The organism is Kordia sp., assembly GCF_022447245.1.
GTDB lineage: Bacteria > Bacteroidota > Bacteroidia > Flavobacteriales > Flavobacteriaceae > Kordia.
The window spans coordinates 115,343-282,277 of record NZ_JAKVBC010000002.1; the positions used below are offsets into that span (position 1 = coordinate 115,343).

General features: G+C 33.6%; 145 protein-coding genes, 4 tRNA genes and 2 pseudogenes (1 of these 151 running past the window's edge). 45 read left to right on the forward strand and 106 right to left on the reverse strand.

The window, feature by feature from the left end:
• On the forward strand, window positions 1-434 hold the 3' portion of the coding sequence (locus MK119_RS01895; RefSeq protein ID WP_290670181.1) for a dipeptidase. Its footprint begins 955 nt before the window's first position; 434 of the gene's 1,389 nt are visible here — the last part of the coding sequence; the start codon falls outside the window, past its left edge; it ends in the stop codon at window positions 432-434.
• A gap of 67 nt (window positions 435-501) precedes the next feature.
• Here MK119_RS01895 and MK119_RS01900 read toward each other — a convergent pair whose 3' ends face one another.
• The gene (locus tag MK119_RS01900; RefSeq protein ID WP_290670184.1) at window positions 502-2,037 is read right to left on the reverse strand and encodes a family 16 glycosylhydrolase; all 1,536 of its coding nucleotides are present in this window, start codon (window positions 2,035-2,037) and stop codon (window positions 502-504) included.
• Between the two features lie 307 nt (window positions 2,038-2,344).
• Here MK119_RS01900 and MK119_RS01905 point away from each other — a divergent pair, with 307 nt between their 5' ends.
• From MK119_RS01905 to MK119_RS01915, 3 genes are all read left to right on the forward strand, one after another.
• Complete coding sequence (locus tag MK119_RS01905) at window positions 2,345-2,710, forward strand: BlaI/MecI/CopY family transcriptional regulator (protein ID WP_290670187.1); 366 nt, start codon at window positions 2,345-2,347, stop codon at window positions 2,708-2,710.
• Window positions 2,711-2,921: 211 nt separating this feature from the next.
• The gene (locus tag MK119_RS01910) at window positions 2,922-5,261 is read left to right on the forward strand and encodes a M56 family metallopeptidase (protein ID WP_290670190.1); all 2,340 of its coding nucleotides are present in this window, start codon (window positions 2,922-2,924) and stop codon (window positions 5,259-5,261) included.
• Between the two features lie 254 nt (window positions 5,262-5,515).
• Window positions 5,516-6,616 (forward strand): DUF4407 domain-containing protein, encoded by a 1,101-nt coding sequence (locus tag MK119_RS01915; protein ID WP_290670193.1) that lies wholly within the window; start codon window positions 5,516-5,518, stop codon window positions 6,614-6,616.
• On the opposite strand, the gene MK119_RS01920 is transcribed toward MK119_RS01915, so the two are convergent.
• From MK119_RS01920 to MK119_RS01965, 10 genes are all read right to left on the reverse strand, one after another.
• Window positions 6,613-6,837, reverse strand: a complete 225-nt coding sequence (locus MK119_RS01920; protein ID WP_290670195.1) for a hypothetical protein — start codon at window positions 6,835-6,837, stop codon at window positions 6,613-6,615. The two genes, MK119_RS01915 and MK119_RS01920, sit on opposite strands and share 4 nt — an antisense overlap.
• A 127-nt stretch (window positions 6,838-6,964) precedes the next feature.
• Window positions 6,965-7,684 (reverse strand): LytTR family DNA-binding domain-containing protein, encoded by a 720-nt coding sequence (locus MK119_RS01925; RefSeq protein WP_290670197.1) that lies wholly within the window; start codon window positions 7,682-7,684, stop codon window positions 6,965-6,967.
• Between the two features lie 12 nt (window positions 7,685-7,696).
• Window positions 7,697-8,020, reverse strand: coding sequence for an Hpt domain-containing protein (locus tag MK119_RS01930; RefSeq protein ID WP_290670199.1), 324 nt, complete (start codon window positions 8,018-8,020; stop codon window positions 7,697-7,699).
• Between the two features lies 1 nt (window position 8,021).
• Complete coding sequence (locus tag MK119_RS01935; RefSeq protein WP_290670587.1) at window positions 8,022-9,008, reverse strand: ATP-binding protein; 987 nt, start codon at window positions 9,006-9,008, stop codon at window positions 8,022-8,024.
• On the reverse strand, window positions 8,948-10,084 hold the full coding sequence (locus MK119_RS01940) for a PAS domain-containing protein (RefSeq protein ID WP_290670202.1): 1,137 nt from the start codon (window positions 10,082-10,084) through the stop codon (window positions 8,948-8,950). Before MK119_RS01940 ends, MK119_RS01935 begins: the two co-directional genes overlap by 61 nt.
• Before the next feature lie 139 nt (window positions 10,085-10,223).
• A complete protein-coding gene (locus MK119_RS01945; protein WP_290670205.1) occupies window positions 10,224-10,637 on the reverse strand; it encodes a response regulator in 414 nt (137 codons plus the stop codon).
• A gap of 286 nt (window positions 10,638-10,923) precedes the next feature.
• A complete protein-coding gene (locus tag MK119_RS01950; RefSeq protein ID WP_290670208.1) occupies window positions 10,924-11,295 on the reverse strand; it encodes an MmcQ/YjbR family DNA-binding protein in 372 nt (123 codons plus the stop codon).
• Between the two features lie 67 nt (window positions 11,296-11,362).
• The gene (locus MK119_RS01955; RefSeq protein WP_290670212.1) at window positions 11,363-11,500 is read right to left on the reverse strand and encodes a hypothetical protein; all 138 of its coding nucleotides are present in this window, start codon (window positions 11,498-11,500) and stop codon (window positions 11,363-11,365) included.
• A 182-nt stretch (window positions 11,501-11,682) separates the two neighbouring features.
• Window positions 11,683-12,303: a DUF4230 domain-containing protein gene (locus MK119_RS01960; RefSeq protein ID WP_290670214.1), complete on the reverse strand. Its 621-nt coding sequence runs from the start codon at window positions 12,301-12,303 to the stop codon at window positions 11,683-11,685.
• Between the two features lie 114 nt (window positions 12,304-12,417).
• A complete protein-coding gene (locus tag MK119_RS01965; protein WP_290670217.1) occupies window positions 12,418-12,678 on the reverse strand; it encodes a hypothetical protein in 261 nt (86 codons plus the stop codon).
• 189 nt (window positions 12,679-12,867) lie between these two features.
• On the opposite strand from MK119_RS01965, the gene MK119_RS01970 reads away from it, so the two are divergent.
• Window positions 12,868-13,242, forward strand: a complete 375-nt coding sequence (locus tag MK119_RS01970; protein WP_290670220.1) for a hypothetical protein — start codon at window positions 12,868-12,870, stop codon at window positions 13,240-13,242.
• Between the two features lie 287 nt (window positions 13,243-13,529).
• Window positions 13,530-13,871, forward strand: a complete 342-nt coding sequence (locus tag MK119_RS01975) for a hypothetical protein (RefSeq protein WP_290670223.1) — start codon at window positions 13,530-13,532, stop codon at window positions 13,869-13,871.
• Here the strand turns inward: MK119_RS01975 and MK119_RS01980 are convergent, their stop codons facing one another.
• The 4 genes and pseudogenes from MK119_RS01980 to ruvC form a co-directional block, all read right to left on the reverse strand.
• A complete protein-coding gene (locus tag MK119_RS01980) occupies window positions 13,872-14,621 on the reverse strand; it encodes a cyclase family protein (RefSeq protein ID WP_290670226.1) in 750 nt (249 codons plus the stop codon).
• Window positions 14,622-14,846: 225 nt separating this feature from the next.
• Window positions 14,847-15,971 (reverse strand): radical SAM family heme chaperone HemW, encoded by a 1,125-nt coding sequence (gene hemW, locus MK119_RS01985; RefSeq protein WP_290670590.1) that lies wholly within the window; start codon window positions 15,969-15,971, stop codon window positions 14,847-14,849.
• A 338-nt stretch (window positions 15,972-16,309) separates the two neighbouring features.
• A complete protein-coding gene (locus MK119_RS01990) occupies window positions 16,310-18,004 on the reverse strand; it encodes a hypothetical protein (protein ID WP_290670229.1) in 1,695 nt (564 codons plus the stop codon).
• A gap of 1 nt (window position 18,005) precedes the next feature.
• Window positions 18,006-18,580: pseudogene (gene ruvC, locus MK119_RS01995) on the reverse strand (crossover junction endodeoxyribonuclease RuvC).
• A gap of 75 nt (window positions 18,581-18,655) precedes the next feature.
• Between ruvC and MK119_RS02000 the strand changes: the two are divergent.
• The 3 genes from MK119_RS02000 to MK119_RS02010 all read left to right on the forward strand — a co-directional run bounded on the left by MK119_RS02000 (window position 18,656) and on the right by MK119_RS02010 (window position 22,128).
• Window positions 18,656-19,639, forward strand: coding sequence for a lysylphosphatidylglycerol synthase domain-containing protein (locus tag MK119_RS02000; RefSeq protein WP_290670232.1), 984 nt, complete (start codon window positions 18,656-18,658; stop codon window positions 19,637-19,639).
• Window positions 19,636-20,766: a glycosyltransferase gene (locus tag MK119_RS02005; RefSeq protein WP_290670235.1), complete on the forward strand. Its 1,131-nt coding sequence runs from the start codon at window positions 19,636-19,638 to the stop codon at window positions 20,764-20,766. Before MK119_RS02000 ends, MK119_RS02005 begins: the two co-directional genes overlap by 4 nt.
• Before the next feature lie 495 nt (window positions 20,767-21,261).
• Entirely contained in the window at window positions 21,262-22,128 is an 867-nt protein-coding gene (locus MK119_RS02010) for a hypothetical protein (RefSeq protein ID WP_290670238.1), read from the forward strand.
• Window positions 22,129-22,133: 5 nt separating this feature from the next.
• Here MK119_RS02010 and MK119_RS02015 read toward each other — a convergent pair whose 3' ends face one another.
• Together MK119_RS02015 and MK119_RS02020 are read right to left on the reverse strand one after the other, a co-directional pair.
• A complete protein-coding gene (locus MK119_RS02015) occupies window positions 22,134-22,598 on the reverse strand; it encodes an RES family NAD+ phosphorylase (protein WP_290670241.1) in 465 nt (154 codons plus the stop codon).
• Window positions 22,598-23,011, reverse strand: coding sequence for an antitoxin Xre/MbcA/ParS toxin-binding domain-containing protein (locus MK119_RS02020; protein WP_290670244.1), 414 nt, complete (start codon window positions 23,009-23,011; stop codon window positions 22,598-22,600). The genes MK119_RS02015 and MK119_RS02020 overlap by 1 nt, the downstream gene beginning before the upstream one ends.
• A gap of 370 nt (window positions 23,012-23,381) precedes the next feature.
• Between MK119_RS02020 and MK119_RS02025 the strand changes: the two genes are divergently transcribed.
• Window positions 23,382-23,819, forward strand: a complete 438-nt coding sequence (locus MK119_RS02025; RefSeq protein ID WP_290670246.1) for a Bax inhibitor-1/YccA family protein — start codon at window positions 23,382-23,384, stop codon at window positions 23,817-23,819.
• A 56-nt stretch (window positions 23,820-23,875) separates the two neighbouring features.
• On the opposite strand, the gene MK119_RS02030 is transcribed toward MK119_RS02025, so the two are convergent.
• The 12 genes from MK119_RS02030 to MK119_RS02085 all read right to left on the reverse strand — a co-directional run bounded on the left by MK119_RS02030 (window position 23,876) and on the right by MK119_RS02085 (window position 34,030).
• The gene (locus MK119_RS02030) at window positions 23,876-24,385 is read right to left on the reverse strand and encodes a hypothetical protein (RefSeq protein ID WP_290670249.1); all 510 of its coding nucleotides are present in this window, start codon (window positions 24,383-24,385) and stop codon (window positions 23,876-23,878) included.
• Window positions 24,386-24,429: 44 nt separating this feature from the next.
• Window positions 24,430-25,572, reverse strand: a complete 1,143-nt coding sequence (locus tag MK119_RS02035; protein ID WP_290670252.1) for a tetratricopeptide repeat protein — start codon at window positions 25,570-25,572, stop codon at window positions 24,430-24,432.
• Between the two features lie 6 nt (window positions 25,573-25,578).
• Window positions 25,579-27,117 carry a M56 family metallopeptidase gene (locus tag MK119_RS02040; protein ID WP_290670255.1) on the reverse strand — a complete coding sequence of 513 codons (1,539 nt, stop codon included), beginning with the start codon at window positions 27,115-27,117 and terminating at the stop codon, window positions 25,579-25,581.
• A gap of 126 nt (window positions 27,118-27,243) precedes the next feature.
• Window positions 27,244-28,743 (reverse strand): M56 family metallopeptidase, encoded by a 1,500-nt coding sequence (locus tag MK119_RS02045; RefSeq protein WP_290670258.1) that lies wholly within the window; start codon window positions 28,741-28,743, stop codon window positions 27,244-27,246.
• Window positions 28,740-29,108, reverse strand: coding sequence for a BlaI/MecI/CopY family transcriptional regulator (locus tag MK119_RS02050; protein WP_290670261.1), 369 nt, complete (start codon window positions 29,106-29,108; stop codon window positions 28,740-28,742). Before MK119_RS02050 ends, MK119_RS02045 begins: the two co-directional genes overlap by 4 nt.
• A 119-nt stretch (window positions 29,109-29,227) precedes the next feature.
• Complete coding sequence (locus MK119_RS02055; RefSeq protein WP_290670264.1) at window positions 29,228-29,596, reverse strand: hypothetical protein; 369 nt, start codon at window positions 29,594-29,596, stop codon at window positions 29,228-29,230.
• Window positions 29,532-29,876, reverse strand: coding sequence for a hypothetical protein (locus MK119_RS02060; protein WP_290670267.1), 345 nt, complete (start codon window positions 29,874-29,876; stop codon window positions 29,532-29,534). The genes MK119_RS02055 and MK119_RS02060 overlap by 65 nt, the downstream gene beginning before the upstream one ends.
• Before the next feature lie 905 nt (window positions 29,877-30,781).
• A tRNA-Asp gene (locus tag MK119_RS02065) sits at window positions 30,782-30,855 on the reverse strand.
• 86 nt (window positions 30,856-30,941) lie between these two features.
• Window positions 30,942-31,871, reverse strand: a complete 930-nt coding sequence (locus MK119_RS02070) for a DUF58 domain-containing protein (protein WP_290670270.1) — start codon at window positions 31,869-31,871, stop codon at window positions 30,942-30,944.
• Window positions 31,872-32,084: 213 nt separating this feature from the next.
• Window positions 32,085-32,405 carry a thioredoxin gene (gene trxA / locus MK119_RS02075; RefSeq protein WP_290670272.1) on the reverse strand — a complete coding sequence of 107 codons (321 nt, stop codon included), beginning with the start codon at window positions 32,403-32,405 and terminating at the stop codon, window positions 32,085-32,087.
• Between the two features lie 176 nt (window positions 32,406-32,581).
• Entirely contained in the window at window positions 32,582-33,598 is a 1,017-nt protein-coding gene (locus MK119_RS02080) for a transglutaminase domain-containing protein (protein ID WP_290670275.1), read from the reverse strand.
• A gap of 24 nt (window positions 33,599-33,622) precedes the next feature.
• Window positions 33,623-34,030, reverse strand: a complete 408-nt coding sequence (locus MK119_RS02085; protein WP_290670278.1) for a carboxypeptidase-like regulatory domain-containing protein — start codon at window positions 34,028-34,030, stop codon at window positions 33,623-33,625.
• A 735-nt stretch (window positions 34,031-34,765) separates the two neighbouring features.
• Here MK119_RS02085 and MK119_RS02090 point away from each other — a divergent pair.
• Both MK119_RS02090 and MK119_RS02095 read left to right on the forward strand, forming a co-directional pair.
• The gene (locus MK119_RS02090) at window positions 34,766-35,092 is read left to right on the forward strand and encodes a metalloregulator ArsR/SmtB family transcription factor (protein WP_290670281.1); all 327 of its coding nucleotides are present in this window, start codon (window positions 34,766-34,768) and stop codon (window positions 35,090-35,092) included.
• 274 nt (window positions 35,093-35,366) lie between these two features.
• Window positions 35,367-36,371 (forward strand): hypothetical protein, encoded by a 1,005-nt coding sequence (locus tag MK119_RS02095; protein WP_290670284.1) that lies wholly within the window; start codon window positions 35,367-35,369, stop codon window positions 36,369-36,371.
• Between the two features lie 63 nt (window positions 36,372-36,434).
• On the opposite strand, the gene MK119_RS02100 is transcribed toward MK119_RS02095, so the two are convergent.
• From MK119_RS02100 to MK119_RS02120, 5 genes are all read right to left on the reverse strand, one after another.
• On the reverse strand, window positions 36,435-37,097 hold the full coding sequence (locus tag MK119_RS02100) for an HAD family hydrolase (RefSeq protein WP_290670287.1): 663 nt from the start codon (window positions 37,095-37,097) through the stop codon (window positions 36,435-36,437).
• A 17-nt stretch (window positions 37,098-37,114) separates the two neighbouring features.
• Window positions 37,115-37,567: a hypothetical protein gene (locus MK119_RS02105; protein WP_290670290.1), complete on the reverse strand. Its 453-nt coding sequence runs from the start codon at window positions 37,565-37,567 to the stop codon at window positions 37,115-37,117.
• 35 nt (window positions 37,568-37,602) lie between these two features.
• On the reverse strand, window positions 37,603-41,988 hold the full coding sequence (gene dnaE, locus MK119_RS02110; protein WP_290670293.1) for a DNA polymerase III subunit alpha: 4,386 nt from the start codon (window positions 41,986-41,988) through the stop codon (window positions 37,603-37,605).
• A gap of 114 nt (window positions 41,989-42,102) precedes the next feature.
• Window positions 42,103-42,489, reverse strand: a complete 387-nt coding sequence (locus MK119_RS02115) for a hypothetical protein (protein ID WP_290670296.1) — start codon at window positions 42,487-42,489, stop codon at window positions 42,103-42,105.
• A 287-nt stretch (window positions 42,490-42,776) separates the two neighbouring features.
• Window positions 42,777-43,046: an SH3 domain-containing protein gene (locus MK119_RS02120; RefSeq protein WP_290670298.1), complete on the reverse strand. Its 270-nt coding sequence runs from the start codon at window positions 43,044-43,046 to the stop codon at window positions 42,777-42,779.
• Between the two features lie 245 nt (window positions 43,047-43,291).
• Between MK119_RS02120 and MK119_RS02125 the strand changes: the two genes are divergently transcribed.
• From MK119_RS02125 to MK119_RS02145, 5 genes are all read left to right on the forward strand, one after another.
• Window positions 43,292-43,795 carry a 30S ribosomal protein S16 gene (locus MK119_RS02125; protein ID WP_290670301.1) on the forward strand — a complete coding sequence of 168 codons (504 nt, stop codon included), beginning with the start codon at window positions 43,292-43,294 and terminating at the stop codon, window positions 43,793-43,795.
• A gap of 72 nt (window positions 43,796-43,867) precedes the next feature.
• Window positions 43,868-44,392, forward strand: coding sequence for a ribosome maturation factor RimM (gene rimM / locus MK119_RS02130; protein ID WP_290670304.1), 525 nt, complete (start codon window positions 43,868-43,870; stop codon window positions 44,390-44,392).
• A 46-nt stretch (window positions 44,393-44,438) separates the two neighbouring features.
• Window positions 44,439-44,930: a hypothetical protein gene (locus MK119_RS02135; protein WP_290670307.1), complete on the forward strand. Its 492-nt coding sequence runs from the start codon at window positions 44,439-44,441 to the stop codon at window positions 44,928-44,930.
• Between the two features lie 35 nt (window positions 44,931-44,965).
• Window positions 44,966-45,679 carry a methyltransferase gene (locus MK119_RS02140; protein ID WP_290670310.1) on the forward strand — a complete coding sequence of 238 codons (714 nt, stop codon included), beginning with the start codon at window positions 44,966-44,968 and terminating at the stop codon, window positions 45,677-45,679.
• Between the two features lie 105 nt (window positions 45,680-45,784).
• On the forward strand, window positions 45,785-46,963 hold the full coding sequence (locus MK119_RS02145; RefSeq protein WP_290670313.1) for an acyl-CoA dehydrogenase family protein: 1,179 nt from the start codon (window positions 45,785-45,787) through the stop codon (window positions 46,961-46,963).
• Window positions 46,964-47,713: 750 nt separating this feature from the next.
• Here the strand turns inward: MK119_RS02145 and MK119_RS02150 are convergent.
• From MK119_RS02150 to mutS, 7 genes are all read right to left on the reverse strand, one after another.
• On the reverse strand, window positions 47,714-47,950 hold the full coding sequence (locus tag MK119_RS02150) for a hypothetical protein (RefSeq protein ID WP_290670316.1): 237 nt from the start codon (window positions 47,948-47,950) through the stop codon (window positions 47,714-47,716).
• 86 nt (window positions 47,951-48,036) lie between these two features.
• Window positions 48,037-49,719, reverse strand: a complete 1,683-nt coding sequence (locus tag MK119_RS02155; RefSeq protein ID WP_290670319.1) for a helix-turn-helix domain-containing protein — start codon at window positions 49,717-49,719, stop codon at window positions 48,037-48,039.
• Window positions 49,720-49,971: 252 nt separating this feature from the next.
• Window positions 49,972-50,223 carry a hypothetical protein gene (locus MK119_RS02160; protein ID WP_290670322.1) on the reverse strand — a complete coding sequence of 84 codons (252 nt, stop codon included), beginning with the start codon at window positions 50,221-50,223 and terminating at the stop codon, window positions 49,972-49,974.
• Window positions 50,224-50,564: 341 nt separating this feature from the next.
• Window positions 50,565-53,765 carry a M12 family metallo-peptidase gene (locus MK119_RS02165; protein ID WP_290670325.1) on the reverse strand — a complete coding sequence of 1,067 codons (3,201 nt, stop codon included), beginning with the start codon at window positions 53,763-53,765 and terminating at the stop codon, window positions 50,565-50,567.
• A 450-nt stretch (window positions 53,766-54,215) separates the two neighbouring features.
• Window positions 54,216-54,299 (reverse strand) — tRNA-Leu (locus MK119_RS02170).
• Window positions 54,300-54,314: 15 nt separating this feature from the next.
• Window positions 54,315-54,387 (reverse strand) — tRNA-Gly (locus MK119_RS02175).
• A gap of 124 nt (window positions 54,388-54,511) precedes the next feature.
• Window positions 54,512-57,121, reverse strand: coding sequence for a DNA mismatch repair protein MutS (mutS, locus tag MK119_RS02180; protein WP_290670328.1), 2,610 nt, complete (start codon window positions 57,119-57,121; stop codon window positions 54,512-54,514).
• A gap of 84 nt (window positions 57,122-57,205) precedes the next feature.
• On the opposite strand from mutS, the gene MK119_RS02185 reads away from it, so the two are divergent.
• Window positions 57,206-57,736: an RNA methyltransferase gene (locus MK119_RS02185; RefSeq protein ID WP_290670331.1), complete on the forward strand. Its 531-nt coding sequence runs from the start codon at window positions 57,206-57,208 to the stop codon at window positions 57,734-57,736.
• A gap of 84 nt (window positions 57,737-57,820) precedes the next feature.
• Here the strand turns inward: MK119_RS02185 and MK119_RS02190 are convergent, their stop codons facing one another.
• On the reverse strand, window positions 57,821-58,273 hold the full coding sequence (locus tag MK119_RS02190; protein WP_290670334.1) for a hypothetical protein: 453 nt from the start codon (window positions 58,271-58,273) through the stop codon (window positions 57,821-57,823).
• A gap of 144 nt (window positions 58,274-58,417) precedes the next feature.
• Window positions 58,418-59,539: a 2-amino-4-hydroxy-6-hydroxymethyldihydropteridine diphosphokinase gene (gene folK, locus MK119_RS02195; RefSeq protein WP_290670336.1), complete on the reverse strand. Its 1,122-nt coding sequence runs from the start codon at window positions 59,537-59,539 to the stop codon at window positions 58,418-58,420.
• A gap of 221 nt (window positions 59,540-59,760) precedes the next feature.
• On the opposite strand from folK, the gene sppA reads away from it, so the two are divergent.
• A complete protein-coding gene (sppA, locus tag MK119_RS02200; RefSeq protein ID WP_290670339.1) occupies window positions 59,761-61,527 on the forward strand; it encodes a signal peptide peptidase SppA in 1,767 nt (588 codons plus the stop codon).
• A gap of 77 nt (window positions 61,528-61,604) precedes the next feature.
• Here sppA and MK119_RS02205 read toward each other — a convergent pair whose 3' ends face one another.
• Window positions 61,605-61,817, reverse strand: coding sequence for a class I lanthipeptide (locus tag MK119_RS02205; RefSeq protein WP_290670342.1), 213 nt, complete (start codon window positions 61,815-61,817; stop codon window positions 61,605-61,607).
• Between the two features lie 700 nt (window positions 61,818-62,517).
• Window positions 62,518-62,595 carry a class I lanthipeptide gene (locus MK119_RS24170; protein ID WP_366512757.1) on the reverse strand — a complete coding sequence of 26 codons (78 nt, stop codon included), beginning with the start codon at window positions 62,593-62,595 and terminating at the stop codon, window positions 62,518-62,520.
• A gap of 168 nt (window positions 62,596-62,763) precedes the next feature.
• On the opposite strand from MK119_RS24170, the gene MK119_RS02210 reads away from it, so the two are divergent.
• The 3 genes from MK119_RS02210 (at window position 62,764) to MK119_RS02220 (ending at window position 67,338) form a co-directional block, all read left to right on the forward strand.
• Window positions 62,764-63,495 carry a queuosine precursor transporter gene (locus MK119_RS02210; protein ID WP_290670345.1) on the forward strand — a complete coding sequence of 244 codons (732 nt, stop codon included), beginning with the start codon at window positions 62,764-62,766 and terminating at the stop codon, window positions 63,493-63,495.
• 51 nt (window positions 63,496-63,546) lie between these two features.
• Window positions 63,547-66,201: an AsmA-like C-terminal region-containing protein gene (locus MK119_RS02215; protein ID WP_290670347.1), complete on the forward strand. Its 2,655-nt coding sequence runs from the start codon at window positions 63,547-63,549 to the stop codon at window positions 66,199-66,201.
• A gap of 516 nt (window positions 66,202-66,717) precedes the next feature.
• The gene (locus MK119_RS02220) at window positions 66,718-67,338 is read left to right on the forward strand and encodes a LysE family transporter (protein WP_290670349.1); all 621 of its coding nucleotides are present in this window, start codon (window positions 66,718-66,720) and stop codon (window positions 67,336-67,338) included.
• A gap of 106 nt (window positions 67,339-67,444) precedes the next feature.
• Here MK119_RS02220 and MK119_RS02225 read toward each other — a convergent pair whose 3' ends face one another.
• Together MK119_RS02225 and MK119_RS02230 are read right to left on the reverse strand one after the other, a co-directional pair.
• Window positions 67,445-68,065, reverse strand: coding sequence for a hypothetical protein (locus tag MK119_RS02225; protein WP_290670351.1), 621 nt, complete (start codon window positions 68,063-68,065; stop codon window positions 67,445-67,447).
• A 166-nt stretch (window positions 68,066-68,231) separates the two neighbouring features.
• The gene (locus tag MK119_RS02230; protein WP_290670354.1) at window positions 68,232-69,026 is read right to left on the reverse strand and encodes a DUF2797 domain-containing protein; all 795 of its coding nucleotides are present in this window, start codon (window positions 69,024-69,026) and stop codon (window positions 68,232-68,234) included.
• Window positions 69,027-69,159: 133 nt separating this feature from the next.
• Between MK119_RS02230 and MK119_RS02235 the strand changes: the two genes are divergently transcribed.
• A complete protein-coding gene (locus MK119_RS02235; protein WP_290670357.1) occupies window positions 69,160-70,680 on the forward strand; it encodes a GH3 auxin-responsive promoter family protein in 1,521 nt (506 codons plus the stop codon).
• A gap of 186 nt (window positions 70,681-70,866) precedes the next feature.
• A complete protein-coding gene (locus MK119_RS02240) occupies window positions 70,867-72,495 on the forward strand; it encodes an OmpA family protein (RefSeq protein ID WP_290670360.1) in 1,629 nt (542 codons plus the stop codon).
• 60 nt (window positions 72,496-72,555) lie between these two features.
• Here MK119_RS02240 and MK119_RS02245 read toward each other — a convergent pair whose 3' ends face one another.
• From MK119_RS02245 to MK119_RS02295, 11 genes are all read right to left on the reverse strand, one after another.
• The gene (locus MK119_RS02245; protein WP_290670363.1) at window positions 72,556-73,098 is read right to left on the reverse strand and encodes a hypothetical protein; all 543 of its coding nucleotides are present in this window, start codon (window positions 73,096-73,098) and stop codon (window positions 72,556-72,558) included.
• 153 nt (window positions 73,099-73,251) lie between these two features.
• A complete protein-coding gene (locus tag MK119_RS02250) occupies window positions 73,252-74,529 on the reverse strand; it encodes a serine hydrolase (protein ID WP_290670366.1) in 1,278 nt (425 codons plus the stop codon).
• Window positions 74,530-74,647: 118 nt separating this feature from the next.
• Window positions 74,648-75,457: a LytTR family transcriptional regulator DNA-binding domain-containing protein gene (locus tag MK119_RS02255; protein ID WP_290670369.1), complete on the reverse strand. Its 810-nt coding sequence runs from the start codon at window positions 75,455-75,457 to the stop codon at window positions 74,648-74,650.
• 2 nt (window positions 75,458-75,459) lie between these two features.
• Window positions 75,460-75,642: a hypothetical protein gene (locus tag MK119_RS02260; RefSeq protein ID WP_290670372.1), complete on the reverse strand. Its 183-nt coding sequence runs from the start codon at window positions 75,640-75,642 to the stop codon at window positions 75,460-75,462.
• Window positions 75,643-75,651: 9 nt separating this feature from the next.
• Window positions 75,652-76,884, reverse strand: a complete 1,233-nt coding sequence (clpX, locus tag MK119_RS02265; RefSeq protein WP_290670375.1) for an ATP-dependent Clp protease ATP-binding subunit ClpX — start codon at window positions 76,882-76,884, stop codon at window positions 75,652-75,654.
• Between the two features lie 29 nt (window positions 76,885-76,913).
• On the reverse strand, window positions 76,914-77,606 hold the full coding sequence (gene clpP, locus MK119_RS02270) for an ATP-dependent Clp endopeptidase proteolytic subunit ClpP (protein ID WP_290670378.1): 693 nt from the start codon (window positions 77,604-77,606) through the stop codon (window positions 76,914-76,916).
• 77 nt (window positions 77,607-77,683) lie between these two features.
• A complete protein-coding gene (gene tig / locus MK119_RS02275) occupies window positions 77,684-79,012 on the reverse strand; it encodes a trigger factor (RefSeq protein WP_290670381.1) in 1,329 nt (442 codons plus the stop codon).
• 228 nt (window positions 79,013-79,240) lie between these two features.
• Window positions 79,241-80,755, reverse strand: a complete 1,515-nt coding sequence (locus MK119_RS02280) for an SGNH/GDSL hydrolase family protein (RefSeq protein ID WP_290670384.1) — start codon at window positions 80,753-80,755, stop codon at window positions 79,241-79,243.
• Between the two features lie 19 nt (window positions 80,756-80,774).
• Window positions 80,775-82,028: an outer membrane protein transport protein gene (locus MK119_RS02285; protein WP_290670387.1), complete on the reverse strand. Its 1,254-nt coding sequence runs from the start codon at window positions 82,026-82,028 to the stop codon at window positions 80,775-80,777.
• Between the two features lie 127 nt (window positions 82,029-82,155).
• Window positions 82,156-82,926: an alpha/beta fold hydrolase gene (locus MK119_RS02290; RefSeq protein WP_290670390.1), complete on the reverse strand. Its 771-nt coding sequence runs from the start codon at window positions 82,924-82,926 to the stop codon at window positions 82,156-82,158.
• A complete protein-coding gene (locus MK119_RS02295) occupies window positions 82,923-83,642 on the reverse strand; it encodes a pyridoxine 5'-phosphate synthase (protein ID WP_290670393.1) in 720 nt (239 codons plus the stop codon). Before MK119_RS02295 ends, MK119_RS02290 begins: the two co-directional genes overlap by 4 nt.
• Before the next feature lie 94 nt (window positions 83,643-83,736).
• On the opposite strand from MK119_RS02295, the gene MK119_RS02300 reads away from it, so the two are divergent.
• The 7 genes from MK119_RS02300 (at window position 83,737) to MK119_RS02330 (ending at window position 91,062) form a co-directional block, all read left to right on the forward strand.
• The gene (locus tag MK119_RS02300) at window positions 83,737-84,393 is read left to right on the forward strand and encodes an acetoin utilization protein acuB (protein ID WP_290670396.1); all 657 of its coding nucleotides are present in this window, start codon (window positions 83,737-83,739) and stop codon (window positions 84,391-84,393) included.
• 2 nt (window positions 84,394-84,395) lie between these two features.
• Window positions 84,396-85,280 carry an NAD kinase gene (locus MK119_RS02305; RefSeq protein WP_290670399.1) on the forward strand — a complete coding sequence of 295 codons (885 nt, stop codon included), beginning with the start codon at window positions 84,396-84,398 and terminating at the stop codon, window positions 85,278-85,280.
• Between the two features lie 101 nt (window positions 85,281-85,381).
• Window positions 85,382-86,068, forward strand: coding sequence for a DUF6089 family protein (locus MK119_RS02310; protein WP_290670402.1), 687 nt, complete (start codon window positions 85,382-85,384; stop codon window positions 86,066-86,068).
• 20 nt (window positions 86,069-86,088) lie between these two features.
• Window positions 86,089-86,829: an isoprenyl transferase gene (locus tag MK119_RS02315; RefSeq protein ID WP_290670405.1), complete on the forward strand. Its 741-nt coding sequence runs from the start codon at window positions 86,089-86,091 to the stop codon at window positions 86,827-86,829.
• Window positions 86,830-86,836: 7 nt separating this feature from the next.
• The gene (locus MK119_RS02320; RefSeq protein ID WP_290670408.1) at window positions 86,837-89,458 is read left to right on the forward strand and encodes a POTRA domain-containing protein; all 2,622 of its coding nucleotides are present in this window, start codon (window positions 86,837-86,839) and stop codon (window positions 89,456-89,458) included.
• A gap of 47 nt (window positions 89,459-89,505) precedes the next feature.
• Window positions 89,506-90,414 (forward strand): OmpH family outer membrane protein, encoded by a 909-nt coding sequence (locus MK119_RS02325; RefSeq protein WP_290670411.1) that lies wholly within the window; start codon window positions 89,506-89,508, stop codon window positions 90,412-90,414.
• A gap of 144 nt (window positions 90,415-90,558) precedes the next feature.
• A complete protein-coding gene (locus MK119_RS02330) occupies window positions 90,559-91,062 on the forward strand; it encodes an OmpH family outer membrane protein (protein ID WP_366512754.1) in 504 nt (167 codons plus the stop codon).
• A gap of 55 nt (window positions 91,063-91,117) precedes the next feature.
• Here the strand turns inward: MK119_RS02330 and MK119_RS02335 are convergent, their stop codons facing one another.
• Entirely contained in the window at window positions 91,118-92,071 is a 954-nt protein-coding gene (locus MK119_RS02335; protein WP_290670417.1) for a hypothetical protein, read from the reverse strand.
• A 734-nt stretch (window positions 92,072-92,805) separates the two neighbouring features.
• Between MK119_RS02335 and murI the strand changes: the two genes are divergently transcribed.
• A complete protein-coding gene (murI, locus tag MK119_RS02340; RefSeq protein ID WP_290670420.1) occupies window positions 92,806-93,585 on the forward strand; it encodes a glutamate racemase in 780 nt (259 codons plus the stop codon).
• A gap of 28 nt (window positions 93,586-93,613) precedes the next feature.
• Here murI and MK119_RS02345 read toward each other — a convergent pair whose 3' ends face one another.
• The 3 genes from MK119_RS02345 to MK119_RS02355 all read right to left on the reverse strand — a co-directional run bounded on the left by MK119_RS02345 (window position 93,614) and on the right by MK119_RS02355 (window position 97,391).
• Window positions 93,614-94,126 carry a gamma carbonic anhydrase family protein gene (locus tag MK119_RS02345; RefSeq protein WP_290670424.1) on the reverse strand — a complete coding sequence of 171 codons (513 nt, stop codon included), beginning with the start codon at window positions 94,124-94,126 and terminating at the stop codon, window positions 93,614-93,616.
• 301 nt (window positions 94,127-94,427) lie between these two features.
• On the reverse strand, window positions 94,428-95,159 hold the full coding sequence (locus tag MK119_RS02350) for a LytTR family DNA-binding domain-containing protein (RefSeq protein WP_290670427.1): 732 nt from the start codon (window positions 95,157-95,159) through the stop codon (window positions 94,428-94,430).
• Window positions 95,160-97,391, reverse strand: coding sequence for a histidine kinase (locus tag MK119_RS02355; protein ID WP_290670430.1), 2,232 nt, complete (start codon window positions 97,389-97,391; stop codon window positions 95,160-95,162).
• 210 nt (window positions 97,392-97,601) lie between these two features.
• Between MK119_RS02355 and MK119_RS02360 the strand changes: the two genes are divergently transcribed.
• The 3 genes from MK119_RS02360 to MK119_RS02370 all read left to right on the forward strand — a co-directional run bounded on the left by MK119_RS02360 (window position 97,602) and on the right by MK119_RS02370 (window position 100,915).
• On the forward strand, window positions 97,602-98,630 hold the full coding sequence (locus MK119_RS02360; RefSeq protein ID WP_290670433.1) for an SIMPL domain-containing protein: 1,029 nt from the start codon (window positions 97,602-97,604) through the stop codon (window positions 98,628-98,630).
• A gap of 87 nt (window positions 98,631-98,717) precedes the next feature.
• Entirely contained in the window at window positions 98,718-99,887 is a 1,170-nt protein-coding gene (locus MK119_RS02365; RefSeq protein WP_290670436.1) for a vWA domain-containing protein, read from the forward strand.
• Between the two features lie 194 nt (window positions 99,888-100,081).
• Entirely contained in the window at window positions 100,082-100,915 is an 834-nt protein-coding gene (locus MK119_RS02370) for a hypothetical protein (protein ID WP_290670438.1), read from the forward strand.
• Between the two features lie 67 nt (window positions 100,916-100,982).
• Here MK119_RS02370 and MK119_RS02375 read toward each other — a convergent pair whose 3' ends face one another.
• Window positions 100,983-101,987 carry a type IX secretion system membrane protein PorP/SprF gene (locus MK119_RS02375; protein WP_290670441.1) on the reverse strand — a complete coding sequence of 335 codons (1,005 nt, stop codon included), beginning with the start codon at window positions 101,985-101,987 and terminating at the stop codon, window positions 100,983-100,985.
• A gap of 434 nt (window positions 101,988-102,421) precedes the next feature.
• Here MK119_RS02375 and MK119_RS02380 point away from each other — a divergent pair, with 434 nt between their 5' ends.
• The 4 genes from MK119_RS02380 (at window position 102,422) to MK119_RS02395 (ending at window position 105,113) form a co-directional block, all read left to right on the forward strand.
• Window positions 102,422-103,327, forward strand: a complete 906-nt coding sequence (locus MK119_RS02380; protein WP_290670443.1) for a NifU family protein — start codon at window positions 102,422-102,424, stop codon at window positions 103,325-103,327.
• A gap of 74 nt (window positions 103,328-103,401) precedes the next feature.
• Window positions 103,402-103,602 carry a dodecin family protein gene (locus tag MK119_RS02385; RefSeq protein WP_114902434.1) on the forward strand — a complete coding sequence of 67 codons (201 nt, stop codon included), beginning with the start codon at window positions 103,402-103,404 and terminating at the stop codon, window positions 103,600-103,602.
• A gap of 123 nt (window positions 103,603-103,725) precedes the next feature.
• Window positions 103,726-104,097, forward strand: a complete 372-nt coding sequence (locus MK119_RS02390; RefSeq protein ID WP_290670451.1) for a DUF1304 domain-containing protein — start codon at window positions 103,726-103,728, stop codon at window positions 104,095-104,097.
• A 155-nt stretch (window positions 104,098-104,252) separates the two neighbouring features.
• Window positions 104,253-105,113 (forward strand): mechanosensitive ion channel domain-containing protein, encoded by an 861-nt coding sequence (locus MK119_RS02395; protein WP_290670454.1) that lies wholly within the window; start codon window positions 104,253-104,255, stop codon window positions 105,111-105,113.
• Between the two features lie 553 nt (window positions 105,114-105,666).
• Here the strand turns inward: MK119_RS02395 and MK119_RS24175 are convergent.
• From MK119_RS24175 to cyoE, 15 genes are all read right to left on the reverse strand, one after another.
• The gene (locus MK119_RS24175; RefSeq protein WP_366512755.1) at window positions 105,667-106,074 is read right to left on the reverse strand and encodes a hypothetical protein; all 408 of its coding nucleotides are present in this window, start codon (window positions 106,072-106,074) and stop codon (window positions 105,667-105,669) included.
• Window positions 106,074-106,349: a tRNA (adenosine(37)-N6)-threonylcarbamoyltransferase complex dimerization subunit type 1 TsaB gene (tsaB, locus tag MK119_RS24180; RefSeq protein ID WP_366512756.1), complete on the reverse strand. Its 276-nt coding sequence runs from the start codon at window positions 106,347-106,349 to the stop codon at window positions 106,074-106,076. The genes MK119_RS24175 and tsaB overlap by 1 nt, the downstream gene beginning before the upstream one ends.
• Before the next feature lie 85 nt (window positions 106,350-106,434).
• Window positions 106,435-107,868 carry a TolC family protein gene (locus tag MK119_RS02405; RefSeq protein WP_290670456.1) on the reverse strand — a complete coding sequence of 478 codons (1,434 nt, stop codon included), beginning with the start codon at window positions 107,866-107,868 and terminating at the stop codon, window positions 106,435-106,437.
• Between the two features lie 30 nt (window positions 107,869-107,898).
• Complete coding sequence (locus tag MK119_RS02410; protein ID WP_290670459.1) at window positions 107,899-109,047, reverse strand: efflux RND transporter periplasmic adaptor subunit; 1,149 nt, start codon at window positions 109,045-109,047, stop codon at window positions 107,899-107,901.
• A gap of 55 nt (window positions 109,048-109,102) precedes the next feature.
• The gene (locus MK119_RS02415) at window positions 109,103-110,362 is read right to left on the reverse strand and encodes an ABC transporter permease (protein WP_290670462.1); all 1,260 of its coding nucleotides are present in this window, start codon (window positions 110,360-110,362) and stop codon (window positions 109,103-109,105) included.
• A gap of 18 nt (window positions 110,363-110,380) precedes the next feature.
• Entirely contained in the window at window positions 110,381-111,613 is a 1,233-nt protein-coding gene (locus MK119_RS02420) for an ABC transporter permease (RefSeq protein ID WP_290670465.1), read from the reverse strand.
• A complete protein-coding gene (locus MK119_RS02425) occupies window positions 111,606-112,307 on the reverse strand; it encodes an ABC transporter ATP-binding protein (protein ID WP_290670468.1) in 702 nt (233 codons plus the stop codon). The genes MK119_RS02420 and MK119_RS02425 overlap by 8 nt, the downstream gene beginning before the upstream one ends.
• 133 nt (window positions 112,308-112,440) lie before the next feature.
• On the reverse strand, window positions 112,441-112,674 hold the full coding sequence (locus MK119_RS02430; RefSeq protein ID WP_290670471.1) for a hypothetical protein: 234 nt from the start codon (window positions 112,672-112,674) through the stop codon (window positions 112,441-112,443).
• On the reverse strand, window positions 112,674-113,237 hold the full coding sequence (locus tag MK119_RS02435; protein WP_290670474.1) for a DUF420 domain-containing protein: 564 nt from the start codon (window positions 113,235-113,237) through the stop codon (window positions 112,674-112,676). The genes MK119_RS02430 and MK119_RS02435 overlap by 1 nt, the downstream gene beginning before the upstream one ends.
• Before the next feature lie 11 nt (window positions 113,238-113,248).
• Window positions 113,249-113,950, reverse strand: coding sequence for an SCO family protein (locus tag MK119_RS02440; protein WP_290670476.1), 702 nt, complete (start codon window positions 113,948-113,950; stop codon window positions 113,249-113,251).
• A 4-nt stretch (window positions 113,951-113,954) separates the two neighbouring features.
• Window positions 113,955-114,638, reverse strand: coding sequence for a hypothetical protein (locus MK119_RS02445; protein WP_290670478.1), 684 nt, complete (start codon window positions 114,636-114,638; stop codon window positions 113,955-113,957).
• Window positions 114,639-114,920: 282 nt separating this feature from the next.
• Window positions 114,921-115,319 (reverse strand): cytochrome C oxidase subunit IV family protein, encoded by a 399-nt coding sequence (locus MK119_RS02450; protein ID WP_290670480.1) that lies wholly within the window; start codon window positions 115,317-115,319, stop codon window positions 114,921-114,923.
• Window positions 115,320-115,352: 33 nt separating this feature from the next.
• On the reverse strand, window positions 115,353-116,438 hold the full coding sequence (locus MK119_RS02455) for a cytochrome c oxidase subunit 3 (RefSeq protein WP_290670483.1): 1,086 nt from the start codon (window positions 116,436-116,438) through the stop codon (window positions 115,353-115,355).
• Between the two features lie 46 nt (window positions 116,439-116,484).
• A complete protein-coding gene (locus MK119_RS02460) occupies window positions 116,485-117,066 on the reverse strand; it encodes a cytochrome c oxidase subunit 3 (protein WP_290670486.1) in 582 nt (193 codons plus the stop codon).
• 3 nt (window positions 117,067-117,069) lie between these two features.
• Window positions 117,070-117,981, reverse strand: coding sequence for a heme o synthase (cyoE, locus tag MK119_RS02465; RefSeq protein WP_290670593.1), 912 nt, complete (start codon window positions 117,979-117,981; stop codon window positions 117,070-117,072).
• A 230-nt stretch (window positions 117,982-118,211) separates the two neighbouring features.
• On the opposite strand from cyoE, the gene MK119_RS02470 reads away from it, so the two are divergent.
• The gene (locus MK119_RS02470; RefSeq protein WP_290670489.1) at window positions 118,212-119,114 is read left to right on the forward strand and encodes an MBL fold metallo-hydrolase; all 903 of its coding nucleotides are present in this window, start codon (window positions 118,212-118,214) and stop codon (window positions 119,112-119,114) included.
• A gap of 285 nt (window positions 119,115-119,399) precedes the next feature.
• Here the strand turns inward: MK119_RS02470 and MK119_RS02475 are convergent, their stop codons facing one another.
• The 20 genes and pseudogenes from MK119_RS02475 to MK119_RS02570 form a co-directional block, all read right to left on the reverse strand.
• The gene (locus MK119_RS02475; RefSeq protein WP_290670492.1) at window positions 119,400-121,511 is read right to left on the reverse strand and encodes a gliding motility protein RemB; all 2,112 of its coding nucleotides are present in this window, start codon (window positions 121,509-121,511) and stop codon (window positions 119,400-119,402) included.
• Between the two features lie 438 nt (window positions 121,512-121,949).
• Window positions 121,950-122,750 (reverse strand): energy transducer TonB, encoded by an 801-nt coding sequence (locus MK119_RS02480; protein ID WP_290670495.1) that lies wholly within the window; start codon window positions 122,748-122,750, stop codon window positions 121,950-121,952.
• Window positions 122,751-122,857: 107 nt separating this feature from the next.
• Complete coding sequence (locus tag MK119_RS02485; protein WP_290670498.1) at window positions 122,858-123,574, reverse strand: energy transducer TonB; 717 nt, start codon at window positions 123,572-123,574, stop codon at window positions 122,858-122,860.
• A gap of 60 nt (window positions 123,575-123,634) precedes the next feature.
• Window positions 123,635-124,021, reverse strand: a complete 387-nt coding sequence (locus MK119_RS02490) for a VanZ family protein (RefSeq protein WP_290670501.1) — start codon at window positions 124,019-124,021, stop codon at window positions 123,635-123,637.
• Window positions 124,014-124,394 (reverse strand): glycine cleavage system protein GcvH, encoded by a 381-nt coding sequence (gcvH, locus tag MK119_RS02495; protein ID WP_290670504.1) that lies wholly within the window; start codon window positions 124,392-124,394, stop codon window positions 124,014-124,016. The genes MK119_RS02490 and gcvH overlap by 8 nt, the downstream gene beginning before the upstream one ends.
• Window positions 124,395-124,464: 70 nt before the next feature.
• On the reverse strand, window positions 124,465-131,682 hold the full coding sequence (gene sprA / locus MK119_RS02500) for a cell surface protein SprA (protein ID WP_290670507.1): 7,218 nt from the start codon (window positions 131,680-131,682) through the stop codon (window positions 124,465-124,467).
• Window positions 131,683-131,687: 5 nt separating this feature from the next.
• A complete protein-coding gene (gene ruvA, locus MK119_RS02505; protein WP_290670510.1) occupies window positions 131,688-132,269 on the reverse strand; it encodes a Holliday junction branch migration protein RuvA in 582 nt (193 codons plus the stop codon).
• Between the two features lie 93 nt (window positions 132,270-132,362).
• Window positions 132,363-134,663, reverse strand: a complete 2,301-nt coding sequence (locus tag MK119_RS02510; RefSeq protein ID WP_290670513.1) for an NADP-dependent malic enzyme — start codon at window positions 134,661-134,663, stop codon at window positions 132,363-132,365.
• Window positions 134,664-135,965: 1,302 nt separating this feature from the next.
• On the reverse strand, window positions 135,966-136,898 hold the full coding sequence (gene queG / locus MK119_RS02515) for a tRNA epoxyqueuosine(34) reductase QueG (protein WP_290670516.1): 933 nt from the start codon (window positions 136,896-136,898) through the stop codon (window positions 135,966-135,968).
• Window positions 136,895-137,542, reverse strand: a complete 648-nt coding sequence (locus MK119_RS02520) for a cytochrome P450 (RefSeq protein WP_290670519.1) — start codon at window positions 137,540-137,542, stop codon at window positions 136,895-136,897. Before MK119_RS02520 ends, queG begins: the two co-directional genes overlap by 4 nt.
• 2 nt (window positions 137,543-137,544) lie before the next feature.
• Window positions 137,545-138,228 (reverse strand): cytochrome P450, encoded by a 684-nt coding sequence (locus MK119_RS02525; protein ID WP_290670522.1) that lies wholly within the window; start codon window positions 138,226-138,228, stop codon window positions 137,545-137,547.
• Window positions 138,229-138,342: 114 nt separating this feature from the next.
• The gene (gene ruvB / locus MK119_RS02530) at window positions 138,343-139,365 is read right to left on the reverse strand and encodes a Holliday junction branch migration DNA helicase RuvB (protein WP_290670525.1); all 1,023 of its coding nucleotides are present in this window, start codon (window positions 139,363-139,365) and stop codon (window positions 138,343-138,345) included.
• 92 nt (window positions 139,366-139,457) lie between these two features.
• Window positions 139,458-141,253 (reverse strand): annotated as a pseudogene (locus tag MK119_RS02535) (cbb3-type cytochrome c oxidase subunit I).
• Between the two features lie 41 nt (window positions 141,254-141,294).
• A complete protein-coding gene (locus MK119_RS02540; protein WP_290670528.1) occupies window positions 141,295-142,356 on the reverse strand; it encodes a cytochrome c oxidase subunit II in 1,062 nt (353 codons plus the stop codon).
• A gap of 26 nt (window positions 142,357-142,382) precedes the next feature.
• Window positions 142,383-143,762, reverse strand: a complete 1,380-nt coding sequence (locus tag MK119_RS02545; RefSeq protein WP_290670531.1) for a quinol:cytochrome C oxidoreductase — start codon at window positions 143,760-143,762, stop codon at window positions 142,383-142,385.
• Between the two features lie 28 nt (window positions 143,763-143,790).
• Window positions 143,791-144,360, reverse strand: coding sequence for a cytochrome c (locus tag MK119_RS02550; protein ID WP_290670534.1), 570 nt, complete (start codon window positions 144,358-144,360; stop codon window positions 143,791-143,793).
• 8 nt (window positions 144,361-144,368) lie between these two features.
• Window positions 144,369-144,893, reverse strand: coding sequence for a DUF3341 domain-containing protein (locus tag MK119_RS02555; RefSeq protein ID WP_290670537.1), 525 nt, complete (start codon window positions 144,891-144,893; stop codon window positions 144,369-144,371).
• On the reverse strand, window positions 144,886-146,277 hold the full coding sequence (gene nrfD, locus MK119_RS02560; protein WP_290670540.1) for an NrfD/PsrC family molybdoenzyme membrane anchor subunit: 1,392 nt from the start codon (window positions 146,275-146,277) through the stop codon (window positions 144,886-144,888). The genes MK119_RS02555 and nrfD overlap by 8 nt, the downstream gene beginning before the upstream one ends.
• 34 nt (window positions 146,278-146,311) lie before the next feature.
• The gene (locus MK119_RS02565) at window positions 146,312-149,491 is read right to left on the reverse strand and encodes a TAT-variant-translocated molybdopterin oxidoreductase (RefSeq protein WP_290670542.1); all 3,180 of its coding nucleotides are present in this window, start codon (window positions 149,489-149,491) and stop codon (window positions 146,312-146,314) included.
• 33 nt (window positions 149,492-149,524) lie between these two features.
• Entirely contained in the window at window positions 149,525-150,823 is a 1,299-nt protein-coding gene (locus MK119_RS02570; protein WP_290670545.1) for a cytochrome c3 family protein, read from the reverse strand.
• A 211-nt stretch (window positions 150,824-151,034) separates the two neighbouring features.
• On the opposite strand from MK119_RS02570, the gene MK119_RS02575 reads away from it, so the two are divergent.
• Window positions 151,035-151,442 carry an SPOR domain-containing protein gene (locus MK119_RS02575; protein WP_290670548.1) on the forward strand — a complete coding sequence of 136 codons (408 nt, stop codon included), beginning with the start codon at window positions 151,035-151,037 and terminating at the stop codon, window positions 151,440-151,442.
• 70 nt (window positions 151,443-151,512) lie between these two features.
• On the opposite strand, the gene infB is transcribed toward MK119_RS02575, so the two are convergent.
• The 3 genes from infB to rimP are packed head-to-tail and all read right to left on the reverse strand — an operon-like array spanning window position 151,513 to window position 156,138.
• Complete coding sequence (gene infB / locus MK119_RS02580) at window positions 151,513-154,380, reverse strand: translation initiation factor IF-2 (RefSeq protein ID WP_290670551.1); 2,868 nt, start codon at window positions 154,378-154,380, stop codon at window positions 151,513-151,515.
• Window positions 154,381-154,427: 47 nt separating this feature from the next.
• A complete protein-coding gene (gene nusA, locus MK119_RS02585) occupies window positions 154,428-155,660 on the reverse strand; it encodes a transcription termination factor NusA (protein ID WP_290670554.1) in 1,233 nt (410 codons plus the stop codon).
• A 13-nt stretch (window positions 155,661-155,673) separates the two neighbouring features.
• A complete protein-coding gene (gene rimP / locus MK119_RS02590; protein WP_290670557.1) occupies window positions 155,674-156,138 on the reverse strand; it encodes a ribosome assembly cofactor RimP in 465 nt (154 codons plus the stop codon).
• Between the two features lie 152 nt (window positions 156,139-156,290).
• Between rimP and MK119_RS02595 the strand changes: the two genes are divergently transcribed.
• Complete coding sequence (locus MK119_RS02595; RefSeq protein ID WP_290670560.1) at window positions 156,291-157,115, forward strand: universal stress protein; 825 nt, start codon at window positions 156,291-156,293, stop codon at window positions 157,113-157,115.
• A 97-nt stretch (window positions 157,116-157,212) separates the two neighbouring features.
• Here the strand turns inward: MK119_RS02595 and MK119_RS02600 are convergent, their stop codons facing one another.
• A complete protein-coding gene (locus MK119_RS02600) occupies window positions 157,213-158,583 on the reverse strand; it encodes a hypothetical protein (protein WP_290670563.1) in 1,371 nt (456 codons plus the stop codon).
• Window positions 158,584-158,902: 319 nt separating this feature from the next.
• Between MK119_RS02600 and MK119_RS02605 the strand changes: the two genes are divergently transcribed.
• The 3 genes from MK119_RS02605 (at window position 158,903) to MK119_RS02615 (ending at window position 161,692) form a co-directional block, all read left to right on the forward strand.
• On the forward strand, window positions 158,903-160,648 hold the full coding sequence (locus MK119_RS02605) for a helix-turn-helix domain-containing protein (protein WP_290670566.1): 1,746 nt from the start codon (window positions 158,903-158,905) through the stop codon (window positions 160,646-160,648).
• A gap of 139 nt (window positions 160,649-160,787) precedes the next feature.
• A complete protein-coding gene (locus MK119_RS02610; RefSeq protein ID WP_290670569.1) occupies window positions 160,788-160,955 on the forward strand; it encodes a hypothetical protein in 168 nt (55 codons plus the stop codon).
• Window positions 160,956-161,536: 581 nt separating this feature from the next.
• A complete protein-coding gene (locus tag MK119_RS02615) occupies window positions 161,537-161,692 on the forward strand; it encodes a hypothetical protein (protein WP_290670572.1) in 156 nt (51 codons plus the stop codon).
• 110 nt (window positions 161,693-161,802) lie between these two features.
• Here the strand turns inward: MK119_RS02615 and MK119_RS02620 are convergent, their stop codons facing one another.
• From MK119_RS02620 to MK119_RS02635, 4 genes are all read right to left on the reverse strand, one after another.
• Window positions 161,803-163,203, reverse strand: a complete 1,401-nt coding sequence (locus MK119_RS02620; protein WP_290670575.1) for a TolC family protein — start codon at window positions 163,201-163,203, stop codon at window positions 161,803-161,805.
• 2 nt (window positions 163,204-163,205) lie between these two features.
• Entirely contained in the window at window positions 163,206-164,558 is a 1,353-nt protein-coding gene (locus MK119_RS02625; RefSeq protein ID WP_290670578.1) for a biotin/lipoyl-binding protein, read from the reverse strand.
• 2 nt (window positions 164,559-164,560) lie between these two features.
• Window positions 164,561-166,222, reverse strand: coding sequence for an ATP-binding cassette domain-containing protein (locus tag MK119_RS02630; RefSeq protein WP_290670581.1), 1,662 nt, complete (start codon window positions 166,220-166,222; stop codon window positions 164,561-164,563).
• A 462-nt stretch (window positions 166,223-166,684) separates the two neighbouring features.
• Window positions 166,685-166,757, reverse strand: a tRNA-Gln gene (locus tag MK119_RS02635).
• Window positions 166,758-166,935: the final 178 nt, after the last annotated feature.

A 166,935-nucleotide genomic window follows, 5' to 3' on the forward strand; every position in this document is an offset into this window, starting at 1 on the left:
AAACAGTTATTGCCAGTAAAGCCTATGCTAAAATTTCAATGCGTTTGGTTCCTAATCAAGAATGGAGAGAAATCACTGAGTTATTCAAAACACATTTTGAAAATATTGCACCAGCAGGTGTAAAAGTCAAGGTTACTCCACACCATGGTGGGCAAGGATACGTAACTCCTATAGATAATATTGGCTACCAAGCAGCAAGCAAAGCATATCAAGATACGTTTGGTGTTACACCAATTCCACAACGTTCTGGAGGAAGTATTCCGATTGTATCTTTATTTGAAAAAGAATTAAAAAGCAAAACCATTTTAATGGGATTCGGATTGAATAGTGATGCTATCCATTCGCCAAACGAACATTTTGGAATCTTCAATTATTTAAAAGGAATTGAAACCATTCCTCTATTTTATAAATACTTTACAGAACTATCTAAATAATAAAAACTCCGCTTTTTAAAGCGGAGTTTTTGTTTGATATGCAATATGTTCTATCAGGACAGAGTTGTTACTTTATAACTAACTTTTTTACTGCTGAACTTCCTTCTGCATACACTTTTAAAATATATAATCCTGTTGGCAAACTTGAAACATCAATTTTACTATTAAGAAGCTCCTGCATTAGCATTAAGTTTCCAATAGTATTGTACACTTCAATAGTATCAATAGTTACTTGTGAATCAATAAAAACAGTACCTGATGTTGGATTAGGATAGATTCTAAAACTATTGGCATTAAATTCGTCTGTACTTAAAACATTTTGATAGACTCTTACATAATCAATTACCATTGGACTTTGGGTAAAATTAGGATCAATAGTACCCGCAAAACCTCCCATAGCAACATTAAAAATAAGATATTGTTCTAAGTCAAACGGCCATGTACTTGGATTTTTCACAGCTGGATTATAGGTGTAATAACCTACGCCATCAATCATAAACGTAATTTGATTTGGCGACCAATTCATAGAATATACATGAAAGTTATTCGCAACATCAGGTAATACTTGCGAATCTGTATTTACTGTATTTCCAGAACTTGAAGGTGTATGAATCGCGCTTGAAACATGATTGGTAGCACCTAAACCATGTTCCATAATATCTATTTCCCCACAGGCAGGCCATGTCGTGGTTCCAAAACCTTGTGTTTGCCAATATGCTCCTACTTCGTTCACATTTTTTCCTAAAGTCCAAATTGCTGGCCAAGTTCCATCTCCACTCGGCAATTTTGCTCGTACATCTACTCTACCATATGCGAAGGCAAACTTTGAATTTAAACGTGCAGAAGTATAATTTAACGTAACACCATCTTGTGTATAGTTTTCACTTTTGGCTACAATATTTAAAAATCCATTTTCAACATACGAATTGTCCAATCGGTCCGTATAATGTTGCTGTTCTCCATTAAACCATTGTCCGCCATTTGGACCCAAAATTTGATGGTGCCACTTTGTTGCATCTACAGCTGTCGGCGTAGTACTGTCAAACTCATCTGACCAAACTAAATCATTATAAATTACATCTAAGGCATTTGGATCTGTTGGCACATTTCCATCATTGATATCATCTATACGAAAAGCACCAGGTATCGTACTGCCATCATCTATTCTTATCAAGAGTCTATTGTATTGTCCCATACCGTTCACTGTAGCAAAATCAAATGTTAAATCTGTCCATACATTTTCAGAAGTTGTCGTTTGACTTACTTCCACATCAGGGTTTGTTCCATTTTCTAACTTTACAACTATCGTGTGAGAAAGCGGATCAAATGAATAGAATCTCAGTGTAATTTCGTCTTCAACATCTAAATCAATAGATCTTGCGAGGTCTATATAATTTCCTTGAATTGAAGGAGAACTGTCACGAAAAAATTGTCCTGTGTCATTGTTTCCGTCAATAGGATCTGGAACAATTGCAAATGTGCTACCTCCAAAACCAGTAAATGTATGCAAGCTTTGCGAAAAATCAAGTGGTGTCTCTTGTGCAAGTATAATTTGTGATGTGAATAGGAATAAGATAAAAATGTTAAAGTAATTTCTTTTCATAGTGATGAATTTTGCCAAATGTACATTTTTAAACCTCCAAAGACCATTTTTTCACCTATACAAAAACTATACAACTACCTAAAAAATAGACTTTATCATGGCTTTTTAACTACTGTTGAGTTCTAATTACCCAAATCACAACTTAAAACATTTAACCTCTACACTTGTAGAATTAAAATTTATATTCTACATTTGTAGAGTAATATTACAGTGATTGGTATATCCTAGACTGTTTTTATTTTGATGTCGACCGAGATAATTGCATACTATTTTATACTCAATCAAAGAATACTTAAAATTTTGACGTGTGAAACTATCAAAAACAGAAGAACAATTGATGCAGCACTTATGGAAGCTTGAAAAAGCCTTCATGAAAGATCTTTTGGAACAATATGATGAACCAAAACCGGCTACTACGACTATTGCAACATTATTGAAACGCATGACCGATAAAGGTTATGTAGCGTATGTAACGTTTGGAAAGTCTAGAGAATACTATCCACTTATTAAAAAAGTAGATTACTTCTCAAAGCATGTAAATGGTCTCATCAAAAATTTTTTTAACGATAGCGCCTCTCAGTTTGCATCTTTCTTTACGAAGGAAACAAATTTAACCAAAGAAGAGCTCGAAGATTTAAGAAAGCTCATCGATAATGAAATTAAAAAGAAGTAAACATTGTTTGTGTACATTCTAAAATCTAGTGCCATTTTAGCTATGTTATTAGCGTTTTACAAGCTTTTTCTTGTAAAAGAGAACGCACATGTATTTAAGTGCTATTATTTTCTAGCAAGTTTAGTATTGGCATTTGGCATTTCTTACATTACACATACAACTTATAAGGTGAATAAAAATTTAACGAATAAATTCTAATTCAAACAGACTCATGATCACATATATCATCAAATCAGGATTGTGCTTAGCATTGATATTACTTATTTATAAAGTGATGTTGGAACGTGAACGCATGTATGTGTTCAATAGGTATTATTTACTTTTCGGTTTGTGCTTTGCGCTTACAGTTCCATTCATTACTATGGAAACAGTGGCTGAAATTCCTTTTACTGAAACAGCAAGTACCGGACAACTTCAGAATATAAACACAAGCGAACTTATTGATATTGAATCTGATAACATTCAAGAAGCTTCCACAATTCCTGTATGGATTTTAGTGACTATAAGCTTGTATAGTATTGGATATTTATTGTTTTTCTTTCGCTTCGTTAGAAATATCTATCTGATTATCAATAAAATTATTAAAAGTGTACGTGTTCGCTACAGAGCAGCATCGTTAGTCTTACTAAAAGAAAACGTATTACCACATACATTTTTACATTATATTTTTTTAAAGAAAGAAGCGTACGATTCGCAAAACATTGCCGAAGAATTATACACGCATGAACTTGCGCATGTAACACAAAAACATTCGCTCGATATTATTTTAATTGAATTGATCCAGATCGTATTTTGGTTCAATCCATTACTTATTTATTATAAAAAGGCCATACAGCTCAACCATGAGTTTTTAGCAGATGACGCTGTATTAAAATCAAACACTAAGATTCCGACATACCAACATTTACTATTGGAAAATGCCAATTGGAATCACAACTTACATTTGGCCAGTAATTTGAATTTTTCAGTAACTAAAAAAAGATTACAAATGATGACAAAACATACAACTCGTGCACGCGCCTGGATGATTGGCACACTCACGATTCCTGTTTTTATAAGCGCACTATTTTTGTTTAGCACAAAAGTGATTGCTCAAAAGACGAAAAACAATATAAATAAGACTTCAAAAACGCATATAGCCGTTACAAAAAGTCAAGACTCAAAAGCTGATTATTATAAAGATGCAACTTTCATTTTTGAAGATGCACAAGGGAAAAAAACGAAAAAAACCTACGCACAGCTTAGCACAGAAGAGAAAGCAAGATTGATTCCACCACCACCAAAACCAACAGCCAATCAGCCAAATAAAGAACAATTAAACGCCTGGAAAAATAAAGAGAAGTTTGCGATTTGGTTAGATGGAAAAGTGATTGAAAATAGTGAGATTACAAAACACAAAATTGTACACTATACACAAAGCTTTGTATATAAAAATGCTAGAAGCAAGCGTTTTCCACAATCATACCAAACAAGTTTGTATACAGAAGCAGGTTTTAAATCTTTACTCGCTGATTTTGGAAGTCCATTAAATAAGAAAGCTGTATTGCATTTTAAAGAAGGAAAACACAGCAATTCAGTTATAAGGAAAAAAGTAGGTACTTCTGACAAAGTAAGCGTACGCCATGAGCTTTCTAAAATTAATGAATTGCCTATAAATTATGTAAATGAAAAAAATGGTCCAAATGAAATGGATTTACCCTTAAAAAAAGAAACGATTAGAAAGGTTGAAAGAAAAGATATCGTAGTTCACATCACAAAAGAAGGGAAGTTTATTGTTAATCACAAACTTAAAAGCACTTTTAAAGGTCTTGACAAAAACATTAAGTCAGAATTGAATCGCATTCTACATAAAAGAGCTAGAAATTCAATCATAATTTATCATGAAGACTACAAACAATTTGTAGCAAAAGTAACCTCCTTATTAAAGGAAAATAAGATTTATGATATTGAAACGATCAATATTGCGGATCTTCCGCCACCTCCGCCACCTCCTGCTCCAAAAAAACCAATGATTATTAAAGAAGGAGATGTCAACAAACTTCATGAAATCGTGGTACGTTTTGATAAAAAGCATAAAATTTCAGTAAATGATATCGTTTTGAAATCTATCGATAAACTTCCTTGGGCAATTAAAAATATGGCATCTTCGATAAAAAGTAAGAAGCCCAGCGCAGCTATAATACATGATGCTAAAGATGATAATGCCTCAGATTTGAAGTCTAAAATTAAGCAAATTCTCAAACAAAATAATATTACCGAAGTTCGCACCGTTTTTGCCTATGATTTAAAAATTGTCCCGCCACCGCCACCGCCACCAGCTCCTAAAAATCCAACGGTTAATGAAATAAAGCTTAAGAACAAGGCTAAAAATAAAGCAAAGAGTAAAAGTAAAGCTAAAAACAAGGCAAAGGATAGCAAGAAAGTAGTGCCAAAAGTGATTGAAGTAAAAGAAGTTCCCAAAAAAGAATTAAAAGAAAAACAGTTAGCGTCTACTACTAAAACAGTAAATGAAACTGGTACTTATACTGCTAATGGGAAAAAAATTTATTAGATAACAAAAAATGGAAAAAGAGAATTGAATAATAGATTTGGAGAACGTATTGACGATACAGGAAAAGTTATAGGTGCTTATAAAAGCTAATACAAGTTTCCAAAGATTTTCAAATTCTTAATACTAAACTTACGACTAACACATATAGTCAAGGTGTGTAGAAAGCAGCTTATAAACTCAAAATAAGCTGCTTTTTTTGTAACATTTCAATCGACTTTGCGTTCTTATAGACATCATCAATCAAAAATCATTTTATGTTACAACAATTTTTCCTCGTCTGTTCGGGCGTTGATCGCGCTCTTATACGCGAATGTAGCGCAGGAGAACAAACTAAATATGCAGGTATTGGCGCCACCGTTTTTTTTACAGCATTGATGGCATTTATTGCCAGTGCTTATGCTTTATATACCGTTTTTGACTCTATTTTTGCTGCCATAGGCTTCGGCATTGTTTGGGGATTATTAATCTTCAATTTAGATCGCTTTATTGTTTCTACACTTCGAAAGAAAGATTCGAAATTCGCTGAATTTTCACAAGCTGCACCACGAATTATTTTAGCTATTATTATCGCCATTGTAATTTCCAAACCTTTAGAACTCAAAATCTTTGAAAAAGAAATCAATCAAGTTTTACTAGAGCATAAGAATGAACTGACATTATCAAACAAATCACAAATTGCAGAACAGTATACGCCTGAAATTCAGCAAATCAATCAAGAGATTATTGATTTGAAAGCTGAAGTAACGACAAAAGAAAAAGAAGTAAACGACTGGTATGAAACATATATTGCAGAGGCAGAAGGCAGAAAAGGAACTGAATTAATTGGAAAAGGACCAGTATACAAAGAAAAACGTGAAAAACACGATGCTACATTGCAAGAATTACAAGCATTACGAGCAATAAATGCTGAAAAAATTACCTCTAAAGAAGTTGCTGTTAAAAATCTAATTGCACAACAAAAAGCACAGGAAGCTAATACACAACCTGTCATAGATGGTTTTGATGGTTTAATGGCACGTGTAAATGCATTAAATGAATTGCCTTGGTTGCCATCCTTGTTTATTTTACTATTATTTTTAGCCATAGAAACAGCTCCAATTTTTGCAAAATTAATTACATCAAAAGGTGAATATGATTTAAAACTTCAAGATGCTGAAGATGCTGTAAAAACTTGGGTGAAACAGAAAATTGACCAACGAAAAACTTTATTACAGACAGATATATCTTTAAATAAGAAAGTATATTTAGATCTTATGGAAGAGGAAGAAGTATATCTTTACAAACGTAAAAAAGCACGAGAATTAATGAAGTTACAAGCTGATGCGTTTTTTAATTTACACAAAAAGCAATTTTAATTAGAACTGCTTTTTAAGTGTTTTATCATTCGTTGTTGTGCTTTTGCTTGTGCTATTTGCAAACTCTTGGCAAATTCACTTTCGGCATCTGCACGATACAGCACTTCACCGTTTTTGTATACAATCCACCAATATTTGCTCTCTTGAATATATTCTGCCTTTAGATGATAACCATCTTCTGTGATGACTTCTTTGAATTTTTTATTTCCTTTCCACCTCATGAATTGATTCTCAGTTGTTTATTATTGGTGAGAATGTAAGAAACTTATTTGAAAGAACTTCAAATAATGGTACAAATATTCTAAAGGTTAGACGAATGTATATAAAAAAACGATGAATGTTCTGAACTTATAATAGATTTAAGCGCTGCATGAGCTCTTTACGATTTGCCCTACTTACTGGAATTACATCTTGTTTTATTAAAACACTATTATCTTCAATATCAACAATTTTAGTAGTATTGATGATATAAGATCGATGTACTTTTAAAAATAAATGAGTTGGAAGTTTTTCTTCTATTTTTTTTAGTGTAGAATGTACTACATAGTTTTTGTCTTCAGCTTTTATTTTAATGTAATCACCTTTAGCTTCGATCACACAGATATCTGGCACATTGATTTTTACCAAACGACGATCAATATTTACATATAAATCATTCCCTACTGTAGAATTTTCTTCAGGATTTACTGGAGCTATCTCCTCTGGTTTGCTTACAACACCTCTTTCTTTGATACGTGCTACAGCTTTTGCAAAACGTACTGGTGTTATCGGTTTTACTAAATAATCAACTACGCAATCATATTCAAAAGCATCTAATGCAAAGTTTTTATCAGAAGTAGTGAGAATTACCAATGGTGGATTTTTTAAGGTTTGAATAAAATCAAAACCTGAAAATGTAGGCATGTGAATGTCTAAGAAAATTAAATCGACAGTATTGCTATTCAAATATTTAATTGCATCAATAGCATTATCAAATTCTTCTGCAATGTTAAGTTCTTCTATTTTCTTACACAGCTGCTTGGTTATCGCTCTAGCAGTAGCTTCATCATCTACAATAATACACTTCATAAGTAGGCAGTCTTATATCGTCGTTAAAAATTCTTCCATTTTTTGCAAAATGCTGAGAAATGTTTCATAGCGTTTGGGATCCTCATTTTTCAATTCTTCTTCAAAAGCAATTGCAAAGTCATAACTTTTTTCGAGTCCCAAAATACTAATTTTATGTTTAATTTTATGCACATGCTCCGCTGAATTTAGATAGTTTTTCAAGCGAACACTTTCTGTAAAGGCTTCTTTTTCTTTTGGAAGCTCTTTTTTTAAGATGGCAATTAGGTTTGCTTCAAATTCGGCATCGCCATCCGAAAGTTCTTTTATGTATGATAAGTTGGGACTATCTTGTTGCATGTTATTTTTTTAGTTTAAAAAAGAATGTGGTTCCTTTTCCTTCTTCAGATTCTAATGAAATGGTTCCTTTATATAACTCTATGATTTTTTTCACAATTGATAAACCAATTCCAGTAGATTTTCCTTTTCTGTCAAGTGTTTGGAATATTTTAAAGATTTTATCATGATAGGCTTTCGCAATTCCAACGCCATTATCAGACACCGAAAATTTCCAATAATTTTTTAACTCAGTATATTGTACTTCTACAATTCCTTCTTCTTTATCAATATGAACAATTGCGTTGCTGATTAAATTTTGGAATAATTGTTTGATTCGCGTTTTATCAGCATTAATTATAGGTAATTCTTCTGGGAAGGTAAATTTAATATGTTCTGGAATGTATAAAATGGTTTTAATTTCTTCTAGTACTTCTTTTATGTTTACTTCTTGCGTTGTAAGAACGTTTTTATCATTTACACTCGAATAACGTAAAATTCCGTCAATGAGTGCGTCCATTTGCTCTAATTTGTTGTTCAACTTATCAAAAGTATCATTGGCTTCCTCATCCAACACATGCTCATAATCTTCTTGAAACCATGAAATTAATGCGTTAATACTTCGCAGAGGCGATTTTAAATCATGCGAAACTATATGTGCAAAATCGCGCAATTCTTTATTACTACGTTTTAAATTTTCGAGCAATTCTTTATTTTCACTTTCGGCAGCAATCCTTCTTTCTAAATTCACTGCTTTTGTCAATTGAATAGAAACCAAATTGGCTACATTTTTCAGTAAGCGCAAATGCTCTTTTGTAAAAAAGTTCTTGGTAGAATGTTCGGAATCAATAACTCCCACGACTTCTCCTTTGATGATAATTGGCACTGAAATTTCTGAATAGCGTCTCATATCATCAACTACATAACGCTCATCTTTAGTTGTATCATGTACTAAAGCAGCTTTTCCAGTTGCGCAACATTCCCTACTATTCCTTTTCCAAACGGAATGTATAGCTTATCAATAATTTCTTTGTTTTCATCAACTTTAGCACCGTAGCCAGCTATTTGCTCTAATATATTTTCTTCTTTGTTGACTAAATACACTACACAATCTTCAAACTCTAAATCGCGAGCAGTTACATTCGCTATTTCCCAAGCAATATCATGAATGTTTAGTTTCCCAATAAAAGAGCGCGTTAAATTATTCAAAGTATTCAACATTAAACGTCTTTTATGTTTAACGGAAACATCTTCAACAAAAGCTAACTGGTACTTCATTTTTCCATTACCATCTCGAACTCCAGTAACACTTGTCTTTGATAAAAATGAGGTTCCATCCTTTCGTTTGTACTTTTCTGTAAGACTGTAATGATCAATTTCTTTAGCAATCATTCTACTGTATAATCTTCTAGATTTCTCATGAGCATCTTCGTATGAAAGTGCATCTACAGGAGTTCCTAAAAGTTCTTTATCAGTATATTGAATGAGTTTTTGAAACGCATTATTTGTTTTGATGATTTTTCGATCTTGTGCCAAAACAATTCCTAAAGTAGAGTTATCAACAATGGCTGCCAATTGCTCTTGCTGCTCCTCAAAGTTTACTGCATTTTCTTTAGATATGGTAATATCTCTTACAACGCCTTGCGCCGCTGTTATTTTCCCTTCTTCATTATAAATTAAGCTCGCATTAATCTGTACCCACTTTACTTCCTTATTCTTTGTAAAAATTCGCGCTTCATAATTTGTAAACGAACCTTTTTCAATAAGTGCTGCGAAGGAATTCATTGCATACTCAAAGTCTTTACTGTAAATTAAATTGACAACGTTGATTGGTTCTTCTTTAATATCATATCCTATCAATTTGACTGCAGCATCATTCATTTTGATGACATTTCCCTTAGTATCCATGACAATAAAGGAATCGAGGATATTTTCAAAAAACGCATTGTATTCATGTGTTTTCGATTTGAGGGCTTCTTGTGTTTCTAGCAATTCGCTAGTACGGCTCAAGAGCAATTCTTCCGCTTTTTCACGGGCTCTTTTTTCGTTTTGGAGGGCTAGTTCAAGGGCTTGAATCTTATCTTTCATTTAGAACGCAAATCTAGTTTCAAGGGATTTTCGCGTTTGAAGATAATAAATTCCAAATAATTTTCGGTCAATAAACAAAATTAACCGATGAACTGCAATCTTGGTGCTTTAATTGGAATAAGAATTTTGAAATGCTTTTTTAGAATTCTATAACTTCATTTACCATCCAATAATCAACTACACGCTGTATTTTTTTAATGTAGTCTTCATAACGTAATGGTTTGATAATGTAGCCTGCAATTCCGAGATTGTAGCTTTCCAACATATCTTGATGATTGTTAGAAGTTGTTACGATGATTGCTGGAATGTAACGTAGATGTGAATCTTCTTTAAGTTCTTTTAGAAATTCAAGTCCATTCATCTTTGGCATATTTAAATCCAATAGGATAACATTAGGTAGCTCTTGTTTCTTTCGTAAGATATCAAGTGCTTCCTCTCCGTTCTTAGCCTCGAGTATTCTGTGAGTAAATCCTAACTTTTTTAAAGATTTTTTAAACTTCAATACTTCGATCTCATCATCTTCGATGAATAAAAATGAAAGATTCTCTAACATTTGTTTAATTTATGGTTTTCAGCAATTAAAACGTAAATTTCCCGTTTATATGCGATATAGTTTAGTTCTTTCGATTAAATGATTTTTTAAGCAGGTTGAATGGTATTTATTCGTAGATTAGTGGTTTTCTGTTTTCTGCATTTTTTATGCTCTTTTTACCTCTGTTTGTGCTATTTTCTTAGAATAAACTTCCTTTCTATTTGATGATAACCTATTTTAAATGTATCCAAATACTTTCCCAATAGATTTTTAAGAGCAAATTGACGGTTAATAGTGTCTCTATTTTTTATTGATATTTTGCCAATTCGGCTTGTTGTTTCTTAGTCATTCCTTTGACAACTAAATTGTACGATTCATCAACTAATTCTTTGATAAAATTATTTGGCAATTCGCCATGATATAATTCAATAGTATTCCAATGCTTTTTACTCATGTGATAGCCAGGTTTGATACTATCATATTCACCTCTAAGTTCTTCTGCCTTTTCAGGATCGCATTTTAAATTAACAGATGGAATACCTTCCTCCCATTTTTTTAAAGATGTTAAGGCGAACATTTTCCCTAAAACTTTAAAAACCAATGTATCTTGATCAAAAGGAAATTCTTCTGTAACTGCTGGTTTTTTAATACAAAATTCGCGAAGTAATTCTATGTCCATAAACACTATTTGCTGACAAGATATAAAAATCTTATCAACAGAGGAAGCTTTGGAAAATGATTAAAGATTATGCATTAATATCTGTGTGATCATGCATTCCTTTTCTTTTGTTTTTTTGCTTAGGTGTCGCCTTTTGAATAGGAGCGATATCTAAGCTTACAAGAACATCATTTAGATAATAAATTACTTTATCAATTAGTGACATCTTATTGTTATTTTAGGTTGGGACAAATATACAGCAAGAATGTGTAAAAGAAGGTTATATTTTGTTTAAATCAATATAAAATTTCGATAAAATATAGGATTTTAAGACAAATAGTCTACAAAAATACTAGAGAAATTGTTTTTCAATGTCAAAAACGTGAATTCCAATCTTTTAAAAAATAACTAAGAATTGTTCTTTTTCAAGTGATTAACCTCATCTGCGGGAAGTGTTATCTCTGAATAATCTAATGTCCAACCAATTGTTTCCACAATTTTTTGAATGACTAAAACAGCATTCAAAGCTTCTTGTTTTGCTGTAATTAACAAACCACTTTCAGGAACTTTATCAATGATGTGTTGTTTTGCTTGTTGGTTGAGTTTGGTTAAATCATCAGCACTAAATTTATTGAACAATCCATCTTTTATATCATAATATGTAAAGTCGGTTTCTATTGTTAAAATTTCTGGTTGCGGCACATAAACAATTCGTATAGTTTTATTGTTTTTATCAGCTTCTAAACGTATCTTTTTTAAATCATATCCAACGCTAGCTCTGGCTTTAATTACAATTAGCGCCCGCTTTTTACTAGAAATCATTCGTAAAAAATGTTCTGATTTATCTTCATAATGATAAATCTCACTAAAATCACCTTCTACTGATGTGAGTTTACACACATTTTTAATTTTGTCTAAAAGCAAATGTGCCTGTTGCGTGATGCGCTTCTCCGATTGTCTTTTACCTATATAATCATACACAAAGTACGATACAATTCCTCCGATTAATACTGCTAAAAATATATCCATATACAAGCGATTAACAAAAACCATTCCTGATTTGCATGCTAGTAAATGTACTGTAATTTTAAATGATAGTACTAATAGAAATAAGATTGCATGTAAAGTATGACAAAAAAGAACTTACGTTATTCCTAATATTCGATTTCGCGCTTGCTCGGTTTCTCTAATATCTTCTTGTGTACGGACAAATAACTCAATGATGGCATTTTCAATATCTTCATTTTCGTTTAATCCATTAAATACATTTCGGATCATAGACGAGCCATAAGGCTTATCATTTCTGCTAGTTACTTTTTTCTCTTTTAATATTTTTAGCACACCATCTGTATAATGATATCCCAACACTTCCTTGAGTTTTTTACGCTGTTCTTTTCGTATCATATGTATACCTATCGTTTTATAATTAGTAAATTGCTAAATTAATGTCGCTTTTATGACACACATTATAGAGCTTACAGTATAATATTACAAACTATTTTCTACATAAAGAAACTTTATGCTGAAAAATTTAGTAAAACGATTAAAATAATCGACAGAATTATCATCTTTATCAAGCATAAAAACCTCAGTATGCGCGAGTTTGATACGTCAATAAACGTAGGAAATGGCTATATAAGCAAGCAATCGAAATCTAGCGCCTCTGTAGGCAGTGATGTATTAGAGAGGATAATCGACACGTATCCAGATTTAAGTCCGCTTTGGCTACTAACTGGAAAAGGCACTATTATTATTGAAGTAGTTGATAAAAAGAATACTGACGATACAAAAAATACAAACAAAGCAAATGAAACTCCATTTATCTATAACACCTTCGATGAAATTATTGAATCAAAAATAGAATGCATAGTTGCACGTCAATTGAAAACTTTTGGCGACAAACTTGAAAATATTCCTACTTTAGAAAAAATCAGTGACGAAATTCAGAAGAGTTTTAATAAAAATTAATGATTAATAAGTAGGAACGCTATGTGATTTTTTGAGAATCATTGAGAATCATTGAGAATCAACGGTATACAATTCCTGTCTTTTCCAGAAAAAATTCTATAAATAATGTAAAATGTGTATATTTACTAGATGACTCATTTGTGCTGATTTACTGTCAGTTTAAGTGACGTTTTTAAATTTAAAAAAAACTATTTTCTATGAAAATTGATTTTTTCATAGTTTAATTTCCATATACAATGAAGATAATCGACAGAATCATTCAATTTATTAAGTATAAAAATATGAGCATGAGAGCCTTTGATATCTCTATAAAAGTAGGAAATGGCTATACGAGTAAGCAATCAAAATCAGGCGCTTCTATTGGAAGTGATGTTTTAGAGAGAATAATCGATACGTATCCAGATCTTAATCCTCTTTGGTTGATTACAGGAAAAGGCGATATGACACTACCTGTTAAGAAATCTGGAGAACCACTTCCAGATTATGGAGAAACCATTGATGAAATTTTAGAAAATAAAATCAAACGAATCGTTCAAGAGCAACTCAAAGAATTCAGTGACAAGTTGGAATCTTTTCCAACCTTGGATCAAATTAGTAAAGAAATTAAGAAGAATTTACGAGGCGAGTAGTTACTTGATTATTTTATACAAAATTGGCTTGCTTGGCGTAGCATCATTTTCAAACGGCGCAATTTGAATATTTATATAATACGCTCCATCTTCAATAGTATTTGCTACATAAATAAATTCTGTAATAGTAGCATCCATACGAATATTTCCTGAGGTATTCCAAAAAGCATTATGCGCTAGCAATTCTCCTCCATCTTTTTCTTTATCGACACTTGGCAAATCAAGCAGCAAATGTTTGATTCCTTTCTCGCGTAGATATATTGCCGCAGCTTCTTCTAAATATGGCGGATTCGTATTCGAGTACTGTCGTTGCTTTTTTTCATCAAAATTAGGCAATGTACGAAGAACAATGGCTTCACGCTTTTTATTCCCTATATTCATTTGTAATTGCTTCTTTGAAATCACAAAATCATCTCCTTTTTTTTCAGGAACAACCGTGATCAATTCCGCATAGAAGAAAAATTGCGTTAAATTTTGATTGACAGAGTATACTTCTTGCGTAATATGCCCAACACATTCGGTATGTGTTCCATGTGAGTGCGGATTAAAATAAATATTATTAAAGTTAACATTACCGCCTTCTTTCACGCTTCCAACCCAATTATCTAGTCGTACTGGTTCAATTTTTGGTGCTCCAAGATACCATGCATTAACATTGTCTTTAGAAGCTCGTAATGGAATGGAAATATCAAGCGGTTTAGATAAATCTATTTGATGTTTGGTTGTTTTACGTAGAATTGTACAAATCATAACACAAAAATACGAATTGATTTTTTCTTACCTTGACAAAGTGTATAAAAAGCCTTTTTACCATAAAAAATCATTTCTTTTTGCTTGGGTATTATTTCTACTATCACTGGTATTTTCTATATGGCTTTTACAAGAAAATGGTCCTTAAGATTTATTTACATTTCTATTTATCAGATTGCCTCATCATATTATTTTTGCAATTACTCTTGTATTCGCAGGACAAGATTAAACTTTGAAAAAATCTGCTGCAATTCCGTCACATAAAAACTTTCCTTTTTGTGTTGTTTTGATAAGATTTCCTTCTGTTTGAATCGTTTTTTCTTTTACGTGGATTTCTGCTATTTTATGTGTATGCTGCAGATAGCTTTCTCCAAATTCTTGTTGAATATACTCCAGAGAAATTCCCCAAACAGTGCGCAAACTTGTCATTACATATTCGTTGTACTGATCGTTTATGGAAAGTTGTTCTGAAGTGAGTGGAAGTATATTTTCTGCTATACTTTTTATGTATTTGGTATTGTTTGACACATTCCAGCTTCTTGTGCTTTTTTGAAACGAATGTGCACTTGGTCCAATTCCAAGATAACTTGCACCTTTCCAATACGAAGTATTGTGTTTTGAAAAGTAATTCGGTTTTCCAAAGTTTGAGATTTCATAATGTATGAATCCTTGTTTTTCGGTAGCTTCAACCAATTCATTGAAGTGTGCTAAAGATGCCTCTTCAGAAATGGCAGGATATTTTCCTTGCCGGATAAATTTTTCCAATGCCGTTTTTGGCTCTACCGTAAGTGCATAACTTGAAATATGATGGATACCATAATTAAAAACCGTTTCCATGTTCGTTTTCCACTGTTTCATGGTCATATTTGGAATTCCGTAAATCAAATCAATGGTAATATTATCAAAATGTTGTGTCGCAAATTCTAAGCATTTTTTTGCTTCTTCACTATTATGCGCACGATTCATCAAGGATAAATGCTCATCATAAAACGACTGAATTCCTATACTCAATCGATTTACGGATGATTTTGCCAAATCGATAATTTTGGCTTCCGTTAAGTCATCTGGATTTGCTTCCAAGGTAATTTCTGGAGTATTAGATACCTTGTAATATTGGTTAACCGTTTGCAAAATTCCATTGATTTCTTCTAATGAAAGTACACTTGGAGTTCCTCCACCAAAATATATAGTTTCAACAAGTGTACCTTCCAATGCTGTTTTACGCAATTGTAATTCTCGCTTGAGCGCGTGCAATAGTTGATCTTTCTTAGCCAAAGACGTAGAAAAATGAAAATCGCAATAATGACATGCTTGCTTACAAAATGGTATATGTATATAAATTCCTGCTATAACTACTAATGTATTTTAATTACTACGAGCAAGACATCAAAAGTCTTATGATTGTTATTGCAAAAATAACAATTCATATAATCATACGTAATGGAGAAGCCAGTTTTTCGTCCTATATTTCCTCAAGAAAACCTTCTGAGGCTAATACTTCTAGCTTCTGTTTTTGTAATTCGTTCTTCTTCCTTATTATCCTTCTCATAATCTGTACAATTAGTGACAAAAGTTGGTTTTTGAACGGTAAGTCCGCAGACAATTCCTTGTGAAGAAGAAAATTTTCTGTTGGTAGATACTTTACATAATTCTAATTAGGCACTCATAATTAGCTGTTTTTTAGCTAATTAATTTTGAGGAATCACATATAGTGTGGGATTTATGGCTTTGAGTGAATCTATATTTTTTTGTGTAATATATTTCGGATTTACAAGAATGCGTTCCAAACTTGGTTTTTTGGCCATTGCATAAGGAATATTTTTGATAGGTGTATCGTGGACAATAATACTAAATACGCTTTTTAGCGATTCCAATTCCGTTGGAAATACTGTAAAATCGTTCCCATCTAAAGATACACGCCCTAAACTATCAAGTTTTTTAAATGAACCTGGCAAGTCTTTCAATCGGTTTGCACTTACATTCAAGTATTTTAATACTTCTAAATCTCCAAAAGATTGTGGTAGTTTTTCAATTTTATTACCATATAGGCTTAAGTTTCTAAGGTTTATTAAATCTCCAAAGTTTTCAGGCAAAGTATTGATTCGGCTTCGGTTAGCAGATAACATTATTAATTGTGAACAATATGCTACCTCAACCGGTAAACTTGTTAGTTTGGTTTGTGAAATATCCAATACTTGTAAGCATTGTAAATTTCCAATGCTTTTAGGCAAAGACGTTAACTTCAAATTATTTTCTAATCCTAAATATTTTAAATTACGTAATTCTCCGATAGCTTCTGGAAGTTTTTCAAAACGATTTCCATACATATCTAACATCAATAATTGATCTAAGAGTTTTATATTACCTGGCAACTCCTTTATGCCGCATCTATTCAATAAAAGTACTTTCAAATTTGGAAGCTGACTGAGTTCTTCTATCGTTTTTTCTAAGTTTGTAAATTGATTAAAAGATAGGTTTAAGATTTGTAAATTTTTGAACGCAAATAAAGTTTTTGGAAGCTCTTCATAATTATTATTGGAAAGATTCAACACATATACTTCCTCTTTTTTCGGCAACAATGCTTCTAGATCTCTAACGTTTGGCTCTCTTGCAATATCATTCAGAATTTCAACACTGCGATAGGTTTTATCTGGAAACAAATCAAATTCATGACAATTATTTTTAAGCATGTTTTCCAGTTCTATTATTGTAAATTTTGGCAATTCAAAATTTGCAATTTCGTCATACTTTATCTCATCATTTATGAGCGCTTTCATTAGTAATGAATCTTGTTTAAAACCACGGTCTTCTAAAAAAGCAGTATCCCAAATAGCACCTTCTTTGTTTCCTCCAAAGTGCTTAGAAAACACCATGTAATAGTAATTATTTCTAACGTCGTCATAAGTTCCGGACATTCGTGTACGTTGCTCGTAAACTTTAGCTGCAATATCAAACTTTTTTGCCAAAAAAGCAGCGTTTCCTTTCCATGATAACAAAAAAGAATTTTTGCCGTGTTTTTTAATAATTGTTTCAATATCTTCTAACGCTTTCTCAAATTCTGCTATATGTAAATATGCTTGAAATCGAAACATTTTAGCAACTGAACTTTCAGGCTTTTTTTCAAGATAAGTATTCAAATCTGCAATAATACCTTCTAAATCTAATGGATCAACATTTGTTGCAATCCTAGCTCTTGAAAAATACGCTTCCGTATCTTCTGGAGTTCGCTTTATATATTCATCAAATAATTGCTTAGAAGCTTTCCACTTTTTAGCTTCTAATGCTTTTTTAAGTCGTTCTTTAACTTCTTCGTCACTAAGTCCACAAGAAAATACTAATATTGACATCAAGCCAATAATAAATACCCTAAAAAGTTTTGTCATTTTATTTTTTAACTCTGTTTTCGTTTTGTTTTACAAAGCTCGCCCAACCTGAATAACTCTTTCCAACTTCTACTCTACCCGAATTGTAAAAGTGACAGACTGCTGCTGCCAAACCATCGGTAGAATCTAAATTTTGGGAAGCGTTTTGAGTTGTAATAAGCTTTGTAACATTTTGGCAACTTGTTCTTTACTGGCATTTCCATTTCCAGTAATGGCCATTTTTATTTTTTTGGGAGAATATTCGATAATAGGAACTTCGCGTGACAAACCTGCTGCCATTGCCACACCTTGGGCGCGACCAAGTTTCAGCATGGATTGCACGTTTTTACCAAAGAATGGTGCTTCAATCGCAATTTCATCTGGATGATAGGTATCTATCAATTCAATCGTACGTTCAAAAATCAGTTTCAGCTTTAAATAATGGTCTTTGTATTTTTGAAGCTGTAATTCATTGAGTTGCAAAAAGTGCATTTTTTTCCCTACAACTCTAATCAATCCAAAACCCATAATCGTAGTTCCTGGATCAATTCCTAGTATTATTTTTTCAGTTTTTGACGTCTTTTTCTCTTGATTCATCTATTTCCAATGGTATCTCATCATGAAACGCAGCTCCATGATAGATTTGTATTTCGAAATGCTTTACTTTGTACTATGCAGATTTCGGTATCACACAAAACTAAGCAATTCTTTGCGTTAGCTATAAAAGTAGCGATACTTATTGGTGCAGCCTATTTTATTTTTGACAAATTAGTAAATAATACTCAATTAGATTTTGATACTTTTTTAACGCAACTCAAAACTTCTCAACTTATACAACCAAGTATTATTTTTGGTCTTTTTGCAATTACTTTTTTGAATTGGTTTATGGAAATTGTGAAATGGAAAACATTGGTAAGTTCTATAAAACCGATTTCACTTTGGGAAAGTACCGCACATAGTTTGGGCGGATTAACAGCTTCATTGTTTACACCAAATCGTGTGGGCGAATATGGTGCGAAAGCATTGTATTTTAAGAAGTCTGAACGAAAACGAGTTGTAGGTTTAAATTTTCTTGGAAACTTTGCACAACTTATTGCCACTGTTATTTTTGGCGTGATTGGTTTCTCCATTTTTGTCATAGAATTTGGCATAGAATTGCCTTGGTATAGAATTTTACGAATTTTTGCCTTTATACTGGTTTTGGGTGGACTTTTCTTTGTAGGCACCAAACAGAAACGATTTCGTATTAAAGGTTTTTCATGGGAACGTGTTCGTAGTTTTATTCGAAATGTTTCTAGGGAAAGTCATTTTAAAAATCTTAGTCTGTCCATAATTCGTTACGCTATTTTTTCACATCAGTTTTATGCGTTATTATTATTTTTTGGATTGAATACATCATACTTTATTACCATGAGCACTATTGCTTCCATGTATTTGATTACTTCCATAATTCCGATGTTATTTATTTTCGATGTCATTGTAAAAGGAAGTGTTGCCGTATGGCTTTTTGGTTACCTTAACATCTCTGAATTAAACATTCTTTCTGTAGTTTCTTTGATGTGGATTCTGAACTTTGTGTTGCCAAGCATTGCAGGAAGCTATTTTGTATTGAATTTTACACCTTTGCAAGCCAAAGAAAAATCAATTGCTTCATGATACAGATTCTTCTTTATTTCATTTGCGGAAGCTATGCTTTGTTAATTACAAGCTTAGTGTATGGTTTTTGGAAAGTTCCCATAACAAAACAACAAGAAGTTACAACATTTACTGAGTTTTCAGTGATTATTCCTTTTCGTAATGAAGCTAAAAATTTACCAAAACTATTAACATCAATTGCTGCTTTGAAGTATCCTGCATCAAAGGTTTCATTTTGGTTTGTCAATGATGCTTCAGAAGATACTTCTTGTGAAATCATAGAAAAGTTTCACAAAGAATACACAGCCTTTAACATAGATATTTTACAAAACAAACGCACTTCCAATTCACCAAAAAAGGATGCAATTACAACCGCTATTTCCAACATTCAAAGTGACTGGATTGTTACTACAGATGCCGATTGCTTAGTGCCTGAAAATTGGCTACATCTGCTGAATCAGAAGATTGTTTTGGAGCAACCAAAAATGATTGCTGCGCCTGTTACATATGTCCAAGAAAGCTCATTTTTCAGCACCTTCCAATTGCTCGATTTTTTAAGTTTACAAGGAACAACCATTGGGAGCTTTGGCTTACAACTACCTTTTATGTGCAATGGCGCCAATTTCGCTTATGAAAAGAAAGCTTTTATGGAAGTCCAGGGATTTATAGGAAATGATACGATTGCTAGTGGTGATGATGTTTTTTTGTTGGAAAAATTCATCCAGCAATGGCCAAAAAAAGTGGTGTATCTAAAATCTGCAAAAGCATTAGTACAAACATTCGCCGTACATACATGGAGTGAATTTGTTTCACAACGTGTCCGATGGGCTTCAAAAAGTGCTAACTACAAGTTATTTACAGGCAAACTCATAGGAATTATTGTGCTTTTGATGAATCTTCTATTTTGTTTGCTTCCAGTTTTTCTATTTACTGCTGTTGTTTCATGGAAGTCGCTACTTATATTTTTTGTTTCAAAGATTATCATTGACAGCATTTTATTGCTTCAAACAATGCAGTTTACCCAACAAAAAGTGCAAGCTTTCCACATCTTCTTAAGTGGAATTCTGTATCCATACATTACTATTTTTATTTTCTTCCGATCGTTATTTTCTACATACAGATGGAAAAATAGAAGATTCAATAAATGATAAATTTGTCTTATTTTTCCAAGGAACCTATTTGAAGCGCTATTTTTTTCTAACTATAAGTGCATAACCAACTTACCACCATGATGAAAACCGATACTACTTGGAATATTTTCCAAAAATAACCTTTCGCTTCTTTTTTATTTACGTCTTACTCTATATGTTTCCGTTTCCTTTAAATGGCTTTCAGTATTTACATAATAATGTTGTTATTTTTTTAAATGATACTATAAGTGGGGAATGTTGTTTCATTTATGGGGGATTTATTTTTTGACCTTAGTTTACCAAACCAAGGCCCAGAAAAGGAAGTGGCGATATGACGTATGATTATGTAAAGTTGTTTTCAGGTGTATTCTTTGCTATGTCAGGAGCCATTATTTGGAGTCCTATTGACCGTAATCGTAAGAATTATGCGAAACTGTTACGCTTATTGGTTCATATATGGCATATTTTCTGGCACTTACTATGTTTTTGTATAGCTTTTATAAAGTAATTCTGTTGCAGTTTTCCACGCCTTCTTTAGGAAGATTGGTTCAACCGTATGGGCATTCATCGCCTATGGGAATTACTTGGACATTTATGGGAGCTTCGGAAGCGTACACTATGTTTTTTGGTTATGCAGAAGTGACTGCTGGCGTATTATTAGCTTTTAGGCGCACACAAACCTTAGGTGGATTTGTTGCTTTCGGTGTAATGTTAAACGTATTTATGATGAATATGTGTTATGATATTCCTGTAAAAACATATTATTTTCATTTACTGCTTTTTGCATTCTTTATTTTTATGCAGGACTGGAAACGCCTTTTTGCAGTGTTTTTTTCAAAGGCTACCATCACAGCACGAAGCTTCCCTGCATATTTTAAAGATCAACGGTTTATCATTGCAGCTTTCGTATTAAAAATTGTCATTTTAGGACATTTTTTATATGCAAGTTCGGGCGATACTATTGAAAAAAGCGAGATTCGCGGTTCTAGCGTTCCAAAACCACCAATGTATGGGGTTTATGAGATTCAGTATCATAAAAAAAATAAGGATTCCATTCCAATGTTAGTCACCAATGATATATTGTGGAGACGTATTATATTTCAGCGTAAAAATTTCTTTTCAGTATATCGCATGAATAGCACAAGTACGTGGTTAGCAATGAAATTAAATACTGTTGCAAAAACCATGGAAGTTAAAAATCGTAGAGATACCACCGATATTTATAATTTTAAATACACTCTAAAGGATAACATTCTAACACTAAATGGCACACATTTAGGTGATACTTTATATATTAAAGTCAAACAATACGATTTGAAAAAAATCAAGCTAATCAATAGAGACTTCAGTTGGATTAATGAATATCCATACAATCGCTAAATGAATTATTTCTCATGGTATAAACGAGAATCAAAGCTAAATTTTTGGATCTTGACAACGCTTATTTTATGGAAGTCAATATGCATTGGATTTAAGATATAATTGAATTCATCTTTTACGATAGCTGAAGGCACTTTTAAAACTGCATATTTGTTCTCTTCCACAAATCGCGTAAATATTTGCTGTGTTTTGCTGTTATAAGGAAACGTATTCCAACTTTTAGGAAGTTTATGAAGCTTTTGTATGGAGACTTCCTCAGGAATATTTATATGTACTAAAATACGATCATTTGGTAAATCTTCTGTGATGTCTAGGTGCATCACCACTTCTAAGTAGGCAAGTGAAATGTGTTGTGAAGTATAAACGGCGCGTGTTCCGATCTCGTTCCAGCGTCCACCAATTTTTTCCGCGCCAACTCCCGAAAGTAAGTTGTTCCTTCGTTTTGCTCTGTCAATTCTGTAAACTATCATCAAGCAAAAATTCCGTAATCTATACGTCTTATTTCGTCTATAACTAATTTTACGCCGTAACTTGTATCTAATAGGGAAAAAGGTGTTTGTCCGCCCAAAACTTTACTTTTTTTGTTGAGCCACCTAGTGAATTTTTTTTCATCACCAAAAACTTCAAACCCTTTTGAATATACTTCTGCAATTTCAAACAAACGTTCACTAACTTCTTTGTCGTAGCTGCTCTTTTTTGATAAGGTAGAATAGGAAGCTGGAACTATTTCTGATATTTTTGTCAACGGTAAAGCAATTCGCATGCTAAACTTTTTTAATTGTGAACGTGTTACACCACTTCTTGTGGCATGAATGATTTTTAGTTTATTTTGCGGTGAGTCATTTCGGTTATCAATATAACTCGTCAGGGTTAAAGCTTCCATATTTTAGTAATTTTACCTAGTACATTATGTAAATTTACAATTATTTTACATATCTACCATAGGAAAGAATCTTTTTTTAGTATTTTTAACAAAAACCCACTCATGAGTTTATTCGTATTAAACACCTCAAATCCAGAATTTTATGATTATTTCTGGAAACAATATAGTACGAAACGAACTAACAGAATGACACTGAATGGTGAGATTTTAAATCTATTTTTTGTTTACTACTTGTGAGTTTAACTGCTGCGTATACATGGAAATTATTCTTTGAAGGCGTCGATATTCAATGGTATACAACAGGCGGAATTTTTGTGCCACTTGTGTCCTTGTGTCCAGTTTTGTGATTTCTGTAAGGCGCTAATGGACGATGCCACTCACTTTAATTTACGCTATTGCCAAAGGATTATTTGTTGTTGGATTTAGCGCTTATATTCATCAACGGTTTCCCTATTTACCATTTCAAGCTGTAATTATCACATTGATTACTTTTTTTGTCATGTTACTCTTGTGTATGGCACGTATTATAAAAGTGACTAAAAAGTTTAGAAGTGTTTTCGTTACTGTGATCTCCGTTATTTTCCTCGTTTATATTACATTATTTATCCTGAACTTTTTTGGTATTCATTTTTCATTCTTGTGGGACAGCTCATGGATTGCCATAGCGTTTAATGTTGCGGTTTCCATTTTTGCTTCGTTAAGCTTATTTCTCGATTTTGATTTTATGGTTCGTTATATAGGTCGCACCAAAAAAAACTATGAATGGTTTGCCACTTGGGGATTATTGGTTACTATTATTTGGTTATAGGTGGAAGTGCTGCGTTTGCTAAAAAAATTAGCGATACGATTTTGAAGTCGAAGCTTTTACTCTTCAAGCTTTTGTTCTTCTACATTTAAAATGATTGGTAAGATAAATTTTGTTTGTACTGGAATTCCTCTTTTGTACGCTGGCGAAGCTTTTGGAAGGTTTTCTGTACTTACCTTTATTAAGCTATCTATGCTAGGAATATATTTAGCAGTGACCGCATTTTTTTGAATATCTATGACATTCACAATTCCTAATGTATCAATGTATAATTGTACCTGAATGGTATCTTTTATCGTTTTGGTAACGAGTAAATTATTTTGTGTTAACTGCTCGTAAATTTGATCTGTTAAAGTTTGAAAGAAACAGTTTTTCTGCTGTTCCTTTTCTAAGGAATCACAGTTAGAAAAGGATGGAAATTCATCAACCGTATTTAGATTGATACTTTCTTTTTCTTGTGCTACCAACTCTTCTTCTGTGACTACAGGCTTTTTAAAAAAGTCACAAGACACGCATAGAAAAAGAATTAGGCAATATGTCCAAAGTTGTTTCATCAATACAAATATCATGAAAAATACAACTTTTCGACATGTTGCCGTAATTTTTGATTTGATTATTCTGGTTTTAAGTGAATTTCCTCTTTTAACTCACGAATTCGCGTGTTGACAATTTTCTTCATTTCGATCTTCGCTTTTGGAAATTTTCCCAAAAAACGTTCATACATTTTTAGCTTTTCTTTTGGATCCGAATAGTAATTGTCTGCAACCTGCGCCAATCGTAATTGCGCCAATTCGTAATCTGGATTTTCCTCTAATGCCATATTGAAGAGTTTCATGGCTTTTCGATGCTCTTTTCGATCAAAATGCACCATTCCCAAAATATAATAATCTCCTGAAGGATCTGTCATTTTCCCAACAATAGCTTGTGATGCATGGTGTTCCGCTTTGTCTGCAATTCCATCTTGGTAATACAGTTTTGCCAATTGCGAATGATAAAAATAATTTCCTCGATCGCGCTTTAAGGCCTCTTCATAGTATTCAATAGCCTTTAAAATTCGTCGGACACGATAGGCTGCAAATGCTGCCTTTTCATATACATATTGCGTTGCCTTTTTTCGTTGAATTAATTTTTCAAACCATACTAATGCATTTCTGTATTCTTGATTTGCATAAAACAATTGCGCTTTGAAACCAATAATTTTTACATCTTCTGAATTATTTGACAAACCTACTTCAATTGTCTTTGTAGCTTTATCAAAATTTTTGGTTTCTATATAATTTTTAATGAGCTTGTAAATACTTTTTTGATGTTGCGGATCTAGTTTAAAAGCAGCTTCATAAGATGTAATGTAATTTTCTTTCCCAAAAGCTTCACTTGCCAAACCAATTTGATAGTAAAAATTCGGGTTCAGCGTATCTTTAGCTTTTAGTTTTTCAAAAATCGTTAATGATTTATTTAGTTTTCCTGCTGTAAATAACAATCTTCCATAATCATACAATACCAATACATTTTCAGCATCAACTTTAAGTACCTTTTCATAGCTTTCTATAGCTTTTTTACTATTTCCTAAGGCTTTGTATGCTTTTGCAATTTGTGTGTTTGTATAAGCGCTAGATTCTTGTTTTTGATAGATTTTTATTGCTTTTGAATAGTTTCCAAATTGATACAAACTATCTGCAACTGCCAAAGTCGAAGATTGGGCTTCGACTTTAGTTATGATTGCAAAAAAGATGCAGAGACTGATTATTTTATTCATAAAAAATTATTCTTGTACTTTAAAGGTAATTGGCAATCCATATTTTACACCAACAGATTTTCCGTCTTTCTGTGCAGGCTTAAACATTGGCAATGATTTTATCACACGCTCTGTTTCGTTTTTCAAAGCAGTATTTGGCGCTTTAACTTCAGCAACTTGTACTTTTCCATTTTTGTCTATGATAAATCTTGATTGAATTTTTTGCTTGCCTTTTAACTTTGACTCTTCCACCATTTTCATGTTAAAGTTATGTAGCACATGCTTTTGAATGTTTTCTGTAAGACATTTTTTTATTTCTTCTTGACTTCCCAAAGTTTCGCATCCTGGATATATTGGTAACTTATCTACCTCCTTAAAAGAATATGTTTCATCTGAATCTTCTTTGGATGCTACTTCTGCTTTTTTGTTTGGTTTGTTTCGTTTATTTGTGTTTTCAGCTTCAGCGATACGCTTTTTACGGACATCCACATACTCTTCATACGATTGTGTTTCATATGTTTTAGCCAGTGTACCATCTTCATCTACTAATCCTGCAACTTCTGTCATGATCTCTGCTTGTTCTTCGTATGCTTCTCTAGTTAAAACCTCATCGCTTTTGAGAGTTCTATTTATTTCATTTACCCTTTCATATAGACGTGTTATTTTTTCTTTGGCAGCTTTCTTATCTAAAGTTACTGTTTGAGCTGTTGTGTTTTCCGTATCTGAAAATATGGCTTCATCGCAAGAAGTGTATATTAATGCTACAACTAGTAAAGGTATTAACACTAAGTATTTTAGCTTTAAGATTTGACGAGATTTTTGTTTTGTTAACATAATGATTCGTTTTTTAATTAATGAATGTTTAAAAAATTGGTTGGTAAACGAAAACTGTTGTGTCTGAAAGACTTCAGCTAACAATTTTTCATAATAATCGGATTTGTTTTTGCCTTTAACAATAATTGCATCGGCAATGTATTCGTGTACTTCTGAGATTCGTTTTTGATAAATATATACAAGCGGATTGAACCAACACAAAATGCGTAGAAGTTCAAAATATAGCAAGTCTAGAGAATGCTTTTCGCGAATGTGCACCAATTCGTGTGAAAGAATATCTTCTAGTTTTTCTTCATGAATATCGTTTCCGAGAAAGACATATCTAAAAATAGAGAATGCTATTGTACTTTCTGGTATGATAATCATGGTGTAGTTTTCATGTTTTACAAAGCGTCCTTTGAAACGTAGTTTTACGAGTTGTACAACTTTATAGATAAACAGTAAACTACTGATTGAGAATCCAATAATTAAAAACCAATTCCAAGTTGGTTCAATTGTAGCAACAGCTTTTTCTGGCGTAAGCATAATTTCTGGCAACAATATTATGTATTCTTGCGGCACTACATTTTGAAAACTTTCTATCTTAATAAAAGGTAAAAGAAATGAAATTAAGGATGAAAATATAAGGTATACTCTATTCCAATTGAAAAAGGTTTCTTTTTTGAGAAATAAATCATAACTCAATAAGAATAACAGCTGAAAAGCAACGACTTGAATAAAATATGCCATCATGATTTTTAGTTATTTTTTTCGATTTCTTTACGTATTTTTTTACTGCTACCGTATTACTATCATTTTTTCAAAAGAATGACAGCATACTTTTAAAAGGTCTTCACTGTTATGATTTTTTATATCAGCTTATTCAGCAATTTTAAATACAATTGGCAATATATACTTTACACTTACTGGCTTTCCATCTTTCATTCCAGGTGTAAGTTTTGGCAACGTATTAATTGCTTCTTCTGCAGCAGCTTGTAAATCTGGATGTGGCGCTCGTACCTTAAGATTTACAACGTCTCCGTTTTTATCGATTAAAAATTGCGCAAATATTCTTTGGGTACCTGACAAGTTTGTATTGTGAGCGCGATTTACATCAAAGTTTTCAGCAATATGTTTTTGAATATTTTGGACAAAACACTTTTTTAACTCTTCTAAAGTCCCATAACTTTCACAACCTGGAAAAACAGGAACTTTGTCTAGTATTCTAAATTCAACAGCTTCATTTTCTATCTCTGTAATCTCCATATTCTGCTGCATCTTTTTGATTTTGTTCCTACTTTTTTCTAAGTATTCTTCATAGGTTGGTCGCTCTACAGTTGTAGTTAGTTTTCCATCAGATTTATTGAGAATTTCAGCAAGTTCATCATATATAAGGTTTCTTTCTTCAAATTCTGCCTTTGTCAAAATTTTATTTGATACACTAAACCTGTTAAGCTCTCTCAGTTTTTCCTTTGCAGCTTCTAACATATCCAAGTCGGACATTAATTCTGATTTTTGCTCAGTATTATCCGCATCTTCAATTGTTGTATCTTCACAAGATGTATACAATAAGGATACTATTAAAACTGGCACTAACACCAAGTATTTGAGTTTTAAAATTTCGCGGGATTTTTGTTTTGTTAACATAATGATTCGTTTTTTGATTAATGAATGTTTAAAAAATTGGTTGGTGAACGAAAACTGTTGTGTCTGAAAGACTTCAGCTAACAATTTTTCATAATAATCGGATTTGTCTTTGCCTTTAACAATGGTTGCATCGGCAATATATTCGTGTACTTCTGAGATTCGTTTTTGATAAATATATACAAGCGGATTGAACCAACACAAAATACGTAGAAGTTCAAAATACATCAAGTCTAGTGAGTGCTTTTCGCGAATGTGCACCAATTCGTGCGAAAGAATATCTTCTAGTTTTTCTTCATGAATATCATCACCTATAAAGACATACTTAAAAATAGAGAATGCTACGGTACTTTTTGGTATGATAATGATGGTGTAGTTTTCGCGTTTTACAAAGCGTCCTTTGAAACGGAGTTTTACGAGTTGTATAATTTTATAGATAAATAGTAAACTACTGATGGAGATTCCTATAATTAAAAACCAATTCCAAGTCGGTTCAATTGCAGCAACAGCTTTTTGTGGTGTCAATACAATCTCTGGCAACAGTATTATATATTCTTGCGGTACGACGTTTTGAAAACTTTCTATCTTAATAAAAGGCAACAAAAAAGAAACTAAAGAGGAAAAGATAAGGTATACTCTATTCCAATTGAAAAAGGTTTCTTTTTTGAGAAATAAATCATAACTCAATAAAAACAATAGCTGAAAAGCAACGACCTGAATAAAATATACAATCATGATTTCTGATTACTTTTTTCGATTTCTTTGCGTATTTCTTCTAACTCTTCCGTACTGATATCATTCTTTTGCATAAAAAATGACACCATACTTTTAAAAGATCCTTGAAAATATCCATTTACCAATTTTGAAATTGATTGATTGCTGTATTCAGATTGTGCTAACAGCGGAAAATACACGTGTCCTTTCCCCACTTTTTCATACCCTACAAATCCTTTGTTTTCTAAAATTCGCACAATGGTAGAAACCGTATTGTAGGCAGGTTTTGTGCCTTTAAAATTTTCAATAATAGCTTTAACATTTGCTTTTTCTAGTTTCCACAGAATTTGCATGATTTCCTCTTCTGCTTTGGTCAACTGCTTCATAATATAATTTGTATTATTTTCAACTAAATTCTTAGTTCAACAATACAAATATAACTAAATATTTAGTTTGAACTAATTTTTTAGTTAAAAAGTGTTGATTTTTTTTTTAGCGCTTATTCTTAGTAGTATTCTAAGGTACGTGTAGTTTTTTCTGTCTTGATACCGTTTTGAAATGAAGTTTTTAAAGTCCAATTGCCGTATGTATCGTAAGTGTATTGACACGAAGTCTCTTCATTATATTTAAAATCTTGGTGTTTGCATCGATCTCCATATTGTGTATAAACAGCAATACTTTTTATCGTATCGTTTTTAAAATAGTGTGCGCGATATCCATTTTCAAATTTTTCTACAACATTGACACGTTGTTTTGAAACTATTTGCGCATCTTTTTCTCGAATCTTATAACGTATGGTTTTGTATAATTCACCATTGTTTAAATCGTATTTGTATTCGATAAGATAACCATCTCCTTTTATCTGTAAATACATACTGTGCAAGCCTATTTTTAGTATTGTACATTCTTATAGTAGTATCAATTCTTCCTTCTGAACGACCTCCAAAACCTTCTTGAACTTTCTTTACAACATTATTTTGATGGTCATATTGGTAAGTAATCGTTTTAAATAGTTGATATTCTGAAAAGTCTCTATCCGAAATAGCTTTAGTATTATTTTCATCAAAGTTGTATTCATAAGCATATACTTTTTCCGCGATCAATCTATTTTTTTCATCGTAGGTATACAAGCGAACATAATCTGTATCTACCATACTTCCTTTACACGAAACCCTGTATTCTGTTAAGGTATTTATTACTGTTGAATGATTCATATTTAGAAAGCAAAGTATCTTTGATATACGTGCAACGTTCTTTTATAAAATAATCGTTTTGATACGAAGATTTAAGCCAAACCTCTTTCAGTTTACCTTTATCGGTATAATTTCTCTTTTCTTCTACTTTGTGTAATCTAAGAAGCTTTTTAGCTTCCCTGTCATATATTTTTGCAAGTCGAACTTTATACACTAAGTCACCTTCTTTTGTATATATATTCTGAGTGGAAATTAACATTGATCCATTATCCTTTATCAAACCACTTTGCAACACATGGCCATGTTTGCCATATTCTTTGAATTCATTAAGTGGAACAAAAACATCTTTATCATGATTTGATTTTTCGTACTCCGTATAAGTGGAGTCTATCGGATTGAAAGCGTAAGAATAATTTTTTGTTACAGATTTTTAATATTTCCGCTTACTCGTTCTCCTTACATATAAGCATCATAATAATAAGACTCTGGAATAAGCGTTTCTGGTCGTATTACTGTTTGCGCGTACACAAAAGCAGTTATGCATAGCGAAAAGAGGAAAAACAAGGTGATTTTTAGTTGCATCAACTATTTTAACGTAGAATTTTAGCATTTATTGAAATTGAATAGCAATAAGAAGTATAATCTTTATGATTTTACACTAAAATGTTATGTATTAAAGAGAATTTTGAAAATCGAATTTCCTTAAAATAAAAAAGCATCCCAATTTTCAATGAAGAAAAAAGGAAAGCTTTTCATTGGTTTAACTACTAAACCGAGGCAAACCAGAGGTTTACCTTAAACAACACAACTAAATCATTTTGCCAAAAAAAGCTTCTCTTCGAGGGAGAAGCTTTTTGCAATTTTAGCGGTCTGGACGGGACTCGAACCCGCGACCCCATGCGTGACAGGCATGTATTCTAACCAACTGAACTACCAAACCGTTGCTTGATTGCGGATGCAAATATACACCACAATTCTATTTATACAAACATATTCGAGAAAAAAATTGAAGTTTTTTTTACCCAATTACGCAAACTTTTGTCTTTCAACCAAATACGTTAGTAAAATTTTTTCAAATTTTTCGTTGATATCTGCTGCTACATATTTAATTTTGTATTGCGCACATTTCATTTTTAATTGTAAAAAATAGTCAGAAACTGCTTTTTGATAATTTTCTTGTACGGTATCTGCATAAATATCGATATGCTCTCCTGATTCTACATCAATAAAACGTTTTGGCTTATTGTCAAAATCGAAATTGAATTCTTTTTCAGAATCAAACACATGAAATAAAATAACTTCATGTTTGTTGTATTTTAAATGTTGTAAAGCTTCAAATAGTTTTTCATCTGCTACTCCATCCTGAAACATATCTGTAAAAAGGAAAATAAGGCTTCTACGGTGTATTTTCTCTGCGATTTGATGTAAATAGGTATATGTGTCTGTCTTTTTATTAATTCGCGTTGTAGTAACCGTATTATCAAGCGTATTCAATAATAATTGATGATGCCGCTCGCTTCCTTTTTCAGGTGCGTAAAAATCATAAGCATCTGAATAAATACTTAATCCGATAGCATCGCGTTGTTTTTTTAAGATATTCATCAAAGAAGCTGTTGCCAATACGGAGAAAGCAATCTTATTTAAATTATCCACCGACGGAGCAGTTATTTCAGGATAGTGCATGGAAGAAGAATTGTCAATAATGATATGACAACGTAAATTGGTTTCTTCCTCATACTTTTTTGTGTATAATTTGTCTGTTTTGGCAAACAATTTCCAATCAATATGCTTGGTACTTTCTCCTGAATTGTAAATTTTATGTTCGGCAAATTCTGCAGAAAACCCATGAAACGGACTTTTGTGCATTCCTGAAATAAATCCTTCTACCACTTGTTTAGCAAGCAGTTCAAGATTTTTGAATCCTGAAGTTTTATTGAGTTCTTGTTGTAAATTCACAAGCTATTTTCTTTAATTTGAGATCTAAATGTACAACTAAATATTAGCATTCGGAACAAGTTTAACTTCGCGTTACTCTTTTTTAACGTTCACTTTATGAGATATGATACATACACAATCAGCATCGTTCATATTGCTTCTTAAAACTGAATTCCATAAAAAAAGGTTCGGCAATGTGCCAAACCTTTTTTTATGCTAGAATATGTATTATTCTTATGCTAATAATTTATCTAATACTTCTGTATAGGTATTCTTTGGTGCTACACCAACTTGACGTCCTACTAATTCTCCGTTTTGGAAAACTAATACTGTTGGAATATTACGTACTCCAAACTGTGCTGCGTATTGTTGATTAGCGTCTACATCTAATTTTCCAACAACTGCTTTTCCTTCGTATTCATCTGCGATTTGCTCAACTACAGGACCTAACATTTTACATGGTCCACACCAAGCTGCCCAAAAGTCAACTAATACTGGCTTGTCGCTATTCATTACTACCTCTTCAAAATTTGCATCTGTGATTTCTAATGCCATAACTATATATTTTTTTTAATTCAACTTTACTTTTTGAGTATTATGCAATATTAGTCAAATATTTTTCTAAAACTTACATCACAAGTATTTGTTTTGACTATATGTCAATTGGTTTTTCTTATCATTAACCTGAATAACTGTATTTTAAGCGTTTAAATGGTTTTATTTCGATGTTTTTACCGAGTTACCTCTATAGTATAAGTAGAGATTAAGTCATCTTTGATGTATAAATGCACGTCATAATAGCCTGAAAATTCAAACTTATAATCGATAGATAATGATTGATCTTGGATAGAAATCTGATCAGGATATATTTTTCGTTCCCTAAAACTACTTTCTATGACTAAATTGACATCTTCTTTCTCTATTTCTTTTTGAAGCTGTAGCTTAAAATTGAAGCTTTTATTTTTCTGAACTTCATTATTCAATTTTTGTGGATAACTATGATCGCTAAAATATGTATATGCTTTTCCATAGATAATTGGCGCATCTAAAAATGCTTGAAACGAAGGTGTTGCACCTTCTAGCAAAAACCATTTTTTGTCTAAAGGATGATGATTTACAGCAAAAATTTTAGGATCTGATAGAAAGAAACCACTATTAAAATCGAATTGAAAACGATAGGTTTCAGGATTTGGAATTCCGCTTGCCCAGGTAGGATCACATAAGTACCATTTTCCATTTAACTTTACAGCATTCCATGAATGGTTTGGTGTATCTAAGGTCTCAATATTCATTGTGCTGGTTCTTGCGTATCCATGCACCATTTCACATTCAATATCTGCCAAATTTGCCAATTCTTTCACCAAATACGCGTATCCTGTACAAATGGTTGTACGGTCTTTAAGAAGCTTACGGAAGACTATTTTTTGGAATTTTGTATTCCATTCGTTCAAACGGACACTATCATTTTTGTAACGTAAGCGTTTGCGTTTGTTTCGATTATATAATTTATAATCATTAGCAATACTACTACAAACCCATTTAAAGATTGCTCTGAAGCGTTCGGCGTCTGTATCTAATTCTGAAGTTAACTTGTATACTAAATCTGGTAAATTATGTAATGTTTCATCTTTGTATTTCAGTACAATTTCGTCGGCCTTTTCAAATGAAATTTGTTGAAAATCTGAGATCTGTGCATAAGACTGAAATACAAAGACGAATAAATATATATGTATTAAAAATATTCTCACAGAACTGTAATAGCTGTTGTTGAATTAATTTTTTCGTTTTTTGGACTTGTAGCGCTTGTTGGTATTTACAGCTCCCATAAACTCAATCACTTCGTCCGATAAAACAGCTTTTACAAAAGTGGTGTCAGTCTTAATTCTATATTCGATAGATTCGTATCCTAAAAAACTAATTACCAAAACATCTCCTGTTTCTAGGGCTACAGGAAACTTAAACTCTCCTTTTGCATTGGTTACTGTCCCTTGATTTTCTCCTTTCAATATGATGTTTGCTCCTTCTAAAGGACCTTTTAAATCACTAACCGTTCCTTTGATAATTTTTCCTTTTTGTGAACTACTTGTTGATTGTCCATACATTGGATTGAATGCAAATACAGCAACCATTAAAATGGTAACGTACCACAATTTTTGTGTAAATGTTACTTGTGTTTTCATCTGTTTCTTTTTTAGATTAATTCTTTTCATAGGCAAACGCTAAATATCTGATTGCATTTTAAGCTCTATATTATTATACCATAAATGTATCTACCCAATTAGATACTTCAAAGTTACATTGAGTAAACCTCATCTTTGAATGAGTGAATTGCTTACTTTTTTCAATTTCAGATCAGTATATCCAAATATAGATTATAAAAATAGTGAATTTATACTAGTGTAAACTGTTAAAATTACAATATGCAACCAAAAAGTTGCTTTTTAAAAAAGATTTTATAAATTAGCAATCGAACAGTTGCGCAATTCTAAAAATTTAATCTTATGAAAGACATCATCACAAAAGAAAAAATATTTATGCATCCTATCGATACGGTATGGAATGCTATTTCGAATGCAAAATAACTCTCTACTTGGTTTATTCAAGCTGATTTTAAAGCCGAAAAAGGCTATCAATATACTTTTACATCCGATGAAGATGGATGCATACCCATTACTGTAGAAGTTAAAAATGCAAATCCATATACGCTAGTTTACACTTGGATTGTAGAAGGCACAAATGCAGAAACAAATGTAAGCTGGATGTTAGAAAGTATTCCAGAAGGCAAAAACTGCTTTTAGAACACTCAGGGATTTCAAATTACAAAGGAGAAACAGCTATGACTATGTTTGAAAGTTTTAATGGCGGCTGGGACAATTGTACTAGTAAATTAATATATTATTTAAAAGAAAATGCCCATGCAGGATAAAATCACTCAATTATTTAAAGCTATTGCCGATCCGACAAGGCGTGATATTTTTCATGCCTTAGTGATCGCTAGCTCAGCATTATCTATTTCACAAATTAGCAATCAGTTTGAAATGACACGTCAAGGTGTAACCAAACATATTAAAACCTTGGAAGAAGCAGGTCTGGTTCATATTGAAAAGAAAGGACGCGAACGTTTTTGCGATGCAAATGCACAACCTTTAAAAGAACTTAATAAATGGTTACAATTCTATGAACAATTCTGGGATGATTCATTGGATAGTTTAGGTAATTATTTGGATGGAAAACTCTTGTAGAAAACCTTAAAATTTGGCTTTGGAAATACAATCACTTAACCGAGAATTGTTGAATGACTTTTCTTGATAGATTTTACATTAATTAGATTTGTGCAACAGGCACAATGACTATAATTCACTACGGTGTATTTTTCCTTCTGAAAAATCCCGTTATAATTACGAAGCTTAAGCTTATATCGAAAATATTCCCGTATTTTCTTCGTAATGAAATCATAGCGAGACGATTATATTTTATTATAGCGGAATTCAAAATAAATTTTTAGAAATAAAAAAAATGAAACTATTAAAATTAATACTAATTACCTTATTTATAGGTTCTACCACATACACAAATGCACAAGAAAGTCATCAAGATACGCAGACTTATGAACAAAGAATCAATAATGCAACGCGCTTGTATCAGAACGGTAAATACACCAAAGCAGCATTAGAATACGAGAAAGCCTTTAAGCCAAAAGAAGGTAATTTTAGGGATTACTATAATACAGCCTGTCTATGGTCATTAGCAGGGAATACTACAAAATCATTAAAATATTTGAATATTTCTGCGGATAAAGGCTTGAATATGGTTGAACATCTTAAAAATGATACAGACTTATCTAAGCTTCACGGAACTGCGGAGTGGAAAATGATTCTGAAAAAAGTACAACAAAACTTAAAAGAATATCAAAAATATTATACTGATGATGGTGAATTAAAAAGAGAAGTCATTGCTAAAGATAAATTAGCTAATTGGGTGAATAATTTTGGACTTCAAAAACTTATTGAAGAGGCTGAAAATAATAGTGCCATTGCACAAAGACGATTAGCGAGATATTATACATTTATAGACAAAATTGACAAAAAGAAAGTAAAATGGTTAAAAGAGGCTGCTGATAGTTTTGATTATACAGCACTAAATAATTTAGCATTTGCATATAATCAAGGAACAGGTGTAGAAACTGATAAAAAAGAAGCCGCAATTTATTATACAAAAGGAGCTTGTGTTGCTCCGTATGGTAAAACAAATTGTTTTTGGGCTATGAGAGATTTTTTTGGTTTGGAAGTTGCTTCAAATCTGAAAATGGAGACTATGATTAGTTTAGTCAATAACAATATGACTGCTTTGATACTTGATGATTATACGCTTGGGAACCTATTATATAATTTGGCGAGTTATTATGAAAGTGGATTGGCGAGCGACTACCCAAAAGATTTGTCTAAAGCAAAACATTACTATAAAAAGTCAGCCAAGTATGGAAATGGATACGCAAAAAAGAAATTAACCGAATTAGATTAAAAAATATCAATGATAACCTGTGGTTCCTTCAAATTTTCTTTAAATACTCTATTTAATATTTTGTCATAAAAGTGACATGTCAAAAACTGTAAAATCGGTAAAATGATGTTTCGCTCCAGAAAGTTGTAGTTTTTCTTTGTTATTTGAACCAATTCCAACAAATTCAATTCCTAAGTTGTTTGCGGTTTTTACATCCCAAATTCCATCACCTAAAGAAATGACACGCTTGAAATTGAAATTGGTAACATTGAAATATGTTTTTGCTTTCGCGATGGCAGCATTGACAATTTCTTCTCTGGTAAAATAAGTGTTAGATGCTTCTAATAAAGCTTGATCATACTCAATTCCAGCACGATCAAGTTTTAACTTGGCTGGCAATAACATAGAACCTGTTGCGAAGCAAACCGCATAGTTAGTTTCATTGATAATGTATTGTAAAAACGTATTTGCACCAGCTATTTCTGTGACTTGGCAGTTTTTGATTTCTTCTAAAAATGCTGCTTCAAACTTTTGCAACATTTGCTTGGAAAACCCTCTATTTACGTCACGTTCATAGTTTTCTTTGGCGATAAAACTGTCTGTTAAGTGTGTATAATGTTCCCAATCAGTGTTTACGAATTCAACACCAATGGAATGTAGTGCATTTACAAAACCTGTTTGATGCACATTTTCACTATCTAATAAAGTTCCATCAATATCGAAGACAAGCAGATTTTCTTTTTTCATGACTTATTATAGACACTTTAATCGTTATTAATTTCCGTCAATCGCTTTCCAACAGTAAACTCAATGGCAGAAAGCAAAAGTATTATGAAAACTTCAACTACTATGTATATCCACCCTAAACTTGTAAGTGTTTCTTTATGATACATTGCGAATCCAACAGAGACAATACAATAGTGTATATTCAATATAGCAATCATTTTTAAAAAAATTCCTGCTCTTTTATGTTCTTTTCGATAGCAATATAGATCAAAAATTGCAAAAACTATGGGAATTGCTGCAAGTACATATAATATTGCTGGAGGCATTCCAATGTCATCTTTTATACGAACTAGCACAAATCCTAATAAAAAGGCTGACAACAAAGCTCCAAATCCATCAACAAGAAAGAGTTGTTTAGGATTATTTTCAACTTTTTGAATGATTTTTTGGAATACCATTTTTTTTAATTCTATGAATTTTGGAAAACGCATTCAAAATTCAACTTTTAAAATTTAAGATGCCTAGTCTAATTAATTTTATACAAAATATCTTCTTCCTCTAATGCATTTAGTAATTCTTGTGTAATATTCACTTTTTTCTTCTTACTAGAAGTTTGCAATTTGATTTTTTCTTTAGCTTCATACAACGTAAAGTGCAACGACTTATCGCCTTTATGCGTTTCTAAGATTTCATTGATAAAATCGAGCTTTTGCTCTTTAAGCTTATTCACATCCAATTGGATAGTCAGTTTTCTAGCAGCAGTTTCCATCACATCTTGCAACAATTGCATCGAATTAAATTGAATTCTAGGATCACCGCGTTTTCCTGTGTCTTTATTTACCCAACCTTCTTTTATAAAAGCTTTTATATATACAAATGAATTTGGAACAAAGAAATGTCTGAACTTTAAATAATCTTCCCCAAAAATTCGAAATTCGTATGACTCCAAATAGTCTTCGACGGTAAATAACGCCCAACCTTTGCCATTTTTAGAAACTCTATGCTGTACCTCTGTTACAACACCTGCAAAAGGAATTTCACGATTTACATAGTTTTCCATTTGAGAGAAATAAGACAAATCACCTTTACAGAAAAACTTCATTTCTGCTTTGAAATCATCCAATGGATGCCCAGAAATATAAATTCCAACTACATCTTTTTCTCGTGCTAGTTTTTCCATCGTTCCCCATTCTTCACATGGTGGCACTTTGGGTTCTTCTATTTGTACTTCACTCGCTTCACCGAATAAACTAACTTGCGCTGAGTTTTTATTTTCTTGGAACTTTGCTCCGTATTTTACGGCTTTTTCTAAAAAAGTAATGTTGTCATTATTTTCAGTGTGAAAATATTGTGCTCTGTGTGTATCACCAAACGAATCAAATCCACCAGCCAATGCTAAGTTTTCAAAGGCTTTTTTGTTAGCGGCTCGTAAATCGATTCGTTTCGCTAAATCGAATACAGACTTGTATTTTCCTTCCGAACGTTCTTTTACAATAGTTTTTACGGCTCCATGACCCACTCCTTTGATTGCGCCCATTCCAAAACGTACTGCACCTTCATCGTTTACTGTAAATTTATAGAACGATTCATTTACATCTGGACCTAATACATCTAACTTCATTCGTTTACATTCTTCCATAAAGAAGGTTATCGTTTTGATATCGTTCATGTTATTCGAAAGTACCGCCGCCATGTATTCGGCAGGATAATGTGCTTTTAAGTATGCTGTTTGATACGCAATCCAAGCATAACAAGTTGAGTGCGATTTGTTGAAGGCATAGGCTGCGAATGCTTCCCAGTCTTTCCAAATTTTCTCAAGTTTATCTTCTGCATGTCCTTTTTCTGAAGCTTGTGAAATAAATTTAGGCTTCATTTTATCAAGAACCGCTTTTTGCTTTTTACCCATCGCTTTACGTAGGACATCGGCTTCACCTTTGGTAAAATCGGCTAATTTCTGCGACAGCAACATCACCTGCTCTTGGTATACAGTAATTCCGTAGGTTTCTTCTAAGTATTCTTCACAAGCTTCTAAATCGTACTCAATATCTTCTTCTCCATGCTTTCTTCGAATGAAACTAGGAATGTATTCCATTGGCCCTGGACGATACAGTGCGTTCATGGCAATAAGATCGGCAAACGTTGTTGGTTTGAGCGATTTCATGTGCTTCTGCATTCCAAGAGATTCGTACTGGAATACACCAACAGTTTCTCCCCTTTGGAATAATGCGTAGGTTTCTTCGTCGTCTAACGGAATGTCTTCAATGTCTATTTCAACATTGTGTTTATACTTTACCAGCTTGACAGTATCTTTGATTAGTGTCAGTGTTTTCAGCCCCAAGAAATCCATTTTTAGCAGACCTGCGCTTTCCACCACCGAGTTATCAAACTGTGTACAGTACATGTCTGAATCTTTCGCCAATGCCACAGGAACGAATTTGGTAATATCGTCTGGTGTAATGATGACTCCACAGGCGTGAATTCCCGTGTTACGCACCGAACCTTCTAAGACACGCGCCATGTTGACCGTTTCTCCTTCTAGATTGTCTTGTTCGGCAATTTCTATCAATTCATTGATCAGTACAACTTCTTCTGCTCTAAACTTTTGTTTCAATTCTGCTTCCGACTTTCCAAAAATCTTTGCCAGTTTGGTATTCGGAATCAGCTTCGCAATTCTATCCGCATCACTTAACGGCAAATCTAGCACACGAGCTGTATCACGAATGGAAGATTTTGCTGCCATCGTTCCATAGGTGATAATTTGTGCTACTTGATTCGCACCGTATTTATCAATTACATAATCCATGACACGACCACGGCCTTCATCATCAAAGTCAATATCAATATCGGGCATGGATACACGATCAGGATTTAAGAAACGCTCAAAAAGTAAGTCATACTTTATTGGGTCAATATTAGTAATCCATAAACAGTACGCTACCACTGAACCGGCTGCAGATCCTCGACCTGGACCTACCGAAACATCCATATTTCTGGCTTCGCGAATAAAATCTTCTACAATTAAGAAATATCCAGGATAACCTGTATTTTCAATCGTTCCTAACTCAAAATCGAGTCGTTCTTCAATTGCTGGTGTTATTTCACCATATCTTTTTTTCGCACCTTCGTACGTTAAGTGTCGCAAGTATTTGTTTTCTCCACGTTTTCCTCCATCCATTTTGTCTTCTTCAAACTGGAATTCTTCTGGAATATCAAACGCAGGTAATAGAACATCACGTGCCAATTCAAATGGTTCTACTTTGTCTACAATTTCTTGTATGGAAAGGATTGCTTCTGGCAAATCTTTAAACAAAGTTTTCATTTCATCTGGCGACTTGAAATAGTATTCTTGATTTGGCAATCCGTAACGATATCCACGTCCACGACCAATTGGTGTGGCTTGCTTTTCGCCATCTTTCACACATAATAAAACATCATGCGCTGTGGCATCTTCTTGCGCGATGTAATAGGTATTGTTCGTTGCAACTAGTTTTACATCATGCTTTTTAGCCAATTTGACCAATACGTCATTCACACGGTTTTCATCTTCTTGATCGTGACGCATGATTTCTATGTACAAATCATCTTGAAAAGTTTCTTTCCACCAAAGTAATGCTTCTTCTGCTTGAGTTTCTCCAACATTTAATACTTTGCTTGGCACTTCTCCGTATAAGTTTCCTGTCAATACAATAACATCTTCCTTGTATTGCTCTAGCACTTTTTTGTCAATTCGCGGAACGTAGTAAAATCCTTTGGTATATCCGATAGATGACATTTTTGCCAAATTATGATAGCCGTTTTTGTTTTTGGCGATCAATACGATTTGATATCCGTTATCTTTTCGCGTTTTGTCTTCGTGATCTTCACAGACAAAGAATTCGCAGCCTACAACAGGCTTAAGAATTTGCGCATCGGTAGTTTCTCCTTTTTCTTCAGCTTCTGCAATTTTTGCTTTGACACCTTTGTTATAGCCATTTACTTCTTTTACAAAGTGAAACGCGCCCATCATATTGGCATGATCGGTTATTGAAACTGCTTGCATATTGTATTTTCCTGCAGCCTTTACCAAATCGCCAATACTGGAAGTAGATTGTAATACTGAGAATTGCGAATGATTATGCAAGTGTGAAAACGGCGCATTTTTTAAAGCTTCAAGATTTTCTGCGATTTCTTGTTTTGAAATTCCATCACCAGCTTGTTCTTTAGCTAAACGCTTTCGTATTTTGTCAGAAGCCGCTTTTAGATTGATATGCTTCAATCCAATCATTTCGATTGGCTGCGGATTGTTTTCCGAGAAGCGTTCAAAATAATCTGGCACAACGTCTAATTGCTCAATGGTATATTCTTTTCTTCGGATGAGTTCTAAAAAACAACGCGTAGTTGCTTCTACATCGGCAGTTGCGTTGTGCGCTTCACCAAATCCGATTCCGAATAAGTAGTTGTGTAACTCTGTAAGCGTTGGTAACTTGAACTTTCCTCCTCGTCCCCCTGGAATTTGACACAGGCTTGCTGTAGCTTCTGTACAGGTATCCAACACAGGAAGTTCTTGCAAATTATTTTCAACACCTTCACGATAGAATTCTGCCCCCATAATGTTGACATCGAAACCAACATTTTGTCCAACAATAAATTTCGCTTTTGATAAGGCGATGTTGAATTTTGCCAAGACTTCTTCTAACGTGATACCTTCTTCGGCTGCTAATTCCGTTGAAATTCCGTGAATTTTTTCAGCATCATACGGAATATTGAATCCTTCAGGTTGTATTAAATAATCTTGATGTTCAATCAAGTTTCCTAATTCATCATGCAACTGCCAAGCAATTTGTATACATCTTGGCCAGTTATCTGTATCAGAAATTGGTGCGTCCCAACGCTTTGGTAAACCTGTAGTTTCGGTATCAAATATTAAGTACATAGAGTGCTTTTACATAGAGGAAATTAGAACACGTAAAATTACAACTTTTTTTCCTGTTTTTCCGATGGAGTTATTAACACCATATCAGCAGCATAATAGACTGCCAGCACTCTTTTAAACCGAAAAAATCTTCACAATTATTGAGTTATTAACTATCGTGATTACTAAAAACGATATCTTTAACAAAAGTAACCACCGTTTTTCAACATACATAAGAAAGTGCAATTTCAACATAATCTGTACAACTGTACCATTTGCATCAGTTGTAACCACTTTGAGCAATACTGACTTTATTTCATACGGAACGATTAATCCTTTGTATTTATATATTGGAACCCACCAACCTTCACCTACTTCTTCCCAATTTGGCGCTCGTTCTAAATTGAGTTTCTTCACAGTAGATTCTCTAATATCATCATAATTAGTGATTCGTATTCTATAGAAAAATGCATTGGTTGGCTCCATTTTTTTATACGGTTGACTTCCTTTCCATTTAGGCACAATTCCATCTTCATTTTTAGTTTCTCCCCATGAATTTAGCGCTTCTACAACTGTAGAATATACTTCTATTTTTTTTATATTTTTTCTTTGACTTAATTTTAAAAAGCTTATTTCCTACTTCATAAAAAACCTCTTCATACGACAAAAGCGTGTCTTTATTTTTACTTTCTTCTCTAGCCTCTTCTGATTGAAAATTATAAGTTGTAAAGTCAGTATATTTAGACGAGAACTCAGAACTACAAACTATTTTACAAGAGTCACAGCCCCAACCCATGTTCCATATGTCATTATTTTTTAAATAATAAATTACAAAAAACATACCCTTTTAATTCTGATGTTTCTCTTGATTTTGAGTTCACCAAATACCAATTCCCTTCTATTTTTTTGCCACTATAATTGATTTCTAACTTGACATTGGTTTTATCAACCAATTCTAAAGGTTCTCCACAATAAAATTTCCCAATTCTTTCAGATTTTACATCAGGATTAGCTCTCACTATCAAACCGTTCTCTGCTATTACAGAGTAGAATTCCTGCTCTTGAATTTTAGGAATCAAAAAGAAAGTAAAGATTATTAAAATTAGAAAAGTTCACATTTGGAATTCAGTTATTGCAAATACTCAAATATTCGCATTATGACCACTTATATTGGCGCAAAAATTACAGTTTATTACTAACGAACTTTACTTTTTCTCGTTTAAACACCAAAAAAAGCAATATTAAGTGGTTGTGTTTCAGAAATAATAGTATTTTTGCAGCCTTATTAATAATCGAGGTCGTGAACCTCACAAATTAATTTTTTATGTCTGTTAAAATTAGATTACAAAGACACGGTAAAAAAGGAAAACCTTTTTACTGGATTGTTGCCGCTGATGCGCGTGCAAAAAGAGATGGTAGATACTTAGAGAAATTAGGTACTTACAATCCAAACACTAACCCTGCAACGATTGACTTAAATGTTGATGGTGCTGTAAAGTGGTTACAAAACGGTGCTCAACCAACTGATACTGCAAGAGCAATACTTTCTTACAAAGGTGCTATGTACAAAAATCACTTGTTAGGTGGAGTTCGTAAAGGTGCCTTAACTGAAGAGCAAGTTGATGAGAAATTCAATGCTTGGGTTGCCGAAAAAGAAGGTAAAGTACAAGGTAAAGTTGACAGTTTAGCGAAAGCTGATGCTGATGCAAAAGCAAAAGCATTTGAAGCAGAGAAAGCTGTAAACGAAGCTCGTATTGCCGCTAATGCTCCTGTTGTAGAAGATGCAGCTGAAGATACTGGAGAAACTCCTGCAGGTGAAGAAGAATAAATTATAGATATTACATATAATTTTTAGCCTAGTAAATAGTAAATTTGCTAGGCTTTTTTTTATGATATAGATATGCGAATTGAAGATTGTTTTTATTTAGGAAAGATTGTTAAGAAGTACAGCTTTAAAGGCGAATTACTAGCGAAACTCGATACTGATCAACCAGATTTGTACGAAGATTTAGACGCTGTATTTATACAACTTGGTCGTGATTTTTTACCGTTTTTTATTGAAAAATCATCTTTACACAAATCAGACTTGTTAAGACTTAAGTTTGAAGATGTAGACACAGAAGAAGATGCCGATCAGTTGTTAAAGTGCGATTTGTATTTACCATTAGCTGCCTTGCCAAAATTAGAGGGCAACAAATTTTATTATCACGAGATTATTGATTTTACGGTAGAAGATGCCTCTTATGGAACAGTAGGAATCATTTCTGGTGTCAATGATAATACTTCGCAACCTTTGTTTGAGATTGATCGTGATGGCATTGAAATTTTAATTCCAATCAATGATGATATTATCAAAAAGGTAGATCGTGACACTAAAACAATTCATATTGAAGCTCCCGAAGGATTAATTGATTTATATCTGTGATTTACAAAAAAAAAGATACTTTTATGGTAACCATTACAACTGAACCATGAAAAAAAAGTATCCTCTTCTATTATTTTTTCTTTTTATAAATTTTTGCATTGCACAAGTAGCAAATCCCGCCAGTAATATCAACTTATGTATTGCTAATGATTCTGGTATTTCTTGCGATTTTGATTTTTCAAATTCAATTGTAGAAATCATAGGAACGCAAGATTCTACTGGATTAGTTGTTTCTTTTTATGAAACCAATATGGATGCAATTACAAACACAAATGCTGTTCCTGTTACTGGATTTTGTAATACGGTGAATCCACAAACTATTTATGTACGCATAGAAGATTCAGCTTCGGGAATATTTGATACTACGAGTTTCGATATTTCTGTTTCTCAGAATCCATTTGCAACTACACCTCCTACTATAGAAATGTGCGGCGAGGAGTTAAATGTAAACACAGGGTTTCAAATAGCAACGTTTGATTTGACAACGAATACTGATATCATTACTGGTGGAGATCCTGGTTTACCCAACATGGTATAGCAATTTCTGGAACCAAATCACTTGAATTATAAGTTATGAGCAAACCTTTTCAATTTAAACAATTTACCATTCAACAAGATAGAACAGCTATGAAAGTTGGTACTGATGGCGTTTTACTTGGCGCTTGGGCTTCGATTGAAAACAATCCGTTTTCTATTTTAGATATTGGTACCGGTACTGGTTTGATAGCTTTACAATTGGCGCAACGTTGCCATGCTGAAGTGATTGACGCCTTGGAGATTGATGATGATGCCTACGAACAGGCTGTTGAAAATTTTGAGAACTCTCCGTGGAGCGACCGTTTATTTTGCTATCACGCAGGTTTGGATGAATTTGTAGCAGAGATTGAAGACAAGTACGATTTAATCGTTTCCAATCCGCCATTCTACACCGAAAATTACAAAACTGAAAATACACAACGTGATACGGCACGCTTTACAGACGCGTTGCCTTTTGAAGAATTACTTGCTAGCGTTGCTCATTTGCTAGAACCAACAGGTGAATTTCAAACTATTATTCCCTACAAAGAATATGAGTATTTTGTAAATCTAGCAAAAATCAATGCTTTATTTCCCCAAAAAACCTGTCATGTCAAAGGAAATCCTGAGGCAGATTTTAAACGAAGTTTAATTTCTTTTTCGTTTAAAAAAACTACAAATAACGTAGAAGAATTGGTCATTGAGACAGCAAGACACCAGTACACAGATGATTATATTTCACTTACAAAAGCTTTTTATTTAAAATTATAACAATTTGTCTTTGTTTTGTGACATTTCATTAATTACTTTTGTAGTCGCGATTTACGAACAATCCGTAAATTTGAGTATTAAAAAAATGCTATAAACATACGATTAATGAAACCAGATTTATTCCAAGCTCCTGATTACTACAACTTAGACGAGCTACTATCCGAAGAACATAAATTAGTAAGAGATGCAGCCCGCGAATGGGTAAAAAGAGATGTATCTCCGATTATAGAAGAATATGCACAACGTGCTGAGTTTCCAGAACAAATCATTGATGGATTAGCAGGAATTGGAGCATTTGGACCATATATTCCAGCAGAATATGGTGGCGCAGGTTTAGACCAAATTAGTTATGGTTTAATTATGCAAGAAATTGAGCGTGGAGATTCTGGAGTTCGCTCTACAGCCTCTGTACAATCTTCATTAGTAATGTATCCTATCTGGAAATATGGAACAGAAGAACAACGTCAAAAATATTTACCAAAATTAGCTTCTGGTGAATGGATGGGTTGTTTTGGTTTAACAGAGCCAGATCACGGTTCTAATCCAGGTGGAATGACAACCAACTACAAAGACATGGGTGACCATTATTTGTTGAATGGAGCTAAAATGTGGATTTCAAACGCACCGTTTGCACAAGTAGCTGTTGTTTGGGCAAAGAATGAAGAAGGAAGAATTCACGGATTAATCGTTGAGCGCGGTATGGAAGGTTTTTCTACACCAGAAACGCACAACAAATGGTCATTAAGAGCTTCTGCAACAGGAGAATTGATTTTTGACAATGTTAAAGTTCCAAAAGAAAACTTACTACCCAACAAAACTGGATTAGGAGCACCACTTGGTTGTTTAGATTCTGCACGTTACGGAATTGCTTGGGGAGCTATTGGAGCAGCCATGGATTGCTACGATACTGCCTTACGTTACAGCAAAGAGCGTATCCAGTTTGGAAAACCAATTGGAGGGTTCCAATTACAACAAAAGAAATTGGCTGAAATGATTACGGAAATCACAAAGGCGCAATTATTAACTTGGCGTTTGGGAGTTTTACGCAACGAAGGAAAAGCAACTTCTGCACAAATTTCTATGGCAAAGCGTAACAATGTAGATATGGCAATAAATATTGCACGTGAGGCACGTCAAATGCTAGGTGGTATGGGAATTACTGGAGAATATTCTATCATGCGTCATATGATGAACTTAGAAAGTGTAATTACGTATGAAGGAACACACGATATTCACTTATTAATCACAGGATTAGACGTCACTGGATTAAACGCATTCAAATAAAAAAGAACAGCTTCTTACGAAGCTTTTTTCAATAAATCAAAACATGGGCAACGCTTGCAACGCTTGCCCTTTCCTTTTTTATACTTCTTACAACATTTACTTTTTACGCTTTGTGCAATCTTTACTTTTTTCTTCTTCGATTTTGCTGGCGCATCTTCTATCGCAACTAAAAAAGACATAAGAATTTATTCATTTATTGAGCGCAAATATAGTTATTTTAAATTATTCTAAATAAAAAATTTGAGTTTTTCGCACAAAAAGATACCTTGAGTAAGGTTTTCGAGTTCTATAAAGTAAGTGATAGTTTTGAATTTTTCGGAAAATAGAAAGTTTGGGAAATCCCTTTTTAGGTTAATGGAAGTTATTTTCACTACTAAATGAGACCCCCTAATTTCTCGATTTAATATATAACTAAATTTTATATTTCTCTAAGTTTCCTCAGCAACACTAAAAAAAAAAGGGAGTAATCACTAGCATGATCTCCCTTTTATCTAATAGAATAATACTATTATAATGAGATTCCCCTAAACCTCAATATGTTTTTAACAAAATTAAACTATATCTGGTGAGGTGAATACGATTAAACATTACTTCTGTTACGGTTTTACCGTAATTATAGTAGGTTTTCAAATTTAAAAACACTTAAAACACTAATATACTACTACTTAATTTTTTTTTAAAAAGAAAGGAAATAAAAAAATCTCCAAAAACCGTAATTCTTGGAGATTTGCATTTAAAAATTTTAAATTATTAGAGACAGACACAACTCTGACCAGGCTTACTGAAATTAGGATCTGGACAGTTATTGTCAAAATTGATTGAGAACTCTGTATTTGTTCTCACAGAAGTTTGACAATTCATTTCAAATGTTCCACAAGTAAGATCCGTGTTTGGATCTGTTCCACCTTTAATTTTTTTAGATTGTAAATTCGCATCTAATTTTGCAACACTAAGTTTTTTGAGATTTAATTTCTTAAATTTTTTCATAGGTAATAAAAAGTTTAATTTGAATAAATTTACTTAGGAAAGCTACATACAACAAAGAAATATAATCGTATTTACATAAATACGACTTATGAATTTCCTTGATCAGTACTAAGTTTATTAAGGTTTTTAATATAAAATGATGGATAGATACCTGTACGCTTTTTAAAGGCTTTGGAAAATGATTCTGCCGTATTAAAACCCAGTTCAGAGGCAATTGATTTGATATCATAAGTTCGAAACTTGGTATCGTTTTTTAATCGCTTTAAGGCATATTCCAATCGTAAATCCGTTATGTACTGTACAAACTTTTTCTGCTTGTGTGATTGCAATGTTTTGGATAAATATGTACTATTGGTGTTGATCTTTTTTGCCACGTAATTGAGCGTGCATTTTTTTTGTAAGAACTGTTCTTTCTTTTCAAATTTTTCAAGACCATCTAAAATCTTTTGAATATTTTCATCGGTAATTACATAGGTTTGTGCAGTTTTAGATTCTACTCTTTTTTGTGATTTTTCTATTGCTTTTAATTCGTTTAAAACAATATCAAAACGCTTTTTAAATGTCCGCTCTCTATTTTTATAATACCAAAAGCCAGCTATAAATAAGAGGACTAATACAATACTTATATTTATGAATAATGTAGATAAAAACTGCTTGTCCTCTGCTTCTTTTTGCAGTAATTCGATTCTCTTAATAAATGATGGAACATCGTATTTTTTATACAACTCTTCTGACACTTGTCGCATCAACTTATCATTTTCCTTAGTCTTTTTTTGAAATATATTCCAATACTTTGATGCAGTTTTGACGTCCTCTTTCTTTTCGTAAGATTGGGCTAATAGAATATACGTCTCTTGAAGGTTCTGCGAATACGTATTGTCTTTGGTAATGATGGAATCAGTTTTTAACAAATAAGGCAGCGCTTCGTCGATTTCATTCTGAATAAAATAGTTCTTTCCTTTGTGCAAATACACAATAGATAACTGATTATTCAAACCTAGTTTTAGTATCAATTTTTCGGCATCATCAAGGTCTTTAAAGGCTTTGGAAAAGTTGCCTCTTTTTTGAAAAATAATTCCTTGGACAGTTAAAAAAAAACTGTACATCTCTAAATTATTAATTTCAAAACTTTTATCTAAACCCAATTTATTGTAGGACATTGCTGAATCTAAATACTGAGTCCGTTCTTCTGTATAATCATCTGCAATAGTTGTGTACACATTGCTAACGCTCAATAAAGTATTCAGATATCCCGCAAGTCGTTTTTTCTTATCAAATACACCTTCATCATACAAACGCAAGTTTTCTTTTACTTTGAGAAGCGCTTGTTTTCTGCGCCCAATTTGGTTTTCTATCAACGCCATATTGTGCCGTATTTGAGCTAATTTGTTAATATTATTCTCTTTTTCAAAATAGACATAGGCTTGTTTGTAATTTGAAAGTGCATTTGCAAAATCGTCATAACTAAAACAAATAGATCCTTTAATATTTAAACTGCTGTAATATTTTTTTTCGTCATTTGCTTGCAAAGCTATCTGAGCAGCTTCATCCACATAAAAATGCGCACTATCTTTTTGCCCCAAAGTGTTATAAACAACCGAAGTTATGCAAGCTGCATTAAATGCTTTTGCATAATTACCTTGGTCTCTCACTCGCTTATAATACGAAAGTACATATGTTTTAGCGCGTAACGGGTTTTTATAACGATTTGATCTGACAAGCTTATATAAAGAATCTGTAGAAAATTGCTGCAACGAATCCTTCTTCAATTGTTGCTGTGCATATATATAAAAGCTAAAAAGGGAAAAAACAAAGACAAAATACAGTCGCTTCATGTTATTAAAAGTACTGTGTTTTATTCAAAAAATTAATTTAAAATCACTTTTTTTTGTTTTTGAAAAATTAACCTCTCATAAATGGTTTATACAAAACAACCAAGGAATTAAAAGAGCGTTTGAAGTAATTAATATGAAAAAGTAGAATTACCAAAGTAAAACCTTTGGTAATTCTTAAAAACAATATTACAAATCTCCAATACCATCTTTACATGGATGAAATATTACTGGAAGAGAAATACAATCGGTAAGCGGAATTGAAATATCACAAGCTTCCTGAGTGCATCCTTGAGTGCATCCAATTGTAGGGCATGAAATTACCGACCAACAAGGTACAATTGTAATTGACCCAGCTTGCCCACCTACAGCTTTGCTCTTTTCTAAATTAGAAATTGACCTTTTGTTAAGTCTTAAATTTTTCAAATTCTTTTTTTTCATAATTGTTTGATTTTTAAGTTAAATACGTTCAAACCTAAATAACTAAACCTTCAATTGAAAGAAATTGAAGTCGTAATTATGAAAATATCGGCACAAACAAAACAATCTTAAGCTGCTTATTTTAAGACACTTACATTCAAAAAAAGCTTCATAAAAAACAAAAATACTATTCCAAGAATATATTTTAGAAGTAGCTTCTAATACTAGTTTTTTTCAACAAAACAACAATCTTTTTCTTACAAAACGCTTGATTCATTAAGCAATCAAACTGCTTTGAATACGAAAAAGAATAAGCCTCTTCACTAAAAGTAAAGAGGCTTATTTTTATAAGAGTTAATTATTTATTTTACAATCAACTTCTTCACTTCTGATTTATGTCCTGCGTTTGATATAAATTGTACAAAGTAAATTCCCTTAGGATACTTACTAATATCAAGCATTCTAGATTGACTAGCGTCATTAATACGGTTTATTATTACTCCGTTAAATGATCGTATTATATATTCACCTTTGGTTTCTTGATCTGTACTTACCATAAATTCTACTTTTGAAGTAGCTGGATTAGGAGTAATCAATAAATTCAATAGTTCTTTAGTATCTTGTTCCGCTCTTATAGGTGGATCATCAAAACAAAAAGAGCATTCTTTTTCACTCCAAATAGTTTCACTTAAACCATTACACTTTGCGCCTATTCTAAACGAGAAGCAATGAAATCTTTCATCTCTTGGAAAAATACGAACTTGAGTTCGGTCACCTATATTCCATGTATCAGTAGTTACAGCACCTTCGAAGCAGAAACAATCAGGATCATTCCAAATAACTTCAATAACATATTGATCTGCGCCTGCAACTGGATCAAATGTTGCCCAATACGTGTCACAACTATAATCTAAGTTTGTTGGCGGACCTTCTATTCGACAACATGTTCTACAAAACGGTTGTCCCCATTTAACAGTTCCATCACAAATAACTCCCAGTTGAATAGTTAAACATTCAACGTCATCTGCATTAGGTATTGTATAACTATTTTGAGTATAATTGAAATATTTTGTAAAACTAGGTTGTGTTAATGGTGTTTCACAACATTCTCCCTGGTTAAGATAAACACGTAAAACATATCCGTCTACATTAGGCTGATGTCCCCAGGAAACTTCACTTGTAGCACAATCAAAACGAAACTTACCCGTTTTTATATCACATGGGAAATAAGAATCAATAATATCACAATCGATCACTTCTTTTTTGGTTGAAATAATTGGTTTCGGATTTGGTCTTCCAGATATGAAAATAGTTCTAGCAAAGCATACTTCACCACAAGGAGTCCGCAACTTATGAATCAATGTATATTCTACGCCATATTCTGCACCGCCATAGCTAATAGTACCTACAGAAGATGTTACTGGGCTATATCCTCCCATACCATCACTTTTTAATAGATACCATTCATGTATGACATTATGACCACTGTAGGTTTCAAAATTAGAGGAAGAAATATTATATGTGCTTCCTGAACCAGCATTAGTAGCAGGAAAGAAACTGGCATCCCAAATATCATCACAACATTCTACGGCAAATTTCTTTTCTACTGGTGTCCATACTTTACATTCACCAAGATTGGCGAAAGCAATCGTGAGCACGTATTCGCCTTCCGTAAAGTATTTAGGATTATCAAGAGCAGCAAATTCTTCAGAAATATTGACTTCAGTCATGTTTCCGTAAAACCATCCTATAGACCCAAACCACTGCTTTTGACCATTTACAAATCTCCAGGCATGAATATTATATCTACCTTCTCCAATGGTTGCATTTCCATCTGCCCAAATATCTTCACCAATACAGAAAACTTCTTTCTCCATATCGTTTTGATTTTCTAGCTTGAAATCTGCTGGCTCCACATAAAATGGTTCAATGGCAATACGACGTTCGCGCCAACCATAGCAGAAATCACTCCAAATACCATGCTTAATGTAGTATCTTTTAGACTGATCTAACCAACCCCAACTAGCTGTTAAACCATTTTGTATACCACCAATTGGACCGTCAACGGTATTTCCATCTCCAACTTCACCTTGCGTATCGGTTTGATACAATCCCCACCAATGATTTTGAGGATCCAAATCCAATGCTGTTACACTTACTTTCCATGTACCATTCTCACAATAGGTTTCAATTTCAAAATCAGCACTATCGGTAGTATCACAAGGGAAACAACCACCTAAACAGTTTGCATCATCAACTTTATCTCGTAAAAGGTCTCCAGGTTCATCACCAAATCCTAAAGCAAAACCAATTCCGGGACCAGATCCATGGCAATACGACATTATTGTACCTCCATTTGTAGGAGGAATGATTACACTGTCATCATCACAATCATCAATATCATTCCAAAACTGACTTCCACAATCATCTATTTGTTCATTTCCATTAGGTCCCCATACACAATCATGTGTATGACGAGAACCAATAGTATGTCCCATCTCATGTGCAAAAACCGACACAGACCAAGAATAATTAGGAACAGTTCCTATAAAAGTACGTACATCTGAATACGCATGCGCATCATCTTTATCACATAATTGATCTCTTCTAGCTCTTCCTCCATTACCTCCAGGGTCCATATCGACTAAATGCGCTACGTCACCAACATAATTGTCATCTAGTTCGCTACGGAAATCACTTAATATATCTGCTGAGTCGCTATCGGCATATGGATCGTCGGTATCCCACACAAGAATTTCTGAAATATCTATAGCAATATTTTCATTTTGGTATAAAACAGCTACCTGATTAAATAAACTTATCACATATGTTTCACTATTTGCAACACTTCCTCGATTGGTAAATAATTCAAAACCTGCTTCTATATATACCTTAATACAAGTAGATTCAAAAGCTTTAGGAGTCGCATTCTCTTTCTTTTTATCTTTGTGAGGATGCGAATCCCCTTCTTCTACTTCACAAATAAAATCAGGAAAGGATACAATATCAGCATCCTGATATACTATGTGTGCTGCTTCATTTTCCATTTTTCCGATGGAAAAATTACCTAAATGAGGTAGAGAAAACATTCCACTTATTTCTGTTTGCCCAACAGTTAATACAGCGATTCCTTTGACTCCATTATGCTCTACTTCTCCTCTAAGAAAGGTTATTGTATTTCGAATACTAGTATATTGTTTTCCACTACTAGTACGAACTGTATAATCTCCTATGAGATGTGAGCTTTCTATCAAGTTTAATTGAGCAAAAGATCCATCAGGTAGCGGAACCGATACTGCAAAGAATCGTTCTTCTGTTTTATGTATCTGTTCTAAAGCAGATGCTGACACATTGAGCAACTTAAATGCTTTCACATCTTTTTGAACTTGCCTACTTAGTCTGGCATTAGAAGTTTCTTCAAAAAAATGTATTTTTTCAAACTGGACATTGGCTTCCTTTAACTTAGAAATATTTTCAATAATGGAACCTTGTCTTCGCTCTTGAGCACTTAGAAATAAGCATCCCAATAGACAAATACATACGATTACTAATTTTTTTTTCATTGCTAATACATTTTGGTCATTCCTACTCTTATTATTAGGCTTTTCGGTCTCCGCCTTTAATCTATTCTTATATAGATTAAGACTCATAGGTTGAATTTTGTTACCCATTCATCACCTTCTAGCTCTTTAAGAGTATTCTTTAGATGTCGTAAATCAATGATTTTAGTAATCTCTTATTTTTATAATTCAATTGCCTAAATTTTATTCTCGCATAGAAAGTCAATTTCCGATATAAATGAACAAGTAGATCTATTAGTGCGTGATTGTGCTAAGAAATTAAAGATATTTGCTTTAGTGTATTTTTTATTCTCTTAACGATGCGGATTATTAGAAAACATATTTTGAAGAAAGTATATCTCGATCAGTATTAATAGTTTCTTGAGATAACATAAAGAAATATAATTCCATAAAAAAACCCTTCAAAATCAATAAGATTAAGAAGGGCTTTAGTACTCGAGGCGGGACTTGAACCCGCACGGCCCAAAGGCCATTGGATTTTAAGTCCAACGTGTCTACCAATTCCACCACTCGAGCGTGGATATTATATTGAGCGAAAAACGGGGCTCGAACCCGCGACCTCAACCTTGGCAAGGTTACGCTCTACCAGCTGAGCTATTTTCGCAAATTATTTATATGAGCGTGCAACACTATTACTGTATTGCGGATGCAAATTTAACACATTTCTTTAAATACCAAAGCGTTTTCAAGAAAAAGAATAAATTATTTTATAATCTTCTCGAAATCAACTACTTTTTTTTGCGTACCAACATGCGTTTTATCTCATTCAGCTTCATTAAAGCCTCTACAGGTGTTAAGGTATCAATGTCGGTCATTAAGATTTCTTCCTTAATTTCTTCCAATAATGGGTCGTCCATGTTGAAAAAACTCAATTGCATGTCGTTTTCTACACTTTTTAAATCGTCCGCGAGTTCTTCACTGGAATGCGATTTTTCTAAACGTTTTAATATTTTATTGGCTTTATGAATAACCTGCTGCGGCATTCCTGCCATTTTTGCTACATGAATTCCGAAACTGTGTTCGCTTCCACCTTTGACCAATTTACGCAAGAATAAAACATTATCTTTTAATTCTTTGACTGAGACATTATAATTCTTGATACGATCAAAAATCTCGGTCATTTCGTTTAATTCATGATAATGCGTAGCGAATAAGGTTTTTGCACGTGATGGATGTTCGTGTAAATATTCTGAAATTGCCCAGGCAATCGAAATTCCGTCATACGTACTTGTTCCACGACCAATTTCATCTAACAATACCAAACTACGTTCCGAAATATTATTCAGAATAGAAGCGGTTTCGTTCATTTCTACCATAAACGTAGACTCGCCCATCGAAATATTATCGCTCGCACCTACTCTTGTAAAAATTTTATCCACCAAACCAATTCTCGCGGAATATGCTGGCACAAAACTTCCCATTTGAGCTAAGAGTACAATTAAAGCAGTTTGACGCAATATGGCAGATTTACCACTCATATTCGGCCCTGTAATCATGATGATTTGTTGCGCTTCACGATCAAGATACACATCATTCGCAATATACGTTTCACCAATTGGCAATTGTTTTTCAATTACTGGATGACGTCCATTTTTGATATCCAAATCATACGAGTCATCAATTTGCGGATATACATAATTATTTGCTTTTGCTAGCGTTGCAAATCCGCACAAACAATCTAGTTTTGCAACAATATTTGCATTCTGCTGCACTGCTTTGATATATTGATTGATCCAAACAACTAAATCAGCAAATAGCTCTTGTTCTATCTGCATGATCTTTTCTTCAGCTCCTAATATCTTAGTTTCGTATTCTTTCAGTTCTTCTGTAATATAACGCTCTGCATTCACCAAGGTTTGCTTGCGCGTCCAGGACTCTGGCACTTTGGCCTTGTGCGTATTTCGAACTTCTATATAATATCCAAAAACATTGTTGGAAGCAATTTTTAAGGATGGAATTCCTGTCGCTTCACACTCACGCTCTAGCATTTTGTCTAAATAATCTTTTCCAGAAAAAGCAATACCGCGTAACTCGTCTAACTTATCAGAATATCCCGTTGCAATTGCATTTCCTTTCAAAATATTTACAGGCGCTTCTTCATTTAAGATTTCTTTTATTTTAGAACGCAACAATTCACATTCATGAATGGTATCACCAATCACCTTTAACGCCTCGTTAGAACTTTTACTCGTAATCTGTTTGATCGGAACAATGGCTTCGAGTGAATTTTTCAATTGAATCACTTCTCTTGGTGAGATTTTACCCGTAGCTACTTTGGAAATCAAGCGTTCAATATCACTAATTTGTTTGATATGATGCTGAATCTTTTCCAATTCATCTTCTTCTTTCAACAGATAGTTTACAACTTCATGGCGTTGTTTTATTTGCTGACTATTTTTTAAAGGCAATGCCAACCAGCGTTTTAATAAACGTCCCCCCATTGGCGAAATCGTCTTGTCAATCACATCTAATAATGTAATTGCATTGAAAGCGGTTGAAGCATACAATTCTAAATTTCGTACAGTAAAACGATCCATCCACACATAGGCATCTTCTGCAATACGCGCAATGGACGTGATATGTTGCAACTTGTTATGTCGCGTTTCTGACTGGTAATGTAAAACTGCTCCAGAAGCAATAATTCCCTCGTTTAAATCTTCTACACCAAAACCTTTTAGTGAACTCGTATCAAAGTGCGTAATGAGTTTTTCTTCGGCAAAGTCTGTTTTAAAAACCCAATCTTCCAAGTAGAAAATATGATGATTTGTTCCGAACGTATCTGCAAATTCTAATTTCTTCTGTTTCGGAATTAAAATTTCGCTCGGTTTAAAATTTTGTAATAACTTATCAATATATTCTGCAGAACCTTGTGTGGTCATAAATTCTCCCGTAGAGACATCTAAAAAAGAAATTCCTAACTGTTTTTTTCCATAATGAACAGCACACAAAAAATTATTCGTTTTTGCTTGCAAAACCTCATCATTAAAAGCAACTCCTGGTGTTACTAATTCTGTTACGCCACGTTTTACAATCTTTTTGGTTTGCTTCGGATCTTCTAACTGATCGCAAATAGCTACACGTTCGCCTGCTTTGACCAACTTTGGCAAATAGGTATTTAAGGAATGATGTGGAAATCCTGCCAACTCAATATTATCGCCACCATTATTTCGATGCGTCAATACAATTCCTAAAATATTGGCTGCTTTCACAGCGTCTTCCCCAAAAGTTTCATAAAAGTCACCTACTCGAAATAATAGCATTGCATCTGGATATTTGCTTTTGATGCTGTTGTATTGCTTCATTAAAGGAGTTACTTTTTTCGCGCTACTTTTTGCCAATGTTTGCTATTTTTAATGTTATTTTTGTACAATATTCGTTAAACGCGAATTTAAATAAATTCAAGGAAAACTTACGGAGTATCTATGAGAAAACTCAAAAATAGTGAACTAAACAGATTGAGTGTAGACGAATTTAAATCGTCACAAAAAACAAGCCTTATTGTCATCCTTGATAATATTCGCAGCTTAAACAATATTGGTTCGGTTTTTAGAACGAGTGATGCCTTTTTGATAGAGAAGATTTATTTATGTGGAATTACCGCAAAACCACCACATAAAGACATTCATAGGACTGCTTTGGGATCAACTGAATCCGTTGCTTGGGAATATCGTGAAGATACATTAGAGCTTGTAAAAGAACTGCAAGAAAATGGAGTTAAAGTAGCGTCTATAGAACAAGCTGAGAATGCAACAATGCTACATGAGTTTACTCCTGAGAAAACAAATACCTATGCTGTAGTGTTTGGTAATGAAGTGAAAGGTGTGCAGCAAGCAGTCGTTTCAGCTAGTGATTATGTGATTGAAATTCCGCAATTTGGCACCAAACATTCCTTGAATATTTCAGTAAGTACTGGAGTTGTCCTTTGGGATGTGTTTCGAAAGTTGGTGCTTTAGATTTTAATAGACTTCTTAGACGCACTTTGTTTTTAGACTGGCTTAGCTTTAAGCTATTGGATGTGAATACAATTTTAACAATGTTTATTTTTTGCTGTATACTGTTATTGCTTGCAGTAATTCATTGAAGCTTTTTTTATATGCTATTTTTTCGAATTTGAATGGTCCAATATCTGTGTAATTGAAAAAGTCTATTTCTTTTTCATAATTATTTTCATCTCCAAAGTTTGACCAAATTATTTCATCTTGTTTCTCCGAAATTTCAATTGTTGTTGCGCCACAACCTATATCACCACATTCTGCACAAACAAAAACCTTTACGCGACCACTTTCAAGTTCTTCATTCCTTTTGTTACCTAAAAACTGTTGTATCATCTTTTTCTCTTCTTCTAGGTTCACATCCCATCCAAAAGGAGTAATTTGATCATAGTCTTCCATTTGGCACATGTCATACAAGGACTTTCCATCAATCAAAAAATCATAAAATAGTAGATTTCTTTTTTTATCAGTTCTTATTTTGAATTTGAGAGTATTCATTTTTCAATAATGTATAGCGTTTATCTTAAAGGAGTCCTTGTAATTTCTTCTATAACTATACCTTTTTTAAGGGTTTATTAATTTTCAAGACTTTCGCAATACTATTTCAATACGTAAGACAAGTAACCTGAGCGAAGTCCATGGTTATGCTTCATTAATCTCCGCAACGATTTTATGATAATCATTTGCATTCGCTACGAAATCCAAGTCAGAAACATCAATGATTTTTACATTTAAATCTTTATGTGTTCGGATGAATTCTAAATACCCATTGTTAATCTTATCTAAGTATTCTGAAGGTATTTTTTGTTCATAATCGCGTCCGCGTTTTTTGATATTTCGTAGCAAACGTTCCGTGTTTTGGTAGAGATACACATACAAATCAGGCTTTGGAATTTCTTTGTACATGATATCAAACAACTTTCGATACAACTTATATTCGTCTTGTTGTAAAGTCACTTTTGCAAAGATTAAGGATTTTACCACATCATAATCAGACACAATAAAATCTTTAAACAGGTCCAACTGTGCTAAGTCATCTGAAATTTGCTGATATCGATCTGCCAAAAACGACATTTCTAATGGAAAGGCATACCGACTGTTATCTTCATAAAATTTTGGCAAAAACGGATTGTCTGCAAAACGTTCTAAGATCAATTTTCTATTAAAATCTTCTGCAATCTTCGTAGCCAATGAAGTTTTTCCAGCTCCAATATTCCCTTCTATGGCAATATAATTAAAACGAGAAAAGCTTTTGGTTGCATTCGGATTTTCTAAAACTTCTTCACTGACTTCCATTCCTTCATCTGAAATTTTAGTATTCAATTGAGAAACCGTTTTTTTATGTATTGGATGAATTTTACTTGGCGCAATATCACACAACGGTTGCATCACAAACTTACGCTCATATGCTAACGGATGTGGCAATACCAACAAGCCTGTTTCCATAATCGTATCTTCATAAAAAATAATATCAATATCAATAGTACGATCTTGATATTCCTTTTTGTGACTGCGAATCCGACCTAGTGAAACTTCAATTTCTAAAATCTCCGTCATCATTTCTGCTGGAGACAAAGCGGTTTTTACACATAAACACGCATTGTAAAAATCATTTCCATCATATCCCCATGAAGGTGTTTTGTAAATAGGTGAGATTTTTATAACACGACCAATTTTAGCAGAAAGTTGCTGCACTGCGTTTTGTAAATGTGCGCGTTTGTCGCCAACATTACTTCCAATAGAGATGTATGTAGTATGTAACAAGTTTGGATGCAATTAAATACGTTTGTAGAGCCAAAAATAGCCGCGCCAAAGATAATTAAAATATACAGATCGAATTGTGAAAATACCGAAAGTGTGTTTTTATTTTACTTAAAAAAAAATGTTCCGCTAAATTTTACAAAAAATGTAACTTTTATAGAGAAAACTACACTTACTTTCTAACGTTACGTAATTAATAAATACTTTTGAAAAAAATATAGACTATGAATTTTTTTAAACGTGTACTTTCCACGATTGTGGGATTGACGATCTTTGTTGCCTTGTGTTTTCTAATATTATTTTTAATTATTTTCTTTAATGCAAATGCCAGCGACAATCTCGTAGTTGTAAAGAAGAATACAGTTTTAGAACTCAATTTAAATCAGCCTATTGAAGATTACGGCGGAAGATTTGATTACAGCAACGTTCCATTTTATCCAAATACACCACAATACGATGGATTGTTCAATATTATAGACGCCATTAATTACGCAATAGACGATGATAAGATTAAAGGAATTTCTATTAAAAATAATACCATCAGTGCTGGAATGGCACAAACAAAAGCCTTGCGAGATGCTTTAATTTCATTTAAAGAATCTGGCAAATTCATTGTTTCATACGGAGATTATTATTCCCAAAAAGATTATTACTTAAATTCTGTTGCAGATACCATGTACCTGAACCCTGTTGGCTTTTTAGATTTTAAAGGTTTGTCAATGGAACGCATGTATTACAAAGACTTTCAGGAAAAGTATGGTGTAAAAATGGAAGTAGTTCGCCATGGAAAATACAAAAGTGCCGTTGAGGGATATATTAGTCAAGAAATGAGTGAAGCCAATCGCAAACAAACTTCTGTGTTTTTACAATCCATTTGGGATGAAATGCGCAAAGAAATTAGTGTAAGTAGAAATATTTCAACGGATCAATTAAATCTATTGGCAGATGAATTGGCAGGACGTACAGCAAAACGAGCATTAGAAGCAAAATTGATTGATAAAATGGCTTATGAAGATGAATACGAGCTTGGTATTCAAAACGCAATGGGCGAACATACATTGATCAATAGAATTGATATTTATGAGTATGCTAGACATGTAGGTGAACGAAAAACTACTAATCCTTCTTATGAAAGAATAGCTGTGATTTATGCTCAAGGACAAATTATATATGGCGAAGGTGATGAAGCTATGATTGGACAAGGTGTTATGAATAAAGCTCTGAAAGAAGCTAGAGAAGATGAAACCGTTAAAGCAATTGTATTGCGCATCAACTCTCCTGGAGGAAGTGCAATGGCTAGTGAGTTGATTTGGAGAGAGATTGAATTGACAAAGCAAGTAAAACCTGTTATTGTATCTATGGGGAATTTAGCTGCTTCAGGTGGATATTACATCGCATGTAATGCCGATAAGATTTTTGCAGAACCTAATACTATTACAGGAAGTATTGGTGTATTTGGTACCATTCCAAACATGCACCAATTGGCAGAAAATTTAGGTATCAATGCTGAGCAAGTAGGAACGAATAAGAATTCTGTAGACTATAGTGTTTTTGAACCATTAAGTGATGAGCAACGCGCTTTGATAAAAGAAGGAATTGAAGATATTTACGATTTATTTACCCAACGTGTAGCAGACGGACGTGGTATGACGCAAACTTCCATAGATGAAATTGCACAAGGACGCGTTTGGACAGGAAATGATGCTGTTAAAATTGGATTGGTAGATGAAATTGGCGGATTAGATAAGGCATTACAAGCTGCAGCAGAAGTAGCAAACCTATCTGAATATGACATTTTAGAATTACCAGTTTACGAAAAAGATTTGCAAAGTATTATCAATCAGTATACTGGTGGATACATTCAAACCAAAGAAGAAATATTACGCGAAGAGTTAGGTGATAAAAACTATGAGTTACTACAAAAAATGAAGAAACTCACACAAATGAAAGGACCACAATTATTATTGCCTTATGAAATTGAGATTAAATAATTTTGTTAGTAATTAATCACATTAAAAGCCTTTCCCGAAAAACGGAAAGGCTTTTTTATGTTTAGTGTACAACTAGATTACAGACAATGGCATTCTGAACCTCCGTTACAACTCAACCCACATGTTTCAGTTCCTCCTCCACAATAGTCTGAGGCATCGTGTGGACAAGTCCATCCTCTATATGAAAGACATCCATAAGTGATTGAAGATCCTCCGTTTAATTGTCCTTCAGTCAAATTAGAAATACTGCTTTTGTTTAACCCTAAACTTTTTAAATTCTTTTTTTTCATAATTGTGATATTTTGTGATTAATACATGTACTAAAATTACAAGAGATCCACATTCACTCAAAACACTTACAGTCAGCAATTTATAAATAACGAGTCGAAATTCATGAATTTCGACATTCACAAAATGTAAGAAAAAAGTATTTCCGAATCAACAGAAAGACTTTCATGTCTATAAATTTTAAATTGAAATATCAATAATTATTTTTTCCAACAATCTAGAGTTCCTGAAGGTTTTGGACCAGTATTGCCTTCACATCGCAAAGTACATCTCAAAGACCTAAGCTTAGTGCTTCCGCTAACTCCTCCTTTTAATTGAGTATCTAATAAATTAGAGATTCTTTTCTTATTTAATTTCAAAGTTTTTAACCCTTTTCTTTTCATAATAATTTGCCTCTTTGGTTTTACAATAAAACAAAGGCATATCTTACAAAATACCAATCATAACAATTATAATCTGTTCTTCACAAACAACGAGTCGTAATTTATATATTACGACTGCTATTAATTTATTTTTTAAAAAAAACTACTCAAAAAGCAACCTCCACATTACTTTTCAAGTAGCTCAAAAATAAAACTTTAAACACTAAATATCGTCAAATGGACAACCAGGATGACCACTTCTATTTCCGCAATCGCCTGTACAATTAAAAGCCTTTTGAAATGGAGTACATCCATCGGAACATCCAGTTGAAAATAATCCTCAATTGACAATTTCTCTATTCAAATCAGAAATTGATTTTTTGTTTATAGACAGCTTGCCTAGTTTTCGTTTTTTCATAATATATTCGCTTTTTTGATTCACTAGCTAAAGTAGCAACAAGTAATTTACTATAAAACAACAGTTTATTCATATTTATAAATTTGACATAAAAAACGGTATCAAATCATTTTTTAACAGCCAAATTCTTAACATAATACTCGAAAGAAACTTTAGTATCTTTGTAATATGACAACAGCCGACAAAAAACTAGCAGGCAAAATTTACCTATATCTTGCCGCATTATTCATTACTTCCTTAGTAGTTTCGAACTTAATTTTTCAAAAATTTTTCTTTTGGTATCCAATAGACATACAAGTGTTTGGAGAAAACCTTTTTGAACTTTCTGTAGGATTACTACCTTATCCTCTTACCTTTTTAATTACGGATGCCATTTCTGAGATTTACGGAAAAAAGAAAGCCAATCAGGTTGTAATTGCAGGAATTTTTGCCTCTTTTTTCTCCTTAGGAATTATTTTAGTATCAAAGTACGCACCAGCTACTTCATGGTCGCCTGTAAACGACAAAACATTTACAGATGTTTTTGGAAATACAAATTTAGCAGTGTTAGCCTCTATGCTTGCTTATTTATTTGCACAATTTATAGATATTCATCTTTATCATTTTTGGAAAAAACTTACCAAAGGAAAACATTTATGGTTACGTAATAACTTTTCCACATTTGCGTCTCAATTTGTAGATACATTCTCTGTTATTACGCTACTTTGCTCATTTGGCGTTATTGAATGGAGTCGTTATTTTGGCTTAATTGCTGCTGGTTTTATCTTTAAAGTTCTTGTAGCTTTTCTAGATACACCATTTTTATATTTAATAGTTTATGCGTTTAGAAAGCGTTTTGGCTTGAAAATTGGAGAAGAGATTGACTTAGATGATTATTCTGAAAATTTATCAACTTCTTAACTGTGTTTTTTTAAGATTTCACGTTATTGAGGTTACCAAAAAGTTGAACTCATGAAGGTGAAAAAAATATTAAAAAGAACTGGAATCACACTCTTGATTCTTATCATAGCATTGATAGCAACTCCTTATATCTTTGAGGATAAAATTATTGCAATGGTCAAGGAAAGTATTAATGAAAACATTAATGCTCGTGTTGATTTTGCAGATGCAGATATTAGTTTTTTTAGAAATTTCCCAAAAGCTTCTATTATTTTGGAAGATGTAGAAGTTATCAATAATGCTCCTTTTGAAAATGATACTTTATTTTATGGAAAAGAAGTTGCTGTCACCACAGGTATTGGAGAGCTTTTTAAAGGAAAGAATGAAGCTATGCAGATTTATAGTTTTTCGATTGAAAATGCTAAGATAAATATTGAAGTTGATGAAGCAGGAAATGCGAATTATGATATTGGAAAACCTAGTGAAACAGCTGAGACTAATGAAGCTACTGAGGAAACTTCTGATTTTAAATTTAAGATCGATAATTATCATATTTTAAATACAGATATCACCTATCATGATTCAAAAAGTAAAACCTATTTAACAGTTGAAAATTTACAACACAAAGGATTTGGAGATTTTTCACTGGCAACTTCAGAATTAGAAACTACAACGGAAGCTCTTGTTTCTTTTGCATTAGACGATATGCATTATATCAACAAACAGCAAATAGCTTTAGACGCTATGATTGCAATGGATTTAGCTAATGGAAAATATACATTTTTAGAAAACAAAGCTTTAATAAATCACTTGCCGCTGAAGTTTGATGGTTTTGTTCAAATTAACCCAGATTCACAAGAAATTGATTTGGAATTAGCAACTCCTTCGTCCGATTTTAAAAACTTTTTAGCCGTAATTCCAGAAGCATACACCAAGAATATTTCGGATGTTAAAACTACAGGAAACTTTGAAGTTTCAGGAGAAATCAAAGGTATTGTGGACGATACACACATTCCAAAAATTGATATTAAAGTAGTTTCAAACAATGCCTCTTTTAAATATCCAGATCTTCCAAAAAGCGTACAAAACATCAACATTGATGCTCTATTAAAAAATACAACTGGAAAAATAGAAGATACGTACCTCAACATCAATAATTTGGCTTTTAAAATTGACCAAGATACTTTTCGTGGCAACGGAACTTTATCACAGCTCACGACAAATCCTAAGGTAAATGCCACTATCAAAGGAAAATTGGATTTAGGGAATATTTCAAAAGTATATCCTATAAAACTCAACAAAGAACTGAGCGGGATTTTGGATGCAAATATAACTACCAATTTTGACATGAATGCGATTGAAAAAGAGCAATATGAGCGCATTAAAAATACGGGAAACCTAAAAGTGTCTGACTTTTTGTTTTCTTCGAAAGATGTAGTAAATCCACTGGCTATTTCGGAAGCAACTATTGACTTTATTCCTGGAAGAATTTCACTAAAAAAGTTTAATGCTGCAAGCGGGAAAAGTGATTTTAACGCCACTGGTAAAATTGAAAACTTACTTGGCTTTTTATTCAACGAAGGAAAACTCAAAGGTGACTTTAATGTAAATTCAAATGCATTTTATGTAAGTGATTTTATGGTGGCTAGCGGAGAAGGAAGCGAAAATCAAAATACGGAAGTAGCACAAGGAGAAGCCTTAAAAATTCCAGCTTTTTTAGATTGCAGCATCCATGTAAATTCAAAAAAGGTATTTTACGATAATGTACAATTAAATAATGTTAAAGGAAATTTATCTTTGGTTGATGGAGCAGCGGTTTTAAACAATATAACCTCTGATGTTTTTGACGGAAAAATTACCATGAGTGGATTGGTTTCTACAAAGAACGACACGCCTAATTTTGCAATGGATTTAGGCATGGATTCTTTTGATTTATCCAAATCATTTAACGGATTGGAATTGCTACAAAATATTGCTCCAATTGCAAAAGCGCTTGACGGAAAGTTAAACACCAACATTTCCTTAAAAGGGAATTTAAACAAAAGCTATATACCAAATTTGACAACTATTTCAGGAAATGCTTTCGCAGAATTACTTTCAACGACTTTAAAGTCTAGCAATATTGATTTTTTTAATACCATTAATGACAAACTTACGTTTATTGACTTGAACAAAATTGACATCGAAGCCATCAAAGCGAAGTTGTCTTTTGATAATGGTAAAGTCAGTGTAAAACCATTTGCATTTAACCATAAAGACATCCAAATTACTGTTGCTGGAAGTCATGGATTTGATCAAACATTGGATTACAACGCAACTTTTGAAATTCCAGCAAAATATTTAGGTACAGAAGTCACAAACTTACTTTCACAAATCAAATCGGAAGAAGCTAAAAATATTACCATTCCGGTATCTGGAAAAATTACTGGAAACTTTACAAGTCCTAACTTCTCTACTGATTTAGCGAGCGCTACTAAAGATTTGGCTATAAAATTAGGCAAGATCAAAGCGCAAGAAGCTCTAGGGAATATTAACACAGGAAATGATCAAGTGGATAGCATTCTTGGTGATATTTTAGGAAATAATAAGAAAAAAGATTCTACAGTTACCACATCAAATTCTACTATTAAAGATGTAAAAAGTGTTCTTGACAATGGATTAATCGACATTTTTAACAAACGTAAAAAGAAGAAAGAAACGGAGAAGAAAAAAGATTCTATGAATTGATTTTCTTTCTAGATTTACTTATTTGCGGATTCGTTTTTTACCAATTCACAATTAACCAACTCACTTTTAGTAGCTTACAAGGTTAGCAGTTTATTTCTTTTTTAATGTTAATTACGTTATTCCCGTATACAATTTAGCATTTGATTTTTGCTTTTCATTACATTTTAACCAAAATATTATACCATGAAAAAACAAAGTCTCAAAGTATTGAAATTCAATAAATAGTCTATTTCTAATCTTTCATACGAAAATGCAAACAATATAAAAGGAGGAACTTTTGTTTCATTTTTCTGTTCTGTGAGTGCAGAAGAGCACAGATGCGATCCATTTGACTAATCACCTGAGCTTTTTAAAGATTAAAAAGAATCATGCACTGAAGTAAATTTACTATTGATTCGGTTTTTTTATAAAATATATTCAACATATAATCCTTCCAATATAGGTTTCACTTTGAGTTAAAATTCAAAAAACAATCTTTTAATGTAATGATCGTGAAAAACTTCCTACTAAGTCTTCATGGAATTTTTATTGTACTTTGCGATTGGGATATTAGTGACCTTTGTTGGCGCACTTCCTTTGGGAACAGTTAACATTTCTGTCATCAACACTACATTAAGAGCAGATGCACGCAACGCAATGAAAATTGCTGTAGCTGCTGGAATTGCTGAAATTATCATTTCTTTTTATGCACTGAATTGCAGCGTTATGGTTTCTTCCTTTATAGAAATGAATCAATGGATTCAAATTACAATTGCCCTTATATTATTTGTTATTGGTGGTTTTTTATTCTTCAAGAAACAAAAAGAAACTCGCGAGAAAAAGTTTAAAATCTCCAAATATGTCACAGGTTTATTCCTTGGATTACTGAATCCGCCAGTATTGGCATATTGGTTATTTATGATTTCGTACTTAAATAAAAATGACTTCCATTTGAATATGAATTCTTCGATTGCCATTTTATTTGTTTTCTTCTCAGGTGTGTATTTAGGGAAACTATTGACATTATATGGCTACAGTAGACTTAGTATGCTACTTAAAAACAGAGTTCAAAATATTGCTTCTATTATCAATCGTGTAATTGGTATATTATTATTTGCGATCGGCTGTGCTCAGTTAATGAAGTATATGTTTGGTTAGATGCGCTTTACTATTAAACTCGGTTTCACCTGTTAGAATCCAGATCGCTTCGCTTTTAGATTGTTGGACACGCTTCGCTTTAGATTTAATTTGGCTTTTAGAGTTTTTAATTAATTTCAAATACCAAATCATCTAAAAGCATTTCCTTTACATTGCCAGCCATAAAACGGATATTGTGAAACACTACTAAATCATCTTTTTCTAAAATTTCAAATAGAGCCTTTATATTTTGTGAAAAATTTTGCTCTTGATCTCTAAACTGAAAAACTTTATTTCTATGAATTACTGTTACATCATAAAAAATTGTACCATGTAAAGTCATAGTTACTGGTTTATATACCTTAATTTTGAATCCAGTAGCATATTTAAAAGCACGCCTTGCATTGTCAGATTCAGCTCCAGCTGCATTTAAAAAAACCTTTGGTTTAAGTAACCATACTGCTACTGGAATAGATTGCCTAATGTTTGTCTTTTTATTAAAAATATCAACATGAATTACACCAGGTTCATAAGCTTTTAGCGTATATTTATTTCCTTCGTATTTTTTAACTTTTGCATCTTGAGAAGTCACTTCAATTTCATTAAAATCAGCACATCCCACAATCTGTATTGGAGCATCTAACCCTGCATAAATGAAATTATTGACTCCAAACTTTATGGCTAAGTCTTGAGAAAAAGAAAAATTTACGAATAGTAAAAAGACAATTGCGAAGTTTATTTTTTTCATATAGAATAAACGCAATGAAAGTATATTTATTTTTGAGAAAAAATCAAGTTTAATATCCAAACAGGCAAACTACCACGTCGCATACTCTTTGCAGTGACGTTTCAAAAAATGTTTTGGAAGTACAAAGAATCTAGTATTTAATATTGAGGCACTTCAAATTGATAAATCAAGAAATCCCCAAACTCACTACCAAACCTTCATTTCCACGAACATTGAAAACCGTATTATCTTCAAAAATTAAGTATTGTCCTTTGATCCCTTTTAAAACACCTTCAAAACTTGGTGTTTTGCTGAGGTTTAAGCTTTTTACTTTTTCAGGATACGCAAGCACAGGAAAATCTAGTTCAACTACTTCCCTATTGGGTAAAAAATAATCTTTTGCTTCATCAGGAATAAAATCTTTTAGCTCTTCTTTTTTAGCTAATAAATCTGCATCAACATTCAAATTTTGAAGCATTTTTCTCCAATTCGTTTTATCAGAAACGTATGCTTTTAGAGCAACTTCCGTAATTCCTGCTAAATATCTATTCGGGACTTCCACAATTTCTACCGCTTTGATAGCTCCTTGGTCAATCCAACGCGTTGGAACTTGTGGTTTTCGTGTAACTCCTACTTTTACTTCACTTGACAAAGCTAAGTACACAATATGCGGTTGTAATTGTACTTTTTTCTCGTATTCCAAATCGCGATCTTCTATCCCCAAATGTGCTGTACTTAATTCTGGGCGCATGATCCAATCACCTGCTGTTGGAATTTCATAAAAACAGCTTTTACAAAATCCTTGACGGTAAATTGGTTTGTCTTTACCACAATTTAAACATTGAAATTTTTCAAAATCTAAGCGTAGTGTTTTATTGAGTAATTGATTCATATTCAGGAAATCATCTTCAAAATTTAGGTAATATTGAATCGGATTTCCGAACTCTGTTTGCATTTTTGTTAAAACACCTTTGTACATCATTAAAGATTTTTGCTATTTTTATTCACTTAAACTATGCTTACGTCGTAAGAAAAACGTTAACGAAAGTAACAAACTTTTTGCGAGTAGCCATATTTTAAAAGCTAAAATCACAACCGAATAACCTGAATACACCATGCCGATACCATTAGTAAATTCTATCGCTTCTTGGTTTTTGAAAAAGCGCATCTCGCAGATAGAGCACTTTTTGCAAAACCCAAACGAAGTTCAGTTAGAGCTACTGATGAATCTATTAAGTACTGCGAAAAAAACGGAAGTTGGAAAGCAATACGACTTTGCTACAATTACTGATTACAAAACTTACACAGAGCGTATTCCGGTGACTACGTATGAGGATATTCAGGCAATGATTGAACGTGCTCGTAAAGGAGAATCTAATATATTTTGGCCAAAACCGATTAAATGGTTTGCCAAATCGAGCGGAACTACGAATGCTAAAAGTAAATTTATTCCAGTCAGCGATGTCTCTTTAGAATATTGCCATTATGCAGCGAGTAAAGATTTGTTGTGTATGTATCTAAACAACAATCCAGGCGCGCAATTATTTAATGGAAAAAGTTTACGCTTGGGCGGAAGCAAAGAATTGTACGAACAAAACGGAACCTATTACGGTGATTTATCTGCCATTTTAATTGACAATTTACCGCTTTGGGCAGAATTCAGTAGCACACCAAGCAGCAAAGTATCCTTAATGGGTGATTGGGAGGTGAAGATTGATGCCATCATCAAAGAAACATTGCGTGAAAACGTAACGAGCTTAGCAGGTGTTCCTTCTTGGATGTTGGTTTTAATGAATGAGGTTTTAGAGCAAACTCAAAAAGCCAACTTATTTGAAGTATGGCCAAATTTAGAAGCGTATTTTCATGGAGGCGTAAGTTTTGCTCCGTATGAAGATCAATATCGCAATTTATTACCTAGTGATAAATTCAAGTATTATGAAATTTACAATGCTTCTGAAGGTTTCTTTGCGATTCAAGATCGAAATGATTCTGATGAATTATTGCTGATGTTGGATTATGGAATTTTTTACGAATTCATTCCTATGGATGCGTTCCACACACCAGATCAAAAAGTAATTCCATTATCAGAAGTTGAAGTTGATCAAAACTATGCTGTTGTTATTACAACCAATGGTGGTTTATGGCGTTATATGGTTGGAGACACAATCCGCTTTACATCTATTAACCCATACAGGGTTAAAGTGACTGGTAGAACCAAACATCATATCAATGTTTTTGGTGAAGAACTTATTATTGAAAATGCTGAAGATGCATTGCGACGTGTTTGTGCAGCTACGCAATCGGAAATTGTAGAATACACAGCTGGACCAATTTTTATGCACGATGGCGAAAAAGGCGCGCATGAATGGATCATAGAATTTAAAAAAGCACCTGAAAATATTGGAGAATTTACTTTTCTTCTTGATGAAGCACTTCAAAACATCAATTCTGATTATGAAGCGAAGCGATTTAATAATATGACATTAAACAGTCTAAAATTAAATGTTGCACGTGCGGGGTTATTTTACGATTGGTTAAAAAAGAGTGACAAATTAGGCGGTCAACACAAAATCCCTAGACTCTCAAATCAGCGTTTATATTTGGAAGAATTACTCCAAATGAACACAAAAGCCTAATCTCTCTAAATCAAGTAAATAGCCCCTCATATAGGGGAAAATACCTGATTTTTTTCTGTAGTTTCAGCTTTTTATACTCCTTATCGGATATTCATGTCATTTATCTAAAAAAATGCAAGGAACTAAAATGCTACTTTATCTTTGTATTATCAGATTATTAACAATACTTACAATACTAATTCTAAAATGAGAAAGTTTACATTAGCGGTGCTAACTTTAGCACTGTTCACAGTAACTTTCGCAACTGCACAAGGGCCAGAGGCAGAAGCGATTGAGACTAGTGAAACCTACAGCAATGTAGCAGCAGCAAGCATGGAAAACCGAGCGATCAAAGCTTTAGATCCAAACGGATACATGTACGAATTCAAAAATCTTAACATTAACACTAAATACTCAGAGCATGCAACTGCATTCTTTAGAGATAAAGTGATTGTTTCTTCTGCAAAAAAAATTGGGGCATTTTTTGGTAAGAAAGACAAAAATACCAACACAGGGTTTCACAATTTATATTGTGGAGATTTAAATCAAAAAGGAGACATTAAAAACTTAGTGAGTTTTTCCAGAGCAATCAATACCAGAGAAAATCACGAAGGTTCAGTCGCTTTAACGAATGAGCAAAATGTTGTTTTCTTTACAAGAAGTGTTGAGGAAAACGGTCAGTACAATTTAAAAATATTCAGAGGAGAAATGCCAGAATACGAATGGATTAACTTTGAAATGTTACCATTTAACAAAGAAGGATACGCAATTGAAAACCCTGTTTTATCTCCAGATAACAAAACAATCTATTTTTCATCAAACATACCAGGTTCTATAGGTGGATATGATATCTTTTCTGTTACTATTAATGAGGATGGAACATATTCAGAGCCTAAGAACTTAGGAAGCGAAATCAACACTCATAAAGACGAAAGATTCCCTTACATCATGGGAGACAATAGCGCTTTATATTTCTCTTCTAACGGACACTATAACTTAGGAGGTTTGGATGTTTTTGAAAGTAAAATCGTAAACGGAAAATTCAATTTCCCTGTAAATATGGGTAGTTCGTTAAATAGTACAGAAGATGATTTCGGATTCATGATGGATCAAACAAATTCTGGTTTCTTTACTTCAAACCGTGCTGGCGGTAAAGGTGGAAATGATATTTACTATTTCAAGAGAGTTAAAACAACACAAGTTTTACAAGGAACAATTGTAGACTATAAAACAAATATGGTATTACCAAATGCTACTGTAACTGTAGTAGACGCGTACGGTCGTATTGTTGACAAAATTACAACAGATGAAAAAGGAATCTTTACAACAACTGTAATTCCTTATAATTCATATACATTAAACGCTTCTAAAGATGGATTCATTGGAACTGAAGAAGAGTTTGAATCATTCAGAGGAGACGATTACAAGCACAAGATGACAATTAAATTGCCACAAACTAAGGCTGAAATCGTAGTAGAGGAAGAAAAAATGATGATCAAAATTGAAAATATCTATTTTGATTACAACAAATGGGTTCTTAAAAATGAGTCTACATTGTCATTAAACAAGATTGTAGAGTTATTGAATGAGAATCCAGAAATGAAAATTGAAATCAACGCACACACTGACAACAGAGGTAGAGCAAGTTACAATACGAAGTTATCGAACAAGAGAGCTTCTGCTGCAAGAGCTTATCTATTATCTAAAGGAGTGGATGCTAGCCGTATGATTTCTAATGGATATGGAGAATCACAACCGCTAGAGGATTGTGGATCTAAATGTTCAGAGGCGCAACACGAGACAAACCGTAGAATCGAGTTCATTATCGTGGAGTAATTGTAAATAATACTGATATTGCCCAAAAAGGAACGCGTTTGCGTTCCTTTTTTTATTTTATTATGATTTGATTTTCATTTTTTGAAATAGCGATTTATCAAAAAATATAGTGATATGATCTTTCATTTCTACCGCCTTTTCATCAACTATTTCCATTGCTGAGATAATAACTTCACTATTACGTTCAAATGTAATAATCACATCTTGTGGATAAGCACATCTTCCTTCCTTCCCAACAAAACTCCAATAAGACCAATTTACTCTAATATTTTCAATTGCTATTCCTGCCAATGATCTCCAATAAAACGTATTCGTAACATTGTATTTACAAAATACTTCTATTGATAAAAATTCTTTTACGATACTTCCTCTTTCAAATTTCACATCAAATTGAGTAAATTCTTTTCCCCAAATAAAATAATATTGTTCTCTGTTCTCTGTTGTAAATTCAAGTCCAAAGTCCAAACAATGATACACACCTTCATCCCAAAGTGGCTCGTCATATTTTAACTCATAATAATTAACCTCAACGATTGATTCCCCCAATAAATGGTGAAGTTTCTTTTCATAATCTTTAATTCGAGTTTCTTGAGATGATATCAATTGCAGAATTTTATAGTTCATATAATTAAACCGATAGCATCAAATGATACTATCATGTAAAACTATGAATTGTTTTATATTATTTCTAATGATACAAAAAAGAAAAGCCCTTTTTACAGGACTTTATTGAGTTTATATATATCTAATGAAAAATTACTTTTTCACCACTAGCTTTTGCTTTGAAATAACTGTTGTTGCCTTTTTGGATAACATTTTCTTGTATCGTTCATTTCCAACATAAGTATAAATAAATTCTGAAAGATAGAACTGGTGATGTTTCCAATAATCACCCAAACGCACCACAATGATATTTTCTGTTGGATTTACATATACATGCTGCCCAAGGATTCCAAGTGCATTATAATCGTCTCCTTGAAAGTAGGATACATATTTACCATTTTTTAGCTTTTTTGTTCCTAAAAACTCTTTATTATTCGTTTTTGCATATGCGATTCCTTCTTCTTCCGTATCGAAAATATCATAATGCGAGCCTGTCCACCATTTATTTTTGTATCCAAAATGACTTCTGATCTTTTTTCCACTATCGGTTTTGGCAACCCAATCCGCTGGAACAATTTGCACACCATTATATTTTCCTCCATTTAAGTACAACCTTCCCAATTTTGCAAAGTCCTCAGCAGTTGCATTTAAACAACAGAACGATTTTACCATTTTCTTTCGTTTACTATCCACTGTCCAAGTTGCATCAGACTTCATTCCTAATGGTCTCCATAGTTTTTCAGATAAATATTCTTCTACTGAGATTTGCGTCACACGTTCTAGGATAACTCCTAATACTTGCGTATCAATACTTCTGTAGTTAAAACGCCCTGGCGCTTCTTCAATCGTCATTCCATATAATATCTTATCACGAATGTTAGTTCCATAATACAAGCGCGCCATTCCTGTAAAAGGATTTAATACTGGATATTCGTCAAACTTGATTCCGCTTTGCATATTTAACAAGTGTTTTACAGTGATTTTCTCAAAATCCCTGTCCTGCTTTAGCAATTCTGGTAAGTACGTTGTAATCGGCTCATTTTCGCTTAGCAAGCCTTCTCCTTGAGCAATTCCTACTAAAGCAGACACAAACGACTTTGCTACAGAAAAAGATGTGAGTAATGAATTTTCATTGTATTCATTAAAGTATCTTTCATAGATAATCGTATCGTTTTTGATCACCATAAAAGCATTTGTATTACTTCCTTGTAAGGTTTCATCTAAAAAAGAAGCCAATTCTGTATCGGTTTTAACAGCAAATATGAATTCATTTTCCCCTTTTTCTACTGCAACACTTGGTTGCCATTCATGGTCCGTAACATCAGCTTGCCCATGTACAACAGATCTGTATACCATCGTGCAACTTTCACAATAAAATGCTGTAATTACTAAAATTAAAAGGACTGAGATTTTGAGTATTGACTTTTTCATATTGAACTATTTTAATTGTTTTGACAGTTCAATATTCTAACATTCTCCAAGTGTTTACAACTATTTGTTGCGAATGAATCGTTTTGAGTGGTGAAAATTTTCTGTTATGGCGAACGGTTTATTCTGCGGGATTAATGAATTTTTCCACTAAGGTTTTTTTATAGGTTTTGGAAACTGGAATTTCTATAGTTTCAGGTTTCAAAATTAGAATTGTTTGCGAAGATTCTCGTTTCCATTCTAAGAAATGAATTGGATGTATTAAAAACGAACGATGTGTTTTTAGCAAAAATGGAAATTCTTTTTGCAAGACTGATATTTTGTTTCGAAAAAGTTCACTTTTCAGCTTTCCATCCAACAAATAAAAAACTCTTACATAGTTGTTCGCCGATTCTATAAAAACCAATTCCGATTCTTTAATATGCAAAACTTCCGCTTTATTTTCTCCTTTAATAACAATGGTGCTTTCTTTTGTTTCTGTTTTGGTTTCAACCACAGTTTTATCACCCATCATCCATCGCAAAAAAATCATTACAGGCAATACAAGAAACATGGTTGGAATGACACGTTGCGAAAAGAAGAACCCAAACTTGTAGGTGTTTGGTTCGTTTGGAAGCAAAACGAACTTAAAAAATAAGTAACTCGTAATTCCTGACAAGATTAGCAAAGAAAGAATCATTGCAGATTCATGCAACCAACTCCATGATTTACGGATGTTATACAAAAGATATTGCACAGGAATTAACAAACTATATGTTAGCACACCAACCACACTGTAGCCTAACGAAGCAAAAGTGCGTTCATTTGGTCGTAATTGATACATATCAAACGGCTCTACAAAGTAGAGGAATAGAAACAACCAAAGTCCAATAAAAAATCCAATCAATAACTGTTTTGGTATTGATTGGATATAAAAATTTTGTATTTGCATTTTTAACGCTTACTATGTTCTGTCTTGTTATGACTCTTACCAGATTGGAACGCTATTAAACCTCCAACTACACCAGAAATAGTCATTACAATTACCGTACTGAATGCTATCCAACCCAACAAATAGGCAAAAAGACCAACTCCAGCAGATACAGTTAAGGATGATATGATTACTTTATATATCATCAAACTATATTAAGACACTGCTTTCAATTTTTTAATTGCTACTTTCGATAGCTTTTTCTCAGCATATGTTTTTGTGATCTTTAACTCTTTTTCATCTGAACCTGGCAAGTCAAACATGGCATCTGTTAAGATGGTTTCACATAAAGAACGTAATCCACGTGCTCCAAGTTTGTACTGAATTGCTTTTTCTACGATAAATTCCAATGCGCCTTCTGTAATCTCAAACTCAATATTATCCATAGCGAATAATTTTTTGTATTGTTTGATAATTGCATTTTTAGGCTCTGTCAAAATTGCACGTACTGTACTAGCATCTAGCGGATTCATGTGTGTCAACACAGGCAAACGACCAATAATTTCAGGAATTAAACCAAAATCTTTTAAGTCTTTCGGAATGATATATTGTAACAAATTATCACTATCAATGACTTCTTCATCCTTGGAAGCACTATATCCTACTGCTTGCATGTTCAATCTTCGCGTAATAACCCTTTCGATCCCATCAAAAGCTCCACCTGCAATGAATAAGATATTTTCTGTATTTACTTCGATGAATTTTTGATCTGGATGTTTTCTTCCTCCTTTTGGTGGTACATTTACGACAGTTCCTTCTAGCAATTTCAACAAGGCTTGCTGTACTCCTTCTCCAGAAACATCACGTGTTATAGATGGATTGTCACTTTTACGAGCAATTTTATCAATCTCATCAATAAACACAATTCCGCGTTCTGCTTTTTCCAAGTTATAATCTGCCGCCTGCAATAGACGTGTTAGGATACTTTCTACATCTTCTCCTACATAACCTGCTTCCGTTAATACTGTAGCATCTACAATAGCTAACGGAACGTTTAGCATACGCGCAATGGTTTTTGCCATTAAGGTTTTTCCGGTACCTGTTTGCCCTACCATGATGATGTTACTTTTTTGAATTTCGATATCATCATTTGTTGGTGCTTGTAATAATCGTTTGTAGTGATTGTACACTGCTACCGACATTACTTTTTTTGTCGCTTCTTGTCCGATGATAAATTCGTCCAAAAATGCTTTAATTTGTTTTGGTTTACGAAGCACCAGTTCAGACGACAATTCATCATTGCTTGACTGTTTTGATTCTTCGAGTACAATTCCGTAGGCTTGCTCAATACATCTATCACAGATATGAGCATCCAAACCAGCAATCAACAGATTCGTTTCTGATTTTTTTCTCCCACAGAATGAACATTCTAATTCTTCTTTCGCCATTATTCCTTGTTGTTGACTTGTTCAGAGATTTATTCTCTCACAAGTATTTCGTCAATCATTCCGTATTCTTTTGCTTTATCAGCTTTCATCCAGTAATCTCTATCTGAGTCTTCGTATACTTTTTCGTAAGACTGTCCTGAATGCTTCGAAATGATTTTATATAATTCTTCTTTTAATATTAAGATTTCTCTTGCTGTAATTTCAATGTCACTAGCTTGTCCTTGAGCACCTCCTAATGGTTGGTGAATCATTACACGTGAGTGTGTTAATCCAGAACGTTTTCCTGCTTGACCAGCACATAATAAAACGGCTCCCATAGAAGCTGCCATTCCTGTACAGATTGTTGCTACGTCTGGCTTGATAAATTGCATGGTATCATAAATTCCCAACCCTGCATACACACTTCCCCCTGGAGAGTTGATGTAGATTTGAATGTCTTTTGTAGAATCTACACTTTCCATGAATAATAACTGTGCTTGTACAATATTTGCAACTTGATCGTCAATTCCAGTTCCTAAAAATATGATTCTATCCATCATTAAACGAGAGAAAACGTCCATTTGTGCTACATTAAGCTGGCGTTCTTCAATGATGTAAGGTGTCATTCCTACAGGATTCGTAAACGTTGATGGAGACATACGACTTACAATTTTGTCGTAATACATATTATTGATACCGTGATGTTTAGTCGCGTATTTATGAAATTCTTTCTTATAGTTCATCTCGTGTCTTGGTATTTTTTGATTAAAAAAGGCGTTAAAATATGATTTTAACGCCTTAAATATAAGTATTTTATTTCTTACTCGCTATCTCCGTAAACTTCTTTAACGAAGTTTTCGTAAGTAACTTCCTTAGTCTTCAAGTTTGCTTTTTCTTTGAAAAGATCTAATAGTTTTTGACTTAACAATTGATCTGTTAATCTACGAACTTCATCTTGGTTCGATAAAATTCTAGCAGCAATTCCTTCTAACTCTTCATCACTAGGATTCATTTGTCCGAATTGTGCCATTTGCACTTTGATCATTTGCTTTGCGAATTCTTTTAAATCTTCAAATTCAACTTTAACTTCGTTATCCTTTACCAATCTGTCTTGGATTAATTGGTAACGTAATCCTTTTTCAGATTTTGTGTATTCTTCTTCGGCTTGCTCTGGCGTTAATTCTTCCTCACCTGCAGATTGAATCCACTTTTTTAAGAAGTCAGCTGGTAAATCGAATTTTGTATTTTCGATTAAGCCTTCTGTTACATCGTTTAATAAACGCTGATCAGATTGCTGTACAAATTGTCTTTCCGCATCTTCTTTGATCTTCGCTTTTGCTTCTTCTAAATTAGCTACATTTCCTTCACCAAATAATTTATCAAATAATTCTTGGTTCAATTCTGCCAACTCTCTTGTGTTTGCTTCATTGATTTTGAAAGAAACTTCAATATCTAAACCTTCAGCATCTTCACTAGAAACTTTTAAGAAGTTCATTAAGTCAATATTCTCATTGAATAATCCTTTGGTCTTTAAAGTCAAAGTTTCACCAACCTTCGTTCCAACAAATTTGTTTAGATTTCTCTTTCCTTTGATTTTATCTAAACCAAAAGTAACGTTGTTTTCGATTTCTTTTTCTTCGTTTGTAAAGATTCCTGTTACTTCTGATTCTTCCGTAATTTCATCTTGACTGATCAATTTTCCATATTGCTTACGGATGTTCTCAATTTGACCATCAATCATTTTATCATCAGCAACAATATTATATTGTGTGATTGCATTTTCTTGTAAGTCAACATTAAATTCTGGCGCTAAACCTAATTCAAATTCAAAAGAAAAAGATTCTGCATCCCAATCAAACTCTTCTTGCATTCTTGGTAATGGATTTCCAAGAATATCCAACTTTTCTTCTACTAAGTACTTGTTTAAGCTTTCTTGCAAAAGTTTGTTTACCTCATCAACTAATACTGCTTTTCCGTACTGTTTTTTCACCAATCCTAAAGGAACATGTCCTTTTCTAAATCCTGGAATATTTGCAGTTTTCTTATAATCAGTTAAGATTTTAGTCACTTTATCATTGTAGTCTTCTTTCTCAATGTTTACTGTAACCACCGCATTAAGCGCATCTATATTTTCTATTGTTATATTCATCTTCTTATTTGTGATATGAAAATTGGGTTGCAAAAGTACATTATTTTTAAAAGCGAATCAAGTTTTTAAACAATTGTGTATCAGTTTATTTTTACTGCAATTACAGAAATATTTATATGTAATATTTACGAAGCATTTTTTTTACCTTGAAATTCATTTTGTTTGAAACTTTTAGGCATAAAAAAAGCACTGAGAAATCAGTGCTTTTCTAGATATATTTTTAAAATTTTAGTTCGTTGGAACTACAGTAACTCCTGGATAGTATCCTGCAGTTACTCTTGGTATATTTGCACCATATTTTTCATTAATTACTCTAATGAATTCATCTGCAACAATTGCATATCCTCTAGAGTTTGGATGCACACCATCTAGAGAAAATACTGCTGTAGAAATAGCATCGCTAGAACCATCAAAATAGTTATTCGTATAAATTTGTCCATCAGCAGTACGCAATCCTGAAACTAATTCTTCTAATTTTACTGCCATGTCTGCTACTGCCAAATCGTTTGCCGCTGCAATAGCAACAATTGAATTATTGTAAGCTGTTCTGGCATTTCTTACTAATTGAATTTCTGTAGCAGTCAATACCCAATTATCCGCTAAAGGAACTCCAACTCCATTCACAGAAGCAGGGTTTGAAGGATCAGCTAACGTTCCAATAAATCCAGAAGATGGCAATACCATTAAATCATCTGCCGTTGTCATTCTTAAATTTGGAATACCAGAACCTGTGAGGTTTGTTAGATCTTCATCAACAATAACCACTGCATTTTGACCTGCAGAGAAAGAAATTGTTCTTTGCGCTGCTTCTGCTGCCGTAATAAATCCATTTGCTAAAGCAAATTGCAATCCTCCATTATATGTTGTGTATGCATTGTTAGCAAATGCTGCAGTTTGCGCATCCATTGGGATTGGATTGTAAGGCACTGTTGTAAAGTAAGGAATAGATGTTACATCTGGCAATGTAGCTACAACTCCCTTTGCTCCGTTTGCAGTTAATGCATCAATTAAACCTTGGTAAGTAAATGCAAATACACCTGGATCAGTAATATCGTTAAAACCATATGACAATACATTAGGATTCCCAGTTTGATCTTCTCCAGCTCCTCCTGAGGTAGCAAACGATAAGATATCATTATTTCCTATCCAAAGAGAGAAAAATGTTGGATTTAAAGAAACTGCATCTCCAATCACTGTAGCATTTGGCTCCGTCGCATGTCTAATGTAATAAGGATTAGCTGCTCCAGTTGATAAGTTAGCTATATTTCCATATCCTGGTGCTCCTAAGTGGAACGATTTTGCTCCTGGAACTCCCATGTTGTTATATGCTGTTGCTTGCAAACTAGAAACCTCTGCTGTTGGTACTACGTTTAAATTTTCTGGACCACCTTGACTTGCATCAATTACTAAACGTGTTTCAAATCCTGGTAGTGGATTCCCAGCTAATAAAAATCCTCCTGAATCATTTACATCATCATCAAATGATGGTTGCGTAAATGTTCCTCCTCCTGCAAAGGCAAATTTTTCTGCCATGATGTTTGGAAATGAATTTTGCTGCCCGCTTCTAAACATAGTTCCATCCATGAAACCTGCAGTTAATGAGTTTCCTACCGCAACATACGTTGTTAAGTCTGCCGAACCACTTGAATAGGCTCCACTTTCGTCAATTGGATTATCAAATTCTGGTTCACAGGCAAATAATCCTAACGCTAATACTGCTAAATATTTTATATTGTTTTTCATCTTTTTCTGCTCTTTGATATTATAATTTGTATGATACTCCAATTCCTGCTACTAAGGCATTCGATTTATATTCTCCTCCAAACGAAACACGTTGTCCTGCCTCTACAAAACTGCCATACGAGTTTTGAACTTCATTTGAGTGCACATACAATACAGAGGCATCAATTGTCCATCTACTATTTAAATTATATGAAAATCCACCTGTAAAGTTAACTGAATCTGGTCTTGGTGTTTCTGGCGCAAAGAATCCATCTCTAATAGGAGATTCATCGTAATAGAATCCTGCTCTTACGGTTACTTTTTGAGTAGCATCGTATTGTGCACCAATTTTATAGATAGATGAATTTTTGTAATTTCTTGGGTTTCTAGATAATCCTGCTGCATTGAAGAATTGTACATCTAAAGATTTATATGCATCCCAAAATGTTCTGGTATAATCAAAAGCAATCAACCATTTCTCAGCTGGTTTAAAAGAAGCTCCAAACGTTAATTCTGCTGGCAAAGGCAATGATGCTGTAAAATCTCCGTCAGCAAAATCTGCTGCCAATGCGCCTGGTAAGTTTTCAAAATCTGCTGTTCCTTCACCTCTTTCAACATTCATGTCGATTTTTGAACGATAGTTAAATCCTAAATTGATATCTTCTGTTGGACGAAACATTGCTCCAATAGAATATCCCCAAGCGTTAATTCCTGAAGCATCAATAGTTACATTTGAACGATTTCCCCCTTCATCTGTTAAACTTCTTGATAGATTTCTGTTAAAGTTTACAGCTCCAGTTACATAGATTGGCCCACCTCCAACACTCAATTTATCAGAGAGTTTGATTGCCACTGTAGGCTGAACAAAAATTGCTGATAGCTCAATATTGTTTACTAAGTGAGATCCTTCCCAATCCGTTGGCCATTCTACTCTACTTCCATAAGGTGTATATACTGCTAAACCTACAGACAGCCAATCGTTAATTTTATATGCTCCATACGCATAAAATGGAGTTCCTACTGGATTATCAGCCTCCGCAGAGTATCCAAACTCTCTATTCTGATAAGATGTATTTGAAAGAACAGCAGCCGCTCCTAATGATACGTTAAGCTCCCCATCTAAATATACCAAACCTGCAGGATTGAAAAATGCTGATTCCGCACTTGTTACAACTGCAACTCCCGTATGCCCCATTGCTAATTGCTTATGACCTTGTACTCCGACTCTATATCCTCCAGCATACATTACCGAAGCCGAAAACGCGATGGTCAGTACCAATAATAGTTTCTTCATAATAAATAAAAATGTTGATTTAAGGTTAAATTTTTGTAAAATCAGAGCTTCAAAATTAGCATAAATTATGATAAATACAAGGATTATAGCAATTTATTATGCATTCATAGTAAATTTAAAACGATTCTTAAGAATTCAAAAAAAGCAAGGATTTTTCAAAAAATTCTTTTGGGTTTTCAGCATGCAACCAATGTCCTGCATTTGATATTTCTTGAATGATTGCTTTTGGAAAGTGTTGTTGAATCAGCTTTTCATCTCCTGTTAGAATATACTCTGACTTATCTCCTTTTAAGAACAATGTTTCCTTTTCATAGGAAGTAAAATTCTCAAGAGGCTCACCAACTTCTTCTACATTTTCAATCAATGCTTCTAAGTTAATTCGTAAGCCTAATGTTTTATCTTTTTGCCAATATAAATTTTTGAGTAAAAATTGACGGGTTCCAAAATTAGAGACATAATTTTCCATGATGGCTTCTGCGTCACTTCTTTTGGTAAGTGTTTCTTGCTGAATAGCAGACAAACCAGCTAAAATTTGTTCGTGATGTGTTGGGTAAAATTTCGGCCCGATGTCAACAACAATAAGTTTGTCTAACATTTCTGGATAATTTACCGCAAATAACATCGCTGTTTTTCCTCCCATAGAATGACCAACCAACGAGATATTTTCTAACTTGTGATGCTCACAATAACTTTTTAAATCTTCCGCAAGGAGTTCATAATTAAAATCATCCGAATGAAAACTACGTCCGTGATTTCGCTGATCAATTAAATGCGCTTGAAAACCTGAAGCGGCAAATTTCTTTCCCAATGTTTTCCAGTTATCGGACATTCCCAAGAAACCATGCAAAATTAGCAACGGCTTTCCTGAGTCGCCAATAATATTAGAGTGCAAAATCATACCTGTAACTTATTAAGATACATATTGACAACATTCTGGATTCCTAAGTATAAAGACTCCGAAATAAGCGCATGTCCGATAGAAACCTCAAGTAATCCTGGAATTTCTTTGGCAAAGAATGCTATGTTATCTAAACTTAAATCGTGACCTGCATTGACACCGATTCCTAATTCGTTTGAACGAGCTGCACAATCGATATAAGGTTGAATTGCGTTTTCGTTTCCTAAACTGTATTGATGTGCAAATTCTTCTGTATATAATTCAATACGATCGGTTCCAACGGCTTTGGCTCCATCGATCATTTCCAATACAGGATCTACAAAAATAGACGTACGAATTCCGTTTGCTTTAAATTCTGAAATCACTTCCGAAAGAAAGTCCTTGTGTTTAATGGTATCCCAACCCGCATTTGAAGTTATAGCGTCTACCGAATCGGGCACTAAGGTCACTTGTGTAGGTTTTACTTCTAAAACCAAATCCATAAACTTTTGAATTGGGTTTCCTTCTATATTATATTCTGTGTATACAATTGGTTTTAAATCGCGCGCATCTTGGTAACGAATGTGGCGTTCATCTGGACGTGGATGAATTGTGATTCCTTCTGCTCCATATTCCTGAACATCTTTTGCAAATTTTATCAAATTAGGAACATCGCCACCACGAGAATTTCGCAACGTAGCAATTTTATTAATGTTTACACTTAGTTTCGTTGTCATTGCGTTATATTTTTAAACTGAGCACAAAAATACAAACTTAGCATGCTTAGAAGTAGTTATTTTTAATTAATTTGCGCACTTAATCTTTTGTTCTATGAATATTGCAAAATATATATTGAATGACGTTAAACCATTGTCTATTAATGAAGCTGTAAAAGAAGCACAACTAGTTTTTAATCAACTTACATTTTCACATATTCCTATTTCAGAAAATGGTGTGTATTTAGGTTGTTTATCTGAAACTGATTCGCACTGCTTTGATAGCGAAAAACTAATCAGTGATTGTCGTTATGCCTTAGAACAGTTTTTTGTACGTAAACAAACCAATTGGATTGATGTTTTGGAAGCGTTTGCACAAAATTCAACGAACATCATGCCTATTTTGGACGAAAAGAACAACTATATAGGTTATTATGAATTGAATGATATCATCAGTATTTTCAATGACACACCATTTTTACACGAATTGGGAAGTGTATTAGTGGTTGAAAAAGGGGTTAAAGATTATTCATTCAGTGAAATCTGCCAAATTGTAGAATCAAATAACGGGCGTTTACTTGGTGCTTTTATCTCAAAAATAGAACGCGATGTGGTGCAAGTTACCATGAAACTAAACAATGCAGCGCTTAATGAAGTTGTACAATCTTTTAGAAGATATAGTTATAATATCGTTTCTGAATTTGCAGAAGACACATACATGCAAAATTTAAAAGAACGTTCAGAATACTTAGATAAATACTTGAACATTTAGTCATGAAGATTGGTATTTACGGTCAATTTTACCACAAAAACTCAGGTGAGTACATTAGTTATTTGTTGTATAATTTACAGCAATATGGCGTAGATATTTATATTGAAAAGAAATACTACGAGATTTTTTCACAGAAGATTCAAGTAAAGGAAACTTATAAAACATTTGAATCTTATAGCGATTTAGATGATTCTTTCGATTTATTTTTTAGTATTGGTGGGGATGGAACTATTTTAAGAACCGTTACAATTGTGCAAGATTTAAACATTCCAATCATAGGAATCAATACAGGAAGACTTGGTTTTTTAGCAACGATTCAAAAAGAAGAAATTCAACAAGCGATTGCCAAAATTATGGAGAAAAAGTATTCCGTAATTGAACGAAGTGTGCTTGCAGTAGAAACTACACCTACCAATGATGACATCAAAGAAATGAATTTTGCTTTGAATGAAGTTACAGTTGCCCGAAAAGACACAACTTCCATGATTACGGTGCGAACACATTTAAATGATGAGTATTTAACTTCATATTGGGCAGATGGTCTAATTATAGCAACACCAACAGGTTCTACAGGATATTCTTTAAGCTGTGGCGGACCTGTAATTACTCCTAACAATAATAATTTTGTATTAACACCAATTGCACCGCACAATTTAAATGCGCGTCCTTTGGTAATACCAGATCATACTACAATCCGATTGGAAGTTTCCGGTAGAGAAGATAAGCACCTAATTTCGTTAGATTCGCGTATTGCTACCGTAGACATTAATAGTGTTATTACTATTAAAAAAGCACCTTTTACAGTAAAACTTGTAGAACTTGAAGGACAGAGTTTCTTAAAAACACTACGAAAAAAGCTTCTTTGGGGCGAAGATAAACGAAATTAAGAGCAATAAAATGCAGCAAATTATGTTTAAAACTCACAGGCTTATTTTATGAATTGCCTATAACAAAAGAGAATACTATATTTGCAAACTTTTTGACACCTATGAGAAGACTCGTTATAATGTTGGTTGCTTTTACTTTAGCCCAAACCTCAAATGCACAACTCCATGAAATTGGAGGGTATATTGGGTACAGTAATTTTGTTGGTGATGTAGGATCAACAAAATACATAAACCCGAACCATTTGGCATATGGAGCTATTTACAAATGGAACAGAAGTGAAAGACACTCGTTTAGAGCATCCATAACACGAACACTGCTAGAAGGAAAAGATATTAATTCAGATGATCCTGCAAGACAATTACGTGGATTGCAATTTACAAACACTATCACTGAGCTATCTGTTGGTGTTGAATTTACATTTTGGGAATTTAACTTGCATGATACAGATCTGCAAGCCGCACCTTATATATACACCGGTGTTTCATATTTTAATTATGACACACTATTTTTGGAAAATGGAAGAATTGTTCCTTATGGAGATGAGAATACGTTTGCCATTCCAATGGTATTAGGATATAAAATGACGATTTCAGACAAATGGGTTTTGGGACTTGAACTAGGAGCTAGATATACCTTTACCGATGACATCGATGGAAGTAACCCAGTAAATGATAAAGCAGATTTTGACAGTCTGAAATTTGGAAATATAAACAGTAACGATTGGTATATGTTTACAGGTATTACCCTTACGTATACTTTTGGAAAAAAACCCTGTTATTGTTACTAGCGTAGCAAACAAAAACACGAATGAGTTTAGCTAATAAAATACAGAAAGACTTTTTGCCTCAACATTTAGCCATTATTATGGATGGAAACGGTCGTTGGGCAAAACAAAAAGGGAAACTTCGTGTATTTGGTCATGAAAACGGCACTAAATCTGTACGACAAACCGTAGAAGCCTGTGCTGAATTGGGCATTAAAAACCTGACATTATATGCTTTTTCTACTGAAAATTGGAATCGTCCAAGGTTAGAAGTAGAGGCTTTAATGCGCTTATTGGTTTCTTCATTACGTAAAGAGCTCAAAATACTACAGAAAAACAATATCAAACTACAGGCTATTGGCTCTCTAGATTCTCTTCCCAAAAAAGCTAAAAGAGAATTGTTTGAGGTGATAGAAAAGACAAAAGACAACACACACATGACTTTAACACTAGCATTAAGCTATGGTTCAAGGGAAGAACTTAAAAATGCTGTTAAAGAAATATGTCATAAAGTTAAAAATAATATAATTTCTTTGGAATCTATTGACGAATCCATTATTAATCAGCATCTTTACACGCAAGATTTACCCGATGTGGATTTACTTATACGTACTAGTGGAGAACACCGTATAAGTAACTTTCTGCTATGGCAAATAGCGTATGCTGAACTGTATTTTACGAATGTATTATGGCCAGATTTTAGCAAGGAAGACTTATATGAAGCGTTGATTAATTATCAAAATAGAGAACGAAGATTTGGAAAAACAAGCGAACAAATTAATTAGAATTTTAATGCAAAAAAAATACCTAAAATCATTATTGCTATTATTACTACTGTTTTGCAGTATTGCCTCGTATGCACAAGAAACGACTTTTGATAAAGGGAAGAAATATACGATAGGCGGCATTAAAGTTACTGGATTAAAAAGTTATAACGAACAAACGGTTATAACATACACGCAATTACGTGAAGGACAGGAAATTTTAGTGCCAGGAGAAGAGATTAGTGCAGTTATTAAAAAATTGTGGGGATTAGAGCTTTTTAGCGATATCAATTTCTATATAGATCGCATTGAAGGAAATAAAATATTCTTAGAATTAAACATTCAAGAATTACCTACATTATCCAATGTAGAAGTTCGTGGATTAAAAGAAAATAAGGCTGCAACGGTTATCAAAGAAACCGAACTTAAAAAGGGTAAGAAAATCACAGAAAGTTTCTTAGCCAACACTAAAAACTATATCGAAAACAAGTACAAAAAACTAGGTTTTTATCGTACCAAAGTAAATATTACTACGAAGCCAGATACTACAAACAATGCTACCAACAACATGAAAGTGATTGTAAATGTAGATCGCGGTAAAAAGATTAAAGTTAAGAATATCCGCTTTACTGGAAATAACCAATTCAAAGACAAAAAGCTTCGAAGAGCTATGAAAAATACGAAAGAAAAATTTCCACTTCGTATATTCAAAGCTTCTAAATTCATTCCTGAAAACTACAAGGAAGATTTAAACTCTATCATTGAAAAGTATAAAGAAAATGGATATCGTGATGCACGTATTGTAGGTGACTCTATTAGCTGGAACGATGATAATACCCTTAATATTGATATTGCTCTTGAAGAAGGAAATAAATACTATTTTGGAGACATTACATTCTTAGGAAATACAGTATATACAGACAGGCAATTGAGCAGTTTATTAGGAATCAAAAAAGGAGATACTTACAATGGTGTCTTACTAGAAAAGCGTATCGCTGACGAAACAGATCCTGATGCACAAGACTTAACAAATCAATACCAAAACAACGGATATTTATTTTCTAACATCAACCCAGTTGAGGTTTCTGCAAAGAATGACACGATTAACTTCGAAATCCGTATTATTGAAGGAAAGCCTGCATATTTCAACAATATCTCAGTAGTTGGTAACGAAAAAGCAAACGATCACGTAATCTATCGTGAGATCAGAACAAAACCAGGAGAATTATATAGTAAAGATAAAATCATTCGAACGATTCGTGAATTAGGTCAGTTAGGATTCTTTGATGCAGAGCAAATTAAGCCTGAAATAAAAAATCCAGATCCAAACAGTGGTACTGTTGATGTAGAATATAGTTTAGCTGAACGTGGAGGAAGCCAAATAGAACTACAAGGTGGCTATGGTGGTGGAGGTTTCATCGGAACCTTAGGACTATCATTTAATAACTTCTCTATTCGAAATCTATTTAATGGTGAAGCCTACAAACCATTACCAACAGGTGATGGACAAAAATTAGCATTACGTGCACAAGCAAGTAGATTCTTCCAAACATTTAGCTTTTCATTCACAGAACCATGGTTAGGAGGAAAAAAACCTGTACAGTTTACAACTTCATTATCACACACAGTACAGTTTTTATTCAACCCACAAACAAACAATGCTGATAAAGACAGACGTTTCTTAATTACAGGATTATCTGTAGGATTAGCAAAACGTTTAGCGGAGCCAGATGATTACTTTGTATTATCGCAAGCATTAAGCTTTCAACATTACAACTTAAAAAACTACAATACAGGATTATTTACCTTTGGTGATGGATTCTCAAACAACTTTTCATATACAGCTGCTTTGACAAGAAATTCATCGGGGCCAAACCCAATTTACCCAATGCAAGGTTCAGAATTCACTGTAAGTGCAAAACTTTCCTTACCTTATTCGCTGTTTAATAACGTAGATTACGGAAATTTAGAAAATTTAGATGAGTATCAGTTAAAAGATGCTAATGGTAACTACCTAAATGCCAATGCTAATTTACCAGGAGAACCTGCAAATTTAGGTCCAACACTTGAACCAGGAGAAGTTTCTGTTGTTGACAGAGGAAAAGTTGATCAAGAAAAATTCAAATGGTTAGAATTTTATAAAATTAAATTTAAAGGTGCTTGGTACCAAAATATTGTTGACAAATTAGTCTTAAAGACAGAAGCTAATTTTGGGTTCTTAGGCGCATACAATAACGATAGAGGGATCATTCCATTCGAAAGATTCTTCGTTGGTGGAGACGGATTAGGTAACTTTAGCTTGGATGGTAGAGAGGCTATTGCATTGCGTGGATATCCTAATCAATCACTTTCTGATATCGATGGAGGTACTATTTACAATAAATTTTCGTTAGAGTTACGTTATCCGATTACATTAAAGCAAACTGCTTCTATTTATACGTTAGCATTTTTAGAAGCTGGTGGCTCATTTAATTCGTTTAAAGAATACAGTCCGTTTGAGTTAAACCGCTCAGCTGGTGCTGGATTGCGTATATTTATGCCCGCATTTGGATTGCTAGGTATTGACTTTGGATATGGATTTGATCCAATCCCAGGAACTACGCAGCGAAACGGATGGGAAACACACTTTATTATCGGACAGCAATTTTAAGCAATTTTAATTTTGGCACGATATTTTCTATTAACAAACCGACAGACATGAAAACGAAAGTTCTTTTTTTATTAACGATGCTTCTTACACTATCTAACGTACACGCACAACGCGTAAATGGTGCAAAGGTTGGCTATATTGATATGGAATACATTTTAGAAAACGTAAAGACATATCAAGAAGCAAACACACAATTAGAAGCAAAAGCTCAACGCTGGAAAAACCAAATTCAAAAAAAGCAAAGCACGATAGATCAAATGAAAAAAAATCTAAGTGCGGAACGTGTTTTACTTACCAAAGAATTAGTTGACGAGCGTGAAGAAGAAATCGAAATCTTAGAACAAGAATTACAAACATACCAACAAGATCGTTTTGGCCCTTTTGGAAGTTTGATGGTACAACGTCAAAATATGGTAAAACCTATTCAAGATCAAGTGCTAGATGCTGTTCAAGATATCGCAAAAAAGAAACGTTATGATTTTGTGTTTGACAAATCAGCTGACGTAGTAATGCTTTTCTCTGCAAAGAAATTTGATATAAGTGATCAAGTTTTACGTATTATCAATAGAGATGAAAAGCGTAAAGGCAGAGAAGAAAAAATCAGGAAAAAGCAAAGCGAAAAATCCAAATTCGAAGATGCAGACACTGCTAAAGATCCAAATCCTGAAGTAGAAGCTAAAAAGCAAGCTGCTGCTGAAAAGAAAGCAGAGCGTCAAAAGTTATTAGATGAGCGTAAAAAGAAACGTGAGGAAGAGCGCGCAGCAAAGAAAAAAGCTTACGAAGAAAAACGCAAAAAACTAATCGCTGAACGCGAAGCTAAAAAGAAAGCTGCGGAAGAAAAACGTAAAAAACGTGCGGAAGAAAAACGCAAAAAGACGGAAGATCGCAAAAAGCAGCAAGAAGAAAAGAATAAAGAAAGCGAAGAAAACGGTGAAGGCGCCGGAGGCGGACAATAAAAATAAGCCCAATTTTGCCTTAGAGGTAATTATAGAAAATACACCCTCAACATCGAGACAACCCTAAAAACAAATCTTGATTATCGAGTAACAACAATTAATATAAATAACACTTAAAGTAAATAATTGAACATCATGAAACAAATGAAAAAGCTAATTGCCGTTGCAGTACTATTCTTAGGAATGGTTAGTTTTACAAATGCACAGACAAAAGTTGCACACATTAACACGCAGAAATTGATTAGCGCAATGCCGGAAATGAAAGAAGCTAAAGATGAGTTTGACAAGCTACAAAAATCATTAGGTGCAGATATTCAAGCTTCTGTGACAGAATATAGAAATAAATTGACTCAGTATACAAATGAAGCTCCTAACAAGACTGATGCTGAAAACAAAGAAAGACAAAAAGAATTAGCTGAGTTAGAAGGACGTATCCAAGAAGCCCAAGCAGCTGCTGATAAAACTGCACAACAAAAGTACATTGACTTAACAAAGCCAATTCAGGAAAAAGCATTAGCTGCGATTCAAAAAGTAGCAAGAGCACAAGGATATGCTTATGTACTTGACGAAACTCCAGGTTCAGGTTTATTACTAGCTGATGGAACTGATTTAATGGATGCTGTTAAAAAAGAATTAGGTATCAAGTAAAAAACTACATAACTATACTATAAAAAACCGCTTTTGAAAAGCGGTTTTTTTGTTTCTAATAATATTCAATCTTTTCCCAAACTCCATTTTCTTTGAATAAATGATAGCCTGTTCCTGATATCATAATATGTGGTGTTTTATACATGATATCTGTACTCGGCAGAATCAATTTTGGACAATACCGGACTTCTAAAGATTTTAAATTATTCAAATTGAATAAAGCATCAATAGAAGTCACATTACTCAAGTTACGTATATCGATCTTAGAAATAGAACTTGTATTGCTTCTTGGATGAACTATAGAAATCTCATTACAACCATACAACATTATATAATCTATAGCTGCAAATGTAAAAATCCATGAAACATCTATTAAGTTATGAACTCTATTGAGGTACAACTTTTCCAAATTAATTTCTGTAAATTTTTCTTTAACAGTATCTAGTTCTAGATTATACAGTTTCAGAGTTTTTAGGTTTATATATTTCTTAAGATGTTTCAAACTTTTTAGTTTAGTCTTACGATTATAAACTGCCCAACTATTGACCTCTAAATACTGAATTGATGTTGGCAAATATGACGGTATTTCGGTAATACTGTATATATTTCCAAGTGTTAGTTTCTCTAATTTAGAAAGTCTACCAATTTCTTTCAAGTATTTTACAGTGTCCTTTTTTCTATATGTTGTTCCATCATCAATTACCAATTCTTTTATTCTATTTTTTTTACGAAATTTTGGAAATTGAATTAGGTTTGGCGTGCGATAAATAATTAATTTTTCAAGTGCAGTACAATTTAAAAAACCATCTATATTTTCTAAGTTTTCAGCATCCATAATATATAAGGTCTGCAAGGAATCTAACTTAAATTTCTTTTTCGTTATAAACTTTTGTTTAGCGCGACGAATATTTAAGTGCTTTAGATTAGGAAAATACACATCCAATTTCTCGATATCAGTAGGCGGAGTTATGGTAAGTGATTCTGTATGTACAAAATCTTTGAACTCCACCGGTATTTTTGACAACCTGATATTCAAACTGAGATTTTTATGGTTTTTCAACAAAGCAACACGAGTTAGATTTGTAGTACTATCAATGATAACTATATCACCTATTCCATCATTTAGATTCATCAATATTGGTCCAGGCTGTGCATTAGAAAATATTCCATAAAAGAAACACACAACGAAATAAAGTAATGTCGATTCATAATTCATATTTTGCAAGCAAAATACATTGTCATTTCGCTTTAAAAAACCACAAATGAGTCAACACTACTTTTGGGTGAGCTTGCAATCAAAAAAAGCCGCCAAAAATGGCAGCTTTTCGTCTTAAATGATGTTAGATTAACATCCTCCATTGCAAGTAAGACAATGCAAAGGGTCTCTTAATGAATGTTTGTTTGTCGCACAATTATTACTACCACAGGCGTTAGTGCCACAACCTTTGGTTCCACAATTATTGGTATTACACCTAAAAGTTATACAATAAAAAGTAATATAACCTCCTTTTATTGCTCCTAAATTGGAAACATTGGTTTTGCCTAAATTTAGTTTGGTTGCCATTTTTTGTTTTTTCATAATGATCATATTAAAGTTAATAGCTCAAATGTATATTTTGAAAAATAAAGACAAATCCTATAAAATGTAGGATTTGTCTAATTACATTTTAATTTTTCCAAAAAACATAGCTGCAAACTCAAATGATATAGACAAGGCTATTTTTTTTACTTATTTTTACAGTTATGAATAATTCCCCAATTGGTATTTTTGATTCAGGAGTTGGCGGCACGTCGATTTGGAGAGAAATTCACAAATTATTGCCCTACGAAAACACGATCTATTTAGCAGATAGTAAATATGCTCCGTATGGTCCAAAAGGAAAAAATAGAATCACTGAACTTAGTGTAAAGAATACAGAATTACTTCTAGAAAAAGGTTGTAAACTTATTGTTATTGCTTGCAATACGGCTACTACAAATGCCATTCGCCATCTTCGTGAAATTTATGATGTTCCATTTATTGGAATTGAACCTGCTATTAAACCAGCCGCTTTACAGACGAAATCTAACACGATTGGGATTTTAGCTACCAAAGGAACCTTATCGAGTGAATTGTTTCACAAAACGTCAGATTTGTACGCAAACGGCGTTACTATTATTGAACAAGTTGGCGAAGGTTTAGTTCCATTGATTGAAAACGGAGCCATTGATTCTCCAGAAATGGAAGAACTCTTAAAAAAATACATCACACCGATGATTGCAGCAAATATTGATTATTTGGTTTTAGGTTGTAGTCATTATCCGTATTTGATACCTAAGTTGCATACCTTGCTTCCTAAACATGTGACTATTATAGATTCTGGAGCTGCTGTAGCTAGACAAACTCAAGCTATTTTAGAAAAGCATGAATTGTGTGCCTCAGTTACTAATATTGGAGACTGCATGTTTTTCAGCAATGGAAACCCTGAAATTTTAACTGAGATTTTAGATGGAGATTTTACAGTAGAAGCATTGGATTTTTAAAATGCCATTCTTAACTTAATTTAGAATCTCAATCTTTGAACCAACTTGAATATTCTACATAGTTCTCTGCAATACGATCTATTTCTCCAGAGATTAATTCTTTACTGATGTCTTTTACTTTTTTTGCAGGAATTCCAGCATAAATACTACCCGATTCTACATGTGTATTTTTAGTCACCACTGCTCCTGCAGCGATAATACTATTACTTTCCACGACACAATCATCCATTACAATGCTTCCCATTCCTATTAAAACATTGTCATGAATAATACAGCCATGCACAATAGCATTATGTCCGATAGAAACATTATTTCCAATAGTCGTTGGAGATTTTTGATAAGTAGCATGAATAACAGCACCATCTTGTACATTTACCTTATTGCCCATTTTAATAAAATGTACATCGCCACGAATAACCGCGTTAAACCATACACTACATTGGTTTCCCATCGTTACTTCACCTACAATGGTAGCATTTTCTGCAATAAAACAATCGTTTCCTATTTGTGGATGTTTTCCTTTTACGGGTTTGATGATCATTAGGTGTTAGGTTTTGAGTTGCTTCGCTATTAGCAAAGATACTTTTTCATTTAATATTTTTGAGTTTTACTTTTCAACTTTTACAATTTCTTAATTGTCGATTGGTCGCTCAGCTATATTGTGAGTTATTTGATGTTTACAAGCACTAACATCCCAATACTGACTACTTTTTTAAAGTGTCATTTCGATTACTTTTCGTAATGAGATAAAGAAAATTGCATTGAGGAGTATTCTGAAATTCCAATTAGATTTTTATACTAATTTGTTTTACAAATTCACTCGATCTGGCGACTCGAATTCATTATTTAAAATACGATAGTAAGTTTGCTTTTTTAGTAGAGGACACTAACACTTCTTTTCCATTACTCAATACCACACTTCCGCCTTTTCCTTTTCTGTATTTTACCACAGCATTTACATTTACTAAGTAGGATTTATGAACTCTTGCAAATGGATATTGACTCAACGCCTCTTCAAAGTATTTGAGTGTTTTACTTACTACAATCTTTGAATTGTTGATGTAGATTTCCGTATAATTATCATCAGCTTTGCAATACACTATATCTGCTACATTGAGCACTTCAAAACCATCTTGTTGTGGAATGGTAATTTTTCCATTGAACGTTTCAATGTTTGTTGCCAATACAGTATCTGCCAAACGTTCTTCTTTACTTTTTACAGAGATTACATGATCTACTGCTTTGATCAATTCATCAATAGAAATTGGTTTCAACAAATAGTACGATGCATGACTATTGAGAGCTTCAATCGCATAATGATCATAAGCCGTTACAAAAATAGTTTCAAACGAACGATCACCTACTTTTTCGAGCAAGTCAAACGCATTTCCAAAAGGCATTTCCACATCTAAAAACACCAAATCTAATTCATTATTTCGTATCAAAACCAATGCATCTTCAATATTAGAAGCTTCTCCGATAACATTTACATTCGGACAGTATTTTGCGACGTATTTTTTTAGAATTTCTCTACTGATTTCTTCGTCCTCTACAATGATAGTTTGTAATTGCATTTAGTCTTTTTTTAGTGTTAGTATAACTTTAGTTCCTTGTCCATCTTGAAAAATATCGGTCACAGAAACATCTACTTTATCTTTATACATATCATTCAATATGGCAATACGTTTTTTGATATTCCCCATACCTTTTGATTTTTGGCGAAGCTGATTTTTTGTCTTTAACTCCATAGAACGCTTTCGACCAATTCCATCATCTTCAATTGTAATTTCTAATATTTCGTCCGTTTTTGCCGTAATAGTAATACTCAACATTCCTTTTTCTTCCTTATAGCGTAGTCCATGCCAAATTGCATTTTCTATATACGGCTGCAGCAACATTGGCGGAATTTGAAATTCAGAAACTTTTAATTTCTCATCAACATTGATTTTATAGTCAAATTTATCCTGAAAGCGCATGTGCTCTAAGCGTACATATAATTCGAGCAATTCCAATTCTTTGAAAAGTGGGATAAAATCTTCATCCGAATTTTCTAAAACAGCACGCATTAAGGTAGAGAACTCAGATAAATATCGATTCGCATTACGTTCATCATTCAATGCTATATAATTATTCACAGAATTCAACGCATTAAAAATAAAATGCGGATTCATTTGTGCACGTAGCGATTTTAAGGCTAATAAATTATTCGCTAATTTCTGCTGTTTACTATTTCTATATAGTAAATAAATTGTGATCGCTAATAAAACAATTCCAAGAATAAGCGAATAAATAGTGTACTGTTGTGTTGTGTTTTTCTGTTCTACCAAAAGTTGTTCACGCATGTAACTATCGATACGATTTCGCTCTAGCTTACGATCCGCTTCCAAACTCATAATCCGTGTTTGGTTTTCTTGAATGTTTTTTCGCAAACGATTTGCTATTGAAATTTCCTGTTCTTTTCGAAGTGTTAATTCATTTACTAAATCTACATATTCCTGAAAGTTTTTGCGTGCTCTTTCAAAATCACCAAGAGATTCATAAGTTTCAGACAATTTACGTTTTGCATCTTTCCCAACAATTAAATCTTCTTTAGAAATCGCTTCAGAAGCACTTTTTTCCAAGTATGGCAATGCTTCATCGTATTTTTCCTGTAATAAAAAAGCATTTCCAATCTTATAATTTATTCGTTGCGAACTAATAATAATAGAGTCATTTAAGGTTCCTTTAGCGACTTGCTTATCTGTACCCGATTTTTCTAAATCTGCCAAGTTCTGCTTACGCAACTGAATCTCTTTATCAAATAAATTGTTCGAGTTATAAAAATCTGCCACACGATCTTGCTCTACAATAGCACGCTTTAAGTTTTGTTCTTGTGCCAAGTTTAAAGAATTTGTATAATATCCTTCGGCAGCATTTGTATTTCCTGTAGCAGCATAATTATCTGCAATTTTAGAATTCAAATCAGTTACTTTTGGTGTAATCAGATCTTCTTTCGCAATTTTTAGTCCTTTGTTATAGTTCTTAAGCGCAATATCATATTTACCTAGAGCTTTATACGCATCTCCTAAACCTTCATATACCGTTACTTGTTGATATCGCGATAAGCTATTGCGCAAAATTCTTTTAAATGATTTGATGGCTTCAGTATAATCTGCATTTAGCAATTGTGTTTTTCCTAATGAAATCCACAAACGCGTCGTACTATAGGTATTGAGTGCTATTTCATAATTACTTATTCCCAAGTCGTACTGTTGCCAATACACATAAACATCTCCTAAAATTTCATACGAATCTGAAAGTTGCTTTTCATCATTGTCATCATATAAATTCTCCAGTGCTTTTTCAATGAATTGAATACTCTTTTCAATATCTTTTTCTTTGAAGAACACAGCTGAATCCAACATGACTTTATGCTGCTTCAAGTTAGATTTACGTTTTTGACCTCGTAAAGAAGACGTATTTTCTTGTTGGTCTTCCTCAAATCCTTCTACCAAAATCACAATAGATTCATCGCTAGTGACTTTATGAAACTCTTTTCCAAAACTCGGATGTTCAATCACCAATTGATCACCTACACGTGTTCGTATGGTAAAGCGTCCAAATGCGTTTGTTTTTGCCACTTCTCCTCCTACTACGCGTATGGTGGCGTCAGAAACAGGTGCACGATTATCTCTCCCTCTAATTTCTCCTCGCACCATAAAAAAAGCAGCTTCTTCTTTCATTTCATTCGGATTGTTTTGGGATACAATTTCTTGGAACGAAAGCAAGCATAAAAACACAAATACTATAGCAAGCTTATTCTTCATTTTTTTCATTAATTAGGATAAACTTACGCACTTTCATTGATATACTAAAATACAGGCTTCTACAAAACCTAGTTTTTTAGCACTTTTAGACTATTTTTTAACGCTTTCTCTCATGAAAAGAATTGGTTCACTCATTCAAAACGATTGTTAACTCATTAGTGTTTTTTTTCCGATTTCTTTGCGGGTACTTTTAGGGAAAATTAAAACCAAATGAAAAAAATAAATCTTTTACTGTGCTTGTGTTTTACCCAGTTCATCTTTGCACAGCATAAAGGAAATTATGATAAGAATGTTCAAATTTCCAGGCAAAATATTGCAACTTCGGCTAAGATGGGAAATGCCACTATTTACGGGCCGCAATCTACAAATCCAAGGAGAAACGTAAATCCAAGTTCCTCTATTATTATTGATTTGAATGCTCTGTACAATGCAAAAGCTAGTTCATATACTGCCATTTTCAATATTTCACAAATTGGCCCTACAGCCGAAGAAACTCATGAACTAGTTAACGAACGTATTGATAATGTTAGAAACGAGCTGTTGGCAACTGGTATTAAAAAAGAAGACATTGCTGTAGATGTCATTTCGTTTGTTCCTGTATATGAAATTGAAGTGCAGAAAAAGTTGTTTAGCACAAAATATAATGAAGTCCCTAAAGGTTTTGAGCTACAAAAAAACATTCATATTCAATTCAAAAAAACCCAGCAATTCGAAATGATTCTCGCAGCTTGTGCAGCCAATGAAATCTACAACTTGGTGAAAGTGGATTATTTTATTGAAAACATTAGAGCTGTGTACAAAAAGCTTCAAACAGCATTAGTTTCACTCGTAAAAGAAGAAAAGGAATACTATAAAATGTTAGGCTTTGATTTGTCTGATTATAATGTAGTCATGGCAGATGACAAGTATTGTTATTTCCCAAAAGATTTCTACAGAAATTACCAAGCGTATAATAGTGTTTCTTTTGAAGCTTTAAAAAAGAAAAAAGGTGTCACAAAAGCCAAAAAACAAACTTCGTATTACTATCAACCAATTTCTACTGAAAATTATGACATTGTAATGAATCCTGCAATTTTGGAACCCGTAGTTCAGGTTGGAATGCAAATTAAATTGGTGTATTCACCAAAACCGAAAGAGCAAAAACAACCACCAAAAACTGAAGTAAAAACAGAACACAAGTATTATGTGATTTCACCTGATGGAAAAATTGATGTAAAAGAATTAAAAACCAACAACTAATCATTAAACATAAAACCGAATAAACGTAAAATGTTAAACTTAAAACATGAATGAACTACTATTTAGTACTCATTAAAAAAGAAAAAGATGAAAAAACTACACGTATTTTTAGCAAGTACATTGATTTTAACAATGTCTTGTAAAGGAAACTCAAAAGCAGATACTGCATTGTTGAGTGAAGCAACGATCGAAACTGTAGATACTAAAATGCTACCAGTAAAAACAAAAAATACTATTAAAGTTGCCTTGTTATTAGACACTAGCAATAGCATGGATGGATTGATTCATCAAGCAAAAGCGCAATTATGGGAAATTGTTAATGAATTATCGTATGCCAAATGTGGTGATGATAAACCAAACTTAGAGATTGCTTTGTATGAATATGGAAACGACAATTTACCTTCAGAGGAAGGATATATTCGCCAGGTATTAGGCTTTAGCAATGACTTAGATGAAATCTCTGAAAAACTATTCTCGTTGACAACTCGAGGTGGCAGTGAGTTTTGTGGACATGTGATTCAGACTTCGTTAGATCAACTTAATTGGGGAAATAATCCAAAAGATTTGAAATTACTTTTTATTGCAGGAAATGAACCTTTTACCCAAGGAAGTATCAATTATAAAGATGCAGTTACCAATGCTTATGAAAAAGATGTTGTTGTCAATACTATTTTCTGCGGGAATTATGAGCAAGGAATTTCTGGAATGTGGAAAGATGGCGCTATTAAAGGAAAAGGCGATTATATGACCATTGCACACAATAGAAATATTGTATACGTAAAGACTCCGTATGATCAAAAAATCATGGAATACAATTCACAATTGAACAAAACATATATCGCTTATGGAAGAAGAGGCGCATATAAAATGGCGCAGCAAAGTACGCAAGATTTTAATGCAAACTCCATCAATGAAGAAATTGCTGTAGACAGAGCTGTTTCTAAGAGTTCTAGTTTTTACACAAACTCTTCTTGGGATTTGGTAGATGGAATTGCTAATGACTCTGTAAAATTAGCAGAATTAAGCGAAAAAGAATTGCCAAAAGAGTTGAGAGGAAAATCAAAAGAGCAAATTTTGGCGTATGTAGAGCGACAACAAAAATTACGTAAAGAGATTCAACGTAACATTCGCGAGTTGAATACTAAACGTAAAGAATTCATTTCAAAACAAAATAAAAAAGAAGGTAAAGACGATCTGGAAAGCGCAATGATCAAAGCGATTAAGACACAAGCGGCTCGTAAAAATTATACGTGGTAGTTAGGTCTTAGGTTTTAGCTCGCAGGCTTTTAGTTATTAGACAGCTTTCCTTTTAAATTATCAGACTAATTCGAAATTAGTTCTTTTCATTTCGAGTGTGATTGAGGTTTTTATTAAATCTCGATTGCGCTCGATTTGACATTTTAGTCAGATCATTTTAATCTTAGGATATTTCTAAAATCAATATTACAACTATGATATATATATTATTCCTCTTTCCCTTTTTACTTTTAGCACAAAAACCTATTATTGAATATTATGATAATGGAAACGTGTTTCGCGAGTATTTTTTAAAAGACCAAACCCAAGACAGCACTTTTGTTCAATATTATAAAAACGGGAATATTCAATCAAAAACACAGTATAAAAAATGTGAATACGAAACTAATTACTACAAAATATATCGATTTGGTTGTGGTGTGGGAAAGTATTTTAACGAAGAGCAGAAAATTTTAAAAGGAAGGTCACACGGCAAATGGTCTTTTTACTATAAAGATGGTAGTTTAAAATCTATTTCAAATTATCATTGCGGTTTTGAACAAGGAAATTTTATCGATTACAGACCAAATGGTTCAGTAGAGTATAGTGACTTTTATCATGAAGGAAATGTAATGAGCGAAAGGGAATATCATAAAAATGGTGCTTTAAAAATACTAACACAATATACGTATTTGTATGATGAAACTATAGATGATAGTCGTTATGTTGTTTCGTGTGTACAAACAGAATTTAGAGAAGATAGTACTGTAAAAAGCGTTAAAGAAATTTCAGATTATGATATGGATGAAACAGCAATTCACAAAGAATATTACCCAAATGGCTTTTTAAAATTCACCGAAGAGCTTGTTGATGATTTTAGAGAAGGCGTTTACAGAGAATTTTATGAGAATGGTCATAAGAAGTATGAAGGTGAATATATTGACGAAGAACGCGTTAAAAAACATTACTATTACGATCGTACAGGAAAAATGACCAAAATAGAAACTTGGGATGCAAACAAATTGATCCACACAGAATACAAAAACTAAATATTATTCAAAGAAAAAGGCTTGCAATGATTTGCAAGCCTTTTTTGTATACTGTTCTGTGTAAGTCTTAGTTAATTGCTGGACAGTTACAATCGTATGGATCTCTTCTGCTTCCAAAGTCATATCCTAAAGTGATTTGGTGATAACCTCCATTAGAAAGTACTAAAGAGTTTGCTTGGTATGAATATGTATACGCAAACATAAACTTGTTATAGTTTACTCCAACAAATGGTGTAATGTATTGTAGTTTTTGGTTATCTACTTGTGTTCCATTTACGAACTCTGCTCCATCTAAGCTTCTTCTATATGACAATCCGCCCCAAAGTGAACCGAATTCTAAGCTTCTGTATACTTTCATATTTATATCAAAAGAAGATTCTTGCGTTTCTTCTGTATATTGAAACATTGCTGATGGTTCATATTTCCAGTCACTATTATATCCACCGAATACATATCCTGCAGAAGCCAAATAACGACGTTGGTTTTTTGATTCAAATTCCTGAGAGAATAAATCTCTTTTGGTTGGCAATGCATTTTTCACTGTTAAGTGCGCGTAGAAATCTAATAAATAATACGATGCTCCAAAATCTACATTAAAATACGTTGTGTTTTGTTGCGTTCCTGAAATAATAGGATCAGGATTGTTTATAATATCAAAACCTGTTTCATCCAATGTTCCTTGTGTAAAACCTGTACTAATTCCAAAAGAAAGCTGGTTTAAGTCAACTCTGTTTCTAGAAAGTAATAAGTGATATGCAAAAGTAAGATACGCTCCTTGTTGTGAGAAGTTTCCATTTTCATCATTATAGATGATAGCTCCAACACCGACTTTGTCTCCAACACGAGTATTAAAACTTAAGGTTTGTAATGACGGCGCATTATCTACGTCAAACCATTGCTGTCTAGCTGTTAATCGAATTTTAGAAGCATTAGATGCTCCAGCCATCGAAGGATGAATTAGGTATAAATTATCAGAAAGATAGTCTACATAAACAGGAAGTCCATCTTGCGAAAAAGAGCATTGCACTCCAAATGCGATGGCAACAATAGCTAAGTATTTTTTAAATTTCATTAGTGTTTATCTTTTTCTGTAAAGAATAATCGACACGATATGGAGTCGTATCGAGATTCAATGCAACTTATTATTTGATAACGAGGCCTTTATTTGTTGTGTTTCAGTTAATTATATGCAATACTCCTTTTTTAAAGGTATTTCCATAGTGTAAAATGCCACACATTTGGTCAAATATATAAATTATTTGATAAGTATGTAATTCTTATCTTAATTTATTATAATGTTTCCTTAAGAATCCTCCTTTTATAAAAACGAGTTTTTCATACGGTTTCGTTTCAGGCGTTAATGTATTAAAAACGCAATTATTTAATAATTATTTTAACACAAAAAATAATTTTCTTTTAAACCTAGCTTAACAATTGAATATTTTACCCAACTCCATGGAATAGATTACGTCGATATTGGTTACTTTTGTAAAAAAATTTAACGCCATGGGTGGTATTACAATAAGTATAGAAAAAACAAGCAATCCAGCAATTATAAAATTCGAAGCAAGTACGTTTCTTACACGCCATAATAGTTACGAGTTTAAAAATATAGATGACGCTCAAGATTCGCCGCTAGCGCAGCAATTATTTTATTTACCTTTTGTAAAAACAATTTTTATTTCTGGAAATTTTATTGCGATTGAACGCTATAATATTGTGACATGGGAAGATGTTCAAGAAGAAGTAGCTGAACAAATTCAAGCATATATTAATAGTGGAAAAGAAGTTATTAGCGAATCGGCTACTCCAAAAAAGGTAGTTCCTGTTACAATTTATGCAGAAAGCACACCAAATCCGACAGTGATGAAGTTTGTTGCTAATAAAAAAATTGTAGATCGTATTTTAGAATTTAAGAATATTGACGAAACAAAATACGCTCCTTTAGCACAAGCATTATTTCACTTCCCATTTGTTAAAGAAATCTTTTTAGATAAAAATTATATTTCAATTACGAAATATGACATGGTAGAATGGAATAATATTACAATGGAACTACGTGAGTTTATCCGTAATTATATCCAGGAAGGAAAAGAAGTGGTTTCTGAAGATATTCCAGTAGAACAAAAAGAAAGAATTGAGATTTCAGAAGAGAGTTTTGAAGCTTTGGATGATATTTCAAAAGAAATTGTAAATATTTTAGAAGAATATATCAAACCTGCTGTAGCAAGTGACGGTGGAAACATTATGTTTGATTCGTACGATCCAGCTTCTAAAGTAGTAAAAGTTGTACTGCAAGGAGCATGTAGTGGTTGCCCATCTTCTACCCTAACATTGAAGAGTGGTATTGAAAATACGTTAAAGAACCTATTAAAAGGGCAGATTAACGAAGTTGTGGCAATTAACGGATAAGAAATACTTTTTTAATTATAAGAATTGCCGTACTTTGAAAAGTAAATTATCATATAACCTTAAAAAAGACTATTATGGCAGTATTAAAAGTAATTGAAGTACTTTCAAATTCAAAGAAAAGTTGGGAAGATGCAACTGCAAAAGCTGTAAAACAAGCTTCTAAATCAGTTAAGAATATCAAATCTGTATATGTACAAGATCAAAGTGCAATTGTACAAGATGGAGCTGTAGTTGAATACCGCGTAAATTTAAAGCTTACGTTTGAGGTAAAATAATAATATACTTTATATATGTATTAAAGGCGTTGTCAAATAATGATAACGCTTTTTTTTTACTCGTAGATTTTCCATACCTTTTATTTACCTTAAATCATAACAACAAAATATAAAAGTTAGCCTATGAAAACTTTAGAAACCATTCTTATTGCGCTTGTCGCCATTGAACATATATACATTCTATACTTAGAAATGTTTTTGTGGACCAAACCGAAAGGAATGAAAACCTTCGGATTGAAATCAAAAGATTTTGCAGAAGAAACCAAAATACTTGCCGCAAATCAAGGATTGTATAACGGATTTTTAGCCGCAGGATTGTTTTGGTCATTGTACACCAAAAACATTCACGTAAGCCTATTTTTCATTATTTGTGTATGTATTGCAGCATTGTATGGATCTTATTCTACTAAAAATAAGCGAATTTTAATTGTACAAGGAACTCCTGCATTTTTAGCATTAGCCGTTATTTTATTACGAATGTTTTTAGAATTTTAATATCACAGTTCTTCTAGCTTCTACACATCACTAAAATCATTCAATTTGGCAGTTTTTTTGTCGTTTATAGAAAGCTTAAAAATTCAATTACAAATTTATTTTGTAACCTTTCGATTTTATAATTTTGCACCATCACAAAAACAAATACGAATATCATGGAAGAAACAAAAACGCAAACTCCTGTAGAGGAAACAACAAATACTGCTTCTGGTTGGTTTGAAAATTTTGATCTAGAGAAGATTCTTGTAGATTATGGACTGAAAGTAGTTGCTGCTTTGGCAATTTTAATTATTGGTCTATTTATTATCAAATTGATTGTACGTTTATCAATAAAGGTAATGAAAAGACGTGGAATTGATGAGACACTACTGAAATTTTTAGGGAGCTTACTTGGTTGGACACTTAAAATTTTATTGTTTGTTATTGTTGCTTCACAATTAGGTATTGAAACTACCTCGTTTGCCGCTATTATTGGTGCCGCTGGTTTGGCAATTGGTTTGGCATTACAAGGATCATTATCAGACTTTGCAGGTGGTGTATTAATTATGATTTTCAAGCCTTATAGAATTGGAGATTTAGTAGAAGCACAAGGTGTTTTGGGAGTTGTAAAAGAAATTCAAATCTTTACGACACATTTAAATACTCCAGAAAACAAATTAGCTATCATTCCAAATGGCGCAATATCTAATGGAAATATTGTGAATTACACAGCAGAAGTTACACTGCGAGTTGATCATGTAATTGGTGTTGCATACGATTCAGACATTAAACAAACAAAAGATGTATTGATGAAAGTATTAACCGATCATCCAAAAGTGTTGAAAGATCCTGCACCAACTGTTAATGTCTCTGAATTAGCAGATAGCTCAGTAAACTTTGCAGTGCGCCCTTGGGCAAAAGCAGCACATTATTGGGATGTGTATTTTGATGTATTAGAACACACAAAAATTGCCTTAGATGCTGCTGGAATTGAAATTCCATATCCAACTAGCGTTGAAATTGAGAAAAAAATGTAAAAGATGTATTAGTATACTAAATACATTTTGATCTTTTAATTAAAATAAATAATATGGGGAGCGTAAATTTTTATGCTCCTTATTTTTTTAGGAAATTTACATGAGAAGGTGATTTTAAAATACTGAAGGATCAGTATCTGGCACATAATCATCAACAAATATCCCTAATTCTTCTGTATAATCAAGTGTTGAGGCACCCATCTTTTCAGCTCCTCCTACTATGTTACTAACTTCCTTCTTTTTATCAATTGATATAGAGAAATTATCCAAAGCACAACAAACATAGCTATGAGAAAAACATTTGTGAATAGATCAAATTTATTTTTTATTGTTACTGCCGTCTTTTCAGATGAGATAGATTTTAAATGAATTCTAGATATGACATCATAGCCAGATCCGTATTTATTTTTCATTAACCCATGCAGTTCTGTTTCACTCAATTCAGTAACTGTTATGCTTTCAGTTGGCGACTTTAATTAGTTGCTAACAATATCAATCGGTTTTTCAACAACTAGCTTATGTTTTTTTATGAAGAGCATTTAAGAAAATAAATCTATGTAACTTTTTTCTTTGGTTTGGTGACTACAAAGTCTTTTAGGTAATATGGTTCAAAATAAGCGACATCTTCGATATCGTTTTTTTGGTGTTTATCTATCGCAATCGGAATCATTTTTTCTGTAGATGGAAAGTATAGCTCATCATAGAAAATTGCATTTTCATGTGTTATCACACCTTTGCACTTTTCTGCTCCGTTTCCTATAAAATGTACTTTTCCTTTAGCTAAATAGTCTTCAAAAGAAGTTTCTGTGATGATTTCTGCTTTTGTTTCTCTGATTTGCGAATAGTTGGCATCAAATACTGCCGAATATACTTCCATACGGCGCGCATCTAGCAATGGCAAAATAACTCCATCTGTAATAATAATAGAGCGTGAGAGCACCTCTAAACTTTCAATCGCCATTAATTGAATGTCAGAAGCAAAACACAATCCTTAGCAGCAGAAACACCTATACGCAATCCTGTATACGATCCTGGACCTTTTCCCACGACCATAGCTTTTACATCTTCTGGTTGAATTTGAGCAGCTTCATACGCCTCTTTGATAAATACGTGTAGCTTTTCAGAATGCGAATAGTTTTTATTGTTTTCTTCCTTAAAGTATAGCACTTTTTCATCATCCGCCAAACACACAGAACAGTTCGTAGTTGAGGTTTCTAAGTATAATCGTATCGCCATTAGACTGCTAATTTTAAACAAAAGTAAAAAAGCATCAACCTTTATAAAAGTATTGATGCTTTTTTTGTGTGTTTTATTTTGTTTTCTAGTTCAATTCCGTTAATGGAAGCCCAAAATAGAATTCTAATATTTTTAAACGGAAAATGTAATCGTATTTCGTACGTATTACATCTGATTCTGCGGCTTCCAATCGTTGTTTGGATTGACTAAAATCAAACGAATTCATTACACCTTCATTGAACCGAGCTGTAGAATAATCATGTGCAATTCTCCTAGCTGTCAAGGTTTTTTCTGCAGCTTCATAGGCTTTTAGTGCTCCTTTTGCATCATTATACGCTTGGTTTACGGTAGCTTCTAAATTATTTTTTGTTTGGTCTAGATTATATTTCGCTCTTTCAATCGCAATCTTAGAGCGTTTTATGCCATTACTAATTCTAAAACCAGTAAAGATTGGTATATTCAATTGCAAACCAAAAGAATTACCTTTGTTTGCTCTAAATTGATCAAATAATGGATCTGATTTCTTCGTTAATGTTACAAGGTTCGGTCCTAGTACTGACTCTCCAGTTCCTTCCACAAAACCAATTTCTCTAAATGGCATTTCTGAGTTTGGGATGGTCCCTGCAAAAATATCCAAATTATTTGCTCTGGTATTAAAACTATAAAAACCTGTCAATGTCGGATATCTTTGTCCTCTTGCGAGTTTCAAATCATATTCAGCAATTTCTATATTTGTCTCGGAGATTTTTACATCATTTCGAACTTCTAACGATTTTTCAAAAATTTGTTTTGGTGAGTTATTCATGATCGTTGTCTTAGGAATTGCGTAATTTCCTTCCTCGATATCAAAAGTATCATAATCTGTAATCAATAAAAGTTGCGCTAAAGATATTTTAGAAATACGCAAGGTATTTTCAGCATTTACAATTTGCTGTTCTTGTGTCGCTATATTTGCTTCAATTTCTGAAATTTCTCCTTGAGCCAACACACCTTCATCAACTAACTCTTGGGTACGTTTTAATTCTTTTTTTGTCACTTCAATTTGCAACCTCAATACCTTTAAAGATTCTTTGTTGAACAATATTTGCAAAAAACTTTGTACTACTTGCAACGAAGTATTGTCTTTCATATCATCTAACTGATACTGATTGGCCAGTAAAGTTAAATTTGCCCTATGAAGTCTATTCACATTTTGCAAACCATCAAAAAGAGTTACATTCATGCTTAACCCAGCTGATGTATTTTGTGTCGTTTGATTTTGTAACACTCCTGTAGTTACATTTGTGTTTAAACCAATGTTCCAAGAATGTGATGTCGAAGCATTTAATGTTGGTAAAAATCCTCCGATAGCCTCTTTTTTGTCAATTTCAGAACTTTCTTTATCCAGTTGTGCTTGTTTGATAGCGATATTATTTTCTAAAGCATAGTCAACACATTCTTTTAATGTCCATTTTTTTTGGGCATGCATTGTAGTAATTGTTCCTGTAATAAGCAGGATAATGATATAAACTTTTTTCATGTTAATGGTTATACTATTTCGGTGTTAATGTTAATCGTTTTCTTCGTTGCCATTATCTTCTCCTTCTGATTTATCATCTTCTTTTTTGATAGCAAATTTGTTCCATATTTTGATTTTATCATCTTTTTCTAATCCAGAAAGGATTTCTATATTTTTCCCATCAGAGATTCCAACTTCTATGAATTTTTTTTCAAATTCTTGTTCTCCTTTTTCTATTTCAACATACGGCTTATCTTCATTTTTTGAATCAAATCTAAGCAATCCTTCATCAATTACCAGAATATTTTCCTTTTTCCCTAGTTCAATTGTAGCATTTGCACTGTAGCCCGCTCTTATGAAATAGTTTTTATCCAGTTCTACATCTGCTTTTATTTTGAATTGTACTGCACCACTTTCTTCAACTCCTTTTGGTGCTACAAACGTCAACTTAGCCACAAAATCTTTATCTTCAATTGCACCTAAGTTTACAGTAAGTTCTGTATTTGGCTTTAATTTACCAACTTCTGCCTCATCTACTTTTCCTTCGAAGATCATTTTTCCTAAATCGGCAATCGTAGCAATACTTGTTCCTGCATTGAACGTATTACTTTCAATAACCTGATCTCCTTCTTTTACTGGAATTACCAAGATAGTTCCAGAAACCGTTGCTCTAATGTTTGTATTGGCAGCAGAACCTCCAACAGAACCTCTTTTGATGATTTGTAAATCGCTTTGTGCATTACGTACTTCTTGTTTTGCTTGATTGTATGAAAGCTCCGCACGTTCAAATTCTTGACTAGATATGATTCCTTTGTCAAAAAGTGTTTTGTTTCTATCGTAGGCTACTTTAGCATTATCCATCACAATTTTTTGATTCTTAATTCTGTTTCGTGCACTGTTCAACGATTGCTCATTTGGCACTACTTTGATACGCGCAATTAAATCTCCTGCTTGAATTTTATCACCTTCCTCTACAAATATTTTTTCAATGATTCCTGAGATTTGCGGTTTTATTTCCACCTCATTTTCTGGAATCACTGTTCCTGCTGCAACTGTTTTTTCGATGATTGTATCTTTGAACGCAGTGGTAGTTTCAAAGGTTTCTACGTTTGTCGTATTTGACTTTACAAAGTATGTTCCTGCAAAAAATGCACCTCCTAAAAGTATGATTAGCAATAGGATTCGTAAAACTTTCTTCATTTTTTTTGATTCTTGGTTTAGTACCTGATTAGTGTGTATTATTATAATATATTTATTATTCTTCTCGCAAAGCATCTATAGGTTTGATACTTACGGCTCGTTGTGCTGGGATCAATCCAATTAATGTTCCTAATATGACCATGATCGCAATCGCAAACCCGATATACGGCAAACTTACTGTTGGATTCAAAAATGGAAAATCCCAACTTTTAGCCAGATCATTCAAATATGACAGTAATAATCCACCTACTGTCATTCCTAAAAGTCCGGCTGTTAATGTTAAGAATACAGATTCTAAGATGATTTGTCCTCGAATTTCTCCTGGCTTTGCCCCTAATGCTCTTCTGACTCCTATTTCTTTTGTACGTTCCTTTACAGTAATTAGCAATATGTTTCCAATGGCAATAACTCCTGCTAAGATTGTAGCAATTCCTACAATAAGTGCTGTAAATTTTAATCCTTTGACAAACCCAGTAATTTTTCCAAACATTTCTCCAAAGTTAAATGCTCCAAAAGCTCTTTCATCATTAGGATGTACTGTGTATCGCCTTTTCAATAAATTCTTTACTTTTTCTTCAACGGCAATAATATCCTCTTTAGGATAACCTGCAATGACCATCCAACCAATTCGGTTTCCTGTATTGAATACTTTTTGATATGTGGTAAATGGTATAAATATGGAATTGTCTCTTTCAAAAAAGTCTGTATTATTCCTTTTGTAAACACCAACTACTTGAAAATAAATATTACTGATTTTGATGTATTGTCCGACTGGATTTTCGCCTTCTTCAAATAGTTCTTTTTCTATACGTTCTCCGATGACACATATTTTTCGTTGATCTTGAATATCTTTTTGATTTAGGAAACGCCCTTTCCTCAATTTTTTCTTGGAGACTTTATCAATAATGGGATAGTCCCCAAATACTCTATAGTTTCCAGATTTTAGTTTATTGATTACTAATGGAACCGCATCTCCAAAAACTCCTTTAGCATTTCGTGGTGCTACAAATTGTACACCTTCAATTTGACTTGCGATTCTATAAGTATCATTAAGTTCTAGACGAACTTTACGGTTTCTTTTATAACCTCCATATGGAATTCCTGTTTGTTCTGACCAAAGAAACATACTGTTTGTTGCCAAATTTTTGAATCGGTCATCAAATCCGTTTTCCATCCCTTTTGCAGCACCTTGCAATGCTACAAAGAGTAAAATCCCCCAAAAAACACCAATAATAGTAATGGCCGTTCGTAGTTTGTTTTTACGAATTGCTCCGAAAATTTCTTGCCAAGTATCTCTTGTAAATATAAATTTCATTGTTAGTTCTTGGTTCTTTTATTCGTCTCTTAATGCTACAATTGGTTTTACTCTAGCAGCCCTTCTAGCTGGAATATATCCTGCTATTAATCCTGATAAAATTAAAATAACCGTTGCTGCAATAATGGTTTCTTGACTTACACTCGGATTGGTGATGAACCAATCTTTTAATTTATCGCCCATGGAGTTGAGTATAAAATTCCCAATCAATAGTCCGATATATCCAAAAACGAGTGTTACTACAATGGTTTCTTGTAAAATCATTCCAATTACAGAACTTGGTTTAGCGCCTAATGCTTTTCGGATTCCTAGCTCTTTGGTACGTTCTTTTACAATATATACCATGATGTTACTAATTCCGATAACACCTGCAAGCAAGGTTCCGATCCCAATCCAAAGGACTATAATCTGTAATACATTGGCAACTTGCAATGTATCATTTAGGTCTTCAACTTTATTTTCAACATAAATACCACTTCGATCACTTGGAGCAATATTATGCCTCTTCTTTAATTCTACTTCAATTTCTTTAGAAAGTTTACTCGCGCCATTTGCTCCAATAGAGATATCATACATTAAGTTAATTTGGTCAATAATCTCTGTATTTTTATGAATAAGTTGCGTTGTACTTACTGGTGTATAAATTGAACGTTCTTCACTGTCTCCACTTCCTTTATCACTAAACACGCCAACTACACGATAGATAATTTTATTCATACTGAAGTACTTTCCTATCGCATCTTCTTTTCCAAATAAGTCTTTTTCTACCAAGCGACCGATAACCGCGACTCTCGCATCTGTTTTGATATCATTTTCATTGACATAACGTCCTTTATCGATATCTGTTTTTTCTAAATATTGATGTGATGGATGTACAGCACGTAAAGAATAATTTCCATATTCACTTTTGTATTTTGCAGTTACACCTTTGTAAATACGAGCTGTAATATGTTCAATGCGTCCTGCAAATTTTTCTTTTAGGAATTCTAAATCTGCATTTTCAAACTCAATGCGTCTATTTTCCTTGAAGCCTTTGAAAGGTTTTCTTGCTAATCCTGAATAGACGAAAATGGTATTTTGTGCATCGTCTTGGAATGCTTCGTAGAATGTATTTTTAAGACCATTTCCCATTCCGAAAAGAATCGTGAAAATCAAGATCCCAAGCGTCACCGTAAAACCTGCTAAGAGCGTTCTTAGCTTGTTTTTATTGATCGTTTGTAATATTTCTCTCCAGCGATCTAAATCAAACATGTTCAGAAGCTCTTACTTGTTCTACAAATGTATCTTTTTCGATAACACCATCTTTTAACATTACAATACGCTTTGTCATATTTGCAATGTCTGGTTCGTGCGTTACTACCAGAATCGTTTTTCCTTCATCATTAATTCCTTGTAAAAAGTCCATCACTTCATACGAAGTTTTGGTATCTAATGCTCCTGTTGGCTCATCGGCTAACAATACTTTTGGTTCTGACGCTAAAGCGCGTGCGATGGCTACACGTTGCTTTTGTCCTCCAGAAAGTTCACTTGGTAGATGGTGTGCCCTATCTTCCAATCCAACTTTCTCTAGATAGTATAGTGATTTTTCTTTTCTGATTTTTCGTGAAATTCCTTGATAATATAATGGCAATGCCACATTTTCAGCAGCATTTTTATAATTGATCAAGTTGAAAGATTGAAATATAAATCCTAGAAATTTATTACGATATATTGCTGCTTTTTTTTCGCTTAGATTTTTAATTGGAACATCGTCTAACACATACGAGCCTTTATCGGCTTCATCAAGCATTCCAATAATATTAAGCAGTGTAGACTTTCCCGAACCTGAAGAGCCCATTATAGATACAAACTCTCCTTCTTTTATATCAAGATTGATTCCTTTGAGCACATGAAGCTCGTTGCTCCCCATACGATAGGACTTTTGTAATTCCTTGATCTGAATCATAATTGGTTAGGTATTTATTTAACACAATATTACATATTTGCAATAACATGCATTATTAATATTCTGTTAATCTTATTTATGATTGATATAATTAAGTATAAGACTACCTAAACGGAATTTTGTTACAAAAAAACTATGATTTTTTTATTGCATTCTTATTGCTGTATGTTTTATAGATATAAAACCCTGTAAGCGCTACAAGCAAGTACGGAATTGCCATCAAATATACAATTCCATTATTGACCCCTTTTGCCTGAGACAAATCAGCTTCAGATTCTAGAACAGCTCTGCACATAGCACATTGTGCTTCTAACGGAAGTGCTGCTAGAAAAACTACAATGACTAATATGATGTGTTTCTTTTTCATTATTGTGCTGCATTTAGTAATTCTTCCGCAGTTTTGTAGTATGGAGAAATCATAACATAAACCACAACTCCTGTTACGGCTACATATAACCAAATTGGAAATGTGATTTTGGCTATTTTTTTATGCTTGTCAAAACGTTTTGCCAACGCCTTAACATATGTAATTAGCACCAGCGGAATGATGGCGATACTCAACACAATATGTGATATAAGAATGAAGAAATATATTCCCCTGATCAGTTTATCTGGATTTTTAAATTCTGTAGAAGTAGATGTCATATGATACGCAACGTACATTGCTAGGAAAGCTACCGAGAGCGCAATACATATTTTCATTAATGTTTCGTGCAGTTTTATTTTTTTGTTTTTGATAGCAATAACTGCAGCAATTAATAAAACCGCTGTAATTCCATTAATAGTGGCATAGATTGGCGGTAAAAATGTTAATGGCTTTACACCTTCGAGTTTTATCCCAAATAAAGCTGCTACTACTAATGGAATTGCAATAGATAATATTACAATCCATTTTTTATATTTTTTTTCGATGTCATTTGTGGCTTCCATAGGCTTCATTATTATTCTTCCAATAAATTTTTAATGTCTTCTTTTAGCATTTCTACTTCCTTCATGTCGGTTCCTTGATAGTAGATTTTTGGATTTCCATGATTGTCTTTACGCGAACGTATGAAACCATTTTTATCTACTAAAGCAAAGTATCCTTGATGCTCAAATCCACCAGCAACTTCAGGATTGATTCCTGTAAAAATGTTGAATCCTTCGTTTGATAATTTGTGTATTTTTTCCAAATCACCTGTTAAGAAATGCCAGTTGAGTGATTTTACACCGTAACGTTCCGTATATTCTTTTAAAACTTTTGGAGTATCCGTTTCTGGGTCAATCGTAAATGATGCAATGGCAAAGTCATCTCTTTCATTAAATTCATCATCAAGCGTACGCATATTATTATTCATTACCGGACATATTGTTGGGCAAGTTGTAAAGAAAAACTCTACTACCGTTACTTTTCCTCTAAAATCAATATTTGAGATTTTTAAGTTGTCTTGATTTGTAAATAAGAATTCGGGAACACTTCGTGCTTTTCCATCAATTTTAAGATAAAGCAATTTTTTGTTGCGCTCTTTCCCTACGATATTCATACGATCTTTTTCTACCGTTTCACCTTTACTTACCTTATCTACAATTCTTGGAATAAATATGATTCCAAAGACCAAAATGATAAATGCGATTCCGATGTATGAATAGTTCTTTTTTTGCATGCTGTTATTTTTTTAAGTCTTCTTGTCTTCTTTTGTCTGATTTCTTTCCTCTGTATTCTACAAAGAGAATGCGTAAATCATCTGTCATTTTTCCTGAAAGATCTGAGATAATCGTCGTGTTATATCCATGAAGCATGTATGTTGGAGCACCTTCACGTATTTCTACCTTAGAGCGATCGTCAAAGCGACCTCGTAAGTTTTTGTCTTTATCTATGATATACATATAATCAGAACTTCCATATGGATCTAGGGCTAACGGAGATTCTAATCCTAAGAAAATACGATTCAATTCAGCTTTGTCTACTACTAAGAAGTTCCAATATTGCAATTCATCTGAAAAACGACTGATTTCTTGTTTTAGATTTTTGATTTCTTCTTCTTGCCCAGAAGTGACCAACATCACTAATTGAAAGTGTTTAAAACCACTAAAACGCTTGTATATTTTTTGATTCAGATTTAGGACATTGATCTTTCTATCTTTAACATTGTCTCCTAAAAACCCAAGAATTGTGATTTTCCCCTCAAACTGAATTGAATCTCTCTTTTCTATCGATTCATAATTCACCAAATCGGCTACATTATTTTTGATAACAGGAAGTGGCGTATAATTATGATTGGTAAAAAGAAGAAGCAATACAATGAATATAGGTAATAAGAATAAAACTCCTAAGATGATCTTCTTTTTCATATCTGAGTATTGACGTTTATAATCAGTTATATAGCATTTGCAAAACAGTTCTTATTTGTAATTTTTACTGCTAAAACTTTCGTTATGCAAAAATAAAAATCGATTCGCGATTTACAGCTATATTCTTTCGTTTTTTTTTACTTTTTAACTTCTTTTTCATGAGAATTCAGACATTCTTTTTGGAAATCTTGTTTAAAAATTTGCGGAACACTTATCAAAACTTTCGGGTATAAAAAAAGACGGTAATTTTTACCGTCTTTTCTTTATATTTTTAGTGTCATTTTAGAAATTCCACTTTACATATCCATTTGTTTTTACATCTTCAATATAAGTTCCTTCTTGTAAAAGGATGAAAATTAAGTAGCAAATTAAGAATACTGCTGTCCAAACTACAGCTCTACGTAAAGAACTCTTTTCATCACGTAAGTGCATAAAGTCCCAAGCAATATAATATGCTTTTACAATTGTTAGAATGATAAATACCCAATTCAGATATTTCATCCCTACAAAATAGTTATCAACTAAAAAACTAGGTTTGTATATCCCTAATCCAACTTCAACAATGGTTACAAGAGATAAGAAGATTAATACACCCCAAATTTTTTGAACGTTCGACTTAAATTTAAGTCTTCCTCTAAATATGGCTAATTTATGCTCAGTATGTCCGTGATCGTGTGCCATGATATATGATAATTTCTTTTAATATATTTTTTATTAAACTAAGTAGAAGAAGGTAAATACGAATACCCAAACTAAATCGACAAAGTGCCAATACAATCCAACTTTTTCTACCATTTCGTAATTATTCTTTCTTCTTTCATATGTTCCTAATATGATATTGAAGAAAATAATAACGTTGATAACTACACCAGAAAACACGTGAAATCCGTGGAATCCTGTTATGAAGAAGAAGAAATCTCCAAACAATCTGTTTCCATATTCGTTATGAACAAGATTTGCTCCTTTAACATATACTACTGCATCTTTCAATGCTTTTTCTGATTCTGCTCTTGTTAACACACCTTTTTGTCCTGTTTTGTCTGCATTTACATACATTCTTTCAAAACGCTCTGCTTTTGTTACATCAGCTGGATTTTCAGAAGCTTTTAATCGCTCTATATTAGGAATGATTTCTTGCGTACGAACTGCTAAGTTTGAATGCGAATTAAAACCAGTTACAATATCTTGAACAGAATATTTTGGTAATGCTGGTTCAGATACGAACCAAAGACCATTTTTACTCTTGTGTTGTACTCTTTCTTTGTGTGAAACTTTTGCGAAGTCTTCAACAGAAACGCGAAGCAATTTACCATGACTGTCTTTTTTATGACCGTCCACAAATTGGAGTATTTGACCTCCTTTTGTTTCTACAGCTCCATGAGTTCCTTTGATAAAGTTTGTCCACTCCCATGCTTGTGAACCTAAGAAGATTGCTCCACCAATAATGGTAAGAAACATGTAAAATGTTGTTTTCTTCTTGTTGTTGTGGTGTCCAGCATCTACTGCTAATACCATTGTTACCGAAGAAGCAATTAAAATAAATGTCATTAACGCAACAAAATACATTGGGTTATCTCCGTGTGATCCAGGAAAGTGATTATATACTTCATCGGCAATTGGCCATGAATCGATGAATTTAAATCTAGAGAATCCGTATGCTGCTAAGAATCCTGAGAATGTTAATGCATCCGACAAGATGAAGAACCACATCATCATCTTTCCATAGCTTGCTTTTAGCGGCTTGTTTCCGCCTCCCCAAACTTTACCTTCTGTGCCTGTATTTGAAACAGTAGCTTCCATAAAAAGTTTACATTTTTAAAAAATTGTTCAAATTTACGTTTTTTTCTTATCTTAAGAAATTTAAAAATAAAAACAAGAAGACCCACAATATATCTAGGAAATGCCAGAACATTGCACCTAGTTCTAAACCAAGTGTTTGCCCTTGTTCATACTTTTGTTTAAAATGATTATAAATTACAACTGACAATACTATAATACCAGCAGCAACATGCGCTAAATGTGTTACTGTAATGATATATATGAAAGATGTTGTAACTGTACTTTGTTTTCCTGTGAAATAGTATTTACTAGCTATGATTTCATTGAACCCTACAAACTGCAAAATTACAAATACAATTGCAAGTACTAATGTAACTAGTAAAAACTTTCCTGCATTGCTGTGTTTTTCTTCTTGCGCAGCTTTTTTTGCCAAGTGAAATGTAACGCTACTTAACACAATTACTAAGGTACTATAGAAAAAAGCTGTTGGCAATACAAGATCTTGCAACCAATCTTTACGTTCTTGACTAACGATATATGCACTCGTAAGTCCCGCAAACATCATAAACATGCTAATCATAGCAAACCACAACATCATTTTCCTTGATCTCGATTTCTTTTCTTGAAATGTCCCTTGCGTTAAATCCATAGTTTATTGTAAAAATTTATCTACTACAAATATTATTTGCATCAGCGTGATATATCCAACACTTGCCAGCATCAAAGCTTTTGCAGATTTATTGTCCATGTTTTTATATAGTCGGATCCCGAAGTATAATAGTCCAAGTCCTGATAAAAATACCAGAATCGCTGCTACTATTGATAATCGCAATTCTCCCGTAAGTCCTGAAACTGGGAATATAGAGATGAATAGTAACCAAACTGTATACATGATAATTTGCAATGCAGTTGCTTTGTTCTTTTTACCTGTAGGCAACATAAAGAATCCGCCTTTTTTATAATCGTCAAATAAAAACCAACCAATAGCCCAGAAATGCGGAAATTGCCAAAAGAATTGAATCATAAATAAAATTCCTGGCTCAACACCAAATTTACCCGTAGCAGCAACCCAACCTAACATGAAAGGAATAGCGCCTGGAAATGCTCCAACAAATACTGACAATGGGGTTTTTGTTTTTAGAGGTGTATATACACATGTATATAAGAAAATAGAAATTGCACCAAACATTGCTGTTCTTGGATTAATAACATACAATATGGCAATTCCTAATACCGTGAATAGTGCAGCAATAATGAATGCCGTCGTCACAGACATACGTCCAGACGGAATGGGTCTATTTTTAGTACGATCCATTTTTGCATCCAAATCCTTTTCAATGATTTGATTGAATGCATTAGAAGCACCTACCATAAAATAACCTCCTAGAGCTAGTAAGCTTAGGATTTTAAAACTAAAACCTTCCGCTCCTACAGCTAACAAATACCCTGCTAAAGAAGAGAAGACTACGCTGATTGCTAATCCAACTTTTGTAAGCTGTTTAAAATCTTCAAATACTGAAGCAAATGAGTATGTTTTTTTAAGTGTATTCAATGCCGTTTTCATCAACCTTGCTAAATTCCTGCAAAGATAGAATACAAATACTTTGTATGCAATGATTTTCAAAGAGTTTTACTCCTTTTCTAAAAGTAATTGCTTTTCTATTTTTTATCTTTGGTGAGGAAGTGGATTTTATAACGACTATTGTCTGAAATCTACAACATGAAATCAACCAGAATAATTTATCAATTCATGGCGAATTCCAACATATATAATTAATCATATAAAGCAGACAGATGAAATTTCTAAAAACTACCTTATCGTTTATTTTCTTATGTTCAATTTCAATTGGATTCGCTCAAAAAAAAGAGATTCAAATTAAAGTTACTAAAGTTACTGACCATGTGTATATGCTTGTTGGACAAGGTGGAAATATTGCCATTTCGGTTGGAGAAGACGGTGTTTTTATGATTGATGATCAATTTGCGTATTTGACTCCTAAGATCTTAAAAGCTATTCAAGGAGTTACTGATCAACCTGTAGAATTTTTAATTAATACACACTGGCATGGCGATCATACAGGAGGAAATGAAAATATGCAAAAAGAAGGCGCTGTGATTGTAGCACATGAAAATGTACGAAAGCGCATGAGTATAGACCAGTTTAATAAAGAACGAAATACAACGAAGAAAGCTTCTCCAAAAGAAGCCTTACCTATAATTACTTTTTCTAAAGATGTTTCTTTCTTTTTTAATAACGAATCTATTTTTATTTTCCATGTACATGAAGCACACACAGATGGCGATGCCATGGTTTATTTTACAGAAAGTAATGTGTTACACACTGGCGATGCCTATTTTCAAGGAAAATATCCTTTTATCGATTTGAATTCTGGCGGAAGTGCACAAGGATATATTGCTGCTATTAAAAAAGCTTTACTTGTTATTAATGATGACACTAAGATCATTCCTGGGCACAGAAATATTTCTAATAAAGCAGAGTTGCAGTCATACTTAGAAATGCTTGAAACCATTGAAAAAAATATAATGGCTGAAATTAAAGCAGGTAAATCCGAAGAAGAAGTCACAAAAAATACTGCAATCACCAAAAAGTACGACGACTTAGGTTATGGCGATTGGTTTATCTCCGGTGAAGCTTTAAGAAAAACTTTTTATGAAAGCCTACAAAATACCAACTAACATTTTATAATTTGCAATAATAATACCTGCGATTACAAAGAAAGCGCAGCAAAGCAAAAACACTGGATATTCTTTTACAGTGTAATTAGATCCTGTTTGACGTTTGTAAACTGCTAAATCGAGAGATTTGTATCCTAGGTAAATAAATGGTAAAATGAGGAGTAAGATGAAAAATGGCTTAATCATTCTAAAAATAGGTTTGGACGTACAAGAAAGCTGAGGTATCTTGTGGTTAAATTTTTTCGAGGCTTTAACAAATTTAATAAAAAATTTGAAACAGCAATGTTAAAAATCAAAATACCAATTAAAAATATCTGTTCTAATTCCAAAATTAAACCAAGTGGTATTTTCTTTAAAATCGACTAAGGTATTTGCATCAGGATTGAAGCTTCTGTAAGTAATATTTGCAAAGATTTTTAAGTTGGTTTTTGGATTTACAATATATCCAACATTCAAATCACCAATAAGCACATTGGCTTTATTCCCTTGTAATAATTCAATACCTGTATCTCCTATTCTATTATCGTTATCAATAAAAATATTACCTCCATAACTCGCATTGTCTATCGCTGGATCAAAGTCTAAACCACGTTGCCCATAGATCAGTTTTGCACTCCCATACCAACGATTGTAGTTGTAACGTGCCACTCCTACTACTTCGCGGAAATTTGCGCCCCATAAATGTGCTAAAGATTGATTGTTATGTCCATAATTTGTTGCCACTTCATTATGTGAATACGTGTACGGACGTACTTGGTTGTATTCAAATTGTAAGAATAAATTATCTACTTTGAATGCATTATAATATTTTGCTCCTAGTTGAAATCCAAATTTGTTTTTCCAGCTTTGATTGCCAGCTTTGATATCGTTTAATGAAAATTCGTCCAAGATAAATTGCCCGTAGAAATTTACATTGTCATTCCATTTATATTTTGAACTCAATCCAACTAAAGCATTTCCAGCACGTGATCCAGTGGAAAATTCTATTGCACGGTAGAAAATGATTGGATTTACATAGTTGACATCAAATCCACGATTGTTATCATTTTTCCAAATTACCGATTCAAAGAAACCAATGTTTAATTTTTTTGACACATTCCAACTTAAATAATGATTAGCAATATATTTTGTTAAGAAAGCACCATCTTCATTTACTTCAGGTCTTACATCACGTAACCACATCCAAGTGTTGGTATATTTTATTTTCCAGAAAGAGGTGTTTAGTTTTAAATAAGGATATGGACTCACTGCATCACTTACAAATAACGAACGATATCCGTCTCCAATAAAGTTTCTACCGTGTCCAAATTGCATATTGAAAGTTTTGCTAGGCGAATACGAAATATATCCTTCTGCAACAGGATAATCATAAGCATCTGTTTTGAATTGTTTGGCAATTCCACGACCTGGAATGATTGCTGGATTTCCTCCTGCTGGTCGAATACTTTCTGCGTATCTATTTACATAATCAGCAAAACGTCCTTGACTTTCAAATACTGTTGCTGAAAAGTTAAATCCTTTTCCTAAACCTCCTTGCACTTGCAATCCACGGGTATTATTATAGGTATAATCAACTTTACCACCTGTGTTTTTACCAAGTTGCAAATCCAAAATAGGATCCAATACAAACCAGTAGTTTTTTCCTTTTACCGTAACTAAATGCTCATTCCACAATTTACGTCCAACCCATGAAGAGACTTCTTTTTTAAGCTTACTTTGTTGCGCATTGAAATCATAATAGTTAGAAACTGTGTTATATAAATAAGGTTTTGAAGCGGTATGACTGTTTGTTCCTACCAAATTGATTTGGCGATCAAAATACGCATACATATCATGCGAAAACGGAATGTTTAAGTTACTCGCATACAATTCATCTTTATAAGGAACCAATTCATCATTTACTGAATCAAATTCAGTTTTTGCAGTCGACTCAAGTTCGTTTTCTTTTTTTTCAAGTGTTTTGGGTTTTTCTATAGCATCCAAACTTCCGAGTGGAATTTCAACTTTCATGGTAAATTGAACATAAGCTGGCTTTCCACTATAGGTAGCAGGTTGTATTGTTGGCAACAAGCCAAAAACGCGTTTTATTTCTGTTTTTAACTCTTCATAAACAGCATCTACATACAATACTTTAAACTTCCCTTCTTTTGTTACTTCAAACAAAACCACCAATTCACCAATATAATTTTCTTTGCTAATAATTTCTGGCTCTCTGAAGTTTGAATTCACAAATGTTCTTAACGTAGTGTTGAAACAATTTTCAAGATCTGCAATGTCTACATTTTTACATTCTGTAAATACAGGATACTTTTCATAATCATCATTAGAAGTTTGTGCTAATGTGAATTGAAATGCTAAAAATATGAGTAGATATAGGGACGCTTTGAGTCGCTTCATGTTTGAGGATTTATGAATGCGAAAGATACTATATTTTCACAAAAATCGATTCATTCCTCCGTTTTATGATGACAGATTTTTAAAAAGTATGCTCATTTTTATCACTAACAAAAATTTTTGAGGTGTTTTTTTCGTTATTTTTAAATTAAGAATATGAAAAATTGGTACTATTTATCTTAAAAAAGCGAATATATACCGATAAAAGACATTAATTCAGCTTAACAAAAGCTATATAAATTACTTTTTCGTACTTTTGTATCATACTTTCTGATTAAATGACCTTTGTAAGTCTTGGTAACATTTACAAAAGGCTTTAAGTTGACATTTTTCATAATAATCGGTTTTAATGTTAATGTAATGATATGTCACAGAAAGTATACCTAAAAAACCGAGTGAATAACTCGGTTTTCCTTTTTTTAATACACTATGTATTTTTTATTAATTTACTCTAAAAACAATAGGTAGTGTATACTTTACTTTTACGTTTTTATTTCTTTGTTTCCCTGGCTCCATTTTTGGAAGCAATTTAATTACACGTTCTGCTTCTTTTTTTAGTTTTGGATGTGGAGCACGTGATTGAATTCCTGTAACATTTCCATTTTCGTCAATTACAAATAATACATTGATTCGTTTTATGCCTTCATCTAATCCTAATTCATTAGCCAAGTCTGCATCAAATTTTCGTTGGATAAGTTTGTCTATTTTTTCAGACATACACTTTTTTCTTTTTGCTTTACTCTTGAATTTTTCACATCCAGGGTAAATTGGCGCATCTTCAATAAAAGCGAAAGGAACTTCTTCAGGAATTTCAACTGGATCTTCTACTTCAACAGTACTTACATCTATTAATGAAGTCACCTCTTTAGGCTCTACTGTTGTTTTCAATACAGTTTCCTTAAGATCTTTGTGATCGTTTTCCACTTCTTTAATCTTGTCAATAATAAGCTCTGTTTGCACAACTGGTTCTGGCTTCAATTGTTTTACCACAACCACTTCTTCTTGGAAGACTGGCACATACGTCATATCATCTTCTAGCACATCTTCAACTTCTGCTACTTTTGGAGCAGCATCAACTGTTTTTACTTGAAATATTGTGTAGACAATAAATAAACTCAGCATGAGGCTTACTGAGAATCGCAGTAAAGAGTTTTTTTCTCCTTTTAAGTTGTTCTTTTTTGCAAGGTGACTTTCGCGTACACCATTTGCATTCACATCTTTGTTGTGAGTTGCATTTTTCATATTAATCGGTTTTAATGTTAATGTTGTGTTAACATCAAGAAACGTACCAAAAAGAGAAAGCCCGAGCAAAATGCTCGGGCTTTTTAATATTTTTATTGTTTTCTTAACTATTGTACTTTGAAAACGATTGGCAACGTATAGTTTACACCTACAGGCTTACCTCTTTGCTTTCCAGGTTTCATCTTTGGAAGACTCTTAATTACTTTTTCAGCTTCTTTAGCTAATCTTGGATGCGGCGCTCTTGAACGTACATCTGTAATATTTCCTGATCTGTCAATTTTAAATACAACAAAGATTTTTTGAACTCCTTCTAAATCTAAGTCAGAAGCTAATTCGGTGTTGAATTTTTTGTTTACGTGCTTTTGTACTTTTTCAGACATACATTTTTTACGCTCTGCCTTACTTTTATACTTTTCACAACCTGGAAAGATTGGTGCATCTTCAATAACCGAGAATGGTACATCTTCGATCACCTCTTCTTCTTCAACAACCTCTACATCTTCTACTTCTTCGATTACTTCATCTTCTGTAGTTTCTGTAGACTCAATTACCGTTTCTTCAACTTCTTCTTCATCTTCTACAACTTCAATAATTTCTGGAGCTGGGTGCGGTGGTGGTGGTGGCGGTTGTTGTAATTGCTCGGTGATGATCATTTCCTCTTCATCACTCTCAATTAGGTCAACTGTTTCTTCTTTTACAACTTCATCGTAAGCTGTCCACTCCATACCTTGCCAGATAAGGAATGTTACTAATGCTAAACCTAAAGCTAGATAAAATAGACTATTTTTTCTTAAGTCAGCATCTGGATTCTTCTTTGCTTCCATAATAATAGAGTTTTAATGGTTGCTAATTTAATTATTTATTAGCAGAAATAACAATTAATTCTACGTTTTTAACTTTCTATTTTTCGCAATAAACCATTTTATGATGAATATTGCAAATATTATGCCTGTTGTGTTTGCAAGTGCGTCTTGCCAATCTCCTTGCCTGTTTGTAACTAGTGTCTCTTGAATAATTTCTATAATGACACCATACATAATAGAAAAAACCGCACTAATTACAAGCGCATTTTTCTTTAATACTTCATTTGTAACTCCTTTTGAAAAAGCTAAAAACCAAGCAATTGTAAAGGCAAAATATATAATTCCATGTATGAGCTTATCTGCATAGGAAAAATGCAATACTTGCGGACCTTTTAGTTCTATTAAACTTAGGATCGTAATTGCAATGGTCCAAGCAAGGGCTCCAACAGAAAAAACATATTTAAGCACCTAAAACTTCTTTGTAACCTTCAGCATCAAGTAAACCATCAACCTCAGAAGAATCTTTAATTTTGATTTTAATCATCCAACCTTCTCCATAAGGATCTTTATTGACTAATTCTGGATCATCTTCAAGGCTTTCGTTAAGTTCTATCACTTCTCCAGTAAGTGGCATAAATAAGTCCGATACCGTTTTTACAGCTTCTACTGTACCAAAAACTTCATCCTTATCAACTTCTTCATCTAGAGTTTCAACATCAACATATACAATATCACCAAGTTCTCCTTGAGCAAAGTCAGTAATTCCAACAGTTGCTACATCGCCTTCAATTTTTACCCATTCGTGGTCTTTTGTATATTTTAAATCAGCTAGTATGTTCATTTTGTATGCAATTTTGTGTTATTTGAGCAAATGTACTTTTTTCTGTTTAAGTTTTCAACCTCAACTATTGTTAATTTCCAAAATTGTATCGAAGTGTAATTCCTGAACGAATGGTTGTTTGTGGAAACGCTGTAGATACTGCAAATTCTGAAAATGTATGATCGTAATAGAATAAGGCTGTTAAGTTTCTACTTAATGCATAATCTGCCGTGAATTTTAATGACCAAAGTGTTTGTCCTGCAGTTACTTGGTTGTTAAATAAATCAAGACTTCTTATAATGGTAATATTATCACGTAATGACAAATCTGCTTTTAAGTTTAAGTCTCCTTTTAAGGTTGTTTTCTTTCCTGCAATACGTGTATCGATTCGTACATCTTTGAAACGATACCCTAATCCTACAATATATTCATTTCCAGAAACCTCTGTAAGCAAGTTGTTATCAAAACTTAACGATAGTGCTCTATCACGCTTTACCTCTGCCAATATTTTTACAGAGTTTTTCATTTCCATATCAATTCTAAGTAATGGATTGAACTGTTCTACCAAGTTAATGTTAGAGAATATGTTTTGATTATGGAAGTTTCCTCCTTGATCTAGGTTAGACGCTCCAAATGGATTTGCCGCATCATAATCTAAATTATTTCTAAACGAATTGACTGTATAGCTTGAACGATATCCGTGTGTTAATGAGAAACGTTTGAAACGCTTTTTGAACCACTTTAATCGCATCAATCCTGTATACTTTATTGTCCAGTTAGGAATTGGCACATCTCTGAATGCTCCAAGTTTTACATTATTTGCATCTTGCCCAGAATACGCTGCTAAGAACGCTGGTAATAATACTGCTTGATTCGTTTTTCCAAATCCATCAGGGAAACCATCACCATCTGTATCTGTTAATGGCTGTCCATTAGCTTGTGCCAGACGTCTTGCAATAATTTGCCTGTTATTTTCAAAATCTGCAAATGTTGCTGATTGATTTTCATCACTCTTTTTGAAAGCTGTTTTTATCAGTAAGGTAGAAATCCCAAAGTTTCCAAATGTATTTCCAGCTCCATTTGGTGATAATGAGATATATTCGCCATTTTGCACATTGAACTGCTCTGAGAAATTTTCTGAGAAGTTACGATTGGCAACCATATCAATTTTTAAATCACGCATTGGTTCAAGCATTGCTGTAATGTCTAAATTTTTGTTATGCACTTGCGTAAATTGCTGGTTAAATCCAGTAAACTCCGTTAAGTATCCTTGTCGCGCTGCTTCGTAACGAACATCTGCTTGACTACCAAATACGAATCCAAGAGATGGTTTTAACGTTCCAATAAATCCAATAGATGGTGTATATCCTGGTAATACTTTACCATTATTTTCTGAGTAACTAATATTGACACGTTTTACACTTCCAACAACATCCACTAAAGTGTTGAATATTTTTGTTCCGACACTTGCCTTGTTGGACGTCTTTTTCTTGTCTTGATCTGCTGCATTATCCGTTGGAACTCCTGGTCTACGTGGGTTTCTTGTTTTGAGGTTCGTTTTAGCGTTTCCTTTACGTTTTCTAACAAAACCTATATACTTATAGAATTTTGTCATATCCAAGGTCGCATTCAAATTATGCGTATTGGCATTTTGAATTGTGTTTAAACGCTCTCCTGCTACTTCTTGCAATACATCTGAACCACGTTGCCAGTTAAAGTCTCCAGTATAACTGTAAGAAGCTGTTAAAAAACTAAATGTTGGTATTTTATTCAACGGTAAATCATACGTTAACTGCAATGATTGTGTATGTGTGTTTGGATCTCCAATATCCCAGAATCCATCCCAAATCCCTAAATCTGCGTTGATATCGCCATTTTCATCAAAGTAGTTATTGACGATATTGTTGTTTGCCGCTGTAAAGTTGAATCGCAATGAATTCGTTAAATTATAATTAATTGCATACGACCAATCAAATAAGAAGTTACGTTGCTGTAAACGTGGTAAATTACCTATTTCAGCCTCTGGTAATAATGGATCTCTATAAATTTGATCGTTGAAACTTCTCGTAATGTTTGAGTTTAATGAAATACTTGTTGGTAACGGATTGAAGTTAAAATCTTTTAACCATTTCCAATATCTTCCTGTAAATAATGAATCATTCTTTTTGAAAGGTTCAATTGATTTTGGTTGGAAGTTAAAATTATAATCTAATCCTGCACGTACATTTTGATCTCGTAAAGATTTGATTTCATAATCATGATGCTCTGTTTCGTTGTATGAGTATGAAAGTGTTAAATTTTCTACATCATAGAAACGAGCTTTTTTCTCCGCTCCTCTTTCTTTACGAACACCAATAAAGTTGATACTTTTTCGCTTCGTATAGTTAATTGCTTCATTTTCTATTCGATCTCTTTCAGCTTGTGTTTCTGCTAAATCTAATCGATCTTCTAAACGTATATCTTGATAGAATGGATCGAATTCTGGTGTTATTATTTCTTCTCCAATACTATAATTGAAAGGTATTTTGATTCCCCATTTTTTTGGAAGTAATTGTCCTAAACTAATATTAGTTACAACATCGTATTGCTTTATTTCTTCTCTACTCCGATCATTTGGTGATTGTTCAATATTACCAAAACCAACCGTACTGATTCTTCCAGTTGCCGATACTGTAGCAAAGTCAGCAAGATTTGCATCTAACGAACCAACTGCTGCCCAACCTCCACGATTTTCTAATTCTGCCAAACGCAATTCGTTAAACCAGAATTCACCACAAATTGGAATTCCACCAATAGGTGTATCTGTTGCATCCAAGCCAGTTGCTGTTGCATTTTTAATACCCACCATTAACGAACGTACTCTACCAATAGTTGGATTACCAATTATAGCAATACGCATGCGCTCATCTGTTCCGTACGGCGCAAATTGATTGACAATTTCTTCTGCATTTTCATTATAGTAAGCCACTTCAGTAGCACCACTTGTATTGTTGAAGTTTGCTGCTTTGATTCGCGTTAATAATGCTAGCGGAATATCAAATTCGTTTTTCCACACATCTTCTGGAGAAGATTCATTATCTAAGGTTACGTTTAACGGAATTTCAACTTGATAATAGTTTTGTGTAAAGTCATTACCAAATCTCAAGAAAGCAACCGCTTCTTGATCCGCTAGTTGCTGCGTTTGCCCGAAGAGTGATTCCGCATGGACAAACATTTTTAAGTTTTTGTATTGTCGTAAATCAATGTCAATATTCTTGAATACACCACGTGAATCTCCTGCTTCTAAATCACACAGCACCATTCCCAGCGATTGCTCATTTTGACGAATTACTGTATTGTTATTGTTTAATTGCTCACGTACAACTCCTGGAGGAATTACATATCCGATTGGCAATTTGTTTGCATTTTCTTCAATGTTTACGATGTTTACATCAAATTGTGTATTGGCATCTGCTCCATCTTGCGGATCGTCACCATTATCTTGAAGTGTTAAGTTATAACGTCTCCAATCACCACGAATTAAATCAAGTGTTCCAAAACGCAATACAGTCGGTTCATTAAACCCTGTCATATACATACGGATAAAACGAATCGCTCTTAAGTCATCTAGAGAAATACGATCGTCTGTATCTTGTTTGTAAAAATCTGTAATTGGAATTTTGAACTGAACCCAACGCGATTCAATCACACTTCCATCAGGAGTTTCTCTTGAACTTGTGCGTTCATCGGTAATATAACTTGTAGCCGTTCCAATACTTGGATTGATAGGAATTCTAAATTGAAAATAATTATCAATCGTGTTCATTGTTTGATCTCGGTTGATATCTTCCACATCTGGCACTGTTGTAGAACCTCTATTCGTATCAGTTACCGTAATAGGAGAGTTTCCTTGTGTACCATTGTAATTTTTATAACGCTGTAATACATCTCCGTTTGCATTTAAGAAATATTGGTAGTTATCTGCGGCAGGATCGGCCTCACCTGAATAGTTATCATATCTCGTTGCTTCTTCCGTATCATTTAAACCATCTAAACCTATATCTTGCACTTGTCTGTTAGCTTCTTCTGAATCGAAAGCATATACAAGTGATTGTGTTTGCGGCACTTGCCCCCAAGCTGTTTGCGTTACTAATGGGTTTACAGCATCCGCTTCTGGCAATCCGTTTTCGTATTGTTTACGTCCATCTTTTAAGATATCTTCAGAGATATTACCTATATTCAGGACTAATTCTCCTCCTGTACTTGATGTGTTTCCAGAGGAGAAGTATGGATCTAGTAACCAAAATTGAATGTATTCAACGTTTGCTTGCTCAAAGTTTGTTGTGGTAACTGGGCGCATAATTCCTGCCCAATTTTGTTGTTCAGGTTGTCCTGCAAAAGTAGGATTGTTATTATACGGACCTCTTTCACTTGGGTAATACGCTAAATATAATGTTTTTTGCACAGTAGTTTGACAACGAGAAATATCTGTTTGAGGGAAAATTTCTTCTACAAAAATTCTACGTGTTTCGCTTGTAGATACATCTGCTGGAGAAATTTCGCCCGGTGCTTGATTCCCGTAAAATATTGGGTCAATAGTATACCAAGCTAGTTTTGCTCTGTTGTATCCGTACTCTAACTGATCGTTTCCAAACTGTCCACCTAAGTTATCTCCCAAACTATTATCTGGTGTTCCCGGAGTACTTGCTAAAAACCAACCTAATGGTGATTTGATATCAATAGTAGACTGCGCACCTTCAAAATCATCAACATAGGCAGTAGCTTCTCCTTGAAAGTCTGCATTTTTGGGACTTCCTGGCAATAAGTAAGCAAATTCTCCACGAATAGAAACGTTTGAAGGAACATCTGTATCTATGTTTGGAAGCTTGTTTACTAATCGTGTTAAGAATGGTACTTCCGTAGAATAGTTTCCATTAAATCCGAAGATAGAGTTGTTTACTGGCTCTGCACCATAGTTTGCTTTTTGTGTAATTGGTCGCTCGTTCAGATTTAGATAAGTCGCCCCAATTAAGAAATTTTCATTGAATTGATGCTCTATGTTAATTCCTGTGAATCGTTTGTTTTGCTGACCAAATAGTGAATTATTTTCTACAGATACATTAATTGGAGTGTTTGATGCTTTTAAAGCTTCATCCAAAATTTGCACACGTCCTAATTGATAGTTTACTGTATAGTCAATTCCTTCTTGTAACACCCTTCCTCCAGCAGTAACTACTACCGAACCTCTTGGGACATTGAAAGCTCCTAACGGAATTCCGTCACCACCTTGCGATTTATAACGTCCTTTTAATTGGAATTTATTCAATTCAGCATCATCTAACGCTCCCGCTTTCGTCTCCTTATACATGGCTCTGTATACATAGCGTGACTGATTGGCGTTGTAATCGTTAGGATCATCGTAATCTTCCGTAGCAGAGTTTCTTAATTTTTCAAATAAATATTCTCCAAATGGTTCAACAGTCGTGAATATGATGCGTCCAAATTCTTGGTCGACTGTAATTCCTGGTAAATAGTCAAAGAAACCATCTCCACCTGGTTGTGGATTTTGATAAATATCTAATCGGTCTAAGTTGAATACTCTTAATAATATCTCATCGGCTACATCTGCAGGTAATGGAGGTCCACCTTCCGCAGCTGTAATATAGTTTACAGGAGAAGGATCAGTATATAAGATGTTTAATCTAAAATCTTCTGGACTTAACTGATATGCATCCGTTGAATAGATATTTTTCATCATTAAGTCCCAAATTGGATCTTCTACTTCCGTGATGGCACTTTTTAGAAGTTTTACAACTAAATTTTGATTTTGAATTTCAGTAGGATTCCCATCAGCATCTGTGTTTGTAACTTGCGTCGCATCAATTCCTCCATTTGCAAATTCACCTACTTGATACACTTGTCCATTTGCAGTAAACTGATATGCTACTGCAAGTACTTCATCATTACTTAAACGTTGATTTAAAGAAATGTATCCTAATTTTGTATCAACTTTATATTCGTTTTCATTCAGTTTTCGTGCATTTTCTAAATACACATAATCAAATCCTTGCTGAACACTTGAAGAAACCGCTCCAAATCCTTGTTGAATAGTCGCAATATCACGAATTGATTCTAATAAAACAGAGTTTCCTGTTCCTATTGCTTCTGGATTATATCTATTATTTTCATTATCAGGAAATGCGCTAGAAGGAGTTCCATTAAATATAATTGCTTGGTTCGTCCTCATTTTATCTGGATCAGATTCTCCTAAATCTTGTAAACCTACAATGTTACGTACGTTTTGCGTTTGTGCAGATCGGTTGGTTACCCACACTTCCACACGTGTAATTTCTACTGGCGTGTTTGGGAATGGATAGTTTGCTTGTGCAATATCGTATCGATCTCTAAAGTATTGTGATAAGAAAAAGTGACGATCCTCATCATAGTCTAAGGCAAATAATGCAAATTCTTCTATGGTTCCACCGCCTTGAGCTGTGATACTTCTTGTTTGTGAACGTTGTTCGGAGAAAACTCCTGTGATACGTGTTTTCCCAAACTGTAGTTCTGTTTTTACACCAAATAAACTTTGTGCACCTGTTATTAATGAGCTATTAAGAGGCATACTTACATTACCAACTTCAATTTTTTGTAAGATATCGTCTTCCGTTGGCGTATATTCTAATTTGATTTGATTTTGGAAGTCAAATGTAGATTCTGTATCGTAGTTTGCATTAATTTTTAATCGCTCTCCTACTTTTCCTAATAAACTTAAACTAATTCGTTGATCAAAGTCAAAACTTAAGTTACTTCGGTTTCTTGGCGACAACGCTGGATTGTCATTTTTTTGGAAACGTACTCCTAAGTCAATTGCCACAGAACCTTGCGGGATTACTTCAATGGTATTTCCTCCAAAAATATTTTCAAAGAAGTTTGAGTTGACATAGAATTTTGGCAATAAGTTTTTTTGTGCGTCTTCTGAGCCTTCTTTTTTACCAGAAATTGCATTAATCTTTTCTTTAAAGTATCCTTTCATAGTTTCCTTAAGCAATAACTCTCGGTATTGTTTAGGCGTCAAGATTAAAGGATAGCTAATATCATAGTTACTAACCGTTTCTGTATAGATATATCGATCTGTTTTTGGATCATAGGTATATTTAGAGACAATGCTTGATGGATCTTTTAATTTTATTTTTCCAATAGCATAACCCGTTTTCGTTGAGTCTTGCGGCGTTGTCGGTTCTTGTGCCGCTAGTATGGTGCTAAATAACAAAGCAAATACGACAAGCGTATTTTTGGTATATTTTGTTATCCGGTTGGTAATGTTTTCCAAAGTAATTATAAGTTTTTTAATGCCATTTTGATTAACTCTTCTACACTTCCGTTTGGCATTTCTTTAATTATTTTATCGAGTACTTTTTCAGATTGCTTTCTTGTGTAACCTAATACTTCCAAAGCTGATAACGTTTCTTCTTTGTTTGTATTGCTTTGAGACATCGAAACTTCATCAAGATCGTATAATTTTAAGATTTTATCCTTTAATTTGATAATGACACGTTGTGCAGTTTTAGCTCCAATTCCTTTTATACTTTGAACAGTTGCCACATCTCCACTACCAATTGCTTCACATATTTGTTCGGCGGTTAGTGAGGATAACATAGTACGGGCTGTGCTTGTTCCAATTCCAGAAACTGAGATCAATAAGCGAAATACTGCGCGTTCTGCTTTTTGAAAAAAACCATAAAGTGTATGTGCATCTTCGCGAACATGAAGATGCGTGTATAATTTTACATTTTCTTGATTGGGGATTTGCGTATAAGTAGTTAAAGAGATATTGATAAAGTATCCGACTCCACTGCATTCTATCACTACATCTGTTGGATTTTTCTCTACGAGCTTCCCTTGAATATGAGCAATCATCTAATATTTACTAGTTAAAGTTTCAAATGTAATAAATTTATTCACATTTATTTAACCATTTGCACCTTTAATATACTAATCTTGTATCGTTATTTATAATTCTTCTTCTTTTCGTTGCTGCCACTTTTCTTTTTCTTGTGCATCAACTGCTGCTACAGCTGCCATGTTAATCATTTCATCTACGCTTGCACCAAGTTGTAAAATGTGAACGGGCTTCCTCATTCCAAGCATAATTGGACCAATGGAGTCCGCTTTATTTAACTCTTTCATGAGTTTATAAGTAATGTTTGCCGAATCTAGGTTTGGAAAAACTAAAGTATTGACTTCTTTTCCTGCCAATTTTGAAAACGGGAATTTTTCTGAGAGCATTTCCCGATTCAAGGCAAAGTCTGATTGCACAGCTCCATCTGCATTGATCTCAGGATAATATCTATGTAGATACTGAACAGCTTCTCTCACCTTTTTTGCATTTTCATGTTCAGAAGAGCCAAAGTTAGAATACGACAACATAGCAATATTTGGCTCTAGTCCAAACATTTTCACGGTTAATGCTGTCATTTGTGCAATTTTCGCCAAATCTCGTGCAGACGGATCAATATTGATTGAGGTATCTGATAAGAATATTGGTCCACGTTCTGTAATCATTAAGTTTGTGGTAGCTGCTTTTCGTACGCCTTTTGCCGTTCCAATGAGCTCTAACATTGGTTTTACAACCGTTGGATAACTTCTTGAATATCCTGAAATAAGTCCATCCGCATAACCATCATTTACCAACATTGCTGCAAAGTAGTTACGTTCACGCATTTTCTTTTGCGCATCAATAAGTGTTACTCCTTTACGTTTTCTAGATTCCCAATAAATTTTAGCAAACTTATCACGTTTTTCTAATTGTTCATCACTTTTAGGATCAATAATTTCAACATCGCCATCAAATTCTAATTCGTCTCTGAGTTCATGGATAAGCTTTTCATTTCCTAAGAGAATTGGAATTGCAATACCTTCATCGTATACATATTGTGCCGCTTTGAGCACATCCAAGTGATCTGATTCTGCAAATACAATTCGTTTTGGATTGGTACGCGCTCTTTTGTGTAATAATCGAATGATTTTATTGTCTGCTCCTAACCTGTGTAAAAGTTCATCTTCATAACGCGCCCAATCATCTATAGGTTCTGTAGCCACTCCTGATTCCATTGCCGCTCTTGCTATTGCTGGAGGAATTTTTGCAATTAATCTAGGGTCAAATGGTTTTGGAATAATATATTCTTTTCCAAAGGCAAGTTTGGTTTCTGCATAAGCAATATTTACCTGCTCTGGAACGGGTTCTTTTGCTAATGCTGCAATGGCCTTTACAGCTGCCATTTTCATTTCCTCATTAATCTTTGTTGCACGAACATCAAGAGCTCCGCGAAAGATGAATGGAAAACCAAGTACATTGTTTACCTGATTTGGATGATCTGATCGACCTGTTGCCATGATAATATCATGACGGGAAGCAATGGCTTCCTCATAAGAGATTTCTGGTGTCGGATTTGCCATAGCGAATACAATTGGATTGTCTGCCATAGAACGTAACATATCTTGCGAAACTATATTTCCAACAGAAAGTCCCAAAAACACATCTGCTCCTTGCATGGCATCTGCCAGTGAGTCATAGTGTTTAGAAGTCCTAAAACGTGCTTGCATTGGCGATAAATCTGTTCGATCCTTATGTAGCAAACCATCTACATCAAACATAGCGATGTTTTCTAGTTTTGCACCAAGTGCTTCATATAAATTCATACATGAAATAGCTGCTGAACCTGCACCTGAGACTACAAAACGAACGTTTTCTATTTTTTTCTCCGCCAATTCCAAGGCATTGATTAACGCCGCAGAAGAGATAATTGCTGTTCCATGCTGATCATCGTGCATCACAGGAATATCTAGTTCTTCAATAAGTCTGCGTTCTATTTCAAATGCTTCAGGTGCTTTGATATCTTCTAGATTGATTCCTCCAAAAGTAGGAGCAATGTTCTTTACCGTTTCAATGAATTGGCCTACATCTTTGGTATCTACTTCAATATCAAAAACATCGATATCTGCAAAAATTTTGAACAACAATCCTTTTCCTTCCATCACTGGCTTTGAAGCTTCTGGACCAATATCTCCTAAACCTAAGACTGCAGTTCCGTTAGAAATTACAGCAACCAAATTTCCTTTGGTAGTGTATTTATAAACATTTTTTTTATCCTTTTCTATTTCTAAACAAGGCTCTGCAACTCCTGGTGAATATGCTAAGGACAAGTCACGTTGCGTAGAATATCTTTTCGTAGGAACTACTTTGATTTTCCCTGGTTGCGGTTTAGCATGATATACAAGAGCTTCTCTCCTTTTACGTTCTTTGTTGCTCATATTTTTTCTTTAGATACGAAATGCAAATGTAGCATTTTTGAGAGAAAGGAAAGTAAGAAAAAAGGTCATAGTATGTTAATTTCTATGACCTTCTGAAAACATAAACTATCCTAAATTGATCTTTCCCCGCTAATTTATTTGATAGTTTTAAGTTCTCAACTTAAAAAATAGCATTCAATACCATCTATACATATATTCAAATACCTAGTATAATCTAGCAACTTTATATTCTACATCACAACCTTGAAAACATCCAATAATTGTATATTTTCTTAAGGTTCTTCCACGCTCCGTTATCTTATTAGATGTGCATCTTGCAAACCTTCTTTTTCCTTAGAATTAATTTTACATTTTTTTGCATATTAAAATTATTAACAACCCAAACACCTTACTGTTAACCAGTAAACACAATACACATTGCCAATACAGAATACTCTATTTCATATCTACTATATTTTCACAATAAAATATCTTGAAAAGTTGAAATAGAAATTGTTTTCTATGCTACTATTGCTTAGTCTAAGAAATCTGTAAAGTAAAATCATATATGAAGTATACAAAAGAGAAGTGGGTAAAAATCTAATCCATTTTAGCATGACTTCAACAACAATGCCCTCACATAGTTGAGTGATATACTATCTATGATTAAAAGTAATCATCTTGAAAGTTAAATCAATAATTGAAAGCTTCTAATTTTTTACTGAAAAGCTCATAAAGTATTTTTCTTCAAAATACTTGCAACAACAAACACATCCATATTTTTACTTTCCAAAGCAACAGCAAAACCCTTTCATAATACTTATATGCTCCACCTTAATTCCTCAAATCTAAATATATGCGATCAACTGCATTGATAATTATATTTTGAGTTAGATCATGCTATGATATTTTCAATCAACAATATATTTATAAGATTAATATCACTATCAATTATTTGTTGAATTTGATCTATACAATTAACTTCAAATCATATAATATCCCAATAATATGTTCCTATGCTAAGGGTCATTTCATTTTCTTCTTTTACTCTCAAAACTTTGCTAGGAGCTTACTTCTTACAAGTAAAAAGAAGTAATTAAGAAATAAAAATTATTAAAAGGTGTTTATTGAATGAAATATGTCATTTTTCGCTATGTGAATACGAAGATTTTTTTCGATTTAACAATTTCCCTAAAGTTGAGGAATTCAAATAACAAAATAAAGAAAGATAAAGCTCTTCATAAAATGTATAGCGTTTTACATTTCGAGCTAAAAAGTACTTAATATAAAATGCAAAAATATGCAATAGTCAATTAAAATTTGCTATTTTTCTGTTTTTAAGAAGTTAATATTCCGAACCAAGCCAGCATATTTTGTACGCTTAACTGCAGATTTACGAAAGATTTCACTGAAGACTTCGTGAGTAATTTCTTCCCATTCTTTTTTAGACATGGACAATAATTCAGGGTGTGGATTGAACAATGGTTCATTATGTGGTTTTGAGAAACGATTCCACGGGCATACATCTTGACAAACATCGCAACCAAACATCCAATCATCAAATTGTCCTTGTACATGCGTTGGGATTTCGTTTTTGAGTTCGATGGTGAAATAAGAAATACATTTGCTTCCATCGACCACATAAGGCTCTACAATGGCTTGTGTTGGACAAGCATCGATACAAGCAGTACAACTTCCACAGTGATCTGTGACTGGCGAATCGTATTCAAGTTCTAAATCAATGATGAGTTCTGCAATGAAATAAAAAGAACCTACTTTTTGCGTGAGTAGATTGCTGTGCTTTCCAATCCAACCCAATCCACTTTTTGCTGCCCAAGCTTTGTCTAACACAGGCGCAGAATCTACAAATGCTCTTCCTGAAACTTCTCCGATTTCATCTTGAATGAAGTTGAGCAAGTGTTTTAATTTGTCTTTAATCACAAAATGATAATCCATTCCATAGGCATACTTGGAAATTTTTGGAGCTTCTGCATCTTTTTGTGTTTCGGATGGATAGTAATTTAATAGTAAAGACACTACCGATTTTGAATCTTCCACCAATTTCGTTGGATCGAGTCGCTTATCGAAATGATTTTCCATGTATTTCATTTCGCCATGCATGTTTTTATTGAGCCAAGCTTCTAATCGCGGCGCTTCTTCTTCAAGAAATGCTGCTTTTGAAATTCCACAAGACAGAAAACCTAAGCGTTTTGCCTCAGCTTTGATGAGTTCTGTATGTTTTTGTGTTGAATTCAAGGAGTCCTTTTTGTAAATTTCAGCGTAAGATTGATTGGTTTTAATGTGATTAGCGGCGCAACTTCTACTTTTTCTTGATCCGTTTCTATGTGATATTTTTTAAGCATTTCATACACTGTTAACATCATTTCATAGAGCGCAAAACCATTTCCAATACACATTCTTGGTCCAGCTCCAAAAGGAAAGTAATAACCCGCAGTTTCTTTTCGGTGTTCGTCTGAGAAACGCTCTGGTTTAAATTCATCTGGGTTTTTCCAGTATTTTTCGTTTCTATGTAATTCGTAAAAAGAAATTCCGATCATGGTTCCTTTTTTTATATGATAGTCTGCAAACGAATCGTCTTCTATCGCCACTCTATCAGTAATCCAAGCTGGCGGATACAATCGCATGGATTCTTCAACACAGTTTTTTACATAGTTGAGTTTTGCAATTTTTTCCATCGGCGGCAAATCATCATCAATAGCTTCAAATTCTAACAAGGCTTTTTGATATACTTCAGGATTTTTTGCGATCAAATGAAACGTAAATGTAAGTGCATTAGCGGTAGTTTCGTGCCCAGCTACAAAGAAGATCAAGATTTCGTCAATTAATTGCTCATTGGTCATCGATGTTCCATCATCTTCATATTTCGCTTTGAGCAACATGTCTAATAAGTCATCATTTCCTTATTGGAAGCGCGACGTTCATCGATAACTTTATTGATAATTTCGCGACTTTCTTCTACTAGTTTTAAATGCTTTTTTACCAAACCACTGATTACGTACCACCATTTTTTATGCGGTTGTCGAATTTCACGAATGATAAAATCCTGCAATGTTTCTATGATATCCTGCAAACGATGCATGGTGGTATCGTCTGAAGAATAGTTGAATAGTGATTTTGCCACCACATGAAACGCCAATTCATTCATGATTGGATACGAATCGATACTTTTATTTTCTGGAAGATTCTCGATTTGCTTTTCGATAGTTCTTTCCATGATTGCCACTAGTTTTTGCAGCTTTTCTTTATGGAATGCAGGCTGAATGAGTCGTCGCTGTTTTAACCAATAATCTCCACTGGAAGTCAACAACCCCTTTCCAACGTACTTTGATAAGAATTTTGTTTGAATTTTGGACTTGTTATAGTTTCGATGATTTTTTCGCAGTAGATGTTTTGTAATTTCAGCATCTCGTGTTAACATTACTGTATTCGCAAATGGCGGCTTAATTGCAAACGAACCTCCATGTTTTTGAAAACCATCTTTATGAAATGGAATTGGGTTTCTAGTAATTGACGATGATTTTAGAAACAACTTGAAAAACGGAATCTTATTTGGGTATTTGTACATCTTGGTGTTAGGTGTTTGGTCGCTACGCTCCTTTATTTGTCTGCTTGTTGATTCGCTAATTTGTTATTCAAAAAATCTTTTCCATCTAAAATTCTTCATTAACAATTCCGCGTTTTAGAATAATCCTCCTTGAATTCCGCCTTTAACTCTTCCTAGATGTTTGTATGCCAATTCTGTGACTTCTCTTCCTCTTGGTGTTCGTATAATGAATCCTTGTTGAATAAGAAATGGTTCGTATACTTCTTCGATGGTTTCACCACTTTCAGATACTGCTGTTGCCAAGGTTGTGATTCCGACTGGTCCACCTTTAAATTTATCTATAATTGTTGATAGAATTCTATTATCCATTTCATCCAATCCATAGGCATCCACATTTAAGGCTTTTAGGCTAAATCTTGCAATTTCGATATCAATGGTACCATTTCCTTTGATTTGGGCAAAATCGCGCACTCTACGCAGTAATGCATTGGCAATACGTGGTGTTCCGCGACTTCTTCCTGCAATTTCTATAGCAGCTTCCATACTAATAGGAACATTTAATATTTGAGCACTTCGTTGTACGATAGTTGACAATAATTCTGTTGAATAATATTGTAATCGACTAGCGATTCCAAAACGTGCACGCATTGGCGCTGTAAGCAATCCTGAACGTGTCGTAGCTCCAACTAATGTAAAAGGATTCAAATTGATTTGAACAGTTCTGGCATTTGGTCCAGATTCGATCATGATATCAATCTTATAATCTTCCATCGCCGAATAGAGATATTCTTCCACAATGGGACTGAGACGATGTATTTCATCAATAAATAATACATCACGTTCATCAAGATTGGTTAGCAATCCAGCTAAATCTCCTGGCTTATCTAATACAGGACCTGAAGTAACCTTAATACTTACACCAAGCTCATTGGCTAATATATGGGCTAACGTAGTTTTTCCCAATCCCGGAGGACCATGAAATAACGTATGATCTAAGGCATCACCACGAAGATTAGCAGCCTGCACAAATACTTGAAGATTTTCTAGCACTTGATCTTGTCCTGTAAAGTCATCAAAGGATAGTGGACGTAATGCTTTTTCAATGTCTAATTCTTCGGATGAATAGTTCTGATTTGTAGGGTCTAAGTTATCATTCATTAAAACAAAGATAAAAAAGAAAAGCCTTTCTATGCAGAAAGGCTTTTTATTATTTGTAATCTCTTATAAGAGAGTTGTGATTTTTTAAGATCTTAATGGTGTAGTTCTTCTTCACCTTCTTTCATTGGTACTGTTTGAGGAACAAAATCTTCATCATGTCCTGGCTTGCTATAATCATAAGCCCAACGGTGTACATGAGGAATTTCTCCTGGCCAGTTTCCATGAATGTGCTCAACTGGAGTTGTCCATTCTAATGTATTGGATCTCCATGGATTTTGTGTTGCTTTCTTTCCGTAGAAAATACTACTAAAGAAGTTATACAAGAATACCAATTGGAAAACTCCTCCTATAATTGCAAATAGAGTAATGACCACATTCACATCTGCTAAGTCATCAAATAATGGGAATTCGGAATTTGTATAATAACGTCTTGGTAATCCTGCCATTCCAATGAAGTGCATTGGGAAGAATACTCCATACGCACAGACTGCTGTTACCCAAAAGTGAATATACCCTAAATTCTTATTCATCATTCTTCCAAACATTTTTGGGAACCAATGGTAAACTCCAGCAAACAGTCCGTACAATGCAGATATACCCATTACTAAGTGGAAATGCGCTACTACAAAGTATGTATCATGAACGTTGATATCTAATGTACTATCACCTAAAATAATACCTGTTAATCCTCCAGTAATGAATGTAGATACTAATCCAATAGAGAATAACATTGCAGGGTTCATCTGTAAGTTTCCTTTCCAGAGTGTGGTAATATAGTTAAATGCTTTTACAGCGGATGGTATTGCAATTAATAATGTTGTGAACGTAAATACAGACCCTAGGAACGGATTCATTCCTGAGATAAACATGTGGTGACCCCATACAATTGTTGATAAAAATGCAATTGCCAAAATTGAGGCAACCATGGCTCGATATCCAAAAATTGGCTTTCGCGAGTTGGTGGCTATAATTTCGGAGGTAATCCCTAAAGCTGGAAGTAATACAATATATACTTCAGGATGACCTAAGAACCAGAATAGGTGTTCAAACAAAACTGGGGACCCTCCTTGATAATGCAAAACTTCTCCTTGTATAAATATGTCTGATAGATAGAAGGATGTTCCGAAACTTCTGTCAAAAACTAATAATAAGGCTGCGGATAATAATACTGGAAACGATATAACACCAATGATTGCTGTTACGAAGAATGCCCAGATTGTTAATGGCAATCTTGTCATCGACATTCCTTTTGTTCTGAGGTTGATTACCGTAACAATATAGTTTAATGACCCTAGTAAGGACGATGCAATAAATATCGACATAGACACTAACCATAATGTCATTCCTAAACCTGATCCTGGAATTGCTTCTGGCACAGCACTTAATGGAGGATAAATTGTCCACCCTGAAGATGCAGCTCCACCTTCAACAAATAATGATAATACCATGATTACACTTGAAATAAAGAATAACCAATACGACACCATGTTTAGGAATCCAGAAGCCATATCACGTGCTCCAATTTGCAACGGGATTAAAAGGTTACTAAACGTACCACTTAATCCTGCTGTCAGTACAAAGAATACCATGATGGTACCGTGAATTGTGACTAAGGCTAAGTATTTATCAGCACTTAGTACTCCATCTGGTGCCCAATTTCCTAAGAATATTTCAAAGATTGTGAATGATTCTTTTGGCCATGCAATTTGCATACGGAAAAATATAGACATCATGATCCCTATAACTCCCATAATGATACCTGTAATTAAGTACTGCTTGGCAATCATTTGTGATCCTGACTAAATATATATTTAGTAATGAATGTCTCTTTATGATGATGTCCGTGATCGTGTCCGTGATCTTTTGCGTGTAATGCTTCTGCTGACATATCTATATATTATATCTTTTAATTATTTCTTTAACTATTTCTTATTTTCCGAAAGTTTCTTGTGCTGCAATCCACTTATCGTAGTCTTCTTGGCTTTCCACTATCACTTTCATCTGCATGTTGTAGTGAGATTCACCACAGATTTTATTACATAATAAAAGGAAATCAAACTCATAAGGCTCTAAAGCTTCTTCACCTTTTGCTGCCAATTCTTTACTTTTTGCTGCTCTAATTGAATTGATACGACTTACCTTATTCACAATCTTAGGTGTTTCGCGCATTTCTGCAGTCGTTTTTGTAGGCGTCATAGCAAATTCGGTAATCATACCGGGAACACAGTTCATTTGCATTCTAAAGTGCGGCATGTAAGCAGAGTGTAATACGTCTTGCGAACGCATTTTGAAAACTACTTTTCTACCAACTGGTAAATGAAGTTCTTGAGTGATAATATCATCCTGTGCATATTTATCTTCTCTGTCTAACCCTAAGATGTTTGGATTATCACCTAAGTCAATTAAACGTACATTTGCTTTCCCTAAAACATTATCTTCTCCAGCATATCTGGCTTTCCAGTTAAACTGTTGTGCATATAATTCTACTACAATTGGATCATCATCCATGTTCACATCCATGATTTCATTCCAAGTGAATAATCCGTAAAGAATTAAACCTGCTAATGTAATTACTGGAATGATTGTCCAAATAAATTCTAATTTATCGTTATCAGCATAGTATAATGCTTTTCTTCCTTTTTCACCTCTGTATTTGTAAGCAAAATAGTGTAATAAAGCTTGGGTAACCGTTTGAACGAAGAAGATTAATACCATTGATATAATCATCAAAGTATCTACACTTGATCCGTGTTCAGAAGCGGAGTTTCCGATTAGTGGCAAATCTCCCCATTTCCAGAAAGAAATTATTGTGATTGCATATATGAACATCAAGAATCCCATCATAAGGTATCCATTGATGTTATTATCCTTGTCATTCGCTACTTGAGAATTATCAGCTTTCGCTTGTGATAAGTCAAATATCTTCGTCAACTGCCAAATTGCGATTGCAATTAGGATAAGTACTAAAAACGTTAGTAAACCAGTAGTCATCTTATTTTATACTGTTTTGAAATTAATTAATAATGAAATTGTTTACTTTCTTCAATAAACGGATTTCGTTTTGCCAATAATGGTTTCTTCGTCAATGTTGTAAATACAACAAAGATGAATAATCCTAGGAATAATAATACTGCACCTATTTCAGCTATTCCAAGTGACCAGTTTGGCCCTACCGTTGCAGGCATAACCATGTTGAACACATCTATATAGTGACCGAATAGAATTACAATTCCAGCGATTACAATAATCCAATTTAATCTCTTGAAATCACTATTCATTAAGATTAACAATGGGAATATTAAGTTTAATGCTAACATTCCAAAGAAAGGCAACGTATAGTCATCAATTCTTGTAATGAAGTATGTAACTTCTTCTGGAATGTTTGAGTACCAGATTAACATGAATTGAGAGAACCATAAATATGTCCAGAAAATACTAATACCGAACATGAATTTTGCTAAATCGTGTAAATGACTATCATTTACTTGCTCTAGATATCCTTTTGACTTAAGGTATATTGTAATTAATGCGATTACTGTGATTCCTGATACGAACATGCTCGCAAATACGTACCATCCAAATAATGTACTAAACCAGTGGTGATCAAATGACATGATCCAATCCCATGACATCATAGATTCAGAGATTAAGAATAATACCAAGAATACTGCAGCTAATCTGAAGTTTTTCTTGAAGTTACTATTATCATTTGACTCATCTTGACGAGATGAAAAACGTCTAGACAATACACTATATGCAATCCAAATGGAACTATAAATTACAGCTCTAATAATGAATCCAGTTCCATTTAGCCAACCGCTTTTTCCAACAGTTAATTTATCATAGTTCTCACTAGCTGGGTCTAATAAGCTAGGCTCCATCCAGTGGAATAAGTGATTAAAATGCATTACAGATAGAACAATTAATAACACTACGGTAATTGTTCCTGGAATAATATAAGCACCAATCCCCTCCATGACTCTAAATAATAATGGGGACCAACCTGCTTGCGCTGCACGTTGAATAGCATAGAATGCTAGTACTCCAAGTGCAATCATCATAAAGAAAAAGGCTGCTACATATACTGCTGCCCAAGGCTTATTTTGCAATTGTGTTAATTTGTGTGCATCGTGCTTTGCAGAATCATGATGTCCTCCTGCTTCACTACCATGTCCTGTAGCATGTGCTGCGTCAGTTTTTTGCTGATCGTGATGTGCTGTTTTACCATCATCATGTTTTGCTTCTCCATGACCACCATGATGTCCATGTGCTGCTTCCATTGCCTTCATATCTTCTACTGAACCGGGCACGTTAAGGAAACTGAATCCTACCATGATTGCTCCAAGTGCAAATGAAATGATTGCGAAAAGTCTTAATCTATTTGAAAACGTATACATTGTATATAATTCTATATCGTTATTGGTCTTATTTTAATTCAGATTTCAATTTTAATACGTGCTGTACTACTTGCCAGCGTTCTTTCGCATCTAATTGATTTGCGTGAGATCCCATGTTATTTTTACCATACATTAGAACATGATAAATACTCCCTTCAGTAATTGCTCTTGCTGGGTCATTGTATTTAGGAATTCCCAAGAATTTTTCACGCTTAACTAAAGTTCCTTGTCCATCACCTTTATTCCCATGACATACTGCACAATAGATTCCATAAAGCTCTTTCCCTGCTGCTAAATTAACTTCATTCGTTGGCATTGGATTTAACAACTCAGCTTTCGCGGCTTCATAACCTTCATTCGTATTGTCATATTCATAAGGCATCCAACCCCTCTTAATTGTTCCGTCTGCTGGAATTTGTGCTTCCATTTTGTTTTCGAATCCTCCGTAAGGCACGCCATCAACTTCTTGATAAGCTTCATATCCTACAGACTCATACATATTTGGAAAATACTGATAGTTTGGCTGTGATTTATCAAAGCATGAAGTCATAAGCAATGCTGCTCCAAATACGACTCCTATTTTTATAAGGCTCTTCATAATTCTTATTAGTGCTTTTCTGTAACTTTAATTTCTGTAGCACCTGTTTCTTCTAAAAGTGCTATTAACTCTTCTTCATTTCCATGAACAGAAACTTCCATTAAGAAGTGATCATCTGTTGTTCTTGGATCTGGGTTTTCAGCTTCTTTGAATGGCCATAATTTACTTCTTAAATAAAAAGTAATTACCATTAAGTGAGCAGCAAAAAATACTGTCATTTCAAACATAATTGGCACGAATGCTGGCATGTTTTCTAAGAAACTAAAACTTGGTTTTCCTCCAATGTTTTGTGGCCAATCAACAATCATGATATAATACATCATGGTTACTGCAACTGATAATCCAACACATCCATACATAAATGCTGTAATGGCAAGTCGCGTAGGCGCTAATCCCATAGCTTTGTCTAGTCCGTGCACAGGAAATGGCGTGTACACTTCTTCGATATGATGATTTTCTTGACGAACTTTTTTCACTGCTGACATTAGCACATCATCATCAATATACATTGCTTGTATTACTTTACTACTCATGATTACCGTCTCTTAATTTTTTATATTTTTCTCCTGATGATTTTAAGATTGATTTTACTTCCGCCTGTGCAATTACAGGGAATGTTCTAGAGTATAACAAGAACAATACAAAGAAGAAACCGATCGTACCAATGAATATTCCAATATCTACAAATGTTGGTGAGAACATTGTCCATGAAGATGGAAGGTAATCTCTGTGTAATGATGTTACGATAATTACGAAACGCTCAAACCACATTCCAATATTTACAACAATAGAGATTATGAAAGAGAACATGATACTTGTTCTTAATTTCTTAGACCACATAAATTGTGGAGAAAATACATTACATGTCATCATTGCCCAATATGCCCACCAGTAAGGACCAGTTGCCCTGTTTAAGAATGCATTTTGTTCGTATTCTACTCCTGAGTACCATGCGATGAATAATTCCGTGATATATGCACATCCTACGATAGAACCAGTAATCATAATTACGATGTTCATCAATTCGATGTGTTGTAATGTAATATAGTCTTCCATATTACATACTTTTCTCATAATAATCAATAAGGTATTTACCATGGCAAATCCTGAGAAAATAGCTCCTGCCACGAAATATGGAGGGAAAATTGTGGTATGCCATCCTGGAATAACTGATGTTGCGAAGTCAAACGATACAATCGTGTGTACAGAAAGTACTAATGGTGTTGCTAGACCTGCAAGTACCAATGATACTTCTTCAAAACGTTGCCAGTCTTTAGCGCGTCCACTCCATCCAAAACTTACCAAACTGTATATTTTCTTTTGGAAAGGCTTCACTGCTCTATCTCTAATCATTGCGAAATCTGGAAGTAAACCTGTCCACCAGAATACTAATGATACAGATAGATACGTAGAAATCGCGAATACATCCCAAAGTAAAGGTGAGTTAAAGTTTACCCAGAGCGATCCAAATTGGTTTGGAATTGGCAGTACCCAATATGCTAACCAAGGACGCCCCATGTGAATGATTGGGAATAATCCTGCTTGCACTACCGAGAAGATAGTCATTGCTTCCGCAGAACGGTTAATTGCCATTCTCCATTTTTGACGGAAAAGTAAAAGTACGGCAGAAATCAGTGTTCCTGCGTGACCAATACCTACCCACCAAACGAAGTTTGTAATATCCCAAGCCCAACCAACGGTTTTGTTAAGACCCCAAACTCCAATTCCTGTAGAGATTGTATAAATGATACATCCAATTCCCCAAAGGAATGCTACCAAAGCAATTGAGAATACTATCCACCATTGCTTATTTGCTTTTCCTTCGACTGGAGCTACGATATCAAGAGTCACATCATGATATGATTTATCTCCAGTTACTAAGGGTTTTCTTATAGGTGCTTCGTAATGCGACGCCATAATCAGTTTATAATTGTTTCTTATTAATTATTTTTTATGCTTCTTTTGTGTTTCTCACTTTTACGTGATACTGTACATTTGGTTTTGTTCCTACATGCTCTAGCAAGTGATACATACGATCATCCTCATGCAATTCTGCAACTTTTCCAGACTTATCATTTAAATCACCAAATACCATTGCACCTGAGCTACATGCAGCAGAACAAGCCGTTTGGAATTCACCATCTTTAATCTGGCGTCCTTCACGTTTTGCATCCAAGATTGTTTTTTGTGTCATTTGAATACACATAGAGCATTTTTCCATAACTCCTCTTGAACGTACAACTACATCAGGGTTTAATACCATACGACCTAAGTCATCATTCATGTAGTAATCAAACTCATCATTCTTATTGTATAAGAACCAGTTGAAACGACGTACTTTGTATGGACAGTTGTTTGCACAGTAACGCGTACCTACACAACGGTTATATGCCATGTGGTTTTGACCTTGACGTCCGTGTGATGTTGCCGCTACTGGACAAACTGTTTCACATGGTGCGTGGTTACAGTGCTGACACATTACTGGCTGGAAAGCTACTTGAGGATTCGCTGCTGGATTTTCCATTTCAAGGAATCCACCAAGAGAACCATTGTCTCCAAACAATCCGCTCATATTATCTTTTTTCTCAACATCACCTTCAAAAGTATCTGCTGACGAATAGTATCTATCAATACGCAACCAATGCATATCTCTACTTCTCCTTACTTCTGTTTTACCTACAACAGGCACATTGTTTTCAGCATGACACGCAATTACGCATGCTCCACATCCTGTACAGGCATTTAAGTCGATAGCTAAGTTGAAGTGATGACCAATTGAACGATCGAATGTAGCCCACATATCCGCTTTAGGATCTGTAGCGTCAATCATTTCATGATCTCTAGACACATGTGGAGGAATATTCCATCCGTGCTTTTTATGATCTTTCTTATACGTATTGAAAATTTCTAAAGTTGTTTCTCTAACGATATCTCCTCTACCCATTAAGGTATTGTGCAACTGCACACAAGCAAACTCATGTTCTCCACCTGCGCCTTCAACAGAAACATCTTGAACATTATTGAAGTTATTGTATAATTTATATGCATTTACTCCAGTTTGCATTTCTTTTTTGATGCCAGCTTTTTTACCGTATCCTAATGCTAAACCAACAGTTCCTGGTGCTTGTCCTGGTTGAATAATTACTGGGACTTGCAAATCGACTCCATTAACGGTAATTTTTGCATAAGAACCATTTAAACCTCCATTTGCAACATTCCAGTTTTTCAAATTGTTAGCTGTTGCATCTACTTGAGAAACTGTTAAATAGTTATCCCAAGAAGCTCTTGTGATTGGATCAGGAAACTCTTGCAACCAAGGATTATTTGCTTGCTGTCCATCTCCCATTCCTGTTTTGGTGTATAATACTAACTCCATTCCTGAAGCTTGTGCGGTACCTGCTAATTTTCTTGCTTGCGCTGAAGCATCGACTGCAGGAGCTTCTACTAATTCCTCTCCTTCATTTTCTACAGCTGCCGCATCAGCTTGTTCCATAGCTTCACTTGCTTCTTCTGCTAAGCTAACTGTTGCTGTAGTTTTGAACACTCCATCATGCACTGCTTGATTCCATGATTTTCCACCTAGAATATCAGCAGCCCATGTTTCTTTTAAGTATTCGTAATATGCTTTGTCATTTCCAGTCCACTTTAATAAAGCATCTTGAAATTGTCTTGTGTTAAATAACGGACGAATTGTAGGCTGTGTTATGCTGTAGTGACCTTTTTTTATCTCTACATCTCCCCAAGATTCTAAATAATGTGGGGCCGCAGCTACATATTTTGTATTTAATGCAGTTTCATCTTCTTTTAATGTAAATGTTACCGCTAAATCTAATCCTTTTAAGCTTTGTGCAAATTCTTCTCCATTTGCTAAGGTATATACAGGATTTACTCCTGCCATAATGATTCCGCCAACTGCACCTGATTTTACATCATTAACCAGTTTTGCCACAGCCTTATCATTTCCTTGTCTTATTTTACGTGGCGCCTCTTTATCGAATGCTTCACTTGCAATTACTTCGTTAAGTGCTAATATTAAACTTTGCGCATCCACATCATTGATTCCAGATACTACAACTGCTTTTGAACCAGCTTGCTTAATTTGACCAACAGCACTTTTGATAGCATTTTCGGCATAGTCAGACAATTGTCTTCCTGAAACAGAAACTCCAGTTACACCTGCATAGATTTTTGCTAAGGCAACTTTTTGATCCGCTGTTGATAATGGCACACGCTTATCAGCATTTGCTCCAGATAATGTCATGTTCGATTCAAACTGAACGTGTCTTGACATTTTTTTGTGGTGCTTTTTACCATGAGGAATTCTTCCTTTCGCATACCCATCATCATATCCTCCACCTTGCCAGTCTCCTAAGAAATCAGCTCCAACAGAAACAATCACTTCTGCTTTTGAGAAATCATAATCAGCCAATCCTCTTTCACCATACTTAGCTTCAAACGCATCTAAAGCAGTTGATTCAGAGACAGCGTCGTATACTACATGATTTACATTACCATACTTTGCTTTGAACTCTCCTACTAATTTAGATACTGAAGGACTTGCAAAAGTTTGAGTAAGTAAAACAATTTGTTTACCAGAAGCACTGATTTGATTTAATTTTTCACCAATTTCCGCATCAAACGTTTCCCAAGAAGCATCTTTACCATCTATTTTCGGACCTTTCACTCTCATGCTATCATACAAAGATAATACAGATGCATGAACTCTTGCATTTGCACTTCCTTTAGTAACAGCCTCCTTGTTGTTTTCTACTTTGATTGGACGACCTTCTCTCGTTTTAATTAAGATACTAGCAAAATCATATCCATCTGCAATTGTAGTTGCATAGTAGTCCGCAACGCCAGGAATTATCATTTCTGGCTGCACCACATAAGGTATAGATTTGATTACAGGTCCTTCACAGGCTGCCAATGTAGCTGCAGCCGTACTAAAACCAACGTATTTAAGAAAGTCTCTACGAGAAGTTGAAGAAGACTCTAATGTCTCTTTATCTCCTAAGAATTCATCTACAGGAACCTCTTCTACAAACTCATTCTGTCTAAGTGCCTCAACAATAGAACTTTTCTCATTAAGCTCCTCAACACTTTTCCAGTATTTCTTGTTTGATGCCATATTATATATATAAAATTAGCTTCTTGATTAATATTAATAGTGACATTTACCACATTCTAAGGCACCCATCTTAGCTGCTTTGAATGTTTCAACACCATATTTATCTTTTAACTGCTCGTGAATTTTTTCGTAATAAGCATTTCCTTTGAAATTCACATCTGTTTCTCTGTGACAGTTGATACACCAACCCATTGTTAACGGCGAATGCTGCTCAACAATTTCCATTTCTTGAATTTCCCCGTGACATGTTTGACAATCAACTCCAGCTACAGAAACGTGTTGCGAGTGATTAAAATATACAAAATCAGGTAAATTGTGAATTCGAATCCATTTTACTGGCTTAGGCTCATTCACATAATCTTGTTGTGCTGGATCCCAACCTACAGCATTATATAGTTTTTGAATTTCTTTATTGTAGTCAACCCCATACTTAGTGATACCTTCTTGCTGAACTTCATCTGCAACTTGAGCAATATTCTTGTGACAGTTCATACAAACATTTAAAGATGGAATTCCTGAGTGTTTACTTACTCTTGCAGAAGAGTGACAATATTTACATTCAATTTTATTATCACCTGCGTGAATTCTGTGTGAGTAATGGATTGGCTGTATTGGTTGATATCCTTGATCAACTCCCACTTGCATGAAATACCCATACGCAAAATACGCTGCTCCCAACATGAAGAAGATTACAGCTACAATTACTAAGAACTGATTTTGAACAAATACTTTCCAAAGTGAAGGCTTTTTAACTTCTTCTTCAAGATTTAACGTTCCGTTGGCCACAGCAAACTTACGCAATGTCTTGTTCACTAAGAACAACCCTAGTGCCAATAGTCCAAATAAAACAATCAGCGCGATTAAGACAACTTGTGTAGAAAATCCTCCTCCAGAAGTTTTTTCATCTGGGCCAACAATAGGCTTTGGAGGTGTCGGTTTTAGTTGCGCCGTATACGCTAAAATATTATCGATATCCTCATTTTTCAATGTAGGAAACGCCGTCATTTGACTTTTCTTATTTTCCTCAAACACTTTTACAGCGTACGGATCTCCTGATTTAATCAATGCTGAACTATTCCTAATCCACTTGTATAACCATTCACGATCTAAACCTTCATTTTCTGCTAAACGTGCTTCCACACCTCTTAACGCAGGACCTGTCGACTTGCTATCAAGTTTGTGACAAGCAGCACAGTTTGCATTAAACAAAGCTTTACCCGCTGCGACTGCTGCATCGTCTTGAGCAAACGCAGATGTCGAAAATACTAGCATTAGCGCTAGCGCGGCTCCTAAAATTCTTGAAATTGAATTGCGGTGATTCACCTTTTTCATATCTTAATGTCTTCTTAATTTGACACGATTTTTCTAAATAATTTTTAACTTAGTAGATCATGCTTGTTCCAAATTTGAGCAAAAATACAAATCGCGGTGAATTTGCGAAATTATAGTGAACTCTTAATTTGTAATTTATAGTTATTCTAAATAAGATTTTAGCATGTTAGTTCGTTAGGTTATTTTACATTTGTATAAAATTGTATTCATTATGAGATTTTTAGCTTTAAAAAGACGTTATATCTTAATTGTTTCAGCATTTTTTTGTGCTGGATTTGCATTTGCCCAACAAGGAGAAATCAACATCTCCAAAGACCCAAAAATTGATAAATTACTTACATATCAGAAAGAAATTAACCAAGAAACGGATAATGACAATCGTTTAAAGATTCAAATCTTTAATGGAAACCTTCGAAATGCAGAAAAAGCGAAGTCAAAATTCGAAAAAGAATATAAAGAAATTACTCCTGCAACTATTAAGTTTGAGACTCCAAATTATAAGGTTTGGGTTGGAAATTACAGAACACGATTAGAAGCAGAGCGATACTTAGCACAAGTAAAGGAAACGTTTCCTAATGCGTTTGTTTTTACACCAAAAAATAAGAAAAAGAAAAAGTAATATTTACAGCTTATTAGACATAAAAAAAGGATCGCAAATGCGATCCTTTTTCTTTATGTGTATATGATATTTATTTCAGCTTTTTCTTCACTGCAACTTCTTGGAATGCTTCTACAATATCACCTTCTTTAATGTCATTATAGTTCTTGATTTGCAATCCACAGTCATATCCTTTACTCACTTCTTTTACGTCGTCTTTAAAACGTTTTAAAGAAGCCAATTCTCCTGTAAAGATTACTACTCCATCACGGATTAATCGGATATTAGAGTTTCTAAAGATTTTACCATCTGTCACCATACATCCTGCAATGGTACCAATTTTAGAAATCTTGAATGTTTCTCTAATTTCAGCATTACCTGTGATCTCCTCTTTCATTTCAGGAGATAACAATCCTTCCATGGCATCTTTCACATCATTGATAGCATCATAGATAATTGAATATGTTCTGATATCGATTTCTTCTTTATCAGCAACTATTCTTGCATTACCAGCTGGACGCACATTAAATCCAATGATAATTGCATCAGAAGCACTTGCTAATAACACATCACTTTCTGTAATAGCTCCAACTCCCTTATGAATAATTTTCACTTCAATCTCTTCCGTAGATAGTTTTTGGAATGAATCTGTTAAGGCTTCAACCGAACCATCCACATCACCTTTAAGAATGATATTTAACTCTTTAAAGTCCCCAATTTTGATTCTTCTACCAATATCAGATAAAGTAGTTCTACGCTGCGTTCTTACAGATTGCTCTCTTAATAATTGTGTACGTTTTGCAGCAATTTGTTTTGCATCTTTTTCATCCTCAAAGACATTAAACTTATCACCTGCTTGCGGCGCACCATCTAAACCAAGAATTGAAACTGGCGTTGAAGGATTGGCAGTTTTAATCTTATTACCACGCTCATCAAACATCGCTTTGATTTTTCCACTATGCTTTCCAGCCAATAGATAATCTCCAATTTTTAAGGTACCATTTTGAACAAGAATTGTAGACACATATCCACGTCCTTTATCCAAGAATGCTTCCACAACTGTTCCTACAGCATTTTTATCAGGATTTGCTTGCAACTCTAATAATTCTGCCTCAAGCAACACTTTTTCTAATAATTCATCAACACCTAAACCAGTTTTTGCAGAGATGTCATGCGACTGGATTTTTCCTCCCCAATCTTCTACCAACAAGTCCATTGCTGCTAGTTTCTCTTTTATCTTATCAGGATTAGCCGTTGGCCTATCTATTTTGTTAATTGCAAATACAATTGGAACTCCAGCCGCTTGTGCGTGACTGATCGCCTCTTTTGTTTGCGGCATTACATCATCATCGGCAGCAATTACAATAATTGCAATATCTGTTACCTGCGCACCACGTGCACGCATCGCCGTAAAAGCCTCGTGACCTGGCGTATCTAAGAATGTAATTCGCTGACCACTATCTAACTGCACTCCATATGCTCCAATGTGCTGTGTAATTCCTCCAGATTCACCCGCAATTACATTTTCTTTACGAATGTAATCCAACAAGGAAGTTTTACCATGATCTACGTGACCCATTACCGTAACGATTGGCGCTCTTGGCGATAAATCTTCTGGCGCATCTTCTTCTTCTTGAATCGCCTCTTCAATATCAGCTGCTACGAAATCTACTGTAAATCCGAATTCCTCTGCAACAATTGATAAAGTATCTGCATCTAAACGTTGGTTCATAGTTACCATGATTCCCAACATCATACATTTAGAGATGATATCATTGATTCCAACATCCATCATCGTAGCAAGCTCACCAACAGTTACAAATTCTGTTGCTTTTAAAATCTTGCTTTCTGCTGCTTGTTGCTCTAAATCTTGCTCTGTTTTTTGCCTACGAACATCACGCTTGTCTCTACGGTATTTAGCCCCTTTAGATTTGTTGGTTTTACCTTGAAGTTTTTCAAGTGTTTCACGTACTTGTTTTTGTACTTCTTCTTCTGTAGGCTCTACTTTAACTACAGGTGGTTTGCGGTTTCCACCTCTTCGGTTTCCTCCACGATTTCCTCCACCTTTGTTTCCTCCATATCGGTTATTTCCTCCTTGGCGGTTATTGTTATTGTTGTTATTGTTTCCTCCAGGACCTTTAGAAATACGTTTACGTTTCTTTCTTTTATCTGCTTCAGATTCTTTTTTAGAATCCTCCTTTTTCTTTTTAGTCTTATTGAACTGCGTTAAGTCAATTTTTTGACCAGTCATCTTTGGACCTGTAAGTTTTTGATACTTTGTCTCAATTACTTTCTTTTCAGGCTCTGCAGGCACTTGTGACTGTTCTTGCTTTGCCACAGGTTTCTGTGCAGCTTTTTCTACAGCCTTTTCAACAGGCTTGGGCTTTTGCTCAATTTTTTGAACAGGTTTCGGCTTAGAGAATTTCGGCCTGTTTGAAATTGTTTCAGGTCGTTGTGGCTTTTTCTCGTTTTGAGAAGGCTTTGGTTTCTCTGGCTCTTTTTGCTCAACAGGCTTAGGCTTAGGCGCTTCTTGAACTTTTTGCCCAACAGGTTTTGGCGCTTCTGTAGCTTCTTTCTTTTCCGGAGACGATGTATCTTTTTGAGGGTTTAGATCTATTTTTCCAATCGTTTTCGGTCCAGATAAATTCGCTTTGGCGCGCACCACTTTTTCACGCTCTTCACGTAAACGTTGTGCTTCTTCTTGCTCTTTTACAAGCTGTTCTCGCAATGCTTCTTTCTCCTTCCTTTTCTCTTCTCCCAGCTCTTTGGAAGCTACTTTTTTACTCTTGTCAGTCTGAAAACCATCAAGTAACACGTTGTATATCTCTTGCGATATTTTAGTCGTAGGTCTTTTTTCCACAGAAAAACCTTTCTGCGTCAAGAAGTCGACAGCTCTATCGATCGAAATATTTAATTCGCGTAGTACTTTACTAAGCCTTATTTTGTTTTGTTCAGCCATAAGCTATTTTAAATTTTACCCTCTTTTTAAATAAAAAACTGCTTTCACTAATCTTCGAACTCTTCTTTTAGAATTCTAATTACTTCGCCAACAGTTTCTTCCTCTAAATCCGTTTGTTTTACAAGGAAGTCCATTTCTTGATCTAATACACTTTTAGCAGTATCTAAACCAATTTTCTTAAATTCTTCAATTACCCAAGCTTCAATTTCATCAGAGAATTCTGTTAATTCCACATCTTCTTCAACACCTTCACGATACACATCAATTTCGTATCCTGTAAGTTGTCCTGCCAATCTGATATTAAATCCTCCTTTACCGATTGCTTTTGAAACCTCTTCTGGTTTTAAGAACACTTCTACACGCTTTGTGTCTTCGTTAATTTTTAACGAACTCACTCTTGCTGGACTTAAGGCACGTGTTATATATAACTGCAAATTAGTCGTATAATTAATTACATCTATATTTTCGTTCCCTAACTCTCTCACGATCCCATGGATACGAGAACCTTTCATTCCCACACATGCTCCTACTGGATCGATCCTATCATCATAAGAATCTACAGCTACTTTTGCTTTTTCACCTGGAATTCTTACTACTTTTTTCACTGTTATTAATCCGTCAAAAACTTCAGGAATTTCTTGTTCAAATAATTTTTCCAAGAATTCTGGCGCTGTTCTCGACATGATAATCATAGGCTTATTTCCTTTTAAGTCTACTCTATCAATAATTCCTCTTACATTTTCTCCTTTACGGAAAAAGTCAGACGGAATTTGGTTTTCTTTTGGCAACACGATTTCATTTCCTTCATCATCTAACAGAATTACTGCTCTGTGCCTGATATGATGTACTTCTGCAGTATAAATGTCTCCTACTAAATCTTTAAATTGTTTATAGATCGTTGTATTATCGTGTTCGTGTATTTTTGAAATAAGGTTTTGACGTAGCGCTAAGATTGCTCTTCTCCCTAAGTCAACTAATTTTACTTCTTCAGACACATCTTCTCCAACTTCAAAGTCAGGCTCAATTTCTCTTGCCGCTGTTAACTCTATTTCTTGATTAGGATCTTCTACTTCTCCATCTGCTACTACGATTCTATTTCTCCAAATTTCTAAATCACCTTTATCGGGATTTATAATGATGTCAAAATTGTCATCTGATCCAAATTTCTTTTTTAATGCATTTCTAAAAACATCTTCTAATATCGCCATTAGCGTTACACGATCTATTAGCTTGTCGTCCTTAAATTCCGAAAACGACTCAATCAATGCTAGATTCTCCATGACATGTCTTTAATTAAAATGTTACCATAACTTTAGCTTTTACAATATTTTCATAAGGTATTTCTTGTTCTTTTTGAACCGTTACTTTACCTTTTCCAATGGGTTTTGGCTCACGCGCTTTCCATTGTAGTTTAATTTTTTCATCATCAGCAGCAACCAAAGTACCTTCTACTTTTGAACTGTTTTCAATGATGACTTCTAATTTTCTACCCACATTTTTCTTGTATTGACGAATGTGTGTAATTCCTTCCGAAATCCCAGAAGAATATACTTCTAGAGAAAAATCTTCTTCTTCTCTATCAAGGTTATGCTCAATGTGCCGACTTACTTTCATACAGTCGTTTAAGGTAACGCCGTTGTCACCGTCAATCACAATTACAATCTTGTTCCCAGGCTTAATTTCCTGAGAAATAAGAAACAACGAAGATTCTTCTTCTAATACTTCTTGTAATAAATCTGTAACTTTTTGTTTAAACATTTTTTTGTATGAAAAGAGGGGACTTATTGTCCCCTCATTTTTGTCTTTACTTCTTATAACGGTGCAAATATACACATTTTTTCTAATCTTAAAAACTATTCAACCAAAGGTTTTTATTTGTAACTTTAAAGAACATAAAAAATCTATTCTGAATGAAAAAAATTCTCCTTCCAACCGATTTTTCAGACCAAGCTGAATATGCTTTAAAAGTTGCTGCTTTTTTAGCTAAACAAAATGATGCAACCATCTACTTGATGCACATGTTAGAATTACCTTCACACTTTTTGTCAGGCGACACTAATTTAGATATTCCTGAACAACTTTTATTCATGAAAATTGCTCACGAACGTTTTGAAAAAACAATTGCTCAAGATTTCATGAAAGGTGTTAACGTAGAAATTACTGTAGAAACACACAAAGCATTTGACGGAATTACACAAGCAATTCGTCAACATGAAATTGACTTAGTAGTTATGGGATCAAGTGGCGCATCTGGTTTAAAAGAAATGTTTATAGGTTCAAATACTGAAAAAGTTGTGCGTACAGCGGATGCACCTGTATTAGTGATTAAGAATCAAATTGACAATTTTAACGTTAGCAATTTTGTGTTTGCATCTGATTTTTCTGAAGATCAAAAATTAGTATTTGAACAAGCTATTGATTTTGCTAATAATTTTAATGCAAAGCTTCACTTGTTGTTTGTGAATACTCCTAATCGATTTGTGACTACTGATGCTGCACAAAAGAAGATGAATGCTTTTATTGAGGAGTTTAATGAACTAGGTGATCATGAATTGCATATTTATAATGACAGTAAAATTGAAAGAGGAATTTTGAATTTTTCACGTTCTATCGATGCTGATTTGATTGGAATGAGTACACACGGAAGGCAAGGATTAGCACATTTTTTCAATGGAAGCATTAGTGAAGATTTAGTAAATCATTCGTTGCGTCCCGTGATTACTTTTAAAATTTAAAAGATTCAACGATTAACAAATTTAATCATAATACATACAAAGCTGTTCGATTTACATATTGCACATCGAACAGCTTTTACCCTAAAAAACCTCTTTTTTATCTTTCATTATGTTGCACATCAACTGCTGAAGCTGGGTGATAGATAAATCCACCTGAGCCTATATCGTGGCAATATTCAACAATATATTCTCCGATAAAATCATCTCCATTGTTGATGGTAAAATTGATTGGTAATTCTACATCAATTGTTTCAAATACTTTAAAGCTTAACTTTGTCTCAAAGTTTTTCGTACGCCCTCCATCAGACTCAAAGCAAGCTACTTTCATGCGGTTTCCATCTGGCTTTGGATTCGTAGCACTTACGTGCGGATCCCAAATGATGGAGCTAAAATTCGGGTAAAACCAAGTATCGTCATCAGTCACTTTTGTTATTTGACCTGTGCGTAGGTAACTTAATGCCGATCCTGATGTTACCACCGCACCATCTTCGATAGTGTAATTAGCTCCATCTGCCCATATAATTACAAAGAACCATTCACCTTTTCCGGCTAAGAATCCGTCATAATCATTTGATGTTCTAAAACGCCATAAATTTTCTGTTCCATCTTCACAGTCACGTTCACAATCTTCATCACATCCTGAAGATGGTGGGTTTCCACTTCCTCCTCCAGGACTTCCTCCACCTCCTGTATTACCTCCGCCACCAGGATAGATTATATCATCACCCTCAACACCATCTAAAGATGGATCTTCATTTGCTAAAAGTTTTGAGTTTACTGTTTCTATAGATCCTGCATTTACAACAACCGATCTTCCATCATCATATGTAAATAATACAGAATTGTTTTTATCCGACTTATCTAATGATCCTGTAGTAATTCCCGTATACACTTCACTGATACGTACTACAAATGACTTTTTATAGCGCTCTACGGTTAATAATTCGCTATACATCACTCCATTTTCATAGTAATGAACTACTTCATTTGGGTTACTGTCATCAAAACCGTTATCAACATACACACGATTAGAGAATTCTTCTGTCCGTCTGTCACCAGCTAACAGTACAGACATTCCTGGATTTACATTTAAAAACTCCTTAATGTTTACATTAGATTTAGCCTCATCAATGTTTGCCAAGATTTGATTTAACGATTTTCCTGCAAAACCTTTCATTTCTGATTTTCCTTGCATTCCTACAAAGAATTCCTGCTCATAATATCCACGTCTTTGTAATCGTATTGCTTCTTCTTGTAGTAAATTATTCATATTTGCATGTTTTTGAATTGCAACCGACATTAATCGTGCATATTCAAACAATGCTTGATCTTCTAAAGATTGTTTACTAACATCTAATTGGTCTACTGCTACCGGATCATCTCCTTCAAAGGCTTCATCTTTAGAACAAGAATGCAACCCTATAAGCACTAATGATAAGAATACTATCTTAATATGCTTTATTTTCATAATAATTGAATTTTTGGTTTTTCGTACTCTTTCGCTCTGTGTAGAACTTAGGATTTTCCGAATGACTCCTTAAACTTCAACATACACTTTTATATTTTACACAGTGTTAATGAAGCGTTGCAACAGGGTAAAAGTAGCATTGTATTGAAAGCAAAAAAAGTGTTCTATTTTGCTATTTATGAATTGAAACTATCAATTTATAAATTGACAGATTCTATTTTTTAAAACTTTTCTTATGAATTCACTGTAACATTGTTAATAAAAAAACTACTATATTTAGGCAGAGCCATTCATACAAAGTTTACGATCACTACCAATTATGACGACTAAATTTACTCAGAAGTGTTTTTCCCTTTTATCAGGAGATATGCTGTTTTCCTCCGTATTTTTTTTCTTCTGTGCTTTTTCTTTTGCACAACAAGAATTTGAATTTAGTATTCCTGATTCGCTACAGCCTAAATCATATATAGAACTGAAAGCCTCTTTTGATGCTGATAAAAAAGATTCTTTAAGTAGATATGTATATGCAAAATCGTATATCGCTAAAGCAACTCAAGATGATAACCGATTAGAAATGACAAAAGGTTATGAATTGTTAGGATTTGCTCATCATCATAATTACAGAAAAAGTTTTTCCTATTATGATAAAGCTATCGAAATCAGCAAGAATTTAAATAACAAACACTATCCTGCAATATTATACATATATAAAGGTGCTATATTATCTGAAAAGAACAACTATAAAGAAGCTCTAGAGAACCACTTAAAAGCTCTAGAGTATGCGGAGGCAAATAATAATGTAGAACTAGCATATGTTACCAAACATAATATAGCTATTTTAAAAAAGCATTTGGAATTGTATGATGAAGCTTTAGAAATTTTTAAGGAATGTTATGAATATGAAGTTAATAATCCTGATAGAGATGAATATGATTTTTTACAATCACATTTTTCTCTTGCCGAAATTTATATAGAAAAGAACACAATAGATTCGGCTGTAAAATATAATACCAAAGGATATAATTTAGCACTCAAACTCGATAAACGCTACTGCAAATCTTTTATATTAAACGAAGGACTCATTGCTTTTCATAAAAAAAATTACCGACAAACAATTGAAAAAATAAGCAAGGTAGTTGACTCCTTAGGGGACGAAATCCCAACTCGTGTTCCAATGAATGGCTTTTTTCACCTAGCAAAAGCTTATGATTCTTTAAAGCAAAAAGAAAAAGCAGTTGTTTATTATAAAAAAGTAGATTCTATTTTTACAGCACATCCTTATAGTTTTACTACAAACTTAATAGATACTTACAAGGCTTTGTTTAGTTACTACAGAGCTACAGATGACAAGGCAAATGAAGCTTATTATATTGATAAGGCGTTGCTTGCATCGGATATTTATAAAGAAGACTACAGAGCATTAAGTAATAAAATTATAAAGACTTTTGACCGAAGAGATTTACTTGAAAAACAAAAAGAACTAAATAAAGCACTGAATCAAAAGGATAAAAAATACTCTACTTTAAAGCTTTTTGCCTTCATTTTTATAGCCCTTTTTAGCATTGCAATTATAGTATTTTATTATAAGCAACGACAAATTAAAAGACGCTTTCAAGAACTTGTCGAAAAACATGAAAAAGCTGTAAAAGCTAAACAAAATCTTACACAGATTACAAATGAGGATGAAAAACAAATTGGCTTAGCAGATGATATTATTGAACAAATCTTAGTATCGCTTTGTAATTTTGAAGAAAAACACACATATATTAAACCAGATATTACACTACCTAATTTATCCAAACGTTTCAAAACTAATTCCGCTTATCTTTCTAGAGTAATCAACACCTACAAAAACAAAAAATTTGCTGAATATTTGAATGATTTACGTGTAGATTATGCTATTGAAAAGATTCAGTCTGATAAACATTTTAGATTATACACTATTAAAGCAATTGCGATTGAAGTTGGTTTTAATAATTCACAATCATTTGCAAGAGCCTTTAAACGGAAAACTGGAATTAAGCCTTCCGATTTCATAAAACAATTGGAAAGTATCTCAACCTAAATTTAGAATTTTAAAGTTCTCATAAAAAACACATGCAATTTATAAATTGCACTAACGACACTAGAAAACATGCGGGGTTTCTCAAAACTTGCAATACTTTTACAGCAAATCACAAAACTATTTGACTATGCACAATAAAATGAAAAAACGGTTAAAATTACAGAAACTTAGTATTGCTACTTTAACAAAATTAAATACAATTAAAGGAGGAACCATGTCGATTACTACTTGTGGGACGATGGGAGGAGACACATCTGATTGCGATGAAAAATCAAAACCAAAAACTATATGTCTAGACTGTTATTAATCCAACAATAACACATTTACAAACTTATTGTGAATTAATGTAAAACTGATTATTATTAAAAACTAAGAAATCCCAATCGTTTAAGATTGGGGTTTTATTTTTTATCACTTTGTAAAATATTATACATACTGTTTTTAGACATATTGACTTTTGAAGCATATATATTTCCTACGTTCATCAATCTGTAGTATTTTGTAAGTTTTGATGCAAACGAATTTATCCAACACAATACATTTCTTCTAAAATTAATTTTCATTCTTGCACTTACAACATTTCTTTACATTTAAGTTATCTACCATTTTTTGAATAAGTCAATTTTTTAGCTTGTTAGGATTTTATTAAATAAACATATAGACAACATAATTTGTAAGATATTTTAAATAAAAAACAGAAATTCAACCTTTTAACACTACAAAATAATTGAAAAATACCTTGACATAAACTTGTGGCGTTAAGACCATCATAAAAAAACGCATGCAATTTATAAATTGTACAAACGAAGCTAGAAAACATGCAGGCTTTGCCAAAACTTACAATACTTTTACAACGAATCACAAAATTATTTGACTATGCGTAACAAAATGAAAAAACAGTTAAGATTACAGAAACTTAGTATTGCTGCTCTAACAAATTTAAACACTATTAAAGGAGGAACTATGTCGTTCACAGGTTGTGGAAGTATTGGATCTTTAGATGGATGCGATGAAAAAACTAAACCAAACACAAAATGCGATTAAACTTCTGTCTGCTAAAACAAAGTATATTACACATCCGATTATTATGAAATTAAAAAATCCCAATTTGAAAAATTGGGATTTTTTGTTTGCAATTTTCCCTTTTTATAACATTACAACATATTCGCCATAATGTTAAATAAATTGGCTTTGGTAGTGAAGTATTTATTTTCCAAATCAATGGCTTTTATTTTGTTTTCTATGAGTTTTGCTTCGCGTGAATTCACCAAAAACAAGGAACTTTCTCCTAAAAAGAATTTGCGTTCTTCTGCCTTTAACATGACTTCATAATCATCGACCAATTCTTGCGTAAGCTGGTTTTGCAATTGATAGGACTCTATTTCTTGTGTTACCGCATCTATTTTGTTTTTTAGATTGACACGCGTTGTCGTACGCTCAAATTCTACATCTTGTAACTTTAGCTTTGCCAAGCGCAAATCTCCACGTTCTTTTCGCAAGAATAGTGGAAAACTAATGTTCAGTCCAGCTTTGTAATTCTGTGTATTAAACGCTCCTGTTTCATCAGGTGTTTGCGTCAAAAAATTGTATTGCAAATCAATTTTTGGCAATAAATTATTTTGCTTTAAACGCTTGTTGAGCATCAAACTTTCATACTTTAAATTGAGCGATTGCATTTTTGGATGCGCTTCTACATCAAAATCTGCACGATCAAATCCTGTAACATTTAAAACGTCATCGATTCGAGTGAACGTTTCTATATCTGGACGTATAGACGGGCGCAATTCCACAGGCGTATCATTGTTTAACCACAAAAAATTCGACAATTGCAACGACGATTTTATGTACTTGATGCGTGCTTTTTCTAAATTGAGCTTTCGTGTGTTGAGCGTTAAACGTGCTTCTAAAGTATCAATCGCTGCTTTTTCACCTTCTCGGTAACTTTTCTTAATTCCATCAAAGCGCAATTGTGCATTGGATAGAAACGATTGATACACTTCACGATTTCGATAGGATTTTAACCATTTGAAATACATAATAGAAGCTTCGTACAATATTTCATTAACTAACAACTGTTGATCTGCTTGCGCTTGCTGTGTAAATAGTTTTGCTTGTTTTAGCATTACCATTCGCTCATTCATCAACAATCCTTTTGCCAAAGACACCGAAACACCTGCGCTATACAAACCATCGGTTGGCACATTGAATTCTGGGTTTAGAAATTCTCCTGTATTTTCTTCAAAGTTTGCTTTGAATTCTATACCGTACCAAGTTGGAATTTTAAATGTTGCGTTCAACTTATCGTAATATTCAGTTTTTTTGAATTTTTTACGATCGTAGTCCACTTCCAGTTTCGGATCAAACGCACCACGTGCTTTTAGCAATTTTGCTTCACTTTCGTTAATGATCAAATTTGCTTGCTTTACAATGGGATGATACGTTTTTACATAGCCTAAATATTCATCCAAAGACATAATAGAATCTAACGGATTGTCAATTTGCGCCATGATATTTCCACTGAAAAGTAATATAAGTAACAAAAAAATAGATCTCATAGTTATTTCTTCTTAGCGGCTTTGTTTTTGTCTTCTGGTTGATAATAATTTGGAGGAAAACTGTTCAATTGACGCCACAGTTCAAACCAAATTGGCACGTCATCTAATAGTGCAATTGTTTTTGCACCTGAACCTACTCGGATTGCTTTTGGCCATTCGTGATCGTCTTTATCTGGCGCTAATAATATTCTGTATTTACCATTTTCACTGATAAAGTTTTCAATAGCTACTACTTTTGCTCCATAGGTTCCATAAGAGATATTTGGCCATCCACTAAAGACAATTGCTGGCCATCCATCAAATTCTACACGTACTTTTTCACCAATATGTATCAGTGGCAAATCAATTGGACGCACAAAACTTTCAACTGCCAACTCATAATTTGACGGCATAATACTTACCAATTGCTCTCCTTCTTTGAATGTTTCTCCAATTCCGCCTTTGAGTGCTTTATTGATAAAACCATCTTGAGGCGCCAATATGTAAAGTAAACCACTACGTACTTTATAATTGGTATACTGATTCTCTAGTTTCGTCACTTGTGCTTCTGTATCATATTGACTCGATTGTGCGGTAAACATATCGCTTTGCGCTTTTGAGATTTTATCTGCGTAAATAGCTTTTGTGCGCGATAATTCTATTTGCGCATTGATGATGTCATTTTTATTTGCCAAGTATTTATTTTCAAGAGAAATTAGTTTTGCTTGTGTTTCTTGCAATTTCAAGCGCTTTTCTTCTACATCTTTCACAGCCGCCAAACCTTCTTTTTCTAGGGTAACAGCACGATCATAACGCGTTTTTGCTATTTTTTCATTGATGCGCCCTGCTTCCACATCAATACTATCTCCTTTAATTTTAAGTTTCGCTTGCAACAACTTATTTTCTGTTTGCTCTAGTTTTAGGTCTCTTTCGCGCAATAACGCATTTACTTGACGCTCTAAGGCATTGATTTTTCCTTTGTAAGCTACTACAGAAGAAGATTTTGCTTTGATTTGCTCGTTTGTTCGCTCTACCAATTTATCGTCAAAGTATTCACTTTTTATTTCTGATATTTTTAAGATAGTATCTCCTTTATGAACCGAATCGCCTTCTTGTACGTACCATTGTTCGATACGACCTGGAATTTGTGATTGAATTGTTTGTGGACGCTGATCTGGTCGCAAGGTTGTTACTTGCCCTTGACCTGATATGTTTTGTGTCCACGGAAGAAACAATACAATAATTACAATAACTGCAAACACAAATAAGAATCGGTTTAACTGTCGATAATACCTCTTATTAAAGACAAGCTTGCCAGATGCGTAATGCGTAAGTTTTACCTTTTTATTCAACTGATTATGTGAAATATTTAGCATGTCTATAATTTTTTAACTTCTCCTTTTTCTAGTGTTATTAATTCTCCACAATTTGTTTTCCAGCGATCATTACTACTCACAACAATTAATGCCCACGGATTTGATTTGTCCGTGATAAAATCGATAATATCATTACTTTCATCCACATTAAATTGATCAAGTGGATCTTCAAGAATCAGCACTTTTGGTTTTTTGATAATGGCTCTTGCTAGTACTATTTTCTTTGAAATATTGTATGATATTTGCTTCCCTTCTGGATTTAGGATGGTTTTTAATCCTTGCGGTTGTTCTTTGATAAATTGTGTCAATCCGACTTTATCCAATGCCCAGAAAATGCGTTCATCTGATACATCTTCGTTTCCAAAAGCTAGATTTTCTCTTATTGTTCCTTCAAAAGGTGTTTCTTCAGAAAGTGACAGACCTAAGTGCGATCGGTAATGATTTAAGTGCAAACTTTCTATTGAGAACGTATTTACATAAATGCTTCCGCCTGTTGGCGCAATAACACCTGCAATGGTTCGCAAGAGACTTGACTTTCCAGAACCGCTTTCCCCTTGAATCAAAATTCTACTACTTGGCTGAATTTTAAATGAAATATCTTTTAAGATTGGCTTTTCTTTTTCCTCAACTTCATAGAACACTTTGTCAAGCTCAATCGTCATTTCTTTTTCAAAGTTTGGCATTTCTCCTTCTTGTAGCTCCAAGCCTTTATCAACAACTTGCCCTAGCTTTTCAATAGATGTTAGTACATCATAAAAAGATTCTAATCCTACAATCAGTTTTTCGACAGAACCAATAACTAATAGAATAATGATTTCTGCCGCTACAAATTGTCCGATGTTCATTTCCTGATTCAGCACGAGTGCGCCTCCAATTAATAACAGAGAAGCAGTCACCAGTACTTTAAAAGATATCATTTGAATAAACTGTATTACCAACACTCGGAAATGGCTTTCGCGCGCTTTTAAATATGCTTCCACAAGCACATCATTTTTTTTGAGTGCGAGACTTGTATTTCCTGAAAGCTTGAAACTTACCATTGTTCTTGCTACTTCCTGAATCCAGTGCGCTACTTTGTATTTATTTTTTGACTCCTCTAAACTTGTTTGCAAACCTCTACGAGCAGTGTATTTAAACACAACAAAAATTAAAGCCACTAACAAAACTCCGAAGATGATAAAAAACGGATGATAGAATGATAATAGGATTAGTGCAAATAAAATCTGCAATAATGCTGAAGGCACATCAATTAATATTTTAGAAAGTCCTTTTTGAATTGTTAAAGTATCAAAAAAACGGTTTGCTAACTCTGGTGGATAATAGTTACGCAACTCATCCATTCTGATTTTTGGAAAACGGTAGCTTAACTCAAATGAAGCGCGCATAAAAATACGTTGCTGAATCGTCTCAATAATTCGCAACTGCATTAATTGCAAAGCTCCTGAAAAAATAACTCCTAAGGTCACTAAAATCACAAGTACAAGCCAGGAAGTAGATACTTGAGCTCCTTGAATTAAATTTATAATCGATTGAATTCCCAATGGCAATGATAGCGCAACAATTCCTGCAAAGATGGCATAGTACAGAATTTGAAAGATATCTTTCTTTTCTAATTGAAGTAAGCCAACAAAACGTTGCCAAGGTGATAATTGTGTATGTGCCATATTTTTACGTTAAAAAGCGTTTCTTTTCTCTTTTTGTAAACTTAAAATGAACGTAAAAAAATTCAGTTTTAATATTTACAAGCGCAAATATAATAGTATTACTATTAACTTTGCATACAACAGTATTAATATTAACATTAATATAACTTATAGTATTGATATACATGCACTTATGCATTAAAGATTTTAACAACTAAATTAACCCTAACAGACTGATAAGCAAGGTTTTTTTATTTTTATATATAAAAAGAGGATAGTTATAATGCTTAAAATTTTGAACAAATTTTAGTGCTGAAGTAGTCTTTAAATCTAAAGAAATATTGACAATAAATACCTCTAAAGTAAATTCAAGTAAATCGTCTTTCACAATATTTCACTAAGAGTCTTCTTGTAAACAAATGAGATTTTAATAGAAACACTAGAAACAAAAAAAGTCCCAATCATGTTGATCGGGACTTTCTGTTGGCCTACTAGGGCTCGAACCTAGACTCTTCTGGACCAAAACCAGACGTGTTGCCAGTTACACCATAGGCCATTAGCGTAATGCGGTTGCAAATTTAAGACAAAGTTTCAAAAGTCCAAACATTTTAATAAAAAAAACAGAGCAAGTTTTGAAATTTATTCATTTTCAATGTTTCAGGAAGTAAAAATTCTTTAAATAAAGAGGTATAGTCATCAATTTTTGAGTTTAAAATGCTCTCATAAATGTTAAA

Coding starts and splice junctions, on each gene's coding strand:
- MK119_RS02185 (WP_290670331.1), top strand. CDS start 57,206: ATGAGAAAACTCAAAAATAGTGAACTAAACAGATTGAGTGTAGACGAA.
- MK119_RS02405 (WP_290670456.1), bottom strand. CDS start 107,868: ATGAAAAAAGTTTATATCATTATCCTGCTTATTACAGGAACAATTACT.
- MK119_RS01975 (WP_290670223.1), top strand. CDS start 13,530: ATGAGAGCCTTTGATATCTCTATAAAAGTAGGAAATGGCTATACGAGT.
- MK119_RS01990 (WP_290670229.1), bottom strand. CDS start 18,004: ATGACAAAACTTTTTAGGGTATTTATTATTGGCTTGATGTCAATATTA.
- MK119_RS02615 (WP_290670572.1), top strand. CDS start 161,537: ATGAAAAAACAGTTAAGATTACAGAAACTTAGTATTGCTGCTCTAACA.
- MK119_RS02345 (WP_290670424.1), bottom strand. CDS start 94,126: ATGATCATCAAACCCGTAAAAGGAAAACATCCACAAATAGGAAACGAT.
- MK119_RS02295 (WP_290670393.1), bottom strand. CDS start 83,642: ATGACAACGAAACTAAGTGTAAACATTAATAAAATTGCTACGTTGCGA.
- MK119_RS02595 (WP_290670560.1), top strand. CDS start 156,291: ATGAAAAAAATTCTCCTTCCAACCGATTTTTCAGACCAAGCTGAATAT.
- nrfD (WP_290670540.1), bottom strand. CDS start 146,277: ATGGCGTCGCATTACGAAGCACCTATAAGAAAACCCTTAGTAACTGGA.
- dnaE (WP_290670293.1), bottom strand. CDS start 41,988: ATGTACTTAATATTTGATACCGAAACTACAGGTTTACCAAAGCGTTGG.
- MK119_RS02095 (WP_290670284.1), top strand. CDS start 35,367: ATGAAACTATTAAAATTAATACTAATTACCTTATTTATAGGTTCTACC.
- MK119_RS02510 (WP_290670513.1), bottom strand. CDS start 134,663: ATGAGCAACAAAGAACGTAAAAGGAGAGAAGCTCTTGTATATCATGCT.
- gcvH (WP_290670504.1), bottom strand. CDS start 124,394: ATGAACATACTAGCTGATTTAAAATATACAAAAGACCACGAATGGGTA.
- MK119_RS02300 (WP_290670396.1), top strand. CDS start 83,737: ATGAATATTGCAAAATATATATTGAATGACGTTAAACCATTGTCTATT.
- MK119_RS02310 (WP_290670402.1), top strand. CDS start 85,382: ATGAGAAGACTCGTTATAATGTTGGTTGCTTTTACTTTAGCCCAAACC.
- MK119_RS02570 (WP_290670545.1), bottom strand. CDS start 150,823: ATGAAAAAGGTGAATCACCGCAATTCAATTTCAAGAATTTTAGGAGCC.
- MK119_RS02445 (WP_290670478.1), bottom strand. CDS start 114,638: ATGAAAAAGAAGATCATCTTAGGAGTTTTATTCTTATTACCTATATTC.
- MK119_RS02330 (WP_366512754.1), top strand. CDS start 90,559: ATGAAAAAGCTAATTGCCGTTGCAGTACTATTCTTAGGAATGGTTAGT.
- MK119_RS01940 (WP_290670202.1), bottom strand. CDS start 10,084: ATGAAAGATAAGATTCAAGCCCTTGAACTAGCCCTCCAAAACGAAAAA.
- MK119_RS01945 (WP_290670205.1), bottom strand. CDS start 10,637: ATGTTAGAGAATCTTTCATTTTTATTCATCGAAGATGATGAGATCGAA.
- MK119_RS02380 (WP_290670443.1), top strand. CDS start 102,422: ATGGGTGGTATTACAATAAGTATAGAAAAAACAAGCAATCCAGCAATT.
- MK119_RS02085 (WP_290670278.1), bottom strand. CDS start 34,030: ATGAAAACACAAGTAACATTTACACAAAAATTGTGGTACGTTACCATT.
- MK119_RS01980 (WP_290670226.1), bottom strand. CDS start 14,621: ATGATTTGTACAATTCTACGTAAAACAACCAAACATCAAATAGATTTA.
- tig (WP_290670381.1), bottom strand. CDS start 79,012: ATGAATATAACAATAGAAAATATAGATGCGCTTAATGCGGTGGTTACA.
- MK119_RS02280 (WP_290670384.1), bottom strand. CDS start 80,755: ATGAAAAACAATATAAAATATTTAGCAGTATTAGCGTTAGGATTATTT.
- MK119_RS02350 (WP_290670427.1), bottom strand. CDS start 95,159: ATGCAATTACAAACTATCATTGTAGAGGACGAAGAAATCAGTAGAGAA.
- MK119_RS02285 (WP_290670387.1), bottom strand. CDS start 82,028: ATGAAGAAACTATTATTGGTACTGACCATCGCGTTTTCGGCTTCGGTA.
- MK119_RS02205 (WP_290670342.1), bottom strand. CDS start 61,817: ATGAAAAAAAAGAATTTAAAAAGTTTAGGGTTAAACAAAAGCAGTATT.
- MK119_RS02240 (WP_290670360.1), top strand. CDS start 70,867: ATGAGAAAGTTTACATTAGCGGTGCTAACTTTAGCACTGTTCACAGTA.
- MK119_RS02415 (WP_290670462.1), bottom strand. CDS start 110,362: ATGAAATTTATATTTACAAGAGATACTTGGCAAGAAATTTTCGGAGCA.
- tsaB (WP_366512756.1), bottom strand. CDS start 106,349: ATGGCGATACGATTATACTTAGAAACCTCAACTACGAACTGTTCTGTG.
- MK119_RS02430 (WP_290670471.1), bottom strand. CDS start 112,674: ATGAAAAAGAAACACATCATATTAGTCATTGTAGTTTTTCTAGCAGCA.
- MK119_RS02440 (WP_290670476.1), bottom strand. CDS start 113,950: ATGCAAAAAAAGAACTATTCATACATCGGAATCGCATTTATCATTTTG.
- MK119_RS02420 (WP_290670465.1), bottom strand. CDS start 111,613: ATGTTTGATTTAGATCGCTGGAGAGAAATATTACAAACGATCAATAAA.
- MK119_RS24175 (WP_366512755.1), bottom strand. CDS start 106,074: ATGGCGATTGAAAGTTTAGAGGTGCTCTCACGCTCTATTATTATTACA.
- MK119_RS02480 (WP_290670495.1), bottom strand. CDS start 122,750: ATGAAAAATGCAACTCACAACAAAGATGTGAATGCAAATGGTGTACGC.
- MK119_RS02435 (WP_290670474.1), bottom strand. CDS start 113,237: ATGGAAGCCACAAATGACATCGAAAAAAAATATAAAAAATGGATTGTA.
- MK119_RS02365 (WP_290670436.1), top strand. CDS start 98,718: ATGAAAAAACTACACGTATTTTTAGCAAGTACATTGATTTTAACAATG.
- MK119_RS02255 (WP_290670369.1), bottom strand. CDS start 75,457: ATGCAAATACAAAATTTTTATATCCAATCAATACCAAAACAGTTATTG.
- MK119_RS02375 (WP_290670441.1), bottom strand. CDS start 101,987: ATGAAATTTAAAAAATACTTAGCTATTGTTGCCATCGCATTTGGAGTG.
- MK119_RS02605 (WP_290670566.1), top strand. CDS start 158,903: ATGACGACTAAATTTACTCAGAAGTGTTTTTCCCTTTTATCAGGAGAT.
- MK119_RS02055 (WP_290670264.1), bottom strand. CDS start 29,596: ATGTATTTACAGATAAAAGGAGATGGTTATCTTATCGAATACAAATAC.
- MK119_RS01970 (WP_290670220.1), top strand. CDS start 12,868: ATGCGCGAGTTTGATACGTCAATAAACGTAGGAAATGGCTATATAAGC.
- MK119_RS01925 (WP_290670197.1), bottom strand. CDS start 7,684: ATGAAGTGTATTATTGTAGATGATGAAGCTACTGCTAGAGCGATAACC.
- MK119_RS02140 (WP_290670310.1), top strand. CDS start 44,966: ATGAGCAAACCTTTTCAATTTAAACAATTTACCATTCAACAAGATAGA.
- MK119_RS02485 (WP_290670498.1), bottom strand. CDS start 123,574: ATGGAAGCAAAGAAGAATCCAGATGCTGACTTAAGAAAAAATAGTCTA.
- MK119_RS24170 (WP_366512757.1), bottom strand. CDS start 62,595: ATGAAAAAACGAAAACTAGGCAAGCTGTCTATAAACAAAAAATCAATT.
- MK119_RS02100 (WP_290670287.1), bottom strand. CDS start 37,097: ATGAAAAAAGAAAATCTGCTTGTCTTCGATATTGATGGAACTTTATTA.
- MK119_RS02525 (WP_290670522.1), bottom strand. CDS start 138,228: ATGTACAAATACCCAAATAAGATTCCGTTTTTCAAGTTGTTTCTAAAA.
- MK119_RS02450 (WP_290670480.1), bottom strand. CDS start 115,319: ATGGCACACGATCACGGACATACTGAGCATAAATTAGCCATATTTAGA.
- MK119_RS02235 (WP_290670357.1), top strand. CDS start 69,160: ATGCCGATACCATTAGTAAATTCTATCGCTTCTTGGTTTTTGAAAAAG.
- MK119_RS02305 (WP_290670399.1), top strand. CDS start 84,396: ATGAAGATTGGTATTTACGGTCAATTTTACCACAAAAACTCAGGTGAG.
- MK119_RS02225 (WP_290670351.1), bottom strand. CDS start 68,065: ATGAAAAAAATAAACTTCGCAATTGTCTTTTTACTATTCGTAAATTTT.
- MK119_RS02575 (WP_290670548.1), top strand. CDS start 151,035: ATGAGATTTTTAGCTTTAAAAAGACGTTATATCTTAATTGTTTCAGCA.
- MK119_RS02230 (WP_290670354.1), bottom strand. CDS start 69,026: ATGATGTACAAAGGTGTTTTAACAAAAATGCAAACAGAGTTCGGAAAT.
- clpP (WP_290670378.1), bottom strand. CDS start 77,606: ATGAACTATAAGAAAGAATTTCATAAATACGCGACTAAACATCACGGT.
- rimM (WP_290670304.1), top strand. CDS start 43,868: ATGCGAATTGAAGATTGTTTTTATTTAGGAAAGATTGTTAAGAAGTAC.
- MK119_RS02460 (WP_290670486.1), bottom strand. CDS start 117,066: ATGGATTTAACGCAAGGGACATTTCAAGAAAAGAAATCGAGATCAAGG.
- MK119_RS02015 (WP_290670241.1), bottom strand. CDS start 22,598: ATGATAGTTTACAGAATTGACAGAGCAAAACGAAGGAACAACTTACTT.
- MK119_RS02165 (WP_290670325.1), bottom strand. CDS start 53,765: ATGAAAAAAAAATTAGTAATCGTATGTATTTGTCTATTGGGATGCTTA.
- MK119_RS02125 (WP_290670301.1), top strand. CDS start 43,292: ATGTCTGTTAAAATTAGATTACAAAGACACGGTAAAAAAGGAAAACCT.
- MK119_RS02045 (WP_290670258.1), bottom strand. CDS start 28,743: ATGATTGTATATTTTATTCAGGTCGTTGCTTTTCAGCTATTGTTTTTA.
- MK119_RS02250 (WP_290670366.1), bottom strand. CDS start 74,529: ATGAAAAAGTCAATACTCAAAATCTCAGTCCTTTTAATTTTAGTAATT.
- MK119_RS02385 (WP_114902434.1), top strand. CDS start 103,402: ATGGCAGTATTAAAAGTAATTGAAGTACTTTCAAATTCAAAGAAAAGT.
- rimP (WP_290670557.1), bottom strand. CDS start 156,138: ATGTTTAAACAAAAAGTTACAGATTTATTACAAGAAGTATTAGAAGAA.
- MK119_RS01910 (WP_290670190.1), top strand. CDS start 2,922: ATGATCACATATATCATCAAATCAGGATTGTGCTTAGCATTGATATTA.
- MK119_RS02025 (WP_290670246.1), top strand. CDS start 23,382: ATGCCACTCACTTTAATTTACGCTATTGCCAAAGGATTATTTGTTGTT.
- MK119_RS02620 (WP_290670575.1), bottom strand. CDS start 163,203: ATGAGATCTATTTTTTTGTTACTTATATTACTTTTCAGTGGAAATATC.
- MK119_RS02555 (WP_290670537.1), bottom strand. CDS start 144,893: ATGAGTAGTAAAGTAATACAAGCAATGTATATTGATGATGATGTGCTA.
- MK119_RS02260 (WP_290670372.1), bottom strand. CDS start 75,642: ATGATATATAAAGTAATCATATCATCCTTAACTGTATCTGCTGGAGTT.
- trxA (WP_290670272.1), bottom strand. CDS start 32,405: ATGGCATTAGAAATCACAGATGCAAATTTTGAAGAGGTAGTAATGAAT.
- MK119_RS02210 (WP_290670345.1), top strand. CDS start 62,764: ATGACAACAGCCGACAAAAAACTAGCAGGCAAAATTTACCTATATCTT.
- MK119_RS01955 (WP_290670212.1), bottom strand. CDS start 11,500: ATGTCACTAATTGATAAAGTAATTTATTATCTAAATGATGTTCTTGTA.
- MK119_RS02610 (WP_290670569.1), top strand. CDS start 160,788: ATGAAAAAACGGTTAAAATTACAGAAACTTAGTATTGCTACTTTAACA.
- MK119_RS02355 (WP_290670430.1), bottom strand. CDS start 97,391: ATGAAGAATAAGCTTGCTATAGTATTTGTGTTTTTATGCTTGCTTTCG.
- MK119_RS02135 (WP_290670307.1), top strand. CDS start 44,439: ATGAAAAAAAAGTATCCTCTTCTATTATTTTTTCTTTTTATAAATTTT.
- sppA (WP_290670339.1), top strand. CDS start 59,761: ATGAATTTTTTTAAACGTGTACTTTCCACGATTGTGGGATTGACGATC.
- MK119_RS02320 (WP_290670408.1), top strand. CDS start 86,837: ATGCAAAAAAAATACCTAAAATCATTATTGCTATTATTACTACTGTTT.
- MK119_RS01920 (WP_290670195.1), bottom strand. CDS start 6,837: ATGAGGTGGAAAGGAAATAAAAAATTCAAAGAAGTCATCACAGAAGAT.
- MK119_RS02325 (WP_290670411.1), top strand. CDS start 89,506: ATGAAAACGAAAGTTCTTTTTTTATTAACGATGCTTCTTACACTATCT.
- MK119_RS02040 (WP_290670255.1), bottom strand. CDS start 27,117: ATGATGGCATATTTTATTCAAGTCGTTGCTTTTCAGCTGTTATTCTTA.
- MK119_RS02105 (WP_290670290.1), bottom strand. CDS start 37,567: ATGCGTTTTCCAAAATTCATAGAATTAAAAAAAATGGTATTCCAAAAA.
- MK119_RS02565 (WP_290670542.1), bottom strand. CDS start 149,491: ATGGCATCAAACAAGAAATACTGGAAAAGTGTTGAGGAGCTTAATGAG.
- MK119_RS02600 (WP_290670563.1), bottom strand. CDS start 158,583: ATGAAAATAAAGCATATTAAGATAGTATTCTTATCATTAGTGCTTATA.
- MK119_RS02000 (WP_290670232.1), top strand. CDS start 18,656: ATGCAGATTTCGGTATCACACAAAACTAAGCAATTCTTTGCGTTAGCT.
- MK119_RS02215 (WP_290670347.1), top strand. CDS start 63,547: ATGAAGGTGAAAAAAATATTAAAAAGAACTGGAATCACACTCTTGATT.
- MK119_RS01915 (WP_290670193.1), top strand. CDS start 5,516: ATGTTACAACAATTTTTCCTCGTCTGTTCGGGCGTTGATCGCGCTCTT.
- ruvA (WP_290670510.1), bottom strand. CDS start 132,269: ATGATTGCTCATATTCAAGGGAAGCTCGTAGAGAAAAATCCAACAGAT.
- MK119_RS02190 (WP_290670334.1), bottom strand. CDS start 58,273: ATGAATACTCTCAAATTCAAAATAAGAACTGATAAAAAAAGAAATCTA.
- clpX (WP_290670375.1), bottom strand. CDS start 76,884: ATGGCGAAAGAAGAATTAGAATGTTCATTCTGTGGGAGAAAAAAATCA.
- ruvB (WP_290670525.1), bottom strand. CDS start 139,365: ATGAATGATAACTTAGACCCTACAAATCAGAACTATTCATCCGAAGAA.
- MK119_RS02035 (WP_290670252.1), bottom strand. CDS start 25,572: ATGAATAAAATAATCAGTCTCTGCATCTTTTTTGCAATCATAACTAAA.
- MK119_RS01950 (WP_290670208.1), bottom strand. CDS start 11,295: ATGGACATAGAATTACTTCGCGAATTTTGTATTAAAAAACCAGCAGTT.
- MK119_RS02150 (WP_290670316.1), bottom strand. CDS start 47,950: ATGAAAAAATTTAAGAAATTAAATCTCAAAAAACTTAGTGTTGCAAAA.
- MK119_RS02090 (WP_290670281.1), top strand. CDS start 34,766: ATGCAGGATAAAATCACTCAATTATTTAAAGCTATTGCCGATCCGACA.
- MK119_RS02145 (WP_290670313.1), top strand. CDS start 45,785: ATGAAACCAGATTTATTCCAAGCTCCTGATTACTACAACTTAGACGAG.
- MK119_RS02390 (WP_290670451.1), top strand. CDS start 103,726: ATGAAAACTTTAGAAACCATTCTTATTGCGCTTGTCGCCATTGAACAT.
- MK119_RS02370 (WP_290670438.1), top strand. CDS start 100,082: ATGATATATATATTATTCCTCTTTCCCTTTTTACTTTTAGCACAAAAA.
- MK119_RS02030 (WP_290670249.1), bottom strand. CDS start 24,385: ATGATATTTGTATTGATGAAACAACTTTGGACATATTGCCTAATTCTT.
- MK119_RS02315 (WP_290670405.1), top strand. CDS start 86,089: ATGAGTTTAGCTAATAAAATACAGAAAGACTTTTTGCCTCAACATTTA.
- MK119_RS02005 (WP_290670235.1), top strand. CDS start 19,636: ATGATACAGATTCTTCTTTATTTCATTTGCGGAAGCTATGCTTTGTTA.
- MK119_RS02290 (WP_290670390.1), bottom strand. CDS start 82,926: ATGATTTTGCACTCTAATATTATTGGCGACTCAGGAAAGCCGTTGCTA.
- MK119_RS02425 (WP_290670468.1), bottom strand. CDS start 112,307: ATGATTCAGATCAAGGAATTACAAAAGTCCTATCGTATGGGGAGCAAC.
- cyoE (WP_290670593.1), bottom strand. CDS start 117,981: ATGAAAACGGCATTGAATACACTTAAAAAAACATACTCATTTGCTTCA.
- MK119_RS02520 (WP_290670519.1), bottom strand. CDS start 137,542: ATGTTGCTCAAAGCGAAATATGAAGATGATGGAACATCGATGACCAAT.
- MK119_RS02060 (WP_290670267.1), bottom strand. CDS start 29,876: ATGGTAGATACAGATTATGTTCGCTTGTATACCTACGATGAAAAAAAT.
- nusA (WP_290670554.1), bottom strand. CDS start 155,660: ATGGAGAATCTAGCATTGATTGAGTCGTTTTCGGAATTTAAGGACGAC.
- MK119_RS02050 (WP_290670261.1), bottom strand. CDS start 29,108: ATGAAGCAGTTGACCAAAGCAGAAGAGGAAATCATGCAAATTCTGTGG.
- MK119_RS02630 (WP_290670581.1), bottom strand. CDS start 166,222: ATGGCACATACACAATTATCACCTTGGCAACGTTTTGTTGGCTTACTT.
- MK119_RS01960 (WP_290670214.1), bottom strand. CDS start 12,303: ATGGATATATTTTTAGCAGTATTAATCGGAGGAATTGTATCGTACTTT.
- MK119_RS02360 (WP_290670433.1), top strand. CDS start 97,602: ATGAAAAAAATAAATCTTTTACTGTGCTTGTGTTTTACCCAGTTCATC.
- MK119_RS02475 (WP_290670492.1), bottom strand. CDS start 121,511: ATGAAGCGACTCAAAGCGTCCCTATATCTACTCATATTTTTAGCATTT.
- MK119_RS01965 (WP_290670217.1), bottom strand. CDS start 12,678: ATGATACGAAAAGAACAGCGTAAAAAACTCAAGGAAGTGTTGGGATAT.
- MK119_RS01930 (WP_290670199.1), bottom strand. CDS start 8,020: ATGCAACAAGATAGTCCCAACTTATCATACATAAAAGAACTTTCGGAT.
- MK119_RS02455 (WP_290670483.1), bottom strand. CDS start 116,438: ATGGAAGCTACTGTTTCAAATACAGGCACAGAAGGTAAAGTTTGGGGA.
- MK119_RS02160 (WP_290670322.1), bottom strand. CDS start 50,223: ATGAAAAAAAAGAATTTGAAAAATTTAAGACTTAACAAAAGGTCAATT.
- MK119_RS02470 (WP_290670489.1), top strand. CDS start 118,212: ATGAAATTTCTAAAAACTACCTTATCGTTTATTTTCTTATGTTCAATT.
- infB (WP_290670551.1), bottom strand. CDS start 154,380: ATGGCTGAACAAAACAAAATAAGGCTTAGTAAAGTACTACGCGAATTA.
- MK119_RS02020 (WP_290670244.1), bottom strand. CDS start 23,011: ATGGAAGCTTTAACCCTGACGAGTTATATTGATAACCGAAATGACTCA.
- murI (WP_290670420.1), top strand. CDS start 92,806: ATGAATAATTCCCCAATTGGTATTTTTGATTCAGGAGTTGGCGGCACG.
- MK119_RS02545 (WP_290670531.1), bottom strand. CDS start 143,762: ATGTATACGTTTTCAAATAGATTAAGACTTTTCGCAATCATTTCATTT.
- MK119_RS02410 (WP_290670459.1), bottom strand. CDS start 109,047: ATGAAGAAAGTTTTACGAATCCTATTGCTAATCATACTTTTAGGAGGT.
- MK119_RS02540 (WP_290670528.1), bottom strand. CDS start 142,356: ATGACTACTGGTTTACTAACGTTTTTAGTACTTATCCTAATTGCAATC.
- MK119_RS02625 (WP_290670578.1), bottom strand. CDS start 164,558: ATGCTAAATATTTCACATAATCAGTTGAATAAAAAGGTAAAACTTACG.
- MK119_RS01900 (WP_290670184.1), bottom strand. CDS start 2,037: ATGAAAAGAAATTACTTTAACATTTTTATCTTATTCCTATTCACATCA.
- MK119_RS02220 (WP_290670349.1), top strand. CDS start 66,718: ATGGAATTTTTATTGTACTTTGCGATTGGGATATTAGTGACCTTTGTT.
- MK119_RS02395 (WP_290670454.1), top strand. CDS start 104,253: ATGGAAGAAACAAAAACGCAAACTCCTGTAGAGGAAACAACAAATACT.
- MK119_RS02550 (WP_290670534.1), bottom strand. CDS start 144,360: ATGAAGAGCCTTATAAAAATAGGAGTCGTATTTGGAGCAGCATTGCTT.